Here is a 230,686-nt window from a genome sequence, read left to right on the forward strand (position 1 = left end):
CGCATGTGTCCGCAAGCGATTCTTCGTGACGCAGCCCGGAGAGCGTTGCCGGGCTGCACAAGGCAGGAGCATCCTGATGACGAATTCAGCACATACCCGGATCGGCGTCGGCCTTGTCGGGGCCAGTACCGATTGGGGTTGGGGCGCAATTGCTCACGTCCCGGCGCTGCAGGCGCTCGACGCGTTCCAGATCCGCGCCGTCAGTACGACTCGTATGGAGAGCGCGAACGCGACCGCTCGTCGGCTGGGCGTCGATCTCGCCTTCGACACACATGAGGCTCTGGTCGAGCGACCGGAGGTCGACCTGGTGGTGGTTGCGGTCAAGGTGCCGGAGCACAAGCGGATTGTTTCCGACGCGCTGGCCGCGGGCAAGATGGTTTATTGCGAATGGCCGCTCGCAAGAAACCTGTCGGAGGCCGAAGCGCTGGAGGGGTTTGCCCGCGAGCGGGGGCTGCGGACGGTTGTCGGGTTGCAGGGCGGCCTGCATCCGCCGATCCTCTTCCTTCGCGACCTCATCGCGCAGGGCGTGATCGGCAAGCCGCTCAGCACGAGCATCCGAGCGCATTTGTCCGACGCCATGTGGGTCGGCCGGTATGACCCGCCGGTCGAGTACATGGCTGACGCAAAGCATGGCGCCACGCTTCTGAGCATCATGCTCGGCCACGGGCTCGAACCGCTCGCCCGCGTGCTCGGCACGTTCGAGAGTCTGTCCGCCGTCGTCGCCAATCAGCGCGGTGACGGCGTCCGCCTCTCCGATGGCGCGTCGCTGCCGAAGGACACGCCGGATGAGATCGTCGTCGCCGGCGTTCTCGAAGGCGGGATCGTCACTTCGCTGCACTACAGTGCCGGGCAGTCCGCCGGCTCGGCGATGGTATGGGAGATCCAGGGCACCGAGGGCAGTGTGCGTGTGGAGTCGGCGTCGGGCTACATCCATTTCACCGATCTCACCATCACGCTGCGCCGCGGCAGCGAGCCCGTCCGAGTGCTACAGGTCGCCCCCGCCTATGCGGCTCCCGACCTGCAACTCGACGCACCCGCAGCGGGGGTCGCCCGCCTCTACGCCCAGTTCGCCGCCGACCTCCGCGACGGAACCGCCGATGCGCCGGATTTCGCGGTCGCACTCGATCGCCACCGGGTGCTCGAGGCGATCACACGGGCCGCTGAAACAGGTCATCGGCAGCATCTGTCCCGCCCGACCGAATGAACTCCAGTCTTTGAACCCGGGAGGGGCACTGCCGCAGGACCCGAGGAGATGGCGATCCGCGAGCTAAGAGCTCGTACAGATAGGCGTGTGCTCATGGGCGGCGGTTCGGGCGGTTGTCCCAGCGGTGGGTCGTCCATGACCGGCGGATCAGGATACGGAGGGTGATGATCGTGTCTGCAAGGTCGAAGAAGGCGTCGATGATCGTGGCTCGCCGTTCGTAGCAGCGGGCGAGCCGGCGGAAGGCGTTCTGCCAGGCTGGGTGTGCTCGACGTGCCACCGCTGGCTGGCCTGGATCGGCGCCGTCTCGCCTCTGTGCGCGATGCGGCCTCGCAGGCCGCGGGCGGCGAGTTCGGTACGGGTCTGGTCCGAGTTGTAGCCGGCGTCCAGGTGCACGGTGATGTCGTCGGGCAGCGGCCCCGGGTCCTTGAGGCGGTTCAGAGTCGGAGCGAGAAGCGGGGAGTCGTGTCGGTTCGCTCCGTCTAGGACCCTGTCGAGCGGTATTCCGTATCCATCCGTCATGTCCGAGCGTTTGAGGCCTTGTTTGCCGCGGTCGACAGGTGAGCGGTCGGCGATCTCCCCGCTGCCGGGGGGGCTTTGGTGATGGAGCCGTCGATGGCGATCTGGTCGAGCAGCAGCCCGACGATCCGGTCGAGCCGAACCGGAGCAGTTGCAGCAGTTTGTCGAAGATGATCCGGTCGCTGATGCGGCGGAGATGGCAGTCCAGTGGATGGGTCGGATCGACCATCGGGCGCTCGGGCAGCAGCGCCGCGAACTGGTCCCAGAGAGGGTTGGTCAGCCAAGATGGCAGGACGGGCAACGGTCTCCCCAGTGGTCACGAAGCGTCACAGCCATGATCACTGAGGCTTGTGCACGGCCCTACTGTGAGAGCTTCGCACGCCGCCGATCTGTGCTGGCTGCGAGCGGCCAAACGAATCTCCTACGTCGCATCGGTGAAACCGCCCCCTATGCTGTGCGAGTGCGTGTTTATGCCCGGAGTTCGCTCGCCCCTGCACGCAACCGGCATGAAGGACAGGCGCGTTCGGGCCCAGTCGAACGGATCACGTGGCACACACTGGCCCGTGGCGCCCTTACAGCATCCGGCTCGAAGGGAATCCGTCTTGCCTAAGACCGTTGTCATCACTGGTGCGAGCGATGGAACCGGAGCCGCCGCGGCGCGCCTACTGGTATGTGATGGACACCGTGTGGTCGCCGTGGGCAGGTCCGCGGCCAAGACCAAGGCGGTTGCGGACGAGCTCGGCGTGCACCATTTCGTCGCCGACTTCGCCGACTTGCACCAGGTGCGCACCTTGGCGGCACAGCTCGCCGATCACTGCCCGCGCATCGACGTACTGGCCAACAACGCCGGGGCGATCCTCGGGGGCCCGCCATGTCACAGCAGACGGTTTTGAGGAGACGTTCCAGGTCAACTATCTCGCGCCGTTCCTGCTGACCAACCTGCTGCTGGACACCCTGCTGGCTTCTCAGGCCCTCGTCGTGCAGACCTCAAGCAACGCCGCACGAGTGTCAGCACGCGTCGACCTGGACGACCTCGACAATGCGCGGAACTACTCACCCGTACGCGCCTACGGCAACGCCAAGCTGGAACTCGTCCTCTTCACCCGGGAACTGCACGACCGATACCACGAGCAGGGCCTGTCCGCTGTGGCCTTCCATCCCGGCGGTGTCGCGTCGAACTTCGCCCAGACCAGCCGAAGCCCTGTGGGCACACTGTTCCGGACACCCGTGCCTCGCCTGCTCTTCCAGTCCCCGCAGAAGGCGGCACGACAGCTGCTGCGGTTCGTCACCCGCACACCCGAGGAATGCGTCGTGTCCGGTGCGCCGCAGCTGTGGGAGGCCACTACAGCATCGCTCGACCTGAACAAGAGGTGACGAGCCACAGATCTGGTGCGGACGAGTTGGTCAGGTGCAACGGCCCCCGCCGCGCACAGAGCGTCGACCATTATGGGAGCCCAGGCACAGGTCCCCAGTGATCACAGAGCGTCATAGCTGCATGGTCACAAGGGCTTGTGCCCGTTCTGTTGCCAAGGCCCCCAACGGCGCCTATCTTCGCGACCTCTAACCCGGCTCTTCGCAGATGAGGGTGTAGTCGTCGTCTGACGGCCGGGCGGCGTGGCGGTCGTGGTGACGAGGTCGAGGCCCTTCGATGATGGAAGTTCTCATACCCACCATCCGAAAGAGGGGGTCCGCTGTCGGAACAGGTGACAGGTGACAGGTGACAGGTGACATCTGAACTGCGGTGTCTGAAGGCATCACTGGAAGGATGATCATCATGCACAAGCCCTACCCGCGCGAGTTCCGCGATGACGTCGTCCGCGTCGCTGAGAACTGCGAGCCCGGGGTTCCGTTGCGTCAGATCGCGGCGGACTTCGGAATCAGTGAGACATGTCTGCAGCACTGGATGCGTCGGGCCGCCGTCGAGGCGGGAGCCAAGCTCGGTGTGACGAAAGCCGAGTCGGACGAGGCCCCGCGAGCTGCGCAAGCGCGTCCGGTTGCTGGAGCAGGAGAACGACGGAGTTCGGGCACCGGTTCCTTGCCGACGAGGCCCGCGCCGCCGGTCAGGCAGTGTCGGACCGGGCCGCGTGGGGGATCGCCTCGAGCAACGGCTGGTGGTCGGTGTTCGGGAAGAAGTCGCGCGGAAGAGCAAGAAGGCAGGCCCTCCCGTTCATGACGACCGCGTGCAGCGTGTTGTCGCCGCTTCGTGAAAACTGTCCCCCAGGCGCTCTCCGAAAGTTGACCCCTCCTGACTCTTGGAGGGTGCTGAAAGTGGAGGACTGGGCAGAGATACGCCGTCTGCATCGAGCGGAGGGCGTGCCCTCGCTCGGCGGCTGGGGGTGGCCCGGTACGCGGTGCGGGCCGCGTTGAACTCGGACCGGCCGCCGAAGTACGAACGGGCGCCACGCGGGTCGGTGGCGGACGCCTATGAGACGCAGATCCGGTTCCTGCTGAACGAGTGGCCCAGGATGCCGGCCCCGGTGATCGACGAGCGGATCGGCTGGCCGCACTCGATGTCTCCGCTGAAGAAGAAGCTGGCCCAGATCCGGCCTGAGTACGTGGGCATCGACCCGGTCGACCGGATGACCTACGAACCGGGCGAGATCACCCAGTGAGACCTGTGGTTCCCGGAACCGAAAGTGCCGGTCGCACCGGGGCAGGAGCGGATCCTGCCGGTGCTGGTGATGACGTTCGGCTTCTCCCGGTTCATGACGGCGGTGATGATCCCCTCGCGGCAGGGCGGCGACATCCTGTCGGGCATGTGGGAGCTGATCAGCGGCATCGGCCGGGTCGACGTGCTGGAAGCCGTGTGGACCACCGAGCCCGTCGCGCGACACGAGGGCAGGCACCACACCTTCCTCGCCGCGCACATCGGGCCCAAGCCGCTCCAGCGCCCCCCGGCCACCGATCTACCTGTCCGGCTTCGCCCCGCCTCCCGACGCCGGATGACCCGCCGCGCGGACGGCGTACCTCCCGTCGCGGTGCTCGTCCGGGGTTCCGCATTCGACCCCGCCACCGAGTCAACCGTGCCGGGGATCGCGGACATCATCTTCCGTACGGGAGACGAGACGGATGTCGACCACGTCTTCGTCGACTTCGTCCACCTGGCCGACCGCGGCGCGGACCAGACCCTGGAACTGCTGCGTCAGACGATGTAACTGTCCCGCTGAAGGCCGAGCCGCGAGACGGCGCGGTCCGCCCCCGGGGGCCGCGTCATCGCGTCGGTCCCTCGCGGGCGGTCGAGGTGGCGGCATAGAGCCAACGGCGCAGGACGAGGGTCACAGCCGGCATCATCAGATACGTCATCAACGTACTGAACAGCAGCGCGAGCATCAGCACCCGCGCCACAAGCGGCCAGGCACGGAGCGCCGGCCCCAACAGACCGTTGCCGATCAGGGAGATCGGGAGTACGGCCGCGAAGGCGGCGAGCGCCATCTTCCACCGAGGCGGCGCCGTCGTGGGCGTGTCGTGCGCAGTGGTGAACAGGGTCTCCATTCCGGTGAGTTCGCGACGCGCCACCTCGCTCTGATGATGGCCCTCGCAGTGGTCGAACAGTGCGGCCCGCTCAGGTGACGTCGTCCAGTGCCGCGCGGACTCCTGGTCGCGGAACCGGTGGATCAGAACCCATGGCCCGGCGGCCGTGGCAGGCCGGAACAACCCGTCCCCCAGGTGTCCGGGAAACGCTGAGGCGGTGTCTGTCACCCGCCCGAACCACTCCCGGAAGTCCTGCTCGTAGCCGGGTTCCACAGCGCGCGCGGTCAGCAGGGTGACGTCGGCCGGGCCGACGTCGTCCGTCTCGGTCATCGATTCTCACTCCGCCGTCGAGAGCTGTCAGAGCTGCGGTGCCACATGCACGAGGTGCTTGGTCTCCTGGAATTCCTCGATCCCGCGGATGCCGTTCAGGCGGCCCACTCCCGACTGCTTGAAGCCGCCCTCCTCGAACTGGTCGTGGATCATGGCCCAGGTGTTGGTCCAGACGGTCCCGGTCTGCAGTTCGCGGCCGACGCGCAGGGGGCGGTCGACATCACGGGTCCAGATGCTCGCGGCCAGGCCGAACTCGGTGGCGTTGGCACGCGCGACGGCGTCGGCCTCGGAGTCGAACACCTCGAAGGTGGCGACCGGACCGAACACTTCGCGCTGCACGATCGGCGAGGACACGTCGGCGACCTCGATCAGGGACGGGCCGAGGAGCGCCCGGTCCCGCTTGCCCCGCACGAGGACGGTGGCGTAGTCGGCCGCGGCGGCCACGGTCTGTTCGACCCGTTGGGCGTTTCCTTCGTCGATCATGGCGCCCATCTCGCTGGCGGGGTCGTCGCCGGGCCCGACCCGGACCGTCTCGAGGGCGGCGACGAGCCGCCGCCGGAGTTCGTCGGCCACGCCGCTCTGGACCAGTATCCGGCTGCCCGTCATGCAGAACTGGCCCGCGAACATGGTGACGGCCTTGGTGAGCACGGGCACGACGGCGTCCAGGTCGGCGTCGTCGAAGACGAGCATCGGCGTCTTTCCGCCCAGCTCCATGGACAGCGTTTTCAGCGTCGGGGCGGCCTGTTCCATGATCACGCGGCCGACCGCGGTGGAGCCGGTGTAGCTGAGCACGTCGACGTCCGGGGAGGAGACCAGCTCCGGAGCCCCGGCGTTGCCGCTCTCGGTGAAGACGTTGAACACGCCCGGGTCCAGGCTCGGCGTGTCGGCGATGATCTCGCTCAGCACTCCGTTGACCAGGCCGGTCTGCGCCGGCATCTTCATGACCACGGTGCAGCCGGCCGCCAGGGCGGGTGCGAAGGAACGCGCCGAGAGGATGACCGGTGAGTTCCACGGCACGATCACCGCGGCGACGCCCGCCGCTTCGCGCAGGGTCATCGAGTACATGCCGGGCCGTACTTCGCCGGCCCTGCCGTGGTCGGTGAGGGCCAGCGCCGCGTGGTAGCGGAGCTTGGGGATGGTGCCTTCGACTTCGATGGCCGCCTCGGAAAGCACCTTCCCGTTCTCCCGCGCCAGGAGGGTGATCAGTTCGTCCTTGCGCTGCTCGAGCCGGTCGGCCAGTTCGTGCAGCGCTGCCGCACGCCGGTGACGGTCGCGGGACCAGGCGGTGGTGTTGAAGGCCCTTCGGGCCGCGGCCACGGCGGCCCTCGCCTCCCGCGCACCGCCGTCGGCGAAGGTGCCGAGCAGGCCGTTCGTCGCGGGGCTGCGGGACTCGCCGCGGGAGCCGGAGTCCTGCCACTGCCCGTCGATGTAGTGGCGCGCGTGCGGCAGGGTTTCGGACTTGGGCATGAGGTGACCTCTCGTCATGCGTCGCACGGCGTTTCGCCGCGGGTACGCGGGACAACGTCAGCGACGCTACAAATGAGGGCCGGTGAGCGAATCGGGCGGGCAATCCGTCACTTCCGCCGGAGGCGTCGCGCGCCCGCTCCGCCGCGGCCTCCCTGTGCTCACGGTGGCTCACAACCGGCGTGAAGGTGGCTCAGCTCGGTTCGGGTGTTGATGCCGAGCTTGGCGAACACGTTCCCGAGGTGGTGGCCCACGGTGCGGTGGCTGATCCGCAGCTGTACGCCGATCTCGCGATTCGTCAGCTGTTCGGCGGCCAGTTCGGCGACTCGCTGTTCCTGGGCGGTGAGCTGGTTCATCGCCCTGGTGTCCGAGCTTCCCCGGCGGCCCGGCGCTCCGGTGAGGTCCTGCTCGCGCTGCGCGCGTTGGCGCAGCGGCTCGGCACCGAGCCGCTCGAACGCCTCCAAGGCAGCGCCGATCCGGACGCGCGCATCGGTCCGCCGGCGGCCCCGTCGCAACCACTCGCCGTAGGACAACTGAGCGCGCGCGTAGAGCAGCGCATGGGATCGGGCACCCGGCACGTCGAGTGCGGCCCGGAAGGCACCCTCGGCCCGGGCGCCGCCGAGGAGCCCGCGCGTGACGTGCGCGGCACAGCGGGCCCACGGCGCTCCCGTGTGTCGCGCCCAGGCTTCGAGCACCCGTACCCGTTCGTCCGCGAGGTCGCTCCTGCCGACGCGCACGGCCGCCTCGGCCGTGTCGAGAGCGGTCAGGAGCGCGAAGGTCGGGTGTTCCGCGCCATGGCCCGGCTCGGTCAGGCGCACCAGGATGTCCAGTGCTTCCTCGGGGCGCTCGCGAAACAGCGAGGCCATGCCGCGGTTCCAGTACGCGGCGGCGCTCAGCGCGCGGACGCCCTGCGGGAGTGACGTCTCCAGAGTCCTGGCGGTGGCCTCCGCGACGGCGCGTTCGTCACCACGCGCCGCGGCGAGCCAGCCCAGGCTGGTGCGGCAGTGGGAGGCGATGTGGTCGGCACCTAGGTCCTGGGCCAGCCGCAGTCCCTCCGCGGCCGAGGACTCCGCTTGCGGCCAGCGGCCGGCAGCGTTGTCCAGCATCGCGGTCTGGGCCAGGGCGGCGGCGAGCCGAGCGCGCTCGCTGCGCCGCCGCAGGCGCGGCAACCGGCGGCGCAGCGCATCCGCCATCGGCTCGTCGATCCCCCAGGCCAGGGCGAGGGGTGTCGGCGGCAGCAACGGCAGGATGGTCGTACGGACCCGCGCGGCGGCATCACCGAGGTCGGGGATGTCCGCCGGCGCCGCGTCGGCGGACACGTCGTCGCTCCACCAGGCAAGCGTGCCGGGTAATCCGGTCCGGCCCGCGACGTCGTCTTCGAGCAGCAGCTCCAGCGCTCTGTCCCGCAGGTCGCCGCGTCCGACGGACCAGGCGGCGCGCATGGCCAGCGTGCCCAGTTCCAGCGCCGTTCCCGGTTCCGGGACGCGCTTCATGTCGGTGATCAGGAAGTGGTGCGCCATCTCGGGCATGCCCCGGGCGAACTCCATGATCCCCCGCAGGCCCCGGCTCCGCCGGGCGACGTGAGCACCGGGGGCCAGCCGTTCCGCGTCATCGAGCAGGCGCTGCGCCGTGGCTGCCCACCCGGCGTCCCAGGAAGCCCTGGCCGCCTCGGCAAGGCGTTGTGAGGCGTCGATCGGTACGGCCGACAGTTCGGCGGCCCGCCACCACGCCCGTGCCGCCGTGTTCGTGGCCCCGCGGAGCCGGGAGCGGACGGCGGTCCGTTCGAGGAGCCGCGCGACGTCCTCATCGCGTCCGTGGACCAGGGCGGCGAGATGCCATGCGCGCTCCTCCGCCTCGTCCGGCATCGTGGCGGCCAGGGCGCGGTGAGCCCGGCGCCTCGTCGCGGCACCGCAGCCCTCGTAGACGGCTCTGCTCACGACCGGGTGCCGGAAACCGACGCGGTTGCCCGCCACGTGGAGCAGGCCCGCGTTGGTCACTTCCTCCCAGACGGCGTCACCGGCACCCGACGCACGTCCGGCCCGCTGCACCGTGAGCCGGTCGCCGTGCTCCTCGGCCGCCGCGAGCACGGTCAGCAACTGCGCCGGAGGGCTCAGGGCCTCGATCCTGGCACGGAAAGCCCGCTGCAGGCACGGCCCGACGGGCGGTCGTCCTCGCTTCCGGCGATGCTCGGCGTCGTCGAGGTCGCCCCCGAGCGTGGCCAGTTCGTGCAGCGCCAAGGGGTTGCCCCCCGGCCTCCCGGACCATGCTCCGCCTCGTCGCCTCGTCGCCTCGTCGCCTCGTCGCCTCGTCGCCTCGTCGCCTCGTCGCCTCGTCGCCTCGTCGCCTCGTCGGTGAGCGGCGCCACGGCCGCCACAAGCTGCTGCGCGCTCTCGTCGCTCAGGCCGTCGACCCGCACGTCGGCCACGCCTTCCCAGGGCCGGGCGGCCGGATCGCTGTGATCGGCGAGCACGACGACCACGGGATGCGCTCCCACGCGTCGGGCGACGAACCCCAGGCACAGCGCGGTGGCCTCGTCGAGCCACTGCCCGTCGTCCACCACGACGAGCACGGGCTGCCGCTCGGCGAGTCCGCGGAGCAGCGACAGCACGGCCGCCCCGACCACCAGGCGGTCCGTCGGCTCACCGCTCAGCCCGAGCGCCGTACGCACAGCGGCGGCCTGGGCCGTCGCCAGCAGCTCGACACGATCGGCCAGCGGTCGCAGCAGCCCGTGCAGCCCCGCGAAAGCCAGGTCCGACTCGGGCCGGGTGGCCGAGTGGCTCAGCCGGACGAAGCCCGCGGCCTGGCCATGCACGTGGCGAAGCAGAGCTGACTTGCCGATACCCGGCTCGCCCCACACCACGAGCGCGCCACCGCTCCCGCCGCGGGCCTGCGTAAGCAGCCCGTCGAGAACCGCGGTCTCCTCGCGGCGTCCGAACAGCTCCGTCGGCGCTGCCCCTGTCGCAGCTTGGTCACCGGGCCCGCCACGCGCGCACCGCATCACGTCACGCGTTCGGACTGGACGAGTTCGCGGGCGCGCGGCGCGACCTCGTGACCGAAGAGGTTCAGGTCGGCAGGATCGTCCGAGGCGAGGATGAACCCGGACACGCCGTACTGCAGGGCGAGGTCGGCGATTTGTTCGGCCCAGTCGCCGGGAGTCCCCTGCAACAGGCCGCCGCCGGCGCCGGACGTGAATCGGCCGCTCAGGTTGAGCAGGCGGCTGACCGCCGCGGGCTCCCGACCGGCGGCGGAGGCGGCCTCGTCGATCTGCTCGTTCATCGCGCGCAGCGATGCCGGGCCCTCGGGCAGGAAACCCAGGGAGGGCAGCCAACCGTCGGCGATCCTGCCCGTCAGCCGGAGCATGCGCGGCTTGTAGGCACCGATGCGGATCGGGATGCGATGGGCGGGTGCCGGGCCGCGCTTGGCGCCGTTCACGGTGTAGAACTCCCCGGTGACACGGAGGGGACCGGTCTCGTCGGTGGCCCACAGCCCCCGGATCACGCCCACGGCCTCCTCCACCGCCCGCACGGCCTGGGCCGGTTCGAGCCGGCGGCCTCCCATCGCGACGATGCCGTCCCAGAACGCGCCCGCGCCGATGCCCAGTTCGACTCGCCCGCCGGTCAGCCGGTCCAGGCTCGCGGCGGCGCGGGCCAGCACGGCCGGGGGCCGCAGCGGAAGGCTCAGCACGTTGCCGCTGATCCGGATCCGTTCGGTGCGTGCGGCGACGTACGACATCAGGGTCCAGGTGTCCTGGAACGCCGACTGGTAGGGGTGGTCCTGGAAGCTGACCAGGTCGAGGCCGGCCCTCTCGGAGGTCTGGGCCAGCTCGACCGGCGCCTGAGGCGGGTGGGCGGTGGGGGTGATGAAGCTGCCGAACCACAGTTCGTGGCCGTAGTCGCTCATGGGGTGCTTCCTCCGGGGTGGTTCGCGGCGGGTGTGAGGGCGAAGTTGTCGCCGAACACGCCCTCGGGGTCGTAGACGCTCTTCAGCTCACGCAGACGCGTGAGGGTCCGTGGGGGCCATGCCGCGGTGATCCGCTCGGGCCGGAGGCTGGACTCGAAGCTGATGTAGAGGCCGTCGAGGAAAGGGCTCAGCCGGGCCCAGGCCAGGTCGACCACCTCGTCGTCACCGCCCATCACCACCAGCGAGAAGTTCGCGTCGCGGTGGGCGTAGGCCGTGGCGTCCGCGGGGACATCGGCGACGGCGCCCCCGACCGAGCGGAGCTGGAACCATCCGATCGCGCCGCTGCGGATCATCTGAGCCGCCGCCGCAGCGAACTGCGGGGTCACGTGCCGGAGCAGTCCGCTGCGTGAGACCGGTTCACCCTGGGAGACCGGTGGGTCGTCGCTCGCGTTGTCCATCACGGCCGCGTAGGAGGTGATGACGATGTCCTGGGCATAGATCGCGGAGATCGCGGCCAGTGGCTTCAGCCGGGCGCGCACGGTCTCCGGGTCCGAGGAGTCGACCATGGTGTGGCTCACCGCGAGCGCCGGACGTCCGCCGCGCGGGGGCGGCACGATGAGGAAGCTGGTGAGGTCCCGCGGTGAGTCCTCCACCGCCCGGCCCCACTCGACGAGGTAGCGCTCGAGGTCGCTCGCGTCCTGGGTGAGCCGGGCGAAGGCGACCGCGCCCACGTCGTCGGCCTCGAACTCGAAGGCAGTGACGATCCCGAAGTTCGCGCCCGCCCCTCGCACGGCCCAGAAGAGATCGGGGTTCTCCGCATCGTCGGCCCGCACGACGGAGCCGTCCGCGAGCACCATCTCCACGGCCCGCAGGCGGTCGATGGTCAGTCCGTGCCCGCGCGCGAGGTACCCGATGCCCCCCGCCGTGGCGAGGCCGCCCACCCCGACGCCCCCGTAGTCGCCCGAACTCAACGCCCAGCCGTAGGGCTCCAGTGCGGCCGCCACCTCGGCCCAGCGCGCACCCGGGCCGATGCGCACCCGGCGTGTCTTCCTGTCGAGCACCTCGATCGCATTCATCAGTGACACGTCGATGACGATCCCGCCGTCATTGGTGGAGCGGCCGGAGACCCCGTGTCCGGCGCTTCGCCGAGACAGGGCCACGCCGGGATGCCGGCGGGCGAACGCGAGCGCCTGGGTCACCTGCTCGTTCGTCGCCGCCCGCAGGATGATGCCGGGCGCACCACCGCGCAGGTATCCGGACCGCAGTCGGGCGTAGGCCGGATCACCGGGCTCGACGACCTCGGCCATCTCCGGCGGAGCGCCCTCGTAGTCGATCCCCGGTCGGCGCCTGGCGCGCACGGCGGACCGCCGGACCCGCGCGCCCGACCATCCGCGCAAAAGCACCGCGTCCACGGCCGCCCGCAGGGCCGGGGCGACCTCGCTCGCGAAGCCTGCCGCGACGTCTCGCTCCACGGTGTCCAGCACGATGGTGCCCACCCCGTGCTCGACGACGAGTGGCAGCAGGTCGTTCACCCAGTCCGCGGCGGTCCCGGTGAACCTGCCTGTCCGCTCGCCGAAGCCACCGCGGATCGTGACCCGTCTGCGGATCTCGCGGGGATCGCGGCCTGCCCCTCGCGCCGCCTCGTCGACTGCGCGGTTGCCCTGCGTCAGCGTGGCGGCGTCGCACCCCGTCGACCACTCGTCAGCCCGCAGCCCGACCAGCCGGAGCAGGTCTTGGTCCTGGCCGTCCACGGAGATCGGCACGTCGTGCGCGGGCGCGGCCTTCTCAGCTCCCGCGAGACGGTGGAAGCGGCCGGTGAACCGGCCGAGGCCACGGTCGAGGACATTCCAGAGCTCGCGGACGACGGCGATCGCCTCACCCAGTGCCGCGACCGAATCGGCTGTCCCGGACGCGGCGGCTGACGGGCCCGCCCGGAAAGCCAGTTCGACCCTGCCTTCGGTGAGCCGGTCCAGGCCCGCGACGGCTCGCGCGAGCATCGCCGGATGGAGGGTGTCGGGGCGTGCCTCCAGCACCAGTCCGAGAGAGACCGTCGCCGCGGCGATCCAGGCCGCCACAGTCGAGGGTTCGAGATCGTCGCCGGCGGTTCCGGCCGGGACGACCAGCAAGTCCAGCCCCCACTGCTCGGCCAGGCCCGCCACTTCGACCAACCGGCCGGGTCCGCAGTCGGCGTCGGAGGGCAGGTGCAGCCCGAATCTCAGCGCGTGCCCGTAGTTCATAGCGCGTGGTGACAGGCCGAGTGTGCGTTCATGGGCCAAGGCTGCACGGCGATGATCACAGGCGACAAGCGGGACATGACCAGGTCATCAAAAGTGACACGCTCCAGTATCGTGACCGTATGACCGGTCCTCGACAGCCCGATGATTCCTCCGCCACTGCGGGCCAGAGCCGCCCGGAAGCAGGCTACGAACACATCGACGACGACGTGTGCCGCAGTTTTCAGCGCTCGGTCGAGATCGTGGGCAAGAAGTGGAGCGCCGCGGTGCTCCTGGCGGCGATGCGGGGCGCGCGCCGATTCGTCGACTACCGAGCGCGGATCCCCGGAATCTCGAACCAACTTCTGTCCCAGCGTCTGCGTGAGCTCGAGGGCCACCGACTCATTGAGCGGCTCGTGGTACCGACGACGCCGGTCCAGATCACGTACCGGCCCACCGAACAAGGCGCCAGCCTGATGCGCGTCCTGCATCCGCTGATCGAATGGAGCGCCAGGAACCAGGACATGGACACCTGACGAACTGGTCGCAGGCCGCCCACGCACTCGATCCGTCGCGTACCGGGACCGGTGGTCGCGCTGGCGGCCGCTCGCGGTGTGGCTTCAGCAATGCGGGGACAGGAACGGGTTACGGGACCAGGACGATCTTTCCCGTGGTGTGGCCGGCCATGATCTCGCGGTGGGCGGTGGCGGCCTCGCGCAGGGGGTGGCTGTCCGCGATCACAATGCGCAGGCGGCCTGCTGTCGCGGCCTCCGTGAGCTGCAGTCGGGCGGCTTCCCGGACCTCGGTGCCGGGATCCGCGCCCGGCACACCACCCAGGAGCTTGATTCCCGCGCGAGCCCCGCGCTCGTGGCCCGCGATGGTGGCGATACGCAGGCGGTCCGGCACGAGCTCCACGGAGACGGCCACCGCCTCCTCGGTGCCCACGAGATCGGCGGCCGCGTGCACGCCCTCCGGCGCCACCGCGCGCACCCTGTCCGCCAGCCCCGGCCCGTACACGACCGGGATCGCTCCCAGCTCTCGCAGGAGGTCGTGCTTGGCCCGGCTCGCCGTGGCCACTACCGTCGCGCCGCGTGCCACCGCGAGCTGCACGGCCACGAGGCCGACGCCTCCCGCGGCACCGTGGATCAGCACCGTCTCGCCCTTGCCAAGGCCGACCGCCTCAAGCGCGTGTACGGCGGTGACCCCGGCGGCCAGCAGCCCGCCGGCCTGCTCCCAGGACAGGGCGACGGGCTTCGGCACCACGGACGAGGCTGGCACGACGATTTCGGCGGCGTAGGCACCCGGCGCGGTGTAGGTGATCACTTCGTCACCCACCGCGATCGGGCCCGCGGGGCCGATCGCGTCGGCACCGACCGCTGTCACCACGCCCGCCGCCTCGACACCGAGCCGCACCGGCAGTCTCTCCGGATCGACACCGAAGGCGCCGCTGTACGACTTGTAGTCGAAGGGATTGACGCCGGCCGCGCGGACCGTGATCCGTACCTCGTTCGGCCTCGGCTCCGGGACGGCGACATCGATCACCGACAGGACCTCGGGACCCCCATACGCGCCCGCCACTACCGCAGTTGTTTCGCTCATATGAGAGGACAACGGGTGCGCGAGGCGCCCCATTCCTCAGGTCCGGGCCGCCGCCGCGTGCGGGGTCTCGTCCACGGGACGCACGGCGAGAGCGATCTTGCCGCGCGGGCGTTGGCGTCCTTCGTCGGCGGAGCCGCCTTCCAAGAGACTGTGGGCGTGGGCGACGTCGGCCAGCGGCAGCACGGCGCCGATCACCGGCCGGAGTTCGCCCTGGTCGACCAGGCGGCCGAGGGCCTCGAGTTTTGCCCGGCCGGGACTGACGAAGAGGAAATGGTAGGTCGCGTTCACGCCCCAAGCGGCGAGGAGGTTCTGCGGCTCGGGGATGTCCACGATCGACACCACGCGGCCTCGGTCGGCCAGAGCCAGCGGACTGCGGGTGAGGGTGTCCTGGCCCACCGTGTCCAACACGACGTCCACCCCGCCCAGGGCCTGCACCTGCGGCACATAGTCACCGGCCGAGAAGTCGATCGAAACGTCCGCTCCCAGCCGGGTGACGAAGTCGTGATCCCTCGCCCGCGCGGTGGTGACCACCTCGGCCCCCAGCGCACGTGCGACCTGGATGGCGACCGAACCGACCCCGCCCGCGCCGCCGTGCACCAGGACCCGCTCCCCGGTCCGCACTCCGGCCCGTTCGACCAGCGCCTCCCACGCCGTAACCCCCACGAGAGCGAGACCGGCGGCCTCGACATGCGACAAGCGGGAGGGCTTGCGGGCGACCAGGGCCTGGTCGACCACGTGGAACTCGGCATAGGTCCCCTGACCGGTGAACACCGGCGCCAAGTACCAGACCTCGTCGCCCGGCCGGTAGTCGCCCGCCCCCGTGCCGGTCTCGACCACCACGCCGGACACGTCGTTGCCGATCACCGCCGGCAGCGCCACCTGGTCGCGGTAGTCGCCGCGGCGGGTCTGCAGGTCCAGGGGATTCACGGAGGTGGCCATGACCTTCACCAGCAGCTGGCCGGGCCCAGGGCTGGGCATGGGCCGTTCCCGTGCCGCGAACGCGGTGTCCGCACCACCGAAACGGACGAGTTCCATCACACGCATCGAAGAGGACATACGGCGAAGATAAATCGTCGTATCGCGAATCGTCAATATGAGAATGGGTTATGATCACGCCGTGTTCTCGGAAGAGCAGTTGCTGTCCGTATTCCGGGCCCTGTCCAACCCCGCCCGCCGCCAGATGCTGGTGTGGCTCAAGGACCCCATGAGCTTCCCCGGCCAGAAGGCCGAGGACGTCGAGATCGGCGTCTGCGTGACCGACATCCAGCGGCGCATGGGCCTGGGACAGTCCACCACCTCCCAGTACCTCACCATGCTGCGGCAGGCAGGGCTGGTGGTCGCCACCCGACGCGGCAAGTGGACCTACTACCGCCGCGACGAGGCGAACATCGCCCGCCTCTTGGAGACCCTGCGCGACGTGTTCTAGCGCCTGACCCCGGTACGGCGCCCCGGTGCGGCCGGTCTCAGCGGAACGCGGTGACGTTGCGGGCGGCCCAGTCGGCGAAGGGGCGCGGGGCGCGGCCGAGGACCCGCTCGACGTCCGGGCTGACGCGCTGTTCGGCCGGGCTCGGGTTGCCGAGGATGCCCAGGGTGTCGTCGGCCAGCTCCGCCGGCATGCTCCGTGCCATGGCGGCCCTGGCCTCGTCGCGGGTCAGCTCGTGGAAGGCCACGGGTGAGCCCAGCGCGGCGGCGACGGCCTCTGTCTGCCCGCACGGAGTGATCACCTCCGGGCCGGTCAGCTCGTACGCGCCGCCGGTGTGCCGGTCCTCCAGGAGACAGGCCGCCGCCACCGCGGCGATGTCCGCGGGGTCGACGACCGGCACTCCGACATCGCCGAAGGGCGCGGCGACGACCCGCCGCTCCCGGACGGACTCGGCCCACCACAGGGCGTTGGAGGCGAAGCCGCCGGGCCGCAGCACGGCCCATTCCAGGCCGGATTCCCGCACCGTGTCCTCCAGCTCCCGCATCGCGATCCGCGTCGCCCCGAAGGGCCTGGTCACCACGCCGAGCGTGGAGAGCAGGACGATGCGGCGGACCCGCTGCCGGCGGCTTCTTCGCCGATGCACCGAACTCGTGCTGCCCCGGCACACGATCTGCTGCAGCTTCTGCCCCTCCTGGTCGATCAGTCTGCGTACACGACAGGCTCAGCCACCGCGCCTCCAGCGATCGAATGGACGTCACCGCACATCCAACCGTCGCGACCGCCAACCCCGCGAACCTTGGCGGTCAAAGCACTGGGTAGCGTCTTGTCGATCACGTCTCGAGCCAGATGAGCGTGCTGGCCTGGGTGACAGCGGCGAGGTAGCGGCCTGGCTGCGGTGTCAGCAGTTGGCCGTGGCCCTGGGCCTGGAAGCAGTGCCGGCGAAGGTCGAGGGGCTGCGGTCGAAGGCGAAACGCCTGGTGGAACGGGGTTGGATCCTGCAGGTGCGGCCGGGGGTGTTCAGCGCGCTCGCGGCGCCGACCGGCTGAAGCCGCTGGGGTGGCGTCCGGCCAGGCGGCAGCTCATGAGCATGGTCATGGACCACAGCACCATGGCCTCGTGCATGGCGGGCAGCGTCTCGTAGTCACGCACCAGACGACGCGAACGCATCAGCCAGCTCAGCGTTCTCTCCACCACCCACCGGCGCGGCAGCACCACGAATCCCGCCGTCTCGTCACAGCGTTTGACGATCTGAAGGGTGCGCCGGCACTTTTCGGTCGCCCAGTCCACCAGTCGGCCCGCATAGCCGCCGTCCGCCCAGACCAGGCGGATGGAGAAGTACATCGCGCGTAGTCGCTCCAGCAGCGCCACCCCCGCGTCGCGGTCCTGCACGCTCACCGCGGTGACCGCGACCGCCAGAACCAGGCCGAGACAGTCCACCACCAGGTGCCGCTTGCGACCTCCCACCTTCTTCCCGCCGCCCCAGCCGGACGTGGAGCGCGGGATATCCGCTGCCGCCCGCACCGACTGCGATTCCACGATCGCGGCCGTCGGGTCCAGCGAGCGGTCCTCCCTCTGGCGGACCTTGACGCGCAGCCGGTCGTCGAGCTCGGCAAGCAGGCCGGTGGCCTGCCAGCGGCGGGCGAAGGCGTGCACCCGCCGATACGGCGGGAAGTCCGCAGGCAGGTTGGCCCACTTAACTCCGTTGTCCACGACGTAGCGGACAGCATCGAGCATCACGCGGTGGCAGTAGCCCTCTGGCCGCCCGCCCCGCCCCGCCCCTGAAGCCAAGCAGGCACCGGCAGCAACGGCCGGACGAACTGCCACTCCGCCTCCGTCAGGTCGGAGCGGAAACACCGGACACGCTGCGGGCCGTCCGCCGCGTTGCCGAACCTGTGCGCGAGGCAGTCACACGCTGGTGACGGCGCGTTGGATTCCGCGAACGCAAGCACGAAAGACTGCGGCACAGGGGGCCTCCTGGTGCTGCTCGGTTGGGATCTCAACCCCGAGCTACCAGGAGGCCCTGCCGTTATGCCCAGGCTGCCCAGAGATCACCCGAACAGGAACCATGTTCGACTGATCAAGTCTGTCGAACGGTAAGCGGGGGGCTTCGCAGTGTCGTTACTCAAGCATGTGGGTTGATCTCGGCTGTGGTCAGGTCTGCGAGTCGTTGTGCGGTGTTGAAGTCGGGGGTGAGACGGGTCTTGGTCATAGCGAAGGAGGTGCCGGTGGCGGTGTCTGCATAGACGTAGCTGCCGCCACCACCGACCCAGCCGAACGTGGTGGCTGTCTCGTCCGCCCGAGTACCGATGCGGCCGAGCGGATAGCCCAAGGCCAGCCGCGCATGGTTGCCGAAGACTTGATCGGTGCCTTCGAAGGCCACCGCCGTCAACTCCTCAAGCTGGTGCGAGTCAATGAGCCGACCGTCGAGGACCGCGGCATTCATGGCAGCGATTGCCCGCGCGGTGAAGGTGCCGACCGACGGGATGTCCGCTTGCAGGATCTCCCGGCTGTTGCCCATGGCCGCGGTCGGTTGCAGTTCCCAAGGCGCGAGGATGGCATCGCCGCCAGGTGGGGCGACAGGGCGCGGTGCGGCGTCTTCCAGTCGTGCCAGCCGGGCCAGGTCGGTTCGGGGCACACCGAAGTACAGGTCACCGTCGACGCCCAGGGGCACGGTGACCCACTCGTGCAAGAGTTGCCGCATCGGTTTGCCTGTGGCCCGGCGTGCGACCTCGCCGACGAGGAAGCCGAAGGTGAACGAGTGGTACCCCGTCTCGGTCCCGGGCCGCCACCGCGGTTCGGCGTCGGCGATCGCGGTGCAGACCCGCGACCAGTCAGTCAGGTCGGCAGGGCCGATGTCGCGAGGCATGGCCGGCACGCCGACCGAGTGTGTCAGCACGTGCCGAAGAGTCGCGGACGCCTTGCCGTGGGCACCGAACTCCGGCCACAGGTCGACCACTGGTGTGTCGTATCCGACAGCACCGGTCCTGACGAGCAGGTGAGCGATCAGCGACGTCATGACCTTGCCGGCAGAGAAGCCGAAGAACAGGGTCTCTGCGGTCGCCCTGCGCCCGGTCTGGCCGTCGGCGACGCCGGCGACGGCGTCGACAACAAGAACACCGTGGTGGTAAACGGCAACCTGCAAGCCGGTTTCGGCTCCGGTATCAACGAGTTCGTCGAGGACGCTTTGGGTCTTTTGCTGCAGTGAGGGCATCATCGTCACCGGCTCGGCCACGTGTAGCGAGTCTGGCTGGATGTCGGTAGCTTGCCGAAAGCGAATCCGACCGTCGGCGCGAGCGATACAGCCTGATGTCGCCGGCGATGACGGACTCGCCGAACCGATACCAGGAACCCTCGGGGCTGGTCAGATGCGTGCCGTACTTCCGCTCGAAGTCCGCGGCAGCCTGTTCACGCTCGGAGCGCTCATCCACCACGGATGCGACACCTTCGATGACGACGTCCACACCGGTCAAGGCATTCGTGCCAGTCGTCAGCGCACAGCGGGGATTATGCTCAAGGTTTCGCGCCTTGCGCTCCTGACCACCCGTGGTAAAGCACATGCCACCCAGACTCCAAGCCGCCAACAGTGGCGTCACGTGTGGTCGCCCGTCCGGCCGCACCGTGGAAAGCCAGAACACCTCCGCCTCACCGAGGACCGCCAACGCCGATGCCCACGGCGTCGCTTGCGCGTCCGGAGACGAAAACGGTCCCAGCGCAGCTTCCGGTTCGCTGTCCAACATGTCACATCCTCAATGAGGCATGGTCAGCCAACCGGCACTGGTGAAGCAGCGACAGCAAGCCGAACCATCATGCCCTCCGGTAGGGGATACGTGCCGTCTTGATGATGACCTGAACTCGCCGAGAAACTCATCGGCCTGCGCCCGTTTGCCGCGTAACCCACTTGCTCGCGGTCAAGGCCCGAACAGGAATCATGTTCGACTGTTCAAGCCTGCCGAACGGTAAGCGGAAGGCTTGTCAGGGCTGATTGCACCCCGACTGCACTTGTGCAGTCAGCATGAGACCCACTGTTCAGCATCGACGCCCATTCGAGTGACGGCACCAGATAAGCGCTCGCCCCGCGTCAGTCGGACGTGCTGAGCGCCGCTGCTCCGTGGCGAACCTTTCACCGGCGCAAGGGCAGTGGCGTTACTCCGGCGCGTACTGGTCGTCCTACGAAGTGTGGGATGCGCTGCCGCCCGCAGAACTGGAGAACATGTGCATCCTGGCTGGATACCGAGGCCCGTGGCTGTTCGAGGCCGGTCCGGAGGTATCCGGCCATGGGCCTGGAGCTTTCCCACCGGCGACATGGCCCACCTGCCCGCCGTCGGCGCCAGTCTCTTCGGGTCAACGGTCCTGGAACGTGTCCAGGGCCACGGCCTGGGCGACGGCCAGGCGGGGGTCCGTTCCGGGGGTGAGGATGTCGACCACGTAACGGTCCCGCAGACCCCACTTCCTGTCCACCTTCAGCACCTGCTTGCCTCCCGTCTCGAAGTCGAAGTGGTACGGCCACAGGAACGGCAGGTCCAGCGGCAGGAAGTCCCAGGCGCGGCGGAGCACAGCCACGAACCGGTTACGCTCCCGGCCGACGGCGGCCGGGAATCCGGGCTGGTCCAGCACCCAGGTCGAACGCACCAGGGAGGCGACGTCCTTCTCCTCGAAACCGCCGACAAGGTTGCCCTCCGCGTCCCACACGTCGTAGCCATCACCGGCGCCGCGAAGGCCGCGCTCCTCGATGGTGAACAGCACGCGGGTCCCGGACAGGCCGGTGTGGAAGGTGATCTTCTCCTTGAGCGAGAATCGCTTCACCTCGGCGCAGGCCAGGACCTCGCCCTCCGAGCCGTCCGGCATCAGCTCGCTCACGGTGTAACGGCCGGCCTTGAGACGGTTCTCCTGCCGGACGGTGAAACGTCTGCCGGTCCACTGTCCCGCACTGTCCACTGTTCCGCTCCCGAAGCCGTCGTTCCCTGTGCCGCCGCTGAGTGCGTCCGGCCGAGCCATCGTCACCGGACCGCCCGCCCTGCGGCAGTCTCCATAAGTCGTCACCCGTAACGACCAAAGAGGGCAGGAATCACTGGAATCGAGGACGCCCTTCGTCGCGCGCGACCGCACCGAAGGAAGGATGCGGGCGTCAGAGGGCAGCCGTCTATCGTCTGCACGTGGATGCTGCAGAAACTCCCCGTACCGGACCGTCGTTCCGCCTCCGTCTCGCCGCCGCCTCCCCCTGGCCCCGGCGGCGGATCATCGGCGAGGCCGTGCTCACGCCAGTGCTCTCCGGGATCGCAGGCATCCTTCGCACGGCGGAGACCGGCTCCCTGGTACAGGGCGGGGCACTGGCCCTGGTCGTCGCCGTACTGTCCCTGGCGCGTCGCGCCCTGCCGGCGTCGGTACTGCTGGCCGCGTCAGCCCTGGCCGGCACCTTTCTCGGTACGTTCGTCCTGCTGGTCTGCGCCGGATGGTCCGCCGGCAGCCGCATCGAGCGCCCGGCGCGGGCACTGGCCGCGTTCACGGCCGGTTTCGTGCTCCACCTTGTCGCCGGCGTGGCCAGCGCACCAGATGAAGACCTCGGACTGTCGGTGCTGGTGACCGTCGCACTGACCGGGGGCCCGTTCCTGGTGCTGGCGGTGGTGCCCGGTTTCGCCGCCCGGTACCGTGCCCAGCGGCACGCCCTGCTGGACGCCCTGCGGCGGCACAACGCCCAACTGGTGCGCGAACGGGCGATGGTGGCGCGCCAGGCCCGGCTGCTGGAGCGGCAGCGCATCGCCCAGGACATGCACGACAGCCTTGGCCACCAACTTGCCCTGATCGCCGTGCACACGGGGGCGCTGGAGGTGGACCCGGAGCTCAACGGCCGCCAGCGGGAAGGTGTGGGCGTCCTGCGGGAGGCATCCAGATCGGCGATGATGGAGCTGCGCGAAGCCGTGGGCATCCTGCGCAACGACGCGGAGATGTCCGGGCCCGGTTCGCAAGGAGCCGGGCCCTCCTCGGACCGTGCCGAGGTTTCTGTCGAAGGACTGGTCGCGTCGTCGCGGGCGGCGGGCGCGACGGTGGAACTGCACCGCTCCGGCGCCCAGCGGACCCTCACCCCCGCTGTCGACCGGGCGGCGTACCGCATCGTTCAGGAGGGACTGACCAATGCACACAAGCACGCGTCGGGCGCCCCGATCACGGTCGCGCTGCGCTACGAACCGGACAGCCTTGTAGTCGAGGTGGCAAACGGCCCAGTACCGACCGGGGTTCCGGCCGCACTCCCCGCGATCAGCGGCCAACAGGGGCTGACGGGCCTGCGGGAGCGGGCCCGGCTGGTCGGCGGCATGGTGCACACCGGCCTCACCCCCGGCGGGGGCTTCCGCCTCGCCGGTGTGCTGCCGTACGCCGGTGACGAGCGGCAGTTCCCTCCGGACGGCGCGACTTCGGTGGCTGCGGACGACGACTTCCGAGGGCAGATCGGCGGGGCCTCGGCGGGAAATGGTGGTGGCGTCCTCGAACGCGCCGTACCGCACAAGGAGTTCACCGCCATCATGAGCAGCAAGAAGAACGCCGCCCTGGGATGCGCCGCCACCGCCGTGGTCCTCGTCGTGGGCGTCGGCGCCCTTCTGGTGTGGGGGGTGTCGAAAGGAATCGACGAGTTGGAGAAGGGGGCCATACCGGCGAGAGTGTACGAGTCGGCTCGAGTCGGCGAGGCCGAGGCGGACCTGCGCGGGAAGTTCCCGGAAGGCGGCTCGTTGCTCACCGACGGCGTGGAGAAGCAGGGGCCTGCGCTGCCCGATGACGCGGCCTGCGAACACTTCGTGGACGACGAGAAGGACATCGTCTACCGATTCTGCTTCCGCGACGGCAAGCTCACCTCCAAAGTGTCCTACCCGTACAGCCCCTGACCCGAGGTCTGTGACCACGCTCCCGGCTGGATCGGGCATCATGAGGTGGGCTGTTGTCCGCCTGTCACACCGATCCCGCGCAGGAGATCGCATGATCCGGGTTCTCATCGCCGACGACGAGCCGCTCATCAGAGCAGGCATCAGAATGATCCTCACCTCCGCCGGCGACATCGAGGTCGTCGCCGAGGCACGGGACGGCCGGGAGGCGGTGGACACCGCCCGGAGCACCGCGGTCGACGTGGCCCTGCTGGACATCCAGATGCCCGTGATGGACGGGCTGACCGCGCTGGCCGAACTGGGCCGTGCCGCGCCGGGGGTACGGGTGCTGATCCTGACGACGTTCGGGGAACGCGACAACGTCCTACGGGCGCTCGGCCACGGCAGTGCGGGCTTCCTGCTGAAGGACACCGCCCCGCAGGAGCTGATCCACGCAGTCCGCGCGGCGGCGGCCGGCAACGCTTACCTGTCCCCGGCCGCCACCCGCCACGTGGTGGACACCCTCGCTTCCCCCGCCGCCACCGTGCGTGGCGAGGAGGCGCGCCGCCGCCTGGCCGGGCTGACTGGTCGCGAACGCGAGGTGCTGGCCCTGCTCGGCGAAGGACTGTCCAACGCGGCCGCCGGCGCCCGCCTGCATATGAGCGAGGCGACGGTGAAGACCTACGTCAGCCGCGTCCTCACCAAGCTCGACTGCGACAACCGGGTCCAAGCGGCGCTCCTGGCCCGCGACGCGGGCCTGGAGCCGTGCGCAGAGTGAACCTCAGCGCTCCGGCAAACCGTACGTGGAACAGCTCTCCGAACTCACCCTCAGAGATGAGCCCCGTGAACCGGACTATCCGGATTCCGAGGTCCTGCTCACCATCGTCAATGCGGTACGCCATTGCCGACCGGTCCCGGTCCACTACGGCGACCGCGACGGACGCCGTACCGGCGCGGAGCACCTATTCCGGTGCCGTCGTATTCCTGCGGGCAGCTCGCGACGCTTCTTTGCACTACAGACGGTGATGAGCCGTGGCTGCGTCCGGCGATGGAGAGGATTCCGACACGACCTTGAGACTGACCGCCTCAGACATGGCTTGAGACACCCGCCGAGCCCGAGGTCACAGCAGCGTCGTATGACACGAATCGCGAGAACCTACAGTTCTCCCGACGGTCAGGATGTCTGCGCCTCTGCGGGCGTCGGGTCCAAGGAGTCGAGGAGTTCCCGGAAGGTGATCTTCTCGCCGTCGTAGTCGAAGGTCATGGCAGCGGCGAGTGCCTCCCACCGGTCGGTGCTGCGCCCGCAGCGGTCCAGCAGGATCGTCAGGGCGACGTCGGGTTCGTGGTTGGCGAGGGCCTCGTCGGCGGGGATCTGGCGTAGGTGCTCCAGGGTGCGGTAGCGGGACTTTGCGACGGCGCGGTAGACCTCGGAGCGGGAGAGGATCTCCCCGGTGGCGGGGGAGTCGAGCCAGGACGGCAGGACGGCCGCGGGGCCGGGGTGCTTGCCGAGTTCGTCGTCGTCCACCAGCCGCACCACACCGTCGTCCTCGTCTTCCGGAACCGGGATGGCGGCCGCCGCGGCCAGGAACCAGTCGGGGCCGTCGGCCTTCTCGGCGGTCCAGGCCAGTACGGCAGGGTGCAGCCCGCCCAAGACGCCCATGACAGCTGCGTGCGGGGTGTGCGGGTTGGCTGGCGAGGACGGTCAGAGTCTGGACGCGGCGGTGCTCGTAGTGGCGTTCCAGGAGCCGGGCCGGGCGGTCGGGGTCGGTATTGTCGAGGACGCGGATCGGAGTCCGGCTCGGCTTGGGGGAGACGACGGCCGGCTGATCCAGCCGGGCGAGCTGGGCGCAGGCCCCGGCGAGGTGGTCGGGGGTGGCGCTGAGGAGGGCCGGGTCCTCGGCGAGACGCAGGACGCGGCCGTCGAACTCGTGATCGTCTTCCTGCCTGTCGGACCAGGTGAGCAGCTGGCCGCGGGTGACGAGAGCGTCGGCGGCCGAGTGCAGCTGGTCGGCGGCGAGGTCGGCCAGGCGCGGGTTGCTGCGGACGCGGTTGGCGATGTGGTGCAGGGTCCGGCGGGCGGTCACCTGCGGGTTGGGCAGGCCGGCCAGCTCAGGCAGGCACAGGGCCGGCAGGCAGGCGCGCAGCAGGTTCTCGCTGAGAGCGGGCGCCGGATCGGCGGGGAGTTCCGCGCCGTCGGGGTCGGTGGCGCGGAGGCGGGAGTCCTCGAGGGCCTGGGTCTCGGCCTGGTCTAGCAGCAGGTGCTGGACGGCCGCACCGAGTGTGGGGTGAGTGGCGAGCTCCGACCACCGCTCGGGACACCGGGCCAGCATCGCCCAGCCGCTGTGGCCGGCCAAATCCAGGGACCAGTCCTTTGAGAAATCGGACACGGCCTCCCAGCCCTCTTCGGGCTCCGAGTGGAGAAGGTACGCGGCGAGCGGAGTCAGGCAGGCTTAGCGATAGCGGCCTCGACCTGCCCAGGGTGCCGTGCAAGGGCGGAGACCAGCCCGGCCCAGGCCCTTCGGTGCCGCAGGATGGCGAGCGCATCGGCGGCAGTCACCGTGCCTGCGGCGGCCAGGGCGGCCAGCGTCTTGTCGTCGGCGTGCGTCAAGGCCCCCGCGTTCGACGCGAAGCTGCCCGGCTCCTGGCTGGTCGACCTGTCCCACGGCGATCTGTCCCGCGTGAAGGTCGGCAAGGAGTGGGTGGAGCTGGACGGCTCGCTGCTGCCCTCTCCGTTCACGCCGAAGGGCGAGCGCCTGACTGGCCCGGCCTGGTACGCGACGCCCACCGTCGCTTACGCGGCGGAGCTCGGCTACGAGGTGCGGCCGATTGAGGCGTGGGTCCGGTACGAGCAGGCCGGTACCTGGACGGCTGGTACAACCGGCTCCGTGACGCCTACCTCGCCACGATGGCCGACCTCGGCGTCGACGCCGACCTCGCCCCGGCGGACTTCCTTGCGGCGATGGACGGCTACAAGGGCCATGACCCGGAACTGGCGATCGTTGTCACGGCGGTCAAGGCGACGGTGAAGGGAGGTCTGGGCAAGCTCCGCGAGCGGCCCCGCGGCGAGGGCTGGAGACCGGGCGAGCCGTGGCGTGCGCTGTCCCGCCCGACGTGGCGGCCGGACATCCGGGCGGCGGTCATCTCCCGCACCCGGATCAACCTGCACCGCAAGATCGTTAAGCACGCCGCCTTCACCGGGCGGTACCCCATCGCGATCCTGTCCGACTGCGTCGTCTACGCGGCAGGCGGGCCCTCGCCGCTGGACTTCCTGCCCTACCGGGAAGGCAAGCCGCTGCCCGGCGGCTTCAAGCTCGGCATCAACCCCGGCCTGGTCAAGCACGAGGGCACCCAGGACCTGATGTGGGGCGAGGAAATAGTGCGCACCGGGCCAGAAATGAGCTGAAGCACGATGGGTTGCCCTAGTTGTCACCGTTGTGGCGCTGACCGGGGCGCGTTCCCCTCGCCCCGACACTGGGCGATTTCCATACGGCAGCCGCGGCCCCGCCGGACACGACTGGGAAGCCCGGATGCGCACCATCACCGAGCTGCAGCCGAACATCACCAAGTGGCTCGACCGCGACGTATGGACTCGTGCCGTCAGCGACGCAGGTTACGCCGTCACCCGCCGCTGACCTGCCAGCTCTAAGAGAGCATCTGATCAACGTTCACACCGTTCTGGCGTGCATGTCCGTTTCGGTTCGCCACGTTGGCGTAGATTCTCCCGTGAGCTCGCGGGACATTTTGTTAGCCATCGCACGATGGATCATCGCCCGGGACCTCTGCGGGAGGGCTTCGTAGTCCCGTGCCAGGCGACGGTGCTGCATCAGTCAGCCGAAGATCCGCTCGATCACCCACCGTTTCGGCAGCGGTTCGAACCCTTCGTCCGCCGCTGCACGACTTCCACATCGATACCCAGTCCGGCGCCGTGGTTGAGGATGCTGCTCTGGTAGCCGCCGTCGGCCCAGACCTTCGAAACGGTGGCGTGGGCCGCGGCCAGGTCGTCGAGCAGGAGCTTGCCGCCGGTGGTGTCGTGCACGGACGCGGCGGTGACCAAGACGGCCAGGACCAGGCCGAGGGCGTCGGTGATGACGTGCCGCTTGCGTCCTTTGATCTTCTTGCCGGCGTCGATGCCCTGACTGGTCTCGGCCACTCACGCCCCGCCCAACGACCGCCAACACCGGTAGTCACAAGATCCTCCCTAACTACCAACTACATAGATCAGATGCCCTCTAACGAGCTCGTGCACGGTAGGCGGTGAGGCGTCGCGACCGAGCCGGGATCATCTCCGTCCGGAGATGCCGGTGGCCGCCAAGTCGCGCCGTGAGCAGAGCCCCAGCTTGGCGAACACGTTGGATAGGTGATGCCCGACGGTGCGGTCGCTGATCCGCAGACGAGCCCCGATCTCCCGGTTGGTCAGATCGCCGGCGGCAAGCTGGGCCACCCGGCGTTCCTGTGCCGTCAGCGTTGCCATGCCCGTGCCGGCGGCAGTGTTACGGCGTGCGGGTGCCATGATCAGACGCTGCTCACGCCGGGCCCGCTCGAGCATCGGGTGCGCTCCCAGTGCGTGGAACGTCTCGGCAGCGGCGTCGAGCTGCTGGCGGGCGTCTCGGCGCCGCCGCTGTCGCCGCAACCACTCGCCGTAGAGCAGCCGGGCCCGTGCGTGGTCGAACGGGCGCCGGGACGCACCGGGCACGTCCAGCGCCGCCCGGTAGGACCGTTCGGCGGCGGGTTCGTCCAGCAGTGCGCGTGCCAGGTGTGCTGTGAATCTCGCCCAGTGCGCGCCGGTGCGCCGTACCCAGGCGTCGAGCGCCTCGGCGCGGCGCTGGCCGATCTCCGGCCGCCGCGCGTGCACGGCGGCCTCGATCGTGTCCAGGCTTGCCAGCAGAGCGACGATCGGATGTGCTGCCTCGTGCCCGTGCTCGTCCAAGCGGGCGAGCAGGTCGAGTGCAGCATCGGCGCGACCGGCCGCCAGAGCGGCCATTCCACGGTTCCAGTGGGCCGAGGCGCTGACCGCACGGTCGCGGCGCGGCCCGGCCAGCTGCAGGGTCCGAACGGTCAGATTGTCGACGCTGCGGCCGTCACCGCGGGCGGCGGCGAGCCATCCGAGGCAGTTCCGGCACTCCGCAGCGATGTGCTCGGCACCGATCCGCTCGGCCGACGCGAGCCCCTCGGCCGCGGCGTCCTCCGCAGCGCCCCACCGGCCCGCGGCGATGTCGAGTCGCGCGATCCGAGCCAGCGCCGCAGCAAGCGAGGTGCCATCGGCGTGACGGCGGTGCCTGCGGACAAGGGCGTGCACGGCATCGGCGAGTGGCTCGTCGAGGCCCCACACCAGTCCGAGCGGCGACGCTGGGAGCAGCTGCGACTCCACCCGGGAGATGTGCGCCATGACGTCACCGAGTTCTGCCGACGACGCTGCCTGTGCCGGGTCCGTCGCCGGCCCCCACCACGTCCGGACGATCGGGAGGACGTCGGGCAGCCCAGGGGTCGTCAGCCCCGCGAGACGAGTGAGGGTCTCGCCGACGAGGTCGTCGCGGGCCGCGGACCATCCCGCGTGCAGGGCAGCGGCGCCGAGCTCCACTCTCATGCGCGGATCGTCGAACGCGGCGATGTCGCGACTGATCGATCGGTGGGCTCGTTCCAGAGACCCCTCGGCGAGTTCGAGTACCCCGCGCAGGCCGCGGCTGGCGCGGGTGGTCAGGACCTCGTCGGTCAGGCTCCGGGCATCGGCCAGCAGCCGACGCGCCATCGTGGCGTCGCCGCCGTGCCAGGCGGCCACGGCCGCGCGGGCGAGCCTGCGGGTCGCAGCGGCCGGGTCGGCGGACAGTTCGGCGGCCCGCCGCAGGATCGGTACCGCGCCGGCGCCCGAGGGCACCGTCTGCTCGAGCAGCCCGGCGATCTCCTCGTCGACGTCGTGAACGGTCGCGGCCCGGTGCCAGACATGCCCGCGACTGCCCGGGGGAAGAGCGGCGGCCAGGGTCCGGTGGGCGTTCCTGCGTTCAGACGGGGAGGCGCTCGCGTAGACAGCGGCCCGGACCACCGGGTGCCGTAGCGCAGGCCGGTCGGGCGTCCCGGCGAGCAGGCCCGACCAGGTCGTCTCCTCCCAGACCGGCTCCTCGGCGTCGCGGGAACGTGCTGACCGTGCGAGCGTGAGCTGGTCACCGTCGGCACGAGCCGCGGCCATGAGCACGACGAACTCGCGTGCCGGGGTCGGCATGGTCTGCAGGCGCTCGGCGAAGGCCTTACGCAGCCGGGGCCCCACGGGCACCGTGTCGGCGGCAAGATCGTCGATTGGTATAGGCAGCTCGTGCAGTGCCAGCGGGTTGCCCCCACCTGCTTTCACCGCGCGGGTGATCTCGGGGCCGTCGAGGCCGGGGTGAGCGGCGGCGACCAGTTGGGCGGCGTGGTCGTCAGCGAGAGGACTCACCGCGAGCGGATCGACCCCCTCCCACGATCCGTCGGCGGGCACGTCGTGGCCGGCGACGAGGACCACCACCGGATCGGTCCCCACCCGCCGGGCGACGAATCCGAGCACGAACTCGGTCTCCGCGTCGAGCCGGTGTGCGTCGTCCACGACGATCAGGAGCGGGCGGTCGACTGCCAGCGTCGACAACAGGGACAGGACCGCCACGGCGGTGAGTGACCGGCCCGCTCCGGTGACCTCGCCCGCGAGCACGCCTCGCAACGCTGCCGCCTGGGACACCGGAAGAGTCGCGATCAGGTGCTCGACCGGCCGGAGTAGCGTGTCCAGGCCGGCGAAGGGGGTCCCGGACTCGCACCGTGCGGGCTGTACCGCCAGCGGGGCGAAATCGGGAGACGCCGCGGTGACGTGGTCGAGAAGTGCGGTCTTGCCGATGCCCGGCTCACCCCAGAGCACCAGGGCGCCACCGGAGCCACGGCGGGCTCGGTCGAGCACCTCGGTCACGGCAGCGATCTCTGCCTGTCGTCCGACGAGCGGAGCCGGAGCACCGGTTGCCCTCATCGCGTCCTCTCAGCCGTGACCATCTTCCGGCCCCAGAGGTCCGTGCCGTACCGTCCGAGGTCGGCGGGATCGTCCGACGCCCCGACGAGGACGCCGACCCCGTGCACGAGCGCGATGCCGGTGAGCCCCGCTCGGATCCTGATGAGCGCATCCTCGGGCCGCTGCTGTGGCAGTGCCACCCCACCGAGCCGGGTCCCGTTCGGTGGTGCCGACCTGACCGTGAATGGTGTGCGCATGCTCAGCGGCCTGCCGCAGGTGCTTCTAGGCCCGCAGACCACGGGCCCGATTACCTTGACCGATGGCCCCGCTGCCGCGGGTAGGGTCGGGTCCCGTTCGTCGTTCGTCGATGACGAGCTTGCGCATCGAGCACGCCGAACCGCTGCCAGGGCACGGGCAGCGTATGGACGAGGCGCTCGCCGCGGGCGCACGCCGAGGTCGGCGCGGCGGGGCGAGGCGCCGGTGGCCGTGGTCATGGCGACTCCTCCGAACCGGAGCGGACGCCCTTGGGGAGTGGGTCTCCCAGGAAGGCGAGCAGGGCGGCGTTGACCTCGTCGGCGTGAGTCCACAGCAGCCCGTGCGGGGCGCCGTCGATCTCCACGTACTGCGCGTCGGGCAGGGCCCGACGGAAGCGGTGGGCCGTGACTTCGATGGGGAGGATCCGATCGGCGGTGCCGTGCAGGATCAGGGCCGGCGTGCCGCTGGCCCGGACGGCCTCGACGTCGGCGCGGAAGTCCTCGATCCACGAGGAGACGACGGCATGGGCGGCCACGGGGGCGCTGGAGATGGCGACGTTCCAGCTGGCTGTGACCGCCTCCTGGCCGATGCGGTTGCCCAGGTTCTCGTCGAGGTTGTAGAAGTTGGAGAAGAACTGCTCGTACCAGGCGTAGCGGTCGCCCTTGGCCGCGGCCTCGATGCCGTCGAAGACGTCCTGGGGCACGCCGTCTGGGTTGTCGTCCCGAGCGACGAGAAAGGGCTCCAGGGAGGCCAGGAAGGCGAGCTTCACGACCCGCTGGTGGCCGTATCGAGCGATGTAGCGGGCGAGTTCGCCGGTGCCCATCGAGAACCCGACGAGGACGACATCGCGCAGGTCCAGGGTCTCCAGCAGGGCATTCAGGTCGGCGGCGAAGGTGTCGTAGTCGTAGCCGGTGCCGACCTTCGACGAGCGGCCGAAGCCGCGGCGGTCGTAGGTGATGACGCGGTAGCCGGCGGAGAGCAGCTCGCGCGTCTGGCGCTCCCAGCTGTGGCCGTTGAGCGGGTAGCCGTGGATGAGGACGACGGGCTGACCCGCGCCTTGGTCCTCGTAGTAGAGCTCGACCGGCGTGCTGTTCTCGTTCCCGATGGTTACGTGTCCCATGATCTTTCCTTTCCGAGGGTGGTGTGCCTGCTATTGACCGACGAGCCGCCGTACCGCGATCGTTGTCGCCTCGCCGATGGTGGCGTTGCCGGCCGTAGACTCCGGGTCGGCCGGGTCGGCCGGGTCGGCGTAGACGGCGAGACCAGCGGCGCGCGGTCCGGGGGCAGCACGATCCCGACGTCGTTGCGCTCGCCCTGTGCTTCGGTCCCGGTCCTGTCCCCGATCAGCCACCCGGCTGGCATGCCGGCCCGGATGGTGGCGTCGCCGGTGGTGTTCGCGACGAGCGAGGTGGTGCGCCGCTCGCGGCCGGCCGGCTGCAGGCCGCCAGCGAGGGGCACCGCCCGCATGCTCTCGACGATGGCGGCCGGTGTGGTGGTGTCGCGCTCGTCGTCCGGGCCGGTGGAGACGTTGAGCTGTGGCTCGTTGCGGTCGAAACGGGTAGTCGCGTCATCCAGGCCGGAGGCGAACGCGGTCACGGCGGTAGGTCCGCCGAGGAGGTCGAGGGGCAGGTTCGTCGCCGTGTTGTGGCGTTGGCGCGCCGCGGCGGCTCCTCCAGCAGGCCGACGTCGGGGTAGTGCCGCACCGCACCCACATTGGTGCCGGCGAGATCGGCGAGATCGGCGAGATCGGCAAGTTGGCGGGGTCTCCAGGCCACGGCTGTTCCCTTCAGGTGTCGTCGACCGACGTGTCGTCGGCCCCAATGTTTTCGGCGTGGTCAGGGGCGCGTGAGCCGGCGTCGGCGATTGGCCTCCGCCAGCCCGCCCCACCGCCGTGCAGCTCCCGGTAGGCCAGGGCGTGGACGGCGACCCGCTCGCGCTGCTGCCGTAACGGGAGGACTCCTCGTCGGCGGGGAAGAACACCTCGGTGCTGATCACGGTGGCCGCTCCCTTCCCGGTCGCTCTGCTGTCGGCTCTCAGAGTCGCGGGGAAGGCGCCTGGTCCGCGTCGGTGGAAATCCCTTATCCCGTCACCGACCCTGGCGCGGGGGAGGCCGGCATCTTGACGACCCGATGCTGCCCGCGCGCTTCGCGTCGGTGAGAATTACCGGATAGACACCGTGTCGGCGCCAGGGGAGGACCAGGCGATGCTCGTGGGACGGCGCGCCGAGCAGGCGGCGCTTGAGCAGCTGCTGGCTCGGGCGCAGGGCGGCGACAGCGGGGTGTTGGTGGTGCGCGGGGAGGCCGGCATCGGCAAGTCCGCCCTCTTGCAGCACATGCGGGAGACCGCCGTGGCGGTGGGATTCGGGGTTCAGGACGCGGCGGGGGTGGAGGCCGAGGCAGAGTTCGCGTTCGCGGGCCTGCACCAGTTGTGCGCTCCGTTCCTGGCGCGGGCGGTCGAGCTGCCCGAGCCGCAGCAGGCTGCGCTCGGGGTGGCGTTCGGGCTGCACGAGGGTGCTGCGCCGGACCGGTTCCTGGTGGGGTTGGCAGTGTTGAGCCTGTTGGCCGAGGCCGGGCCGTTGCTGTGTGTGGTCGATGATGCGCAGTGGCTCGATCAGGCGTCTGCGCAGGTTCTGGCTTTCGTGGCCCGGCGGGTGGGGGCCGAGCGGGTGGTGATGGTGTTTGCGCTGCGCGATCCCGGTGTGACCGACGGCGAGGCGTTCAGCGGGTTGCCGGAGCTGCGCCTGGCGGGGCTGGGGGCCTCCGATGCCCAGACGCTGCTGGCCACCGCGGTCCGCGCACCGCTGGACGATGTGGTGCGCGACCGGATCGTAGCCGAGGCGCGCGGCAATCCGCTGGCGTTGTTGGAGCTACCCCGGGGTGCTCCGGCGGTGCAGTTCGCGGGCGGGTTCGAGCTGCCGGACGTAGTGAGCGTTCCGCGCCGGATCGAGAACGGCTTTCAGCGCCGCGCGAACAGCCTGCCTGCCGACGCGCGGATGCTGCTGGTGGTTGCCGCGGCCGAGCCGACCGGGGATGCGGCGTTGCTGTGGCGCGCGGCCGCGGAGCTGGGGATCGCCCGCGAGGCGGCTGCGCCCGCGGAGGCCGCCGGGCTGCTGGAGTTCGACTTCCGTGTGCGGTTCCGGCACCCGCTGGTGCGCTCGGCGGTATACCGGGCGGCCACACCGACCGACCGGCGCCGGGCGCACGGCGCGCTGGCCGCCGTCACCGACCAGCAGGTCGATCCGGACCGGCGTGCCTGGCACCGCGCGCAGGCGGTGGTGGGCACTGATGAGGACGCCGCCGCGGAGCTGGAGCGTTCGGCCGGACGGGCCCGCGCCCGCGGCGGGTTGGCCGCCGCGGCGGCGTTCCTGAAGCGTGCGGCCGAGCTGACCCCTAGGCCGGCCGTCCGGGCGGAACGAGCCCTGGAAGCTGCGCACGCCAAGCACGAGGCCGGTGCGCCCGAGGCCCTGGAGCTGCTGACAGTCGCCGCGGCCGGGCCGTTGGACGCCGTGGCGCAGGCCCGCATACAGCTGCTGCATGCTCGGATCGCGTTCCACGGGGCAAGGGGCGGCGAGGGGCCACGGATGCTGCTGGACGCCGCCAAGGCCCTCGCCCCGCTGGACCCGGCGCTGTCCCGGGAGACCTACCTGGACGCGCTCGATGCGGCGATCGTTACCGGCGACCGCGGACCCGGCGGCGTGCGTGCGGTGGCCGACGCAGCCCGGGCCGCGCCCGCACCACCGGAGTCGCCGAGGCCGGTGGATCTGTTGCTCGACGGGCTGGTGACGACGTTCACGCAGGGCTACGCGGCAGGAGTGCCCGGGCTGCGGCGGGCGTTGGACGCCTTCAATCGTCACGAGCGGGACGATCATGCCGTGAACGACGGCGACGACCGCCGCTGGCTGTGGCTGGCCGGCCGGACCGCGATGTCGGTCTTCGACGACCAGATGGTGCACGCGCTGGCCGCTCGTCATGTCCGGCTGGCCAGGGAAGCCGGCGCGCTGGCCACGCTCCCGGCAGCACTGCTCGTCCAGTCCGTCATGCTGGTGCTCTCTGGTGACTTCTCCCGGGCCGCCGAGCAGACCGCGATCGCGGCCGCGACCAGAACTGTGCCCGTGCTCCACGGCCAGCTCATCCTGGCTGCCTGGCGCGGCCGCTCGGACGAGACCACCGAGGTCCACGCGACCATGGTCCGGGAAGCGGTTGGGCGTGGGGGCCGAACCGAGGACTTCCTGGCGCAGTACGCCATGGCGGTGCTGCACAACGGTCTGGGCGACTACCCGGCGGCTCTGGTCGCTGCGACGCGGGCTTTCGAGTCCGACGAGCTGACCCACAGCAACCTGGCCCACTCCGAGCTCATTGAAGCGGCATGTCGTAGCGGCCGGCCGGAGCATGCGACCGCTGCGCTGGACCAGCTCAGCTCACGGGCGCTGGCCAGCGGCACCCCGTGGGGGCTCGGGCTGGCAGCGCGCTCACGGGCATTGGTCAGCACCGGCCCGGCCGCCGAGGAGTACTACCGCGAGGCGATCGAGCAGCTACGAAACTGCCGAGTGGCCACCCAGCTGGCCCGGACTCATCTCGTCTATGGCGAGTGGCTACGCCGCGAGGGCCGCCGTCAAGGCGCCCGCCAGCAGCTCCGCACCGCCCACCAGATGCTGTCGGACATGGGTGCGGAAGCGTTCGCAGCGCGCGCCGCCCGCGAGCTGCGCGCCACCGGCGAGCACCCACGCAGCCGGTCCGCCCAGCCTTCGGACGCGCTCACCGCACAGGAGCTGACGATCGCCCGGCTGGTAGCTACCGGGGCGACCTCCCGGGAGGTCGGCGCACAGCTGTTCTTGAGCCCGCGCACCATTGAGGCCCACCTCCGCAGCATCTTCCGCAAGCTGAGCATCACCTCCCGGCGACAGCTGCGGGACCTGCGGCTTCCCTGACGGGCTGGCAGCGTGCGTGCTCTGTCGCGGTACAGCGAATGCCGCCCGGAAGGCCAGCGAGCTGCGCTCTTTGGAGCTCGTAAAAGGATCAAGAGCGCGCCGTCTTGAGGCGACGCCTGCGAATGAGCGTGCAGACAAGGGAGACGACGGCGGGCGGATTAGGCACCTCAGGCAGGTAACTCGTCAAGCCCGGGTGGTCGTTGTTCCTGTGTGCGTCGGTAGTGTTATGGACATGCCCGATGTGTGGATCGGCTTCAACTCTCGTGATCGGCAGAGGTACTGGTGGCGGACCGGCATCCTGATGCTGACGCTCGCTGGTGTGATGGTGGCGATGAGCTTGACCACGCATGAGCCGGGAAAATGGTGGTGGGTCGGTGGAGTAGGGGTCTTCTCCGCGGTTGTGGTCTTCAGCACGATCAACGCGATCTATGGCCGGGTCCTCCTGACCGCGAGGGGGTTGGAGTTCCGCACCTTCGTCAGCAGGCAAGTGGTTCCCTGGAGCGAGGTCGCCCGCATCGAGAAGCGGCAGAGGGTGTCACGGAGCGGAATCTGGTGGGACCTTCGGGTCGTCAGGGCCCACGGCCGCTCGCTCACGATTCCGGGGACCTTCACCAACCGGATGACGGATGCCGAGCTTGAACGGAAGCAGGCAGTCATCCAGAAGGGCTGGTCCCGCGCAGTCGGTGGCTGATGGAACTCATGCCGCGAGAGCCTTCGCCGCCGTGGGGAAGGCGACGGCCTCGTCGAAGAGCTGTCCGTGCTGGACGCAGTGGTAGAGCTGTCCAAGCATGCGGTTGAAGAGGTTCCTCTGGGCTGCGGCATGCCAGTCTCCGTGTTCGTCGCGACGCCTTCGGTAGTGGGCTTTAGCGCCGGGTGAGGTGGTGATGGCGGAGAAGGCCCATAACAACGGCTAACACAATGAGGTGGATGAGTCCTGGTTGCCGTGTCCGGCACGGGAGTTGAGCGTTTGGTTCGGTGTGGGGATGTCGCCGTGGATCGTGTCGGATGAACTGTGGGACCTTGTGGAGCCGCTGCTGCCGCAGCGTGAGCGCAGGTTCCGGCATCCAGGTCGCAAGCCGTTGCCGGACCGGGAGGTGCTGTGCGGGATCTTGTACGTGCTGCACACCGGGATCCAGTGGGAGTACCTGCCCAAGGACTTCGGCTTCGGGTCGGGCATGACGTGCTGGCGCCGGCTGCGGGACTGGAACGAGGCCGGCGTCTGGCAACGGCTGCACGAGATCTTGCTGGCCGAACTGAACGCTGCCGCACGTCTGGACTGGTCCCGCTGGGTGGTCGACTCCTCGCACGTCAGGGCGCTAAAAGGGGGCAGCACACGGGCCCATCGCCCGTTGACCGGGGACGAGCCGGCTCCAAGCATCACTTGATCACTGACGGACACGGCACTCCGCTCGCGGTGCTGCTGACCGGCGGCAACCGCAACGACGTCACCCAGCTCCTGCCCCTGCTCGACGCGATCCCGCCGGTCCGCGGCCGGGTCGGTCATCCTCGCCGGAAGCCGGACTCCCTGTTCGCCGACCGGGGCTACGACCATGACATCTACCGGGACCAGGTCCGCGCCCGCGGCGTCGTGCCCGCGATCGCCCGCCGCGGCACCCTGCACGGCACCGGACTGGGCACCTACCGCTGGGTTGTGGAGAGGAGCTTTGCCTGGTTGCACGGCTTCCGTCGCCTGCGAATCCGCTGGGAGCGGCGAGCCGACATTCACGAAGCATTCCTGAGACTCGCCTGCTGCCTCATCACCCATCGGCAGCTCAGGGCATTGCGCTGACACTGGAACCGCTGGGCACTCCATGGATGTCCGTGGCTCATGCCATGATCCGGCCTCATGAGTGACCGATCGCTTTCGCCTGCCTGGCTGGCCTCGTGGACAGAGAGGGTCAGCGGGACTCTCACGACCATGACGGGCGAGTTCGAGCATCGGCACGGCTTTCCTCCTGGGATCAACCAGGTCCGGCCGGCCGACCACGATGATCAAGCCGCGGCTCGCACGCTCGCCCAAGTCACCCCTACACCGGCTGACCTGATCACCTTCTACGAAAGCATCGGTGATGTCACCTGGGAGGACGTCGGCAACGGCTACTTCCTCGATACGGCCGGTGACCTCCTGCTGCGGCTCCAGGAGTACGGCGTTGTCGACGTCGGCACGGACAAAAGGAGCCGTGGCCTGGTCATCGGCTCGAACGGCGGCGGCCTGATCTATGTCGCGGGGCCTGATGGGGCCGTTTACCGGACGCGGACGGCTTCGCTGGACGAAGCGGAGCTCGACAAGGTAGCCGATGACCTACGACAGTTTCTGGAGCTGCTGGAGCGTTCCCTGACAAGGTTCAACGCCGACGGCGAGCCGGGATACCTGTAAGCAGGCCCGACGACCATTTTGTTAGCCGTTGTAAGTAGCCGGCGTGGTTGAGGCGGTCGTTCTTGACCCACCGGCGGGTGATGCTCGACTTCTTGCCGGAGGCCCTGGTGATGGGTGAGGCGCCGGCGCACGCCTTCCATCCGGCGCTGCTTTTCCAGGAGGCGCGGATGGAATCCCTGCCGATCGAGGATGGCGCGCTCGGCGGCGTACTGGCCCATTACTCGATGATCCACACCCCTCCGGGAGAACTGCCGGAGCTGCTTGCCGAGCAGGTACGCGTTCTCGCGCCAGGTGGTCTGCTCCTGGTCTCCTTCTTCGGGACCGACGGGCAGGAACCGGTCCGGTTCGACCACAAGGTGGCGCCTGCCTACAGTTGGCCGGCAGATCGCCTCGCTGGACTGCTGGCCGATGCCGGGCTCGTTCCCTTCGCCCGGTTGCTCCACGATCCGGCCTCCGAGCGGGGCTTCCTCGACGCTCATTTGTTGGCCCGCCGCTCGTAGGTCCTGCCCGGAAATATCTGCCGGACTGCCGGCGCACCCCGGGCTGCCAGCTCGGCAGAGGTTCGCTGATCTAACGCGAATTGTCAGACAGGCTCTAGTGGTGCTACCCCCACCCCGAGGAACGGGGCCAACGAATCCAAGGTGCCGTTCGACTGACGCGGGACGAGCGCTTATCTGGTGCCGTCACTCGAATGGGCGTCGATATTGAACAGTGGGTCTCATGCTGACTGCACAAGTGCAGTCGCAGTGCAATTGGCCCTGAGACTATGCAGCGGAATTTGAGATCCCACACTGGCGTTGCTCGGGGCTGCCTTGGAGGTTCGTCATGCCCCGCACCATCTGGTCCGGCGCCATCAGCTTTGGCCTGGTCACCGTGCCGATCCACGTGGTCAGCGCCACCGAGGACCACAGCATCCACTTCCACCGGGTGCACCTGGAGGACTTGGCCCGGGTACGGACCCGTAAAGTGTGTGAGCTGGAGGACCGTGAGGTCAGCTCGGACGAGATTCGGCGAGTCAACATCGGACGTACTGACTGGGGGTGACATGACCGCTGAACTGCTGGAATGTTCCCTCGACTACCACGGTCGGCCCTAGGCCGTTTCCTTCGGATCACCTTGCGGACCAGATGAAGATGGCGGCGAGGTGGAGTCCGGCAAGGTAGATGGTGGCGGTCTTGTCGTAGCGAGTGGCCAGGCCACGCCACTGCTTCAGCTTGTTGATGCACCGCTCGACGGTGTTTCGCTGCTTGTAGGCCTCGCGGTCGAAGGCTGGCGGACGGCCGCCGCGACTGCCGTGCCGCTTGCGGTTTGCGGCCTGGTCGGCGGGCTGCGGGATCACCGCCCGGATTCCGCGGCGCCGCAGATGACGACGGATCGCCCGTCAAGAGTAGGCCTTGTCGGCCAGGACCGCATCCGGCGTGACTCTCGGCCGGCCGGTCCGGCGGGGCACCCGTAATCGGGCCATGACCTGCTCGAATGCGGGTGCGTCTCCAGCCTGCCCGGGCGTGACGACGAATGCCAGCGGCCTGCAGCGGCCATCGGTGGCGAGGTGGATCTTCGTGGTCAGACCACCACGGGACCGTCCGAGGGCATGGTCGGACGGCTCGCCTGCCGGAACCCCTTTTGACGGGCCCCGGCCGCGTGCTGATGAGCCCGCACGATCGTGGAGTCGACCGCGACGACCCAGTCCAAGTCGCCCTCGGCGTCGGCCTGGGCGAGCAGAGCCGTGAACATCTTCTCCCACGTCCCGTCCGCGGCCCACATCCGCAACCGGTTGTGGGCTGCGGCCTGCAGGGGACCAGACGGCCAGAGGCCGATATTGCGACAATCTACGCGGAAAAGATCGCGCGTGACTTCGCTGGTCAGATGGGAACGTTGCCTGACAACCGCGTCGAGTTCGGCCCGCAAGTCGGTTCTGATGGAGCATGGAACGCCTTCTAGCCTCCGTCGACATCTTCGACAGCCTGCCGGTGCGCCTGTGCCCTGCCTGCGAGCAGAAGATCGACATCCATCGCGAACACCCAGAGGGCACTTGCTACGTCTGCACCCAGCCAGTGACCGAGGACCAGCGCAGACGACGCGGAGAACTGGAGAAGCGGTCCCTGGCCGCAGAGGCCGACGACCTCCAGGAAGTCATCGCCCGAACCAGCCGCGACCTCGACCAAGCAAAAGCCGACCACCGGCACGCCCAGAGCACCCATCAAGACATTGCCAGGCAGCTAAACGTCGACCGGGCCGCCCGCCTCGCACCGTTCATGGCCAGACTCGAAGAGATGGCCGCCCAGACCGCCGCCCTGGAGCAAAAACTCATGGCGCTGCCCGCCATCGAGCAGATGCTCACCCGCAAGATTGCCGCTACGCAGACGTGCCAGGCGGCCCAAGACAGACTGAACCAACTGAAGCGGCAACTCGATGAAACCCCCACCACAGGGAGAACGCCCATCGACCGCTGCGCCCTGTTTGCTGATCGGATGAACGAATTCCTCAACCGCCACCGCGATGATGTCTGGGTGGCAGGGAATGCGGCGATCAGCGCGGACGACCTGACCTTCTACGTCGGCACCCGCCCCTGGAACCAAGTTCTAGGAGCCGAAGCGCGAGTGTTGTTCTTCCTCGCCTATAGCAGGGCCCTACTATTCCTGGCCAGGGACCTGGGGGACGACTGCCCGTATCCGGGACTCCTCATGCTCGACAACCCCTTCCAGCAGGGAATCGCAAGCGACGTCGTCCACGAAGTTCTCCGCGACATTGCCGATGCCGCCCAAGCCACCGGCGCACAGGTGATTTCTACGCAGGCCGTAGCAGTACCACTTCTCGCCCCTGGCGTCGAACAGATCATTATGCCGAGCACCTACATCGGCGAACCCGAGAGCTGACGGCCACATCTGGACAAGGAGGGGAAGGTTGCCTGGCGCTCCACGACCGGCTTCCTCCTGTCCTGTCTTACGCCCATTTGACGCCCAGCCCCCGCAGTGCGGCCAGCTGGTCCTGGGTGAGCTTGTCCCGCCTCGATTTGGTGTTCGAGACCCACACTCCCAGTTTCACAGTCACCGGCTCCGCCTCGCCGTCGACCGCGATCTCTTCGCTGTGGCCCCTCGGCACCGGCCGGTGACCTTCCCGCTCCACCCACTGGGCGAGGGCTGCCATGCCCCGCTGGAACGCCTGCTGTGCCTTGCTCGGCCCCTTCGTCGCATCCTTGGCGGCCGGGGCGGGAGACGGCATCTCAGCGGGCGTGATGCCCAGGTGGGACAGCCGCTCCTGCTGTTCGGGCAGGAGCTGTGCCCAGGTGGCTGGCTGCTTCTGCTGGAGCCACTTGCCGATGTCGTCGCTGTCCATCAGCACGCCGGGTGCGATGTCGGGCAGTTGGCCGTTGGCGTCGACCAGGTCGGCGAGCACCCGGTAGTGGCGTTGCCAGTCCAGCGGCCATGGGCAGTCCCAGTCCGGGTCGATCTCCGTCAGCTGCGCGGCGCGTACGGCGGCCCGCTCCGGGTCCTTGCCCAGGCCGTCTTTCGCGCCCTTGCGCCGGAGGTTGGCCATGTGCTGCCCGATGGGCACCATCGCCTCGCCCTCGCCCCACACCGCGTCCTGACGCGGCGCGAGGTGCCCTGTGGCCCGCCGGTACGACCGGAGCGCGGCGAGCTTGGCCTCCCACGCTTCCTCGCCGGGCTCCCAGACCATCCCCCGGCCTCCGGCGCGTCCAGGAGGACCTTGCGCCGGTCCTCCAGCTCCCCGGCCCGCAGCGTCTTCCTCTGCTGGTGCACCCACCGCCCAAGCGGAAACGCCTTCGTCGCCCCGACCTCGACCTCCATGTCGTAGGGCACGGCGTAGACGCCGGTGATCTCGTTCTCCGCCCGCCAGCGGATCAGGGCCTGGTAGCCCTCCAGCCACACCAGCGATTCCGGCCGGTAGACCCGGGTGCGCAGGAACGCGGCGATCGTCGCCGCGTCGCGCGGGCTGGAGAAGTGAAGCAGAGCGGACTCGGCAGCGGCGTCGGTGTCGTCCTGCTCCTGGTCCGCGCCGTCGCCCTCTCCGCCAGCCCCGACGATCTGCCCGTCCTCATCGCGCTGGAGGTGGACTGTGCGCTTGCCGTGGGTGAGGGCGCGGGAGGCGAGCTGCTCGACCAGGCGTTCATCGTGGCTGCGCAGGCCCTGGAGCACCGCCGCGAGCGGCTTGAAGCTTGCGGAGGCGACCATGTCGGTCGGGTCCTCACCGGCTTCAGGAACACCGGCACGATGATCCTGGCGCCCTTCGTGCTGCCGTCTTTGTTGAGCCGGAGCGCGCGGCCGATGTTCTGCACGATCTCTACCTGGGAGCCGCGGGTGTCGGCGAAGCAGACGGCCTCGACTCCCCGCTCGCCGGTGATGTCCACGCCCTCCCCGAGCACGCGAACGCTGGCGAGGAAGGCGCGGTGGACCTGGCGCCCGGCTGCGTCGATGCCGTTGGCGAACTGGCGCAGCACCTCGCGCCGCTCCGTCACGAGGTGGTCGCCGCAGAGCCACGCCGACCACACGCGGTCCGGCGGGACGTGGCGGCCGGCCTCGAGTGCTGACTCTCACGTCCGTGCCGCACGCGATTCTCATTTATATGTCAGCTGAGAGATGTCCATGGCCCGCTAGTTGTAGGGATGTCATGGGTTTGCTTCAGACACAGCATGAAAACTGCTGATGCATGCACCTGAGAATCACGAGTTCAGTCCACTGAGAATCACAATACGGCGCGGGCTGTGACCTGCTGTTTCGCGCTGAGCGGTGGCGAGATGGTCTCAACACGCTTCGCAGTCGACTGCGCTCGCGTTTGCCGCACCTGGATCAGCCGACGATGCGTCATTCGCGCTCGCACGGACTATGCAACGCCGCGGTCTCCGCCCTGGCAGGAAGTCCGGGTCACCCCCGCCCGCGCGGGCGTTATAGCACCTGGCCGGAGCAGCAAGCTGAACAGGGCCGCGGAGTCATTCCCGGGTAGACAAGTGCTGTGCTGTCGGTACCCCTCCGTACCCTTGGCATCAACTGCTGGGGCTTACGGCCCCGCCGGGCCTTGGAGCATGGAAAGCGGGACCACACAGTGACATCGATCTACCTCTCGTCCGACAATCCCCGGTGGACACCAAAGACCGAGGCCGACCTCCAGGCCGCTATCACTGGAGGCCTGTTCGAGGAAAGTCACTACCTCGACCTCAAGAAGGCCCCGAACAGCAAGGGCGACAACAAGGAACTGGCACGTGACCTGTCTTCGTTCGCCGTGGACGGCGGCACCCTGATCATCGGCGTGCAGGAGAACAAGGAAAGCCGCACCTTCGAACTCGCCCCCCAGCCGCTGAACGGACTGCCGGAGAAGATCGAGCAGGTGGCACGAACGATCCCGGACCCGCCACTGACCATCCTCACTGAGGAAATCAGCACGGCGGCCGACGACGGGACCGGGTACCTCGTCGTGCACATTCCGGCCAGCCCCGTCGCACCGCACATGGTCGACAACCGCTACTTCGGCCGCGGCGACAAGACCAAGTACCAGATGGGCGACGCCGAAGTCGTCGCCCTGCACGCCCGCCGGCGCAACGCCGAGGCCGACGCCCTCACCCTGCTGCGCAAGGAGATGGAGGAAGACCCGCTGCGCGGCGTGGGAGCCCAGTCCCACCTCTTCCTGGTCGCCCAGCCCACAGCCGGACGACGGGACATGTGCCTCCCGATCACCGGCGCCCAGGATTGGACCATGCGCCTGCACAGCCTGATCCGTCGCGTTCAGGAGAACCAGCGCCTGCGGGCAGCGCTCGAAGGTAAGGGCTTCAGTCCCGACCTGAGCCACGCTCACCAAGGGCACAGGCGCGCCAGGGGCATAGCTCTCAGCTCCTCTAGCCTCCGGTCCGACCGCACCCATGTCGCAGACGGCGGCTGGCGCGACGAAGACGTGATCGAAGTCCAGCTCTTCGAAGACGGCGGACTGCGCCTGTTCATGACCCGTCTCTCCGACGGCCTCAAGAGTCATGCCTCGGAGGTCGAAGAGGAACAGGTCCTCTTCGACGCCGGCGTCGTCATCCTCACCCGGCACATGCTGGAACTGACGCGCCTGATCTCCGACGACGTGGGCTACCACGGAAACTGGGCCGTTGCGATCGGGGCCAGCAGGCTCCGCGGCCGCCGCAGGTACTCCGGACAGTCACACTGGCCCAGCAATTACAGGTATAGCGCCGACACCTACGAGGAAAGCACCGGCACCACGCTGGCGGAACTGCGTGACGCACCGGGCACAGTGACCCGCAGGCTTCTCGGCCCCCTGCTCCGTTCGCTGGACTCCGAAGAGCTGTTCACCAAGGCCCTGACCGACGAAGAGTGAGCCACGTCAGCGACGGGTTCTGACGTGCCGCACAGGCGGCCACTGCCATCCCTTGGCCTGCACGCGAGGCAGGAGCATGGCGACGGCCCTGCCGGCCCGGCCCTCATCTCGGAATTGCGTGGTGACGAGCCGGTGGCCTCATCTAGCGTGACCTAGTTGACGATCGTCATTATCATGCCCGAACACTCCGGAGTACCGATGGCTCTGCCGACCAGGCTCACCGCCGCCGTGGGACGACACCCCGATCACCTCACCGAGAACGATCTGCAGCGCGCGGTTGACAGCCAGATACCCGAGAGCGTCGACCTCGACTGGAAGAAGGACTTCTACCAGGGCACCGACGCGGGCAAGAAGGAGCTCGCCAAGGACGTATCCGCCATGGCCAACACCGTCGGTGGCATGGTCATCATCGGCGTCGACGACGGCAAAAGAGACCACGCACATGCCCTGGCCCCCTCCGAGCCGGTCCCGGGCCGCGGCGAGGAGTGGATCCGCTCGGTACTCGCCAACTGGATCCAGCCCGTCGTCCCCAACGTGGGCGTGCGACCGGTGAAGTCCACTGCTTACGATGGCAAGATCTACTGGGTCCTCACCGTGCTCCCAAGCACCCAAGCCCCGCACGCCGTCGCGTCTCCGGGCAACGACTACAACTTCCGCGTGCACGTCCGGCACGGAACCACGACCCGTACCCTGGCTGAATCAGAGATCGCCCAGCGATACCGTGACCGCTTCCAGGCAGCCTCCGACGACATCGACCGCCTGCGACAGGTAACCGACGCAGGCCGTCGTTACCTGTCGGACTATCTGACCAGGACCGTGGACGGCGATAGTGCTCCGGTGACCTACTACCCGGGCTGGGTCAGCCTTGCTGCAGTTCCGGCCGTACGCGGCACCTATCCCTTGGCCACCCGGACCGATCGCGACGCTGCCTTCAACCGCTTCCACGACCTCGCCTGCCACGGAGTGACGATCAACGCGCGGCCCCAGCACCCCCCGTTGGTAGGCCGCCGGCAAGTCCGCTTCGAGGGCTTCCCCACCGGCCAACTCCATCAAGACGGCAGCTTCTACGCCGCACGGACCATTAGCCTCCACAACGATCAGCGCGACGCCGACGGACCCCAACAGATGTCCCAGCGGACATTCGAACTCGATCTCGTCACCCTGGTGCAAGCAGCCGCGGCCTGGGCAGCAGAGACCGGAGCGGCCGGCGACCTGATGCTGTCAGCCGCACTGCACCGCTACGACGGCAGCGACACACTCGTCCGACTGGTCGTGACCGAAAGCGCCTTCCAACGCGGCCCGGCTCTACCGTTCCCTACCGTTCCCGCGCAGACTGTGGGTGATCTCGCCGCCATCGTCACCGACAAGCGGGAAGCCGTTGTCGTGGCCTGTGCACTCGCCTCAGACCTGCTGGCCGACATGGGAGCCCACCAGCCGCACATCCTGACCCCTGAGGGAGACATCCTGACGGACCGGCTCAACGATGCACTCCGCCACCAGCTCACAGGCTGGGAGTCATAGCACGGCTGGACCGAAGCCCTTCAGGACAGTGAAGGGCCCCGAGGACTCCGGGGGCCCTCCTCCGTGTCCTGCACCCTCGACGGCGGGCAGCTGCGCGGCAGTCATGCTCAGCGGAGCAAGATCTCCAGGAGTTGATCGAAGAAGCCGTCGACCACAGACAGTGCGGCCGCAGTATCGGGGAGTTCAGCCCCTCCGAACCGGTACACCTCGTAACCAAGCAGATGCGTGCACGGCTCGCCGACGGTCACTCCCGCTCGCGCGGGCACTACGCTCAAGTACTTCGCAGCAGCTGGTGGTTCGACGAGTCATTCCCGCTCGCGCGGGACCGGGGATGCCCCTAGTTTTGTGGTGATCACTGTAGGAGTCACTCCCGCTCGCGCAGGCTCTGACTGTCGTGCGCGGTGCTGCACGACCTCGGCCACGAGTCATCCCCACTCGCGCTGGCGCTGCTGGTGCAGCCATGAGGGCGAGAAGGAGCCGTGATGGCCACTCCCGCTGGCGCGGACAGTGCAACGCTGCGGTCACCGCCCTGGACAGGAAGTCGGGATCACTTCCGCTCACGCGGGCTCGCTGGCCGTTGACCACCTGGCAAGGCTCACAGCACGAGCCACCACCGCTCCTGCGGGCTCTTTCTCATCGGCATCGTGATGGCCGGCGAGTCATCCCCGCTAGCGGAGGGGCGAGGCCGAGATCGGCTCTCTCCGGCCTTCCTCGTACGGGTCACCCCCGCTCGCGCGGGCGCTACCTGATCATCGACGTCACCGACCCGAATCCTGATGAGTCACTCCCGCTCGTGCGGGGCCCGAGACCTGTGTCTCCTGACGGGGTGGGTCTCCTGTGGAGTCACTCCCGCTCGCGCGGGACGTGTGCACCTGCAGCCTAGCAACTGGGCAAGTCAGTCTTCAGCGCACCTAGATGAGTGCGGAGCCGCGAAACCAGGTCGAGACACTTGCCCGAGTCGGTGTCAATCTGGCCGCCGGCCGGGTTCCCCTCGCGCGCCAGCGCCTGCGCGGTCTCGTCTAGTCTTTCCCGCACGACCTGATGCTCCGCCGTCGTCTGGCCGAGGTGTACCGGTTCTACGGCGACGCCGCCGATGCTGGCCGTTGGATGTACCTCGAGGAGGATCGGAACGCCGACGAGACCGCTGCCTTCGAGGCACGGTACGGGTCTCCCGGGTGGCGGATGAAAGCCCTCGCCTGGCAGGGCCCCGAGGCGAAGGCCGCCACCGTTTTCGCGGAGAAGCAACTGATCGCGGTGCGGACCGCCTGCGTCGAGGAATTGGGCATCCCGTCGACTGGGACGATCCCGCCTTCTACTGGGACGGCGGCCTGGAAGGGGAGTACGAGACGCCTACCAGGCCATGGACGGTCGGCGGCAACCAAGTCCGACAACTCCTCAAAGCCGTTCCGCCTCCCCAACCTCATACCGGAGAGGACACCCACCACCAGTAGATCACTCACGTAACGGAGTACTACGAGACCGACCATGTGCTCGCGGCACCAGTTGCTGGCATCGGTCCCGAGGAGAGTCGTCCATGCCTGGTTGATGCCGAGCACCGGTACGAGCAGTGAAAAGAGAGCGGAGGGCTGCACGGTCGGTGCCCGACAGGGTGGCGGGAACCGACGCTGTCAGTGCCTGCTGCCACACTGGCCACAGAACAGGAAGGTAAGGGGGGACGTGCCGTGGCCCGGAGCAGCGGATTCCACCAGAGGGACCTCTCGGCAGGAATGCCGATGACCGCACTCACGCCACCTGGGCTGCGCGACCCGTCGCAGACAGTGGGAGCATGCACCCTCACCGCGCAGGACATCGAGGAGGACCACGCACGCAGGTCCCTTTACCTTCGGCACCTGACGAGCATGCTGTCCCAGCCCATCACAACAGCCCCGGCCTCCACGATCCCCTACGTGATCGTCCAGTTCTGGGACGACACCTCGGACATCCCTGCCGACGTGCTGGAGTGCATGACGAGCTGGGCGGCGCTGGAAGACCAGGGGTTTCGGCGGGAGGTCTACGACGACGGTTCGGCACGCGCGCTGATCAAATCCCAGTTCACAGACGCGCACACGGCAGCCTTCGACGCCTGTGCTCACCCGGCGATGCGCAGCGACTACTTCCGGCTGTGCTACCTCGCCCGAAACGGCGGTTTCTACGTCGACGCGGACGACGTCTACCAGGGCACCGACTGGACCCCGCTGTTCCGCGACTCGCGGCTGCGCCTGCAGGCACTGTGCTACGACACAATCTCCGGCACCATGGCAGACCCACGGCAGGCCTTGACGGCCGACTGCCATGGCGACAGGTTCATCCACTACGTCAACAACAACCCGATCATCGCTCCCGCCGAGAATCCGGTCGTCGTCGCAGCACTGGAGGCAGCCACGGCTGCGCTCCTGGCCCACCCCGGCGGCCCCCTGGACATCCAGTCCACGACGGGGCCGGGCAACCTCACCGTCGCACTCGCCAGCCATGCCCTCCACTGCCAGCAAGCTGAACAACCAGTCGACGCCGAGATTCTCCTGGACTGGGACACCGTGGCTGTGAGCCGCTGGCCGCTCAGTTACCGCGATGACGAGCGCAATTGGCGCCTATGGAGCCAGCAGCAGTGACCCCCTGGGGGCAGACGCCCGCTCAGCCGCACCTTTCGGAACCAGCAAGGCAGTGTCTTCCACTCATGAACATCAACTCTCTGCACGGCCTGTCCGTCCCGTTGCGGGACCGCGTCCGCTACCGCATCAGACGTCTGTCCGCCCGACGATGGAGTCGCGCGTTCTCGTCCCACCACGAGACCACCGCCATCGAGCGTATATACGTGATCAACCTCGATCGCGCCCAGGAGCGGTGGACCGTGGTCAACCGGGAACTCGGCCGGTTCAGAGAAGCGACAGGGCACCCGCTGCACACCCTCGCCAGGCGCTTCCCGGCCATCGACGCCCGATACCTCCAGGGCCCGCCCCCGCGGGACCTCCTCGAACCCACCTACACCCTGGCCGAGCAGCTTCTGGTCGACCCACACCCTCACCTCACCATCGACGACGTCGCACGCGCCACACGTATCGACATGACACCGCAAGAGATCGCGGTAGCCCTCTCACACATCCACGTGTGGCAACTCATCGCCGCCAGTAACACGCCCTACACCCTGATACTCGAAGACGACGCATACATCACCCGGACCTGCATGTCCGTGCTCCACAATGCCTGGAAGGACATACAGGAAGCATCCAATGCCGGCCATTCCGTCGACCTTCTCTATCTCTCCTACCAGGAGACCGGTGAGAAGACAGAATCACGACGCCGCACTAGGCCGCTGCTACGGCCTCCCAACGGGGGAGTGTGGCAGCTCTCCGGCTACGTCCTCTCCCAAGCCGGAGCACGCAAACTCCTCGACCAACTTCCGGCCCACGGCCCCATCGACCTGTGGATCAACCAGCAGTTCCCCCGCCTTCACGTGCAGATGACCGACGGCCCGGTCATCCAGCAGCGCCCCGGCATCGCCTCAAGCAACTCCTACTCGGTCATGCCGGTCCTGGCGAAGGTGGGCGCCCTCCGACGCGAATCACCTCAAATTCTCCCGCACCGCCCGGCCCGAGAACCGATCCTGGTCGTCGGCGAACCCGGGACCGGCCTGACCACCGTCGCCAAGGCCCTCTCCGTTCTGGGACTGCGCTGCGCCAGCGACCTGACGGCGCTGCCCGCCCACGAAACCCAGGCGCTCGTCCGCGGGAGCCGTCGCCGCATATTCGACGCCTACGTCAACATCGGCTCCCTCACTCCACGGGAGGTCACAGGCATCGTCTCCTCGACCCGGGTACGTCTCATCATGACGACCGCGACGGCGACGGCACAGCCGTCGCCCCCGTTTCAGCAGGCGTGGAAGCTGCAACGGCCCCAACGCCGACTCCTTCTCCCGGCCGACGACCCCGATCCTTGGCAGACACTCGCCCGGTTCCTCGCCTGCGACTATCCCGCTCACCCCTGGCCCAGCCAGCCAGAGCAGGGCCAGCGACACGTCACAGCCCGCTCACACAGCGATGCGATACCTTCCGGACGCGCTCTGGCCTGGGACACCAGCCCCTGGATCGTCCAACGCGCAGGATGGCCAGGCATCACGCTCAAAACGCCAGCCCGCCAAGACTCTGCTCTCCAGCCCAGCCAGAACGCGATCACTTGGCACGAAGGTACCCGGCTCGAGGACAGTCACTGGTACCTCCGAGAGGACACCTTCCCCAGCAACAAAGCCCTCTTCCGGCCCGGCAACGCAACCCTGCCACTGCACGGGCCTGCCTCCCTCACGCTCCGAGAAGAGGCGACCAGAGTCCGTGACCTCACCGGCGCCGCAATAGCCAGCCGTCCATCCTTCACCTATGGCTCCTTCAACGCACGCCTGCGCGTCCCCTCCGGACCAGGCCTGGTGACGGGACTGTTCCTCCACCGCAACGGCCCCCGCCAAGAGATCGATATCGAGATCCTCGGCCGGGACACCACCTGCATGCTCATCAACGTCTTCTACAACCCCGGCAACCCCGGCACGAGACTGGAGCACGGCTACCGCGGCACGCCCACCGTCATCGACCTGGGCTTCGACGCGTCGGAAGCATTCCACGACTACGAAATCGACTGGCAGCCCGACTACATCCGGTGGAGGGTGGACGGGACCACGGTGCACGAGCGGGTGACATGGGACCCGACACCGATCCCCGACCAGCCGCTGGAGTTCAACGTGAACCTGTGGAGCAGTGAGTCCACCGAATTCGCCGGCCCGCTCGACAAGCAGATCCTCCCGGCCGTCCTGGAGATTGCCTCACTCAAGGCTCACCGCCCGACATAGGCATGACACGCCAGCATCAAGCCGTAGACAGGGGGCTTTTGCCTAGAGCGACTCGCCATCCCGCCCAAGTGGCCGTGGCGGGCGCGGTACCTACCCGCCGGCATCAGCCGGCGCCGGCCCTGGCCTACCCGGTCTTCCTAGTGCTCTGACCGCATAGGTTCGCCGGGTTGGCGGTCGTAGCGGTTGGATGTGCGGTGACATCCGATCCGACCGCTGGAGGCGCGGTGGCCGAGCCCGTCCGTGTGCGCAGACTGACCGACCAGGAGGGTCAGAAGCTGCAGCAGATCGCGCGCCGGGGCAGCGCCAGTTCGGTTCGCTACCGGCGGGCGATGATGCTGCTGGCCTCGGCCGGCGGGAACCGAGTGCCGGTGATCGCCCAGCTGGTGCAGGCCGACGAGGACACCGTCAGGGATGTGATCCACGCATTCAATGAGAAGGGCCTGGCCTGTCTGGACCCTCAGTGGGCGGGAGGCCGTCCCCGCCGACTCAGCGATGACGACGAGGACTTCGTCATCGCGACGGCCACTACCCGCCCGGTCAAGTTCGGCCAGCCGTTCACCCGCTGGTCGCTGCGCAAGCTGGTCGCCTACCTGCGCAAAGTGCACGGCCGGGTGATCCGCATCGGCCGTGAGGCGTTACGGTGCCTGCTCGCCCGCCGCGGCGTCACCTTCCAGCGCACCAAGACCTGGAAGGAGTCCCCGGACCCCGAGCGGGAGGTGAAGCTGGAGCGTGTCGAGCACGTCCTGGACCACTTCCCGGACCGGGTGTTCGCCTTCGACGAGTTCGGCCCACTCGGGATCCGGCCCACCGCGGGCTCGGGCTGGGCCGAACAACGGCATCCCGACCGGCTGCCGGCCACCTACCACCGCACCCACGGAGTCCGGTACTTCCACGGCTGCTACTCGGTCGGCGACGACCGGCTGTGGGGCGTGAACCGGCGAAAGAAGGGAGCCGTGAACACGCTGGCCGCGCTGAGATCGGTCCGTGCCGCCCGGCCCGACGGCGCACCGATCTACGTGATCCTGGACAACCTGTCCGCCCACAAGGGCGCCGACATCCGTCGCTGGGCGAAGAAGCACAAGGTCGAGCTGTGTTTCACCCCGACCTACGCCTCGTGGGCGAACCCGATCGAAGCGCACTTCGGACCGCTGCGGCAGTTCACCATCGCCAACTCGAACCACCCCAACCACACCGTGCAGACCCGGGCCCTGCACGGCTACCTCCGCTGGCGCAATGCCAATGCCCGCCACCATGACGTCCTGGTCGCCGAACGCAAGGAACGCGCCCGTATCCGCAGCGAGAAAGGCATCCGCTGGGGCGGCCGACCCGCTCTCGCCGCATGATCAGGCGACCTGGCGAACGTTCCAGGTCACAGCACCACCTCCGCCGCGAATCTGTCTGGGCTACTTGACCAGCCGGAAGGCGGGGTGCCCAACCCAGGCCCGCAGGAACTCCGCCGATCCCAGCACCATCCAGTCGTCGCCCGCGATCCCCAACACCCCCGGAAGGCCAGCGACGACCGACGCCTGTCCATCCAGCAGCTCGACATTGGCCACGCCCCCGATGACGTCCATGACAGCGGCGGTCAGCAGGGCCGTGGTCACATGGTCGATCTCGCGATTGCAGCCGGCGCTGACATTGATGGCATGGGTCGGTCTGAAGCCGAGGATGGCCTCCACCTCGGGCTCGTCCGCGTGCTCAGCCTCGAAGGTACTCTCGTCGCCGACGCCCGGCCCCATCAAGTAGACCAGGAAGGGCCGACGCCAGTCCTCGCGCTGCGGATTGAATCCCACCAGGCCTGTGAGCTCCTCGTCCGCGGAGGTGTTGCCGAGGAGTGGCAGCGGGAACGGCTTTCGCCAGTCCTTCTCTCGCCTGTCCTCGACGCCCAGTCGCTCTGCGGGCACGTTGACGTCGAAGAACCCGGGCCGCTTCTCGTCGAAGTGGGAGGAGAGCCCCACCATCAACGCGCGAAACTCCCGCAGCGCAGCCGGGGAGAGCGGCTCCGCCAACTCGATCACCAACGTCGGACCAGACATGCTGGGAGCCTAGTTTGATCGGCTCTGCGACCGCTCGCATTGTTCCCACACCGAGTCCAGCCGGTCCGAGCACCGACGCCGCCAACCCGGCGAACCTATGCGGTCAGAGCACTAGCCGGCAGACTGATCACATCGGAGGCGGCCGTCCAGTCGTCGCGGTACGAGACGGGCAGCAGCCGAAGCTGCTGTGCGTGCGTGCTGCCGTAAGCGGCCGCAGAAGGGCTGGGGCACTCCCGCTCGCGTGGACGCCAGCCTGCACTCGGAGACGGTACTTGAGCTATCCCCGACCGGCGTGGTCCCGCCTGTCGCGCCTCCGCGTGCACGGCCCCTACCTCCTGATCGCCGCAAACACCCCGGCGCGCTCCGCAACCCCCGCTCGCGCGGGCGCTACGCAAGGGCGCCTTCCATGGCGCGCGGGTACCTCGCGTCACTCCCGCTCCTGCGGGCGATAAGCCTCGGCGATCCACGTGACATCATGCGCCGGGTGTCACCCCTCCCGGGGGCACTCCCGCTCACGCGGACTGACCGGCCAAGTGTAAGGCGAACACCTTGCTGTCCGCGTTGCTCTTGCGTGCGGGCGTTAAGGCTTGAGAGCAAGGCTGTCGCGGGTCTTCGCGGCAGAGACCGCGGTGACCAGCGGTAGACCCTGGGCGTCAGTCAAGATGTGGATCTGCCGGGTTTGCCCCGGTGGACCGGATTCGGCCCTACGAGCTGGCCCCCCTTTTCGCCCGGACCGAGGCAGAGTCGACCAGAGCAGCCGACCAGTCGATCACCCCTGCGGCACCCAGCCTGTCAAGGACTTCGTTGTGGAGGCGCCGCCACAACGAAGTCCTTGTCCATGCAGTAAACCGGCGGTGCGCAGTGGCCGGGCTCACGCCGAAGCAGGGCGGTAGGCGACGCCAAGCACACGACGTGGTCAGCGCGTACACGATCGCGCAGAACACTTTCCGGTCCGTCACCGGAGCCGTTCCACCGCCCTGCCGACGTGGTTTGAACGGCGGTATCAGTGGCACCGCAATCTCCCACAGCCCGTCAGGAATGAGATCGCGCTCAAGATCCACAGCCACACTGGCGATCATGCCTCAAAGCGGCTCCGTCCGATGCCGACCCAGCCGGGAGCGCGACGGCTGCCCAGCCCGGTCTTCTAGCCTGACCGCGTGATCGACTACGACGACTCCGGCCGCCCTATGGTCCACGTGGGGAACTCCGGGCCCGCACGCCTACTGCTCTCGGAGCCGACCCGGCGGTACGAGGACGAACCAACAATCGACTTCCTCATCAGGGCCCGCGGACCCTGGGGAAGTATCGAAACCTCGGTGGAGACCTGGGACGGCGACGGTCTCGACACTTTCCTCGCGTCACTTGCCGAAGACTTCCGGGGCTGGAAAGGAGTGCGCACCTGGCACTCCCTCTGCTACGACCTGATCCTCTCAGCGGAACACCACCCTGGTGGCCACGTCCGATTGACGTGGGGAATCCGCGACCGGGCACCCTCCGAGGAATGGCAGTTCGAGACCATCACGATGCACGCGGCAGGGGAGGACATGCGCAACCTCAGTGCCGAGATCCACACGCTCATCGCGAGCGTCGCGTAGTAACTGAACGAACCCCGAAGCCGGTCCCCACCACGTGAGATGACGCCTTATACCAGGGGGCGGGGGACTCCCCCTCGCGCTTGCACTATTGGTTGTTGGCGGGGCTTGGCTTCAGCGGCAGCGAATCATTCCCGCTCGCGCGGGACTACGTCCTGCGTAAGCAGGAGGATGAGATGCGGCGCGAGTCACCCCCGCTCGCGCGGGCACTGCGTCGATCTGATCAACGGCAGACTGGCAACGCAGTCCTGTCGATCGTCACCTCATCCCTGAGCGCACTGGTAGGCATCTCCGCCGGACAGTGAGGAGGCGTTGTCCATCAACGCCTTCCAGAACTCACTCAGCGGAGGGCATTCCTGCGTCATGGCAGGCAGGTCCTGGTCTCCGGCACGCAGTTCCGAGACCGGCTATCAAGGAAACCGCCGGTCGGCAGCACAAGCCGGGAGACTGCGGGAGCCGCGACCGCCCTGCCTGCCCGGCCGGCACCAGGGCGGCAGGACGAGTGCATTTCAGGCGCTGCGTGGTGCGTGGTCGAAGAACCGGCTGTCGGTGTCGACGGGGATCTCGCGGACGCCTGGATAGGGGTGGGGGAGCGGATCGTTGATGGCGGCGATGACCTGACAGGCGTACCCGTCGGACGAGGGGTCGCCGGCGACGTCGATGAGGGTGTCGACCAGCCGCAGTCCGGTGGCCTGGTCCACGGCTCCGAGGTCGGCGAGCGGCGAGTCAATGATCATCAGAGGGGGGACGCGGACGGCGGCGTCGGTCCGGCCGAGATCGCGCAGCGCCAGCAGCAGCGCGACGTTGATGACGACTCTGGGGCTGCCAGCGACCGAGCTTTCGGTGAACGTCTTGTCGGGGTGGCCGCGTTCCTTGACCCGGGTGGTGAAGTCGGTGGGGTCGATGTAGGCAGTCTCAACGTCCGGATTGATCTGCTGAAGCCGGGCCAAGAAGAGCTCGGTCCAGCGAGCGACGATCTCCTTGCGGCGTACCTCGTGGGCGGTGAGCGCGGCATCACGGGCGTCTTTCGCCGTCTCCATGTCGGCCTTGGCGGCGTCGATGACCTGCTGCTGCGTTGTGATGAAGTCGGATGACTCCAGCCACTGCTTGAGCCGCGCGACATCGCGGCTCAGCCCGTGGGCGGACTTTTCGGCCTGCTGAGCGACAGCGCGAGCCGGCTGAAGGCGGTGCTGGTCGTAGGCGTCGCGTTCTGTGAGCGCGGCGGCTGCCGCGTCCTCCGACGACTCTGCTGCCGAGAGGGCCGCGGCCAAGGCCTCCTCCAGACGCCGGAGTTTCAACCGGAGACGCTCGACTTTCGCCCGGGCGGCGGCGATATTCCGCTCGCGCTGATCGACGGTGTCCTGGCAGGCCTGCCCGCACTGCCGGCACAGGCCCGGCTCTCGCTCGGGCAGGGGCCGGCCGCAGCGGGTGCAGTCCTCGGAAGGCGGGGTGAGCAGCTCACCGAGGGCGCCTTCTGCGCGAGCGTGCTCGGCGGTCGCGCCCTGCAGCCTCTCGTGCGCGGCGGAGGCCCGCTTGGCGGCCTTCTTGCGGTCGGTGTCGGCGGCTTTGTGCAGCGCGATGAGCCTGCCGTGCTCTCCGATCGCGCCGTTCAAGGCCGCGGCGGCCTTCTGCCAGGTGCTCGCCGCCGCGGCGTGTTCGCGCTGCTTCTGTTCGTAGTCGGAGCGGACTCGGTCCGGGTCGGAGAGGCCGCCCTTGTCCCGCAGCTTTTTGAACGCCGTCAGGTCTGCCTTGGCCTTGTTGAACCGGGAAGTGGTCTCGGCTGCGTTCTTCTCCAGACCGGCGAGGTCCGTGTCCCACAGCCCGAGGATCGCCTCCAGGACGAGGACGCGTTCCTCGTCCTTACCTCCGCCCAGGAAGGCGGAGGCGATCGTGTGCTGCCGCAGGGCCAGGACGGTGTTGTAGTAGTCATCCAAGTCCAGGCGGGTGGCCCCCCGGGCTGCTCGCGGCAGGCCCAAAAGGTCCTGGATGAACGCGCCGGCTGTCACCTCGCCGGCCTTCGCGCTCCTGACGGGCAGCGAGTGCTCGACGTCCTCGTCCAGATTCCTCACCGACACCCGGGCACGCGGGTTGGAGCCGCTGCGGGTGGCTTGCCAGCGGGTGCCCCCGACGCGGAACGTCAGCCGGATCTGTCGGCACGTACCGACCTCCGGCATGATCGTCGCCGTGGTCAGGCCCAAAGGGTAGAGCAGTGCTTCCAGAGCAGTGGACTTGCCCGCCCCGGAGTGACCCACAAGGAAGGTCACCAGGCCCCTGATGAAGCGGGCCAGCCAGACGTCGCCACGCTGAAACTCCAACTTCTCGATCACAAACGACGGGCCCACCAGGTCTCCTTCACATCAGGCGCTGATCCACACCTGAAACGACCGTCGGCCGAAGGAGTGACGCAGCCGCAGGTCCCTCCCGGCTCTGCCTCGGGTGAAACGGCTCGCGGTGCGGATGCACGTACGCGCTGCTTACTGGTCGGAGCGCGATGGCAGGATAGGCGGGTACAGCCGGACACCAGGGGGCGCAATGCGTGAGTTTGTGTACGTATCAGACGGAAAGCTGCAACAATTCCTACCCAAGCCGTCCCGGCTGATGCGGCCCAGCGCCATACGCCTGACCACGCCCCTGGGCGGCCTGGACGTCGAGCCGGGCACCCCTGGCGCCGAACGTGGACGGCTCCAGCACTTGGAACGGGTCGACAAGCACCTCAACAGCCAGGCCGACTGGTTCGCAGACCCTGAACTGCGCCCCGGCCGCTGGGTCTGGTTCGAGGCGCCGCTGCGCTTCATCACCCTCCGGGGCGCATACCAGCACCTGGTTCTCTTCGCTGATCCCGCTCCCGGGGAAGACCCTGCACACGAGCAGGAAACAGGCTGCCGTCTGCTGATGCACGGCTCCGCCCGACACCTCCTCGGATACGCACCCGTCACGATCGACGGGCCCCCGCTTGAGGGGATCGAAGGTGGCTCCAGCATCGGAACAACGTTCCTGACGACCGCTGGTCACGTGGTACAGGCCTTGTCGCTGGAACACAACCCCGCGGCAGACAGCACGCCACCGCCGAGTCTGGACCTCAGCGGCGCCGGCGTCCGGCACCTGGTGGACGCACTCGACGCCCGGCACGAGCAGGCGGGAAGCGCCGCACTCATGCACGGGTACGCCCGGGTGACGTCCGTACTGCCGGCCACGGACAGCGCTCAGCGGCTGGTCGTGGCAAGCCCTCTGACCGTGGAGTACGCGTACAACCAGTCATGACACGCCAAACGACCCACGACCGCGCAGAACGATGAAGGATGCCCCACATGAACGGCACCGGCGATGACCTGCCAGATGTGATCCGCTTCCTGCGCGGCTACCTCACGGAGACCTTCGCAGACCTGATCGACATGGGGGACCTCAACCGCTATCCCTCGGCCGGAAGGGACTTGGGCTTCCTCTCGCGAGCCCTGGCAGCTCAGGCTGTGCGCATCCTCACCCAATGCAGCGCCCAGGAGGCCGCAGCCGCAGTGACAGACGGCGTGGACGACAACGGAATCGACGCCGTCGCCTTTTCGCCGAACGGCTCGGACATCTGGTTCATCCAGGCAAAGTGGAGCGACAGAGGCAGGGCGGTACTAGGAGAGGAGGGCGCCCTCAAGCTTGTGGCAGGACTGCGCCGCTTGGCCAGCGGCCACTACGAGGGCGTCAACGCGAAAATCAATCGCCTGCTCACAGGGATCGACGAGGCACTGAGTTCACCGCGGTGCACCGTGCACTTGGTCGCCGCCCTCGCCGGAGACGGCCAGCTCACCCACCAAGCGGAACAACGGCTGGCCCGGGTGGGGGAGGAGTTTGGCTTCGACGGCCGTACCCCGGTCAAAGTACATACGCTCGGTCTGGCGGACTTCCACTCCTCAGCCCGCCTCCACACTGCCCACGCACCGGTGCGCATCACGGCGACTCTCACACAGGGCTGGCACGCGGTTCACACGCCATACCCGGCGTACATCGGAAGCGTCCCCGCCGGCGAAGCAGCCGCATGGTTCGAGGCACACGGCTCCCACCTGCTGGCTCCGGCCCTGCGCAACGCCCGCAACGACCGGATCGATCAGACCCTCGTCGAGCAACTCATCAGCGAGCCCGAGCACTTCTGGTACCTCTCCAGCGGCGTCACAATCCTGTGCGACTCCGTCAGCGCGCAGTTCTTCGCCCGCCGAATCCCGGGAGAACCAGCCCGGCTCGAACTCGAAAACGCACGAGTCATCAACGGGGCGAGCACTCTCGCCTCGGTGGCTCACGCGGTGGCACGCCACCCCGCCACTACCGAACACGCACTCGTCCCACTGCGTGTGATCTGCGTCGACAACGCACCAGGACACTTCCTCTCCCAGCTCACAACAGCCTCCCAAAGCGACAGCAGCGCGGACCTCCTCGACAGGATCGAAGCCGACCCGCAGCAACTGCAGATCCGTGAGGAGTTCGCCGCGGAGCTGGGAAAGCACTACGTCTTCAAACGGGGCACCCCGCCCCCCGCACCCAGCGCCGGATGCACCATGCAGGAAGCAGCCGTCGCCCTCGCCTGCGCCCACCCGGACGTCTCCCTGACCGCTCACACGAGCTCCGACCTCGAGTACGTCCTCCTCCCGTCCCCGGCCGGCGCCTACACCCGCCTGTTCGGCCAGGCCCCGCCCGGCCGCCAGATCTGGGCAGTGGTACAGGCACACCGCCTGGTCCAAAGCACCCTGGCCGACATCACGCGCGCCGCATCCCCGTGGACGCGCGACGTGATGGAGCACGGCAACCTTCTGATCAGTCACCTTGTCCTCCAGAGCATCGGCCTTGAGGAAACCGAGTACTGGGTTCAGAGCGCACAGGAAAGTCAGGACTGGGCGTTGGAATGGACCAAGGACATCGTCCGCGCGCTCGCATCCGCCGCAAAGAACCTCTACGGGCAAAACGTCTTCCTGGCCAGCGTGTTCACCGACGCCCACAAGTGCCGCAGACTCGCTGAGGCTGTCAACGGAGAGCTTGCCACCCTCAACCAAGCACGAAACGGCAGCCCTGCCCCTCACGTAAGGCGCCGCCCCAGCAGCGTCTCGGTCCTGGTCGACCACGCCCGCATCCCGGACGGCACACGCCTGATCTACCGCCCCAGCAGTCCTGTCGAAGATCAAGCCATCGGCGACTGGCTGCGTGAAGACCCCCGACGCTACCTCGCCACATGGGTCAACGACCGTCAGCGCCCGTTGATCTGGGAAGCCGACCAGCAGGCCTACTCACCCAGCGGACTCGTCATGCACATCTGGAGGGAAGCTCGCTGGAACGAGGCCCCCGTCGCGGTCCGAGGCCCCGCCAGCTGGTACATGCCCGGCGAAAGCACACTCGCCGACCTCGCCGGACAGCTCACCCCCCGCGCAGCGCTGGATGGCGGCGCCTGACGTGAGAACCATCAACGACCGCTACGAACTGCGCACCCTACTGGGACAGGGCAGCATGGGACAGGTCTGGCAAGCCTGGGACAACCGACTCAAACGCGCCATCGCGATCAAAATCATCAGCCCCGAACGACTCGCCACCCCCACCAACGGCCTCACAGCTGAAGACATGATCGCCCGCTTCCGCCGCGAAGCCGAACTCGGCGCCCGGTTCTCCCACCCCAACATGCCCGTACTCCACGACGCAGAACTACACGGAGGCGGGAAAGACCTCTACATGGTCTGGGAACTGGTGCTGGGCAAAAACCTCGGCGAAATCCTCGACGAGAACAGACGCCTCCCCGCGGACCAAGCCCTCTTCATCGCCCAGCAGACAGCACAAGTGCTGGACAGCCTGCACTCCTACCCGGTGATCCACCGGGACGTGAAACCAGCCAATATCATGGTCACCGACGCAGGCGCCGTAAAACTCCTCGATCTCGGCATAGCTGCGGTGTTCGGCACCGCGAACCCCCGCCTGACGCAAGCAGGTCAACTACTCGGCACCCTCGCCTACATGGCGCCAGAACAATTCAGCAGCGGTCTCATAGCTCCTCAGACCGACCTGTACGCCTTGGGCTGCGTCATGTACGAAATGCTCGCGGGCGAACCCCCATACACCGGCGAAGCCATCGTCATCATGGACGGACACCGCAACGGCACACCAGTACCGCTGCAGACCCTGTGCCCGGACCTACACCCACAGATCGTCGAACTCGTCATGAGCCTCCTGGCCAAAGACACCACCGAGCGCCCCGCCTCCGCTCGCCGCGTCCTCGACCAGCTCAACGCCCTCTACGTCACTGCCCGACCAGCGACACCCCCAACACCCCCGAAGAGCGCACCGCCAGGCAAACCCACCAATCCGGAACTTCCAGCCGCAACCCGCAAGGGCCAAGCCCTCGCGCTCTTCCACGCCGGCCACTTCGGGAAGGCCCTACCGCTCTACTCCGCCCTCAGCACCGAACTGGCCGACGCTGGCCCCGACCACGCAGCCGAGGCCGCAGAGTGCCAAGCCAAAGCCGCCCACTGCCACCTACGCCTAGGCAACGTCGAGTACGCCCTCAGCGCCTACATCTCCCTGGCCGAAACACTCCCCCAGGACGACCCACTTGAGCCCTTGCTGCTCGACGTGCGATGCGAGATCGCACTGCTACAGGAAATGACAGACCGACCAGAGGCTCTGGAATCCCTGGCGAACCTGTACCCCCTACTAGACAAACACTTTGGCCGCGACGTACCCCGGACGACGCAAGTACGCGAAGCCCTCAACCGTGCCGCGGCGCGCTCCGTGCCGGGCTCGTGACCGTGCCGAGCGAGGGGCGGAGGACGCATGACCGAGCCGATCACCGGATGGATCTGGGAGCACAGTTTGCGGGCCCTTCTTGAGTTGCTGTCCCGCTACAGCGGATACGCCTTCGACGAAACCGGCTGGGAAACCATTGCAGCCGGCGTGCAGGACACCGACGATAAAGCGAAGTCGGTTCTGTCTGGAGGGCTGCTGGCAGGGAGTCGGTGCGGACGCGGGTCCCTCAAGCCTGTCGGCCTGAGGGACCCGCGTGCCGTTTCAGCGGCTGGCAGCGGTATTGCACGTGTCGCTCGGACCAGATCGCGTGATCTCGTACGGATGTGTCGAGGTGGAGTGGGATCATAACGACTACGAAGGCACCAGCGCTGACGTGGAGTTCCTGGACTGGTACTCGCTCCTTGTGTGCCAACCTCGTCGTGCCGCCTCAACAACTGCTGTCGCGTCGGACACGGCAACGGTCCTGGAAGCGGTCCGGGAGGCCGGTTACCGGGCCGTCCCCGTTTGCGACTACGAAGATCTTCTGCAGAAACCGGGCACTGAACATCGGCCGACCTGACGGGTGGTTGGTTCGATGCCGCCGGCAGAGCATGAAGAGAGTTCCTGGTAGATGGGTTCACAACCAAGATGCCAGCCCGCCAGGAGCTCTCAGCTTACTCGGGCCCTGCTCTGTGCGCTCGTCGTGTACCAGGGGGCGAGGTGGCTCCCCCCCCTCGCGCTGGCACTACTGGATGTAAGCGGAGCCTGGCTTCAGCGGCACCGAGTCACCCCCGCTCGCGCGGGCACTACGTTCTGCGTAAGCAGGAGGATGAGCTGCGGCGCGAGTCATTCCCGCTTGTGCGGACACCAAGTATTCCACCACATGGTGAAGGAGACCGAGGCCGTATCACCCCCGCTCGCGCGGGCGTTACGTCTCACCGGGCCGAGTGGTGATAGGCATGGCTCCCGGTCGAAGGGCCTCCGGAGAAACGCGTGGCCGTTCGACCAGGGCGGTCGGGTCACTCCCACTCGTGCGTAACGCGGCGCCGTGAAACCTGCGCACCGTCATGACCGCGTCACTCCCGCTTGCGCGGGCGTAATGGGTGCAGCAATGAGAGCGAGACGAGATCGCTGGAGCCACACCCGCTCACGCGTGCTCTACTGAACGATCCATGCCCGCCCGGACATCGTCGAATCACTCCCGCTCACGCGGATTTGCGGGCAGGTACCCACCGTTGAGCCGCAGTGGAGAGAGTCACCCCCGCTCCGTGGCCGGTCAGGGTTTATGCGCCGGGTTACTCCCGCTTGCGCGGGCTTCCGATGGTACATCTGCAGAACACAGAGATCGAGTCACTCCTGCTTGTCCGGGCTCCGCCGATGGAAGTGCAAGGCGATGGTCGTCAGCGTCGGGTCACTCCCGCTCGCGCGGGCTCCATGCATTCCATGACAACACTCGCATCCCCGCCGACGGGTCACTCCCGCTTCCATCCCGCTCGCGTGGGCTCCACCCGATCACTGCTGCCGCGTGCGCGCTGTAGTGGGTGGGAGTCACTCCCGCTCGCGCAGGCTGTGCAGAAACGTGCGGGATCGTTCGGTCAGTGCGGTCGGAGCATTCCTGCTCGCGCAGGCTTCACGGCGCCGGTGTTGCCAGCGGACTCGACCTCTGAGATCACTACAGCCCGGCGTGTGCCGGAATCCCTGCGTTGAACACAGCGGGCCAGAGAACCGAGTTGCTCCCGCTCGTGCGAGCGCTACGTCCACGAGCGGCGGGACGCCCGGACCGGGCCCTGCCAGCCAAAAGCTCCAGGGGAGTCACCCCCGCTCACGCAGGCACAACCTGGTGTTCAGCCCGTTCAGTAGGTACGCGTACGAGTCACTTCCGCTCGCGCGGGCTCCACACCGCAGCGATCGGCACCACTGACGACGGACGCGGGTCATCCCTGCTCGTGCGGGCGTTCCACTACGTGATCATCCATAGCAGCCTGGACGGCGAGTCATCCCCGCTCGCGCAGGCGTTACCCTCTCTGGCCTGGACACTCTAGCGTATTTTGCTTGCATTTTGCATGGGTTGAGTAGGGGAAGGATGATACGACCGACCGAAGACCTCGTACTGCCTCCGGGGCGTGCTTCGGAAGTCGCCTGCCCCCGCTCAACGGGCTCGGCAACGCTGCGGTCACCGTCCTGGACAGGAAGTCTGGATCACCCCCGCTACCGCAGGCTTACCTCATCGTCCAAACGCGCGGGTTCTTCAGGCCGTTGGCCACCCGGATCGACACCAGCGTTGGGTCACTCCCGCTCCCGCAGGCGGCACGAGACGGCGGACAACATGCTCACCTCCCGGGCCGAGTCACTCCTACTCGCGCAGGCGCTACTTCGGGGCCGTCCGATCCGGTTCGCCACCCTCGAATCACTCCCGCTCGCGCGGGCGTTACGGCGTATCGAAACGGGTGTTGAGCGAGAGCCGGGAGTCATCCCCGCTCGCGCGGGCGTCACCCTCTCTGACCTGGGCAACCTAGCGCATTTACCCGTCTTTGCTTGAGTCTGGGTAGAGGAATGATGATGCGACCGACGATCTCGTACTGCTTCCAGGCATACTGCAGAAGTCGCCAGCCAGCCGATGACCTTGTTGCTGGCCCCGGAGGCGACAGCCCGCTGCCTCGTGGCCGGATAGATCACGAAGTTTCCCACGGCCAACGCGGCAAAGACGCTGGACGCGGTGCCCCCGCTCGCGCGGGCGTTCCGCTCTTCCGTGGCGCATGCGAGCGATCTCCAGGCCACGGTAGGGGCTGCCGCATGTATGTGTCCGGCCGCGGTGTCCACCGTCCGTTCCGGGAGAGTGGCAACCCGATGGCGCCCCGGGGTGCCGCCGCTCGTGCGGACGCTGCGTCTTCTGCTTGTACGTCTTCTTACTGATGGTCGTGTCACTCCCGCTCGCGCGGGCGCTACCTGATCATCGACGTCACCGACCCGAATCCTGCCGAGTCACTTCCGCTCGCGCAGACGCTACTCCACCAAGGTTGCGCGGATCATCGTGCCCGTCGAGTCATCCCCGCTCGCGCGGGCGCTACCGGTGGCGAATCGTGGGCCGGGACGCGGTCGTCGAGTCATTCACGTTTCCGCGGACTGCACTGGCCTGGTTCATGAGTCGCTGGCTGAGCAACTCTGATACGCACGGACTGTACTACTTACGTTTAAAGTCTGCAGCCACGGAAGGCCAATTCAACTCCGCTCACGCAGGCTCCACCCCATTGTGGAAACGCACTGGAGTACGTCGCCGAGTCCCCACGCTCGCGCGGGCGCTACGCAACCGGCAGCCGTTCCCGGACAGCCCGAACGGGTCACTCACTCCCGCTCGCGCGGGCGCTGCGGCGCCGGCTACGTAGAGCTGCTGCCGGTGCGCGGGTCACTCCCGCTCGCGCGGGTGCTGCGACTGCGAAGGCGGCCGCCGTGTCTACCTCGCCGGGCCACTCCCGCTCGCGCGGGCGCTGCTGGTCGGCGCTGTGGGCCATTGCGAGCAGCGGCGGGTCACTCCCGCTCGCGCGGGCGCTGCCCTCTCCGGCCCGGCGGTTCTGGCATGGTGTGCCTGTCATTTGCTTCTGACTGGCTGGGAGATGATGGCACACGGGACTGGATGCACGGCAGGAATCTCTGCTTTCTGGCGTTCGTGGTCTCGTGAGCAGCACGGGGTGGCAGCGTTGGGGGATGGGAGTTGTTGAGGATGCCCGGTATGACGGTGTTGACCGTCGTCCGTGGGGGAAGTTCGACCGCACGACGCTGAGGGTGTACTCGCTGCTGTTCCACCTGATCGATGTGGGGGCGGTGGCCGGGGTGCTGTGGGACCGGTTCCTGACCCCGAGCCAGCACCGGGTCATCAGCGCAGGGCTCAACATGCCGCAGGAGCAGGCGCGTTCGGTGGTGTGTTTCCTGGCTGCCATGCACGACAACGGGAAGCTGATCCCGTATTTCCAGGCTCTCGAGCCTGCGGCGTATGTGCGGCTGGGGGAGGACCTGTTGGCGGACACGGGCCCGGTGGTGCATGTGCCGCACGCGCGTGCGTCGATGCATGTGGGGCTGCAACTGCTGAGCGAACTGGGATTCGCCGTTGGCGGTAACGACAGTCCCGCTGTTCGTGCTGCGCAGTGTCTGGGCGGGCATCATGGCCGGTTCCTGCAACTCGACGTGGACGGGGCGGCGTCCGCCCAGCGGGTGGAGGCCACGTTGGGCGGGCCCGCGTGGCAGGATCTGCGTCGCCGCTACGCCCGGCTGCTGTGGCACCTGTTCGGCGTCGATGAGGCTTCGGAGCGGCTGTCGGTGGAGGCGGCCGTGCTGATCACGGGGCTGACGATGGTCGCGGACCGGGTTGCGAGTCAGCGCCGGTACTGGGTGCCCAACGCGGACACGCCGTCCTTCGGCGCCGCCGAGCACCACAGCCGCGCCCGTCGGCAGGCAGAGGAGGAAGTCGAGCGGCTCGGCCTTACCCGCTTCGCATTGGACCGGATCCCGTTCACCACCGCGCACCCGGGACTGGAGGAACCGAACGCTCTGCAGCGTTCCGTGATGGAGGAATTGCCGCGCCTGGTCGCCGAGCGGGGGAGCGGCATCGCGGTCGTCACGGACGCGATGGGCACGGGCAAGAGCGTGGCCGCGCTGGAGATGGCGCGGATCTTCAACGAGCACTGCGGTACCCAGGGGCTGATGTGGCTGCTGCCGGCGACGGCCGCCGCCGATCAGGCCTACGAGGTCCTGGACCGCTATGTGCGCGCCCACCAGCCCGGGTACGCGCCGGTGACGCTGGTGCACCACCACAGCGACCTCAACGAGGCATACACCGGCCGGATCCTGTCCCCGGCCGACGCCACCGTCGTGGACGGGCCGCCCGACGACCCGTTCACCGACGACCAGGACGACTCCTTTGCCGACGACGAAACCGAGTACGGTCCGGGCGCCGCGGGGCCCGACCGGTGGCTGCGTGGCAGGGACAACGCACTGTTGGCCCAGTACACCGTCTCCACCACTGACCAGGCACAGATGGCAGTCCTGCCCGTCCGCCACAGTGCGCTGCGCATGCTGGCTCTGTCGGGCAAGACCGTTGTGGTCGACGAAGCCCACGCGCTGGACCCGTTCAGCCAGCTCCAGCTGCTGCGCCTGCTGCAGTGGCTGGGAGCCCTGAACTGCCCGGTCGTCCTGCTGTCGGCGACGATGCCCGCATCGACCGCCACCGACCTGGTGCGGGCCTACCTGTGGGGCGCTGGCCGTACTGGTCTGCACGGTGCCTCGTTCGCCCCCGGCTATCCCAGGTGGCTGTTCGCGGATGCGGCGACCGCCGTCGTCCACCGCATGCCCGAGCAGGCCCAGGACGAGCAACGGGCCGTCCAACGCAGGAGCGCACGCATCCACGTCCGCCCGGTCACCTACCGGCCCCTGGGGCCGGCCGGCCGTACGGTCGAAGCGGGGGAGCGCCTTGCGGTGGTCGCCGACGTGCTCCAGCGGGTCATCCGCCACAGCGGGTGCGCGGCCGTGGTGTGCGCGACGGTCGGCGACGCGCAGGACACCTACCAGTACCTGCGCCGCATCTGGAGCGGCGCGCCTGACGACCTGGTCCTCGTCCATGCCCGGGTGAGGGGGCGGCGACGGCAGAGCACACTGGGAGACCTCCGCCACCGGCTGGGTCCGACGGGCCCGCGCCCGGCCCGGCGCGTCTTCGTCACCACCAGTCTCCTCGACGTGAGTCTGGACATCGACGTCGACCTGATGGTCAGCGACCTCGCCTCTGTGGCACGCCTGCTGCAGCGCATGGGCCGTCTGGGCCGCTTCACACGCCTGTGGACCGGACAGGGGCGTCGGCCCGTCTGGTGGGACGGGGAGAACAGTCCGACGCTGACGGTGCTGCACCCGGTCAACTCCCGTGGCGCGACCGCCCTGCCGCCCGGCTGGGACACGGTCGAGCCCGCTGTCGCCCTCCATGAAACCGCCCGGCTCCTGCCGGCCCTGGAGAAACAACCGCTCGTCGTCCCCGACGACGTCCAGGCTCTCGTCGAACAGGTCCACGGTGTCACCTCCGGGTTCGCAGCCCAGACGACGCGCCTGCAGCAGATGGCCGCCGCCCACCAGGCCCGCACCAGCCGCCAGGAGCAGCTCAGCGCAGTCCACCTGGTACCCCCGCCCAAACGGGTCTCTTCCCTGGCCGACCTGCACCGCCAGCACCTCACCACCGCCCAGGCCGCAACCAGGCCCGGTGTCCTGCCCCGCCGGCTGCTGCCCTGTTACCGAAGTGCCGACGGCACGCTGACGCTCGACGCAGCAGGCCTGCTGCCGCTCCCGGACCAGGAACACCTCGGCCCGCGCCACCTGCGCAGCGTCCTCGAACACTCACTGCCCGTCCCGGCCGCCTGGGTCGCCCGCGCTTCCGCCCCGCACCAGCCGCCCGCCAGCTGGAAGCAGCACCCCCTGCTCGCCGACATCGTGCTGCTGCCCACCGACTCCGTAACCCGTGAGAGTGAACATCATTTCGGCCAGCACTGGCTCCGCATGGACGAAGAACTCGGCCTCCAACACCGCAAACAGCAGTAATCACGATGCGTGAAGCCCAGAGCCAAAAGCATTACGCCATTACTTGATCGTCGGACTTTCTCACTGGTCGTGAGAGACGGCAGCGGCATGGTTCGCTGTACCCGCGACCCCGTCGAACCCTCGACCGCACCTCGCACATCCTTCCCCTCGCCCCACAAGGGCGCGGTGACGACCCCTTGCCCAGCCGTGCCTACGCGCGGCACGTGCAGCTGCCGCATGCCCGAGCCAGACCCAGCCACCGGCCCAAGGGAACACCACCCTGGCCCCGGGCGCACCCCATCGCCCAAGCCCTCACCGCACCTTCCGCTTCTGCCCCCATTCGAAAGACACGCTCTTGTCTGCGTTACCCCCGCCCACCACCTCGTTCAGCGCGGCCGACCACCCCTGGATCGACGTCCGCACCGGCGGCCAGTACGACCAAGTGGGCCTGCGATCCCTGTTCCTGGACGCCCACCGCATCGACGACCTCGCCCTGCCCCAACCACCGGCCGCGTCAGCACTCCTGCGGATCGCGGCCGCCATCACGGCCCGCATCACCGGCCTCGACGACCCCGAACTCACCGCCTCCCAGTGGAATGCGCTGCGCCGCAGCCGCCTGACCGAGGGCCGCTTCGACCCGGACGCCGTCCACACCTACTTCGACCAGCACGGCTGGGACGTCTTCGATCCCGTGAGGCCCTGGCTGCAGACCCCCTCACTGCGCACCGAGTGTGACCACAGCACCGGCATCAACGCCTTCGTGCCAGGGCGGCCCGCCGGCCGCAACTTTGCCTGGTTCAGCCCGCACGGCCACCACACCGCCGAGCCCGTTCCCACCGCCGAAGCCCTGCAGATCCTGCTCATCCACCACTACTACGGGCGTTCCGGCACCGGCACAACCCGCACCCCCCTGGACGGTGTCACCAGCCGGCAGCAGACCAGCGGCCCCTTGCGGTCCAGCGTGTCCTTCCACCCGCTGGGCCGCACCCTGCATGAGACGCTCCTGGCCGGTGTGCCCGCCTTCACCGGCGACGACCAGCCGCCAGGCGCGGACACCTGCCCCTGGGAAGAATCCACGCCACCCGGCCCGCAGACCACGTTGCACGGTCCGGTGACCTGGCCCGGCCGGCAACTGACGGGACTGAGCCGGCACGCGATCCTCCTCGTGCCCGGCGACGACGGCACCACCGTCACCGACGCCTACCTCACCTGGGCCACCCAGGAAGACAAGCCGATCACCACCGACCCCTACCTCGCCTACCGCATCACCCCCGAAACCAAGAAGGTCGACCAGCGCCGCATCATCCACCGCGCCGCCGCGTCCCGCGCATGGTGGCGTGACCTGGAAACCCTGCTCCTGGCCCCGGACGAACACGGCACACAGCTCCGGCCGGCCATCTTCGACACTCTCAACGACCTCCCCGAACCCCTGCGACGCAGCCTGCGGATCCGCGTCCACGGATTCGACCAGGACGGCCAGGCCGTAGACCTCCAGTGGTACACCGCCATCACGCCGCCCCTGCTGAACTGGACACAGGAACACGACCCGGCCAAGGCCCAGCGCATCGCCGAGTGCTGCCGGGAAGCCGAACAGGCCGCACGGCGACTGCAGACCGTCGCCAAAAAGGCATGGGACACCGCCATGCGCAGCCGCAGCCGCCGCCGCACCGCACCGCCCCCCTGGGTGAACAAGTCACTGACCCGCTACTGGCCGAAGGCCGAGACGGTGTTCTGGCGACTGCTGGAAGAACCCGACACACCAGCCCCCACGGCGTTCGCGGCCGCGGCCACCGCCGCCCTGCGCGAGACCACCGAAGCCGCCCGGACCCGCCAGACCTCCGCGGCCCGCGCCGTCGCCCACGCCGTCCAAGAGCTCTACCGCCGGTCCGCCACACCCCGGAAAGCCGCCTGATGTCCACCGCAGCCGAACACCGCGCCTCCTGCGACGCGTTCGTCGCCCACATCCACCTCCTGTGCGCCGAACCCGGCGTCCGGGTCCGCCTCAGCCGGGGGAGAGGCCGACCCGTAGAGGAATGCGCCCCCATGGACCGCTACCTGGCCCGGCGCACCGCGCACCGCCAAGGACGCCGCGCCTACTACACCGTCGCGAGCCTCATCGCGATGGCCGGACCCCAGTCCCACACCCCGGGCGTCCGCCCCGACCACGACGCCGGCCTCCTCAACCCCGAGGACGGCCCGGACGGGCTGCTCGTCGCCCCCGTCGAACCCGCCCCACCACCAAAGCCGGACCCGGCCGCCTGGTACGCCCGGCCGAACCTCGGTGCCACCCTCGCCACCGCCGTACGCCGAGCGGGCCACCAGGCTGAGCGCACCGAGAGCCTTCTCCACGTCCTGACCCGCCTCAGCGACGACCAACTCCACCGCCGGCTGCCCGCACCCGTCACACGGCTGCTGCAGGACGGCATCACCCCCGACTGGGCAGTCCTCCTGAACGACCTGGTGCAGCGCCCCTACCGCCGTGACAAGGTCGGACTGCGCTGGCGCGACGCCTTCTACCTCGCCACTCCCGAACCCCGGCGCATCTGAAGCACGCAGAGGCGGCAGCCGGCTCCGGCCAGCCCCTGCAGGACCTGCCGACGTCCCCGGCGCCCGCCAAACCCCGCACCATGCCACGGCGCACGACTGGCCGGCCACCAGTACAGTGCCGGCCCCCCTCGTCCCTCTTGTTCCGGCAGCCCCGTCCCGTGGGCTGCATCAGCGGCATGCCCGCCGCCTCACCGCGAAAGAGCCCCTTCATGCACACCCCCGCACGCTTCCTCGACCTGCACATCCTGCAGCCCGTGACCGCGGCGAACCTGAACCGCGACTCCGACGGCGACCCCAAGACCATCCTCTTCGGGAACACGACCCGGGCCTTCGTCTCCCCTCAGGCGTGGAAGCGGCCCATCCGCCTCAACGTCGAGCAGGACCTGGGCGAGCACGCCGCCCGCACCCGCATGGTGCCGCCCCTCGTCGCCCGGAAACTGCAGGAAGCCCAGTGGCCCGAGGACCTCGCCGCGTTCGCGGCGGCCCAGATCGTCCACTCGGCCAAGGACAAGGGCCTGCAGCACAACGACCAGGAGGGCTACCGCACCCAGGCCATGCTCTACCTCCCCAAGGACGTCATCGACGACCTCGTCGCCCTGTGCGAAAAGCACCGCACCGACCTGGAAGAAGCACTCGCCGCCCACAGGCCCAAGAAGCAGATCGCACCGGTCCTGCCCGCCAAAGACCTCGCCGCGCACCTGACCCGCCGCACCGCGAGCATCAACCTGTTCGGACGGATGCTCGCCGAAATCCCCGCCGGCCACGTCGAAGCAGCCGTGCAGATGGCCCCCGCCTTCTCCGTGCACCAAAGCGACCCGCAGCCCGACTTCTTCACCGCAGTGGAAGACCTCCCCCAGGACGGGGACTCCGGCAGCGCCCACCTCCAGACCGCGTTCCTGACCACCAGCCTTTTCTACCGTTTCGCCACCATCAACATCACCGACCTCCACCGCAATCTCGGCCCCAGCGCCACCGCCGGCACGGTCAAGGATCTCGTCGAACTCTTCGTCCAGCACTTCATCCTCAGCATGCCCAGCGGCAAGAAGACCGCCACCGCACCGCACACCGTGCCCGACCTCGTCCACTACGCTGTCCGCGACCGCCGCTCCGTCTCCTACGGCGCCGCCTTCGAACAGCCCGTCACCGCCCCCGCCCACGGCGGCTACACCGCCCCCGCCCGCCAGGCGCTCGCCGACTACGCCGCCACCATGAGCCGCCTGCTCGGCACCCGCCACCTCGTCGCCCACGGACACACCGGCACCCAGGCCAAGCCCGTCAAGGACCTTGGCTCCCGCCACACGTCCTTCGACGCCCTCGCCGCCGCCTGCGCCGCCGCCGCGACCGCCGATCTCACCCCCACGGGCCGGCCGTGACCGGCCTCGTCCTGCGCCTGGCAGGCCTGCTGCAGTCCTCCGGCGAACGCGGGGTCTTCCACTACCGCGACACCTGCGCCTTCCCCACCCGCTCCTCACTCATCGGCATGTTCGCCGCCGCGCAGGGCCGCCCCCGCGAACACGCCCTCGACCCCTACCCCCACCTGAAGACACCCGGTGACACCACCGCCCCGAGCCACCGCGACCTGACCCTCAGCCTCCGCATCGACCAGCCCGGCACCCGCTACCGCGACTTTCACACCGTCGGCGGCGGCCGCCCCCGCGAGCAGGGCCTTCACACCGGCGAAGGCGCCCGGCGAAAGGTGGCCGCCGCCACCCTCGTCTCCCACCGCGACTACCTCACCGACGCCGTCTTCACCGTCGCCGTCACCGGGCCCGCCCTCCTCATCGGCCACATCGCCGAAACCCTGGAGCGGCCCCGCTTCGGACTGTTCCTCGGCCGCCGAGCCTGCCTGCCCGACGAACCCCTCGTCCTCAACCCAGACAGCCCCGACCCCGTCGAGGAACTGCTCACCCGCGTCCCGCTGACCCGCAGCCGCCCGCCCGGCCCCGCCGACACCCACCTGCCCACCACCTTCGTCTGGGAACACCCGCCCCCCGGCACCGACCCCGCCACACCGCCCGACCGGGAAAGCACCAGCGAACCCGTCAACCTCACCCGCCATGCCCGGCGCCACCTGCCGCGCCCCTTGTGGATGACCACCGAAGCTCTGCCCGCTCACCTCTACACAGGCCCCAGGCCCCTCGACGCCCTCACCACGTATATGCACGGAGCACCCGCGTGACCAGCCTCTCCCGCCTCATCCTCGACCCCGGCCATCCAGCGGTCAGAGCAGACCTTGCCGACGTCGACAGCCTCCACAAGACCCTGATGCGTCTGGTCTCCGACCACGCCGGTCCCACCCCCCGGGCCAGGGCCGGCCTCCTGTTCCGCACCGAACCCGGACCCGATCCCGTCCTCCTCGTCCAGACTGCCAACCCGCCCGACCTCACCGCCCTGCCCGCCCACTACGGCACCGGCCGCACCCTCGACCTCACCCCTCTGCTGAACTCCCTCACCCCCGGCCGCACGGTGCGCTACCGCATCACCGCCGCCCCCACCGTCGCCCGCTCCGCAGGCAACCCCACCCCCACCCCGTCACCGGAAAGCGCCGCGGCAAGATCACCCACCTCACCGGCGACGACGCCCTCGCCTGGTGGCAGCGCCGCGCCACCGCCGCAGGACTCGAACCCGTCACCATCACCTCCCTCCCACGCCCCTTTCCCCGCACCCGCGTGACGCGCTCGGCCCCCTACTTCACGCTCACCCAGTTCGACGGCCTCGCCCGCATCACCGACACCACCCCCCTCACCGACGCACTGAAGAACGGCATCGGCCGGGCCAAAAGCTACGGAGCCGGCCTCCTCTCCCTCGCCCCCGCCTGACCTGCCCCGACCAGAAGGCACACCCCGGATGCCACACCCGCCCGACCATCAAGCCCTGCGCGCCGCCGCCATCCACCGCCTCTACACCCTCGAGCAGTCGGAGCGGCTCACCCGCGCCCGGATCGCCGGCGTCGCCGACGCATTCGGCGTCGATCCCCGTACTGTTGACCGCTGGCTCGCCAACGCCCGAGCCAACAACGGCACCTACCAGCCCCCCAGCCGCACCAGCTTCGTCCTCACCCCGCACATGCTCGACGCGGTGACCCGCTGGCGCGGCAACGCCACCGCCGCCTGGAAAGAACTACAAGCTGAAGGCCACCCCGTGCCCTCGCTGGCCACCTTCCACCGCGCCACGAACAAAGCCCTCACCCCCGGCATGCGGGCCGGCCTCCGCGCCGGCGAGAGAGCTCGCCGGCGTTTCGACGTGGCCGGTGAACGTGAACGGCACCACCGCAACTACGCCTGGGAAACCGACCACGTCGAAGCCAGCGTCAAAGTCCGCGTCGAAGGCCACATCCGCAAACCCTGGATCACCTTCTTCGTCGACTGCGCCACCTCGGCCATCTGCGGCCTCGCCATCAGCCCACAACGCCCCAGCCGCGAGGGCGTCCTCGTCGCCATCCGCGACGCCATCCTCATCGACGAACACCAGGGCCCGTTCGGCGGCATCCCCACCTACCTGCGCGTCGACGGCGGCAAAGAGTTCCTGTGCGCCACGGTCACCGAAGCCCTCGGCGTCCTGGGAACCGAGATCATCGCCCTGCCGCCCTTCACCCCCGAAGGCAAAGGCAACGTCGAAGCCGTCAACGGAGCCATCAAGAAGACCCTGTTCGCCGGCATGCCCGGCTACACCCACGCCCCCACCCTCCGCGGCGGCAAACCCGTCGACCCCGACCAGCCACTGCTCCACTTCGAAGTGTTCGTCGACCATGTCCTCACCTGGGTCCACCGCTGGAACCACGAGAACACCCTCAAAAGCCTGGACGGCCGGACTCCCCGCCAGGCCTGGGACGCCGACCCCGCACTCATCGACACCGTCAGGGCCGAAGACCTCCACACCTACACCCTCGAACGCCACGGCAAACCCCTGACCATCAACAACAGCGGCGTCCGGTGGCGCAAGCGCAACTACATCGCAGACTGGATGCACGGCCGCGTCGGCGAGAAAGTCGACCTGCGCTACCTCCCGCACCACGATCACCGCGTCGAGCTCTACGACCCCCACACCGGCCGCCACCTCGGCCCCGCCACCATGACCGCACAGGCCACCCCGGAACAGGCCCTCAGCCTCAAACAAGCCCGGCGCCGCGAAGCCGACCGCCTGCGCGCCCAACTGAAGAAGGCCGAGAAGAACCGCAACGAACGCTACGCAGCCGCAACCCGCCCCTCACCACCCGTCCCGCTGGACACGATGCCCGAAGAAGAAGCCCTCGAGTACCTGCGCACCCTCGACGGCTTCACCCCGGCCGCAGAAGCCCTGCCCGACCTCATCAAACTGCCCGAACCCGACGCCGCACTGACCCGGCCACTCGACCCCCGCACCACACCGCCATCCACCCCGCCCGCACCACCCGAGGACCAGCCGTGAGCGCCCCCGCCACCTCGCCCCGCCCCAGCCAGCTCCCACCACCCAGCCAGGACCACTACCTGGGCCTCACCGGAGCCAACGCCATGGCCACCAAAGCCGTAGCCGAAACCGAAACCCGCATCCTCAAAGCCATCAAGCACAACGCCCTGGTCTGCATCCACGGACACGTCGGACTCGGCAAAACCTTCGCCGTCCACACCGTCCTACGACGCCACGCCCCCGAAACGACCGTACGGCTGCGCTACAACACCGGCGCCAACATGAACGAAATCCGCACCCAGCTCTGGCGCCGCCTCGACCTGCCCGGACCACCCCCGCAGTCCGTCGGCCCCTGCGACCAGCAGATCCACGACGCACTCGAAGCCGAGCCACGCGTCCTGCTCATCGACGAAGTACAAGGACTTGGAACCAAAGCACTGGAGTACTTCCGCACCCTGTGGGGCGACGACGCACGCCGCGCCCCCATCATCCTCGTCGGCAGCGGCAACGCTCGGCAGAAGATCCTCAACAATCCCGCCCTGCACTCCCGCATCCTCGACTGGTACCAGTTCAGCCCCCTCACCCCCACCGAAGTCCAGGCCGTCATCCCCGCCTACCAGCGCATCTGGGCCGACGCGCAGCCCGAACTGATCCTGTACACCGACGACATGGCAGGCCACGGATCCTTCAGGAACTGGGCACGAATCACCCTCCTTCTCCACGACGCCCTCGAAGAAAACCCCGGCCTCACCCTCAGCAAAGACCTCATCCGCTGGGTACTCAGCCGCCTCGACCCCACCACCCGCCACACCCCGCAACGCTGACGACCGCGCTGGCGGCTCCCGGCTGGGGCGGGAGCGTCTACGTAGCTCCGGCCACGCGGCGGGCGCCTGACCGCCGGTGCAACGTCCGTCTGCAGCACGGGCCGCGCAGAAGCCTGGGGCCGTCCCGCCGGAGCTCGGCCTGCTGCGGCTACGGCCACGCGGAGATGAGGAGCGCGGTCAGGGCCAGGCCAACGGAGAGCGTGCCGGCGAAGGTGACGCCTGCACGCGTGATGGCTGCGGGGACGGACGCGTTGTCCCAGCGCGCCAGCGCGGCGGCAGCGGCGCCCGAGGCCAGGGAGACCGTGAGGACGGTGGCGAGAAGGACCAGTACGACTGTTGATCGGGGAGACATTCGTGACACCGCCTGTGGCTTGACGACCGGTTCGTGGAGTGCGCTTCCACGATTTCCCGGCGCTCCCCAGGGGGCGAGCGCTTGGATGTTGTTGCAGGGACAAGCCGTAGGTTGTGTCAGAACAATAGGCGGGAGGGAACGGCGCTTTGGGTGAGCGGACTCGTGCCGGGCGGCCGTGGACGGCGGCGCGCGGCCCCAGCGCGGAGATCAACGAACTCGTCGGGACGCTCCGCTCGTGGCTGGACGTGGCCCAGATGCCTGTGGCCCGCCTCCACCAATTCCTGACGGCCGAGCACTTCGTCAGCGGCCAGGTGCCGTCGCTGACCAGGCTCCGCAAGCAACTGGCAGGCGAAGGGCTGTCGTGGGACCTGGTGGAGGCTGTGGCCGACGTCTGCCACCCCGACGACGACAACGAGGCGGCCGGGCAGCGGCTGGCCCCACTGCGAAAACTGTGGCGTCTGGCCCAGACCGCGCCGACGGCCACGGACGGAAGCGGTCCCCAGGTGACAGCGCGCGAGGTCCTTGAGGTCCAGCGCCAAGCCATCACCGCCTACGAGGAGCTCAACCGTGCCCGCCGGGCATTCGAGACCAGCGAGCAGGGGCGACAGCAGGCGCTGCAGATCGCCACCATCCTCTTCGGAATGCTCGGCCAGGCCCAGGCGAAGGTCCTGGAGCTCACCCGCCGCATCGACGCTCTCCGCTCCGCCCCGCAGAGCCCCGCGGGCATCGACCGCCTCGAACAGACGCGGCGGCGGGCCGAGAGTCAGGAGCGGGAACTGCGCACGCAGCTGGCCCGAGCGGACAGCGACCGCCAGCAGGCACAGGCGGTAGCAGACCATGCGGCCCGGCGGATCCAAGAGCTCGAGGCCGAGCTTGAGGTACTCAAAGCCAGAACAGAGAACGCGCCCCGGCCCACCGACGAGGCGCTGCCCGCCGTGTCCGTCCCGCCGGCGCCCGATGAGACGGGCCTCGACGCCGTCGACGACACGCTGGAGAAGGTGCGCGCCGCGCTCGACCTGGAGCAAGAAGCCGTTCAAGAGGCCGCGGAGGACCTCGGCATAGGCATCGCCCCGGCCGCTGGCTCGGACCACGGCAGCCGCACGATCCCCGGACAGGCCCTCACCGACGCCCTGCCACGGTCAGAGCTCGCCACAGAGTCTCAGACGCAAGCCAGCGGTCTTTTGTTGCCAACAACTGCGCACAACCCCCTGACCCCGCCGTTCGCGCCGGACGGGCCCGGCCGCAACCCCGCACCATCGCCGGACCGCATGCGGCTCGCCTCCGCCGCGGAGACCATCGCCGCCGGCACCAGCATCGAGGAGGTCAGCGCCGGCCTCGGCCGCGCAGCCGTACCCGACTTCGCCGATCAAGTCGTCCTCTACCTCAGGGACCCGCTGGAGGACTACGACACGCTGATCTTCGGAGCCATACGCCTGGCCCGCCAGCAGGCGGGCGGGCAGACGGCCCACCCGCCTCCCGCGGTGCCCGAAGCGCTCGCCGTCCCCGGGGGCGGCCCGCTGGCCGAGGTCCTCGGCAGCGTCCGGCCCGTCGCCGTCGGCGACCCCCTCTCCCGCGCAGCGCTGGCGGACATCGACGCCGGCCTGGCCGGGTCCCGGGCCCACGCGATCATCGCCCCGCTGCACAGCAGGAGGCTGCTGGTCGGATGCGCCGTCCTCTTGCGGTACGGCCCGACGCCCTATGACGAGTCGGACCTGCTGGTCGCGGCGCAGATGGCCACGCACACTGTCCTCGGCATCGATCAGGTTCTGCTGGCCCAGCGTCAGGCCACGGCGATGATGGAACTCCAACGGACCATGCTGCCCGACAGCCTCGCCCAGCCCACCGGCATCCGACTGGCTTTCCGCTACCTACCGGCCACTGAGACCGCGCGGGTCGGTGGCGACTGGTACGACTCCATCTCCCTCCCCGGCAGCCGGGCCGCCTTGGTCATCGGCGATGTCATGGGCCACGCCAGAGTCTCCGCCGCCATCATGGGCCAACTGCGCACCTCCGTGCAGACCCTCTCCGGCCTCGACCTGCCGCCCCACGAGGTCCTGCACCACCTCGACGAGCAAGCCCAGCGCCTCGGGCCAAGCCACCTAGCGACCTGCCTCTACGCCGTCTACGACCCGGTCTCCCAGCGCCTCGCCGTCGCCAACGCCGGCCACCCCCCGCCCATCCTGCTCCACCCGGACGGCCGGGCCGAGGTACTGCAGGTGCCGCCCGGTGCCCCCATCGGTGTGGGCGGGGTGGACTACGAGACCATAGAGGTCGACGCCCCTGTCGGAGCGATGCTCCTCATGTACACCGACGGCCTGGTGGAAACGAGAGAGCGTGACGTGTGGAGCGGCATCGAGCAGGCGCGCGAGCAGGCCGCCGCAGGCCAGCGGGCCAAGAGCGGCGACGTGTTCGACCTCGAGTCATTCTGCGATGACGTGATGACGCCCCTTCTTGGAACAGCCGAAAGATGGCGGGAGGACGACGTCGCCCTGCTCGCCGCCCGCTTCGACGGCATCGCCCCGGACGACGTCGCTCACTGGCCACTCGAGGCGACAGACAGGTCACCACGCGAAGCACGAACCCTCACACGGGATGCGCTCTCACGCTGGCGGCTGGAAGAGATGACGGAAGCCGCCGAACTGCTGGTCAGCGAACTCGTGACGAACGCAGCGCGCCACACGTCCCAGCGCCTGACGCTGCGGCTGCTGCGAACCGACGTACTACGGTGCGAAGTCCTGGACGACGAGCCGAGCCTGCCCAGAGCTCGCCGGCCGGAAAGCTTGGACGAGGCTGGCCGCGGGCTCTACCTGGTCAACAGAATCGCGAGGCGGTGGGGGGTCAGCCGACTCTCCACAGGAAAAGTAGTCTGGTTCGAACTCGCCATCCCCGACCGTAAGCGCCCGCAGGATCTGCCTGCAGATCCTGGCCCACGGCCCTGAGCTGTCCCCGAAGGCACGGTGGCGCCCGCGGCTTGTTCCCCGTGTCCTGCCGCTGGAGCTGTCGTGACGGGGACGTCCGGGTACGAGGCGGCCGTCCGCCACAACTACGCCTTCCTCGCGCGCAGCTGCTGGTCGTGCCCGTCGGACGGGCTCTTGTCCGGGGATGAAACGACACGCGGCCGCGGCCCGCGTGGTTGGAGCGGACGTCCGGGCGCTGTCGCCGACGGCTCGTCGCTCGCCGAGTGAGGCCAGCGGATGTTCGCGATGACCCGCGCGCTCGAGCAGCCGAACCGTCACCTGTTCGACTCCAGAGTTCCTCCATGTACGAGCGCGGAGCCACGCCGAGGACATGCTTGGCCATGGATGTCGCTGCGCCCGGCCGTTGAGGTTCTGTGCAACACATGGTCCCAGCGAACGCCCAGTTCCGAGGCCGAAGGTGGCGGCCCTTGCAGCACGCTGTGGTGCCTTGCGGATCGTGACTACTGGGGAGGCGTGACGAGAAAGGTGGACCGAGGGTCGACGTCGGGCGAGTGGGCGAGGGTTGGGAGATCGTGGTCGGGAAGGCCAGCAAGTTCTACGGCAGCTTGCCCGGACGCGTGGGCGGAGCCGATGGACTGGCCGTTGGCGACGGCGGCGTAGAACTGGGCGGCGTAGAAGATCGCGTCGGCATCGCCGATCTCGTCGGACATGCCGATGGCGAAGTCGACCGTGCCGATCAGTTGGTCGATCTGGCTGGCGGAGCGGCAGGAGTTGAGCAGGACGAGCAGGGGCGTCTCGTCGGTAGCGGCGACGGCACGGGCGAAGGCCCTCGCGGTGACGACAGCTCCCTCGTGCGGCTGGTCGACGTCTTCCTCGAAGACGATCAGGCCCTCATCGCTGTGGCCAGAGAAGTGCACCACGTGGGGCCGGAACCGGGTGATGCCGTCCAGGAGGTCCGCTGCCGTGGCGGCGGGCCGGACGTCGAGTTCCACCGAGTCGCGGTGCAGGGCCCGTTCAACGGCGGAACGGATACGCGACTGCTCCCGTCCGACCCGGAGATCTCCCTCGGAGGACGCACCCAGCATCAGCACACGGAGCTTCTCCGGCTTCGGTGCCCTCAGCTCTCGCAGCACCGTGCCCACTTGCTGCTCTGCCGTGCTCAGGCGCCGCTGGAGGTCCTTCTGCTCAGCGGCGGCACGGCGGTCGGCCGTCAGCTGCTCACGCTGGCGGGTCCGCTCTGTGGCCTCTCGCTCTGACTTCTCCGCCTTGGCCAGCTTGGCCCGCGTCTCACCCACCTCCTTTGCGAGGGCGGCGGCTTTCGTGTTCCACTTGGCTGCCTCGCGGGATGCGGTGTTCGCCTGGGTGTCGTACCGGTCCGCCTCGCGTTGCTTGTTCTTGACGGTGCTGGCGTTCTTCGACCTCCCCGCTGCGGCACGTGCCTTCGCGGCGGCGGTCTGTTTGCCGGCTGCCTTGGTCTGGAAGTCTCCAGCCTTCTTCTCTGCGGCGGCATGCTCCTTGCTCTTGCGGTCCAGCAGGCCGCGGTAGTAGCTCGAGTTCACGGTCGGCCTCCGATGGTGAGTTGGTGCCTGCCTGCACAGTACGAGCACCCTGTGGCATCGCCTGCCTCTCGGACCGCTCTGGTGCCGCCGGCCTGAGGCGGTCAGCCCGCCAGGTGGGCCCAGGCGTCCAGTGGCACCGGGGGCGGCGACGCGCGGTCCCGACGTCCTGGGTGCGGTGGGATTCTGCGACGGCGAGGAGTTCGATCTCGACGAGAGAGCGGATCAGGCTGTTGCGGTGAGGCAGCCGTTGTTGCTGAAGCCACCGGATCGAGGGCGTGGCATACAGTATTCCTGAAGCGGCCTCGCCGGTCCGGGCGACGCAGCACTGCCCCTGCCGTACGGGAGCGGCACGCAGCCGCCGTGTTGGCCGATGGCTGTGGCCAGGGGAGAAAGGGGACCGTGCGTCGGCAGGGGGCTGTCCTGGAGGGCGAGTGTGCCCAGGGCTGCTGCCGCTTGCCACTCTCCTCGGGCTGCGGGAGCAGTTGTGGCGCGACGAGTGCGGGCCTGGCCGGTCATGTGGGCACCTTATGACGGGGCGCGGCGAGGCCGTGTTCGACTGCTGGTTCGTGCAAGTGCCGCCAGGACGGGGCGGTGGCCCGCTCCGGAGCTTCTCCTGGCTGCTGACCGTGACGCGCCTCACGCCCCTCGCATCGATTAGGCCCAGGACAGACCAGGCGGGCGGTAGAAGCAGCCCGGCTGTCAGGCCGCAGACCGACGATCCCACCAGACATCTGGCGGACCAAAGATGCCGGGCAGAACTCTCGCACGCGATTCACCTGTGCTGCGCCACGCCTTGCGGGGTGCAAGTTAACTATTGGGACTGACATTCCTAGTGGGTAATGGCTGGAATCTTCAGGGTGGTGGAGTCGGTGGGCCTGCCACACTCTGTCCGTGAATTCAACGGCCATGCGTCTGCTTCTTTCTCCGGTAACCTGTGCGAAAGCAGTACGTCTGATGCGGAAATCCGGGTGGTCCCTGTCCTTCGACGTGGCTTGGCGGACCGCGCGAATCGCCTCCCACCCCGACGAGTTGGTCTACCGCGAGGCCGGTCACCGTACACACCTGGCATCGGACACGACGTCAGCCCATGTGTCACCGCCTCCTCACGAACCACAGTGACCACTCCATAACCACCGTTTGCGCGAGCTCGAAAAGTGTTCGAATAAAGTCGCGCGGCTGCAGTGAAGTGGCCTATTTGGCAGCTTCTTTCGCGCCATGAGTGCTGGAAACAGTGCGGGCGCCACCGCCTCGGAGGTAAGAAGAGCACGCGTATTCCAGTCCTTGGTCGCCACTTCCGGGGGGAAGCCATGAATGACGCCGCAGACCTCTCTCTTATCGCTGGCAGCGCACTGCCGGCGGCCTTCACCTTCCTGTTCCAGCGGCTGCAGACGGCCCTGGAGCGACGTCGCTCAGCGCGGACAGAGCAGCCGGAACACGACCCGGACATCCCGGTGGAACTGGTCGGCAGTCTCCAACTGCCGCTGCGGATCGACGAGGAGGAACTCGCTGACCACGCCCCGGTGCTGGAGGCCCTGGCATTCGGACTGCGACCCTACGACCGCGACCCCCACCTGATCACCGCACACGACGCCGACCTGATGCAGGCACTCGGAAGGGTGCGTGAAGGACTGGAGCGCGTCTACGGCCAGCGGTTCACCTTCCAGGGGGAGACGCGACAGAGCAGCGGCCCCCTCAGCATCCAGCACTACGACACCGTGACCGGCGAAGTGGTCGGCATGGAAGCAGAGCAGGCCATCCTCGGCGCCGCCACGAGCACGATCAGGGCCGGGATCGTCGAAGCCGGGGGCAGGGTCGTCGGGATGAAAGCCCCGATCATCGACGGCCGCAGCTGACCGCTGCCCTTGCCAGCCTCCCCTCTGCTCTCTCCCGAGGAGGAACCCACCGCATGACCCAGCCCGTCTCCGACAACCCAGCTGCAGGGTCCGACGAAGATCTCCCGCAGTCCGTCGATGAGAAGGACACGCGACAGCCCCTGACGCCGAGTTCCGGCAACCTCAGCACACGAGAGCCCTCACCGTCTCCCGCCCCGGCCGCCGCCCCTCACCTAGCGGCGTACCCGGCACACACCACGGCGGAATCGCCCAAAGCCGGTCCGGCGCGTACAGAGGACACCGACGACGCCCCCGGCGCCGGCGAGGGAAACGGCGACGTGAGGGGGGAGGAGCCGACGAGGCACACACAGCCGGAGGCCCCCGGTGAGCCGACGGCTGTCACTCTTCCCGCCACCGCCGACGCCGCTGCGGACGGCTCCGGCGAGGCGCCCGCCTTCCCAAGCGGGGCCTACGCCGACGTTCACGCCGACACCAACCACGGCACCATGATCGGACAGTTCTTCGAGGCAGTGGAACGCCTCAGCGGTGCCCCCCTGCCTCCGCAATGGGTGGACCGGGAACTCGCCGACTACGTGCCGGTGAAGAACGAGGCGGAACTCGCTCGCCGACTGCAGGACGACCGCGTCGTCGTACTCTTCGCAGATCACTTCGGCAGCGGCCGGTGGACGACGGCTCTGCGTCTGCTGACGACGCTTCCCGGCCAGCCCCGCACCCTGAGGCGGATCCGCCGTGAGCCCGGCGACGCCTTCAGCACCGAAGGCATCAGAGGTCACAAACGCACCGGCTGGATCCTGGACCTTCGCGATCCGGACGACAGCATCCCGGCCACCTGCGACTTCGGCCTCGAACTCCGCCACACCGCGGACCTGGACGCGGACGACTCCCACCTCGTCGTGCTCATCAGCACCCGTCTGTGGCACCAGATCGGACACGGAGCCGGCCACCTTGCACACACCCCAGCCCCTCCGGCCCAGGCCACGCTCTTCGCCGCACTCCTGCAGTCCGCCGGCTTCGAGCACGCGAGAGACTTCGCCGCCGACCACCGCCTGACCGAACAACTGGCCAACCTGCGACCAGGACAGGTCAAAGAGCACGCCCAGACGCTCATCCGCGCCGAACGCCACTACCGCAGCGCCACCGGCAGAGGAACCGACCCACGGAGCCCGGGCTTCGAAGCGGTCGTCGCAGCCGCCGCCAATGCCACCTCCGGATGGATGGACGTGCTTGCCATCTGGCACTCCCACCCGCAGAGAACCAGCTACGACCGCAACTACCTGCTCCTGACCGCCGTCTACGGCGGAGAACCCATCGACAGCGTCCACACCAAGATCGCTTCGCTCTCACAGGCCTTCGACGAGAAGGAGCCGGCCGGAGTACGGCCCAAGGGCCAGCAGGGACCGGGCCTGATCCAGTTGGCACGGCAGATCGAAGCCGATCCGCTCCCCGACGGCCGTCTGCGCTTTCCCGGGCCGGGATTTGCCGAGGCCGTCGTGCGCTACTTCTGGCGTGACCGGCCCGAACTCATCACCCCTTTCACCCGGTGGACAGCGAAACTCTGTCTTGACCTCGGAAAGAAGCAAGGTACGCAGCTCGCCGAACGCATGATCCCCTGGGCGCTGCACGACCTCCAAGCCTCCCGCTCCACCAAACTGCTGCGCCAGGTGGCCGACGACTGGGCACAGGAAGACGCCCTGGCCCCCCACGCACACGACCTCATCGTCGCAGCCATACTCGACCCACAGACCGCGCAACTAGTCAAGAACGCCGCCGACCGCTGGACCGGACAGCCGGACACCAGCCCACCGCTCCTGCGGACCCTCGCCCACGTCTTCCAAACCCTCACCCCCGCACAACCCGCACGCATGCTCCGCCGACTGGGCACCCTCGCCTCCTCCCAGAAACCAGGGGTCGCGGACGCCGTCGGTGAAGCTCTCAACACCCTGTTCAGCAGCGAAAAGCTCCGCCCCCAGGTCCGCCAGACACTCGACTCATGGTTCACCAGCACCGACCAGGCCCTGCAACATGCCGCGGCCAGCGCCTTCGTACACCTCGCCGCACAACGCGACCCAGCCGGCCTCCCAGCCCTGCTGCACGCATCGAATGCCGAAGCAGCCCCCTGGGTCATCCGCGGCTGGAGAACCACGCTCGAGGCTGAAAAGCCCAGCCCCACCGCACACCACGCCTGCGCCGTCTGGCTCGACGCAGCCACGACACGACCGGACACCACAGAACGCATCCTCACCACGCTGGTCCGGTCCGTGCACGACGTCGCCGGCCACGATCTGCGGGGCCAGCGCTACCTCAATCTCGTCCGCATGGCCGAACGATGGCTCATCCGGCACGGCACCACCCACCATCACGACCGCGAGCACGTCCACACCATGCTCATGCACCGCACCATGCAGGCAGACCCTCACCGCAGCCAGGACAGAGAGGACGCATCGACGGGTGACTAGGATCCGGCTCTGGCCGGGACGGCAGGGCACGCTGACAGCAACGTTCACGGCTGCCAGCACAGAGGCCGACTTCCGCTTCGACGTGCACGCCGAAGGACACTGGCGGGCCACACGCCGAGGCCACCACGACCCCGCCGCATCCGCGACCTGCCATGTCATCGACGAAACGAAACGGCTGGCAGCTGAACACTCGGTCCTCGCCGCTGCAGAACTGCAGCACCGGGTCAACGCACTCCTCGGCGGACCAAGACAACTGCCAGAGACCACCGTGAGCCTCAACTGGGCACGTGTACTGGTACACGTCCACCCAGAGACTCAACACGTGGCCCACACCCGCCTTCGCCTGCGCGCCCGAGCACAAACGCAGTGGGAACTCAAGCAGATGACAATGGCCCAAGCCGAAACCTACCGAGACCAGCTGCGCGAAGACCCCAACCTGCTCCTCGCGCAGCTACTCCTCCACTCGCCCCAAGCGATCACCCAGCAAACCCTGGACATCCTCCCCCAAATCGCCAGGGCCGTAGCCGCCTACGCCCCCGGCGCCAGGTGGGTGCAGACAGCGCTCCTCCTCGACAAGTGGTTCGCGGACCTGCCGACCGACGCCAAGAGATTCATCATCGACCGCCTCAGTACCACCCTCACCGAATTCGGTGGCGAGGCCATCGCACAACAACTAAGAGACGCCCACGACACGTCGGTACCGACTGAACACCCCACCCAAGGGGAGGACACAGACCACAGTCCGGCCGGCCTCAACGGCTACGAGCACCACAGCGGATGACGAACGAGACACGATGCTCCTGCCCTGCCTATCGGCCACCTATATGCCCCCCTCGGAACGTCAGCGGCGTGCGGGTGAGGCCAATGGCGCCTGCCGCATCCGGTCCAGCTCGTCGTAGATTCGGGCGCGTAGCTGGGCACGCGGCTCCGTGAGCTGCAGGCGTCCGTAGCGCGTCTCGTGCCGGGCCAGGTGGGCGCGGATGTGCCGGTAGAGGTCGGGGTGGCGGCGGACGAGCTCGTCGTAGGCCTGGTCCCCGGCCTGCTTAAGCAGCTTGTAGCTGGGGTCCCGGTGCTCGGCCAGGGTCATCCCGTCGTTGAGTGCGGTGATCAGCCGGATGGATTCGGAGCGGCGTTGCAGTAGTGCGGCGAACAGGCGTCGTCGGCCGTGGAGTTGTCCGAGCTGTGGGGCGTGGCGATGCCGGCCCGTGAGTGTGAGGTCGTGCAGGTGTTTGGGGTGGGGGTTGCGCGCGCTCGGGGCCATCTCGATCAGGGCCTCGGTGAGCTGGTCGCGCCACCGGTTAAGTACCAGCGGATGGCACAGCGCGTCGTCGCGGGCGTCTTGCCGTGCGGCGTCCGCGACGATGCGCCGCCGGAAGGCCGGCCCGTCAAGCTCGAGCAACTCGCGCACCACGTCGGTGACCGGCGCGGCGAGCCATCCGTTGTCGATGCAGCGCGTGATCTTTTCCGGGATGGAACGAATGTGCACGGTGGCCGAAGGAGCGACGCCTGCGTCTGCCGCCAGGCGGCGTACCAGCGTCTCCTTCTCCTCCGGGAGGTATCGGCCCAGCCACGCCCGTGCCAGGCGCCGGGAGTCGTTGGTTGCCGCGGGGAACGGGAGGACCCCCGCGGCGGTGAGTTCCGCGATGCGCTGCCCCTTGAGGCGCCGCTCCGCATCGCGCAGCTGGTTGCGTACGGCCCGCTCCTGTACGGCCAAGTCCTCCACCTCTTCGCGGCCGCTGCCGGACAGGACGCGGACCTCACGACGGATCTGCCGGTCGTGCACCGCGTAAGTGAGGGCATCGATACTCTGCTCGATGCGATCCGGACCGAAGAGCAGCTCGTCCAGGCCGGTTCGCTGGAGCCCGCATGCGTGCGCGGTGACCACCTTGGCCAGGTCGAGGAAGCTCACGGTCACCAGATCCGCCAGCTCATGCATAGGGAGCCGCCACGGCTGCAGGTGCGGCGTACGGGTGGCCCTGAGGCCCACGCCGGAGAGCACGGGACCGGTCCGGTGCTGGACGGGACGTTCGTGGGGCTCGGCGAGGTCGAGGGCGAAGCGCATCTTCACGTAGCGGATCGTGCGGCCGCGGTGCAGCGCGGCGGTGGGACGGTCCCACAGAGTTCGGCACGGGGCGTTTCTGGCAGCCCCGCAGGTCGGGCATACGATCGTCATGACCTCGCACGACCGCACATTCCACAGGGCCTGCCGCCCCGGGGTGGTGCTGAGTGCATCGTCGGCCCGCGCGTAGTCATCAAAGCTGGAGCACATGGGCCGGAGGCTGCCAGGCGCGTCTCGTTCCCTGACCGGGCCACACCGCGCCGGCGCTGTGAGTGACCCGGATGGAAAGACCTGTGTTCCAGTTGTGTACTCGTGTTCGCATTCCGTCGCTCTATCGGGTGAACTCCGTCGGTGAGGCTGTCGGAGGGGCGTCGGCGGCCTGGCACTTGTGCTGTGCGGGGAGTCGCGGGACGCCGACGTCATGGGCAGGGGAGGGTTCTGGCGTAGAGCCGGACCAGTAGAGGCATCTGATAGAGCCCGCCTCCGGCGGATGTCAGCAGTCCGCTGTCGAGGAGGGCCTCCGTAAGGCGCTCGGCATCAGTCATGCCGCAGTCGAGGGTACGTGCCGCCTGCTGCAGGGAAACCAGCGCGTCCGCTGTGCTCAGCATACGTAAAGCGGCGGCTTGTTCGGCACTGAGTTGACAGTAGCTGCTTTCGATAACCGGCTTTACGGACATGTTCCCTGCCTGCAGCTCGTCCAGCCTCCCGTCCTCGTCTGCGAGCCTGTCCGCGAGATCTGAGATCGTCCAGGTCCGGTGTGCCAGTAGACGGCAGGCAGCGGCACGGACAGCGAGCGGTAGGAAGCCGCATGCGGCCGTCACGTAGCGGGCCGGTCCCTGGTCGTCAGTGGGCGGGCGGCCGGCGATCCGGGTGAAGAGGTGGAGTGCCTCGGTGGGGGACATCTCGTCGAGCTCGACCAGGTGGGCGCCGGGGAGGTCGATCATTCGCGTTCGGGAGGTGACCAGTACGGCGCACCCCTGTGCGGCGGGTAGCAGCCACTGGACTTGTCCTGCGTCCTTTGCGTGGTCCAGGACCACGAGGACGCGGCGGCTGTGAAGCGCCGAGCGGTACAGCGCGGAGCGCTCCTCGAGCCCTGCTGGAATGATCGACTCTGCCACCCCGAGTGCGCGCAGTGCCGCCGCGAGCGCTGTTTCCGGCGTCGTCCGGTGCAGATCTACATAGAGGTGGCCGTCCGGGAAGAACTGCGTAACTGCATGTCCGGCCTGCACGGCCAGGGCGGTCTTGCCCACACCTACCGGGCCGCAGACAGCTGCGACTTGCAGGCCGTCGCCGGTGGCGCTCAGCACGCTCGTCAGTTCGGCGAGCACGCTTGAGCGTCCTACGAAGTCGGGGAGGGCGGCTGGCAGCTGGGCGGGGCGCACGAACGCAGCAGCCTGCGTGCCGCCGGAGGATGCAGCCGCCCCGAGTGCGAGTTCTGGGTCGGCCTGGAGGATCCTTTGCTGAAGCCGGGCCAGCCCGTCCCGCGGACTGACCCCCAGCTCGTCGGCGAGCAGCCTACGGACGTCCGCGTACACGGCGAGGGCCTCAGCCTGCCTTCCTGCGCGATACAGGGCGAGCATCAGCAGCTCGCGCAGACGCTCCCGCAGTGGATACACGGACACCATTGAAGTCAGCTCGGGCACGACGTCCGCGTGCAGACCGCATGCGAGGTCCATGTCCACGCGGCTTTCGAGCAGTTGCAGCCGCCACTCCTCCAGACGAACGCGCTGGGTCTCGGCGAAAGGTCCTGGAACTCCGGCAAGCGGTTCGCCCTCCCACAGTCCCAGAGCGTGCCGCAGGATTATCCGTGCACGCTGCAGATCTCCGCGTATGCGCAGCTGCTCGGCCTGCCGTGCCAGATGAGCTGCCATGGTCACGTCGCACGCCTGGTCAGGGAGGCGTGCCGCGTAGCCGCCGGACTCGCTCACGAGCGTTCCCGGATCCATCACCTTACGCAGCCGCGAGGCATATGTCCGTACAGCGGCCAGGGCCTGAGGCGGCGGGTCCTCACCCCACAACGCGTCAACGATCTCCGCCGCTGTCGCGGTCCGTCCTTCCCGCAGCACCAATACCGCCAGCAGGGCTCGCTGCTGGGGCGAGCCGGTGGGCAGCTGCTCGCCATCCCGCCACAGCCGCACCGGCCCCAGCGCCGCGGCGTACAGGCCAGATGCGGGAACCGACGGCCGCACAGGCACGGCCGGAGCCGCGGGCCTGTGCGGCGGCAGGGGAGAGAACACGCTGGCGTGCTGCCCGCCCCGGACGCGCTCCCACGCCGCGACCCACGCCGCATGCTCTGACGAGGCGACCAGGCAGGCCGTGAGGAAGCCGGTCAGCTGGTGCTCGTCACGCGGCACCGTCCGGCCGAGCACGATGCGATGGGCGGTGCTGTGAGGGAGCCGCCCCGCACCCGCACGCCTCTCCATCACACGCACCGAGGGACGCCCGGCCGACTCGTACAACTCCCGCAAAGCCGCACGGAGCATCTCCACGCCGTCGATGTCCTGCGGGCTCGCCGGCGCAGAGTCCGCACTGCGAAGCCTGCCCCGGCGAGCCTGCCGCCACAGATCCATCGCTGTGTCCACCGGTGCACCGCAGGCGATGGCGTATGCGCGAACGCTGCGCTCACTGGGCACGGACCGGCCCGATGCCGCCCGCTGCAGTGTGGTGGCGTGAAGGCCCACACGTGCGGCCAACTCGGCGTATGAGCAGCCCGTGTTCGAACGCTGGTCGCGCAGCCACCTGGCCAGCCTCACCAGGGCCCGGTTCGACGAGGCGATCGGTCTCTCCTTGCGCCCCACAGCCCTATGGTCGTCAGCCGGCGGCGAGAGCGGTCGCAGCCTGCACCACGGATCGGTGCAGACGCTTGCCCGCTCCACGAACGGCAGTCAGCGTGCCGGCCGCCACGAGACCGGCCCCGCCCAGCACAGCCAGAACCGAAGAGAGCTCCAGGCCGTAGACGGACAGGACGCAGGCAAGCACGGCGATCACCACGATCACCATGGCGTCGGCGAACGGGGACCGGTGCCCGGCCGATGAGCCGTGCAGCACGCACCGTACTGAAGCGAAGGTTCGAGGCATGGTCTTCTCCTGGAATCAAGTGCACCCCGCCCAGACGGGGGCGCGTTGCGGGCTCCAATGTCGAACAGCCGGAACGGCGTTTGCCGACGCCGTCCGGGGCCTGCATCCTGCCACCCGCCCCGCCGATCGGGGGATACCCCCAGAATTGATGATGCGTAGGCGTCCAAGACCTTTGTGCGGGGCCGTCCAAGCGCCGCTGCTGGCGAGCACCCGGCAGGCCAGCACGTTTATCGCCGACGGCAACTCTTCTTGCCCCCGTCACGCCAAATAGATGCCGCGCCATCCCAATCGTGTTCAAAGCCCGTTCAGGGGCCCCGGGCACTATTCGAGCGGCACGACGGCATGTGCCACTCCTGACAGTTGCGGGCTCCACCCAGCAGATCAGGAACCCTGCGCGATCACGTTGCCGCGTGAGACCGCTCCAGGCCGGCATCCCCTCAAGGTATGGGGGAGGCCGGCCTTGCCGTGCGCCCAGCGCTCCAGAAATACCCGAGAGGAGCGCGGGGCGGATCGGTCCGTCTCGTACCCAACTCCCCGCAGCACTACGCTCTGGTGGCCTGGCGAGCGCGCCAACACTGTGAAGCCTGCCGCTGAACCGGTCCGCCTCACAGGCAAACCCATCAGCTGTCTACGTCGGGCACAAAACCGACGGATCGGACCGTCGCGGACCGTTGGATCAGCCCGTTGGTGCGGGCCTTGATCCGTTTTTCGGTCGTCCTCCGCAGAGATCACGTCAGTGGAGACTGTCCGCCGGTTGTGAACTTCCTGTGATCGGTAGCCCTGGGGAGACTCACGCGATGTGGCGTGTACCTGTGAACTGGGGTGCCGATGACACTAAGACGTTCGCTCTCACGAGCCCGGATACGTGCAGCTGCCGTACTCGTCCCGGGACTGCTGGCCTCGCTCCTGGTGCCGTTGGGCAGTGCGCATGCAGGCGACTCCGACGCCTTACGCGTCGAGACCTACATGCGGCCGCTCAACGCCGCACCTCTCGACCTGGCAGACCTGCAGCAGTCGAGAAGATCCACACTGAGCGGCCTGGCGGAGGAAGCGGCTGCGCAGGGGCTCCTGCCGCATGAAACGGTAGGACCCGCCAAGACCTTCGCGCCCCGCGCAGCGGAAGAGTCGGCCCGTGACCAGCCACCCAGACGCGAGCCGTCCGCCGCCATGGCGCCGTCAGCAGTCACCCTCCCCGAACCCCCGCACACCATGACGAAACAGGAATGCGTTCTGGGACTCGCGACAGCATCCATCTACATCAAGTCCCGCTACGCAGTCTGCTCCGGCAAGCAATTCGACCAGGTCTGGCTGCGCAACGGTCGCCCGGTCGGCACCAGCCACTTCGACGTACTCGCCATCGGCACCATCCCGCTAAACAGCAGGACGCTCACGATCACCTACCACTTCACCGACTTCACCGCGGTCGGCGACAACGGCGCACCCTCCATGGGCATCACCACAAAGGGCGGAATCGCCCAGAGCTGGCCATCGACAGCAAAGTACACCCAGGGCGGGGTAGCCATGCCCTTCACCCGGACGTGGACACAACTGCTGGGAACCGACACCTTCCAGCACACGGTGTACGCCGCCCCAGGCCAGGGATCCACCGGAACACGAGCCGATCACCTCGCCGCGGTCTACATACCGAACATCAGCATCAAGGCACCGCCGGCCTGGACCACCGAACCCATCACCGGAGGCAATCTGTTCATGCTGCCGCCCCGCTGGGACAAGGCCGACTACCTGCCCAACGCAGCCGCAGGCGGCGCCGCCACCTGGGCCGTCATGACCCCGCTGCAGTACAGCACCGCGGCCGGCGCCCCAGAGAGAGAAGTAGCCCTGCACATCCAGAAGGCGTTCACCGAACCGGGCAAAACACAGCCTCCCCTGGCGACCAAGGACGTCCCGGGACAGACCGCCGACGCTCCGCTGACCCGCCTCTACTGGGACACCAAGCGCCGGGAACAGAACCGCAACCGCTCCGTCTACAACTGCCAGAAGTACTTCGGCGAGGACTACGCGACATCGGCAGGCTACGCCCGCGAGTGCGACGAATACCCGATGGCAGCCACCTATGAGGGTTCAGCCCAGCCGACCTACGACCCGCTCGCCGAACCCGGTAACTTCAGCGTCATGGCCGTGAAGAAGGAAGACAACGGCGCCGCCGGAAACCTCCTCGGCCAGTACTACAACAAGAACCGGCTCCTCGACGGCCCCGACGACGGCTTCCTCGTCGAGATCACTCCGTAGCGATCGTTCCCTGCGGCTGGGGCGGACCACGCCACGGCGCTGAGCCCCAGCCGCCTACTCTTGTGGCCAGAACTGCGCCACGTACCGCTCCACCCCGTGCACCACACCGTGCGAGGCCTGCGCTGCCACCTGAGCCCGCCCCGAGCACACCACCCGCACCATCCAGACACCCGGACCGTCCGACAAGTCGATCACCCACGGCATCGGACCTCCCGCAACCCCCGTCGCTCGCAGCCTGCCCGACGCACAGACGATGCTCGCCGTGGCAGTCTCCTCCCAGACTCCCTCCGGCGGCTCCGGCTCGACGTCCCAGACCTCCACCGACAACGAAGCGGTGTGCGTGTGGCCGGCGCTGTGAAAGTCCAGACGGCCCCGGTGAGCAGTGAGAAACGCTTCGGCCTCGAAACCCTCGGGGAACAGCACCGGGACCTGGGAATCGTCAAAATCCTGCAAGGCCCACCCACTGAAGTCCACGTCTACGGGATAGTCCTGGCATGCGATGAGGCCAGCCATGTCTTCTCCTTCGTCGCGGGCACTCGTGCGGCTGCGTTCTAGCATCACGGATCTTCCCCGTCACCGTGCGATGTTCACGTTTCCGCACCATTTGTCTGCCTGTACTGACGATCAAGCCACCCTCGAACCCAGCAGTTCAGGAAAGAACCGACCAGCTTCTGTATGGCCCCGGTGCCTGCATTCACATCATCAGCACCTGCTTGGGCCCGCGGCAACCGCCCTGGACGAGCCCAGGGCCAGGGCGAACACAGAGTCAGAGAGGGCCGCAGGGCATCCCGGTTCGTGTACGCCGCCAGCTGCACGAGCCGCCGGGTAGGCCCGATCGCCCCTTCAGGGGGGCGGTGCCACATCTCCCCATCCGCGGCTTCCCCAGGCTTCTTCGGTGTTCCCTTGCACGACAGACGTTCGGGGCGGCGTGGGCGGGGGCGGGGAGGAGTAGGGCGGTCACGATGGCGGCGAGCGCGAGGGTACGACGCACGGATGTCCCTTCGAAGAACTGGCGGCTCGCGCTCTTGCTACCAAGTGCCGGCGCCGACGCGTCCGGGGCCGGCGGCACGGCCACCGGATCGGAGGAGAAACCGAGGGACCAGCAGTCCCTATTCCTCACCTGCTCCGGCACGGCCGAGGGGCCCCAGCCGGGGAGGGCTCCGGGCTGGCCTGTAGAGCTGGGGCTGCGGTGCCGCCCATCCCTCAGAGCTGGCTGCATCAGGGCCTGTGTGTCGTTGCCACTCTGGAGGTGGGGTCAGTGGCGACGATGCCTCAGCGGCTGCGATGCACGGCGGGAGCGATGAGCGACCTCCGGCGGTCCGAGTCTCAGAGTTCGGCGAAAGCCGATTGCTCTCACTCGCCCGCGGCGGGAGCGTCGGGAGGGAGGGGGAGGGGCAGCAGGCGCTGGCGTGTCTCTATCTGAGGCGGCGTGATCTCGCACAGGCCTGGCAGCATTTTCATGATGGCCGCAGCGAGGATGTGCTCACCCGTGGAGGTTCGCGGTGCCGCCCCAAGGGATCGCGTGCGGATCAGAGCTCCCTCGATGATGGTGTTGAACAACCCGGCCATGTCCAAGTAGGTCACACCTGGGCGCAGCGGCACCTCGTAGGCAGTGAGCAGGGACTCGTACAGACTGGCCCAGACGAGGAGCATTTCGTTTTCGATCCGGGCAACGGCTTCGCGGATGCTCGGCTTGTGCGGCAAGGCAGCTTCGAAGAAGGTCTGCAGGGCGACGACGGGGTCTTCCGCGCTCGACGCCATCTCCACCTCTACGCCGGCACGGATGAGCTCGCCCAGCGACATCGACTGTGCATGGACGACGAGTTGTTGCTGAGCCTCGAGGATTCTTCGCAGCGTGGGGCCGCTGCGGAAGATGTAGGCCAAAAGGTCTTCGATGAATGCCTCCTGGTGACCCCATGTATCGCTCCACCGCTGCTTGTCCAGCGACTGTGCAAGCTCCGGGTCCGGGATCAGCCGCGCGGCCGCGTGCATCAGCTCCTCGCCGCTGAGGTTGCGGAAGAGACGCCGCTCGGCGGCCGCTTCTCCCTTCAGATGATGCTGGTGCAGCAGGTATGCGCCCAGGTCACAGAACGCGCGCGTCCGTTCGTCCCTCGCCCACGTCGCCTGCGTATTGGCCGTGCGGCTGACCCGGACCCGTCGAAAGACAGAGGCCAGGTCTTCGCCAGGGGCCCCCGCCCAACGGGACGACCACCTCTGCCACGTCCACTGCGTCGCCATGCCACACCCTCTGCGCTCGGGGCGCTTAGCGCCCATGCCCTGCTCGAGTCAAGGGCCACCTTGAATGGCCACGCCGGATTCCATCTCCAGTGTGCTCGCTCAGCGGCGCCTTGGAACAGCGAACGGCAACGGCCCCTGACGAACAGACGGACGCACCCGAGACTGACGACTCCGCTGCACCGCTCAGCGAGTTCGGCAAGGAGCCGTCATGAAACTTAGCCTCCGGCACAAGAAACCAGCCGCCCTCATGGCCGGCACAGTCATCACCGCTCTGGGAGACGCGGTCGGTGCCCTCCTCACGGCGCAGGAACTGCTCGCGCAGAACGGAACCATGGCGAGCGCCTGGTGCGGCGTCTCAACAGCGCTCCTGACAGCCTCGGCAGCACTGGAACGCGCCCGCAGCCGACGCCGGGACAGCAATGCAGGCCCATGCTCGTGTGCTTGCCCTCCGGAGGAGGGCAGCTAGGCGGTTTCGTTGGATCAAGTTGGGGCGAGCGATCACCGGGGTTCCGGAGTGGCACCCTGGAGCGATGCGACCTGGAACCGACGTCACCGAGAACGGCCTGCGGCACCTGCTCAATGAGTGGGACCCGATTGGTGTCGCTGACGAGGTGCAAGACGAGTACGACTGCATGCTCGTCCCTCTCCTGCAGCGGCTCCGACGTAGCGCCGACCAAGTGGAGATCGGCGAGTTCCTGCGGCATGAGCTGGTAGATCACTTCGGTCTCACCCCCCTTCCGTCAGAGCCGGAAGCGATGGCTGCCAAAGTGACCTCCTGGTGGACGGTTGTCGTCGCTACCGATGCCACCGGCTGCGTGTAGTCGCTCCTTTCGGATCGTCCGCTTGTTGTCCGAGGGTGCCGTTGACTGACGCGCAGTGGGCGCGGATCGAGCCGTTACTGCCGGACCGGACACCGAAGCGGGGTGGCCGATGGCGCGACCACCGAGAGGTGATCGACGCCATCGTCTGGAAGTTTCAGACCGGGGCACAGTGGGTTCAGATGCCGGAGAAGTACGGCAACTGGCGTGGCGTCTACAATCGGCTGCGGATGTGGTCCGGCGATGGCACTCTGTCCGCCGCGGTGCAGAAGACTTGCCACCAGCACCGCGACTGCCTGCGCAAACGTGCCGAGGAAGAGACGGTGACCAAGGTGCCGGAGCCGCCCCCGATGCTGTTACCGCCCGCGGAACTGCCCCGCACCCAGATCATCGAACGCACCCGCCACCGCTACGAAGACATCCACCAGCTCCTGGTGAAACGCTGGACCATCAGCGCCATCGCCCGCCGACTCAACCTCGACCGCAAGACCGTGCGCCGCTTCCGCGACACCGACCTCGACGAGCTGCTGGCCTCCGCCCGCGAACGCCGCCCCAATGACGTCCTGGAACCCTTCAAGGCATACCTCAACACCCGCTTCACCGAGGCACAAGGCCAGGTCAGCGGCACCCGACTGTTCCTGGAGATCCAGACCCGGGGCTACTGCGGCCGCCGCCAAGTCGTCCGCAAACACCTCGCCGCCCTCCGCGCGGGCACCGCCGAACCGGTCAGGGCCAACATCCCCAGCCCGCGCAAGATCACCTCGTGGATCATGCGCTCCCCCGAGACGCTCACTGACAGCCAGAACGAGCGACTCCTTCAGGTCCGGCTCGCCTGCCCGGACATTACCCGTGCCTGCGACCTCGCCCGGGCCTTCGCCGACCTGGTCCGCCACCAGCGCGTATACCGACGGATGGAATGGATCCGGCAGGCTGAACAGGATGCGCCGAAACCGATGAAGGGCTTCGCCGGCTTCCTCCGCCAAGACCTCGACGCCGTCACTGCCGGACTCACCCTGCCGTGGAATTCCGGGGTGGTCGAAGGACATGTGAACCGGTGAAAACACTCAAGAGGGCAATGTATGGCCGAGCCTCCTCCGAACTGCTCCGGACCCGCATCCTCACCCAGCCATGAGCATCACGCCGACCGTCCATGCAGGGCCTCTACGCTTCTCACGTGCGCTACCTGACGCAGTCCTTCGCCCTAGGTGCCCTGCGCCGGGGCCGACCGATCGAGCAGTTCCTCGGCCCTGCTGGCTCACCCGAGCGTCCCGGCATCCGCTACGTCGAGGTCAGACCGACCAGGGCCCGCTATGAGATCTACCTGCACACCCTGGAAGACGTCGGTCACGAAACCTTCGTTGACGTAGTCGAGTTCCCTCCTCTTTACACCGACGATGAGGAAGAGGAGTTCGGCCGCCTTGTGACGACTTGCGACGACCCTCTCGGCGCCCTCGCAGCCGCCGAAGACGTCACTGGAGCGGGACGCGGAAGGTGGGTCAACGCTGGCGTGGTCCAAGACCAGTATCTCGACTACGTGCTGGCCGGACGGCCAGCAAACACGTCACCAGATGGATACCCCTGGCCCACGCCGCCGCCCAAACGTTGACGATCAGCGGAATCACGGAACTGCGGTCAGAGCCGAATTCACAGATCCTCATCAGCCGCGGCCGGTCTGCTCGTCCCAGGGTGGTGGCACACCTGTGATTCAAGCAGGGCCGCACGCTGAAGAAGGCGAACGTCCATGGCGCCGCCGTCCGCCCGGGCCAGAGCCCGTCGTGTCAACCCACGCCGTCGGCGACGTGACACGACACAAGCCCGGTCTGCGGGCGGTGAGCACAGCGGACTTGGGTTTCTACTTGCTCTTCTCGGCTCGTGCAGCGGCCTCGGGAGCGGCTACGGGCCCGGGCGCACCGGTTGCGGTGTAGTAGACAGAGGAGCCTTGCTTGGTGCGCTGGGCATGCTGCTTGGCGACGAGACCTTCGAGCGTGTTGCGAACCACGGTGGTCTGGACAGTGCGTTCAGGATGGGCCTGGTTTAGACCGGCAGTGACCTCTGCCGCGGACCGCGGTTCGCTCTGCGCGGCAAGGTGGCGGCGGACGAGTTCGACGAGAGTGGGTGCGTCGCTCTTCACTGCTGCTGCCTTGCCTGCAGCCTTGGCGGCGCGTGTCTTCTTGGCGGCGGGCTTCTTGGCCGCTGCGCGGCCCCGCGAGGCAGTGGCTTTCCCGGCCTGCGAACGCCTGCCGCCGACAGGCTCGGCGGCCGCCTTCTTGCGGGGCGACGGCACGGGAGTGCTCTCGGCAGCCGGCGCAGGTACCGTGCCGGCCAGCGCCTGCTGGATGTTCACCAGCACACTGTGGTCGTGCTGCAGAACGGTGAGCTTCTCCTGCAGCGTGGCGATGTCCGCGCCGATGCGCTCCTGCTCCTGGGCGTTGCGCTCGAGGTCGCCGGCCACCTGGGCGGCATACTGCGAGGCCACTTCGGTCGTGGTCGCTGTCTCCGACATAGTGCTGTTCTCCTTGGCTGCGTGAGGGAAGTGGAGGGGGAACTGCGGACGCGGATGCGCGGGCTGCGCCTGAAAGGCGCGAAACAACACCTGCCGCACATACCCCCGTGCACAGATAGTACGGATACGAGATGAGGATTGGCCCTCTCGGACCACATCCATGCCCACGCCTGAGCCGGACTCCCAATGTTGCAGCATCAGCGGTCCCGATCTGCCGGACGCTGTGACAGCCGTTGCGGGAACTGCCAGAGCACGTCACCGGTCTCCGGACACTGGTGCCAGGACACCAGGGTGCGAGCCGAAACCAGCCGGTCGAGCAACTCCACGGTCTGCTGCGGGGAGTGCCCGCATAGACGGGACACAGCGTCCAAGTCCTCCGTGCTGAAGGGATGCGACGCGAGTGCAAGAGCGGTCAGCCGCAACGCAGCAGGAGCCGCAGCCGGCAGCACCACAGGCGCCGGGTGCAGCGCCCAGTGAGCGGCGCGGCGCCGCGCGCCGCGGCCTGGCGCCTGGTCCAGCACGGTGGCATCCAGCAGCCGTACGGCGACGGATCCGGGCCGGGGGCCGACCGTCTCCAGCCACCCGGCCTGAGCCAGCTCCAGCCACAGCTCCCGGCGCCCGCGCAGCCGCATGCTGCGCAGCAGCCCGTCCGCAACCGTGACACGGCCCAGGGTGTCCGCACGCAGGGCGCACTGCAGAGCGAGCAGCCGGGCAGCGGGTGAGGTGAACTGGGGGAGTGCAGCCGACAGGTAGGTGAGCATCTCCCGCACACGGGCCAGCTCGTCGTGTCCCGAAGACAGGCCGCGGCGGGCACGCCGCAGAATGCCGCCCGCCGGCTTGGGCCGGCGCGCGCCGAGCAGCGTGTCCGGCACGACGGCGGTCCCGCCGGTCGCCGCGGCGCAGGCGGCACAGGCGTCGGCCAAACGCCAGGAACGCCCGCCGGCCTGCCGGGTGAGCGCCAGCAGCACCGGCCCGCCGCAGCCCCGGGTGCGGGAGTGCCACGAACAGCCCAGGGCGTGACACTGGCACGTGCGCAGGTGCCCGGGCAGCGCCTCGGCCCTGGCATGGCTGGCCAGGTGAGCCAGGGCTGCCGACCGGGCCGAGGACCCGTCCACCGGGGACGTGTGGGCCTGGCACTGGATGCAGAACAGTCTCAGCTCTCCCGCTCGCGGGCGCAGCTCGACTGTCCAGACGCGCCGCACCGCGGTCTGTGTACCGGCCAGCCTCATCGGCTCGTCGTCCTCCCGTGAACACAACTGGTGGGCAGGCGTCTTGGCGGCAGACGCCAGGACGCCAGCACGCTAGTGCAGATTTCCGCACCGTGAATGTCACCCCCATCAGCACAGATAGTGCAGAAACCCGCACTGACAGGGCAGGCTTCTGCACCGTCGGATGGTGGAGTGACGATCTTGCCCCCCGATCCCGACTTCAGCGCACTACGCGTGGAATTCGCACGCCTGCGGGGCGAACGCGGCTGGACCTTCGACGAACTCGCCAGCCGCAGCGGCCTGGCCCGCCGCACCCTCATCGACCTCGAACACGGCCGGACCCCCGGCAATCTCACCACCTGGCACGCCCTCGCCCACGTCTTCGACGTACCCATCGAGCACCTGCTCGCGGTGCTCTGCGACAACCACACCCCGCCCGGCGGCAACGACACCTGACCGACCGGCCACGCCCCCAAATTCGCGGCGCGGCGAATCACCCGAAGAGGCGAGAGAGAGGCGCACCCACATACGCATCTTCGTGCATGTGTTCGCGCGTGCTGGACCGTTCGAGGGGCCCTCGGCAGTCATTACGCCGATTACAGCGTGTCGCCTGACACGGTCCGCGCATGCGCTCCCACCTCGCCCCTCTGCACGGAACCGCTCACACCGTGCGCCCCCGCAGACGGCCACTGCGAGCAACTACCACCAGCCCAGACCGATTTCCGACTGCAAGACAAACCCGCCACTGCTGCGCCTGCGGAAACCCGACCGAGCTCTTCCCGCGTGCGGACCATCGACTCATCGCCTTGCACCCCGCAGAGCTGGCCGCTGCTGTAATCCCTGAGGACTGCCGCTGGCATCTCAGCGCAGGTATCGCCCACCCCAGCGGTGACGGCAGCCCGTGGTGCCGAATCCCGCACCGACTCGTCTGCCCCTGCCGGACGGAACCGTCGCGGCTCCGGACTCACCTGGACGCCCTCCGTCTCCGGCTCGCCCTGCGGACCCGCCGCTTGATCGATACCGGCCTGCCCCACGGGCGCGGATCTGTGCGCCCGCTACCTCGCCGCCACTCGCCGCCCGCGCCGGCACCGCGCGGGGTAGCGCTGCGCTGACGGAGCAGACAGGCACACACCCGCTTGGCTCTGTTCACGAAAACGAGCAGCAGAGAGGATGTAGTCGAAGCCCATGCCACTGCGGGTGGCGCGGTCGGCCTGGCGGCCCAGGACGGTCGAACTACCCCAACCACACGGTTCAGGCTCGGGCCCTGCACGCCTACCTGCGATGGCTCAACGCCAACGTCCTTCACCCCGGCGTCCTAGCCGCTGAAGGCAAGGAACGCGCCCGCATCCGAAGCGAGAAGGAAGTCCGCTGGGGTGGACGTCCCCTCATAGCCGCGGCCTGATCAACCTGGCGAACCTACGCGGTCACAGCACCAGACCGCCGACGCCCCCACCACAGGCTCACCAAGGGTGCCGCACCCCCGGCAGCAACCATGACCGCCGCAGTGACCCAATACCGCGGTTCCTGTCCCAGAACGAGTACGGAAACCGCTCCCACCACAGTTCCCAGGCTCAGGCTCAGCGCCGGCCACCATTCCCTGCGCCGAAGCAGCCCGGGAACGGAGTACAACGTCACGATGGCTCCTGCCATGAACGCGAACTCGTAGAGCCCTCCCCCTTCAGGAAGGCTCCAACCGTCACGGCGCCGCCCATTGCTGTGGCGCACCAACCCCAGATGCACCGTCCCAGCCACCCCCCCAGCACAAGGCACTCGCCCCCACTGCGCCGATCAGTGCCCTCACCCGTTACGTCCCACGCCGTGGATCGTAGCCGCATCGGTCAGTCTGCGTAATGCGCACAGGGCTTGGCCACCAAGAGCTATAGCGGTCGACACGGATGCCTGCCGCCCGTCCAACTACTCCAACCGCTGCCCCGGCGAACCCATGCGGTCACACCACTAGGCCGTATCGTTCGGATCATCCGATCGCTGATTTGCGGCCAACCTGGCCGGCAAGGTGGCTCCAGCACTGTGCCCGGCCGACGAGTGTCAGCGGTGCATGGCGAGGGCGCCGAAGAGTCCTGCCACTAGGAAACCGGCTCCGAAGATCATGAAGCTGACGACAGTCATGAGGAGTAGCTGGGTGCGGCTCGCAGTGGGCTGCATGTGGTGCTGCTCGTGGCCGGTGCGGGCGATGGCTTCGTGGGACTCGTGTCCGGACGCGCCGGAGTGAGGCCCGTGTGCCGTGCCGGTGTGCTGGGGTGCGCTGTGCGGGTCCGGCCGGTGGTGCTGATGCCCGGTGAGCGCGGCGCCGGCGAGGGCAATCGCGGCGGCCTGGGGGAGGGGGGCGTCGTCGTGGCGAACGGTCATCATGCCGTGCTTGAGGCCGTGGTCGACGAGCCACCAGTTCATCGGCAGCGCGACGAGGAAGCCGGCGCACAGGGAGATCGACATGACGAACCAGAAGCGGGCACCGGTGGGGTGCATGGCGGCCATGTCATGACTCATCCACGGCACCATGACGGCGGTCATGCCGCCCATGACCGCGTTCATGGACAGCAGCTCGGAGACGAAGGTTCGCTTCAGGGACTCCCGGTAGGTGCGGAACATGCTCTTCATGAAGAGGGCCTGGAAGACGGTCCAGCCGAACAGGAAGCCGAAGGCGTACTCGCACAGGACGTCGGCCCACATCGGGATCCCAATCGCGGAGGTGACCACGGCGGCGGCCAGGATGCCGACGCCGTCGCCGGCGACGCAGTGCATTGTGGAGCCGACGACCTGCCGCCACTTCGCCGCGACGTACTGCTCGTGGGTGCCTGGAAGCGGCTCGCGGCAGCTCAGCACGTACAGCAGGGCTCCGAACAGACCACTGAACGCGGTGATGATCACGAAGCCCCACTTCATGACCGTGGCCTCGGGCGTCGTACGGATGTCGACGGCCACGTACAAGACGGCGATCACCACCTGGAGGAACCACAGCAGCATCACACCGTCGAGCAGCATGCGGCCTCCCAGCGCCGGCGAACCGGCGCGACCTCTTCAAGACCGGAATCCATTCGACTCCAGCACACGACCCACCCGGCGTCCATTCCAGCTCACCCGCACAGACGAGTGAGGTGCTTCTTTCGGGTCAGATGGCTGACCACAGGAAGAGGCCCGCGATGTGGAGGCCGGCCAGGTAGATGGGTCGCGGTCTTCTCGTAGCGGTGGCGATCCCTCACCATTGCTTGAGGCGGTTGATGCACCGCTCGACGGCGTTGCGCCGCTTGTAAGCCGCACGGTCGACGGACGGCGGACGCCCGCCCCGACTGCCGCGCCTCAGCCGGTGGATGCTCTGGTCCGCCCTGATCGGGATGACAGCCCGGATGCCACGGTCGCGAAGGTGCCCGCGGATCACGCGGGACGAATAGGCCATGTCCGCCAGGACCACATCCGGCCGGGTGCGGGGGCGGCCCCGGCGGCGTGGGACGCGCAGGCGTGCCATCACTTCGGTGAAGGCAGGCGCGTCGTTGGCCTGCCCGCCGGTCAGGAAGAAAGGCTTCAGCAGCGCCTCGCCCGTCGCCGCGGTGCCGGCGCGCTCGCGGCCGCGCAGACCTGGCCCGCGCATCCGGTCGTCTTCGACGTCCTGCGCCTGGAGAGCGCCGACCTCACCCCCTGGCCGTACGCCTGGCGCCGGGCCGCGCTGGAGGCCCTGTTCGACTACGCGGGCCTGACGGCGCCGTTAACGCTGTGCCCGTCGACCAGCGACCCCGCCACCGCCCGCGAGTGGCTCACTTGGACCGCGGCCGGCCTGGAAGGCCTGTGCTTCAAGAGGCTGGCGGAGCCGTACCGCGCCGGGACCAGGGCGTGGGGCAAGTACAAGGTCCGCGCCACCACCGAGGCCATCCTCGGAGCCGTCACCGGATTCGTGACCGGACCCCGCACGCTGCTGCTCGGCCGCTACGACGACACAGGGAGGCTGCGCTACACCGGCCGTACCGTTCCGCTCGCCCGCACCGCGGCGACCGGTCTCGCGGCTGTGCTGACGCCGGCTGACGGCGGGCACCCGTGGACGGAACGGACGTTCACCGCCGGGTGGGGCAGCCGCGTCGTCCTGGACGCCAGGCTCGTCGACCCGCAGCTGGTGGTGGAAGTCGCCGTCGACGTCGCCCGTGATGCGGCCGGCCGGTGGCGTCATCCGGTACAGATGCACCGCGCACGTCCCGACCTGACTTCGCGTGCAGTGCCGCCGTACGGCGCGTGAGCCGTCGGCAGTGGGGAGCCCTCGTCTTCTGCGCCGAGGGAAGGATGCGTGAAGAGGCGGTCCCCGGCGTCCGCCGAAGGTGGCCTCTTCACACATCGCACCTCGCCGCGACCGGAACAGGGCCGGGACGATTGAAGAACTCCTGCACCTCGGGCCCGCCATACCTGCCGAAACCCCATGCCTGCCCCGTCTCCCGCCGCCTCTCGTACGACCGACCCGGTGCTTGCGGGCGTTGTCGCCATCCTCACCTCTGACATTGGTGTGAGGGGCAACCGGCAGAGACGCAGATCACAGCATCAGGCCTACTGCGCCGCCGGTTCCAGACCCGTGAACAGCTCAGCCGGTATCGGCTATTGACCCTAAGCAGCGCGTAGAGTGCCTGCCGGGTTTCGATCAGGTGCGCGATGTCGGTGTCGATCCGGTCGCGTGCACGCGGCCCACCCGGAGTTCGTGCGCGCTCTGTGCGGCAACCGGGGTCCCGCCCGAGCCGGTCGCCATGACGACCTGCGTGCGCAGCCCTCGCTCCGGGACGGTGCTGGCCGCAGACACCACAAGGGCAGCCCGTACGGCATCGACAGCCTCACGCTGGTGAGGGCGGGGCTTCGTCGTGAGCAAAGTCCTCTTACGGTGCCGGGAGACGAGGGTGGGCGCATTCCGCGACTGGGCGGTTGGCCAGACCTGCTTGGACCGGCGCCGTGAACCCGGCCGGCCGTGCAGCGGGGACCTGCGCATACGGGGTTTTCCAGCGGCGGGAGACGGCGGCGCCGACCAATCTGGTCGACCGACGCAGGGCCGGGCCCACATCCGTCACCCGATCGCCTGCTACGGGTCCTGGACGGCTCGCAGGGCGGCGTCCACGCGCGCCATGGCCGCGGTGTCGACCGGGCCGATGAGCTTGGCGCCGTCGAACCGGTCGAGGCGCAGCTGGAAGATGGGTCAGACCGCTGGCCAGCTCTCTCACATGGCGACACCGAATTCCCTTGTGGGGTTCGGCCAGTACTCCGCGATGACGCGAGAGCGGGTGCCGACTCGCAGCGGAATCAGGCGGGATCCCCCTGCTGCCCCGAGGGGGCTGCGCCTTGCAGGACGCGTTCGATGAGGTTCTGCCAGCTCTCGGCCAGGGGGTTCCCGGTGTCGGGGGCGGGGGCTGCGGCGGCTTCGTCCATGGACAGGTAGAGCAGCAGAGGCCCTTCCAGTGCCGCGGTGAGCTGGACGGCGAGGGTGTCGAGGTAGGGCGGGGCTGGGCGGGTCTGGCCGAGGAGCATGCGGATATGGGGGCGGGTCATGGTGGCGCCGCCGACGGGGATGGGCTGGGTGCGGTCCAGGCAGGCCCGCGCGATGGCGTGGTGGTCCAGGAGAAAGGCGATGCGGGCGCGGCCGTAGGCGATCAGGCGCTCTGCCGGGCCGGCGCCGGGGCCCAACGGCGCAGGACCGGACAGGACCTGTTCCTGGAAGGCTTGCTCGTCCTCGTCGAGGAGGGCCTGGAAGATGCCCGCGCGGGTGCCGAAGCGGCGGAAGACGGTCCCCTTGCCCAGGCCGGCGCGTTCGGCGAGGGCGTCCATGGTCACCTTCTGGGTTCCGTGCTCGGCGAGCATCTCGCGGGCGGTCTGCAGGAGGCGTTCACGGTTACGCACCGCATCCGCACGTTCACTGCGCGGTTTTCCGAAGGGCACGACAGGCAGGTTCACGGCCCTAATGTACCCCCTCGAAACAGCTAAGCGGGGTAAAGTCCGTTTGCGTGCTAGCGTGGAAGCGTGAGCCGGAGAGCCCTCCGGCCGTGCCCGTTGATCACCTTGCAGAAGTGAGAAATTCCCATGCGCCTGTTCCGTCTGGACGCCAGCATCTTCCCGGCAGCGTCCGCCAGCAGTGAGATCGCCGAGCGCGTCGAGGCCGAGTGGCTCGCCGCCCACCCCGAGGGCACGGTGACCCGCCGCCACCTGGGCAGCGACCCGCTCCCCGCCGACGCCTGGGTGCAGGCCACCACCGCCGGCTTCGCCCCCGAGGACCAGCGCACCGAGGGGCAGAGCAGTGCTCTGGCCCTGGCTATGACGCTGGCCGAAGAACTGCAGAGCGCGGACGCCGTGGTGCTGGCCGTGCCGTTCTACAACTTCGGTGTCTCCCAGCACTTCAAGACGTGGGTGGACCTCGTGCTCGCGGGCGCCGGCCCCACCAACCCGCTCCTCAAGGGCACGCCCACCGCGCTGATCACCACGCTCGGCGGTGGCTACGGCCCCGGCACCCCGCGTGATGGCTGGGACCACTCCACCCCGTACCTGACGCGCATCGTCGGTGACCTGTGGGAGGCCGACCTGACGCTGATCAAGCGTGAGCTGACGCTGGCCGCGACGACCCCGGGCATGGAGGGCCTGAAGGACCTCGGCGCCCAGCAGCACTCCGACGCCCTGACCGCCGCCGTCGCGGCGGGCCGCACCCTCGCCCGTATCTGACCACCGAAAGCCCGGGGGACGGCTGTGCCGTCCCCCGGGCTTTCTTCTACTGAAGAAACCTGTGAGGAACGTCTTCCTGTGGGTCGTCCAGATCCTGCTGGCGCTGGTCATGCTGCTCACCGGTGGCTTCAAGCTTGTCCAGTCCCGCGAAAAGCTCGACGACTCGATGAAGTGGGTGAACTCCTTCACCCCGACCCAGATCAGAGGCATCGGCGTGCGTGCTGGAAGTGCTGGCAGCGATCGGGCTGGTGGTCCCGGCCGCCGCCGACATCGCGCCGATGTGGACGCCCATCGCTGCCGTCGGTGTGGCCCTGCTAGTGATCGGTGCCGCGAGCCGACCCGCCAGTTCCGCCCCCATGCCAACCGCGGCGACAACCTCACCGGCCCCACTCCCTACCAGGACGCCGACCGCGCCGCCGGACCGGAGAACGCACGATGACTGACACCGACCGCACCAGGATCGTGCTGATCAGCGGCGGGGTAAGCGACACGTCCTCGACCCGGCTGCTCGCAGACCGGATCGGCGCGAAACTGGCCTAGACGGAGGCAGAGAACGGCCGCACCGCGCAGCTCCACGCCATCGACCTGGCCCCACTCGCCGGGCAGATCGCCAGCGTGATGGTCGGCGGACTGCCCGGCGAGCAGCTGAAGGACGCCCTCGCCTCGCTCGCCCTCGCCGACATCGTCGTCGCCGCCACCCCCGTCTACAAGGCCGGGTTCAGCGGCCTGTTCAAGTCCTTCGTCGACGTCATGGACGACCTCCTCATCGGCAAGCCCGTCGTCCTGGCCGCCACCGCCGGAAGCGCCCGCCACACCATGGTCGCCGATGACCGCCTGCGCCCGCTCTTCACTTTCATGCGCGCCGTCACCTTCCCCACCGCGGTCTTCGCGGCCCCCTCCGTCTGGGCCGACCCCGCCCTCGGACGCCGCATCGAACGCGCCGCCACCGGGGACACCGTCCTGCTGTCGGCAGGCGTCGAGGAGCGGATCGTCCAGCGGTCCTGGCGCGGCTACCAGCATCAGTTCGGCAGCAACTTCGCACACGCCGAAGACGCTGGCGACCTCGACTTCGGCTCCCCCCTCATGCGGCTCGCCACCGGCGGCGCCCCCGGGACGATCCCCGCCCAAAGCTGAGAAGCTGTTGTCTTCCCGGGTGTGATCGACGGGTTTTCGCTGGTCGTGGATAGGTGCGGTGGGCCCTTGGGAGTAGTGGCCTGTCAGGTCGTCGCTCTCCGGGAGGCTGCGAATGCCGTCGGTTGTCGGGCTACTGGAACTCCACGAGCTCGCTGCTCGGCGTCGGGGCGACAGGCTGCGTGAGGAAGCGGACCGTATCCAAGCCGAGTTGGCCGCAGCCGAGGAGGAAGGGCAAGAGTGGGTGATCGCCCGGCGGCGGGTCGACACGGTTCTGGCTCCGGGCTGCGCCGCTGACGCCGGGCCTCAGGCCGCCGCCGGTCCGCAGGACAGAGGCACGCAGCCCACGTTCCGCGATGGGACCAAGCCGAGAACGCAGGTGCCGGTGTGGCGTGAGGGGATGGCCCCGTCGGTGCTGTCGGTCGACTACCAGCGCATCATTCAAGCAGTCGCGGATCGGGCCCGTCTGGGGCAGGGGCCGCTGACCTGCCAGGAAATGGCCGCAGCGTTCGGCATGGACGTGGCGCCGGCGCGGGTGGAGGCATTGCGGTCGACGGCGAAACGCCTGGTCGCCCGCAACTGGCTGGCCGAGCCCATACCCGGCCGGTTCATCCTCGCCCCCGGTGTGAGCGAGCCAGGCGGCGGGTCGTGAGAGCGATCATCGACCAGTAGATCATCGCCTCGGTACTGGCGACGCGGCGCTCGACGTCGCGGACCAGGCGGCGGCTTCGCATCGGATGCGCGAAAACGCTCGACGATCCACCGCTTGGGCAGCACCACGAACCCTTGCACGTTGTCGCGCTTGACGATCGCCACCACCAGGGCGGACGTCGCCAGGCAGTGCTCGACGAGGCTGCCGGTGTAATCGCCGTCGGCCCAGACCAGGTCCAGGCGGTGATGGGCGGCGGCCAGCCGCTCCAGCAGGACGTGGGCGGCATCGCGATCGCCGATATCCGCCACGGTGACCTTCACGCCCAGAAGCAAGACGTGAACACGAGGACTTGACAGGGAAACCAGGACATGCTGACAACAGGCACCGAAAACGCGCCAGCAGATCAGCACTCGGGGTGATCAAGGAAAGGGTGGCCGGTGTCCTGCTCGCGCTGTTGGCGGCGGACCTCGCCTGGGCACATCACCTGCACACATGGGTGTCCGGCGGATGTGTCCGAGCCATCACACCTCCTCACGCAAGGTTGTGGTCTCCTCGATGTATGTCAGCGCGGCGGCTCCTTGGTCGGTTGTGAAGACTAGTTCATCCACGGACCTCGGCAGAAACCCCTCGTCTTCCATGCGCCGAAGCTGGAGGATCAGGCCGTCGTAGAATCCCGCTGCGTTGAGCAATACCACGGGCTTGGTATGCAGTCCGTGCTTCCTCAACTCCAAGATTTCGGTCAGCTCATCCAGTGTGCCTAGGCCTCCCGCCATCACGACCACAGCGTCTGAGCCGGCGAGCAGCAGCGCCTTGCGTTCAGCAAGATCTTTGGCGAAGGCCATCTCTTCGGCGTCTTCCCTGGCCCAACTGCGAAGGAAATCGACGGAGACGCCCGCGAGTCGCCCACCAGTCTCCCGCACGCCATCGGCGACGACCTTCATTAGGCCAGTGTCCGATCCGCCCCACACCAGGGTGTGGCCTCCTTTTCCCAGCATTTCGGCGAACTCGCGCGCTGGGCGGACGTAGCGCTCGTCGAGGTCAGCAGCGGAAAGGAAAACACAGACTTTCATGATGGAACCCTGAACTTCCTTTAGGGAACGGTGAATGCGTCTGATGACCGTTTGGGACGATGCCACAAGGACCTTCGACGCTGCGTTAATCGAATCACTTGTTGCACGGTCTGAAGGTTGATGCACCAGTTATCCCACGCCGTCATCCTTCACTGTCGGACAGCAAGAGTGGAGGCGCTGTGAACCCGCCGAAGGCTCGCTCCAGTAGCTCGGCGAAGCGAATCGGGGTTCTGTCCTCGTTCATCGGACCAATGACCTGTGCCCCTATTGGCAGGCCTTCAGCAGACCGGCTGATCGGTACCACGGTCGCGGGGAGACCCGAAGTGGTGGCGATCCCTGCCCACACGAGTTGGTCTGCGTAGCTGTAGGCCGTGCCATCGATCATGATTCGGCGGCTCCACTGGTCAGGAGTTTGATCGTGAGGAAAGGCGGGGGTGGGCATCACCGGGCACACGACGACATCGAATGTGGCGAAGAGTTTGCGCCAGCGCTCGCGGTGCACAGCGCGCGCCGTGTCCGCGGCGATCCAGTCGCGGTGACTGAGGGCGGCGCCGCGCGTCCGTTCAGCCGCCAGACTCAAGTCCTTCGCGTCGAGTCGCGCAGCGGCCTCGCGCAACTGTTCGTAAACAGCAAGTGGGTAGTTGGCCGCCAAGGCTGACAGCAGCAGGCGCATGTAGAGGCGAGCCGTGTCCGTCTGGTCGGGTAGCAGAGCGCTGTGGCGGGTTACGGTAACGCCGGCGGCGGAGAGCTGTTCGGCGAGGGTGGTCAGGGCAAGGCGGACGCTCGATGCGCTGGGTATGAGTGGGTGGGTGTCGAGAAGGAGGACCCGAAAGTTGCTCAGCTCGTCATGACGGGCCGGCGGCAAGACCAGCTTGTAGGCGACTCCTAGGGTGGATTCGTCCGGCCCTGCCAGTACACCGAGCAGATGGGACAGATCAGCGGCGCTGCGCGCCAGCACGCCCGGAACGGTCAAGTCGCGATCGAAGGCGAGTGGCGGTGTGGCCGGAGGCGTGTGACCGCGCGAAGGCAACAGGCCGGATGACGGCTTGTGGGCGTAGATGCCGCAGTAGTGAGCTGGCGCCCGCAGAGAGCCAGCGATGTCGGAGCCGATGGACGCCAGGCCGTATCCAGCTGCGACAGCTGCGGCCGAGCCGCCAGACGAGCCGCCCGGAGTCCGGCCAAGGTCCCAGGGATTGTTGGTTGTACCGTACAAGTCATTGTAAGTTTGCAGATCACCCAACGCGAAGGGCACATTGGTCTTACCCAGGAGGACAGCGCCAGCCTTCTTGAGGCGGGTGACAGTGACCGCGTCCTCCGTCGGCGTGAAGCCTCTGAAGGACGGCATGCCCCAAGTAGTGGGAAGCCCAGCCACGTTGAAGGATTCCTTGACCGTCATCGGCACGCCAAGGAGCGGAGCCGACGCACCACGCGCCCGCGCGTTGTCGGCTTCCTTTGCCGCGTCCAGGGCACGGTCGAAGTCAGCTGCGCATACCGCGTTGATGTCAGCGTCATAGCGCTCGATCCGACTGATCGCAGCTTGTGCCAGCTCCACAGCGGAGACCTGACCGGCGTCCATGGCCGACGACAGATCACTGAGCGTAGCAAACGCGTACATGTCGCTTGGTCCACGGCCCATTATGATGCCTCTTTGGGATGGGAGCACTCAGTGGCAGATGAAGGCGGCGCCCCCATCTCATCGACTTGCGGCCGGGCTGTCTGGATTCCGGCCGCGGTATTGACGATGACAACACCGTGCCCGGAGATCTCCTCGCCGGTACACCGGTCGACAAAGACCGGGCGCATCATTCGCCCGGTCTGGGCATCAGCCACCCACGTTTCCCCTTGCTCGGGCCGGTCGTACTTCTTTCCCCACTGGGCAAGACTGACGAGGACCGGCAGGAAGTCCCGCCCAGCGTCAGTGAGTACGTACTCGTAGCGTTTCGGGCGCTCCTGATACGCCCTGCGCTCCAACAGTCCCTTACCCACCAGGTCACTGAGCCTGCGTGTGAGGGAGTTGTCCGAGATGCCAAGGCCCTTTTGGAACTCGCCGAATCGCGATGAACCCTGGAAGGCGTCTCTAAGGATCAGCAGTGACCACCACTCACCTGCTTGATCGAGCGCACGGGCAATGGGGCACTGCATCTCTGCGAAACTGGTATGCCGCGCCACAGCCTCACTCACCCTCTGTCATCACGCCGTATGTTACTTCCATCATGGAAGTGTACCCGGAAGGTGATGTTCAGCCGCAACCGAGGGAGCAGCGTGGTCAATCTCGTCTACAAGCGGGTGTCGACCGACCAGCAGTCCACCGCACGGCAGCCCCTCGTCCTGGCCGGGGCCGGGATCGAGAAATCGGTAGATTCGATGGGGGTCCGGACACCGCCAGTCGCCTCCACCCCCTCCGGCGCCCGAAGGTCCGCGAACTGCTCACCTACGCGCGGCCGGGCGACACCGTGCCATCTTCGGCATGACCCGTCTCTTCCAGGTCACCGGGCACATCCTGGATGTGCTCGACGTCCTCTACCGCGACCAGGCAGCGCTGCGCATTCACGCCGGCACGTTCTCCGCAATGGGCCTCACGGCCCGTCACCGGACACCGGAGAGGCGCTGTCCACGGTGAAGTTCGTGGTGCAGAGCCTCGCCGCCGACGACGAACTGCAGCCCGGCCTCCAACGCGAGCTGACCTGCGGCGGTCTGTGCGCCGTTGAGGTCAACGGCTGCAAGGGCGGCCGAGCCCCGCCATGGCGGCCACGAAAGCCGGCCACCCGGCCGTCACCGACCTCCTGACCGACCACGCCGCTATCGAGGAGGCTTCTCCCGCACCGGAGGCGCCGGTCACCGTCGGCATACCGGGCAGGGTCGCCGACCAGACGCTGAAGACCGTCCGCCGTGTCGGTGTGAGCTCTCCGAGGGGCGAACGTCTGACCGGCATGGTCACCCAGGGGCCAGCTCCGATGTAGGCGCGGTCGCAAGAACAGGAGTGCCCTGGCCTTCGCAGATCCGGATGATGCGGTGCGTGCGGGCAGCGGAGAGGTCGTGAGTGCGGCCGGGCAGGACGGGCGAGATTCACAGCAGGTTGCCCGCGGCGTCGGCGACGACCTGAACGTTCACTCCGTGCTGGCAGTGCCTCTGTGTCCCTGTTCTGCGAAGCCGGTACGCCAGGTCGCATATTCCGGCTGCCACCCTCGGGAGTGGGCCAGGGCATTGGACGCCCCCCGTGCCCAGTCCTGCCGTCCTGTTCCGAGTTCGGGGGCAGGTGTTCCCAGGGCTTCGGCCAGGACCGGCACCCACTGACGGCCTTCCGCCGGCTCGTCATCCACGATGTTGACAGGCCCGCTCGGCCAGCCGACGGCGGCCACCGTGGCCCGAGCCGCGTCGGCGACATGAATGAACGAGGTCACAGAACGATCAGCCTCCAGGTACGCGAGGAGGCGGGCCTTGGAGTCACCGGAAAGCGCGGCGGCTACGGCACCGCCTGGTGCGTACCACGTGCCTGGGCCGTACAGGATGCCGTACCGCAAGGCCACTGCGGTCTGCATCTCGGCCGACGTCTCTTCCAGCCTTCGGATTCCGTCCACCATCGCGCCCCGTGGCTGTTCGGCGCCGAAGTCGAGTGACACGGCCTCGTCCGCTGGCTGCTCACCAGGTGCGTACGCCCAGGCGATGGATTGCGCGATGATGCGCTGCGCTCCGGCCGACTTAGCCGCGTCAACCAGATTGCGTGTCCCTTCTTCACGCAGCCGGTTGGTGGTTTCGCCGTCTGCGTCCGACAGGGCAGTGAGCTGGTGAACCACTACGTCCGGTGCAGCAGTGGTGACCACCTGCCGCATACCGTCCCTGTCGAACGCGTCAGCCTGCACGGCGGATGCACCCGCCTGCCGTACTCGCTCGAGCCCCGACGCGGACCGAGATAGGCCTATGACCTCATGACCCGAATCCAACAGCATCGGAACCAGCAGGCGTCCGACCGCACCGGTGGCTCCGGCTACCAGAATGCGCATGATGACTCATTTCCTTCGTTGATTCGACCCTGATTTGGTTTAGGGTAAATATCCTCACTGCCTCATTCGTGGCGCATGAACGACCGACCTTAGTGTGGGGATGCCATCGTATCGTCGGAGCCATGGTTACCAGCCAACTTGTACGTCAGGGGTCGGCAGGCGTTGAAACGCCAGATAAACAAATGATAGATTGCCGCACCGATCGTGGCCCCCAAGACTGGCACAATCAAATAGATCCACAGATCGAGGGTCTGTCCAGAAATAGCCGCCGGCCCGAATTGACGGGCGGGATTAATTGAGCCGCCGCTAAGAGTTCCAAGGAAAGCGATGACAACCGCCACAGACGCGCCGATGACATAGGGCACCAAACGGATATATCGCGGGTAAGCCAAAATGAAGCCGACAAGGAGGATGAGGAGCATCATGCTGCCAGCCTCAGCCAAAAACACGCTCGCAGGCTGCCAGGTAGGCGCAGGCCTGAGTGCAGCGTGATTGATAGAGGCATGGGAGACGACAGGTCCCCATACAAGGCGCGCAAGTCCGGTGCCTGCGGCTGATCCCGCCAGTTGGGCCGCAGCATAGGGAAGAACACTACGGCCGGGAAACGCATCCATCAGCCACAAAGCGACCGTCACAGCAGGGTTCATATGTCCTCCGCTGCGTTTACCAGGTGGACTAAGGATCAAGCCAGTAAGGATGATTCCGCTCACGACGCCGATAACGGCCACTGCAACTTCTAGGTCGGCAATGTAGAGAGGAGAATCGGGGTCACGAAGCCACCGTACGACGGTCACAGCGAGGAACAGGAGAATCGTAGTCAGCACGAACTCGTCAGCGACTCGGCCCAATGGGAGCCGGTCGGGATGAGAGGGGAGGGCGCTCATCATTACCTCCTTTCCTCTAGTTTCCGCATGACATAGGACAAGATAGGAACGCAATCCTTGCTGGACCGCACCAGTCGGCCACACCGGCCCACGGCTCCCCGTCTCAGACTGGCTGCTTCACGGTTCGATACCGTTATCCCCACCACGGATTTCACTATTGCTTAGGAACTCTCTTCATCCCTACTATCTGTGCGCTGTGCGTACATTTCGTCCTGCACTTGAGGACGCCCAGGCGGGCGACCTGCTGGTTGTGCCGGGGCTGCCTGGCGAGGCGCCTTGGAAATGGATCGATAAAATGGCGAACCCAGAACGAGAGAAAGGGATTCGTCATAGTGTTGTATGGTCATGGATGAACCCGCCTCAAGCGTGTACTTGACCCCGTCGGCGCTAATCTCAACGCAAAGTATGCAGTCGAATGCCCTTATATGAAATGCGAGCCGAGTGAGATTATCGGGCAGGCCGGGCCGGAAAGACAGAACATCTCCGTTGTGACGCATCCCTCCGAACCCGCATGCCAGAGCCATCCAGGTGCCAGCAAGTGAGGCAATGTGCAAGCCATCCCGCGTATTGTGCTCCAGATCCCGCAAGTCCATCAACGCCGCCTCGACGACGTATTCATAAGCAAGCTCGTCATGACCTACTTCGGCAGCTATGATTGCCTGGCAACATGCTGAAAGTGAGGAGTCGCGCACGGTGCAGGATTCATAGTAGGCAAAATTTCTTTCCTTCTGCTCAGCAGAGAATGAATCACCGCACGTGTACATGGCCAGGATCAGATCGGCTTGTTTCACAACTTGCTTGCGGTAGATATCAAAATACGGAAAGTGTAGCATCAGAGGGTACTGATCAAACCTCGTCTCTTCGAAGTTCCACCGCTCCTGACGAGTGAATCCTGCATGCTGCTCATGCACCCCGAGACATTCACTGTACGGAACATGGACGCTTTTAGCAGCCTCGATCCAGGCTGCTACTTCCTTTTCCCCTACTCCCATAGCCGCTGTTTCTCGGTGCCAGCGGGCGGCAGTTTCCGCTGCAGCGCGCAGGTTCCTACCAGCCATAAGGTTGGTGTAGAGGTTGTCGTCTTTAATCGCGCTGTACTCGTCCGGTCCGGTTACCCCGTCGATGTGGAAGGCCCCAGCAGCGTCGAAGTGACCCAGCGACATCCATAGCCGGGCTGTCTCCACCAGCAACTCGAGTCCGATGGTTCGACCGAATTCCGCATCTCCGGTAGCGGAAACGTAGCGAGCCACCGCGTCAGCAATACCCGCATTGATGTGGAACGCTGCGGTACCTGCCGGCCAGTAGGCGCTGCACTCCGAGCCGTCAATGGTCCGCCATGGGAAGGCTGCGCCCCGCAGTCCGAGCTGGCGTGCTCTGATACGCGCTTGTGGCAGGGTTCGCTGCCGCCAGCGCAGCGCCTCGGCGGCGCCATCGGGTGAGGTGTAGATGAGCAGAGGCAGTACAAAGATCTCGGTGTCCCAAAAGGAGTGACCGTCGTAACCCGTGCCTGTCAACCCTTTACTGGGAAGGGCACACTCTTCTGCCCGAGCCCCGGCCTGCAGTACGTGGAACAGGGCGAACCGTACAGCTTGTTGTAGTTCCGCGTCTCCATCGACCTCGACATCCGACCTAGCCCAAAACTCATCCAGATACCTTCGCTGCTCGGTTGCCAGGCCCCGCCAGCCGGCGTCGGCGGCCGCTACGAGCGCCGCTTCGACCTGGTCTCGCAGAGCGGGGAGCGACCGGACACCCGACCAGCCGTATGCGACCGTCTTCTCGATACGGAGCTTTTGCCCGGGAGCCAGTCGGGAAGTAACTGTGAGGCGAGCGACGTCGGGCTTGCTCTCGCAACTGCTCCGGGTCCCCGGAGGGCCTTCGACAACATGGTCGGCTGCTGTCGCTACCCGCAAGCCGCTACGTCGAGTCCGGTGAATCAGCCGTAGGCGGTTATCCACTGCCTCATCATCCTCAGGGTCCAGCGGTGAGGTCAGGGCTACGGCTGTCCGCGGGTCGTTCGCCGGGGTGGGCAACTCTTCGTTGGCAATGAGTTCCGACTGAACAACGACTGCTACTGAGGTGTCTATGGCTTCGACTTCGTAAGCGACCGCTGCTATAGCACGCTGGGTGAAGGAGACGAGCCGTGCAGCACGCACCCGAATGGTGTGGCCCGCAGGCGATTTCCACTCACATTCACGCTGCAGCTGCCCAGCGCGGAGGTCGAGGACTCGCTCGTGTTTCAGTAGTCGGCCGTATCGCAAGTCGAACGGAGTATCGTCAACCAGCAAACGAATGACCTTGCCGTTTGTGACGTTTATCGCCGTCTGACCTGATTCCGGGTAGCCGTGCGCTCTTTCTGAATAGGGCAAAGGGTGCAATTCGTGGAACCCATTGAGATAGGTACCCGGCATGCCGTGGGGTTCACCCTCGTCAAGATTGCCGCGCCACCCGACATGACCATTGGAAAGAGCAAAGACCGATTCGCTCTGTGGCAATAGTTCCATGTTGAGCGGTGTCTCCGTCAGCGCCCACGGTTCCGTCGCGAAACAATCAGCCGTAATCATGTCTGAAGTTGCAGTTTGATGAGGAGGACCGAGCGGAACGGTTCCATCTTCCGCACCTTCCCAGACTCGAATAACTGAGGAATATGTCGCGTCGTACCAACATCGCAGTACCGCCCGCCAATCTGGGCGAACGCCTCCTTTCACCGTCCTCCTACCATGAGCCGTCCGCAACCGCAGTCCGGCCGGCTCCCGCTGACGATGTGACTCGCCTCCCGGTGATGCACGGGGAGGCCGGTGAAGTGATCATCGTCGGGCGAGTATCAGCGTCCTGTATCAGGTCAGGTCGGGAGTGCGGTGGCGGGACCTGCGCAATGGTTCGGGTCCTGGGAACGGAACTGTCAGCGGCATCGCCACTGGTCGGCGGAACGTGGCAGGAGGACGGCTGGGGGACGGACAAGTTCGATCCGGCACCGCCGGGGAACTGACCGTCAGGCTGGAGGACGTGGCCCGATTGTTCTCGCTACCGACGTGCCCTGCCGCTGGCGGTCGCCCGGGACAGAGGCTGCCCGGTGGGTTACTTGCCGGGCCTGACGATGCGGCGAATCGCCGACCTCTACCCCGGCGAGGCGACAACAGACGTGAGGGGCGCCTTCATCATCGCGGACGCAGCCCGCGCGATGCCCTCACGCTGAGGGCGATCGGGTTCGACGACGACCTGCCGTACCCGAGTCGCGAACCGGCTCTACCTCCTGCTGACGCGATCCATCTATCGCTGGAACGGGTACTGGGGCCGCGATTGCGGCACCCTGCTGTCCCTACGTTGCTGGTGCGGTTCGGTTCACCGGCTCACATCCCCCAGGGCCGGCGGCGCTGGTGACGCTGCTGCGGCCGAAAGCGCCGAGGATGACCGAGCGGCTCGTCGAAGAGGTCTTCGCCGACACAAGGTCTGACGAACTCGTGCGCGGTACGTGGTGAGGTGTCGAGCCTGGATGGTTGATCACGGTCAAGCGGTGGGAAACTCAACGCGAGCGGTGATCATCAATAATCGCTGGACCACGCGCCGGACTTGCGGGAATAATGGCTGAACTCGACCAGGAGATCGGCCCGTTGTGGCAGGAGCGTCACCAGGCGCGGCTTGCCGCCCGACCGCGGAAGAGGGCCGTCGGCGCCGGCGCCAAGCACCGGCTGGTGTTGGTCGACCGGCTACTGGACAGGCTCGTCCATCTTCGGCACGGGGTCACCCCGACGTGCTGGCCCGCTGGTTCGGAGCGGACCATTCTGCGATCACCCGGGCCGTCGGTGAGGTGCGGCCCCAGCTCGCCGAGTGAGGCGGCACTGCCAGCCCCGACGTGCGGCTGCGTTCCTTGGCCGACGTCGTCGACCACTTCGCCGCGAGCGGAACGACCGGCATCGTCGACGGCACGGAGATCCGGGTTCGCCGCCCGGCTGTCGGACGCAAGGGCTCGGACAAGTTCATCGGCGGCAGGAACAAGCAAAACCCCGTCACGTCCATGGTCGTCACGGACGGCGAAGGCCGCGTCCTGTGGTGCAGCCCGACCAGGCGCGCAAGCTGCGCGGACATCACTCACGCCCGTCAGTTGGGGCTGGTCAGGCTCTTGGCCGGCGAGCCCGCGGTGGGGATTCTCGCCGATGCCGGCTACCAGGGCCTGGGCGCGCAGACCGGCGGCCGGGTGGTCACACCACCGCACTACAAGTTCAAGACGAACGCCCAGGGCTGGTACGAAGAGAGGTCTTCTTCACCTCGTGCTCCCGCCGTGGTGTCGATGGCGAGAGGTATCAGGGGGACCTGCTCTCTCTTGGATGATGCGTGGTGGGGGTGCTTCTCATGCGTGGCGCTTGAGGCGAGCCTGGGCGACGAGGCTGATGAAGGCGAGAATGATGGTGAGCGTCGTGTAGCAGACGACAGCCGGGATCTCGCCGAGTGGCTCGACGAGCTGACCCTCGACGACTATGGGCAAGCCGAAGGCGAGGTACGACACCAGGTAGATCGCGGCGACGACCCCCGCACGCTGGTAGGGCTCTGCGAGCGGGAAGATCAGCCGCAACGCCGCGGTGAACGAGGCACCGAACCCGACACCAGCGATGGCTTGCCCGGTGATCATGATCGCGAGGCTTCCGGCAAATACACCGCTGATGATTCCGACGGCACCGATGATCGATGCGTAGATGCCGATGCTCATCGCGCGGCGTGAGTTGACCCGGGCGAAGGAGAGCCCGATGAAGGCGGCGACGGCGGGCGCCACGAAGCCGGCAATACCGTTGAGGAGACCGCTTTCGAGATGGAAGACGCTGCGGACCATGTTCGGGGCGAGACCGCCGGACAGGCCAGCGAGCATCCAGACCGCGGCCACGACGGGCGCGGCGGCGATGAATTCCTTGCGCACGGCTGGGGGAATGGACACGCGGGGAACGATCGACCGGAGCGCCCCGGCAGAACGGGTCACCGTCTCTCTGGAGGCGACCACGACGAGGCCGCCGACGACGGTGAGGACGATCAGGGCTATGAATATGATGGTGTTCGCGGAGCGGGTGAGCTGGATGGCGAGTCCGGCGAGGAGGGATCCTGCAGCGAGTCCACCAGTGAGGCTGACGCTGCCGAGGATCGTGCCGAGCCGCTTCTTGTCCTCCGGCGCGATCTCGACGAGCGCGGCGGTGAAGGCCGAGGTGGCGGCCCCGCTGGCGATGCCCTGGACGATACGTCCGATGATCACCCAGCTGATGTCCGGCGCGAGGAGGAACAGGAAATTTGAGGCGACCTGGACAATCAGGGAGCCGATCAGTACGGGGCGACGGCCGAGGTGGTCGGAGAGTGAACCCAGGGTGAGTACGGCGACGAGGAAGCCGAGCGCGTACACGGCGAATGCGACGTTGAGCATCGACGGCTCGAAGTGCCACTGCTCTTTGTAGGTGACCAGCAGCGGTGTCAGCGCGCCGGCCCCGAGGTAGAGGCTCATGAACGCGACGGCGGTCCCGGCCAGCGTCACACCCGCGGGAAGGGTGCGCCGACTGGGGGGCGCAGCCGCGGTTTCGCGAAGCTGTTTCGTTAGCACAAGAGCTCCTAAGTTGCGGTGAGTAGTCAGCCACTCGGCCTCAGGCCGTTACCAAAGCAACCCTAGGTAGCAATCGGCTTAGCTGTGACGTCCATTTCCTCCGCCATTTTCCAGACCAATTAGCAACCCTTGTTGTACGGAGGCGGAGCCGGTTGGAGCACGTGTCTTACGGCATGACGCTGCACAGCGCCTTCAGCGCGCCGGGCCAGGCGCTGTCCGACACCGCCGAGTAGTTGACGACGAGTGCATCGCGCCGGGGCCCGTGCGGGTGGCGCCCTCCGTGCCGGAACTCCGCCATTCCGCTGACCATCAGCCCCTGGCGGGAGGCGGCTTGGACGACCCAGGCCTCCGTTCCAGCGGGAAGTTCGAGTACCACTTGCAGCCCGGCGGCCATACCGGTCACCCGGATGTCAGGGGCGCTTTGCGCCAGGGCTTGGACTAGTTGGTCGCGGCGCCTACGGTAGCTCTGCCGCCGGGAGCGAACATGCCGGTCGAAAGCGCCCGAAGTGATGAACTCCGCGAGAGTCAGCTGTTCCAGTACGCTCACTGTCTCGACGCCTCCCTTGGCCGCCGCGACATCCGACAGAAGGTTGTCGGGTACCACCATCCACGACACACGCAGCGCAGGCGCCAGTGACTTACTCGCTGTGCCGAAGTAGACGACACCGTCGGGATCGAGCCCCTGCAGAGCTCCCACGGGCTTTCGGTCGTAGCGGAACTCACCGTCGTAGTCGTCTTCCAGAATTAGCCCACCCGTGGTGCGTGACCAGTCAATGACGGCCGCCCGCCGCTCAGGGGAGAGCGCCACACCTGTCGGGAACTGGTGGGCGGGGGTCAGCAGCACGGCGCCGACTCCGGCCAATTCGCTCAGCTCATCGACCACTGCTCCGTGTTCGTCAATCGAGAGTGCGGGGATCCCCAGCCCGGCGTGGGTCAGCAGGTGGCGGTAGAGGTCAAGGCCGTACGACTCGACGGCCACCGCTCCGACACCCCGCACGATGAGCGCCTGCGCCATCAGTGCGAGACCGTGGTGGAAGCCAGCGCAGATGATGATGCGCTCCGGCTCGGCGTAAACGCCGCGGACCCGGGCAAGATACTCGGCGAGCGCCACGCGCAGTTCCATCCTGCCGAGGGGATCACCGTATCCGAAGGCATCGGGCGGCGCCGCCGACAGTGCACGGCGGGACGCGGTGAGCCACTGGGCGCGCGGGAACTCCGCGAAGTCCGCCGCACCGGGCAGCAGCCCGTGCGCACGCCGCCGCACAGGCACCCCGTGTACGGCCGCCGCCGAACGGCGCACGGTCGCCCGCTCCGCCACTCGGGTGGCGGACCCCTGCTGGGCGGTGAGCCAGCCCTCCGCAACCAGTTCGGCGTAGGACTCCGTGACCGTGCTGCGGGCGATACCGAGATCAGCGGCGAGCGTCCGAGACGCCGGCAACCGGGCCCCCGGCTTCAGCCGACCGGAGCGCACGGCCTCACGAAGGGCGTCCGTAAGACTGGCGCCGAGCTTCGGACCCCGCACGTCCAGATGCAGATCCACTCCCGCTTGCAGGAGCAGCTCCGTCGTCAAATTGGTCTGTGAATCCATCATAGAAATGGACTATATGTGCATGCCTCTCGACTCGTAGCGTTGAGCCCATGACCAACACCGAAGTACACGAGAACCAGCACCTGCTGGCGGAGCACACCCAACGCCTGGACTGGATGGCCCTGGCACCCGAGGCCTTCAAGGCCCTTCTCCGCCTGGACACGGCCGTACGCAAGAACATCGACTCCAGGCTGCACGACCTGGTGAAGATCCGCGCCTCGCAGATCAACCACTGCGCCTTCTGCCTGGACATGCACACCACCGATGCTCTGACGTCCGGTGAGTCCGTGGAGCGCATCGTGCAGCTCAGCGCCTGGACGGAGTCGAGGCACTTCTACACGGCCAAGGAGATCGCGGCTATTGAACTGACGGAAGCGATCACCGTGCTCACGGACGGTTTTGTGCCGGACGAGGTGTACGCGAAGGCCGCCCAGGAGTTCGACGAGACCGAGCTGGCACACCTGATCGCGGCCATCGTGGCGATCAACGCGTTCAACCGTTTCGGCGTCTCAACCCGGATGATCCCCGGCCACTACACCCCGGGCGGCTCGCACTGACCTTATCCACGCGGCTCGGCGTCGCCCCTACCCCCCGGGGCGCCACGTCGAGCCGCCTTCCCGTGAGCCAGCCGCGACTGGCCGATGGGCCCGCGTGTCGCTGACTGGAGGAGAACTGGCCATGACCGAGCCGGCAATCTGCGGCAGTTGCGGCACGGCACCGAGGGCCTGCCACGCGACGCGCTCGCCCTCATGGCGGCTCGGAGCGCCGAGGGCATCGGCTCAAACGATCTGCGCACCGCCACCAACGCCTGACCACGAGTCCAAAGTACCCGCACGCTCTACGACTTCGGATACGCCTGGGTCGAGCGCGGCGTGCCACCGCCTCGCGACACCCACCCTGCGCGAGGCACTGCGGCGACGGGCACCAGACTCCGCAGCAATCCGGCGGGAGGTGGTCTCGGCGTACGGACACGAGGTCTTGCAACGTGAGTCCGTTGAGGTGCTCACACTGCACGAGAGCAGGCTCGGGGACTGGCCCGACCACCATCTACTGATCTTCAAGCGCCCATTGGAGGCGCCCTCCCGGCCATCATCACACGTGGCTGCCCGATCCGCAGGACGCGATGTGGCTGCTCCCGGAGGCATGTCTGCGCACGAGGCTGAAAAGGGCGGTCAGTCAAAGGGCCGGTGAGCTCGCTGGACGCCACCGATCTGCGGGGCCGACAGTACGTCAGCGACGGTACTGTGCTCACCGCTCCGTCCTCTTGCGACTTAGGGCTCGTAAGGGATGCAGGTGAAACGGTCTCTGCCTCATTAGTTGCTCACGTGTTCGTGCTGAGTCTGGCCCGGCGTCCACTCGAGCCGGTCGAGAATCTAGGGGCCCTGCTCGGTACCTCACGTCGTTCAAGTCCTACGCGACGATGACCGTGCCTTCGCGGGCGGGCTCGAAGGGCTACACGTCCGAGGATGCGACTGTCTCGGTCAGACAACAGAGACACCGACGTGGGGCTGCCCTCCGGCAGGACCGAGGAATGCCTTCAGGCCCACCAGTTCACGCAGCACTGGTCGTGGATGTCCTGCAGCCGGGTGAACCGTCCGGTTATCTCGCGTCGATCATCACTGATGAGACATATCCGAGGCCTCGAGCTAACTGACGAGCATGACCTGGCGAGGCTCATCATGACGATCAACGCCTGGAACCGCTTCTGTGTGTCCACCAGCTCGTGCCGAGCCACTACGCACCTATTCTGTGGGTGACTCGTCGAACACTCAACAAGTCATTAGCTGGGGAAAACGGGACCGCTTGGGCTCCTCAGGGTGCACACAACGTCGGCAAGTGGGGCGATCTTCCCCTTCCCATGCTTGCTCTGTAAGGAGCCAGTTGGACACATCCGCGCGCGGACCGGTCCTCCCACAGGCCACCCCAACTATGAGTCTTTTCGTCGCGAGAGGACTGTTGGCAGCGAGTACCTTTGAAGGATGGTATCTATGGGACCAACAGGGTCACTCTCTGAAGCGGATGGCTCCTGTGGGCTACTTTCCCTGTTGGTGAACTCAGCGCTCGGATTCGCGACCTGGGATGCAGAGATGCGGTGCATCTGGTCCAACGCCGCCCTTGAGCGCTACGACGGGATCTCACGAGAGCGCCGACTGGGGCATCGACCACGAGAAGCACTGGCTGGTAATAGTGCCGAACTTGAAGTGGTGATGCGTCAGGTTCTCGCCACCGGAGCGTGCGCCATCGGTCACGAGTACCGAGTGCCGACCAGTAAGGGCAACCGGGCACTTTCTGCCTGTTTCGTGCGGCTAGAGGACACCGAAGACCGGCCTATAGGAGTATGCCTGTTGGTCTTGGGCGCAGGGGACAGACGGCGATCCAACGATCGTCTGAACGTGGTCAGCGAGGCCGGTGCGTATATCGGAACGACACTGAACGTCATGCGTACAGCCCAAGAACTGGCCGACTTCATGGTGCCCTTGTTCGCCGACTACGTAACTATCGATTTGACTGAATCGGTGCGTCTCGGCGAGGAGCCGCTGGCACGACTGGGACTCTCTTACGGGCGCATTCCTACATTCCGCCGTGCGGGCCGAGCTTCTATCCACACTGACATTCCAGAGTCGCTCTGGGCTACGGGAGAAGTAGTCTACGTGCCCGAGGCATCGCCGTTCATGCAAGTTATGTCCTCCGGCCGCTCCTTGCTTGAACCCTCGCTAGACGCTTCCCGGGACACCTGGCTGGACAACGATCCAGCGCGTGCCGAAAAGATCCGCGAGTTTGGCATGCACTCCCTTCTGATCCTCCCCATACATGCCCGCGGAGTCCTTTTGGGAGTGGCAGTATGTGTGCGCACGGAAAATCCGAAACCATTCGACGAAGGTGACCAACAGTTGGCTGAAGAACTGGTGGCTCGGGCAGCGCTCAGCCTGGATAACGCCCGCCGCTATACCAGGGAAAGACTTGCCGCCCTCACGCTTCAGCGCAGTCTGCTACCTCGCCAGGTGCACGGTGGCGACGCCATGGAAGTGGCCGCTCGCTACCTTCCTGCGGACACCGAATACAGCGTCGGTGGAGATTGGTTCGACGTTATTGGCCTAAGCGACGGCCGACTCGCCCTCGTAGTTGGTGATGTCGTTGGGCATGGCATCAACGCCGCGGCTACGATGGGCCAACTACGCACGGCCATTCGGACTCTTGCCGATCTTGATTTGCCTCCTGGAGACTTGCTGACCCGGCTCGATAGAACGTTCCTCCGGTTGATCGAGGACGAAGGTGCAAACGAGCAAGAAACCCACTCGACAGCTGGGCCCAAAGGCGCCACCTGTGTTTACGCAGTGTATGACCCAGTTGGCCAAACATGTACGCTGGCAGTGGCCGGGCACCCACCCCCGGCTATACTCCACACAAACGGTAACGTCACGTTTCCCGAAATTACGCCAGGTACGCCACTCGGTGTCGGAATGATGCCGTACGAGTCCTCCCAAATCGCACTGCCGGCAGGCAGCTTGATCGCCTTGTACAGCGACGGGCTCGTTGAGGACCGCCAAAACGATATTGACGTTGGCATGGAAAGGGTGAAGCATGCCTTGGCTCAACCCGCGGATTCCTTGGACGATCTCTGCACCCTAGTGATCAACACCTTGCCTTCCAAAGCTCCAGCAGACGACGTTACCCTGCTACTGGCCCGAGGGTTCAGAGTCGACTAGCGCTCTACTTTTATTGTCTCCGGATTCCACCTGAGCGTGTCAAACTTACGTGGCTGCAGCACTACTCTGGGACGCACATGCCACTGCCCTCAATGAGACGCGTTGCGCCCGGCCGATAGATGGAAGATTCTCCGCCGCAACTGGCGAACAAACGGGTGCGCAAAAGTCAACGCCGTAGCCAGCACTGCCCAAACTGCGAGAACGATTAAGGAGCCCGCTGCGTGCGCTCCCTCAAAATAGCTAAAATCAGTGACCGCACGGAAGGCCGCACCTGGAGGAAGGCACGGAGAGATACTCCGGGCGATGAGAGGCAACAGGTCTACGCCCGTAGTAGCGCCGCTCGTCGAGATTCCCACGGTCAGCAGGAGCAGCGTGGCTACCGGAATGCCAAAGGTGCCAAGGTAGGTACAGAGCATCACCGTCGCAGAAGCGGTAGCAGCCGTCAGCAGGGCGAGCGCACAGGTAAGTGGGAGCACCGGAGCGGGCACCGCTCCCAGCGCGGGCCCTGCGACAGCGGCAGCGACCAGACCGGAGGCGGCCGAGAAGACAGCGACCATCACCAGTTGGTGAACGGACGCTAGCAGCCGTACCACCCCCAACGTCATCTGGGCGAAGACAAAGCCGGCCAGTGATACTCCGAATACGACATAGAAGCCAGCTGTACCCTTGCGGTCGAACGCTACAAGCGGGACGGCGTCATGAATTGTGAGCTGCGCGCCCGCTCTGGCCGCATAGGATTTCACAGCTTGCTCCACGGCAACCGTTGTGGAGACGCCGTTTGCTCCCGCTACTTCCAAGTGCAACCGCCGGTCATCGCCGCCCACAACCGCCACTACATCACGTCGTTCCAACGCTGCCTGCGCGGAACCGTTACTCGTGGCTGTCTGGACGCTGACCTGGTCGCCCAAGCCCCCTTCCAGGCCGGCAGCAAGTGAGCGTCCGACTGCCGCAACTGGTAGGCCATGTGGCTTCGGATCTCGCTGCAGCCCGATGTAACAGGCGATGAAGGCGGCCAAAATAAACAAGGAGATCAGCGCGGGCTGCAACCAGACGCTGACTCGGAGCTGTCGCCGCCGTCCGGAACTATCAGCGTCTGGGGTCAAGTCGGCTCGTCCTGTCACTCGTGCGTCTCCGGCAAGGGGCAGGGGGCGTGGTCGGACACGTTGCGCCGAAGGTCTCTGACGTGTCCCGAGAACCACCGGCCCGGCTCTCCGATCACTCCGTCTCATCTGGCCCACGAGGGCAACCGGGCAGTGCCGCGATGAGTGGGGCCAGTCCACCCCTCCACCCGCTCAGTGTTGTCGTGCCGTCTACACCCCTGACGGGCTACCTGTGGCCTGCGCCTGCCCCTCGACGAACCGGCTGCGACCTACTTGTGCGCAGTACGACGGGAGCGTACGACCAGTACCGTGCCGGATGCGACGGCGAGGACCGCGGCGGAGCCGACGAGCAAGGTCTGCTCGGTGGTGCCCGTGTGGGCGAGGCCGGGCCGGGAGTCGTGTGCGGCCTGCAGGATCAGATGGGTGACGTCGTCGGGGTTCGTTTCCGTGACCGCGTGGGGGGCGTCGACCTCGACGGTGGTCGAACCGGCCCGCTCGGCCATGAACCGCAGGTTCTCTGTGCCGATGGTGCGGTCATCCGTGGCCACCAGGTACCAGGACGGGATCGTCTTCCAGGCCGCGGCCTCGGCCGGCTCGCTGAACGACCGGGCAGTGCTGGGCCGCTGAGTGGCGGCCAGCTCGTTCGCCCGGGCCGCGGTGACCCGGTCACTCAGGAAGACCTCGTTGAACTTGTCGGGCTTGAGGTACAGGTCGACGTCGGCGGGATCGCCGCCGAGCGGCACGGCGTCGAGCGCCGTGGGGACCGGGGCGTCGGGGTCGTCCGACAGACGGCTGCCGGGGTACTTGGCTGCCAGCTGGAGGGCGGTCTCTCCCTTGTCCGGGGCGAACCCGGCGATGTAGACGAGCGACTTGACGTTCGGGTTACCCGCTGCCGCGTTGGTGATCACGGCGCCGCCGTAGGAGTGACCCGCGAGGACGATGGGCCCCTCGATCGTCTTCAGTCGGGCGGCGAGGTAGTCCGAGTCGCCGGAGAGGCTGCGCAGCGGATTCGCGGCGGCGACCACCGGGTAGCCCCGCTGCTGCAGACTCCGGACGACCTCATCCCAGCTCGAGGCGTCCGCCCAGCTGCCGTGGACCAGCACGATGGTGGGCTTGGTGTCCTCGTGGGATCCAGTGCCGCCACCACTCTCGGATGCCATGGCCGGGCCAACGGCCATCAGGGACGCGGCGGACAGCAGGCCGACCAGCGACAACGAGCACCGTATACCGGTGCGACGGGTACGCTTCATGACCACTCTTTCTCGAGGAGACTGACTGCCCAAAACTCTGCGACCCACCGAAGTCGTTGGCAGCATGAAGCTGCTGATCGGGTGAATCCGCTGCTTGGTTTGCATCATGGTCCGCCGATGACCTGCTGCCCACTCGACTCGATGACTTCCAAACTCGTGGGTGAACCGGTCCCCCGCGTTCAGAAACTGGGCGGCCACGAGAGCGGGTAAGGACTGCGCCCCCAGGTGATTCAGCGCTCAAGCCCCTCTGGGCGGTCTGAGCAGAGAAAGGAAGCCTGCTCGGCCCAGCCTTGGCACTCAGAGCAGGCAGCGGAAACCACTCCGGAAATCTTGTGGCGGGCGTCGCCCAAACGCCGCGGCGCGCGGCTGATGCCGATGCAGGTCCGCCTACTGACTCAGGGAACATATCTGGTGGCAGCTGACGAGGATCGGTACACCCATTGTCAGTCGCTGGTGCCAGCATCACAGTTATGAGCGCCATCTTCACCACTCCACCGCGGCCGTTCGACATCGCCGCGCTCTTCCCTCAACTGGCTCCGCTGGTGCGGACGGGCACGCGGCTGCACCCGCGGCCGGGGTCGCCCACTGTGCACGACAGTTCTGTCGGTGGGCCGCTCCTGTGGCCCGCCGGCGAGCCGTGGCCGCACTGTGACGAGCCGCACGACAGGCACGCGTCGCAGACGGTCCACTCGCTGGACGATGTCCGGCTGCTGCGCCGCGATCTCGCCGCTGCGGAGGAGCGGCTGCGGCTCGACCCCGAGGCGCCCGAGGTCACCCCCGAGGAACGGGAGAACTGGGAGCGGATCAAGGTGGGACGTCCGTGGTTCGACGGCCCGATCCCCCTGCTCCCCGTCGCCCAGCTCTACGCCCGTGACGTCGCCTTCCCGTGCCCGCCCGACGCGGACCTCCTCCAGGTCCTGTGGTGTCCCTTCGACCACGCCGAACGCGCCCACCCCACGACCACACTCGTCTGGCGCTCCGCCGCCACTGTCACCGACCTCCTCGACGCACCGCCCGAGCCGCCGGTCATCCAGTCCCAGTGGTACCTCCCGGAGCCATGCCTGTTCTCACCGGAACAGGTCACGGAATACGCGTGACGATCGTCGGCTACTCCGTCTGGCGTGACATCCCGGGGCATCGCCTGAAGCGGGCGGTGTGGAAGCTGCGAGCCGTCCGGCGCGTGGGGTGGAAGCGGGCCCGGCGTACCCAGCTGCTGTTCAGCCCGTCGGTGCACTTCGCGGCGCCGGTGCAGGTCGGGAGCGAGACGGAGCGCATTGAGCTGCCGTTCGTCCTCAAGGCCGGCTCCATGGTGTCGCTGCCGCTCATCGGGCTGGAGGTGCCCAACCGGATAGGCCGGCAGCTTCGGGTCTCCCTGCACCTCGGCACCGGCCGCATCATCCGGACCGACGTCCACGACGCCGACGCCCTGGAGCCCCGGCGGATCGACCTGGACGAATACACCGGCGACTGGTCCTTGCACATCGGCCCGCCCACGACCGACTGACCGGACGGCGTAACCGGGCCTTCGAGTGGCGGCGGGCGCTTACCGTGGGGCCGTGACCACACCCTCCAACGACGCGGCCCGGCCGGTGCCGGTGCGGGTCGTGCTGCCCGCCGACCCGCTGCTCGGGCAGCCGGAACAGGAGGTCGTGGCGCGGTTGTGGAGGCGGCGGCAGACCGAGACGGGGTGGGTGTACCTCGTGGGGTCGCCGTCGTACCGGGACCTCGAGGACGGCGGCGTGGAGGCGGCGGAGTACCGGGTGTGGGTCCGGGCGCCCGACCATGTGCGGCCGGTCGACGGCGTCGACTACGACCAGGTCCCCAGCGAGCCTCTCCCGCCGGCTCCGCCGACGTCGACGGTCTGCGAGGTCCTCGGGGAGCGCCGGCCTTCGGGCTGGGTCCTGGCGAAGGCCCGCGAAGGGCGGGGCCCGGCCCGGGGCGTGCTGCACGCGCCGGACTGCGAGGAGGCACCCGAGGGAGCGCCGCTGCTCGATGTGCAGCGGGCTCTGGACGTCGCGGAGAACCCGGGGACGCGGCTGTGCACGCTGTGCGGGTGTGCTCAGGAGCTGACGCCGCTGCTGAGCGGTTTCGACCACGTCACCGACTCCTAACCTGCCCCCTGTGGGCCGTACGTCCGCCGGCCTCAGCTTCCGGCCGGCGACGGCGACGCCGCCTGACTGCTCCGGGTCCGCCGGGCCCCTGCGGCCGCCGCTACTCGGTGGTGTGCTCGGGGTCGGGCAGTTGGGGCGGGACGTGGCGCTCCAGGATCTCCACCCACTGGTGCAGGACCACGAAGCCGGTGGTGTCGGCCTGCGCCTTGACCAGCTCGGTCAGCGCGTCGACGCACGGCTGGACGGGATTGTCCGGCGGCAGGGTTTCGGCAGCCTGCTTCAGCCGCTCGTGCACGGTCGGGAAGAGCTCCTTGGCCCACGCGTCCTGTTCCTTGATGCGCCGGGAGCCTGCCTCCAAGCTGATCTGCATGACGGTCCACTCCGGACAGTCGGGGGTGTGCCAGATCTCGTGCGGCGTGCCGCCCGCGACGCGGACGTTCTCCCGGGCGGGGGCCCGCTGTGCAGTCCGACGTAAGGCGCTCGGCCGTGATCTTCGGCCGAGCGCCTCCGTGTGTTCACTCCCCGCTCAAGGACGCCGTCACCCTGCAGCACGCAGGGTCACACCTCACGGATCGGGAGTCAGGACTTGCCCTTGCGGCCGGCGAGTACGGCAAAGACTGCCAGGAGCACTCCACATGCCACGGCGATCGCCCCGAGCACCATCGGAACGGCGTCACCGGTCGCGACTCCCGCGATACATCCGCTCAAACCTCCCACCATCAGAATGATGGAAAAGATCCGCACAGCGCGTACAGCGTCCGTCATCGGGGCGTCGCTCGCTGTCATTCTTACGTCACTCCCCTGTAGATGGTCTGGTTGGCGTCTGATTGAACGTCATCCGTAGGTGATGACGTCGGCTCCGTAGTAGCCCGCGACGCCTCCCAACGCACAACTGCCCACCACGGCGGCACCGGCGCCGACCGCGCTGCCAACTCCGGCACCGACCACTCCTCCGACCGCAGCGGCGTACTGGATAGTTCCGGTTGATGCGGCTGCACCGATGCCCGACACGCAACCCGACACGACGCCGAAGATTTTACTACCGGTGTCCAGAATGTCTGAGAAGCTGAACAAGCCGGTGGGGTCGGTCCGGTTGACCGGGTCGCCGGCGGCGTAGAGGTAAGGGCTGGTTTCCTGGCCGGAGGGGTCGGGCTGTGTGAAGCGGCCGAGGGTGGGGTCGTAGTAGCGGTGGCCCATCTTGTACAAGCCGGTCGGGTCGGCGTAGGCGCCCGCGTAGCGGTACGGCTGGGGGGCGGCCTCGGTGGTGGTACCTCGGGGCGTGCCCGTCGGACCGTAGGCATAGGTGTGCGTCCGCTTGCCGGTGGCGTCGACGAGGCCAAGGACGTTGCCGGTGGCGTCGGTGAGGTAGTAGTAGGACTTCCCCCGAGTCGTCATGGAGTTCAGCGTGCCCGACGGCTCGCGGATGAATCCGGTGTCGACACCGTTCGTGGTCGTGGACGCGAGACCCAGTGCGGTGTGGTGGAACCACGTCGAACCGAGCTTGGTGCGCTCGGCATTGGTGGTGCCGGCGTGGACCAGGTCGTAGTTCGTGCCGCCAGTGGTGATGCCGGCGAGCTGGCTGTAGTCGGTCCAGGACTCGTCCGTGCGAGCGGTGCCGCTGGCTGCGCCGGTTTCGTTGCCGAGCTTGTCGTAGGACCAGCCCGTGGTGGAGCCGTTCTTCCCGGTCAGCTCGCTGGCGTCGTTGTAGGTGTACGTGGTGCCGCCCGGGCAGGCGTTTTTGCTGCCGTCCTGACTGGTGAGGTTGCCGGCCTTGTCCCAGCAGTACAGCCAGGACGCCTTCCGCGCACCCGCGGAGTCTGCCTCCAGGGCGTAGGAGAGGCGGTCCTGGGAGTCGTAGGTGTAGCTGGTCTTGAGGTTCGTAAGGTGGTCGGTGCGGGTGCGGATCTTGGTGGTGTCCTTGCCCGCGCTGGCGTAGCTGTAGGTCAGGTCGACGAAGGTCTGCGTGCCCGAGGTGGTCTTGATGCGCTCGGGGCGGCCGTTGTCGTCGATGGTGACGGCCTGGGTGGTGCCGCCGGGGTAGACGGTCTTGGTGCGCTTATCGTTGTTGTTGTAGTCGAAGTCGGTCTTCGCGCCGTCCGGGGCGACCAGATAGTCCAGGCGGCCGGCCTTGTCCCAGGTGTAGTCCGTCGTCCCGGTCGGGTCGGTGTAGAAGTCGACGTTCCCGCCCGGGGCGTAGGCGAGCGCGGTCTGCGCGCCGTTCTGCAGGGTGCGCACGCTCTCGCGGTTGAGCTTGTCGTACTTCCACTTGGTGAAACCCGAGGCGTCGGAACGGGTCGTGACGTTGCCATCGCCGTCGTGGGTGTAGGTGACGGTGAAGTTGGTGGAGGAGACCTCGCGCACGCGGTCGCGGGAGTCGTAGCCGTAGACGGTGGTGATGCCGCGGCCGTCCTCGACCGTCTCCACCCGGCCCAGCGCGTCGTAGGTGTACGTGGTCTCCCCCAGCGGCGCCGGCGGCTTCACCCTGATCAGGTTGCCCTGGTCGTCGTAGGTGAAGGAGGTGACCTTGCCGTTGCCGTCCTTGGCCGTACACCGCTGGCCTTCGAAGCCACCGCACGTCGGGTCGGCATCGTTGTAGGTGTACTCACGGGTCGCGCCCGCGGTGCCCGAGGTGGTGACCGACAGGGTATTGCCGTTGGTGTCGTACTTGAAGGAGTCCTTGCGGCCGTCGGCAGAGGTGAAGTCGTTGGGCAGGTCGGTGCCAGCGATCGTCTGGTACGCCGACACGGACGCCGTCGCGCCCATTGGCAGTTTCTGGGAGACGGCGTTGTTGCGGCCGTCCCAGCCGTAGGTGGTGGTGTTGCCGCCGGTCCCGTCCGTGCCGGTGCCCATCGCGTCGATCGCGGTCTGGGTCAGATGGTTCTTGTAGGTGGAGTGGCGGGAGTGCCCGAGCGGGTCGGTGACCTTGGTGACCTCACCGTCCGCGTTGTGGACGTACTTGGTGGCGTCGCCGTCCGGGTTGGTGACCGTCGTCGTGCCCGCGTCCGACGGGGTGGCCGCGCTGTAGTCGTAGCGCCAGGTCGGACCGGTGTGCCCGCTGCCCGACGTGCCGGTGGCGCGTTGCATGGAGGTGACGCGGTTGTGGCTGTCGTAGGTGAACAGGGTGACCGTGCCCTCCGGCGTGGTCACCTTCGTCAGCCGGCGCGAGGAGTCGTACTCGTACGCCGTGGCTTTGCCGGCGGTGTCGGTGACCTTGGCGAGGTTGCCGGATCCGTCGAGGTCGAGGACGGCGGTGCGGCCGGTGTGGTCCGTGGCCTGCCACTGGTTCGGGTAGGTCTTGACCAGGGCGATCCAGCGGCCGGAGCGGGTCTCGGTGAGCTTGAAGCCCTTGTGCTCGCTGCCTTCGTCATGCTGGTCGACGGTAATCGTGCCGTCGTTCTTGTCCGTCACCTTCAGCAGCGTGCCGTACTGGTTGTAGGTGTCCTTCGAGCCGGACTTGCGGTCGGTCAGAGTGAAGGTGCCGTCCGCGTTCTTCTTCAGGTCCTTCGAGTAGCCCGTCGGCGTCGTGTACGTGCCGTCCGCATTCGCGGTGAAGCGCAGCAGGTTGCCGGTGGCGTCGAAGACGTCGACCTCGCCGTCGTTGATCTGGAGGTAGCGCTCGTATCCCTGCCACCAGCGCTGGGACACCTTCCCCCACGGCGCCTCGAGGGAGTTGTAGGTACGGGTCAGCTGGAGCTTCTGCCCGACGCCGGCGATGTCGAAGTCGGTCGCGGCGAGCATCAGGTTGCCGTTGGAGACGTTCACCCGCGCGACCAGGGCGTCGTTCAGACGGGTGTCGAGGATCTGGTGCCAGGGCACCTCGCCCTGCCCCTCGGGCAGGTAGTCATCTGCCGCCGCGGCGGACCGGGATGCGGAGCTCTTGGCCTTCGCGCCCGTGGCGCGGGCTTCCTGGGCTGAGCGCCAGGCGGTCACCTCGGCCGACGGCTTGGCCTCCGGCTGTGAGCCGGGGGCCTTGGTCTTGCCGGCCGGTGTCGCCGGGGCCTCGACCTTCGTCGGTTTCGTCCACGGGCTCTCCGGCTCCGGCAGCTTCGGCTTCGGCGTGGCCGCCAGGCCAGGCGCGGCAGCCATCACCACGGCAGCGGTGGTGATCGCGGAGACGAGAGCGGTTCTGTGTGTTCTCCGGGCACGCCACATGGGCGTGCGCGCAGCACGCGAGTGCATCAGCTTCCCCCCCCACAGGAAGTCAGACCCGGCGACCCCAGCGGTCACCAGCGGCACACAAGCTGTCACAAGACGCACACAAACTGGCGCGGCGTCCCCTCGAACGCCATATACACACGGGCCGGAATACGCCCCACCGCTTCACTGGCCTAAACGCACTTCTATCGTCGCAATAGGGTCATCGAGCAGTCCCGGTGGATGAAATTTTCACCGATCTTGGCGAGAGATCTGACTGAATACGCTCGAACAGGGCCTGTGTCTTAGGCCAGGCTACGGGCCGTGTTACGCCCGGCGCGGTGGTGTCGCCGCGCGAAGCGGGGCCGGTCGAGGGGGCGCGGACGACGTCTCTCGGGCCAGCCGGGATGCCCGTTCCGCCCTCCCTACCGGACCGTCGGGGTCCGGTGACGAAGCCGCTGTCACAGATCGGCATGCTGTCCGGTCCTGTTCTCAGCGAAGCGATACCACGCCCCGCCGCGGGTGAGAGAGGTAGACCATCATGCTGACCCGCCGCCGGGACCCGTGGGCCCCGTCACCGTGCAGCGGCTCTGGCGAGGGCGAACCGAGAAGCTCGGGACCGGTCGGCCTGGCGGCCCTCCCCCGGCCCGTGGCCGTGGTGGTGGGCGCGGGTGGTGTGCTCGGAGCGGCTCACGTGGGCGTAGGACACGCCCTGGAGCAGCACGGCTTCCGTCCCGACGTGGTCATCGGTACTTCGGTGGGCGCGCTGAACGGTGCCATAGCGGCGGCGCATCCCGACCGGGCCGCGCCGTGGTTGGAGCACGTGCGGACCCAGCTGCGCCGCCGCGGCGTGTACCAGCTGGGCTTTCCGGCCTCGCGTGCCGGCATCGTCACAGACCGGGGGCTGCGCCGACTGATCGCCCGGGCCGGCCTGCCGACGCGGGTCGAGGAGCTGGCGGTGCCGTTCACCGCTGTGGCCATGGACCGGGTCACCGGCGCTCCGGCGCTGCTCGACCGCGGTGACCTCACGACCGCACTCCTCAAGAGCGCGGCCATCCCGGGCCTCCTGCCCCCGGTCACCCGCCAGGGCCGCACCCTCGTGGACGGCGGAGTGATCGCCTACGTCCCGGTGCGGGCCGCCCTGCGGGCCGGAGCGGCCAGCGTGGTGGTGGTGGCGGCGGCCGGCCCGGAGAGCTCACCGCTGCCGGCGACTCTGCCGTCCCGACGGGCTGGTGCCGCCGCGTCGCGGGCCGGTCTGCTGCTCATGCACCGTCAGATCGAACGGGACCTGGCGGAGGTGTCCCGCCGGCTGCCGACCGTCGTCCTGCCCACCGGGACGGACGTCTGGCCCGCACCCCGGGGCTTCCGCCACAGCAGGCGGCTCGTCGAAGCAGCCTCCGCGACGGCCGGCCGCTTCCTCGACGACCTCCGCGTCAGCGGACCGGGCCTGTACCGGGCCGAGGACGACCCGACCGCTGCGACGGCGGCCGGATACGACGCCGCCGCGTCGGCGAGGACGCGGCGGGCACCGCGTTCCACCCCTGCGAGGGCCAGCCTGTGAGTACCATCGCGTTCCTCAACATCGGCATGCACGGACACATCAACCCGACGCTGCCGGTCGCGGCCGAGCTGGTCCGTCGCAGCCACACCGTCACCTACCACACCTCCCCCGCCTTTCGGGACGAGATCGCGGCCACCGGCGCGGCCGTGCGCCTTTACCCGGGAGGAGACCAGCCCCTTCCCGACCCCCCGGCGCCCATCACGCTGATGGAGGCGCTCGCCCGCACCGCTCTGGATGTGTTGCCCGCCGTCCTCGCCGACCTGCGCGACGACCGCCCCGATCTGATCGTCCACGACAGCGCCTGCCTGTGGGGCGCGCTCGCCGCCCGTGCGCTCGGCGTCCCGGCGGTCTCGTCGTTCACCACGTTCGCCTACAACCGTCATGTGCCCAGCCCCACCCGCGCCTCGCGGGAACTGCTGGCCGGGGCCGCGGCTCACCCGCGGAGCCTGGCGGGCTACGTGGGGGCCCGGCTGGCGCTGCGGCGCCGCTTCGCCGCGACGGGCGTGCCGCTGCTCGACCTGGCGAACATCCGGCAGCCGCTGAACCTTGTGTACACCTCCCGCGCGTTCCAGCCCGCCGTGGAGGAGTTCGACCGGTCCTACCGGTTCGTGGGCCCGAGCATCGGTGCCCGGCCGGACGACCCGTCGTTCCCGACGGACCAGCTCCGGGACCCGGTGCTCTACGCCTCGCCGGGCACGGTCTTCAACGCCGATCCCCTGCTGCTGCGTACGTTCGCCGTGGCGCTCTCCCCGTTGGCGGGGACCGTGGTGGTCTCCACCGGGAAGACCGACCCCGCCGCCCTGGGCGAGCTGCCGGGAAACGTGCTCGCGCGGCGTTCCGTGCCGCAGCTTCAGGTGTTGGACCGCGCGGCGCTGTTCATCACCCACGGCGGCATGAACAGCGTCAACGAGGCTCTGTTCGCGGGCGTCCCGCTCCTGGTCGTCCCGCAGGGAGCCGACCAGCCCATGGTCGCCCGGCGCGTCGTGGACCTGGGGGGCGGCTTGTCGATCCGTACGGAGAACGTCACCGAGGACTCCGTGCGCGCCGTCGCGCGGCGCCTCCTCGAGGACTCCCGTTACCGGGCCGCCACGTCCGGGCTGCGGGCCACCCAGCGTGAGGCGGGCGGCTACCGGCGCGCCGCCGACGAGCTCGAACGGTACCTGCGCCCGGCCGCTGCCGCGCACCCGGCTCCTGTCGATCCGCAGGGAGGCTGACGATGACACCCGGCGTCGTCGCCCTGCTGATGCTGGCCGGGCTGTCCGAGGCGCTCGGACGCGCCACGCCTGTCGCGGTACGCCGGCGAGGGGTGCCCCGTAGCCGGATGCTCCGGCTGGTCCTGGCCGGCGCGGTCGTCGAGGGCACGGTGTTCGCGCTCTGGCCGCTGACGGCCTGGACCTTGGCCGAGCTCCTGCTGGGGTCGCCGCCCCCCGGTGACGGAGTGGAGTGGACGCCCGGCCTCGTCGCGCCCCTCGTACTCTCGGCCGTACTGGCGTTCCCGTTGCTCGGTTCCTTGCTCCACCTCCTGCTCTTCGTGGGGGTGGGAGCCGGCCTGACCGGTCCGCTGTCCGCGGCGAGCGGTCTCGGCTGGTGGACTGCGGCCGGTTGCGTGTCCGTGGCCGGTGTGGTGCTCGGCGTCGCGGTCGAGGGCGTTCGGCGGCTGGTCGTGCGGATGAGCGCCGCGGACACGGCGGAGGCCCCATGAACGACTTCCTGCTCTGGGCCGTCGCCCTCGGACCGGCTCTGCTGGCCGAGGGCCTGCTGGCACGCTACGAGGTGCTGGCCTACGGCGCCGGCTGGCGTGCCCCGGTCACCGAACTGCCGGAGGGGGTGCCGTACGCGCGGGGTGCCGACCCGGACCGCCCTCCGGACGCCTATCTCGTCTATCTGGACGGGATCGGCAAGCGTCGCGTCCGGGACAGCCGCGACGGCGGCCAGTTGGTCAGGGCCGTGCTGGCCGGTGCGCCGGAACTGCGAGTGTTGGGCCAGGTGCAGCCCTACTCCCCGCTGGCCGACCCGCTCGCCGACCGGCCGGTGTGGTCGTGGTTGCGCCGCCGCGTGGGGCTGGTGCTCTTCCTGCACAACGTGATGCAGATCTTCGTGGCCGCCGACCGCCGCTACCGACCGCTGTACAACAGGGCCGTCGGTTCGCAGATCGCCACCCAGCTGCGACTGGCCGGCTACCGGCCCGGCAGCGGCATCCCTGTCGTCCTGCTGAGCTACAGCGGCGGTGCGCAGGTGGCCACCGGCGCCGTCGACGAACTGTGCAAGCGGCTCGGCTGCCCCCTGCTGCTCATCATGTTCGGCGGCTTCCACAACGGTGCCAACGACCTCACGCGCGCCGACCACGTGCATCGGCTCACCGGCTCCGGTGACCGGATCGAGCGGGTGGGTACCTGGATGTTCCCGCAGCGCTGGCCGCTGTTCCGGGGCAGCGGTTGGAACCGGGCCGCCCGCGGGGGCAAGGTCACGGTGCACCGGTTCGATCCGGCCACCCACGTGGGACCGCGCAGTTACATCAGCCGGAGCGCTCTGCTGCCCGACGGCCGCACCCATCTGGCGCGCACCGCCGACACGGTGGTGGAGCTGATCCGCGACCACTGCCGGAGCGATGCCGGAGAGGGTCCGCGGCCCTGACGGTCCAAGCCCTCGGTGCGGTACTCACCCAGGGGCTCGCCGACATGACGCCGACCATGGGTAGTGCCCGGTCGACGCCGCAACACGACGCCACACCAACGGGTGGAACACACCGTTGGCGTGGCCATGAAGTACCGGCGGCGCGCGCCGGGGCTCGGCGCCAGCCGAATGGACCGGGTTGGCGTTCGCCAGACGGATACGTCACACCGCCCGGGTCGGACGCTTGGGCCCACCGCGTGCGCGTCGGCGGGAAACGGCGCTCAGAGCTCCGGAAGGAAGGAGTCTCACGGGCCGTCGATGAAGGTGACCGTCTCCTCCAAGGCAGCCCGGCCCGTGCGGGCGGGATTCGCCGCGGGGTCCTCGTAGCCGATCGACATGCCGCAGTAGAGCACCAGGTCGTGCGGCGGCGCCACGGTCTCCGCAACAGTGCGGTGGAACTTCGCCCACGCCATCTGTGTGCAGCTGTGCAGGCCTTCCTCGCGCAGTAGCAGCATCACATTTTGCAGGAACATGCCAACATCGGACCATTGGGGACGCCCCAGGTCGCGGTCGATGTAGCAGAACAGCGCGGCGGGCGCCCCGAAGCACTGCCAGTTGCCCGACGCGGCCCGCTGGCGCGCCTCCGTATCCTCGCGCGCGATACCGAGGGCACCGTAGCGCTGCTCACCGAAGGCGGACCGCCGCTCGCTGTACGGCGACTTCAGCTGCTGCGGGTACTGCTCGTACTCCGGCTCATCGAAGGGGTCGCCGGCGGCAAGGCGAGCCCCGGTGCGCTTCTTCAGCGCCTCCAGTGGACCGCCGCTGAGCACGAACGCGCGCCAGGGCTGGAGGTTCGACCCGGAGGGCGCCCAGGCGGCGGCGGACAGCACGCGCTTGAGCACTTCTCGGGGGACGGGCCGGCCGGAGAAGCGGCGGACCGATCGTCGGCTCTTGACCGCCTCGTAGACATCCATGAAGTCACATCTCCCTAGTCGTTCATGATCATCGTCGCGATTGCGACAGTATCATTCGCGACCATCTCGTGTATAACTAGATGTCGAGTCCGCCCAGCGCCCGGCCGCTGGGCGCCGTACCACTGTCTGGAGAACCCCCATGGCCACGCTTCTGCACATCGACTCGTCCGTGTTCCCGGCCGGGGCGTCCGCGTCCCGGGCCGTCACGGCCGTGTTCCGTCGAACCTGGGAGGAGCAGCACCCGGAGGGCACGGTGATCTACCGCGACCTCGCCGCCGCCCCGGTCCCGCACATCACCGCGGACGCGTGGTCCGCCGGTTACGCCGACCCGTCCGAGCGCACCGCGCGCCAGTCCACCGCGTTCGCCGCACGCCTGGAGCTCATCGAGGAGTTGGAGCGGGCGGACGCCATCCTGATCGGGGCCCCGATGTACAACTACACGGTCCCATCCACCCTGAAGGCGTGGCTGGACAGCGTGCTCCTGCTCGGACGCACGGCCGGCGAGTCGCCCTCCGCGCAGGGCACCCCCGCCGTGGTGGTCGCCAGCCGCGGCGGCTCCTACGCGCCGGGCACCCCGCGCGAGAACTTCGAGTTCGTGCAGAACTACCTGGAGGCCGTCCTCCGAAGCACCCTCGGGCTGGATCTGGAGTTCATCGTCCCGGAACTCACCATGGCCCCGCGCAATCCGGCCATGTCCGAACTGACGCTGCTCTTCGAGGCCTCGCGGGAGCGCGCCCACACTGACGCGGTCACCAAGGCGAAGGAACTCACCGAGCGCCTCACCGCGGACGACGGCAAGTGACGCGCGGTTGACCCACCCGAAGGAGAAAGGAATGTCTAGGCCTCGCGGCTGCCCGGATGCGCGAGGCTGGTCAGCAGACGCATCAGTTGCTCGGAGCCGTCAGGTCCCAGGTCGGCGACCAGCCCTTCGGCCAGCGGCTCCGCCGCGACATGGGCCGCGTCGAAGAGCTCCAGCCCCTCCGGGGTGATCTCCACTGCCCGTGCCCGGCGGTCCCCGGGGACGGGCCTGCGCACGGCGAGGTTCCTGCGTTCCAGATCGTCTACGACCCGCATGATCCCCGCCTTGTCCGTCCCCGTCTCCGCCGCCAAGTCGCGCTGCACCGTGGGGCCGCGGTCGACGAGCACGATCAGCACCGCGAAGTGCCGCAACTCGATCCCGAGAGGCCGCAGCGCCTCCGACATCACCCCCGCCGCGCGCCAGTGCGCCCGGCGCAGGAGCAGTCCCAGGGCGAACGGCGAAGCGTCTCCGGGGCGGTCGCTCGCACGCGACGCGGCGTCTCGGGAGGAAGCATGAGCGGCCATGACGGCATCATACCGCCGCCGAGTCGCCCGATACCGTTTCACATGAGACAGTCGTCCGGCCCCTCCCCCGTGCCGAGAACAGAAGGGAAGCGGGCATCCACTCTCGCCTGGCCGGCCTTAGAGGTCGTTTTCACCTGCGCTGCCCGCCTATCAGGCGGGCGGGATTGCGGATGAGGCGGAAGGAGACGAATCCTGTCTCATCCCAGGATGCCTGGTCTCCGCGGTCGTGTGTGCGTCGACTGCCGCCGCTGTGCACCTGGGCGCACTCCGCCCGCAGCGGTACGTCGGAAGCATGGTGAAACGACGTCCGTATCCGAGTGATCTGTCCGATGCCCGTTGGGAGTGATCGAGCCGGTCCTTGCGAAGGGCGGGAAGGCGGCCTTCAGCGTGTGATCGACGCCCAGAGCGTGAAGACCTCGACCGGCGTCCCGGCATCCGGTCAGGGCATCGACGCGGGCAAAAAGATCGTTGGCAGGAAACGGAGCATCGTCACCGACACGCTCGGCCTTCTCCTCGCCGTGCTGGTCACCGCGGCGAGCGTGCAGGACTCCATCGCCGGCGCCCGGCTCCTGGATCACGTCACCGCCGACCACCCCGGGATCCGCAAGGTCAGGGTCGACGGCGGCTACCGTCAGCACCTCGTCGAGCACGCCGCCACCTTGGGCATCGACATGGAAATCACCGCTCGCAAGCCCGGGACCAGGCGTTTCACCCCGATTCCGAAACGGTGGACGGTCGAGCGGACGTACGGCTGACTCATGCTCCACCGCCGCCTCGCGCGTGACTACGAAACCCTTCCCAGCCGCTCCGAAGCCGTGACCCACATCGCCATGACCGACCTCATGGCCCGCCGCCTCACCGGCGAGAACACCATCTCCTGACGCGACCTGATGAAGGCCACAAAACAACCGACTACGGGATGAAACATCGGGCGAAGACGACCTCTCAGCGGCTGCACAGGCGGTGGTGCCTGTCATAGACCTCCGCCATTGAGAATGTATTCAATGGAACTTTGCACGTTTCCGTCGGTTTCGATCAATGCCTTCAGGTTTTGCGTCTGGTTTGTAAAGCCCATGCCCTGGAGCTGCTCGAGCTGCTTCGCGAACTTCTTTTCGTAGTCGTCCGATTGCGTGTCAGGCATACCCACTCCTGGTTATGGATTGGCTCGACGGTCACCGAGTGATGCCGCAATGATCACAGTTTGGACCCATTCCACCAATCTCGATGGCGGTCTTTCACCCGTAAGGAGGCGGACCGGCTCGCGAGCGAAGACGGTCATGGTCCAAGGCTGCCGCTGCCAGGGTGTGCTCATGAATACGACACCGGATGGACGGCCGATCCCGCCCGCGCATGCCGACGAGCGCGCCATGTTGGAAGCATGGCTGGACTTTCACCGTGCGACTCTGGCCCTGAAGTGTTCGGGCCTGAAAGATGATCAATTACGGCGGGCTGCGGCGTCACCGTCGTCGATGACGCTGCTCGGTCTCGTTCAGCACATGGCCGAGGTGGAGCGCAACTGGTTCCAGCGTGTGTTCGCAGGTCTGACCGTGTCGCCTGTCTTCGCGGAGGGCAACCCCGACGGCTTCGCCCTTCAGCCGGAACGAGGAATCGACGAGGCGAAGGCTGCCTGGCAAGCGGAGGTCGCCCGAGGGCGCGAGCTGATCGCTGACGCATCGCTGGACGACTCCGGTCACCTATCCGAGCAGGAAGCGGGTCACGTCGGCGATCAGGGAGTGTCCCTGCGCTGGATCATGGTGCACATGATCGAGGAATACGCACGTCACAACGGTCATGCCGACTTTATCCGCGAGCAGGTTGACGGAGTCACCGGCGCGTGAGACGTGCTGGCGCGGTCGAAAGGACCGCGCCAGCATTCGGCACTCCCTACCAGCCCGCGGCGGCCTGCTCGGCCAGGGCGTCGACACGGCCGTAGCAGGCGATCGTCTTGGACAGCTGCCTCTCCTCAGCAGCCTCCAGCCGAGGATGAGAAGCCGGAGCCGCGCCGCACGCAGGCCGACAAGTGGGCGATGCACTGCGAGGCCGCCCGCCAGTTCTACGAGCGCGAGGGGCACCAACCAGGTCCCCAGGAAGCTCGTCGAGCGGACCGTCGGCGAGGGCCAGGAGGAGCGGGTGCACAAGCTGAGGGCCTGGATCGGGAATCAGCGCAGCCGGGCGGCGGCTCTGACGGAGCGGATGGAGCTGCTGTCCGCGAGCGGGATGCGGTGGTCGTGATGGGCGTCGTCGTCACCGCGGGCCGCCGCACTCGCGGCCGACTGTCTGCTCGGGGCCGCTGCGACCGTGGCAGCGGCTGAGAGACTGGGCGGCCGACCATGTCCGCTTCACCGGGACGTGAGCCCCGGCCAGCACGTCGCCGACGCGTACGGCCGGGAGCTGGCCCGCATCAGCCACCGCGCGTACTCGCACCCGCGTTCCCGCCGTCGCACCCCGGTACTTCCGTTTGTCCTGATGCGTGCCCGTACGACTTTCGAAGGGCTCTGGCGTGTCGGTGAATGAGCGCAATGGGACCGGCAGAAGATCGCTTCAAGATCCAGAACCTGGTTGAGGGAGTGGCCGATGGCGGAGACGAAGAAGACGAGTCCGACGAGGAAGAAGACGGCGGCGGCGAAGGCGCCGGCCAGGAAGCCGGCTCCGGGCGGGTCCGGCCGCGCGGGCTCCAGGGCGTCCGTACCGGACGCCCCGCTCATGCAGGATGTGCCGCTCGCGCCGGGCCCGGGCGACACGTCCAAGCCGGTCGATCTGGGGGCGGAGCTGTCGCTGCCGTTCGAGCAGATCATCGGCGGACCGCTGCAGGGGGTCATCCGGTCCAGCGCGCTGGCCGCGAACGAGACCGCGCAGTTCATCAACAACGTCGGCTTCGACGAGAACAAGCGCGCCAGAACCGTGGCGTTCTCCTACACCTCGTTGGAGCCCGAGGCAGCCGACACCACCTCCAAGCAGAAGAAGATGGTGACGCAGGTCGAGGTGCCCCTCCTCGCGGTCGTGCCGATCCCCTATCTGCAGCTCTCCAAGGTGACACTCGACTTCAATGTGAAGATCGATTCGGTCTCGACCAAAAAGAGCGAGCAGAAAATCGGAGGCGAGGCGTCGGCGAGTGGCGGCTTCTGGGGCATCTCGGCCTCGGTCAAGGCCAGCTACGACTCGAGCAGTTCGAGTTCGGACACGGTCAGCCGGAGTGCGTCGATGTCAGTCCATGTGGAGGCTGAGCAAGGGCCGATGCCGGGCGGCATGGAGAAGATCCTGTCGATGCTGACCGACAATGCCGTCACCGTCCAGCAGAAAAGCGCATAGACGAACTGACGGACTGTGACGCCGGATCCTCATGGATTCGTCTGCGGACATCCGGGTGCGGCACTGAATCGTCCCTGTTCCAGTGCCGTCCCCGGCCGCAGACCGTATCCGGACCCCGCGTCGCGCATGAGGTTTTTTGCCTGCCATGCCCGGCCCGCTCCTCGCCTGCCCCCGCGTTCGGATGGCTCGCGATTGCCGGGGCGCTGTTCATCGGCGAAGAGGGCATGATCCGGGGCTTTACCAACCAGGGAGTATTATGAGTGAGTTGACGATGCGTGACCTGCTGCAGGGCCTGCAGTGGGCCGTGGCCGAAGCCGACCAGGCGGTGCGCGCGGCCCAGGAGCCGGACAGCGACTGTGTGGGAATCCAGCCGCAGATGGCCATTGACGATGTTTCCTTCACCCTCTCCTTCGTGACTGAGCAGGTCGCTCCGTCCACTCCCGCTTCCGGCCAGGTCAGGGAAGACATCCGTATCGCCGTGGACCAGCAGGCCCTCGCCGACGCCAAGCACGTGCACGAGGTCAGGTTCACCGTGAGCAACCGGCCGGTGGAACGGCTCGAGGCCAACGGCCGATATCACATCGTCCCCGCAGGATCTGCGGGGGACCAGCGATGAGCGACGACGACGTCCCGGTCAGCGCGCTGCTCGGCGCGGCGTACGAGGCGGTGGTCCACGGGCAGGGCCTGGCCGCGCGCGAAGCAGTCGAACTGGTCAAGGACCTGGGATTCGAGAGGAACGGCACCGCGAAGCCCTTCCGCTTCGCCTACCAGCACACCGAGGCCACGGAAGACGGCCCGCAGGTGCGTACCGTGCACGCCACCGTGCCACTGCTGTCGCTGATCAACCCGCCATCCATCAGCATCGACAGCGCCAAGATCAGCATGAGCCTGCACCTGATCAGCCAGGACATCGAAACCGGGCCTGCCGAGGCCCCCACCGCGAGCGGTGAAACGCCGACAGCGGCCAAGATGCCCAAGCTGAAGGGGCGCATTGTCCACCAGTCGGACAAGAACGCTGTCATGACCATCGAGTCCACCCTCAAGCAGCGCGACCTGCTGGCAAGCAGCCGCCTGTCCCAGTTGCTGGACGCGGCGGTCAGCGACCGCGACACCGTCTGGTACCAGGTCCTGGACCGGGCGGAGCCGTTCCGCGCAGCCGCCACCGCACTGATCGACACCGTCGCCCAGGACGGCTCCAAGGGCAAAGGCGTGGGGGTACGGGAGTGGCTGCAGCAGTTGTGGGAGTTGAAGGAGGCTGTCACGGACGCCGTGAGCGCCTTCCGCGACGGGCTGCCAGAGAAGATTCCCCCGCTCCACCAGAGCTGGAACGCCCGGTGCCAGAAGCTGACCTGGATCGACCGGCACACCGAGCCTGAAACCATCACGCAGCTACGGTGGACGTTCATCGCGACCGCCAGGGACGTGTGGCAAGCCCTCCTGCCCAGCCCACGAGTCGCCGAATTCGGGCCGCCCACCGTGGAACAACTGCGCGACCGGTTCAAGACCGCCCGTGCTGAACTCGCTGCCACTGTGCCGAGCCTGACAGATCTGCTTGGAAAGCTAAAACAGCTCGAATCGGACGTCGCGCAAGGCTGCATCGCTCACCAGTACAAGCAGCCGAAGGCCGTCGCCGCAACTCTGCAGCGCTACAACGCGACCGCTGCGGAGATCCAGAAGATGTGGAAGCTGCAAAGCCGCGAGTGCCGGGCCAAGCAGGACACGCTGGCCGCAGCTGCCACGGATGTGTGGGACGCGCTGGCCCGCAAAGTGCCCGACGACTTCCGCACCAAGAGCCGGAGGAGCACCGAAGAGATCAAAGAACTGCTAGACGCGTGCGACAGCTTGCTGGACAAGCTCGATCAGCAGGCCAAGAAATTCGTCGCACCCAGTGTGCCCGTCAACCCGTTGGGGTGGCCCCTCGATTACGCCAAAAAAGTAAGGACGGGGAAAAACACGGAGGATTGGCGAGCCCGGAGATGGAACCCAGACGACCACGCAAGGGAGCTCGGTGAATTCCTCGAAGGGTTCAACAAGAAGGTCACATTCGTCAACACGACTTGGCGCTCACCGGGTCGCGAAAGTTGGCTCCGGCCGGACACGTGGAACCCCGCCGTTCCGCTCTATAACGAGATGGCCCGTCAGTTCTGGGCACTCCTCATCGACACCGACCACACGGTCACCAACGTCACCAAGGTCTCGTGATCTGCGCGGACGACGCCCGCACTGGTCGGGCGCCCGTGCTCCGCACGGAAGGCCACGTGGGCCCGGGCCACGCTGGGCCCCTGGCCGCGCTCCTTACTCAGGCCTGCCGCACAGTGCTGGACGGACAAGTCAGAGCGGTGGGCGCCGCACTGGCGAGCGCGGCCCGGACCCTCCTCACGGCCGGTGACGACGGCCAACCGCAGCCCGTCGTACAGATGGCGGCTACCACGGTCCCTGCGCGCAGGTCCCGGCACATCGCACTCGCGGACCTCCACGGATGGCCCCTCTACTACGTCGAATCCGCCCGCATCACCCTGCGCCTGGCCGTCCCCGCGCCGCCCGGGCCGGACAGCGTCCTGCGCACCGCGGCCCCGACGGCGAACACCGACAAGACCATGACCGCCACCATCCGGCTGACCACCCGACCCGGTCCCCGGCCCCTCGTCGACGATCTCGTCGCGGCCGCACTCGCCCCCGCCCCACCCCACGTCGACAGCAACCGACCCCCCACGCCGGCCCAGCAGGCCGTCGCCGCCTGGAGACACCTGCCGGGCCTGTACCACTGGGCCCAGCGGCTGTCCGACGAGGCTCCCGACCACCCGGCCACCACCGCGGCAGTCCAGGCCGCAGAAGACCTGGCCACAGCCGTATGCTCGTGGTGCGCCGGCGGGCCACCGGTCGATCCACGCCTCGTCGCACGCGCCCCGCAACCTGAGAACCTCGACCTGGAAGCTCCGCCCGCCCTGGTCACGCTCGCCACCACGGTGGCACAACTCCACCGTTCCCTCGGCACACCGGGCCGCTTCTGACCCGCCAGACCGTCAGCGAGGCCCACACCGCCGAGTGGTGTGGGCCTCGCTGCTCTCACAGGGCGTTGCCCTGCTGGACCAGCTGCTTCAGGCCCGCCGGGTTAGCTCCAACCAGCTCGCCGACCTTGTTCCCGTCCTTGAACACCACGAAGGTCGGCATGGCCTTGATGCCGACCTCCTGTGCGATGTCCTGGTGGTCGTCGACATCCACCTTGTAGAAGTCGATCCCGGAGCTCTCTGGTTCCTTCGAGATGTTCTCCAGCACCGGGCTGATCTGCCTGCAGGGGCCGCACCAGGCTGCCCAGAAGTCGATGACGGCCGGTTTCGAGTCGTTGATGATCTTTTGGAACTGACTCATACTCGTGATGGGCGTGACGGGCATACTCAGATACCTCACTTATCCGGAGTTTCATTACCTCGGCGTCTTTCCTGACAGATGCCCTGCGCAATCCCGTACCCTGTCCGATTCCCCCGATCGGTATGGTGTGACGGCACAGTGCTTGACCCACCTGAGTCTCGTCGGCACCCGCCGCCACTCCGACGGCTCAGTGAGCTTCTTCAGCGTTGCAGCCCCAGGGTGAGCACGGCCTTGGCGATTGACGTCGTGCGGTTGGGGCTGCAGCGGGACCTGCGGAAGATCCGCCAGGACTTCAGGCGGGCGACTCCACGTTCGACGAGGGCTCGTGTGGCGGCCAGGGCACGGTTGCGGTCTTCTCGGTAGGGGTCAGTTCCTTCAGGGGCCTGCCCTTGATGCCCGTGGTCAGCCACGGACCGGCGCCCTGGTAGGCGAGATCGGCCACGATCGGAACGCCCTGGCGCTCATTGAGACGTCAGACATCTCGATCAACAGCCCGGGGGCTTCGCTCGTTGCGCTTCACGGACCGTCACCCGATCGGTGGCCACCTCGAAGTGGCTCAGTCGTTTCGCGTGGAGGTCAGTGGTTGCGCGGGATGACAAGGCCGGATCCGTAGGCGAGGACTACGAGTTGGGCCCGGTCCCGGGCGCGGAGTTCGGTCATGGCCCGGTTGATGCGGGTCTTCGCGATCAGCGGACTGATCACCATGTGGTCGGCGACCTCGTCGTTGACAGGAACAGGACGTCGCCCCGCGCGGCGACCCGTACGGCGTGAAGGTATGTGATGTCGTGGTCTCAGTTGCAAGGTTTTGCAGCTGGTAGCCGCCAGTTCCTCGATCTGCTACTGAACTTGATTGGGTGATGTCGGGTCGTTCGGCTGAGCGGTGAGCTCGCTGCGCTGTACCACTGTCATCGTGAGGTACGCGCAGGGCGGCGGCTTGACCGACGCCGAGAGGGCAGCCCGGGAGCGGGTACGGCTGGATGCGGTGACTCGGTTCGAAGCCGGGGACAGGAACCAGGTCATCGCTGGCGCTCTGCGGGTGTCTGAAAGATCGGTGGCGCGTGCGAGGACATGGGGCCGAATCGGCCGGACGCCGGTGGTGCGAGTCAGAGGCCGGGGCTCGGGCCGGGTGTCCATGGTGGGCATGACCTGCTACAAGGCCGGCGAACGATCGCGGCTGATCTACGCAGTCCGCGAATACCGCGGGCGCAAGGACCAGCCGAAGGGTTTCGGCTCCCGGGACTTTCGTGCCCTGCTGGTTCGCGCCCGGATCCAACTCGGTGGTCCGATCGTGCTGGTCTGGGACAACGTCCGCATTCACCTGACCGCAGACCTGCGCGGGTTCTTCGCAGCCAACACCGACTGGCTCACGGTGTTCCAGCTGCCTGCCTACGCCCCGGACCTGAACCCGCAGGAAGGCGTGTGGTCCATGGTCAAGCACGAGCTGGGCAATCTCGCAGCCGCCGACCTGGGTCAGATCACCCGGACCGTGAAGCGCAAGCTCAAGATGATTCAGTACCGGCCCGAGCTGCTCGACGGCTGTCTCATCGGCACCGGCCTGGCCTTCGAGGCGTGACCCGCCTGGGGAACCTGTCACCCGAATACGTGCTCGGCAACATCGCCCGGATGAGGTTTCGCCTGACGAATCGAGTGAGCCCGTGAGTGACGATGTCCTCTCTGTCATTCCGACCGACCCGCACTGGCAGCCTGAGCCGGCCGCGGCTGAGCGTGCTGCGTCGCTCGTGGAGGACCTGGCCCCCGGGCTCCCCGACGGCGTCGACGTCGAGATTGACGTCACCTGGCACGACGCACTCACCGTCGTCGACTGTGGTCAGAATCTGCAGAAGATCGGCTGCCCCCAGTGCGGCGCGTCGATCGACACCGAGTGGTGGGCCGACCTACTCGAAGCTCACTGCGACGACGGCTTCGCGACCCTTGTCGTGGTGGTCCCCTGCTGCGGCGCCGCGACCTCGCTGGACGCGCTGGAGTACGACTGGCCCTGTGGCTTCGCCCGATTCGAGATCGCCATCTGGAACCCATAGCGTGCCTGGTTCAGCGACGAGGAACTGACCGCCATCGGGGACGCACTCGGACATCCGGTGCAGCAAGTCAGGGCCCACATCTGACGCACGTCAGCCCGCGAGGAACCCGACATCACGAGTTCAAGTTCAGTAGCGATCCTGGGGATCAGCTGGTGTGTGCCCGCACGGGGGTTCAGTCGACGGATACGTCCCCGCCGGGCGGGCCAGGCCGCGTCCAGTGCGGCTTGGCCGTCAGCGCCACCGGCGTTCCGTGAGTGCCCCGCGGCCCGTCTTCGTACGGACTGCACGGTAATGCGGCGCCGGAAGGCGCGAATACCGCCACGGCAGAGCCTCCGTGAAGCCGTCCACATGGCGGAACTGTTCCCTGGCTGCTCTGTACCGGCCCTGCAGGTACAGGAAGTACCCCAGCAGGTGCCGTACTTCCGCAAGCCTCGGGTGATCCGGGTCAGCGAGTGCCGCGTCAGTGAGCGCCTCGTCTACCAGTGCACGTATATCAGGTGGGAGGTATCCGACACGACCCAGCTCGTCCTTGTGGCTCTCGTACCAAGCGATCAACGGCAGCACTGCCAGCAGGCTTCCCGGCGGCGCCCCGGCGGCCGACTTCTCGGCGAACTCCCGCGCGAGCTGATGCGAGCCTCGCCATTTCGCGGTCCAGTACTGGAGGGCGCTGGTGTGCGCTTCGAAGTGATACGGCGCCAGGTCCGTGATCTGCGACCACAGCGCGTCCGTCTCCGCGTGGGAGTAGCCCAGTCCGCGGGCCGCCCGCAGCTCCGCGACGAGCGGTGCGGGGTCGCCGGGGCACAGGGCCACCACCCGCCTGATGTCCTCCTGCGCGACCAGCAACTCCCGGTGGAAGGAATTGAACTGATTCTGCGACGTCCTGTCCGCGTACGCACCCCCGCGCAGCTCCCACGCGTACGAGACTCTGGCGCGAGCCGCCACGAGCGCGGCGTCCGGGTCCTCGGGCCGGGCCTTCTTCCATTCCGTCAGCCAACGGGCGCTCCCTCTGGCAGCAACGTCCCCCAACCGCTGTGCGTACAGGGAGCGGCGCTCCCAGTCCTGGCCGGCCTTCTCGAGGAGCTGGGCCGCGGGCTCCCAGCGGCCCCCGGTGGCAGCCCTGCACGCGCGTTGCAGCGGGGCATCGGGGCCGGCGAGGTAGGAGTTCTGCCACCGCAGTGGCAGCAGGCCGTACTTGAGCCAGCACCAGAGCAGCAGCAGACAGGGAAGGACAAGGAGTGTCATGGTTGGGCGAATCCCTCCGGGAAGAGCACTGTGACGCGCGTCGTGGGGGGTGTCGGCAGTATGCCTGTCGCGAGAACAGGGACGCACGCGGGGTGGCAGGCAGGTGGCCTACGTGCCAGGAGGCAGGTCAGCGGCGTGGCGCTGAGCTTCACCGCAGCGTTGCCGTGATGGGGAAGCCTCGTCTTCAACGGCTGACCCCCGGCTTCCTGAGTAGGCCGGGCGGCCCCGCTCCGGTCGCCGTGTCCCTCGCATACCGCAGGAAGACGGGTCAGCCGACCGCTGTCCTGCTGACCTGCCGGACAGCCCAGGCCGGGATTCCGTGAACACCGCACCTGGGAACGGCGCCCCGTCACGGCGCCTCGCCAACCCGGCACCCTCCCCCCTCTCGCCCCCCCGCCCCCGCGAAAGAATGAAGTTGCATGAACGTCACCGTCTTCGGTGCCACCGGCGCGATCGGCTCCCTGACCGTCACCGAGCTTCTGGAGCGCGGCCACCAGGTCACCGCATACGCCCGTAACCCCGGCACGATCCCCGCTTCCTGGGGCGGTCGGGTACGCATGGTGGTCGGCGAGATGTCTGACCAGGACGCCATCGACTCAGCCGTCCACGGCGCTGACGTCGTCGTCAGCGCACTGGGCCCGAGCATGGATCGCAAGGCCACGGGCCTGCCCCTGATCGCCGGCACCGGCCACATCCTTACCGCCAAGAAGCAGCACGGCGTCCGCCGCTACATCGGCCACGCGACCCCGTCCGTCCACGACCCGCGCGAGAACCCCACCCTCCTCACCCGCCTGATCGGCCTCATCGCCCGCACGTTCCTGCGCCGCGGCTGAAGTACAGAGGAAGCCTGTCCGGACGGTGCCGGAATCCGCTGCGGCACCACGAATGAGCCCGAACTGAGCGGGGAGTGACGGCCGCGGGCGTAAGTCATCGGCCCGGGCCGGGCGCTCTTGCCGGACCCGGTGCAGGGCGGCGGCCTCGGTCGCCGCAGCCTGGCGGCGGCGCTGTGCCCGGGTCGCCTCGATCGAGGCCGGCGCGTCGTCCGCGGCGGCGTCCGGCTCGGGGACGCGCGGCGGCTCAGCTCCCGCATCGCAGCGGACTGCCGCTCCACCGCCTCCGCGATCAACAGGTCCACACGGGACGGTCGGGCCGTCTCCTGGTGCTGCGAGCGACTGGCGGTAGCCCTGGGCGCCCGGTCTTGGGTTCTCCACCGGCCCTTCGAGCCGGGCGGCAGACACCGGGGTGAGCTCCGTTGAACGGGGCGCGGGCGAGTCGTCGACCGTCACTCCTTCCGGTCCTCGCAACGGGCCATGGGGTTGGGCCGGCTGGTTATCGTGGGCTGCTTCGCCGCCGGCCTGTACTTCGCCAACGGCCAGACCAAGGTCTTCGTCGCCGCCATCGCCGGCGTCGCCGCGGCGCTCTCCGCCTTCCTCAACCGCACCTACCTGCATATGTACGGGCAGACGCTGAGCCAGCTCAACCGCTACTTCGAGCAGCCGGTCCTAACCGGCTACTACCTGACGGCAGAGCGCCTGGCACACAACCTGGGCGAGGACCCCGAGAGCGAGATGCGCCGCCGCATCATCGACCGGGTTCTGGAAGCCAGCGCCCAGACGAACAACGGCGCCTCCGGCGAAGAACCAACAACACCGTCGTGACCGGATTCCGCGGGCCTGCCGACCCCTGCGGCGCGCTCGTACCGGCACCGACGGCCTCAGCACGCCTCGGCGACCGACGCATGCCTCCAGACGTCAAGAGTGGTACTAGCGAGGCGAGTTGTCTTTCCCGTGGTGGCGGTGGATCGTGAGTACCTTGTCCCGAGGCGAAGGGAAGCAGGGTCATGGCCGCGGAGTTTCGGAGTGACGTTCTGGGGGCCTCCCAGGTGCGGATATTCTCGGTCCACGGAGACGTGGCCGGTGCCGGATTCCTGGTTGCCGCGGACCTGGTGTGCACCTGCGCGCACGTCGTCGAGGAGGCCCTGGCTCTCCCGGCACCTGTGGACCAGGCCCCTGACGGGACGGTGAATCTCGACTTTCCGCTGCTGTCCGCCGGTCCCTCCGCGCGGGCCAGCGTGGTCTCCTGGCGCCACGGGCAAGCCGATGTCGCGCTGCTGCGGCTTGACCAGCCCGTCGACGGCGCGAGGCCGGTCCGACTCGTCGACGGCGCCGAAGTCTGGGAGCACCCGTTCCGTGCGTTCGGGCACCCGACCGGTGCGGATCACGGAGTCTGGGTGCGGGGCACTCTGCGCGCCGGCATGGCGGCGGGGCTCCTGCAGATGGAGGCACACCTGCCCGGGCCCCGCGTCACGGAGGGGTTCAGCGGGTCCCCGGTGTGGGACGACGTCCAGGGCGGGGTCGTCGGCATGACCGTGGCCGCGCACCGAGGGGAGAGTACCGCCTATTTGCTGCCGTCGGCCGACCTGATCGACGAGCACACCATGCCGGCACGTTGCCCATTCCAGGGACTGGAGCCCTTCACCGAGAAACAGTCGCAGTTCTTTCACGGTCGTGGCGCCGACACCACCCGGGTGCTGGAGGCTCTTGACCAACGGCCGGTGGTACTGGTGGTCGGGCCCTCAGGATGCGGGAAATCCTCCCTGGTGGGGGCCGGAGTGCTGCCCCGGTTGCGGGACCAGGGTGCCGGCGTGTCCGAGTTGCGTCCCGTCCCAGGCGCCCGGGCGACCTCCGTTCTCGCTCACGTGCTGACCGATATCCTGGAACCGGGGCTCAGCGAGATCGAACACCTCGTCAGGGCCGAGGAACTGGCCTGGCTCCTCGCCGACGGCCCGGATGTCCTCGCGGCGCTGCGGGACCGGATCCTGGCCCGTGGCCCGAGCGCCGGGCACGTGCTCTTCGTGGATCAGTTCGAGGAGTACGCACGCGCCGTGCCCGCCGAGGCTTGCGAGCTGTTCGGCATGCTTTCAGACCTCGTCGGCCGGCGAGGCCCGGCAGCCCTGCGGGTTGTCGCCACGGCGCGTCCCGACTCTCTCGACGCAGTGGTGACGGTCGACACGTCCGACATCGTCAGTGATGCCGTGCAGTTCCTTGCGCCGCTGAGCGACGACGACTTGAAGCGCGCGGTGACTGCTCCCGTCGATGCCGTGCCGGGGCTGTGGTTCGAGCCGGGACTGCCCGAGAGGATCGTCGCGGACGCGGGCGACGAACCCGGACGGATGCCGCTGGTCCAGTTTGCCCTGACCGAGTTGTGGCACCAGCGCAGCAATTCGATGCTCACCCATGTCGCCTACGACGCGTTCGGAGGCATTGCAGGGGGCCTGGCCAAGCATGCGGACGGCGTCTACAGCAAGTTGTCGCGCACACAGCAAGAGCTTGCTCCCCGGTTGTTCGCGCAGCTGGCCCGGCCGGGTGACGGCGACGCTTTCGCCCGGAAACCCGTCCGCACCACCGATCTAGCGCCCGAACTCCTCGCACTTGTTCACGAGCTGACCCGATCGGGGAGACTCCTCGTCCTCTCGCACGCCCCGGGGGAATCCGGACAGGAGGAGATCGTCGACCTGGCACACGAAGCACTGACTGAACTCTGGCCGCTCCTTCGGACCTGGCTCGTGGAGTCCCGGGACTTCCGCGCCTGGCAGGAGCAGCTGCGTGCTGACATGGGCCGCTGGCAGGCGCGGAAGAGCGATCCCGCGCGTCTGCTCAGCGGCGCGGACCTGGACGAGGCGGACCTCAGACTCGAGGGACACAGCCAGGACGTCTCCGCGGAGGAGCGCACCTACATTCAGTTGAGCCACCGCCACTCCCGGCGCAAGATTCGCGTGCGCCGGGGCGCAGTGGGGGTGCTCGCCGTGCTCACGACGCTCTCCGTCGTCCTGGCGCTCTCCAACTGGCGGGGCTTGCAGCGTGCCGAACAGCAGCTCCGTCTCCAGGCGTCGGGCCTCCTCGCCCAAGCCTCCGAGGCGCGCCCGCCGGACGATCCCGCCACGGCCCTGCAACTCGCGCTGGCCGCCTACAACGCCCGGCCGACCGCCACGACCCGCCAGGTCCTGCTGAACCAGTACGTCCGCGGGCAGCACCTGATGGCCAGTCACCCGTCGGTCTGGACGGGGCGTGCCACGGGCATGACGTCCACTCCGGACGGTCGCGTACTGGTGGTCACATCGACGCGAAACAGCGACAGCCCCAGGTTCACCGTAGTCACCGACGCCCTGAGCGGCACGCCCCGAGCACAGGAGCTGAGCGGCGTACCCAAAGGACTGGTCCACGACCAGGCTCTTAGCCCCGACGGCCGCTTCTTCGCCGCTACGAGCTCATCCGATGTCGTGCTCCTGTGGCGGCTGGACGGTTCCCTCCGCCCCGAGCCGCTGTCCGTAGCCCACACATCGGCCGGAACGGTGAACAGCACTCTCGATTTCAGCAGCGACAGCAAGCGACTGCTGCTGACAGTGAAGCCCTCGGGCACCTGCGCCCCGCTCCCCAAGTGCCCGCCCGCGTTCGCCGAGGCATGGGAGACCGAGTCGGGTGCTCGTATCCGCGTACCGGAGGGGCTCGTCCCCGAGGAAGGGGCACAGGAGGCGGCTTTCACCTCCGACCCGGATTCCGTCGCGATCATCAGCTCCCCCGACCTGGGCCACAAGCGCCTCGAGATCAGAGACCTCCGCACCTCCCGGCTGCGGTACACCGCCACCGTCAAGGACAACCTGGACTCGAGCTTCAGACTGGCGGCCGGTGGTGAACTTCTCATCGGCCTGAACGGTGACAACGCGTACGCGCGGCCCCTCGGAACCACCCCCGGCCGTCGCACCGAACTGCTCGACGTCCGCTGGGGCGCGGACAGCACCCAGCGCTTCCACGTGTCGTCGAACGAATCCTCGAGCGGCACCGACGAGGGACTCTACGACGAGAGAATCCTGACCGACCTCGGTACCGGGCAGACCCACATCGCCCGCATTCCCAGCGCCCGCGACACGGAACTCTCCGACGCGGGCCTCGCGGTGGTGCCCCGCGACGACGGCGGGACGGCGGTCCTGGTACCGCTCGGCACAGCGCTCATGGTCGTGCGTGCCGAGCGCTATGACCGCAAGCAGTTCCCGGCCACGCACGGCGACGCGGCCACCAGCATGTCCCCGGACCGGCGCTTCATGGCCATCGCGGACCAGCGCAGCCTGCAGGTCGTCGACACGTCCGGCGCCCGGCCGCAGTCCGTGCCACTCCCGTTCATCGACGACGCGCCGTCCTGGACGCTTTCCTGGACCGCAGATTCACGACGGGTCGTGGTATGGAGCAGGGGAGGCAACCTGCTCGCCGCGTACCCGGCAGGAAGCCTCAAGGACAAGGTGCCTCTCGACGGTTCGCTGCCCGGGGCGAAGGCGGCGGAGAAGGAAGACTACGACCAGGGAGGTGAGGTGGAGGAAGTCGCCGCCCTGGGCGGCAGCCAGGTCGCCCTGCTGACGCTCGACGGACGCCTCGCCCGGGTCGACACAGCCAACGGGGCCCTCCTGACGAGGCCGGTCCCGGCCCACCCCGATCCCGACCGGTCCGGCATGGGCACCCTCGACGACATCTTCACCGAGGGCCGACTCGTCCCCCGGCCGCGCCACCCCGGGCAGGTCGTGGCGGTGACCCGGCGCGGCGCCGCGTTCGGCGACATCCTGCTGTGGGACCTTCGCACGCCCCGGCACATCAAGACCCTGACGGGGCTGCCAATCTCGGCGCCGTTCGTCAGCAGCGACGACCCGTCACCCGGCCCTCTCGCCTTCGACGAGCGCGGTACCCGTCTGGCCGTCCAGACCAGCGGCAAGAAGGTCCGGGTGTGGGACGTCGACCGGGGCAAGCCTCTGCCCGGCAGCGCGACCAGCTCCGCGGACGGGTACATGATCGGCGTCGGTGCCGGAGGCCGGGTCCTCACCTACAAGGAAGGCCGGGTGACGATCCACGACCTGAACGACGCCGAGAACTCCACCACGTTGAACGTCCCCGAAGAAGCGGTGGCCTCCGTGCAGGGGAACCGTCTGGAGGTACTCATCGGAGGGGTGAAGGAGTCCTTCACCTTGCGGCGCAGGACCTTCGACCTGCGTCCCGAGGCCCAGTTCCGCGCCCTGTGCAAAGTCGCGGCCCGCGACTACACCCCCGCCGAGCGTGAACTGCTGCCGGACGGAACCCCGGAACAGCCCCCCTGCACCTGACCTGGAGGCACGAGAAGATCCTGCGACCGAGTCCGGCAACATAACTGTCCGGTCGGGGTCCTTCCTGCAGAATGATCCACATGACCGATTCACAGGATTTCGCTCTCTCGGACGGAACCACAGTCCACTTCCTGATCCGGCCCGCGGAGCGTCCCACCTCCGACGCGGAGCAGGCACCGGACGGCATCGGCCCACTCGTTCCGGTCTCCAGGCGAAGGCGAGCGGCCGCCGCCGTCGCCGCCGACGCCTTGCGTACCACGCTGCAACCCCTTGGCTCGCTGGTCCAGGACGTGCACGACGCGATCACCACAGGGGCGACCCCGCCCGCCGAAGTATCCGTCACCTTCGGCGTTCAGCTCGGGCACGACCTCAAACTCGGCATCGTCAGTGGCAGCGGGCAGGCACACCTGACGGTCACCGCCACCTGGAAACCGGAACAGAACCAGGAACCCGGAACCTGACAGCACCAGCGGCAAGCCTCGATCATGCTGACACCGGCAAGTCGGAGGCCCATGGCCGCCCTCTCCCCCCAGCGCTCGTGCAACTGAGCCTTTTCAGCGCTTCCGCTCCAGGGTGAGGATGGCGGCGGCGATTGACGAGAGCCGCTTCGGACTGCAGCGGGCATAACGGAAGATCCGTCCGAGGGGCGTACGTCTGACCGGCGTGGTCACCCAGGGGCCGGCTCCTATTCCAAGGAGTGCTCGCCGCGGGCGAGCGGCGCCGCGGAGCATCCACGGGTACCGAAGGCGCGGGCCGTAACCCGGCCGACACCACCGCACGCCCTGGGATGGCAGAGGCGCCGCCCAGCTACCAGCCGGCCTTCACCGCGTTGTAGGCCGTACGACAGTCGGCGTTGGTGGCGTCCGCGGCCAGCTTCTCCATGGAGTCGCGCCAGACCGTCTTGGCCACCCTCTCCATCTCCCGGGTCTCGGCCGGGACATTGGGGGCGTACTTCTTGATCGTCGCCAGTGCGGACCTGGCGAACTTGTTGCACACGGGTCCGGCGGCGTTCCGGTAGCGGCTGTCCAGGTCGGTCGCGACCGCCTGGCCATTCCGGGTCGCCCAGGTGTTCCAGGCCGCGCACGCCACCTCGGTGAACACTGCCTGGTCGGCCTCGCTCAGCCCCAGCACCTGGGCAGTCATGGCGTTCTTGGCCTTGTCCGGGACCGTGAAGTCCACGACGGGGAACTTGTCGAGTGTTTCGAGCAGCGCTTCCTGACACGCGGGCGGCAGCGGAGCGGCCTGTGCGGTGGCGGGGACGGCCGGCGTGGAGACGCAGACCAGGGCCGCGGTGAGGACGGCGCGGCGGGCGGTACGCGAGAGAGACATGGGGCGGTGCTCCTTGCACTGGTGAGCGGGTCGTTCCGGGCACCGGTCCAGCGCCCGACGGCTACTGAACGATCACCGCCTGCCCAGGTCACGGGCGTATCGGCGGGACAGGGGGCGCACACGGAGTCGACGGCCGTCGTGCGACGGACGGAGTCCCCCGAACGGCCCCGGGCAGCCGGGCGGTCAGGCGGGTCCCACCCTTTCCGGCGTCGGGCCGGACTCAGCCGGGGGCCGGTGAGCGCCGGGGCCCTCGGTCGCTCCAGCGCCGCGGGACGCCGGAAGCGATGGCTTCCTGTGCCGCAGGAGCGCGTTCCGGGTACGTCGGCGGAAGACCAGGAATCCCGCCGCCGACGCGCCGGTGAGCCAGAGGCACTGGGTCAGGAGCGCCCGGCCGCCCGACGCGTCGGAGAAGGCGGCGGACATGCTGGCCTGAACCGCCCCGTACGTCGGGAGGAAGCGCACGACGGCACTGTCGGACCCGGAGCTGGAGAGGGGGTTCTGCAGGGCGACGTCGAGGACACTGATCATCAGGATGGCGAACATCCCTTCGACCTCGCGCCGGAGCACCGACCCGAAGACCACGCCGAGCGCGCCGTAGGTGAGGGCGGCGCCGAACAGCGCGGCGGTGAGCAGCAGGGGCTGTCGCGGCGTCCAGGCGAACCCGGCGGCGGCGGTGGCGTACACGGAGATCGCGACGCAGACCAGCGTGAGCGCGGACAACTTGGCGAGGACGAGGTGGTACCTGGGGTAGCCCGCCATCGCCAGTCGGCGGTCGAAGGCTCCCCCGGTGAACGTGGCCGCGAACATCATGAACCCTGCGATGAGGGTGACCGCGTTCAGCGCGCCGGTGATCTGAGTGAGGTGGTTGCCGGGCGGGGAGAGCACCTCGCCGGTCGCCCGGAGCCGGAAGGGGGCGGGCTGATCGGGAATGGTCACATAGGCGAGCGCGATCCACACCGGGATGTACACGACCACCAGTAGCATCGCGAACCGGTTGCGGGCGTGTCCGATCAGCGCGTACCGCGATGCCGTGACGAACAGGGACAGGTGCCGCCTCACGCCGCGGCCTCCGCAGGCCGTTGCTGGATGTGCAGGCGCCCGCCCTCCAGGCGCCAGAGCTGGTCCAGCCGGTCGATGTCGTACGCGAGGTGCGAGACGACCAGCACCGAACGCCCGGCGTCGCGCAGCATGGTCGCCAGTTCCCAGAAGCGCAGGTAGGTCTCCCAGTCGAAGCCCTGGTAGGGCTCGTCCAGCAGGAGTACGTCCGGGTCGTGCATGAGGGCCAGGGTCAGGTTGAGCTTCTGCCGCGAGCCGCCGCTGAGCCGGCCCGCGCGCTGGTCGAGGTACTCGGTGAAGGCCAGTGTCTCCATCACCTCCTCGGCCCGTTCGAGCCCGGTGAGGCCGAACGCGCTCCGGAAGAAGTCGAGATGCTGGCGGACGGTGAAGGAGTCGTCCAGCACCACGGTCTGCGGACAGTATCCGAACCTGCCGCTGTGGTGCACGGTCCCCCGGTCCGGACGGAGTTCACCGGAGAGGATCTTCAGCAGGGTCGTCTTGCCCGCTCCGTTCTCGCCGACGATCCCGGCCAGGGTGCCGGGCTTCAGCCGGAGGCCGACGCCCCGCAGGACGGCATGCTGCCGGTAGGAATGGTGCACATCGTGGACGTCCATCGCTTCGCTCCGTCGTACCTGGCCTGCGGTCCGCGGAACCGGTCCGCGCGTGCCCAACGAGTCGGCCGGGCGGGGGAAACGGCAGCCGGGAGAGCGGCTTCCTGCGGTGTCAACCTGGCGCCCGCGCGTCACGCGTGCGGCGGGAAGCCTGCCCGGAACCGGCTCGGTCGCGGTGGCGGCGGCTACCGTGACCGGGCTCCGGGAGGGTCGTACCCATCTGATGTGAAAGGCCGGTCAGCCATGCGGAGAACGTGCGTGATCGGAGCCGGCCCGTCCGGCCTGGCCGCGAGCAGGGTCCTCGCCTCGCGCGGCATCCCGTTCGACTGCTTCGAGGCGGGCTCGGGCATCGGCGGGCTCTGGCGCTATGGCAACGACAACGGGATGTCGGGGGTGTACGCGTCGCTGCACGCGAACATCTCCAAGGAGAGCATGTCCTTCTCCTCGTTGCCGATGCCGGATTCCTACCCGGTCTTCCCGCACCACACCCAGGTCCTCGCCTACCTGGAGAGCTACGCGGAGGCCTTCGGGCTGCACGGTCACATCGCGCTGCGCGCGGAGGTCACCTCCGTGCGCCCTGTGGAGGGCGGCGGCTGGGAGGTCACCCGCCGGAGCCGAGGAGCGGCGGAGGCGGTGACCGATCGGTACACCGAGGTGGTGGTGGCCAACGGGCACCACTGGGACCCGCGTCTTCCGGACCCCGCTGTGCCCGGGACCGGGGTGTTCGAGGGCTCCGCCGTCCACGCGCACGCCTACCGCTCCCCCGCGCCGTACGCCGGGCAGCGGGTGCTCGTCGTCGGGATGGGCAACTCCGGGTGCGAGATCGCGGCGGAGATCTCCCGTTCGGCGGCGCGGACGTTCCTCTCCGCCCGCACCGTGGCGCACGTGTTCCCGAAGATGCTGCTCGGGCGGCCCGCGGACCACTGGGCGGTGAGCAGGGCGGCCGCTCTGCCCCGCTTCCTCAAGAACCCGGCGATGGCACTCCTGCTGCGGCTGGCCCGTGGGACCCCCGCGCTCTACGGGCTCCCCGAACCGGTGCGGCGGCCTCTCGCCGCCCACCCCTCCACGTCGGACGAGCTCCTCGTCCAGCTGGCCCGGGGCGCGGTCACCGCGAAGCCCGGCATCCGCTCCTTCGGCAGGGACTCGGCGTCTTTCACGGACGGCAGCCGCGAGGCCGTGGACGCCGTGGTGTATGCCACCGGGTACTCACTGTCCTTCCCCTTCCTGGACCCCGCCGTCTTCGCCGCGCCGGACGGCCGCACCGAGCTGTATCTGCGCACGGTGCCGCCCCGGCTTCCCTGGCTCTTCTTCATGGGGCTCGCACAACCGGCGGGAGCGGCCTTCCCGTTGCTCGAACCGCAGGCCGAATGGATCGCCGACCTGATCGAAGGGGAGGTCCTTCTGCCGACGCCCGCGGAGATGACCCGGTCGATCGCCCGTGCGCGGGAACGGCACGACAAGGTCTACGCGCCGACCTACCGGCACGGGATCGAGATCGACATCCGCGCCTACCGGCGGGCCCTTCGTAGGGAGCTGCGGGCGGGCAGGCGCCGAGCGCTCCGGGCCGCCGCTCGCCGCCCCGACGCGCCTCGTCCCGCTCCGGTGTCCGACGCGGTGTGACCAGCCCTCCCGTGCCGGTGCGGGGGCGGGGCCGGCCACGTGCGGGCACGGGGCAGCAGGGGCCCGCGCCCGCACACCCGCTCATCACCGCCGCACGCTCTCCTCCAGCTCTCGCACGGCCTGTTCCCACAGCTCCGGCAGCAGCTCGCCCAGCGGCAGGGCGCGGTCCGCGACGAAGGACACCTCCGCCCAGTCGCCGAAGAACGACAGCCCCACTCCGCAGAGGTGTCCCGGCACGAGGAGCGGCAGCAGGGCCGTCCCCGTCACCCGGGTCTCCCCCAGGCTCCCCTTCTCGGCGAGCGGCATGGACGTGGCCATGACGTTGGTGACGCGGGGGGACAGCATCCTGCGCAGGTACCACGCGGTGGGACGGTCCGGCATGTAGCGGACCAGGTCCTGAACGGCCTGTCGCCAGGTGTGGCCCCGCAGCTTCCGGGTCACCGCCATGATCCGGTCGAGCCGTCGCAGCGGCGCCTCCTCGTCCGGGGAGCCGTCCGGGCGGCCCGGGGCGGGGCCAACCGGCAGGTCGACCGGAAGGGCGAAGCAGCGGTTGCCCCAGGTCTGCTCCTCGTCGGCCCGCCGCGCGTCGACGGGCAGCACGGCCGTCACCCGGGGCAGCGGCACGCCGGAGCGGGCCGCCCACACCGACAACGCCCCGGCCAGCGCGGCGAGATGCGCGTCGTGGGCCGAGCCACCGCGTCCGGCGCCGATCAGCCGCAGGGTGTCCACGGGGACGCGCCCCCGCCACAGCCGCCGCTCACCGGTAGGGGCGAAGGCCGGGTCCGGGCGGTGTCCGCGTACGGCGAAGGTGCGCGCCAGGAACCTCGTGGCCAGCGCGGCGGCCGCGCCGAACCGCCGGGGCACGCCGACCACCCCGCTCCCGCCCGGCAGTGGACGCGCTGACGGCTCCCCGTCGCCCAGCATCGCGCGGAACGTCATGGCAGCGGCCGAGCCGTCCTGGCAGGCGTGGAGGAAGCGGTAGCAGAGGGCGTACGCGTCGGGTTCGTGGCCGTGGATCAGCCAGACCCCCCAGTAGGCGCCCGGCGCGAACGGGGCGTTGAGCGCACTGTGCAGGGCTCTGTCCCAGTCGGCGGGTCCGTCGGCCACCACCTCGTACACATGCCGGTCGACGGGGAAGTCCTCGGACGGCTGCCACCCGGGCCGCCTGCCTCCCGTCACCCGGCTGGTGAGCAGGGGCAGTTCACCGAGCCGGAACGCCACGTACGCGCGCAGATCGGCCAGGCTCGGGGGCGGGCCGCTGAGATACGCGACGCCGCCCGCGTCCCAGCGGACGTCGGGGCGGCGGCGCTCCAGGTCGAGGAACGCGCGGTCGACCGCGTGGGTGGGATGACAGGGCGGGGGGACGGAACGCTTCGGCCGGTCGGACCCCGCAGAGGGGCCCGCCGGCGCGGTGGGCGGGGCGGACACGGTGGACTGCTCGGAGTCGGGCATGCGGGTGCGGGCTCCCGTTCGGGCCGAGGCGGTGGCGACGACCACCGGTGGTGGGACAGAGGTACGACAGCGCGCGAAGGGCGGGACTCCGGCAGCCGGGCGCCCCATCCACCCGAGCCGGTCGCGCTGCCGGGACCGGCGGCTCACCAGGATGACCGGCGACCGGGACAGCGTCGGCCGGCTGCTGCGGCCCGTCCCGGCTCCGCGGGCGGGTACCGGACGGTTCCGCGACGGTCGCCGCCCACCCGCTATCCGCACCTCGCGGCCTCGTTTTCCCGTGCCGCGGCGGGGCCCCGGTGCCCGGCGCGCGCGGCCGTGTCCCGGGTCGCGGCCCGCGAGGGCGTCATCCTGGGGTACCGCGACGAGTTCCCCCGAAAGAGGGACCGGACCGAGCGGCGTGCGCCGGCGCCACCCACGGTCGAGCGACATCCTCCGTTCGGGTGGCCAGGGCGGATCGATGGGTGTGTTCCGTCCGCCGTCTGCCATTGTGTGGAAGGCGCCGGAGATCACCGGGGTTCGAAGGCCTGGTGAGCGCCGTCCGGGACGGGCGTCGGAAGAGCCGGGGGGCAGCGGCAGCACGGATCGGCGGGACGATCCGGACCGTGCGCGGCGCGATCGCCGACGACGACCCGCGCCGCGGGACGGTCGACGCCGTGCCGCTCGTATCCGCTTCCGGTCCGCCGCACCGCCGGTGCTCCGCCTCCGCACGCCCCGCATGGCAGGGGACCGCCCTTCTCACCGCTCTGGGAGCCACGCTCGTGCACGTCGCACTCACCGGCGCCACCGGATTCCTCGGACTGCGCCTGTTACGTCGTCTGCTCGACACGCATGAGTGGGTGACGGTCCTGGCCCACGCCGGTTCGGGCGACGCGCTGCACCGCATCACCCGTGCCCTCGAACTGACGGGTGCGCCGAGCGCGTTCCTCGCACGACTGCCCAAGCGGCTGAGGGTGGTGGAGACCGATCTGGCGCTGCCCCGGCTGGGCCTGTCCGCACGGGCGTTCCGAGAGCTGGCCGACAGCCTCGGCGAGATCTGGCACAGCGCGGGAAGCATCCATCTGGAAGGGGACCTTCCCGAGCTGCGACGGACCAATGTCGAAGGCACCCGCCACGTCCTGGAACTGGCGGCCGCCGGGCGCGCGGAACCGGTGGTGCGCCATGTGAGCACCGCGTTCGTGGCCGGCGCGCGGCGCACCGGGGTGGCGTACGAGGACGAACTGGACGACGGCGCCGGTTTCGAGAACGCCTACGAACAGTCCAAGTACGAGGCGGAGCTGCTGGTTCACGCCTGGTCCCGCGAGCACGGGCGACCGGCCTTGGTGCTGCGGCCGAGCATCCTCGTCACGGACGTGCCCCCGCACCCGGAGCTGCCTTCGCACCCCCTGCAGGTCGTCGAGCGCATCCTGCGCGACGCGCGACGGGCCACCGCCGCCGCACCACCGACCGCCCCAGGCCCTCCCACCGGGGCTCCGGACGGTCCTTCCCGCGGCGCTCCCGGGTCGCCGGGCCCCGGGACCCGGCCCCGGGTACGGACGGTGGGGCACCCGCACGGGCGGCTGAACCTGTTACCGGTGGAGCACGCGGCCGACGTCATGGTCCGCCTGTCCGAACTGCCGTCCTCACCCGGGGTCGACACGTACCACGTCGTCCATGACCGCGATGTCCCCGTGCCCACCGTCGTCGCCCTGCTGGAACGGCTCGTCCCCCTCTCGATCGACCTGGTCGACGCCAAGCCGGAGGACCCTTCGGCGCTGGAGACCATGATCGACTTCTACCCGGGCATCACGGCCTACCTCACCCACCGGAGGCGGTTCGACGACACCCGGGTGAGGACCCTGCTCGGTCCGGCGGCGGTCTGCGCTCCGGTCGGTCTCGATCGGCTGTGGTCCGGACTGGCCCCGAGGAGCGGGGCGCTCCCCCGGCCCCCGGACACCCCGCCCGCCCCTGCGCCCGCACCGTGCGCCTGAGCTTCCCGTACGTCGCAGACGGCGTACGCCCGACCAGCAGCAACCGTCCCGCCCCGTTGGAGCTTCCGTGTCCGTTCTCGCCGCTCCCCACGCCCTTCCCGTGCGTCCGCCGGTCTTCTCCCCCGAGGGGATCGCCGACCATGTCCGGCTGATCCGGGAACCCGTGCACGTCGTCAGCGGGCCGGACGGCCGGGAGCTGGGCCTCGCGACCGGGGCACCGCCCGCCGGTCCGGTGCTGGGCACGCTGCCGCCGCTGTACCCCGAGTGGCTCGGCGGCCGGACCTTCTGCGAGGCGCACGGCGTCCGCTTCCCCTATGTGGCGGGGGAGATGGCGAACGGCATCGCGACCACCGGCATGGTCGCGGCGATGGCGCGGGCGGAGATGATCGGCTTCTTCGGTGCGGGCGGCCTGCCCCTCCCGGAGGTGGAGCGGGCTGTGCACTCCCTGGCGCAGGAGCTGGGGTCCCGCACGAACTGGGGAGTCAACCTCATCCACTCACCGGCCGAACCGGAGCTTGAGTGGCGGGTCGCGGAGCTTCTGCTGCGCCGCGGTGTCCCCCGGATCTCGGTGTCGGCGTTCATGGAGCTGACCCCTGCGGTCGTCCTGTGCTCGGCGCGGGGCCTGCGCCGGGGTGCGGACGGCGGCGTCGTCCGGCGTACGCGGCTGCTCGCGAAGCTCTCCCGTCCCGAGGTGGCCGAGAGGTTCCTCTCCCCCGCCCCGACGGCTCTGCTGGACCTCCTTGTCGCGCGGGGCAGCCTGACCCGCGAGGAGGCGGCTCTGGCGGCCCTGGTGCCGGTGGCCGAGGACATCACCGTCGAGGCGGACAGCGGTGGGCACACCGACAACCGGCCGTTGTCGGTCCTGCTGCCGCGGATCGCCGCCCTGCGCGACACGGTCTGCCGGCGGTTCGGGTACCGGCGGCCGGTCCGCCTCGGCGCGGCCGGGGGCCTCGGCACCCCGGACGCGGTGGCCGCCGCTTTCGCTCTCGGCGCGTCCTACGTCGTCACCGGTTCGGTGAACCAGACGGCGGTCGAGGCCGGTCTGTCCGACGAGGCCAAGGCGATGCTGTGCGACGCGGACATCGCCGATGTCGCCATGGCGCCGTCGGCCGACATGTTCGAGCTGGGCGTGAAGCTGCAAGTGCTGTCGCGGGGCACGATGTTCGCCCGGCGGGCCGGCCGCCTGTACACGGCCTACCGTGACCACGGCTCGCTGGAGGAGATCCCGCCCGCGCTGCGTACCGCCATCGAACGCGACGTGCTGGGCGCCCCGTTCGAGGAGGTCTGGCAGCGCACGCGTGCCTTCTGGGAGGAGCGCAATCCGGCGGAAACCGTCCGTGCGGAGGCCGACCCCCGGCATCGCATGGCTCTGGTGTTCCGCTGGTACCTGGGCAGTTCCAGCCGGTGGGCGATCACCGGGGAGAGCGCGCGGCGGGCCGACTACCAGATCTGGTGCGGACCGGCGATGGGCGCGTTCAACCGGTGGGCGGCCGGCACCTTCCTGGCAGAACCGCTCCACCGGTCCGTGACGCAGATCGCCCTCAACCTGCTGGAAGGGGCCGCGACACTCACCCGCGCCCATCAACTGCGCACGTACGGCGTTCCGTTGCCTTCCGAGGCGTTCACCTACACGCCGCGCGAGCTGGCGTGAGCGGCCCCGCCGCGGCACCGTCCGCCGCCGCCCGGCCCCGAGGAGAGACCATGTCCGGCTCCACCCCCCGCCAGTGCCCCATCGCCGTGGTCGGCGTCGGGGCGCTGGTTCCGGGCGCCACGGACGCAGCCGGCTACTGGCGGGTCGTGACCGGCGGCCGCGACCTGATCACCGAGGTCCCCGCCTCCCGCTGGCGGGTGGAGGACCACTACGATCCGGACCCGGCCGCCCCCGACAAGACGTACGCCCGCCGGGGCGCCTTCCTTCCCGAGGTGGACTTCGATCCGATGGCCTACGGGGTGCCTCCCGCCAATCTGCCGGCCACGGACACCTCCCAGCTGCTCGCCCTCATGGTCGCCGACCAGGTGCTGAGGGACATCGGCGGGACGTCCGGGATCGACCGGGACCGGACCGGCGTTGTCCTCGGGGCGGCCGCCCTCGAACTGCTGCCGCACATGTACGGGCGCTCCCAGCGCCCCGCGTGGCTGGCGGGGCTGCGGGAGAGCGGGCTGGACGAGGCCGAGGCGCAGGCTGTGTGCGACCGCATCGCCGCCCGCTTCGAGCCGTGGCGCGAGTCGACCTTCCCGGGGCTGCTGGGCAACGTCGTCGCGGGGCGGATCGCCAACCGGTTCGATCTGCACGGCGTCAACCACACCACCGACGCCGCCTGTGCCAGCTCGCTGGCCGCCCTGTCGACGGCGGTCGCAGAACTGTCCCTGCGCCGGGCGGACCTGGTCATCAGCGGCGGCGTGGACACCGGGAACGACGTCGGCATGTTCCTCTGCTTCTCCAAGACGCCCGCGCTCTCCCCCAGCGGCGACTGCCGCCCGTTCGCGGAGGCGGCGGACGGCACGATGCTCGGTGAGGCGGTCGTGATGTACGCCCTGAAGCGTCTGTCCGACGCGGAGCGCGACGGCGACCGGATCCACGCCGTGATCAGGGGCATCGGCACCTCGTCGGACGGCCGGAGCACAGCGATCTACGCCCCGCTGCCCGAGGGCCAGGAACGGGCCCTGCGACGCGCGTACGAGGAGGCCGGCTACCCGCCGGAGACCGTGGAGCTGGTCGAGGCGCACGGCACCGGCACGAAGGCCGGGGACACCGCGGAACTGGCCGCGCTCAACGCGGTGTTCGGCGCCTCGGGACGTCCTGACGGCCAGTGGTGCGCGATCGGCTCGGTGAAGTCGCAGATCGGGCACACCAAGTGCGCGGCGGGTGCGGCGGGGCTGCTCAAGGCAGTGATGGCCCTCCACCACAAGGTGCTCCCGCCCACAGTCAAGGTCGAACGACCGAACCCGGCGGCCGCCGCCCCTGACGGCCCGTTCTACGTGAACACGGAGGCCCGGCCGTGGGTGCGGCCGGCCGGTCATCCGCGCCGGGCGGCGGTGTCGAGTTTCGGCTTCGGCGGCAGCAACTTCCACGTCACCCTGGAGGAATACACGCCGCCGACCGTGCCCACCCCCTCGTCGGGCACGCAGGCGGACACCCCCGCGCGCCCGGCGCCGAAGAACACGGGCCGCCCTGCCCTGCGCCACCGCACGGCGTCGAGCGAGCTGGTCCTGTTCGCCGCCGCCTCGCCGTCCGCCCTGGAGGAACAACTGCCCGAGGACGGGCGGCCGCTGACCGAGCTGGCGAGGGAGAGCCACGCCGCGTTCTCGCCCACCGCCCGGGTGCGGCTCGCCGTCGTCGCCACCGACACCGACGACCTGCGGGGTAAGTACGCGCAGGCGCTCGCGCACATCCGGCGGCGCCCCGAGGCGTCGTTCTCGGCCCCTTCCGGAATCCGGTACGCGTACGGAGAGTCCGCGCCCGGCCGCATCGGCTTCCTGTTCCCCGGGCAGGGCTCCCAGTACGTCGGGATGGGGGCCGAGCTCGCGATGCTGGCCCCGGCCGCGCAGGCCGTGTGGGACCGGCTGGGCTCCACCCGCTTCGACGGAAGGCCGCTGCACCGGGCGGTGTTCCCGCCGCCCGCCTTCACCGAGGAGGAGCGTGACGCCCGAGCGACCCTGCTGAACGCCACCGAGTGGGCTCAGCCTGCGCTGGCGGTGCACGCCCTCGCGCTGCTGGCCGTGGTGCGGGAACTGGGGCTGCGGCCGGACTGCGTGGCCGGCCACAGTTTCGGCGAACTGGTGGCGCTGCACTGCGCGGGCGCCCTGGACGCGGAGTCGCTGGTCGGGCTGGCGCGTCGCCGCGGCGAGCTGATGCGGGAGGCGGCGGCCACCCCGGGCGCCATGCTGGCGGTGGCGGCGGACCGCGAACGCGTGACGGAGGTACTGGCCGGCGGTGGCTTCGAAGACATCTGGCCCGCCAACCACAACTCGCCCCGTCAGACGGTGCTCTCAGGTTCGGCGGCGACGGTCGAAAGGGCGAGGAGCGCCTTCTCGGCCGCGGGGATCGCCTCCCGCGCACTGTCCGCGTCGACCGCCTTCCACAGCCCGCTGGTCGCCCCGGCCGTCGAGCCGCTCGCCGCCCACCTGCGCACGGTGACGTTCTCGGAACCCCGGATCGAGGTCTACGGCAACACGGACGCGGCGCCCTACCCCTCCTGCCCGGACGCGGTGCGCCGCCGGGTCGCCGGTCATCTCGCCTCGCCGGTCCTCTTCCAGGACCAGATCGAGGCGATGTACGCGGCGGGGGTGCGGATTTTCGTGGAGGTCGGCGCGGGCGCCACGCTCACGGGCCTGGTCGGGCAGATCCTCGGCGACCGTGAGCACGCGGCCGTGCCCCTTGACCGGCCGGCCGGGGCGGGCGCCGACACCTTCCACGCCGCGCTCGGTGAACTCGCCGTACGGGGCGTTCCCCTCGACCTCGTCCCCCTCTGGACCCCCTACGCATCACCCGGAACACCAGCGAAGGAGCGCGAGCCCCGAATGACCGTGAAGATCAGTGGAGCCAACTACGGTCAGCTCCCGCCCTCCGGAACCCCGCACGTCGAACCGACGCACGCCCCGGAATACGGGCCGCGCCCCGACGCCGTACCGGCTGTCGCCGCCCCCGCACCGGCGGTCACCCTGCCCTCGCAGCCCCCCGGCGACGTGCCACCGCCACCGGTATACGTGCCGGCTGCCGCGTCCTCGCAGCAGGAGTTCGGGCCGTCGCACCCTGCCCAGGCGCCGGCTGACGCCCGCCCGGTCATCGGCGACGATCGGCAGCTCGCCGTCGAGAGCATTCACCGGCAGACCGCCGAGACCCACCTCGCCTGTCAACGTCTGCTGACGGACAGCCATATGGCCTTCCTGAGGATGACCGAGACGACCCTGGCCGCGCTGCTCGGTGCGCCGGTCCCGGGCGCGGTCCCGGACATGACAGCACCCGCTCCGCTGCCGCTCCCCCGCTCCGCCGGCCCGCTCGACGTACCGGCCGCCGTGGCGCCCCCCGTGGCGGCGCCGGCTCCCGCGGCGGTCGTCGGGGCCGCGACGCCGTATCCCGTGCCGGAGGCGAGCGCCCCTCCGGCGAGCCACGCGGTGCGCCCCTCGGTATCGGAGCCGGCACCGCCGACCGAAGCACCGGCACGGGACGCGTCGGCGCCGGACCGATCGGTGTCGGAGCCTGCTCCCTCGGAGCTGTCTTCCTCGGAGCTGTCTTCCTCGGAGCTGTCTTCCTCGGAGCTGGAGGAGTTGCTCCTGTCGGTGGTGGCCGACCTCACCGGCTATCCGACCGCCATGCTGCACGTGGACATGGATCTGGAGGCGGACCTGGGCGTCGACTCCATCAAGCGTGTCGAGATTCTGTCGGCCGTGCGCCGCCGGGTGGGCGACGTGGCGGTCGGGGACGCCGGACGGCTAGGCAAGCTCCGTACCCTGCGCGAGATCACCACGGCACTCGCCTCCGGCGCCCGGGCCGCCGGGTCCGCGCCGGAGCCGGGCGTCCCTGGGGTGCCCGCGCCCCGCGCGGACGCGTTCGAGCCCTCCCCGGCAAAGGCTCGCGAGGCCGCCCCGTTCTCCACGACCGTCGATGTCCCGGCCGTACGGGGCGACGGATCCGGGGGGTCCGACGGTGACGCGGGGGCGGACGGGTGGACGCCCTTGACCCGGCTGGCGCCGCGCATGGTGGAGTCCCCGGCGTCCGGGCTGGCCACGGCGGGGCTGCTGGACGGGCCGGTCGTGGTGAGCGGCGAGGACGTGACGGGGTGCCCGGTCGTCGGCCTCGTGGCCCGGAAGCTGGCGGAGCGCGGTGTGGACGCCACCGCTGTGGCGGAGGTACCCGAAGGGGCGCGCGGCGTCATCCACCTCGGCGGCCTGTCCGCGAGCGGCACACCGGACGAGGCCCGGGAGGTCCACCGCTCGGCGCTCCGCGCGGCGCGCGCGCTGGCACCGCGGGCGGCCGAGGGCGGCGGCCTGTTCGTCACCGTCCAGGACACCGGCGGCGACTTCGGGCTCGGCGGACACGCGCCCGGCCGTGCGTGGCTGGGCGGAACGGCCGGACTGGCGAGGACCGCCGCGAAGGAGTGGCCGGACGTCCAGGTGAGGGTCCTCGACTGCGAGCGGGGCGGGCGGGACGACGAAGAGGTCGCCGACGCGATCGTGTGCGAACTGCTCGAAGGCGGAGCCGACACGGAGGTCGGCCTTCGTGCGGACGGCACCCGCGCCCTGCTGCGGATGGTGCCCGCCCCGCTCACACCCGGCGGCGCCCCGCGCATCGGCGAGACCTCCGTGATCGTGGCCACCGGCGGTGCCCGCGGGGTGACCGCAGCCGCGCTGCTCGACCTGGCCAGGACCCACCAGCCGCGGATCGTCCTGCTCGGACGGACCGAGGCCGCCGCCGAGCCCGCCGGCCTGGCATCGGCCACCGACGAAAGGGCCCTCACCCGACTGCTCGCGGAGCGGGCCCGGGACGATGCGGAGGGGTCCTCGCCCGCCCGGATCGCGGAGGAGGCACGGAGGATCCTCGCCGCCCGCGAAGTACGGGCGACGCTGGCCGGGTTGGAGGCCGCCGGTTCGCCCGCCCGGTACGTCAGGGTGGATGTCCGGGACGCCGACGCCCTCACCGCGGCGCTGCGCGAGGTGCGCGCGACGTGGGGGCCGGTGACCGGCATCGTGCACGGGGCGGGCGTGCTCGCCGACAAGCGGATCGCGGACAAGACCGACGAGCAGGCCGAGCCGGTCATGGCCACGAAGGTGGACGGCCTGCGGGCCCTGCTGACGGCGACGGCGGACGATCCGCTGGACACGATTCTGCTGTTCTCCTCGGTGGCCGCCGTGTTCGGCAACGCGGGCCAGAGCGACTACGCCATGGCCAACGAGGTCCTCCAGCAGGTCGCGTCGGCCGAGCAGGCTCGCCGCCCCGACTGCCTGGTGCGCTGCGTGGCCTGGGGACCCTGGCAGGGCGGCATGGTCACCCCGGCCCTGGCCGCGCACTTCGGCCGGGCCGGGGTGCCGCTCATCCCCCCGGCCCAGGGGGCCGCGGCCTGCACCGCCGAACTGGACGGTGCGGCCGGCGAGGCCCGTGTCGTGCTGACGGCGGGCGACAGGCCGGCCGCCGCGGACGAGCGGTTGCGCGCACAGGTGCTGGTCACCTCGGACACCCTGCCGCAGCTGGCCGACCACGCGCCCGCCGGTGTCCCGGTGCTGCCCGTGGCGCTGGTCCTGAACTGGTTCGCGGGCGCCGCGGCGGCCTGGCTGCCGACCGAGGGGCCGCTGGTCCTGCGTGATCTGCGGGTGTACCGGAAGTACGACCTGCCGGAGCTGGAAGGCGTGGGCCACCGGCTCACCGTGTTCGGCAGCCGGGGCGCGCCCGGCTCCCCGGCCGGGCTGGAGGCGGAGTTGCGGGGCGAGGAGGGCCCGGCGCACTTCCGTGCCGTCGTGGACACCGGCGACGGTGCGCCCGACCGGTCCTCCTGGGACACCCCGGGGGACCTGAAGCCGCTCGACGTGGCCGCGCCGTACCACGGGGGCGTCCTCTTCCACGGCCCCCGGTTCCACGCCCTGCGCGAAGTGCGCGGTGTGTCGGAGCACGGGGCGGAGGCGACGGTAACGGGCCTGCGGTCCCTTGGCTGGCCGGGCGGGCACGGTCCGCTGGATCCGGCCGCCGTGGACGGCGCGCTGCAACTCGCGCTGCTCTGGGGCGAGAAGGTGCTCGGGACGGCGACCCTGCCGATGGCCGTCGCGGAGTGCAGGGTGTACCGGCGGGGCCCGGTGGACGACGCCGTGCGCTGTGTGGTGCGGGGACGCAAGGCCCACGACACCGGGGCACGCTGCGACGCCGCGCTGATCGGCCCCGGCGGGTCCGTCCTGCTGGAGCTGACCGGCGTCGAACTCGTCAGCCGCCCCTCCTGACCGGGCGCTCTCCCTCTTGTCCGAACCCGCCGTGAAGTGAGACCCGCATGCGTTTCGAACCGATCGCCATCGTCGGCCGGGGCTGTGTCCTGCCCGGCGCACTGGACCCGGACGGGTTCTGGGAGAACGTCGCCGCCGGGCGTACGAGTCTGACGGCGGCCCCGGAAGGCCGGTGGCGGCTGCCGCGCCACCGGGTCATGGGCACGGTGGACGACCACCTCGACCGCACGTGGACCGACATCGGGGGGTACGTCGAGGGGTTCGAATCCGTCTTCGACCCGGCAGGCTTCCTCGTCCCCCCGGAGCGGATCGCGACGCTGGACCCGCTCTTCCACTGGGTGCTCCACGGGGTACGGCAGGCGCTCACGGAGGCGGGCCGCACCGCACCGCTGGGGCGCGGCGGGCTGATCCTGGGCAACCTGTCGTACCCCACTCCCACCGGGGCGGCCTTCGCCGAACACGTCTGGCTGTCGGCGCAGCGACCGGAGCTCCGCGACGTGCTGCTGACGGGTGGTCGCCGCCCCCGCCCCGATGCCCGCAACCGCTTCTCCTCCGGCCTCCCGGCCCTGCTCGCGGCCCGCGCGCTCGGGCTCGGGGCCGGGGCGTGGTCCCTCGACGCGGCCTGCGCCTCCTCGCTGTACGCGATCAAGCTGGCGTGCGACCGCCTGCACGACGGCACGGCCGACCTGATGGTGGCCGGTGCGGTCAGCCGGCCCGACCCTCTCTACCTGCACGTGGGGTTCTGCGGGCTGTCCGCGACGAGCCGTACGGGGCGCAGCCGCCCCTTCGACCGGGACGCCGACGGGCTGGTGCACGGTGAGGGCGCCGGGTTCGTCGCCCTGGCGCGGCTCTCCGACGCCCGCGCGGCGGGACTCCCCGTGTTCGGGGTGATCCGCGGGGTGGGGCTGTCCAACGACGGGCGGGGGTCCGGTCTGATCAGCCCGTCCGAGGAGGGCCAGGTGCGGGCGATGCGCCTGGCGTACGAGGTGGCGGGCGTCGCTCCCGAGTCGGTGTCGCTCGTCGAGTGCCATGCGACGGGAACCCCGGTCGGCGACGCGGTGGAGGCACGGGGCATGGCCCGGGTCTTCGGGGCCGCCGACGACGTGCCGATCGGTTCGGCGAAGTCGAACGTCGGGCATCTGCTGGCCTCGGCGGGCGTGGCGGGGCTGCTGAAGGTGCTGGGTGCGATGCGCTCCGGGGTGCGCCCGGCGACACTCGGCGCGCGTCGGCCGCTGGACGCCCTGTCGGGCACGCCGTTGCGCGTGCTGGACACGGCGGAGCAGTGGGCGGGGCCCCGCAGGGCGGCGGTCAGCGCGTTCGGGTTCGGCGGGACCAACGCCCACCTGCTCCTCGACGACCCGGACGACGCTCCCCCGCCCTCCCGGCCCCGGCCGGCGTACGGACCGCGGTCCACCGCGCGGCGGACCGCACCGGCGGAGCGGGCACCGGAGGACCCGGTGCCGGGACCCGACGCGCCGGTCACCCCGGCCGCGGCAGCCGACAGCGGTGCGCCGGGCGACCGTACGCCCGGGGCATGCGCGGTACCCGTGGCGATCGTCGCCATCGGGGCGCGGGTCGGGGAGGGAACATCGGTCGAGGACCTCCGCCGGGCGGTGCTGGGCGGTGGACGGCGCGGCCCGGTCGCGGAGATCGCCGTGCAGCTGACGGGCCTGTGCTTCCCCCCGCTCGCCCTGGAGCGGACCGTACGCCATCAGCTCCTGGTGCTGGAGGCCGCCCGGGAGGCTGCCCGGACGGTGGACCTGCCCCGGGAGCGGACCATGGTGGTCATCGGTGCCGGCGTGGACCCGGAGGTGGCCCGGGCGGGCGCGCGCTGGCGGATTCCCCACTGGCTGGAGGAGTCGGGTGTGCCCGTCACCGCGGCGTCGGCGGACCTCGCCCGGGACGCCTTCACCCCGCCCATGACGGCGGAGGGGGTGGTGGGCAGCATGCCGAACCTGGCGGCGAACCGCATCAGCACCCAACTGGACCTGGCGGGACCGAGTTTCACGGTGTCCGCCGAGGAGACGTCCGGGCTGGTGGCGCTGGAGGCCGCGGCCCGCGCCCTGCGGTCGGGGGAGGTCGACGCCGTGCTCGTCGGCGCCACCGACCTGTCCTGCGAGGCGGTCCACCGGGCCGCCGTGCGGGAGTCCGCTCCCGGCGTGGAGCCCGGTGACGCGGCGGTCGTCCTGGTCCTCAAGCTGCTGGACGCCGCCCGCCGGGACGGGGACACCGTCGTCGCCGTACTGGACGAGGAAGCCGGCGACGAACCCGACATGGTCATCGGCGACGGCCCGGACGCGGGATTCGATCCGGCGTCCGCCTTCGGGCGCGCCCATGCGGCATCCGGGCTGGTGTCCGTCGCCGTCGCGGCGCTCTCGCTCCAGCACCGCGCGGTCCCCCGCCCCGACGCTCCCGCCGACACGACGGCCGTCGCCCACACCGCGCGGGTCGTCGCCGTACCGGCGGCGGGGTCGGCCATGAGCGTCCGGCTGCGGGCCGGGGACCCCCGGCCGTGGCTGCCGGGGCCCGACCCGCGCCTGCGCGTCTTCTCCGGGGCGGACCGCGCTCAGGTGCTGGCCGCACTGGAGGCCGGGACCGAGTCCTCGGCGGGCCCGGCACGGCTGGCTCTCGTGGCGGACGGCGGCACCGCCTGGGCGGAGCGGCGCGAAGCGGCCCGTCGCTGGCTGGCGGAGGGCGGGGCCCGCCCGGCGGATGTCCTGTACCGGGACGCGCCGGTCGGCGGCGAGACCGCCTTCGTGTACACCAACGGCTCGGCCGCGTACCCCGGGATGGGCCACGCGCTGACGCTGGCGTGCCCGTCGCTGGGCGAGAGCGTCCGAGCGGGGCACCGGGCGATCGGGACGCGGCTGCGCTCCGGGAGGGGGCCCGGCGTGCTCGACCAGATCTGGTCCGTCGCCGAACTGGCGGTCTTCCACACCGTGTTCAGCCGTGAGGTGCTGGGCCTGCGGCCGGACGCCGCGATCGGCTACTCCTCGGGCGAGTCGACGGCACTGGTCGCGCTGGGCGCGTGGCCGGACGCCTCGGGGCTGTACGAGGCGACGCAGGAGAGCGGGCTGTTCACCACGGAGCTCACGGGTGAGCTGCGGGCGGTGCGGCGCTACTGGCGGCAGCGTGGCATCGGCGGCGACCGCTGGTCGAGCTATCTGGTCGCCGCGCCCCTTGAGGCTGTCCGCGCGGAGCTCGCCGGGGAGCGGGCGGTCCATCTGATGGCGGTGAACGCGCCGGGGGTCTGCGTCGTCGGCGGCGAGGCTAAGGCATGCGCGGCCGTGGTCACCCGGTTGGGCGTGGACCGGGCGATCGAGCTGGACTACGACATGGCCGCCCACGCCCCGGAGTTGGCGGAGGTCCGCGAGGTGTGGCACGAGGCCCACCGCCGCCCCACGGTCGATGTGCCGGGGGTCCGGTTCTACAGCGCGGCCACCGGCCGGGCGTACCGTCCGACGACCGAGCGGGCCGCCGAAGCGCTCACCGCTCAGGGACTGGGCACGATCGACTTCGCGGCGACGATCGAGCGGGCGTGGGCGGACGGTGTCCGCGTCTTCGTGGAGCACGGGCCCCGGAAGCTGTGTACCGGCTGGATCAAGCGGGTCCTCGGGGACCGGGAGCATGTGGCCGTCGCGCTGGACACCCCGGACGACGCCGGGCTGCGGAATCTGTGCCTGGCCGTCGGCGAACTCGTGGTGGCCGGGGTGCCGGTGCGGGCCGACGCGTTGACCGCCCGGCTCGCCGAGGCCGCCACCGGCCTCCCGGCCCCCGGCCCCACCGTCACTGTTGCCGTACCCCCCACGCCCTGCCTGCCGCCCCTGGAGCGCGCCGTGACCGTTCTGCCCCGGGCCCCCGAGCTGGCGCCGGTGCCGGCGGAGCGGCCCGCTCCCGCGGAACGGCCCGGTGCCCCGGTTGCCGCCGTGTCCGCCGCCGCGGTGGGGCCGGTGGCCCGGTTGTCCGACCCGGCGTCCCCGGCGTTGGGGTCGCCGGAGGTCGCGGGCACGGTCGCCCGGCAGAGCCGGCGGGCCGCCCTGGTGCACGAGGAGATCATGGCCGCGCACGCGGAGGCCCACCGGCGGTTCCTGGACGTGTCCGCGCTGGCCGTCACGGCGCTGACGGCGGGCGGCAGGGCGGACGCCGGACGCGCGGCGGTTTCCCTGCCCATGGGAGGCGTTGTCTCCGTACCGCCGTCCGCCGCCCTCCCCGTACGACCGCCGTGCGCCCCGCCCGTCCCCGTGCGGCCGCCGGGCCCGGTATCAGCCCCGCGCCCCGGCACGGCTCCGGCTCCGGTCCCTGTCCCGGGAGGGAAGCCGGTGTTCGACCGGGCCCAGTTGGAGTACCTCGCCTCCGGGGAGATCTCCGCGCTGTTCGGTCCGCGCTTCGCCGAGCAGGACCGGTACGCGGTGCAGACCCGGATGCCCGGACCACCCATGCTCTTCGCCGACCGGGTCACCGCCATCGACGCGGTGCCCGCGGCGCTCGTCCTGCCGGGGCCGGTCCGCACGGACGGGCGGATCTGGACGGAGACCGACATCCTGACCGACAGCTGGTACCTGGACGCGACGGGACGCATGCCGGCCGGCGTGCTGATCGAGGCGGGACAGGCCGATCTGCTGCTGCTCAGCTGGCTGGGGGCGGACCTGCTCAACCGGGGCGAGCGCGCCTACCGCCTGCTCGGCTGCGAGGTGACGTTCCACGGCGGCCCGCCCCGCCCCGGCGACACCCTGTGCTTCGAGATCCATGTGGACGGCCACGCGGAGGCGGGCGGGGTCCGGCTGGCCTTCTTCCACTACGACTGCTACGTGGACGGCGAGTTGCGGCTCAGCGTCCGCGAGGGCCAAGCCGGCTTCTTCACCCCCGCCGAACTGGCCGCCGGCGGCGGGGTGCGCTGGGACCCGGCCGAGCACCCTCCCGGCGACGACCTTCCGTTCGACCCTCCGGCCGTACGCTGCGAGCGGACCAGCTTCGGCACGGACCGGGTGCGGTCCCTCGCGCAGGGGTCGCCCGCGGAGTGTTTCGGGCCGGGCTGGGAGGCGACGGCAGCCCATGTGCGGACACCCCTGCTCGACGGGGAGCGGCTGCGCCTGCTGGACGAGGTCACCGTGTTCGACCCGGTCGGCGGGCCGTGGGGCCGGGGGTATCTGCGCGCCGAGACGGCGGTGTCCCCGGACGACTGGTTCTTCACCGGCCACTTCAAGAACGACCCCTGCATGCCGGGCACCCTGATGCTCCAGGGCGGTCTCCAGGCCATGGCCTTCTATCTGACGGCCTCGGGCCACACCGTCGACCGGGACGGCTGGCGTTTCGAACCGGTCGACGCCCAGCCGTCCCGGGCCAAGTGCCGGGGCCAGGCGACTCCGGAGTCCCGGAGGATCGTCTACGAGGTGTTCGTCCGGGGCGTCTCGGCCGGGCCGGTGCCGACGCTCCACGCCGATGTCCTCGGGTCGGTGGACGGCAGGAAGGCGTTCCTGGGGCGCGGCATGGCACTCCGGCTGGTGCCCGACTGGCCGTTGTCGCAGTGGCGGGTCTCGGGCCCGCCCGTCGTGCAGGAGGACGGAACGCCGGTGCCGCTGCCCCGGCTCGGCGGACTGTCCGGGCACCGGGAGGAGAAGGCGGTGGCCGTCACGGCCGATGGGTTCCGCTTCGACTACGCGTCGTTGCTGGCATGCGCCTGGGGCAGGCCCAGCAAGGCGTTCGGCACCATGTACGAGCCCTTCGACGGCACCCGCAGGGTCGCCAGGCTCCCCGGGCCGCCCTACCACTTCATGAGCCGGATCGTCTCGGTGGACGGCGTCCAGGGCGGCATGCGGGAGGGCAGCGTCGTCGTCGCCGAGTACGACGTACCGGAACGGGCGTGGTACTTCGAGCAGAACCCGTCCCGGCGCATGCCGCTCGCGGTCCTCATGGAGGTCGCGCTGCAGCCCTGCGGGTGGCTGGCCTCGTACGCCGGCAGCGCGACGACCAGCGAGCAGGACCTGCTGTTTCGCAACCTGGACGGAGTGAAGACGGTCACCGGCGAGGTCACCGCCGGGACGCGCACGATCCGCACCCGGGCCGAACTGACCCGTGTCTCGCGCAGCGGGGACATGATCATCGAGTCGTTCCGGGTGGTGTGCACGGCCGACGACGCGCCCCTCGCCGAACTCACCACGGTCTTCGGCTACTTCCCCCGGTCGGCGTTCGACGACCAGCAAGGGCTGCCGGTCCCGGCCGAGGATCGCGCCCGTCTCGACGAGCCCTGCGACCGAGTGGTCGACCTGACCGTCCGGCCCGCCCGCTACTGCGCCGGGGAGCCGCGCCTGCCGGGCCGCATGCTGCTGATGCTGGACCGGGTCACGGGCTCCTGGCCGGAGGGCGGAAGCGCGGGGCTCGGCCGACTGCGGTCGGAGAAGGACGTGCGCCCGGAGGCCTGGTTCTTCCGGGCCCACTTCTTCCAGGACCCGGTGCAGCCCGGCTCCCTGGGGGTCGAGGCCATGTGCCAACTGCTCCAGTACCACCTGATCGAGGGCGGCGCGGCGGACGGGATCGTCCACCCCCGATTCGATCCGGTGCTGCCCGGCCGGGAGACGGTGTGGACGTACCGGGGCCAGATCACCCCCGCCAACCGGCTGATCCGGGTGGACATGGACATCGTGGAGTCCGGTACGGACGCACGCGGACCCTATGCCGTCGCGGACGCGACGCTGTGGGGCGACGACACGTGCATCTACCGGGTACGGGGGCTGGGGATGCGGGTGGTGTCGGGCCCTCCGCCCGTGCGGTGATCTGCTCGGTCCTCCATCCCGAGGTCGGCCGCCGGGCCCGTACGACGGTCGTGCCGGCCCGCGCCGGGCAGGACGCCTTCCCCTGCCCGGCGGTGACGCGTCCTGTGTGGGCCTGGTCGACCGGCGCCTTGCCGCGATGAAGGCTGCCGGCGCCGAGAGTCGAAGCTCTGATGTCTGTCCAGCTCTCCGCTTCGTCCTCGGCGAGGAGGTGATCTGAGCTTCGTAGCCGTTGCGGGTGGGCTCGTAGTACGTCTCGCGGTCCATGCCGTCGGGGAAGCAGGCGGCGCCTGAGAAGCCGTCGGTGGTGTCGGGGGGCGTACCGGTGTCCTGTTGTCCGCGATCAGTCGCTTTCGCGTGGAGGTCAGTGGTTGCGCGGGGTGACAAGGCCGGATTCGTAGGCGAGGACTACGAGTTGGGCCCGGTCGCGGGTGCGGAGTTTGGTCATGGCCCGGTTGATGTGGGTCTTCGCGGTCAGCGGACTGATCACCATGTGGTCGGCGACCTCGTCGTTGGACAGGCCCTGCGCGACCAGGGCGACCGCCTCGCGTTCGCGACGGGTCAACTCGTCGAGCCCGGTGGCCTTGCTGGTGGGGGGCGGCTGGGTGACGTACCGGTGAATGAGCCTGCGGGTAATCGACGGGGCGAGCAGGGCGTCGCCCCGCGCGGCGACCCGTACGGCGTGAAGGAGGTCCTCCGGCACGATGTCCTTGACGAGGAATCCCGCGGCGCCTGCGCGCAGCGCGTCGAGGACGTACTCCTCCATACCGTAGTTGCTCAGGATGACCACGTGCACCTGGGCCAGAGCCGGGTCGGCGGCGATGCGCCGGGTCGCCTCGATGCCGTCGACGAGCGGCATCCGGATGTCGATGAGCGCGACGTCGGGCAGATGCTCCTTGATGAGCGCCAGGCCCGCGCTGCCGTCGCCGGCCTCGGCCACCACCTCGATGTCGTCTTCGAGATCGAGCAGCGCGCGGAATCCGCTTCGGATGAGCGGCTGGTCGTCGACCAGTAGGACACGGATCACGATGTCTGCTCCACGGGGAGTTCGGCCTGGACGGTGAAGCCGCCCTCGCAGCCCGGTTCGGCCCGCACCCGTCCGCCCAGGGCAGTGACGCGCTCACGCATCCCGAGGAGCCCGATGCCGGGTGTCGGTGCGGTGCCCGCAGCGGCCTCGCCGTCGTCGTCGACGCGCAGCACGAGAGAGGCCGGACGGTACTCGATCCGGACGAAGGCGGTCGTGGCGTTCGCATGGCGGGCGATGTTGGTCAGCGCCTCCTGGACGATCCGGTAGGCGGTCCGACCCACCGTGGCCGGCACGCCGTACGGCCGTCCTTCGATCGTCAGGATCGTCTTCAGGCCGGTCGTCTGGAACCGTTTGACCAGCTCCGGTACGGCATCGAGCGCGCGCGGCGGGGTCGTGCCGTCGTCCCGAAGCGCTCCCAGCGTCGCGCGGAGCTCCCGGGTCGCCTCGCGACCTGCCTCCTGGATCGCGAGCAGCGTCTCCGGCACCTGTTCGCCGCGTCTACGGGCGAGGTGGACGGCGACCTCGGACTGCACCTTGATAACCGATATCTGGTGAGTGAGCGCGTCGTGCAGCTCCCGTGCGATGTGCAGCCGTTCCTCATCCGCACGGCGTCGTGCCGTCTCCTCCCTGGTGCGTTCGGCCTCCTCAGCCCGCCGCTCGGCTTGCCGCAGCGCCTCCCCGGCGGCAAACGCCGCGATCAACCAGGCCACCTCCAGGACACTACGGGCCTGGGTGAGCGCATCTCTCTCGGTCCCGTCGCGAAAGAGCAGAGCCGTGACGTGCAGAACGAGCAGCAGGGTCACGGACGCCGTCACGGCGAGGGCGCCGTGCCCCGCCCGCACCGCGGCGTACACCGCGACCAAGTACGCGACGGAGAGCACATCGAACCCGGCCGCCAGGTAGCCCACCGCGCACAGTCCAGTCACGGTCAGAACCAGAACCGGAGCCCGTCGGCGCGCAGCGAGCGCAAGACCGCCGGCCGTGAGCACGACGGAGCCGAACAGGCCCGCGCCCCCGCCGGGGTGTGCCTGTGACACACCGGTGCCCAGCAGCAGCGCCGCCACGGCGACGGCGATCGTCCAGTCGCCGGCCCAGGCCGGAACGCCGAGCCGTCGTACGTCCATGCACGCACCCTAGACCGGGCGGCCCTGCGGGCGAGTCCCGCCCGCGGACGAGACGGCGGCTACCGCAACCGCGGTAGCCGTGCGGCGGCTGCGGTATCCGCGGTAGTCGGCTGCCGCAGCGGCGGCAGCACGAAGTGTCCGCGCCCGCTGGACGACCAGGGGTGTGTCCGCCGCGCATGCTCAAGTCCCTGCGGAAGCACGGAGATTCCCTGCGCACGAAGGAGGAGAGCAGCATGAACGCACCACAAGCCCTGGCGGTCGCCGCCGAGGGCGGCATCATCGGAGACGGGCGGACCGGGGCCAACCTGGCCCTCGGGGTCGGGCTGATCGGCCTGGCCATCGGCTGGGCGGCTCTGATGCGCGTCACCGGCCGGATCAGCATCGGCAACGCACGCACCGGTGGCCTGTCGGCGATGGGGGCAGGGGTGGCAGGCATGGTCCTCGCGGTGCTGCATCTGGCCACCTCCAGCGGCGGACCCGGCACCGGCAACGGGCTTGTCGGAGCCATCGCCGCCGTCCCGCTCGGGCTGGTCGCAGTGGTGCTCGGCCGCCGGGCACTGACCCTCTCCCGCCACACCGGCCCCGCGACGGAACACGGCACTCACGAGCGCACGGCCGAGCCTCACTGAACCTGTCCGCTCCGCGTTCCAGCCCGGCCTCCGCGGCCACGGCTCACGTGGCTGTACGCCGCTGCCGACTCGGCCATGGGGCCCGTTCGGGAGTCCTATATCGTCCGATACAGGACTCCCGGACGCCAAGAACGTCGTCTACCGCCAGAACTGCAACTGACAGCGGCTGGTCGCCGCACGCAAGATGTATGCGCGTTCGGCCGGCATCCACTACAACGAGGTCCTCGACCAGGTGGGTTAGCGACCCAAGAGCGACGGCGGCACCGGCAAGGCGCAACCGGCGAGATCAGCAGCAGCCTGTCGTCCTGCGTCTTCATCCGCAACGCCGTAGAGAGGTCTGGCGTGGGCCCTTCACCCCCATGCGCACAAGGTCGAGCAGAAGCGTGCCAGCGAGTTGGTGCACCTTCTGTCTCTACCGCACATCCTCCGTCTCCGCATAGTCGTTGAGCATATGCAAGGAGATGAGAAAAACCTCTCCCTGCGGGGAACGAACAATGCGCAGCAGTGAAGGGGACGGGGCTGACTACGAACAACATGCGGCCTTGTGTCCGTGATGCGGGGTCTAAGGGGCGTCCCGTAAAACAGGGGCCCGGTGGGACGCCCGGCATCAGTTGGTACGGTTGTCCGTATTTAGGTGGCCTGGGCATTCAGCTGGCCTCAGATCTCATGGAGGCCGGGCGATGCAGTTCGCCTGCCGGAACTTTCGACTGTCGGACCTGCCCCGGCGCGGCCTCACTCCGCAGGAGGCGCTCCTGGAGGTGCTGCTCCTCGACATCGAGGCAGAGCTATCCATCTGGGAGCAGGGGTGGGAGGTGTGGTCCGAGGAGGCGTTCCCGGTGGCTGAGCTGGCGTACCACCTGGCGCTCTGGCTCCAGAGCCCGGCTGCCGGTCATGAGGACTTCGAGCTTGATTCGATGCAGGCCGAGGAGGGGATGATCTGCATCGTCCACTCCGATGAGGGCTGGCGGGTCGGTTCCATCTTCACGCCGGACTTCTGGACCCCACCCGTCCCTTGGGACGTTCTCGTAGCAGAGATCAAGCGGTTCGACGGTGCCGTGCGCGAGGGCATCGCCGGGATGGGCATCGACCCGGCCTTCATCCCAGAGCCCTGAGACTGTTCCGACCCCGGCCGACGAGTTGGAACGATCACGGTGTGGCTGGTGTGATCACGGCGTCGCGGCCGTCCTGGATAGGCCCGTTCACCGGGCTGAGCCCGCGCTGTTTCCGTAAGCTCGTGACCGCGCTGCGCCGCGAGGGAGCGGACGCGGTCCGGCGGGGCCGACCGTGGAGCCTGTCGCTGGGGGACCGGATTCTGCTGGTCGCAGCGTACTGGCGGACCAACTTGACGCTGCGCCAGCTCGGTCCGCTGTTCGCGGTCTCGAAGTCCGCAGCCGACCGCCTCATCGACCACCTCGGGCCCCCTCTCGCGCTCCGGCCGCGCCGACGGTTTCGCAAGGACACCGTCCTCATCGTGGACGGAACCCTCGTCCCCATGCGTGATCACACAGTGGCCGAGCAGTCGAAGAACTACCGGTACTCCACCAATCACCAGGTCGTCGTTGACGCTGACACCCGGCTCGTCGTGGTGGTCGGCCAGCCTCTGCCGGGCAAGCGCAACGACTGCAAAGCGTGGGAGCTGTCCGGCGCGAAGGCAGCCGTCGGCAACACGACAGTGATCGCCGACGGCGGCTACCGCGGCACCGGCCTGGTCATCCCATACCCCGCGACGCCGGCCAGACCGAACTCCCAGCTTGGAAAGAAGAACACAACCGCTCCCACCGCAAGGTCCGCGCCCGCGTCGAGCACGCCTTCGCCCGGATGAAGGGCTGGAGGATCCTTCGCGACTGCTGCCTCAGAGGCGACGGCGTCCACCACGCCGTGCTCGGCATCGCCCGCCTCCACAACCTTGCCCTTGCCGGATAGCCCGAGGAGCCCCAGCCGCAGAGCTGTCTGACACAACTATTCGATCATTGCGGGACAAGCCTTACGAGCTCGTGCACGGTAAGCGGTGAGACGTCACGGACTCCGGTGTGGGCCGTGGTCACATCTGTCGTGTCAGGTTCAGGTCCGCTGTCTGCTGGTGGGACAGCAGGCCGGCGATGGCTTGGACGGTGTCGCTCATGTGCTCGCGGCGGCCGAGGTGGCGGGCCAGGGCCCGCCAGTTCTTGAGATGGGCGATGCCGTGCTCGACACGGATACGCCGTGATGAGTGCGCCTTGCGCTGGCGCTCGTACATCTCCTCGTACCAGTCGGGGGTGTTCTTCTTGAACTTACGGTGTGGTGGTGTGATCACCCGGCCGCCGGTCTGGGCGCCCAGGCCCTGGTAGCCGGCGTCGGCGAGGATCTCCACCGCGGGTCCGTCGGCCAGGAGTCTGACCAGCCCTAATTGGCGGGCGTGGGTGATGTCCGCGCAGCTGCCGGGCTTGGTCGGGCTGCAGAAGAGCACGCGGCCGTCCGCGTCCGTGACAACCATGGTCTTGACCGCGTTCTGCTTGTTCTTGCCGGAGATGAACTTGTCGCGGTCCTTGCGTCCGGCGGCCGGGCGGCGGACCCGAATCTCGGTGCCGTCGATGATTCCGGTCTTCCCGTCGGCACCGAGGTGGTCGATGACCTCGGCCAGGGTCCGCAGCCGCACACCCTGGCTGACGGTGCACCCTCGCTCGGCGAGCAAGGGCCGCACCTCCCCGATGGCACGGGTGACGGTGGAGCGGTCGACACCGAACCAGCAGGCGAGCACGTCGTGCGTGGTGGCATGCCGGAAGTGCACGAGCGTGGCCAGAAGCCGGTCGACGAACACCAACCGGTGCTTCGCTCCGGCACCCACAGCGCGCTTCCGCGGACGGGACGCAAGCTCGGCCTGGTGACGTCCGTGCCACAACGGGCCGAGCTCGGCGACCAGTTCAGCGATCACGCTGGCCGATAGACCCGTGATCCTCCGGTCGCTGATGATCGCTGCACGAGATGCGTTCCCCACCACATGGCCATGATCGCGGATCAGAGGCACGACGTCTCACCGCTTACCGTGCACGAGCTCGTTAGCCAGGGACCGGCGCTGTTGGCGGAACCGACCTGCAGTACCAGTAGGAACTCACCAAGGAATCCCGATCGACGATGCGGGCTGGCCGGAAGAGGTCGGTGCTCTGGCCCTACTGCTTACCCGGCTAAGGACTGTCCCATAAATGATCTATGGCATGCCTGAGCCAAAGCACGGCAGTTGTCACCGAGGCAGGCGTGTTGTCATCAGAGCCACCGGGCGGCGAGTGCTGAGCGGAGTTCTGGACCTGGGTGCAGCCTCAGCTGTCCACCCCGGCTTCCCACTTGCGTCGGCGCAGTACGAAGTCGCTGAAGAGATGTCGGCTCCGGTCGAGCAGTTCACCCACCTCCCTGTCGCCGCGCGGGCCGTCCGGGGACGGCTGCCAACGCTGCACTGATTGCGCGGCCCAGGTGCGCAGCTTCATATCGGGGTCCTCGAGCAGACCGACCGCCGCCCGTAGCGCCACGATGCCGCCGTGCGCGTCGAGCAGCCGGAACGCACCGACGCGGACGTGCCGCGGCCGCTGGGAGCTGGTGCGTTCCAGTAGCCAGTCGGCGGGCAGTTCCTTGGCCGAGGGCAGCAGGGCGGTGGCGGTCTCGCGGACGACCTCGGCGGCAGGCTCGTCGAGGAGCGGCCGCATCTGATTCGCATCCGCGCAGTCCAACGTCCGCAACCCGGCCACGGCTCGCGCCCGCACTCCGGCCGCCGGGTGCGAGAGCAGTGGCCGCAGCACTCCGGCGTCCGCGCGGTTCCCGCACTCGGCCAGCCCGATGACTGCGCCGGGCGACAACTCGGGGTCGTTAGGCACCATGCACCGCTCTCGGTACCAGGCCGCCGGGTCGCCACCCTGCTGTCGTACGACGTAGCGGGCACAAGCACGCACGAGCGCCGAACGGTCGCTGAGAAACGGCTCCGCCTGCTTCGAGTGCCCTGCCCGTCTCAGCGCGGTGACGCCGGCCGAACGGACACGGGGGTTGCGTGCGGACAGCAGCGGAGACAGCACACCCTCGTTGCTCTCCTCATCCCGCGGAGCTGTGAGCGCCGCTGTGGCACACAGGTCCTGGACTACGATGTCCTGGTCCCGGGCGGCCGCGCGGGCCAGCTCGGCGGGACGGAGCAGTCGGCCGTCGATGGCCAGCCGGTAGGCGAACCGACGGACGATGCGGTCGGGGTCTGTGAAGAGAACAGCGAGCTGCCCGGGAGATGCCTGGCGCAGGATGTGGCCGAGCGCATCGACGCCGAAGGTGCCTCTGTCGCGGCGGCCGACGCGGAGGATGAGCGGCGCGAGGTCGAGGGCAGAGCCCACGTTCAAGGCTTCACGGAGCAGCCGTCGGGCGTGCTCGCGCACCGGCTCGACCCAGTCGGTGCAGCGGATCACGACCAACGGCAGCAGGCCGGGGTACCGAACCGACTGGAGCAGAGCCTCCTGACGGATCCGCCCGTCTCGGTGGCAGAGGGCGAGTGCGAGCCGGGACTCGCCGAGCTGAGTCAGCTCAGCGGGCGGTGGGGCCGAGGGCTCCCACCCCGGCAGGAACTGCGGGCGGTGCCAGGCCACCTCACGCACTGCTGCGTCCAGCGCGAGCCAGTCAGCGGGGTCGGTGGCATCGAGCGTGCTCTGAATCGGCGCACCACCCGCGAGCTGCGTTGCTGCCGCTGCCCCGTCCCCCATGTTTTCAAGCATTCCCGCCCCTCTCCAGTAGTCGTACCGGGTGATCGTAAGAGGCGGGGTTCGCGTAGGGCCCGGGAAATACGGTCCGTGATCGCCGAGGGCCGCCGCTCAGCACCCTGCTCACCAGAAGCCGAACGCGGTGACATAGCCCCTGCTTCGCTTGCCGCTGGTGACAGGTAGGGCCGCCGCATCGGTGACAACCAGTGTGCTTCCCCTGCTGAAGCCGCAGCCCCAGCGGATGCCAACGGTCACAGCTGTCGTGCTTCGTCACAATGCCGATTGACCGGCGACGATGCCTCTCACTGTGTGAGGGTGAGGGTTGTGGGGGCGGACGATCCCGAGCATGGCGTGGTGGACGCCCTCGTCCTTGAGGCGGCAGTCTCGGAGGATCTTCCACGTCTTCATGCGTGCGAAGGCGTGCTCGACGCGGGCGCCGACCTTGCGGTGAGAGGCGTTGGGCTCCTCCTTCCAGGTCGGTAGTTCAGCCTGGTCGCGTTCCCGGCGATGAGGGATGACCAAGCCGGTGCCGCGGTAGCCGCCGTCAGCGATCACGGTTGTCTTGCCGACTGCGGCCCGACGGCGGCCTTCGCGCCGGACAGTTCCCACGCCTTGCAGTCGTTGCGGTTACCCGGCAGGGGCCGACCTACGGCGATGATGCGCCGGTTGTCGGCGTCGATGACGACCTGGTGGTTGGTGGAGTATCGGTAGTTCTTCGAACGCTCGGCGATGCCGTCGTCGCGGGTGGGGACCAAGGTGCCGTCCACAAGCAGCACAGCCTCTTTGCGGAACCGCCGGCGCTGGCGCAGAGCGAGGGCGGGCTTGAGGTGGTCGATGATGCGGTCGGCGGCCGACTTCGAGACCCCGAACAGCGGCGCGAGCTGTCCCAGTGTCATGTTGGTCTGCCAGTACGCGATGACCAGCAGCACGCGGTCCTCCCGTGGGAGACCCCACGGTCGTTCCTGCGTACTGGGACCGCTTCTTCCCGGGCTCACGGGACCCACAGGGCTGACGCGGGACACGTGTCTGAAGCGGCGGCCGACGCGAGAGGACCAGCCGTCGGGCACCGTCCTGGCCCGGACGACGCGGATCACGATGCCACCCGGCGGGCGCACCGGGTGCCCCGGTACGGCTGCCGGGCCACCCGGCTCTCGCGCAGCGCACTACCGTTTACAGAAAGACGGGCCGGTACGGAATCGACGTACCGGGCCGCACATACCGCTCCTGAGCACGCGCACGTACCGCCGGACCGCGCCGGGGATCAGGTGTCCTACCGCGTCAGTTCGGCAAGCTGATCACCGAGCTACGACGCGGCGTATCCCTGCGGCACCCAGCGTGTCGCCTCCTTGCTCACTGGGGAGTGTGAGCGTTTTGCGATACCGACTGAGGTGGACTGTCAAGGCTGTTGTGGCCCCCGCGGACTGCCGAGCGCGTGGGCCCAGGCCAGCAGTTCGGGAGCGTCCAGTGACGGTAACCACCCGTCGGCCAGGGTGGCGCCGTCGCCGTGCGGCCGGGGGCCGACGCCCAGGACCCGCAGGCTTGCCCGGCGGGCTGCGTCCACACCGGTGAGGGAGTCCTCCACCGCCAGCGCCCTGTGCGGGGGGACACCGCAGAGCCGGGCCGCCACGGCGTACACGTCGGGATGCGGCTTGGGGCGCACGCGGTCCCCGGTGTCGGGGACGACGAGGTGCTGGAAGTGCACGAGCAGCCCGGCCCGTTCCAAGCTGCCTTCGACCACGACCCTCGGGCAGTTGCTGGCCACCGCCAACGGCAGGCGGTCGGAGAGCAGCCGTACGAGCCGCACCGCACCCGGCATCGTCACCGGTTCGTCGGTGACGAGTGCCAGGAAGTGGTCGAGAAGCGCGGCTGTCAGGTCCTCGGCCAGTTCGGGTTTGTGCACGGACTGCGCCATGAGCCGGCCGCAGTCCTCGTAGTGAAGTCCAAGAGCCCGCTCCGTGAATCCGGGCGGTGGCTGAAGGCCGTGCTCCCGGAAAGCCCGGTTGCGGGCCTCCTGCCAGTGGCGTTCGCTGTCCATGAGGGTGCCGTCACAGTCGAAGACGACGGCTTCGGGCGACCAGTCGAGCAGAGCGTGGTCCGAGGTAGTCACTGGGGCCTCCCATGCTTTCGCATGTACGTGGCATTCCCGTCTCCACAGGAAACGGAAAGATAGTTTCCGCTACGTTATTTCCGTCCGGGAAAATCGGGCAATAACCCATTTCAGTGACTCGACGCGCGCCCGAAACAGGCGTATGCCTGTGCGGCGACGGGCACGGTGCAGCCATTGAGAGCGTTAACACCACGCGCCTGCCGGTCAGTTGTCAGGCGCGATCGACGATGCGAGGGCTGAGCGTCGCGCTTCCCCTACCACTCGCACGCGTTCGTCTTCGAAAGAACTGTGTAATTGCCGCCCGAAAGTGCCCGTCTGGGCTCCGGGCGTACGCTGGCGCACTAGATTCGTGGCCCGACATCAAAACAGACGAGGGCGGACGGAACCTTGCAGGAACGGGCGAAGGCAACCCGCAGATCACTGCTGGAAGCGGCAGCCCAACTGTTCGCCGAACAGGGATACACGGCCACAAGCGTCAACGACATAAGCGCGAGGTCGGGCCGTACCAGCGGCGCCGTCTACTTCCACTACACCAGCAAGGAAGGAATCGCCGTCGCCGTCGTCGAGGACCGGTTCGCCACCTGGCCCCAGCTCGCAGCACGTTACGGAGACGACACCGTCCCCCCTCTCGAACGGCTCGTCGCCCTCAGCTACGACATCGCACACGCCCTCACCCGTGACCCAGTGACCCGTGCCGGTGCCCGTCTGTGGGTCGAGCGCACCGTCATCAAAGCCCCCATCCCCGACCCCTTCGCGCTCTGGACCACCGCCACCACACGACTGCTCGCGCAGGCCCGACTGGCAGGGCACGTCAACGAGGGGATCCGCCCCGCCCGCGCGGCCCGCACCCTGGTGCCTGCGTTCTTCGGCCTGTGCACTCTCACCGAGGCACTCGAGGACACGACCGCCCTCGACAACCGCCTGACCGACTGGTGGCACCTCACCCTCCTCTCCCTCCGGCCGCAACCGTCGCCCGGAAACCTCCGGACAGGCCGGTGAGACACATACTCCAGAAGGGCCGGCCCGCGCAGCGGGCTCCGTCAGGCGGCGACCCGAAGGGCTTCCCAGCGGAACGACTGGTACGCGGGTGGCCGGAGCGCGCTGCGCGCCCGGACGGCTGTCCGGAACTGTCCACACTGCGATGGGCCCGTCCCGATCGTCGCCCTGCTCGCCACCCAGGAAGCCGCTCGCCGAACGATCACCAACCGCGTCACCGACATCGTCCCGCTCAGGCGCCTCCAGTGAGCTTCGGCTGACCGTCACCGATCACTGTGCCCGCTGACCTGACGGCCGGCGGGCCCGCAACAGTCAGGGCCGCGAGCGCAGCTGGTCCAGTTCGCTGCCGATCGCATCCCGCAGCGCGTCGTGCTGCGGCCCGAGCCTGAACTGCTTGTCACTCCACCGTTCACGCGGATAGAGCCACACTGGCTTGCCCACCCTGTCGGCCGGCTCCCATTCGAACCGTGGCCAGACATGCGCGTGCAAGAACGGGTCCGTGTTGCCCAGGATCTCCAGGTTGACCCGGCGGAAAGCCGGGTCGAGCCGCCGGCAGGCGCGCTCGACCGCTTCACCGAGCTGGTCCATGTCAGACAGGAACGACAGCCGCTTCGCCCTCGGCAGGTCCGACAGCCGCTGCACATCCGGCTCGTCCACGAGCAGAACCGAGTAGCCCGGCAGGAACTGAACATCCCCGATCACCGCGAACCCCGACGTCAACCGTCGCAGCACGGTTGGGTTCTCGCCCTTCAGCGCGGCCCCGATCCGGGCCGCCCGCCAGTCGCCAGTCATGGCCAGAACCTACGTTCCGGTGATCAAGGACCGCTCTTCGATCCCCATTTCCCTCACACAGTTCAAAGGCTTGGCAAGTGGGGCGAGGAGCGGCCCCGGCCGTTCGCAAGGCTCTGTCCGTAGTTCCGTGAACGGACATATGGCGGGGGCGAACGTGCCGAATGTGACACTCTGACCAGATGGCACAGAGCGACCGGGAACGCGCGATAGAGGGGTGGGTCTGGAGCGAGAACGTCCTGCCCTTCTTGGCTCTCTTGGCGGGTTACGCCGGCTACAACTTCGATGGCACCGACTGGCAGGCGGTCGAACTCGGTCTTGAGGCCACCGATGATGAGCACCCGGATCGCTGGTACAGCTATCCACTCCTCGGATTGAACCATCACCTCGAGGTGCACCTTGCGCAGGCCGTGGATGGCAATGAGGTCTCTGTCCGCGTGGCGGGAACTTCCAACCCTGGGCTGCTGCTGAGGGCGGAAACCCTGACAGCGGCCTTCGCCACGAGGCTCGTCGCATCAGGCGAGCATGAGTCACAGCCCTCACGGCTGGGTGAGAATCCGGGCCCGGAGGCGGGCGATAACTCCACTATCTCATGACCGAGTTGCGGGGAGTCTCCCGGTCGCACAGCACGGTGAACGCCCCCGTAGGCTGCCCGCATGCCGACCGACAACAGCCCCGACAGCGTCGTCAAGCACTGGCAGGAGTGCTCTGACGTGTACGACTTCCTGGAGCAGATCCGTTTGCGCCCCGGGATGTGGCTGCCGGGTGGGTCGCTCCAGCACTTGCAGTCCATCCTCACCGGCTACCGCGTGGCGCTCGCCGTTCACTCCGCCCACGAGCCCTTCGCCTTCTGGCCCGAGGAAGACTTCATCAACTGGCTCCACGAGCACTACGGGACGTCAAGCTCCCTGACCTGGGCCGCCGAGATCGAGCGGCACACGCCAGCCGACTCCACGCCGGTCGATGAGTTCTTCCGGCTCCTGGACCACTTCCAGCGCGACATCACCAGGAAACCAGCCTCGCATGACACGTGGGATCGGCTCCCTGGCATCGAGTACATGAGCAACACGGTGGTGACCCTCTTCTGGCGACGCCGCGTCCTCGCCGAGGCTGTCCGGCGACTTGAGAACCGCGGATTCTGCGTCGTCCATCTCGAAGCGCATGCATGGACGACGGAACGTGACATGCACCAAGCTGTCGCCGCAGCACTGCAGTTCCCCGACTACTACGGCCACAACCTGGACGCCCTCAACGACTGCCTCGGAGACGTCGCCTGCTTCGGGCCCTACGAGGAGACCGCCGAGGGAATCGGACTCGTACTGTCCCTCACCGACTACGACCGCTTCGCCGCCGCATCCCCCAGCACGGCCCAGATCGTGCTGGACATCATTGCGGAACAGGCCCGTCGAGCGGCGGTAGTCCAGCGACGCTTCTTCGCCCTAGTCCACAGCAACGACCCCGGCATCCGGTTCGAGCCGGTGGGAGCCATCCCCGTCATGTGGAACAGCGACGAATGGGCCGACTCCAGCCGCCGTTGAGAACCCAGCCCGGGAAGCAACTCGCGGCGGGGGCGTCTGTCACGCCGCCGTGGACCTCCAGGCTTCGGTGACGCATCCCTCTTCCCAGTGCCACCACTCCTTGGCCGCACCGTGCTCCAAGAGCCTGCGAAGCTGCCGAAGATCGGCATCCGGCGGCACGTCCAGTGCGACCATCCGGAACTGCTCGATGCCCTCGCCGGTCGCACCGAGGCGGTGAAAGACGTCCAGCACGCTCTGCCGGGCCGCGGCAGAGCCACCGTCCTTGAGAACGATCAGCCGGATGGTGCAGTTCTGCGACGCCTGAACGGTCTCTCCGGCCCAACGGACGCCGCCTTCGTCGAGCTCCACGCGGATGATGTCGTCGCTGGCGACTCCGCGGACGAACCATGGGGTGTTGTCCAAGCGGACTGTTCCGTCACCGAGATCGGTCGCCCACAGGCTCTCCACGCTCGCCGGCGGCCAGCCGTCCTCGTCCACGTCCATACGGAAGTGGACCTTTACATGGTTATCAGTCACGCTCGTCACGGCACCATCATCCTCATTGTCAGCGCCTCGAACTAGCCTCCGCTCGTGACCCCTGAGCTGCTGACCTCTCTCGCTGTCCCGCTCCCTGCGGGCCGGTTGATCACATCCGATGAAGGAGGCGGGGCGGTACAGCCACTGTGGCTGAGTGACTCCCCGGCTTCCGCCGAACTGTGGGCGCGGCTGCTCGCCGAGCACAACACCTCAGGACTGTGGCCACTGCTTCTTGACGCCCACGACCCAGGCGACGCCGAATTCCGCCCCTGGGCGTCCGGCGAATTGTTCCCGGAACGCATGAGCGCACCCCAAGCGCACAGCCCGGCCGAACTCCTGGCGCAGTGGTGGAGCGCGTACGCGGAGACCGACGAGGACGACAACTTGCTGCCGCCGGGCGAACGACTTGCTGTCACCGCGCCGTTCGGACAGGCCTGGCCGGGTCCGCTCGTCAGCGATGACCTCGTGACTTGTTCCGAGGAGATGGCCGCGGAGTACGCAGAGGTCTTTGCCGACCAGCGCCCCCAGGCGCGTCTCGGACTCGTTGCCGCTGCCTGCGGCTCGGACGCGCTGACGGCTGCCGGCTGGGGCGGACCGGTCAACTACCACAACGACACGGCCAAGTTTTCGGCCGTCGTGGGCGACTGGGAACGCCGCTTCGGCGTGCGCGTCGTAGCCGTCGGCTTCGACAGTCTCCACCTCAGCGTCGCAGCACCCCCCACGAACACGCAGGGCGCCCTCCGGGTCGCTGCCGAACACTTCGCCTTCTGCCCGGACAACATCTGGCAGAGCTCCCACCCCTACACGCTCGCTGCCTATGCGGAACGCCTAGTCGGCGTGAACAGCTGGGACTTTTGGTGGGACTGACCGTTGGTGCAAGGGCCGTCATGAGGCGTCGGCGTAGGCGAGATGGGTGCCGCAAGTGGTGCAGCGGAAGAGCATCGCGCTGGCGCCTTCGCCGAGGTGGGTGAGGAACTGCTCGAGTCGGGCTGCGTCATGCCAGCCACCGAGGCGCAGGTCTTGTCTGAGTTGGTCGAGAGTCTCCGGGTGGGCTACCAGTTCGCTGTAGCCGACCTCCTGGGCGGTGTAGAAGGACGCGGTGTAGATCCACCCGGTCCATGCGCTCGGCGAGTTCGTCCCGGATCTCCGCCGCCTGCTCCACCGGGACCAGGTACTTCAGCTCGAACCGGTTGAACGCGTGCAGCCTGCTCGCCACGTGCAACGGCTCTTCGCTCCCCGCGGTGTTCTCCGCGGTTTTGGCTGCCCGGCCCTGATCAGCCGAACCTCTGCGCGCTGCGGTTGCCTTCGGCAGGAACACCCTGCGCCTCCTTCATCGTGCTTCGCGGACCAACGGGCCACGAGCAGGCAACCAACGGCGCATGAGAAGCCGCTGAAGATTCCGGGTGCATTACAGGAGACTTCTACGTGTATTCGAGGTGAACACAGGGTGTCTGTGGAGATGAAGCTCAGGTCAAGCGGTGATCATGGCGCGCTGAGAGTACGGTCGGCAGACCAGTCACGCTGGGAAGGCTGGAGGCCCGACCCCTACCCACCGAGGGCGTGGTGCTCGCCCGAGTAGTGGCCACCACCCATGTACGCGAGGCCTGTCCGGAGTTGGACCGAGCAGAGCGAGAGCCGCCTCCACGACGTCCCGGGAGAACCAGCCCATGGCTGCCACGAAGCGTGGCCGCTGGTCCCTCCCGGCACGTCGTGGGACCAGGATTCCTTGTCATCTGAGCGTCGCGGCTGTGCCTCTGACGTCGTCACTCGGCCCCGGGGCACCCGGCTGCGCCACCACACCAGCTCAACCACCTCTTTCACTCGCATCGTGGAGGCAGTGCCGGTCACCGCGTTCGGTCCCTCGGCACCGCCGACATGGGCCGCACACGAAGGACCGTCCTGCCTGGCACCGTGCATGCCAGGTGGGGACGACGCCGTCAGAGTAGCCCGCCCGAAGGTGACGGATACGGCCCAACGTACGCGCGGGATTCATCACTCGCTGCAGCAGGCGTGTCGTGCCTCCTCCACGTAGGTGTGTCCGTGCCACCAGAACACGTCGTTGGCCGGGTGTTCGGGTACGGGAGGCAGCACGGTGCCGCCCCCGTCCGGCTTCCGGAAGCCGGACGCCGCGGCCTCGGCGAACGGCCGCATCAGGGAGTCGACGGTGTGCGCGATGCCCGACACCAGGACCTGCTCGACGTTGGCGGCGTCCTTGATGTCGGTGAGTGGGTCACCGTCGACGACGGCGAAGTCGGCGTACATGCCGGGGGCGATCCGGCCGAGGTCCTCGTGCAGGGTCTCGCCCGCCAGGCTGGTCGCGGTCGTCAGCGCCTCGTACGGGGTGAACCCGTAGGTGACCATGGCACGCAGGTTCATGTGCAGGCTGACTGCCGCGTGGTCGATCGGGGCGTCGGTGCCGGCGACGACCCGGCCTCCCCGGCGGAAGAGGTCGAGGGCCTGGCGGACCTGCGCCCGGAGGTTCTCCCGCCGCGCGGTCTGGTCGGTCCGGCCCGCGGCGTCGGCGCTCTCCCGGAGGGCGGCCAACCGCCACGGCGGATTGAGCGTCCGTACTCGACGGTCCTCGACCAGGGACTTGTCCTCCCGGTACAACGTGGTCGAACCGAAGAGGGTCGGTGTGCGGGCCATGTCGGAGGCCACGAAGAGGTCGGTGACGTCCGAGTACCCCGTTCCGAGCGGTGTCACGGTGCGCGAGTAGCCGAAGCGGTTGGTCGCGCCCGTGTGTTCCATCCCGTCGCCGCCGAGGGCCGTGGCCGGGTAGTGGTAGTGCGAGGTGACGGGGATGCCGACGCCGTGCGCGAAGGCGATCACCCGCTTGTGCCAGGCCACCGGCAGGCGGACGTAGCACTTCATGAGGTCGTACTCCAGGCTTCTGGCGCGCTCCAGTTCCAGCCTCAGTTGGGCGTCGCTGAACGTGGGGCGCATGAAGTTGTAGTAGATGCGCGGCCCGTCGACCGCCTCGCCCGTCGCGAAGTACCTGGGCGCGATCCGGGCGCCGGACCGGGTGGCCTCGCGCTCCTCGACCATGTGGTAGGCGGGGCTCCCCGGGGACCTCGTGGTGGTCACGCCCAGGGAGAGCCAGAGCCGTCCCTGCCGGTCGCCGTAGGCGTAGCCCTGCATCTCCCGGTGGTGGTGCATGTCGACGAGTCCGGGCATCACCAGCCGGTCGCGCGCGTCGATGCGCTTGCCCGCCCGGCCGTCGGCGTGCGGCTCCACGGCCCTGATCCGGTGCCCTTCGACGACGATGTCGACGTCGCGCCGGATCTCCCGGCGCACTCCGTCCCACATCCGGCCCGCGTGGACGACGGTGCGCGCCGGTGGCCGCACGGCGGTCCAGGTCAGCGGCACGGCGACCGTACGAGGACGCCCGCCCTGCGCCGGTACGAGGCGGAGCCTGCCGTTGTTGAGGTAGAGGAGGTGCTTCGAGTCGCCGCTCCAGGACGGGGCGTCGGTCACCTCGTCGGTGAGCTGCCGGGGCTCACCGACCGGCGTTCCGTCCGCGGCGACGTCCACGGTGTACAGGACGCTGGCGACCGCGAACGCCATGCGCCTGCCGTCGGGGGACCAGACCGGTCCGTCGTCTCCCCGGGTCTGGATCGAGCGGCCGGGCACGGCCTCGACGTATCTGCCCCGCCCGGTGGCCCTGTCGACGAGCAGGATCTGGCTCAGCCCTTCGCGGAACCTGGCCGAGTACGGCTTCACCGCCGCCAGGGCGATCGTCCTGCCGTCGGGCGACCAGGTGGGTCTTCCGGGTTCGAAGGTCGCGGTGAAGACCCGACGCACGTCGCCGCTCGCCGCGTCGGCCGTCCACAGGGCGCCGTCCTGGTCCAGGAAGGCGAGCTCCTTTCCGTCGGGCGACCAGGCCGCCGAGACCGCCGCCCTGGTACCGAGGTCGGTCAGTTGCCGGTCCCGGCCCGTGTCGAGGTCCCTGATCCAGATGTCGAGCGTCCCGCCGCGGTCCGTGGAGTAGGCCAGCAGCCTCCCGTCGGGCGACCAGGCGGGGTCGCACTTCCACCAGTGGTCGCGGGTCAACGGCCGTGGCGCGCGGCCGATCCTCATGACGTAGATGTCGTTGAGCGCGCGGAAGGCGACGTGCTCCCCGTCGGGGGACAGCACCGGGCTGCCGATGCCGCGCACCGGCCGCGGCCCGGTGCTCTCGAAGTCGGACCGGCGTCTGGTGTACTTCGGTCTGCGGGTCGTCACGGCGGCGGAGAAACCGATGGTCCGGGTACCGGGGTCATGTACGGACCGCACGTGGATGCGGCCGTCCGCGGTGTAGAGGAAGCGTTCGCGATCCAGCCACGACACCCGGAAGGGGAAGGTCTCCTGGTCCTCCACCAGGGGCGTGTCACCGGTCATCAGCCGGCACCGCCCGTCGTGGGTCAGGTGGTGGACCAGCCCGGCACCGTCCGGGGTCCATTCCGGCTGGTGGATCACCTGGCCCGCGGGCACGGTGAGACGGGTGCCGCGTCGGCCGGTGGTGCGGTCCACGACCTCGATACGGGTGTTGTCCACGACGAAGGCCACCTGGTTGCCGTCCGGCGACCAGGCCGGCTCGTACTCCTCGCCCGAGCCGTCGGCGAGCACGTCGATCCGTCCGCTGCCGACGTCGTACGTCTGGATCGCGTAACTGCCCGACGCGTCGCCCGAGAAGACGATCGTGCGCCCGTCCGGCGACCAGCGGGGCTCGCGGTGGTCGAAGGGGCCCTCGGTCAACCGGCGCAGTCCACTGCCGTCGGGCCGTACGGTCCAGAGGTCGAAGACGCCGTCACGGTAGGACTGGAAGACCAGCCGGCTGCCGTCCGGCGACCAGTCGGGCTGCGCGATGTCGAACAGGTCGCTGGTCAGCCGCCGCGCGGCCCCGCCGGATGCCGGCATCACCCACAGCACCCCCAGCAGGTCGTGGGCGATCCACCGGCCGTCGGGCGAGACCCGTGCCCCGAACGTGGTGCCCGTGCCCAGCCGCAGGTCGCCCGTACCGCCGGTGCGGGGACCGGCCGCGACGGCGCTCGGCCCGGCCAAGGAGGTCAGCGCCACCGCGGCGCCGGCGCCGGCCAGGAACCCGCGCCGGGACACCGGTGACGTCCTCGCCCGTGGGCCGGACTCGGCCTCTTCCGGTGATGCCTCGGAAAACGCTTCGCTCACAGCACGTCCCTTCAGCCGTACGGGGCCCCGCCATCGGACGCCTCCGCATCCTTCATGAGTTGCCATGCCCAGTCGCGGGGTTTACGAAGTCCTGCTTTTTGTCGCTGAGTCCGGCACGAGGTTCGCGGCCTCCTGACTGATGGTTGCGAGCGGCGGTTGGCACGGAGTTCCAGCGAAGTTAGAACGTCACGCGGTGGTCCGGTAGGCGTGCTCTCTGAATCACGTCATAAGCGACGTGTATGAGCGGCGCAAGCCCCGTCGGGGGCACGCGGCCTGAGGCCGCAAGCCCCCGACGGCGCTCCAGTCAGCAGCAGCGGCCCTGCGGGTTCGCTTCGCGGTGGAACGACCGGCGGTTCTCGTACTCCCGCCGGGTGGGCACCGGTTCGCCGGGGTGTTGCTCCCGGTGCCGTCTGCAGTGGCGTTCGTAGTCGGCGGTGCCCGAGATCTCCCGCAGGTACCAGCGGATGCCTCGTAGGAGCCGGGCCAGCGGGCCGGAAAACGACGTCCCGGTCATACGCCGTCCGTTGGTCCGGCCTGTGCGCCGACCGGCGTCTCGGACCGGGGGGCCGGGACGGTGATGGCGGACTCGACGTAGGCGGCCTCCGTGGTGGGCAGCGGCTGCGGTGAGCGCACGGCGCGGAGGCAGACCGACGCGGCGTGCACGACCACGAGGGCGACCATGACGAGGAAGGCGGCCATGATGACGCCGTCCACGGTCGAGTTGAGGACCACGGTCTCCATGTCGTCGAGCGACTTGGCCGGGGCGAGGATCTTGCCTTCGTCGAGCGCGTCCGCGTACAGGTCCCGCTGGGCGAAGAAGCCGATCTTCGGGTCGGAGTCGAAGATCTTCTGCCAGCCCGCCATGAAGGTGACGGCCAGGTCCCAGACCAGGGGGATGCCCGTGACCCAGGCCCAGCGCAGCTTGCCCGTCTTGATGAGCAGCATGGTGCACAGGGCGAGGGCGATGGCGGCGAGGAGCTGGTTGGCGATGCCGAACAGCGGGAAGAGCTGGTTGATCCCGCCGAGGGGGTCGGTGGCGCCGACGTAGAGGAAGTAGCCCCACAGGGCGACCATGACGGCGCTGGTGATCCAGATGCCCGGCTTCCAGGAGACCCGGCCGATGGGCTTCCAGACGTTGCCGAGCATGTCCTGGAGCATGAAGCGGCCGACCCGGGTACCGGCGTCCACGGTGGTGAGGATGAACAGCGCCTCGAACATGATGGCGAAGTGGTACCAGAACGCCTTCATGCCGGCGCCGCCGAAAAATCCGGAGAAGATCTCCGACATGCCGAGGGCGAGGGTGGGAGCCCCTCCGGTGCGGGAGATGAGGCTCTGTTCCTCCACGGACCGGGCGGCCGCCGCCAGGTCGTCCGGGCTGATGGTGAAGCCGAGGTTCGCCACCGCCTGGGACGCGCTGTCCACCGTGGTGCCCAGCAGGCCCGCGGGTGCGTTCATCGCGTAGTACAGGCCGGGGTCGAGCACGGAGGCCGCGATGAGGGCCATGACGGCGACGAAGGATTCCATGAGCATCGCGCCGTAGCCGATGAGACGGACGTGCGACTCCTTCTGGATGAGCTTGGGGGTGGTACCGGAGGCCACGAGGGCGTGGAAGCCGGACAGGGCACCGCAGGCGATGGTGATGAACAGGAAGGGGAACAGCGCGCCGGCGAAGACCGGTCCGGTGCCGGTGGAGGCGAACTGGCTCACCGCGTCGTTCTTCAGCAGCGGCGCACTGAACACCACGCCGATGGCGAGCAGCACGATCGTGCCGACCTTCATGAAGGTGGACAGGTAGTCGCGGGGTGCCAGCAGCATCCACACGGGCAGGACCGAGGCGACGAAGCCGTAGGCGATCAGGCAGAAGACCAGCGTGGTCGGTGCCCACGTGAAGGCACCGGCGAGCGAGGAGTTCTCGACCCATCCACCGCCGACGATGGCCAGGAGCAGGAGGGCGACGCCGATCAGGCTGGTCTCAAGGACCCGCCCGGGGCGCAGGTACCGCATGTAGAAGCCCATGAACAGGGCGATGGGGATGGTCATGGTCACCGAGAAGGTGCCCCAGGGGGACTCCGCCAGAGCGTTGACGACCACGAGGGCCAACACCGCGAGGATGATGACCATGATGGCGAGGACGGCGATCAGCGCGGCGATCCCGCCGACCCTGCCGATCTCGTCGCGTGCCATCTGCCCGAGGCTCTTGCCGTCGCGCCGCATGGAGATGAACAGGACGACCATGTCCTGGACGGCGCCGGCGAAGATCACGCCGACGACGATCCAGATGGTGCCCGGAAGGTAACCCATCTGTGCCGCCATCACCGGGCCGACGAGCGGGCCGGCACCCGCGATGGCGGCGAAGTGATGGCCGAACAGGATCCGTCGGTCGGTGGGCTGGAAGTCGATGCCGTCGTCGAGCCGCTCGGCCGGCGTGGCCCTCTTGTCGTCGAGTTCGAGAACCCGGCGGGCGATGAAGCGCGAGTAGAAGCGGTAGGCGATCGCGTACGAGCCGAGGGCAGCGGCGACCAGCCAGATCGCGGAGACGTCCTCTCCCCGGGAGAGGGCGACCACGCCCCAGGCGGCGGCGCCCACCAGGGCCACGCCCGTCCATATCAGCATCGATTTCACTGGTGGCCGCGCGCTGCGGGCGCCGTTGACGGACACAGTTGCTCCAAGTGGTCGAGGGTGTTGGTACGTCTCGGAAAAGGCGTTGTGCCGGCGGAAGGCGGGCTGCCTCACCTGCGGGTGGGCCACGGTGCGCCGGCGTTCGGGCAGGTGAGGACCACCGATGCGCGCGTGAACGACTTCGCGTCGATGGGCTGTTCATTGGCTGGAATCGGTGGTTCACTCCTCAGCGGTCAGGGTCGATCTCGCTCGACGCTGATGGCTTCCGGCCTGACGACGGCCTCCTGGCACGGGGTTCGCGTCCGGTAGTTGCTCGGTGACCCGGGAGGGTTTACCGCGCGACTCGGCCGAGTTCCTTCTGGCGGTACAGATCGCCGTCCCAGAAACGGAACCGGCCGCGCTCCGGACTGACATCGCGTCACTTCGAGCGTGGAGGAGCCATGAACAGCCCTGGCGCTGTGATCACATGTTCGACCGTCGTACTCGTCGGGTCCGCGGTCGCCCTGCGGAGTGCCCGCCCGAGGTCGAAAGGCCCCGGTGCCCGGACGGAGCTCGAGGACTGGGCACTGGCCGGCCGCGGGCAGGGCAGCGGACTTCTCTGGTGTCTCCTCGGCGGCACCGTGTACACGGCGTACACCTTTACCGCCGTGCCGGGGGCCGTCTTCACCTCTGGCGGCATCGGCTTCTACGCCCTGCCCTACACGATGATCATCTGCGCGATCGGCTTCGTCCTGCTGCCCCGGCTGGCAGCGACGGCACGCGCGCACGGACACGTCACCGTCGCCGACTTCGTACGGGTGCGCTACGGATCGTCGCTCCTCGCGCTGGCGGTCGCGCTGACCGGCATCTTCGCGCTGATGCCGTACATCGCACTCCAACTGCTCGGCCTGCGTGCGGTCCTCAGTGTGCTGGGCATGCGCCAGGACGGACTCATGGGCGACGCCGCGCTCACCGCGGTGTTCGCCGTACTCGCCGTTTCCACCTACCGCTACGGGCTGCGGGCCCCGACGCTCGTCTCGGTCGTCAAGGCGGGACTGGTCGTCGGCGCGACCGTGGCTGTCGCAGGTCTCGTGATGACGGGTCTCGGGTCGCCGGCTGATCTCTTCGCCCGGGCCGACGCCGCGTTCGCGGCGCAGGACGGCACTGCCTCACTCGTACCCGATCCCTCGCTGGCGCCTGCGTACGTCTCCCTCGCCGTCGGATCGGCGCTGGCGCTCTTCGCCTTTCCGCACGTTCTCCAGGTCGCCTTCTCCGCCCGCTCGGGCGACGTACTGCGCAGGACGTCCGTCACGCTCTTCGGATGGACGGCGATGCTCGGCCTGTTCGCGCTCTTCGGCATCGCGGCACTGGCGGCGGGTGTGAGTCCTCCACCTGGACGCAGTGAACTCGCGGTACCGCTGCTCGTGCTCGATCTCGCTCCCGGGTGGGCGGCGGGGCTGATCCTGGGCGCGATCGTCGTGGCGGCGCTCGTGCCGGCCGCGGTCATGTCCATCGGCGCTGCGACCCTCTTCGCGAGGAACGTCTACCTGGAGTTCGTCAACCCGACGGCCACCGTCGTGCAGGTGACCCGGATGGCCCGGCTGATGTCGCTCGTCGTCAAGGTGGGTGCGTTGGTCTTCGCCCTGGGCGTGCGTGACCAGGCCGCCATCAACCTGCACCTGCTGGGAGCGGTGTGGGTCCTTCAGATCCTGCCCTCGATAGTGCTGGGCCTGCTGCACCGCACACCGCACCGCGTCTCCCTGCTCGCGGGCTGGATGTCCGGCATGGTGGTCGGCACCGCGCTGGTGAGCCGGGGCGGGTTCTCCTCCCTCGTGCGGATCTCGTTCGGCCCCTTGGACGTACAGGTGTACGCGGGGGTTGTCGGCCTGGTCGTCAATCTCCTGGTGGTCGCGCTGGCGAGTCCCCTGCTGGACCGCCTCGGTGTGCCACGCGGGCTGTCGGGTCTGCTGAGACCTGCCGACGGTGCGGTGCGTCGGAACGGGGTGGCCCGGTGAGGCAGACGGACAAGCCCTGGCGTCGTACGGAGGGGCGCACGACCGTACTCGGGGAGCGGGCGTCCGGCCTCTCGGACACCGCTGACGCTTCCGAGCTCCCGGCGGATCCGGAACCCGGCGTCGACCTGCGTGACGTCGAGCGGGAGACCGCGATGATCCGGCTGTTCGACGGCCATCACGCCCAGCTGGTGCGGCTGGCCGTACTGCTGGGAGCCGACCAGGACGCCGAGGACGTCGTGGCGGAGGCGTTCTGTGTGCTGCACAGCCGTTGGTACAGACTCCGTGCGCCGGAGTCCGCGGCCGCGTACCTTCGTTCTGTGGTGTGCAACCTCGTCCGGATGCGGATACGGCGACTCCAGGTCTCCCGCCGTCATGCGGACGTGCAGCTCGACCCCATCGCCTCCGCCGAGTCGACGGCGATGCTGCACGAGGACCAACGGCAGGTGGTCGACGCCCTGAAGGGGCTGCCCACGCGGCAGAGGGAGGCTCTGGTGCTGCGGTACTGGATGGATCTCAAGGAACGGGAGATCGCCGAGGCGATGGGGATCAGTACGGGCGCGGTGAAGTCGCACATCTCCCGTGGCATGCATGCGCTTTCGCGTGCCATGGGGACACGCCGATGAGTGTTGACGACCCCGAGTCACGGCTTCGCGAGACCCTCGACTCGCTCGCCTCCACGGTGGTGCCCTCCCCGGACACGTATGCCCGGGCGCGCAGGGAGTGGCAGCGCCGGGACCGGAGGCGGCGGCTGGTCATGCTGGCGCTCGCGGTGCTGATCGTGGCCGTTGCCGACGTCGTGGGGCTGTGGGCGCTGAACTCCCTCAGTGGTCCCGAGCCGGCGCCGCGCCACGAGCGGATCGACGTGATCGTCCAGCCCTGAGGTCAGGACGCGGGTGTCCGGACGCCCCCAGTGCGTACATGCCGGAAGGCCGCGGACAACGTCCGCGGCCCTTGGCTTGTGCTACGGGCTCAGCTCATGGTGCGGGACAACCGCCACAGGGCGTCAACCACCCGCTTCACGTCCTCCTCCTGGTGGAACAGGTGCGTGGAGATGCGGACCGCCTGGTGTGCCTTGGCCGATCCGGCGACCGGGAAGTCGCTGGTGCGGATCACGATGCCGTACTCGTCCTTCAGCCGGGCCACCAGCGTCTCCGTCTTCTTCGCGTCGTGCACGTCCCGCGGGTCACGGAACGGCGCGAAGGAAGTGAGCCCGCACACCAGGCGCGGGTCGTCCTTCGGCGAGTACAGGGCGCGAACGCCCCATCGCTCGGCGATCAGGTCCTTGGCGTAGGCGGAGAGCTGGAGGACGTGGTCCTGGATCCGGGCCCGTCCGATGCGGTCCCAGACCTCGCAGACGTTGCGCACACCACTCATGATCGCCAGGCTGCTGTTGCCCACGCTCTGGAGGGTGGCGGCGATGTCGTAGCTCGCCGTCGGTCCCGACGAGCGCGGCGGCAGTCCTCCCTCGGCCGGGTAGCCGCTGGAGACCACGGGCCAGAACTCGGGCAGGGGGTTGGGGTTGTGGCGGGGCAGCACCTTGTTGCGGATGTAGAGGACGCCGGTACCGCCCGGTCCGCACTGCCACTTGGCCGCGGAACCAGCGAGGAAGTCCACGCCGAGTTCGTGGAAGTCGTACGCCATCATGCCGGGTATGTGGGCGCCGTCGACGACGCTGATCAGGCCGTGGTCCTGGGCGAGCCTGGCCAGCATGGCGATGGGCAGCATCGTGCCCGTCTTGTAGGTGGGGGCGGAGAACACCAGGGCCTTGGTCCGCGAGGTGATGGCGCGGCGGAAGAGGTCGACGTAGTCCTCGGCCCGTTGGTCGTTGCCGACCGGCAGGGCCACCCGCTTGAGCACGACCCCGTACCGGTCCCGCGCCAGTGCGAGCGGCACGTTGCCGCCGGAGTGTTCGTGGTTGGTGGTGAGGAGCTCGTCGCCCTCCTTCAGCGCGAGCCCGGCCAGGATCTTAGACATGCCGTCGCTGGTGTTGTGCGTGATGACGACCTCGTCGGGATCGCACCCGTATCCGCGTGCGGCCACGGCTCGCACGTCGGCGAAGTCGCTGTAGGAGGACGTCGCCTTGACGGCCACCTCGCGGTGCACCCGGTCGACGGTGTCGAGCACCTCGCGCGGGGGCGACCCGACAGTGCCGACGTTCATGAACAGGACTTTTTTGTCCAGGACGAACAGCCGCTCGACGGCCTTCCAGTATCCCGGCGAAGAAGGAGGCGGCAGGGCGGCGGACGTCGCGCTCTCGGCGGCCGCGACCGGGGCGGCTCCGACCGTCCCGATACCGACGGAGGCGGCACCCGCGCCCAGCAGTCCGACGAATCCGCGTCGTGAGACCCCACTGCCCTCACGGGCACCCGATGATGTCAGGGGCATGTCATTCTCCTTTCGGTGGTGGCTCATCGGACGGCGATCGCCGAGATCTCGACCTTCGCGTCACGCGGCAGTCGTGCCACTTCGACAGTGGCCCGCGCGGGCGGGACGGAAGAGCCGAAGAACTCGGCGTACGCGGTGTTGAAGCGGTCGAAGTCGTCGAGGTCGGCCAGGTAGACCGTGGTGCTGACGACGTGCTTCAGCGTCAGCCGGTCAGCCTTCAGCACCGCCTGGACACTGCGCGCGGCCCTGCGTGTCTGTTCCTCGATGGTGGCATCGGAGGGAATCTCACCGGTTGCGGGGTCGATCGGGAGCTGCCCGGAGACGAACACGAGGTGCCCGGCCGAGACACCCTGCGAGTAGGGCCCGATGGCCGCGGGCGCGTCCGGCGTGGAAATGGCCCGGTGCCGTCCATGGTGATCGGTGCCCGCGGACGCCCCGCCGGCGCCGGCGACGAGCGCGACGACCGCGCCCAGGGCGAGCAGCACCCGCCGGGACCTGCGGAGGCCGGCCGCCCGGGGCACGGCACGGGGTGGTGAGTGAGGCGCTGTCGTCACGGAATTCCTCCTGCTCGTCGACACGTACGCCTGGGCGGCGTGGTGCTTGTTGGTTGCGAGGGACGCAGGAAGGTTTACGGGTGTCGCAGGTTTCTCCAGGAGGCGGAGGGCAGTGCACGGGGGCTGCCCTGCGCGGTTGTCGCACCTGCGTGCCGGGCAACGCCACGGCGGGGTGACGGGAGGACCGCTCACCGGTCCCGTGTGTGCTCCGGCCCGGCCGGGTGCCACGGTGCGTCTCGGCGGGTGGCTCGGGCGTCCGCGGCCAGCCGCAGGGCGTAGACCGGCCGCTCGCCGGGGACGGGGCCGAGGTAGGTGTGGCCGGTCATGTGGCACCAGGCGGGCAGGTCGAGCGGCGCCGCCGGGTCGGTGGCGACGACATGGACGACGGTGCCGGGGGGTGCGCCGTCGATCTGTGCGCGCAGGCGGAGCAGGAGGGTGACGCAGAGCAGGCCGGTGCCATCGACGGTCAGGTCGGCTTCGGGGAGCGGTGACGCGGATCTCATCGGCTGTTCGACTTCGGCGCCGTCGCGGGGGCCGACGCGGTTGTCGGAGTTGTCGTCGCTCATGGGCCGCAGGCTACGACCACGTTCGGCTCACCGACGTGCCGGGGCGGATGGGTGACGTCCGCTCGCTCAGGTGGCCGCTGCCGGCGGAGGCAGCTCACGCGACGGCCGCCCGGGCAGGGGCCGGGGATGGACGGCCTGCTTCATCACAATGGTCGAGTTCAGCCCGCGGACGCCCGGCAGGTGGATGAGCACCGATTCGTACAGCCGCTGATAGGACTCCAGGTCCGCGCTGACCACGCGGATCAGGTAGTCGGGTTCACCGAAGAGCCGCTGCGCCTCGATGATCTCCGGAACCTCGGCGAGAGCCGCATCGAACTCGGTGACGGCGTCGGGGCGGCTGAGCGTGGCGAACACCAGCACCTCGAATCCGTATCCCAGGGCTGCGGCGTCGACCACCGCGCGATAGCCACGGATGACCCCGGCCGCCTCCAGTTCCCGGACGCGTCGCTGGCACCTGGACACACTGAGCCGGACCTTCTCGGCCAGATCAGTGAGCGTGATCCGCCCCTCCGACTGAAGCAGCGCAACAATTTTGCGGTCAGTGACATCCATGCGCTAGATCTTAGCTATCAGGCGACAGAGAAGGGCAAAGTTCACGAACACTTTGCCCTTTGTCGTAGCTAGCATCCAGCCATGGCAACCGACACGACCTCCCCCCTCGACCGAGCACGACAGGATGCCTCCGCAGTCGGCTCCGGTTCGATCTTCGACACCGTCGTCGACCGCAGGAACAGCAACTCGATGAAGTGGGCCTACGCCCACGATCTCCTGACCGCCGACGAGGCCGCTGCCGATCCGCTGCCCATGTGGGTCGCCGACACCGACTTCAGGGCCCCCCGAGCCGTCATCGACGCACTCCACCAAGCCGTGGGCCACGGCGTCTTCGGCTACCCCGGCGGCGCGACCGACAGCTACCTCGACGCGGTCACCGGCTGGCAGGCCAAGCGGTTCGGCTGGGAGGTCCCCAAGGAGTGGGTGATGCAGACCGCCGGCATCATCACCACACTGAAGACGGCGGTGCAGGCGTTCTCCGCGCCCGGTGACTCGGTCCTGATCCAGCCACCGGTCTACGCCCACTTCCACGACGACATCCTGCTCAACGGCCGCCACCTGGCGTTCGCGCCGCTCGTGCGGACCGACGGCGGATACCGTTTCGACGCCCGGACGTTCGAGGCCGCCATCCGGCCCGACACCAAGCTGTTCATCCTCAGCCACCCCCACAACCCCACCGGGAACGTGTGGAGCGAGGACGAACTGCGGACCATGGGCGAGATCTGCGCCCGCCACGGTGTCCTGGTCGTCTCCGACGAGATCCATCAGGACCTCGTCATGAACCCGGACCGCAAGCACATCCCGTTCGCCTCGCTCGGCGAGGAATTCGCACGCAACAGCATCACCTGCACCGCCCCCAGCAAGACGTTCAACCTCCCGGGCCTGCAGAGTGCCAACGTCTTCGTACCCGACCCAAGGCTGCGCGCGGAACTGGCCCGCCAGTACGACCGCAACATGTTCCCGCTGGTCAACGTGCTCGGCATGGTCGCCGCCGAGGCCGCCTACGCGCACGGCGAGCCCTGGCTGGAGGAGATGCTCACCTACCTGCGCGGCAACCACGCCCACTTCGCCCAGTCGGTCAACTCCGCCACGACCAAGGTGCGGGTTCTGCCGGCCGACTCCCTCTACCTGGCTTGGATGGACTGCCGGGAACTGGGGATGGACGCCGCGTCGCTCGACAAGTTCATGCTCACCAAGGCACGGCTGTGGCTGGACAAGGGACAGAAGTTCGGCATTGAGGGCCACGGCTACATGCGGGTCAACCTGGGCTGTCCCCGCTCCACGGTCGACGAGGCCATCGACCGGCTGCTGACGGCCGTCGAAAACCTCTGAACACCGCACGGACAGCGAACACAGCCCCCACCGGAGGACACGCATGATATCCGCCGTCGAAACCCGCCTTGCCGAACTCGGCGTGCCACTGCCGCAGCCGGCCCGGTCGGTGGCCAACTACCTGCCCTGGACCCGGTCGGGCAACCTGCTGCGCACCTCCGGACAACTCCCGCTGCGGAACGGCGCGCTGATCGCCACCGGACTGCTCGGACAGAACCTGGACGTCGCCACCGGACAGCTCGCCGCCCGCTGGTGCGCGGCCAACGTCCTGGCCCAGGCCAAGGCAGCCCTGGGCGACCTCGGCCAGATCCGCCAGTTGCTGAAGATCACCGTGTTCGTCGCCGGCGTTCCCGAGTTCGCCGAACACCACCTGGTCGCCAACGGGGCCTCCGACCTGTTCGTCGAGGCGCTGGGCGAGGCGGGCAAGCACGCCCGTTCCGCCGTCGGAGTCGCCGCCCTGCCGATGCGGGCCCCGGTAGAGATCGAAGCAATCATCGCCACCGTCTGACACAACCCCCGCGCACCCGCACTCCTTACGCGCCCGTGGCCGGCCACGGGCGCGCGCCGCAGCGCCCTCGCTGCGGCTTTCGCGTACCTGCACGTCCCTTCGTCAGAGCACCACCCTTTTCCTCCAGGGAGCAGTGACATGACCGCAAGAGCCGCGAAGGACTACGAAAAAGAAGAGCTCAAACGGGACCTCAAGAGCCGGCACATCCAGATGATCGCCATCGGCGGTTCCATCGGAACCGGCCTGTTCTACGGTTCCGGATCGGCGGTAGCCACCGCCGGCCCCGCCATCATCGTCACCTACGTCGTCGCCTCCGTGGCGATCTACTTCGTGATGCGGGCCCTGGGCGAGATGTCGGTGGCCGAACCGGTGTCCGGGGCCTACATCTCCTACGCCAACCGCTACATCCACCGGTTCGCCGGCTTCCTCAACGGGTGGAACGCGTTCATCTTCCTCCTCGCCACCACCGCAGCCGAACTCAACGCTCTCGGGCACTACGTGCAGTACTGGTTCCCCGCGGTGCCGATCTGGGCGACGGCGGCCGTGGTGGTCACCGTGATGTTCGTCGTCAACGTCGTCGGGGTGAAGTTCTACGGTGAGGCGGAGTTCTGGTTCGCGCTCATCAAAGTGGTGGCGATCATCGCGCTGATCCTCTTCGGCTTCGCCATGGTCGCCTTCGGGGTCGGCAACGGCGGACACGCCATCGGTCTCGGTCATCTCCACGAGCACGGAGGTTTCCTCCCCAACGGCATCAGCGGCGCGTTCCTCGCCATCGTCATGGTCGCCTTCTCCTTCGGCGGCGTGGAGAACCTGGGCATCGCGGCAGGCGAGACCAAGGACGTCGCCACGACCATGCCGAAGGCCGTCAACGCGACCTTCTGGCGACTCATGATCTTCTACGTCGGTGCCATCACCGTCCTGGTCACCGTCTTCCCCTGGACCTCACTGAACGGCTCGGGCAGCCCGTTCGTCACCGTCTTCGCCAGAATCGGCGTACCGGCCGCGGCAACGGTCATGAACGTCGTCGTCATCACCGCCGTCCTCTCCGCCGTGAACTCGGCCGTCTTCACCAACAGCCGCACCTTCTACAACCTCTCGCTCCAGGGCAACGCGCCGAAGCTTCTCGGCACCGTCAACGACAGGAACGTTCCCTCGAAGGCGGTCACGGCGGTGTTCGTGACGATGGCCGCCGGTGTGCTGCTCAATCTGCTGATGCCCGATCAGGTCTTCACGGTCTTCTCGTCCGTCACCGTCTTCGGCCTGATCTGCGCCTGGGGATCGATCGTGGTCAGCCACCTCAGGTTCCGCAGGAGCAAGGTCCTGAGCGGTCAGGCGGACAACATCCGGTACAGGATGCCTCTCTACCCGTACAGCAACTACCTCGCCCTGGTGTTCATAGCCGTCGTCCTCGTCTGCGTCGCGATCCTCCCGGACACCCGGGTTTCGCTGGTCGTCTCCGGCGTCTGGGTACTGGTGGTACTCGCCGCCTACACCTTCTACACCAGGGACCCGAAAGGGAAGTCGGCCGATGACCAACCGGCTCGGGATCCCAGCTCGCCGGGGCCAACGGAGCCGCTCCACCGCGCCGTGCCCGGCGTGGGCCATACAGATCAGTGATGAGGACATTCGGGTTCGTCTCCTACCGGCTCGCGCTGCGGCTCTCTACAGTGGCGGCGGTCCGCCGCCACCAGCCGCGCCGTCCGAGGAGCGCCAAGTCTCCTCGCGCAACCCGAACCCGCAGACCCGACCGCACATGTGGAGGAGAGCCGTGTACGAACTGCAGGCGCTGTTGGACGAGTACGACCGTGCCCGCGGGTACACCGACGAGCTGTGGCGGGACCTCACGCCGGACGAGGTGGTGTGGCGGCCGAGAGAGGACTTCAGCGCCATCGGCTGGCACCTCGGGCACCAGGCCCACGTCGCCCACTTCATGATCCGCAACCTCACGGCAGCCGAGCCCAGCCCGGATCCGGAACTGGACGGGCTCATGGACTCGGCCAACCCGGAGAAGTTCCGCGGCGCTCTCCCGACGGTGGAGCGGCTCGCGGCCTTCCGGGAGACCGTCGCCGAGCGGGTACACGCACGCATCGGTGACATCGCGGCCGGGAGGACCGGCGCGCCCACCCAGATGACCATCGTCGCGACACATCTGCTGACCGCTCTCGTCAACCACGAGTACCAGCACGACCAGTGGATCGGCGAGGTCCGCGCCGAGCACCTCGGGCACGCACTGCCCGGCGACCCGGACTGCGACCATGTGCGCCGTATCGACGGCTACCTGTGCCTGCACCCCTGTACGTGACAGGCGCGGCGGTAGGCGATCGGCACCTTCCGGACGTGACGTGAGGTGATGACAGTTCTTCCCCGGCTCCCTGCGGTGACCGCGGTGACGCGCTCCGCGCGAGCGCGCCGGGGTCTTCTCGCCCTGCTGTCGCTGCTCGTCGTGCTGAGTGCGTGGGCCTGCGGAACACGCACGCTCGACGTCGGCACGGGGGTGTCGAGTCCCAGGACCGTGACCGCCTCGGCGGATGCGGCGGTCCAGGGCCCGGGCGAGGCCACCGATCGGGTGCGACCGGGCTCCGCCCAGTGCGATGCACCCGGCACACCTCCCCCGTGCAGGAAAGTGCTCCTCGCCCAGCCGGACGTACGCCTCCTGGAGACGGCGGAGCCGGTGGCCCGGACGACCGCCCCGGCCGCAACCGGGCTCGACACGATCTCGGCCGACGTGTGCCGAGACGTGGTGACGTCGGGACTCTCCCCGCCGGCGGGACGGGCCGTACCCGACCGAATGCGGATCTAGGCCGGACGCTCGCGCGTTCCCCACGCGCCGCGCGCCGACCGGCCGTCCTTCGGTCACGGCCCGGCGCACGGCCACAGCGCCGTGCGCCTACCGCTGTCCGTCACTCACCCACCGAGCACGAGGTTGTCTCCCGCCATGCCGTCTTCTTCCTCCCCCGCCGCATCCCGCGTCCGCCGACGCAACCGCACACTCGCCGCCACCGCTGCCGGACTGACCGCCGTCGTCGCAGCGGTTCTCGCCCTCACCCTCGACGACGGGCCGTCCGGCACCGCGTCTCAGGACTCCGCCGTCGCCGACACCAGCACGTCCGACGCCCAGTCGAGCGCCTTGCTCGCACTGGCCCGTCGGGACACCGACGACCCGTTGGCCGTGGGGGACGCCGACGCGCCTGTCGTCATGATCGAGTACTCCGACTTCCAGTGCCCCTATTGCGGGAAGTTCGCCCGCGACACCGAACCGGAGCTGATCCGCTCCTACGTCGACGAGGGCGTGCTGCGCATCGAGTGGCGCAACTTCCCGATCTTCGGCGAGGAATCGGAAGCGGCAGCCCGCGCGGCCTGGGCGGCCGGCCAACAGGACAGGTTCTGGGAGTTCCACGACCAGGCGTACAGCAAGACAGGCAAGAAGAACACCGGCGCCTTCTCCACCGACAAGCTGACCGCGATGGCCAAGGCCGCCGGGGTGACTGACCTCGACAAGTGGCGCGCGGACCTGGACTCCGACGCGGCAGACACGGCAATCCGACGGGACCAGAACGAGGGCTACTCCCTCGGCGTGACCAGCACTCCCGCCTTCCTGATCAACGACGTTCCCGTCCTCGGCGCCCAGCCGGTCGGCACTTTCAAGCAGACCATCGAGGCAGCCGCGAAGGCCGCCCGGTGAACGGCGACGCGAGCCTGCTGGCCGCCTTCCTCGGCGGCCTGCTGGCCCTGCTCAGCCCCTGCAGCGCGCTGCTGCTGCCGGCCTTCTTCGCCTACTCCTTCACCAGTCCGGCCAAGCTGCTGCTGCGCACCGGCCTGTTCTATCTCGGCCTGTGCACCACCTTGGTGCCGCTCGGCGTCGCGGGCTCCTTCGCCAGCCGTCTCTTCTACGGCCACCGTGACCTGCTGGTCACCATCGGCGGCTGGACCGTGATCGCGCTGGGAGCGGCACAGATCCTCGGGATCGGATTCGGAGTGCGCCGATTGCAGGAAGCCGCAGGAGCCCGCCGTTCCGGATCGGCCGTCTCCGTCTTCGCCCTCGGCACCGTCTACGGCCTGGCGGGTTTCTGCGCAGGCCCCATCCTCGGCTCCATCCTCACCCTCGCCGCCCTCGGCGGCCGGCCCGCCCACGGCGGCCTGCTGCTCGCGGTCTACGCACTCGGCATGGCAGTCCCCCTGTTCGCCCTGGCGCTGCTCTGGGACCGCTTCGACCTCGGCCACAAACGCTGGCTACGGGGCCGCACCGTGCGGCTGGGACGCTTCTCCTGGCACACCACCTCCCTCGCCGGCGGCATCCTCTTCATGCTTCTCGGCGCGATCTTCCTGCTGTTCGACGGCACGGCGGCCCTCCCCTCCCTGATCAGCGTCGAGACGGAGGCAGGGCTGGAAGAACCCCTCGCACGCCTCGGCGGCGCCGTACCGGACCGCGTCCTCCTGCTCGTCCTGGCCGCGGCCGCGGCGCTCACCGCCGTCGTCCTGCTGGCACGCCGGGACGGCCCCCGGCCGAAATCCCGCTCCGGACCGTCCCGGCACGATCTCTGAACCGTGGCCGGCCACCCCGCACGCCCTTCGCCCTCCCGACACCCACTCAGCCGACTCACCAAGGAGCGCCGACACGTGAGCACGCCACAGGACATAGCCCCGACGCCGTGGCAGGAGCAGGACCGAGTCCGCGCGGTGCAGAAGCGCACGGTCCGGATCCTGTCCGCGGCACAGATCGTCGGCGGGGTCGGAGTGGGCGTCTCGGTGTCCGTCGGTCCCCTGCTCGCGGAGTCCGTGGCCCAGAGCGAGACCTACGCCGGACTGGCGCGCACGGCGACCACGGCGGGCGCCGCCCTGGTCGGCATACCGCTCGCCCTCCTCGCCCAACGGCGCGGTCGCCGGACCTCTCTCGGGGCAGGATGGCTCGTCGCCGCAGCCGGCGGGGGCCTGCTCATCGCCTCGGCGGTGAGCAGGTCGATCCCTCTGCTGATCGTGGGCATGCTGCTGTTCGGCGTCGGCAGCGCCACCAACCAGCAGAGCCGCTACGCGGCCGCGGACCTGGCCGCGCCGCACCGGCGGGCCCATGCGCTGTCCATCGTGCTGTGGTCCACGACCATCGGCTCGGTGATCGGACCCAACCTCGCCGATCCCGGTGCCGCCGTGGCGTCGGCTCTCCACCTACCGCGCCTGGCAGGGGCGTTCGTCCTGGCCACCGTCTGCACGGCGGCGGCATCGGCTCTGCTGTGGGGCCTGATGCGCCCCGACCCGCTCACGCTCTCCCGCCGGTACCAGGACGCCGACGCGCCCGTGGACAAGGACACGGGCATTCCGGCGGCACAAGACGAGACCGGCGGGCAGAAGAAGAAGGACCGGCAGAACGGGACCGTGCGCGCGGGCCTGCGGCACCTTCGCCGCACCCCGCAAGCGGCCTTCGCGTTCGTGACCATCGTCGTGGCCCACACGGTCATGGCCGCGGTCATGACGATGACCCCGGTCGACATGTCGGAGCACGGTCACGGGCTCACCGTGGTCGGCGTCACCATAAGCGGTCATCTGCTGGGCATGTACGCGTTCTCCCCGCTCGTCGGCCGGCTCTCCGACCGGATCGGTCACATGCCGACCATCGTGGCCGGGCAGACGGTCTTCCTGGTGTCCGCCGCACTGTCGGGCATGGGCCACGGCTCGGTCGGCATGATGATGGCAGGGCTGTTCCTCCTGGGACTGGGCTGGTCCTTCAGCCTGGTGGCCGGGTCGGCCATGCTCAGCGAGACCACGCCACTCGCCCTTCTGCCCGGCGTACAGGGCACCACGGACACCTCGATGAACGTCGTCGCGGCCGTGGGCGCCGGCCTCGCCGGGCCTTTGATGGGCTGGGCCGGCTTCGGCGCTCTGAACGCCGTCGCCGCCGTCCTGGTCCTGCCCGTGCTCGCCTTCTGGGCGGTCCTCGTGCGCGCACGCTGAATCGACCACGAGCGTCGGCGGCCGTATGGCGCCGCGTCCGCGGACGACCGCCGCCGGGCCTCCGCCCGGCCCCGTGCGGGCCCGGACGTGGCCGGTGGCCTCGCACGGACGGCGGGGGAAACGGCCGACCCGGGCCCGCGACGGACGGCTTGACGTCTCCAGGTGTGGGGCCCCGTTTACGAGGTGGCCTCGAGCGTCAGCGCGTGGGAGAGCCGACGCACCGTCCTGCCCGCGCCGAAGGAGACGTCGTCGGGACGCAGGCGCGGGTTGCCCGGGTCAGCTCAAGGGGAGCCCGCGGCCGTGCGCGGTCGCGGACAATACGGCACGGGCCGCGCGCTCGCCGGAGTGCAGCGCGCCCTCGATGTGCCCTGCGTATTCGGTGGCCGTCTCGGTCGAGGCCCAGTGCAGTCGGCCGTCGAGGAACGGCCGCTGGTAGAGGTCGTGGCCGAAGAAGGAGTAGTCGCTGAGGGCGTGCACGGAACGCGGGGCCGTCCAGGTCTCTCGGCTCCAGTCCTGCACGTACACGGCCTCGGGTGCGGCGGCGGGCCCGAAGCACGCAACGAGTTGTGCAACCACTGCCGCTTCGAAGCCCGGCCGGACGGTCCGGGCGTGCGCGAAGCCGAACAGCGCCGCGGGACGTCCGTCGACGCCGGACATGTCGTGGATCTCCTGGAGCGGTCCGACTCTGCTGAAGGCCGCGCCCGCGAGCCCGTCCTCGCGCCAGAAGGCGGTGGAGTAGCGGGCGACGACCTTGGCGACGGCCCCCATCCACACCGGAGTGGAGCGGGCCAGGCGGATCAGGTCGTCGGGCAGGGCGCCGGCGAAGTCGATGCGCTCCAGCGCCAGCGCGGGTGGGACGGCCACGACGACCTGCGTGGCGCGGAAGGCCCGCCCCGCTGCGTGGACGTCGACTCCGTCCGCGCCGACGGGACGGATCGCGGTGACGGGCGTGTCCGGCAGTACGGCGCCCGGGGGCAGACTCGACGCGAGTGCCGAGGTGAGACGCTGCGCCCCGGCGGCGAAGCGGTAGGAGGGAACGTCGATCATGTTGCCGGGGTAGCGGTGGACGCCGGACCGGTCGTGCAGGACGGCGTCCCCCGCCAGGTGCTGGTCGAAGACCTCGGCCCCGGTCCGCGCGGCCAGGGCCGCGACGCGCTGCTCCCCCGGCCAGAACCAGGTGGCCCCAAGGTCCAGGACGCCGCCGTCGACGGGCTCGCTGAGCAGTCGGCCACCGACCCTCGTCCGCGCTTCCAGGCACAGGACTCTGTGCCCGGCCTCGTGCAGTACGGTCGCGGCGGTCGTCCCGGCCGCGCCGGCGCCGATCACGATGACGTCATGAGTGCCGCTGTCGAGCATGGCGGATTCCCTTCGGGACGGTGGAGGACCGTCCCGCAGGCTGCCGGCGCGACGGGCGGACGGGAGAGATCCGGTGAGGTCAGAAAACTTGGGACGGGTCCAGCACGATACGGAACCGGGGTGCCGCGGAGCGCAGGCGCGCGACGGCCGCACCCGCTTCCCGCAGCGGCATCCGCTCGATCATGGGCCGGACTCCGTTGGTGACGGCGAAGGCCATGGCCTCCTCCGTGTCCCGCGCGCTGCCGGTCAGGTGCCCGGTCACACTCACGCCCTGACCGACCAGCAAGCCCACCGGGAGACACAGGGCGCCGTCGTCCACGCCCACCAGCGTGAGCCGGCCGTGCGGCCGCAGGCCGGTGACCAGCTCGCCCAGCCTGTCGGTGGTGGAGGCGGTGCAGATGACGTGGTCGACGCCGCCGAGGGCAGCGAGTGCCGCACCGGGGGCCTCTCGGGTGCTGTCGACGTAGTGCCGGGCGCCGAGTTCACGGGCCAGTTCCTCGCGGTCGGCGCCGCGGGCGACCGCAACCGTCTCGTAGCCGAGCTTCGCCGCGAACTGCACGGCGAGGTGTCCCAGCCCGCCCACTCCGAACACGGCGACCCCGCCCCCGGTCCGCGTACCGGCGTTGCGGACGGCGTTGAAGGCGGTCACGCCCGCGCAGCCGAAGACCGCCGCGTCGAAGAGGTCCAGGCCGTCGGGGACGCGCGCCAGTGCGTCGGCCGGCACGATGATGCTCTGTGCCCAGCCGCCCGGGTAGGACAGTCCGGGCACCTTCCGCTCGGGGCAGTGCACGACGTCACCGTCACGGCAGAAGGCGCAGTGCCCGCAGCTTCCGCCGAACCAGCCGACGGCCACGCGTTCCCCGACCGTCCAGCCACGCACCCGGTCGCCCACCTCGGCGATGACGCCGGCGACCTCGTGTCCGGGCGTCACCGGTGTGTCCCGGCCGGCCTTCGGGGCACTGGCCGTGCCGATGTCGGCGTGGCACACGCCACTGGCCTGCACGGACACCCGGACCTGATGTCCTTCCAGCGGGGCGGTGTCGACGGCGGACGCGACCAACGGCCCGTGCGGCTCGGTCACGACCATGGCGACGGTGGGATCCGACACAGTGCACTTCCTGGGGGAACGCGGATGAGTGTTATAAGGGTGAATGATGACGAGGTCATCGGCGGCCCACGGTAACCAGGGGTGAGCCGCAGCGGTAGGCGACTTCAGCGAATGAGGCGATAAGCGATGGCTATGACGGAGCGACTGAACGTCGAAGGTCTCCGCTACGCGCAGGCGGTCGCCGAGACCCGTTCCTTCAGCGCGGCGGCGCGGGCGTACGGCGTCACCCAGCCGGCCCTGTCCAACGGCATCGCGAAACTGGAAGAACGGCTCGGGGGGAAGCTCTTCGACCGCTCCCCTCGCGGCGTGACACAGACCGCCTTCGGCAGCCGCATCCTGCCACTCGTCGAGCGCGCTGTCACCGCCCTGGACGCCGTCACCGCGGAAGCCCGGCGGCTCACGGAACCGGACGACCAGAAGATCCGGATGGGCGTCTCCCCGCTCATCGGCCCGCATCTGGTGGGCCGCGCGTTCGCCGCCGTCCGCGACCTGCCCACGCCCCGCGACCTCGTCCTGCGCGAGGCCAACATGCAGGACCTGCGCGACGGGCTGCAGGCCGGACGACTCGACCTGATCCTGATCCCGGCCGTGACCGCGATGCCGCGCTTCGAGCACCGGGTCATCGATGTCGAGCCCGTCGTCATCGTCGGCACGGCTGCCGACGACGGCACCTCGCTGGAACTGACCGAGGCCGGAAACCAACAGTTCATCCTCGTGCCGGAAGCCTGCGGGCTGACCACGTTCACCACCCAGCTCTTCCATGCGAACGAGGTACCGCTGCACACCTATCCCGGGGAAGCGGCCAGCTACCGGGTCCTGGAGGAATGGGCGGCTCTCGGCCTGGGCTCGGCCATGCTTCCCCAGTCCCGGCTCACTTCCCCGGCCGTCCCGCACCGCCCGCTGCTGAACGCGGGCCGGGAGGTACAGATCTCCTTCGAGGCCGTATGGAGCCCTGACTCGGCCCTGCACACGGACCTCGTCCTGCTCGCCCAGCAGCTCGGCGCCTCCCGGTAGCCATACAGATTGCTTATATGGCGATTCAGCATTCTCCCCTACCGGACGGCATTCCGTCTGCCTAACTTGGCGATGTGCAGCGACGATGTCGCAGCGCACCCGTCGAGCTGGAAAGGCAGACATAATCGTGGCCTATCTTGAGATCACTCTCTCCGTGGACCCGGCCAACCGTCCCGCGGCGGCAGCCGTCTACGAGAAGTACAAGCAGCAGTTCCTGGACGGCGTCTCCGGCGCCACCAGCAAGGAGCTCCTGATCCGGGACGAGGACGTCCAGGTGCTCCACGGCTTCCGGTCGGTCGCGGACGCCCGCGCGTACCTGGACAGCGAGCTGTTCACACAGGATGTCGTGGGTGAACTCGCGCCGCTGCTGTCGAGCGACCCGGACGTACGGGTCTACGACACCGTCTGACATCCCCGTTCTGCGAAGGAGGACAGTGTGAGCACCGTGCGAGTCACCCCCTGGCAGGAAGGTGATGTCCCGTCTCCCCCGTCCGAGCTGCTCGCGGGCATGCGAGGCCGCCGCCCGGGCGGTGAGCTGATCGGTATCGACCGCGTTCTGCTGCGGAGCGTTCCGCTCGCCACGGGTTGGAACGGCCTGCTGGGCCGGGTCCGTGCCGAGTTCGACCTCAGTCTGGAGTACCGCGAGCTGATCATGCTCCGGGTGGCCGCTCTGAACAGGGCGGAGTTCGAATGGGGCGTGCACCACCCCGCGTACCTGGATGCGGGCGGGAGCGACGAGAAGAGCCAGGCGCTTCGGAAAGAGGACGCGGACAGCACGCTCTTCAACGAGGAGGAGCGGGCTCTGATCACTCTCACCGACCAGTCGACACGCCGGGTCGAGGTGGACGCTGACGTGATCGAGCACCTCAAGCGTCTGTTCGGCGAGGCACAGACGGTGGAGGCGGTCGCCACGGTCGCGGCGTACAACATGGTCTCCCGCTTTCTGGTGGCGCTGGCCATCTGACCCGGGCGACGCCACGGCGACATGTCACGTACCGGCTGCCGGCGTCGCGGTGGCCGGTACGGGTGCCGCCTGACCGGTATCAAAGTGGCGCGGTCGAGCCGCGTTCCCTAGTAACGCGGGGGGCGATGACGGTAGCTCGCAGCACCACCGGAGGCTTCCGCATGGAGATCGTCAACTTGGAGATCTCCGCGCCGTAGATCTCGGCCAGATGCGCGGAGATCTCCCCATGCGGCAGCCCCTTCGCCGACAGCGACAGGACCATCTCGTCCACCCCGACCAACCGCCGCTGCCGCTGTGACCAACTGCGGCTCGAACAACCCCACCCGGTCCCGCGGCACCGCGATCTTGACCGGCCCCGACTAGGTAATCACCATCTTGGGGCGGTGCCCGTAGCGGTAGTTCTCCAGGCCGCCTTCCCCGGTGAGCTTCACCCCACCGGCCTGAGCCCGGGCAACCAGCTCGGCAAGCGGCCCGTCATCCACGGCGACCGTCCCACTCACCCCGGCCTCCCCGGCACCTGTTCCTGCTGGAGGTCGCCGGTGTCGGAGTAGTCGACCGTGACGTGTGTGTCGGGGTTGAGGCGGTGGAACTCGGCGACCACGGCGTCCATCGCGGACCTGTCGGTGGCGCTTGCCCTGACTGACAACTCGACCGGCCCGTCCTGTTCGGTCCCGAACGGACCGCACCCGGTGGTCGTGGTGACTGCGAGCGCCAGGCTGACGGCGAAGCCGAGCAGGTGTGAGGTGCGTGTCACGGACGGTCTCCGGGCGGGAAGGAGGAATGGGGTGGGCTGGAGCGAGGCGTGGGGTGTCAGGGCCGGGTCGGGTGGCAGCGGCTCGTGTGACGTTCACTCGACCGCGCAGCGGTCACACGGTGTGCTCCACTCCGAGGGGTCCGCGGCGTCGGGGGTCCAGACGCGGACGCGGACGGTGGCGCGTTCCCGGGATGTCAGGGGGCGCCGGGCCACGGCACGAGGACCTGCTCGGCGTTGTCGACGCGCCCGGTGCGGCGGATGCCGCCACGGCGTTCGAGTTCCAGCTCGTACGACACCTGGCGGCCGGTGCCTGCGGGCAAGGTCCAGGTCAGCCGGGGGGGGGAGGCGACTCCGATGCCGAGTCCGTCCGGCAGGTGTTCGAAGCCGACCGGGGAGGACTGAGGGGGGAGCAAGGGGCGACCCTTCTTTCACGTGTGGTCACATCCGGGAGAGCGGCGGGTGGGCGCGGCGAACTCCCCGGGGCTGGGGCCCGGGGAGACGGCAGGCCGGGGCGCGACTGGGTCAGCCCTTCAACGCTCCCGAGGTGAGGCCCTTCATGACCTTTTGATTGAGGAAGAGGTAGATCAGGAGGGTGCCGAAGACGTTGATGCAGATGGCAGCGAAGAGGGGGCCGTATTGGGTGGCGCCGAAGTCGCCGGTGAAGTTGAGCAGGCCGACCTGGATGGCGCGCAGGTCCTGGTTGTTCGTGGAGGTCAGCGCGATGAGCAGGTCGTTCCAGACGAAGACGAACTGCACCAGGCCGACGGTGAGCAGGGCGTTGCGGACCAACGGTCAGGGGGAGGCCCGTGCCGGTGTAGGTGAGGATCAGCGGCCACAGGGTGCCGGCAGGCGGTCTGGTAGTACACCGTGAACAGGGGCAGCAGGATCATCTGCGGCGGAACCATCATGCCCGCGAGAAAGACCAGCAGAGTGAGGCTGCGGCCCTTCCACACCATGGCCTGCAGGGCGAAGCCGGCGGCGGTGCCCAGCAGCAGCATCAGCGCGAGGGCGGGGACGACGGCGAGCAGGCTGTTCTGTACGTAGAGGCCGATGTGACCGGTCGTCCACGCCTCGGTGTAGTTGCTCCACTCCCAGGTGGTGGGCAGGCTCCAGGCGCTGGCCGAGGACAACTCAGCGATCACGGCCGCTCTGCAGATCGACGGCTGACCGACATGGCCACTGCCCTTCCGCTACGCCCGAAGGCGTCCGCGCACACCCGCAACCGGTCCCGGGCCGGCATGCTCTTCGCCCTGCCCACCGCCCTCGTCGTCGGCGTCTTCTTCGCCGTTCCGCTCGGCCTGCTGGTGTGGATGTCCTTCAACGACTGGCCACTCATCGGCGAGCGAAGGGGGATTCATCGCATTGGAGCACCCGGATCCGGACGTCCTGCCTTCGCGCGGCATGAGACCGCACACCCGCCGGCGGACGGTACTGGTCACGACCGATGCCGCCGAGCAGGCAGACACCTCACGGTGCTGTCCCGTCAAATCGGTCGGGCGAGAGGGCGTCCAGGGGCTCCGAAGAGCCGCAACTGCGCGGTTTGTAGCGATAGGCGGGCCGTCGGCGTCTGCCGCGGTGCCTTTCCCGACGGACCGATCTTGGTGTCACCCCGACGTGTCTGCCGCCTTCCGTGACAGGGGTTCCTTCGGTGTACGCAGTGCGAGGAGGGCGACGTCGTCGAGTCCGGGCGGCTGGACCCGCCGGAGAAGTTCATCGGTGAAGGACGGCAGGGGGCGGTGGGCGAGGGCCGCGGCATGCTGCTGAAGTCGGTCCAGCCCCTCGTCGAGGGTTTGCCCCGGCACCTCGATGAGGCCGTCCGTGTACAGAAGCAGCGTGCAGCCTGGCGGCAACACGACCGTGGCGTCGGGGCGGCGTGAGCCGAGCCCGGTCCCCAGCAACAGGCTGTGCCCGTCGGTCAGGTACTCGGTCAGGCCGTCACGGGTGACGAGCAGGGGCGGGGGGTGTCCCGCGTTGGTCCATGTCAGGTGCCATCTTCCGCTGTCCGTCCGAGTGACTCTGGCGCAGATGAGGGTGGCCATCGTGACGTCGGTGATAGGCATGATGGCCTCGTCGAGGCGCTCCACGATGCGGCTGGGCGGTGTCTGCTGGGACCACGCGTAGGCGCGGAGCATGTTGCGCAGCTGGGCCATACCGGCGGTGGCCTCCAGGTCGTGACCGACCACGTCACCGATGGCCAGTGCGGTCGCGCCGTCAGACAGGCTGAAGGCGTCGTACCAGTCGCCGCCCACCTGTGAGGCGTCGGGCGCGGGAAGGTAGCGCACGGCCAATTGCAGCCCGGGCACACGGGGCATCTGCGGCAGCAGGTGATTCTGCATGGTCTCAGCGACCGCGCGCTGACGCTGATAGAGACGGGCGTTGTCCAGTGCCAGGCTCGCGCGGCGGGCGATGTCCTCGATCAGAGGCAGGTCCGCGGTGGTGAAGTTCCCCTGTTTCTGCGTCCGGCCGAGCGTGAAGGCTCCCAACACCTCCCGGGTCCCGCGGAGGGGAACGACGACGGCCGACCGGATGCCGGTGGCGTCGAACAGACGGCGCTGCTCGACGGCGATGCCGGAGTCCGGCGGCCCGTCGTAGACGTCCGGTTCGACCAACGCCGAGGCAACTCCGCGCAGGGCTCGTGACAACGGCATCGCGGAGTGCTCGGGCACGGGCGGCATCGGCCCCTGGAGTTCCTCGTACGGCACGAGGCGCTCCTCCTCGGAGTGGACCACGGCGGTGCGCCACACTTCGTCGTGCTCCGTGATCAGATCGATGACGGCCCAGTCCGCGAGTCTGGGCAGAACCAGTTCCACCAGTCGTTGCAGCGCCTCGTCGACGTTGAGGGTGGACGTCAGGCGCGTCGTGGTCTCGGCCAGCAGGGCGAGTCGTGCCAGTTCACTCAGCGGTTCCGCGGTCCGTTCCGAATGCGATCCGGTAGACGACGCCTGCGTTCGCGGATGGAAAAGCACCAGCGTGCCGACGTTTCGGCCCTCCACAGCGTACGGAGCGATGAACCAGGAGATGGGCAGGACGGAGCCGTCCGCCCGAGCGAAGTAGTCGTCGTCGCCCTGCGCCGGGTGGCCGGCGTGGAACGCCTGCCGCATGGCGCACTGACTGACATGCAACGGCTGGCCCTGGGGCCCGCGGTGCAGCAGTTCATGGGCGTCCTGCCCGACAAGCTCTTCGGTCCGGCGGCCCAGCATCCGCTCGGCAAGACTGTTGACCGCGACGATGCGGCCCTGCTCGTCGACGAGGTACGCACTGGCCCCTATGGCCTCCACAGCCACGGTGGCTCCCGGGACCACCGACTGCCCGGCCGCCTCGTCATGCGCCCCTGTCATTACGCTCTCCTCCCAGACACGTGCTGCCCGGTGGCTACTGCCCTCAAGGGTGCCTCCCACGCAGCTGAGGCCCATCTCCTCTATGCCCCTCGAAAGCATCAAGTTCTCATCCGGCCAGGGTGACGATCCCGCTCCTGCGCATCCCCTACCCGTCAAGGGCCTCTCCCGGCTCGCTGACCAGCCTCTTCCTGCCCAAGGGGTGTTTTAGAGGGACGCGAAGTGAGCACAGCCGTTGATGGGCTGGGACGCCCGGGTCGGGCGAGTGTCTCTGGAGATCACTGGGGTGCGGGCCGATCAGTTCGGCCGGCTCCGGAAAGTCGTCCGCGATGTCCCAGTCGGTATCACCTCCGGCGTCGGCCGCGGTATGGACTTGCTGCAGCAGACACTCCCAGGTCCCGTCGGCCGACTACAGCCGGTGGCGCTCGTACACCGTCTTTCGTGGCCCGAACCTCTCGGGTAGATCACGCCACTGCATCCCGGTCCGCACCCGGTGAAGAATCCCGTCGATCACCTGCCGGTGATTCGCCTTCGCTCGCATGAAGACCTGGAAGATCCTCCGCGACTGCCGCCTCAAAGGCGACGGCGTCCACCACGCCATGCTCGGCATCGCCCACCTACAGAACCTCACCTCGCCGGACGACCGGGAAAGAGCACTGGCCAATTGACATGGCGTAGATCATTACGGGACAACGCTCAGCGAGAACAGCGGAGACCCGTCACCGGATGACAGAGATCTCCGGAAGGGGCTGCTGCCATTCACCCAGTTCCGCAACGAGGACCCGGCGGGCCAGCCGCCGAGCCAGAGCCCATCCCTCATCGGATCAGAACTCTCCATCGCACGATGGTCGCACGCCCACAGCTGACGAACCCACAGGCGAACATCCGGCTGAGCATATTTACCCGTACTGCGCCTGCGCACTTTTGCGGCTCTGGCAAGAATTTCGTAGCCGTAGATCATCCGAAGGTGCCATCGTCGCGGACGGAGAAGTGTTCGCAGCCGTCGTGCTCAAAACGCACGCGCCCGTCGAACCGGGAGTCGGCGTGGGTGCAGGCCCCCCAGTCCAGGCCCAGTTCTCCGCTCAGCGTGATCCAGAACCGGCATCCGCCGCACTGCTCGTTGAACCATTCATCCCGGTGGTAGGGGCTTCCCGTGGAGCGATTGAGCAGCCGCAACCAGTGTCTGTGGACGTCGTCGCCCGCGTCTGCGTTGCCGTCCGTCTGCGGTCTGCCCGATGCCATCCGTTCCCCGCCCTCTCGCCGAATCCGCAAGGTCAATCTGCACGGAACCAGTGCCCAGCCGCCAGTTGATTCCCGCGACCCGCAGGCCAGCGACCCAGCGCGTCGCAGACATCAGCTGCAAGGGCGGCGAGACCGGCGAGAGGGGCCAAGACGCTGAGTGAGAGGTCGTTCAGCCAGCCGGTGAGGGGCGTTGCGTCATGGACGTCGAGCATGACGGCGGAACGACGGACCAGGTCGTGAGTCTGTCTGAGTTCAGGGCAGTGGTCGACGAGCCGGGGCAGACGGTCGTTGTCGTTGGGGGTTGCGTCGGTGCGGGTGGGTGGTGATCCAGCGGGCGGCTTCACGCGGGGAGGCCGGTCGCTCGCGTGATTCGAAGGCCTCGTCGTCGACGTCGAGACGCACCGCCGAGCGAACCCTGGTGCAGTGGGCCAACGGGTTCGAGGTGAATCGGATCGAAGCGCCAATCCCGGCCCGTCGGGCGGGGCCGAGCTCCAAACCTGTGGTGCGTCGAAGGGCTGGAGTGATTCTCTGGGACGAGCACGTGCGCCTGGGACGTTGTCGAGTTTGGTTGGGGTGTATGGCTGTGGCTGGATACGGGGCCCTTTCTGAGGTCTATGAGTGGCTGATGCCCGAAGGAAAGCTGACTCCCGCAGGCTCTGCCGCTGCGTTCGGTGACCTGGTCAAACGGCTTCCCCCGAAAGCACGTGTTCTCGACTGCGCGTGTGGCACGGGGCAACTCGCGGTGGGTCTGGCCGCGCTCGGCCTGGACGTGACGGCGACAGACGCGAGCGCTGCGATGGTGCGCCGGACCCGTCAACTCGCGGAGCAACACGGTGTCCCGCTGCGCGCGTTCCGCGTCAGCTGGGACGAGCTGTCCGGCCGTCTCGACGGTTCCCCGCCCTTCGACCTGGTCTTCTGCGTGGGCAATTCGCTCGCCCACGCCGAGGGTGCCTCTGCCCGGTTCGGTGCACTCACCGCCATGTCGCGGCTCTTGAGCCGCGACGGACGCCTCGTCCTCACATCCCGCACCTGGGAGCTCGTACGAGCGCGTGGATCTCGTCTGGACGTGGGGCATCGACTCGTCCGGCGTCAAGGACGCGACGCGGTCGTCGTCTACAACTGGCAGATCGAGCAGCGCTGGGACGAAGAGCACCGTCTGGAGATTGCCGTGGCGCAGGTGACGGCGGACGGGTCGGTACTGACATGCTCCGAAAGGCTGTCGTGCTGGCCGTTCCGGCAGGAGGAGCTTGTCTCGCAGCTGCATGCAGCCGGACTTGAGGTGGAGTCCAACACCTTCGACCCGGACGCAGAGAACTACACGGTGGTCGCCGTAAAGGGGGGACATGCCCAGAACTGACCAAGAGACAGGCCTTGGTCCGGAGGAGCGACCAGGCCGAAGCTGATGGCGCCGGACCAGAACGTGCGGGGCACGACGAACCGCATGGATCGTGGGTGAGCTATCCTCCGCGCATGCGTGGACAGTTCACCGGCTGGCCGGAACAGGCCATGGACGTGTTGTGGCAGCTCCAGGGTGAACCGACCCACGCGATCCGGGAACGCCACCGCGCGGACCGCGAACGTCTGGTCCGGCAGCCGATGATCGCCCTGCTCAACGAGGTCGCGGACACCGACCCCCGGTACGAGGACTTCTCCGTCTGGCACTACCGCACCAACTCCTGGTGGTGGCAGCACCAGGGCGCGGTGATCCGACTCGGCCGCAAGATCGAGATCGGTCTCCGGTTCGCCCTGGACGGCCTGCGGATCCAAGGCGCCTGGTGGTACCCCGATCCCGGCCAGGTGGACATGTTCCGCAAAGCCGTGGCCTCCGAGGGGAGCGGTCGCGAACTGTCCGCCATCGTCGAGGACGTGCGGAACAAGGGCTACGACATCTCCGGGGACGTGATGAAACGCCCCCCGCGCGGCTATCCGACGGACCACTCCCGTGTGGACCTGCTGCGCCACCGTTCGCTGATCGCCGCCCGGCCCCTCGGCTGCGAGGTGTGGCTGCACACGCCCGAGGCGGTCGAACGGGTCCTCTCGGCCGCCGCCGACCTGGACGCCCTCCTGATGTGGCTGGTCCGCCACGTGAAGCGCGCCCCCTGACACTCTCTGGGCTACGAGCGGTACGGCGCGCAGGGCGGCGACTGGGGTCCGCGGTGTCCGGGGCGCTGGGCGAGGTCACCCCCGGGCGGGTGGCCGCCGCGCACCTGAACCTGGGGTCCGTCGAGGCGGGCACCTTCGACGGCCCGACACCCGCGGAGCGGGCGAACCAGGCGGCGGAGGAGGTGCGGCGCACCGGCCGGGGATACCCGGCGATCCAGGCGACGAGGCCGCAGCCCCTCGGCTACGGCCTCCCCGACTCCCCCGCGGGCCAGGCCGCCTGGCCGCCGAGAGTGCGCGGCTTCTTCCGTCTCTACCGCTGACCGTCCACGGCGCGACAGTGCCCTCACTGCCTCGGGGCGCCAGGCCTGGTGGAGATGCTCCACGGTCGGAGCCCAGTGCGGAACTGACCGTCAGGGGCGCGCGTGTACGCCGATACCGCCGGAGACGGTGAGGTCGTCGCCCGCGAGGCCGGCGTCTCCCAGCGCACCCTGTTCCGATACTTCGGCTCCAAGGAAGACCTTCTCGGGGGCGACCAGGACAGGTTCGGGCGCGTCCTGGCGGACACCATCGGCGAGCAGCCCGCCGAAGCCGACCTCTGGGAAGTCCTGCGCGCGGGGATCTCAGGCCGTCCTGTCCGCCGCGGCAACGGCGACCCCGACAGTGCGACCGGGCCCTCTCCCCGCCGGGAGGCTCGCTCGGGGACACTGGCCGCGCTGACATGGCTCGGGTGCAGATGCGACGTCAGCGGGGCACGGGGTGCTCCGGTCTCCGGAGCCGCGCTACACGTCGTACGTGTCCGGCAGGGACGGCACGGTGTGCGGTGTGGGGTGGGGCAGGGCTCGGGGGTTCGTGGCCTGGCGCGTGAGCTGTTCGCCCTCTACGTCGACATTGGGCAGGATGCGCCGCAGGAAGCGCGGGAGCCACCATGCGTGATGGCCGAGCAGGGCCATTGCGGCCGGTACAAGGGTCATGCGCACGATGAAGGCGTCGACGAGGACGCCGACGGCCAGAGCCAGGCCCATGCCCTTGACGACCTGCATTTCCGCAAGGACGAAGCCGCCGAAGACGACGATCATGATGAGTGCGGCGGCGGTGACGACCCTGGAGCTGTGGCCGAAGCCGCGGATGACCGCTTCGGCGGGGGGCTTGCCGCGGGTGTACTCCTCGCGCATGCGGGAGACGAGGAAGACTTCGTAGTCCATGGCCAGGCCGAACAGGATGCCCACGAGCAGCATGGGCAGGAAACTCAGGACGGGCCCGGTCTCCGCGATGCCGAGAGGACCGGCCAGCCAGCCCCACTGGAAGACCGCCACCAGGACGCCCAGAGAGGCCCCGAGGGAGAGCAGGAAGCCGAGTGCGGCCTTCAGCGGTACGGCGATGGCCCGGAAGACGACGGTGAGCAGCAACAGGGCCAGGCCCATCACCAGCAGGCAGTAGACGGGCAGGGCGGCGGAGAGCTTGTCGGCCACGTCGATGTTGACCGCGGTGTTGCCGGTGACGTTCAGCCGGGTGCCCGTTTGCCGCTCGATGCCGTCGCGCGCACTGCGGATCTCGGACAGGACGGTGGCGGTGGCCCGCGTATCGGGGCCGGAGGAAGGGGTGACCTGGATCAGAACGGAGTTGCCCGAGTCGGAGGCGATGGGCGGAGAGACGGAGGCGACGCCGGGGAGGTTCTTGATCCGGTCGGCTGCTTGCTGTGCGGCGGCGGTCGTGGTGGCCCTGTCGGGGCCCTGGGCCAGGACGACCAGGGGGCCGCTGTGGCCGGGACCGAAGCTGTCGTCGATCAGTTTCTGGGCGCGGCCTGCGGAGCTGTGCGGGTCCGGGCCGCCGCCGAGTCCGAGTTGCAGATCGGTGACCGGGACGCTGAGGAATCCCAGGCCCAGGGCGCACAGGATCAGCACTCGCCAGGGCCGGCGGGTGGTCGCCGTGGCCCAGCGGCGGGCCGCGGCGGGCCGCCGGGGATCGGCCTGTCGCCGTTCGGCGCGTGCGGCGGAGCGGGCCAGCGCCGGAACGCGGCTGGAGGTGATGCGCTGCCCCATGAAGCCCAGGAGGGCAGGTAGCAGGGTGGTGGCGATCAGGACGGACACCACGACGGTGGCGGCGGCGCCCAGGCCCATGACGGTGAGGAAGGGGATGTTCACCACGGCGAGGGCGGCCAGGGCGATGACGACGGTGGCTCCGGCGAAGACCACCGCGCCGCCGGCGGTGCCGGTGGCCAGAGCCGCCGACTCCTCCGGATCCATCCCCTGGCGGACCTGGATCTGGTGACGGGAGACGATGAACAGGGCGTAGTCGATGCCGACGGCCAGGCCCAGCATCACCGACAGGGTGATGGAGGTGCTGTCCATGGTGATCACGCTGGTCGTCGCGAGGAGGGACAGCACACCGATCGCCACGCCGACCAGGGCGGTCACGATCGGGATGAGGGCGGTGCGCAGGGACCGGAAGACGAGGACGAGAACGGCCAGGGCGATCAGAACGCCGATGATCTCTGTCGGACCCATGATCGCGGTCGAGGGGGAGAAAGCGTCCCCGCCCGTCTCGACGGCGAGTCCCGCGGTGCGGGCCCGCTGCGCCGCGTCCTCCAGGGTGAGCAAGGTCGATTCGGGGATGTCCTCGGCCTTTTCGGCGTCGAAGACGATCTCGGTGATGCCGGTGCGGCCGTCGGAGGAGACGGTGCCGCTCCGGGCGGCGGGACCGGTCACCGAGACCACGCCGGGGGTGTCGGCGGCCGTTGCGGACAGGTCGGCGACCGCCTGCGCGGGGGCAGCCGCGGTGATCTTCTGTCCGGCGGGCGCCTGTATGACGATCTTGCCGGTGACATGCGACTCGTCGGTGGAGGGGAACTCCTCCTCCATGACGTCGAGGGCGCGTTGGGCTTCGGTGCCCGGGATGGTGGTGGCGGAGGCGAACGGCTTCATCACACCCAGCGCGGTCACCGCCACCACCGCGAGCAGACCGAGCCAGGCGGCGAGGACGGCCTTGCGGTGCCGGAAGCACCCACGGCCGAGCCGGTAGAGCAATGTGGACACGCAAAAGCCCCCAGATGATGTGCTGACGAGAGAAGGACGAGGGGGCCCGGCCGGCTCGTCCCTTGAACCGACCGGGCCAGGCCCGCTACGAGGCGTCACTCACGCTAGAACGGCGGTTCGGGCGACAGCGCCGGATCGGGGCCCGGACGGCCCTCTTCCCACGAAACTCACATGGAAGACGGAGCGGAGATCGGACACGATCGAACAGAACACCGATGCTCAGCAGGAAGCGAAGTCCCCGATGCCAGACGATGCCACAGCACACACCGACTCCGGCCGTGCTCCCGGCCCGGCTGTCGAAGGAAGGCTGCTCGTGGTCGACGACGAACCGGCGATCCTCGACACGCTCAGCCGGTTCCTGCGCTTCGTCGGCTACGACGTGCGCACCGCGACGACCGCTCACGAAGCGCTCGCCGCCGCGCGTGACTTCCTCCCCGAGCTGATCCTGCTGGATGTGATGCTGCCCGACGGAGACGGCTTCGAGGTCATGCACCGTCTGCGCCAGGACGGCCTGCCGCATGCCGTGGTCTTCCTCACCGCCCGTGACACACGCAAGGACCTGGTCCACGGCCTGACAGCGGGAGGCGACGACTACATCACCAAGCCCTTCGGTCTGGACGAGGTCGCCGCCCGTGTCCAGGCCGTGCTGCGCCGCACCCGGCCCCGGGCCGGCACCGACCCGGTCCTGCGCGTCGCGGACCTGGAACTCGACTCCGCCACCTACACCGTCCGCCGGGCCGGCAGCGTCGTCGACCTGTCACCGACGGAGTTCCGCCTGCTGCGCTACCTCATGCTGCACCGCGGGCGCGTCGTCCCCCGCGCTCAGTTGCTCGACCACGTGTGGTCCTACGACTTCAACGGCGACGACACCGTCGTCGCCACGTACATCAGTTACCTGCGCCGCAAGATCGACAGCCTCGGCCCCGCCCTGATCCACACTCAGCGCGGCGTCGGCTACGGCATCCGGGAACCCCGATGACCCCTGCGGCCCGACCCTCCCGCACTCCCCCTCACAGGGAGATCGCGCGCCTGCGTGCCGCTGTGGCCGCGGGGCGGGGCAGGCGGCTTCTGCGGCGGCGGCCGCTGCGCACCCGGATCGGCGCCCTCGTCACGGCCCTGTGCGCACTCGCCCTCGCCGCCACCGCCCTGGCCTGGCTCGCTACGGCCAACGGGGTCGTCATCGTGGCGACCGAACTGGCCGGCCTGTGCATGGTGGCCGTGGTCAGCAGCCTGGCGGTCCGGCGGGCACTGCGGCCTCTGGAGCACGCCGCCGATACCGCGGACACCATCGCCTCCGGCGATCTCACCCGCCGGATCACCGCGGCCGACACCGCCCCCACCACCGAGGTCGGCCGTCTCGCGCACGCGCTGAACGGCATGCTCGACCAGATCCAAGGCGCCATGGCCGCACGCGAGGCATCCGAAGAACGCATGCGCCGCTTCGTCGCGGACGCCTCCCACGAGCTGCGCACCCCGCTGCAGGCCCTGCGCGGCTACACCGAGCTCTACCAGCACGGAGCACTGCCCGACAGAGCCTCCGTCGACGACGCCATCGACCGCATGCACGGGGAAGTGCGGCGCATGGGCAAACTCGTCGAAGCCCTGCTGATGCTCGCCCGCCTCGACGAGGAAGGCGAAGCGCCTCTGGAGCCCGTCGACCTCAGCCGCATCGTCACCGACTCCGTCCGCGACGCCGCGGCCGTCGAACCCGCCCGCTCCTACACACTGCGCGTCCAGGACAGCGTCATCGTCCTCGGCGACGAGGCGCAACTGCGCAGCCTGCTCGCCAATCTCCTGAGCAACGTCCGCATGCACACACCGCCCGCCGCACCCTGCACCGTCGAACTGCGCACCGGCGACAGCAAGGTCACCCTCGCCGTCCAGGACAGCGGACCCGGCATCCCCGTCCACGCCGTCGGCCATGTCTTCGACCGCTTCTACCGCGCCGACGAAGGCCGCAGCCGCACCCACGGCGGCACCGGCCTCGGCCTGGCCATCACCGCCGCCATCGTCGAGCACCACCACGCCCACATCGACCTCGACAGCCGGCTGGACCACGGCACACGGATCAGCGTCGCCTTCCCCGAGCCCGAGCCCGAGCCCGAAGCCGATCACGGCTCCGCAACCTGACCCCGGTTGACCGCCGCAGCTCCCTGCCGTGTGGGCTCAGCCGGTGTCCCGGGTGCGCGGGGTCGGCGCCTCGGGCTGGGTGCTGTCCAGCTGGCGAGGAGTCGGAGCCGTTCTTCGGATCGGGTGCCGGGTTCGGCGGTGTAGATGGTCAGGTCGTGCATCGCCCGGTCGGACAAGGGCGGATCCAGTGACTGGTACGTCAGCTCCAGGTCGCCCGCCTCGGGGTGGCGCAGCCGCTTGACGCCGTCGTGGCGGATACGGACGTCGTGGGCGGCCCACTGCTTGCGGAACTCGGGGCTGAGTGTGGAGAGTTCACCGATGAGTTCCCGCAGGGCACGGTCGTGGGGCTCTCGTCCGGCCTCGGCGCGCAGCAGTGCGACGGTGGCGTGGCAGGCGGCGTACCAGTCGACGAAGAAGCGCCGGGCGACGGGGTCCAGGAAGTGGAAGCGGGCGATGTTGGCGCGGCCGTACTCGCTGGTGGTCGCGCTGTCGAACATGGGCGCGTGGACGGCCCGTGCGAGTGTGTTGTGGGCGATGACGTCCATGCGGCCGTTGCGTACGAAGGCGGAGGACATCGTCATGGAGTCCAGCAGCCACTGAACCCGGGGCGGGACGGGGACGTCCTTGCGTCGCGCGGGGGTGCGGCGTGCGGGCTGGGCGGCGCGGGCCAGGTCGAAGAGGTAGGTGCGTTCGTCCTCGTCGAGTTTCAGGGCTTCGGCGACGGCGGCGAGAACGTCTTCGGAGACGCCGCTGATGTGGCCCCTCTCCAGCCGGATGTACCACTCGGTACTGACGCCGGCGAGGACGGCGACCTCTTCGCGGCGCAGGCACCTGTGGCCCTACGGTTCGATGACTACGGCCGACGGTCCGGTACGGATGGGACACGAGTCCATCGGCATCGTCGAGGACACCGGATCCGAGGTGAGCACCGTCAAGCGGGGCGATCTGGTGGTCGCGCCGTTCGCCATCTCCGACAACACCTGTGTCTTCTGCCGCGAGGGCCTGCACACCTCCTGCGAACACCCGCACGCCGGGTTCTGGGACGGCATGCCCGAGGAAGGCGGCCAGGCCCAAGCGACCCGCGTCCCGCTCGCCGACGGCACCCTGGTCAAGCTGCCCGTCGCCGCCGACTCCGCCCTCATGCCCTCCCTGCTCACCCTCTCGGACGTCTTCGGCACCGGCCACCACGCCGCCGTCGCGGGCGGGGTCGACCAGCGCACCAGTGTCACCGTCATCGGCGACGGCGCCGTCGGTCTGCTGGGCGTGCTGACGGCCAGGCTCC

Annotated in this window: 174 protein-coding genes and 30 pseudogenes (1 of these 204 running past the window's edge); 112 read left to right on the forward strand and 92 right to left on the reverse strand. The window is 68.9% G+C overall.

Going from position 1 to position 230,686, the window contains the following annotated elements:
- The first annotated feature begins 76 nt into the window (after window positions 1–76).
- The gene (locus Sru02f_RS20025) at window positions 77–1,204 is read left to right on the forward strand and encodes a Gfo/Idh/MocA family protein (protein ID WP_109031346.1); all 1,128 of its coding nucleotides are present in this window, start codon (window positions 77–79) and stop codon (window positions 1,202–1,204) included.
- Window positions 1,205–1,295: 91 nt separating this feature from the next.
- On the opposite strand, the pseudogene Sru02f_RS20030 reads toward Sru02f_RS20025, so the two are convergent.
- Window positions 1,296–2,021: pseudogene (locus Sru02f_RS20030) on the reverse strand (transposase).
- Window positions 2,022–2,226: 205 nt separating this feature from the next.
- On the opposite strand from Sru02f_RS20030, the gene Sru02f_RS20035 reads away from it, so the two are divergent.
- The 3 genes and pseudogenes from Sru02f_RS20035 to Sru02f_RS20045 form a co-directional block, all read left to right on the forward strand.
- Window positions 2,227–2,613: an SDR family oxidoreductase gene (locus Sru02f_RS20035; protein WP_244941804.1), complete on the forward strand. Its 387-nt coding sequence runs from the start codon at window positions 2,227–2,229 to the stop codon at window positions 2,611–2,613.
- Complete coding sequence (locus tag Sru02f_RS20040) at window positions 2,531–3,094, forward strand: SDR family NAD(P)-dependent oxidoreductase (protein WP_331478593.1); 564 nt, start codon at window positions 2,531–2,533, stop codon at window positions 3,092–3,094. Before Sru02f_RS20035 ends, Sru02f_RS20040 begins: the two co-directional genes overlap by 83 nt.
- Before the next feature lie 885 nt (window positions 3,095–3,979).
- Window positions 3,980–4,563: pseudogene (locus tag Sru02f_RS20045) on the forward strand (IS21 family transposase); the annotation flags it as partial.
- 367 nt (window positions 4,564–4,930) lie between these two features.
- Here the strand turns inward: Sru02f_RS20045 and Sru02f_RS20050 are convergent.
- From Sru02f_RS20050 to Sru02f_RS20075, 6 genes are all read right to left on the reverse strand, one after another.
- Entirely contained in the window at window positions 4,931–5,521 is a 591-nt protein-coding gene (locus Sru02f_RS20050) for an antibiotic biosynthesis monooxygenase (protein ID WP_109031347.1), read from the reverse strand.
- Between the two features lie 27 nt (window positions 5,522–5,548).
- Entirely contained in the window at window positions 5,549–6,988 is a 1,440-nt protein-coding gene (locus Sru02f_RS20055; RefSeq protein ID WP_109031348.1) for an aldehyde dehydrogenase family protein, read from the reverse strand.
- 158 nt (window positions 6,989–7,146) lie between these two features.
- A complete protein-coding gene (locus Sru02f_RS20060; protein ID WP_373103733.1) occupies window positions 7,147–9,207 on the reverse strand; it encodes a helix-turn-helix transcriptional regulator in 2,061 nt (686 codons plus the stop codon).
- The gene (locus Sru02f_RS20065; protein WP_373103495.1) at window positions 9,096–9,983 is read right to left on the reverse strand and encodes an ATP-binding protein; all 888 of its coding nucleotides are present in this window, start codon (window positions 9,981–9,983) and stop codon (window positions 9,096–9,098) included. Before Sru02f_RS20065 ends, Sru02f_RS20060 begins: the two co-directional genes overlap by 112 nt.
- Window positions 9,983–10,885, reverse strand: a complete 903-nt coding sequence (locus tag Sru02f_RS20070) for an LLM class flavin-dependent oxidoreductase (RefSeq protein ID WP_109031349.1) — start codon at window positions 10,883–10,885, stop codon at window positions 9,983–9,985. The genes Sru02f_RS20065 and Sru02f_RS20070 overlap by 1 nt, the downstream gene beginning before the upstream one ends.
- On the reverse strand, window positions 10,882–13,122 hold the full coding sequence (locus tag Sru02f_RS20075; protein ID WP_109031350.1) for an LLM class flavin-dependent oxidoreductase: 2,241 nt from the start codon (window positions 13,120–13,122) through the stop codon (window positions 10,882–10,884). The genes Sru02f_RS20070 and Sru02f_RS20075 overlap by 4 nt, the downstream gene beginning before the upstream one ends.
- 119 nt (window positions 13,123–13,241) lie before the next feature.
- On the opposite strand from Sru02f_RS20075, the gene Sru02f_RS20080 reads away from it, so the two are divergent.
- On the forward strand, window positions 13,242–13,634 hold the full coding sequence (locus tag Sru02f_RS20080; protein ID WP_109031351.1) for a winged helix-turn-helix transcriptional regulator: 393 nt from the start codon (window positions 13,242–13,244) through the stop codon (window positions 13,632–13,634).
- A gap of 109 nt (window positions 13,635–13,743) precedes the next feature.
- Here Sru02f_RS20080 and Sru02f_RS20085 read toward each other — a convergent pair whose 3' ends face one another.
- Together Sru02f_RS20085 and Sru02f_RS20090 are read right to left on the reverse strand one after the other, a co-directional pair.
- The gene (locus tag Sru02f_RS20085) at window positions 13,744–14,676 is read right to left on the reverse strand and encodes a quinone oxidoreductase family protein (protein ID WP_109031352.1); all 933 of its coding nucleotides are present in this window, start codon (window positions 14,674–14,676) and stop codon (window positions 13,744–13,746) included.
- Between the two features lie 57 nt (window positions 14,677–14,733).
- Window positions 14,734–15,753 carry a zinc-binding dehydrogenase gene (locus tag Sru02f_RS20090; protein ID WP_109031353.1) on the reverse strand — a complete coding sequence of 340 codons (1,020 nt, stop codon included), beginning with the start codon at window positions 15,751–15,753 and terminating at the stop codon, window positions 14,734–14,736.
- 61 nt (window positions 15,754–15,814) lie between these two features.
- Here Sru02f_RS20090 and Sru02f_RS20095 point away from each other — a divergent pair, with 61 nt between their 5' ends.
- Window positions 15,815–16,123, forward strand: a complete 309-nt coding sequence (locus tag Sru02f_RS20095; RefSeq protein WP_003977860.1) for an ArsR/SmtB family transcription factor — start codon at window positions 15,815–15,817, stop codon at window positions 16,121–16,123.
- A 37-nt stretch (window positions 16,124–16,160) separates the two neighbouring features.
- On the opposite strand, the pseudogene Sru02f_RS20100 reads toward Sru02f_RS20095, so the two are convergent.
- The 5 genes and pseudogenes from Sru02f_RS20100 to Sru02f_RS20120 form a co-directional block, all read right to left on the reverse strand.
- A pseudogene (locus tag Sru02f_RS20100) lies at window positions 16,161–16,750 on the reverse strand (NAD(P)H-binding protein); the annotation flags it as partial.
- A gap of 387 nt (window positions 16,751–17,137) precedes the next feature.
- Window positions 17,138–17,854 (reverse strand): IS5 family transposase, encoded by a 717-nt coding sequence (locus tag Sru02f_RS20105; protein WP_244941831.1) that lies wholly within the window; start codon window positions 17,852–17,854, stop codon window positions 17,138–17,140.
- Between the two features lie 388 nt (window positions 17,855–18,242).
- Window positions 18,243–19,352, reverse strand: a complete 1,110-nt coding sequence (locus Sru02f_RS20110) for a serine hydrolase domain-containing protein (RefSeq protein ID WP_244941806.1) — start codon at window positions 19,350–19,352, stop codon at window positions 18,243–18,245.
- Window positions 19,337–19,857: pseudogene (locus tag Sru02f_RS20115) on the reverse strand (pyridoxamine 5'-phosphate oxidase family protein). The gene Sru02f_RS20110 and the pseudogene Sru02f_RS20115 overlap by 16 nt, the downstream one beginning before the upstream one ends.
- 604 nt (window positions 19,858–20,461) lie before the next feature.
- A complete protein-coding gene (locus tag Sru02f_RS20120) occupies window positions 20,462–21,055 on the reverse strand; it encodes an LURP-one-related/scramblase family protein (RefSeq protein ID WP_109031354.1) in 594 nt (197 codons plus the stop codon).
- A gap of 218 nt (window positions 21,056–21,273) precedes the next feature.
- Between Sru02f_RS20120 and Sru02f_RS20125 the strand changes: the two genes are divergently transcribed.
- Together Sru02f_RS20125 and Sru02f_RS20130 are read left to right on the forward strand one after the other, a co-directional pair.
- On the forward strand, window positions 21,274–22,992 hold the full coding sequence (locus Sru02f_RS20125; protein WP_109031355.1) for a sensor histidine kinase: 1,719 nt from the start codon (window positions 21,274–21,276) through the stop codon (window positions 22,990–22,992).
- A 91-nt stretch (window positions 22,993–23,083) separates the two neighbouring features.
- Window positions 23,084–23,746 (forward strand): response regulator transcription factor, encoded by a 663-nt coding sequence (locus Sru02f_RS20130; RefSeq protein ID WP_003977863.1) that lies wholly within the window; start codon window positions 23,084–23,086, stop codon window positions 23,744–23,746.
- 396 nt (window positions 23,747–24,142) lie between these two features.
- Here the strand turns inward: Sru02f_RS20130 and Sru02f_RS20135 are convergent, their stop codons facing one another.
- The gene (locus Sru02f_RS20135) at window positions 24,143–24,628 is read right to left on the reverse strand and encodes a hypothetical protein (RefSeq protein ID WP_109031356.1); all 486 of its coding nucleotides are present in this window, start codon (window positions 24,626–24,628) and stop codon (window positions 24,143–24,145) included.
- A 25-nt stretch (window positions 24,629–24,653) separates the two neighbouring features.
- On the opposite strand from Sru02f_RS20135, the gene Sru02f_RS20140 reads away from it, so the two are divergent.
- On the forward strand, window positions 24,654–25,220 hold the full coding sequence (locus Sru02f_RS20140) for a hypothetical protein (RefSeq protein WP_159107522.1): 567 nt from the start codon (window positions 24,654–24,656) through the stop codon (window positions 25,218–25,220).
- Window positions 25,221–25,571: 351 nt separating this feature from the next.
- A pseudogene (locus Sru02f_RS20145) lies at window positions 25,572–26,371 on the forward strand (telomere-associated protein Tap); the annotation flags it as partial.
- A 262-nt stretch (window positions 26,372–26,633) separates the two neighbouring features.
- Here Sru02f_RS20145 and Sru02f_RS20150 read toward each other — a convergent pair.
- From Sru02f_RS20150 to Sru02f_RS20165, 4 genes and pseudogenes are all read right to left on the reverse strand, one after another.
- Window positions 26,634–27,118, reverse strand: a pseudogene (locus tag Sru02f_RS20150) (transposase); the annotation flags it as partial.
- A gap of 129 nt (window positions 27,119–27,247) precedes the next feature.
- Window positions 27,248–29,890 carry a helix-turn-helix transcriptional regulator gene (locus tag Sru02f_RS20155; RefSeq protein WP_244941808.1) on the reverse strand — a complete coding sequence of 881 codons (2,643 nt, stop codon included), beginning with the start codon at window positions 29,888–29,890 and terminating at the stop codon, window positions 27,248–27,250.
- Between the two features lie 526 nt (window positions 29,891–30,416).
- Window positions 30,417–31,301: an alpha/beta fold hydrolase gene (locus Sru02f_RS20160; RefSeq protein WP_109031361.1), complete on the reverse strand. Its 885-nt coding sequence runs from the start codon at window positions 31,299–31,301 to the stop codon at window positions 30,417–30,419.
- Window positions 31,289–31,777: a serine hydrolase gene (locus Sru02f_RS20165; protein WP_244941809.1), complete on the reverse strand. Its 489-nt coding sequence runs from the start codon at window positions 31,775–31,777 to the stop codon at window positions 31,289–31,291. The genes Sru02f_RS20160 and Sru02f_RS20165 overlap by 13 nt, the downstream gene beginning before the upstream one ends.
- Window positions 31,778–32,384: 607 nt before the next feature.
- Between Sru02f_RS20165 and Sru02f_RS20170 the strand changes: the two genes are divergently transcribed.
- Together Sru02f_RS20170 and Sru02f_RS20175 are read left to right on the forward strand one after the other, a co-directional pair.
- Complete coding sequence (locus tag Sru02f_RS20170; protein ID WP_109031363.1) at window positions 32,385–35,108, forward strand: AAA family ATPase; 2,724 nt, start codon at window positions 32,385–32,387, stop codon at window positions 35,106–35,108.
- A gap of 232 nt (window positions 35,109–35,340) precedes the next feature.
- Complete coding sequence (locus Sru02f_RS20175) at window positions 35,341–35,799, forward strand: hypothetical protein (RefSeq protein ID WP_109031503.1); 459 nt, start codon at window positions 35,341–35,343, stop codon at window positions 35,797–35,799.
- A gap of 6 nt (window positions 35,800–35,805) precedes the next feature.
- On the opposite strand, the pseudogene Sru02f_RS20180 reads toward Sru02f_RS20175, so the two are convergent.
- A pseudogene (locus tag Sru02f_RS20180) lies at window positions 35,806–36,012 on the reverse strand (IS110 family transposase); the annotation flags it as partial.
- Window positions 36,013–36,091: 79 nt separating this feature from the next.
- Between Sru02f_RS20180 and Sru02f_RS20185 the strand changes: the two are divergent.
- From Sru02f_RS20185 to Sru02f_RS20200, 4 genes and pseudogenes are all read left to right on the forward strand, one after another.
- Window positions 36,092–36,897, forward strand: a pseudogene (locus Sru02f_RS20185) (IS5 family transposase).
- Window positions 36,898–37,026: 129 nt separating this feature from the next.
- Window positions 37,027–37,485 (forward strand): SMI1/KNR4 family protein, encoded by a 459-nt coding sequence (locus tag Sru02f_RS20190; RefSeq protein ID WP_109031505.1) that lies wholly within the window; start codon window positions 37,027–37,029, stop codon window positions 37,483–37,485.
- Between the two features lie 80 nt (window positions 37,486–37,565).
- The gene (locus Sru02f_RS20195; RefSeq protein ID WP_373103736.1) at window positions 37,566–37,985 is read left to right on the forward strand and encodes a class I SAM-dependent methyltransferase; all 420 of its coding nucleotides are present in this window, start codon (window positions 37,566–37,568) and stop codon (window positions 37,983–37,985) included.
- Between the two features lie 325 nt (window positions 37,986–38,310).
- Window positions 38,311–38,493, forward strand: a pseudogene (locus Sru02f_RS20200) (Ku protein); the annotation flags it as partial.
- A 103-nt stretch (window positions 38,494–38,596) separates the two neighbouring features.
- Here Sru02f_RS20200 and Sru02f_RS20205 read toward each other — a convergent pair.
- Window positions 38,597–39,285: pseudogene (locus Sru02f_RS20205) on the reverse strand (IS5 family transposase); the annotation flags it as partial.
- A 125-nt stretch (window positions 39,286–39,410) separates the two neighbouring features.
- Here Sru02f_RS20205 and Sru02f_RS20210 point away from each other — a divergent pair.
- A complete protein-coding gene (locus Sru02f_RS20210; protein ID WP_109031364.1) occupies window positions 39,411–40,361 on the forward strand; it encodes a hypothetical protein in 951 nt (316 codons plus the stop codon).
- A gap of 67 nt (window positions 40,362–40,428) precedes the next feature.
- On the opposite strand, the pseudogene Sru02f_RS20215 reads toward Sru02f_RS20210, so the two are convergent.
- Window positions 40,429–42,028 (reverse strand): annotated as a pseudogene (locus Sru02f_RS20215) (Helicase associated domain protein); the annotation flags it as partial.
- Window positions 42,029–42,546: 518 nt separating this feature from the next.
- Here Sru02f_RS20215 and Sru02f_RS20220 point away from each other — a divergent pair.
- The 6 genes and pseudogenes from Sru02f_RS20220 to Sru02f_RS20245 all read left to right on the forward strand — a co-directional run bounded on the left by Sru02f_RS20220 (window position 42,547) and on the right by Sru02f_RS20245 (window position 51,510).
- Window positions 42,547–43,815 (forward strand): AlbA family DNA-binding domain-containing protein, encoded by a 1,269-nt coding sequence (locus tag Sru02f_RS20220; RefSeq protein WP_109031365.1) that lies wholly within the window; start codon window positions 42,547–42,549, stop codon window positions 43,813–43,815.
- 156 nt (window positions 43,816–43,971) lie between these two features.
- Window positions 43,972–45,336: an AlbA family DNA-binding domain-containing protein gene (locus tag Sru02f_RS20225; RefSeq protein WP_159107524.1), complete on the forward strand. Its 1,365-nt coding sequence runs from the start codon at window positions 43,972–43,974 to the stop codon at window positions 45,334–45,336.
- Between the two features lie 915 nt (window positions 45,337–46,251).
- Window positions 46,252–46,787: pseudogene (locus tag Sru02f_RS20230) on the forward strand (DUF6584 family protein).
- A 282-nt stretch (window positions 46,788–47,069) separates the two neighbouring features.
- Window positions 47,070–47,945, forward strand: a complete 876-nt coding sequence (locus Sru02f_RS20235) for a glycosyltransferase family 32 protein (protein ID WP_218030705.1) — start codon at window positions 47,070–47,072, stop codon at window positions 47,943–47,945.
- 65 nt (window positions 47,946–48,010) lie between these two features.
- Window positions 48,011–50,167, forward strand: coding sequence for a family 16 glycosylhydrolase (locus Sru02f_RS20240; RefSeq protein ID WP_159107525.1), 2,157 nt, complete (start codon window positions 48,011–48,013; stop codon window positions 50,165–50,167).
- A 224-nt stretch (window positions 50,168–50,391) separates the two neighbouring features.
- Window positions 50,392–51,510 (forward strand): IS630 family transposase, encoded by a 1,119-nt coding sequence (locus Sru02f_RS20245; protein WP_109031368.1) that lies wholly within the window; start codon window positions 50,392–50,394, stop codon window positions 51,508–51,510.
- Window positions 51,511–51,570: 60 nt separating this feature from the next.
- On the opposite strand, the gene Sru02f_RS20250 is transcribed toward Sru02f_RS20245, so the two are convergent.
- Entirely contained in the window at window positions 51,571–52,203 is a 633-nt protein-coding gene (locus Sru02f_RS20250) for a DUF6368 family protein (RefSeq protein ID WP_109031369.1), read from the reverse strand.
- A gap of 704 nt (window positions 52,204–52,907) precedes the next feature.
- Window positions 52,908–53,282 (reverse strand): transposase, encoded by a 375-nt coding sequence (locus Sru02f_RS20255; protein ID WP_109031370.1) that lies wholly within the window; start codon window positions 53,280–53,282, stop codon window positions 52,908–52,910.
- Between the two features lie 108 nt (window positions 53,283–53,390).
- On the opposite strand from Sru02f_RS20255, the gene Sru02f_RS20260 reads away from it, so the two are divergent.
- Entirely contained in the window at window positions 53,391–53,798 is a 408-nt protein-coding gene (locus Sru02f_RS20260; protein WP_109031507.1) for a DUF6228 family protein, read from the forward strand.
- 506 nt (window positions 53,799–54,304) lie between these two features.
- Here Sru02f_RS20260 and Sru02f_RS20265 read toward each other — a convergent pair.
- Entirely contained in the window at window positions 54,305–56,137 is a 1,833-nt protein-coding gene (locus Sru02f_RS20265; protein ID WP_159107526.1) for a P-loop NTPase family protein, read from the reverse strand.
- A gap of 190 nt (window positions 56,138–56,327) precedes the next feature.
- On the opposite strand from Sru02f_RS20265, the gene Sru02f_RS20270 reads away from it, so the two are divergent.
- The 12 genes from Sru02f_RS20270 (at window position 56,328) to Sru02f_RS20325 (ending at window position 74,845) form a co-directional block, all read left to right on the forward strand.
- Window positions 56,328–57,056, forward strand: a complete 729-nt coding sequence (locus Sru02f_RS20270) for an SAVMC3_10250 family protein (protein ID WP_109031372.1) — start codon at window positions 56,328–56,330, stop codon at window positions 57,054–57,056.
- A gap of 47 nt (window positions 57,057–57,103) precedes the next feature.
- Complete coding sequence (locus Sru02f_RS20275; protein WP_159107527.1) at window positions 57,104–59,218, forward strand: AIPR family protein; 2,115 nt, start codon at window positions 57,104–57,106, stop codon at window positions 59,216–59,218.
- A gap of 1 nt (window position 59,219) precedes the next feature.
- Window positions 59,220–60,560, forward strand: a complete 1,341-nt coding sequence (locus Sru02f_RS20280; protein ID WP_159107528.1) for a serine/threonine-protein kinase — start codon at window positions 59,220–59,222, stop codon at window positions 60,558–60,560.
- A gap of 3,651 nt (window positions 60,561–64,211) precedes the next feature.
- The gene (locus tag Sru02f_RS20285; protein WP_244941810.1) at window positions 64,212–67,109 is read left to right on the forward strand and encodes a CRISPR-associated endonuclease Cas3''; all 2,898 of its coding nucleotides are present in this window, start codon (window positions 64,212–64,214) and stop codon (window positions 67,107–67,109) included.
- A gap of 334 nt (window positions 67,110–67,443) precedes the next feature.
- The gene (casA, locus tag Sru02f_RS20290) at window positions 67,444–69,000 is read left to right on the forward strand and encodes a type I-E CRISPR-associated protein Cse1/CasA (protein WP_244941811.1); all 1,557 of its coding nucleotides are present in this window, start codon (window positions 67,444–67,446) and stop codon (window positions 68,998–69,000) included.
- Complete coding sequence (casB, locus tag Sru02f_RS20295) at window positions 69,000–69,635, forward strand: type I-E CRISPR-associated protein Cse2/CasB (RefSeq protein WP_109031375.1); 636 nt, start codon at window positions 69,000–69,002, stop codon at window positions 69,633–69,635. The genes casA and casB overlap by 1 nt, the downstream gene beginning before the upstream one ends.
- Before the next feature lie 209 nt (window positions 69,636–69,844).
- Window positions 69,845–71,008, forward strand: a complete 1,164-nt coding sequence (gene cas7e / locus Sru02f_RS20300) for a type I-E CRISPR-associated protein Cas7/Cse4/CasC (protein ID WP_109031376.1) — start codon at window positions 69,845–69,847, stop codon at window positions 71,006–71,008.
- Complete coding sequence (cas5e, locus tag Sru02f_RS20305) at window positions 71,005–71,814, forward strand: type I-E CRISPR-associated protein Cas5/CasD (protein WP_159107529.1); 810 nt, start codon at window positions 71,005–71,007, stop codon at window positions 71,812–71,814. The genes cas7e and cas5e overlap by 4 nt, the downstream gene beginning before the upstream one ends.
- Window positions 71,811–72,308 (forward strand): type I-E CRISPR-associated protein Cas6/Cse3/CasE, encoded by a 498-nt coding sequence (locus Sru02f_RS20310; protein ID WP_373103497.1) that lies wholly within the window; start codon window positions 71,811–71,813, stop codon window positions 72,306–72,308. Before cas5e ends, Sru02f_RS20310 begins: the two co-directional genes overlap by 4 nt.
- Window positions 72,191–72,454 (forward strand): type I-E CRISPR-associated protein Cas6/Cse3/CasE, encoded by a 264-nt coding sequence (locus tag Sru02f_RS20315; protein WP_373103738.1) that lies wholly within the window; start codon window positions 72,191–72,193, stop codon window positions 72,452–72,454. The genes Sru02f_RS20310 and Sru02f_RS20315 overlap by 118 nt, the downstream gene beginning before the upstream one ends.
- Window positions 72,455–72,482: 28 nt before the next feature.
- Complete coding sequence (locus Sru02f_RS20320) at window positions 72,483–74,042, forward strand: Mu transposase C-terminal domain-containing protein (protein ID WP_109031378.1); 1,560 nt, start codon at window positions 72,483–72,485, stop codon at window positions 74,040–74,042.
- A complete protein-coding gene (locus tag Sru02f_RS20325) occupies window positions 74,039–74,845 on the forward strand; it encodes an ATP-binding protein (RefSeq protein WP_159107530.1) in 807 nt (268 codons plus the stop codon). The genes Sru02f_RS20320 and Sru02f_RS20325 overlap by 4 nt, the downstream gene beginning before the upstream one ends.
- A gap of 148 nt (window positions 74,846–74,993) precedes the next feature.
- Here the strand turns inward: Sru02f_RS20325 and Sru02f_RS20330 are convergent, their stop codons facing one another.
- On the reverse strand, window positions 74,994–75,197 hold the full coding sequence (locus Sru02f_RS20330; RefSeq protein WP_109031380.1) for a hypothetical protein: 204 nt from the start codon (window positions 75,195–75,197) through the stop codon (window positions 74,994–74,996).
- Window positions 75,198–76,186: 989 nt separating this feature from the next.
- On the opposite strand from Sru02f_RS20330, the gene Sru02f_RS20335 reads away from it, so the two are divergent.
- Window positions 76,187–78,136 (forward strand): ATP-binding SpoIIE family protein phosphatase, encoded by a 1,950-nt coding sequence (locus tag Sru02f_RS20335; protein WP_409351427.1) that lies wholly within the window; start codon window positions 76,187–76,189, stop codon window positions 78,134–78,136.
- Window positions 78,137–78,615: 479 nt separating this feature from the next.
- Here Sru02f_RS20335 and Sru02f_RS20340 read toward each other — a convergent pair whose 3' ends face one another.
- The gene (locus tag Sru02f_RS20340; RefSeq protein ID WP_109031381.1) at window positions 78,616–79,674 is read right to left on the reverse strand and encodes a hypothetical protein; all 1,059 of its coding nucleotides are present in this window, start codon (window positions 79,672–79,674) and stop codon (window positions 78,616–78,618) included.
- Between the two features lie 1,307 nt (window positions 79,675–80,981).
- Here Sru02f_RS20340 and Sru02f_RS20345 point away from each other — a divergent pair.
- The 3 genes from Sru02f_RS20345 to Sru02f_RS20355 are packed head-to-tail and all read left to right on the forward strand — an operon-like array spanning window position 80,982 to window position 84,764.
- A complete protein-coding gene (locus Sru02f_RS20345) occupies window positions 80,982–81,527 on the forward strand; it encodes a hypothetical protein (protein WP_109031383.1) in 546 nt (181 codons plus the stop codon).
- A 53-nt stretch (window positions 81,528–81,580) separates the two neighbouring features.
- On the forward strand, window positions 81,581–83,983 hold the full coding sequence (locus Sru02f_RS20350) for a hypothetical protein (protein ID WP_159107531.1): 2,403 nt from the start codon (window positions 81,581–81,583) through the stop codon (window positions 83,981–83,983).
- Window positions 83,976–84,764: a hypothetical protein gene (locus tag Sru02f_RS20355; RefSeq protein WP_159107532.1), complete on the forward strand. Its 789-nt coding sequence runs from the start codon at window positions 83,976–83,978 to the stop codon at window positions 84,762–84,764. The genes Sru02f_RS20350 and Sru02f_RS20355 overlap by 8 nt, the downstream gene beginning before the upstream one ends.
- Window positions 84,765–84,824: 60 nt before the next feature.
- Here Sru02f_RS20355 and Sru02f_RS20360 read toward each other — a convergent pair whose 3' ends face one another.
- The 3 genes from Sru02f_RS20360 to Sru02f_RS20370 all read right to left on the reverse strand — a co-directional run bounded on the left by Sru02f_RS20360 (window position 84,825) and on the right by Sru02f_RS20370 (window position 89,120).
- Window positions 84,825–86,252 carry a hypothetical protein gene (locus tag Sru02f_RS20360; RefSeq protein ID WP_167469451.1) on the reverse strand — a complete coding sequence of 476 codons (1,428 nt, stop codon included), beginning with the start codon at window positions 86,250–86,252 and terminating at the stop codon, window positions 84,825–84,827.
- A gap of 209 nt (window positions 86,253–86,461) precedes the next feature.
- Window positions 86,462–88,840, reverse strand: coding sequence for a BTAD domain-containing putative transcriptional regulator (locus Sru02f_RS20365; RefSeq protein ID WP_244941813.1), 2,379 nt, complete (start codon window positions 88,838–88,840; stop codon window positions 86,462–86,464).
- Between the two features lie 13 nt (window positions 88,841–88,853).
- Entirely contained in the window at window positions 88,854–89,120 is a 267-nt protein-coding gene (locus Sru02f_RS20370; protein WP_244941814.1) for a hypothetical protein, read from the reverse strand.
- A gap of 966 nt (window positions 89,121–90,086) precedes the next feature.
- Between Sru02f_RS20370 and Sru02f_RS20375 the strand changes: the two genes are divergently transcribed.
- On the forward strand, window positions 90,087–91,370 hold the full coding sequence (locus tag Sru02f_RS20375) for a hypothetical protein (protein WP_167469452.1): 1,284 nt from the start codon (window positions 90,087–90,089) through the stop codon (window positions 91,368–91,370).
- 54 nt (window positions 91,371–91,424) lie between these two features.
- Here the strand turns inward: Sru02f_RS20375 and Sru02f_RS20380 are convergent, their stop codons facing one another.
- Together Sru02f_RS20380 and Sru02f_RS20385 are read right to left on the reverse strand one after the other, a co-directional pair.
- The gene (locus Sru02f_RS20380; RefSeq protein ID WP_109031387.1) at window positions 91,425–91,883 is read right to left on the reverse strand and encodes a hypothetical protein; all 459 of its coding nucleotides are present in this window, start codon (window positions 91,881–91,883) and stop codon (window positions 91,425–91,427) included.
- A gap of 840 nt (window positions 91,884–92,723) precedes the next feature.
- Window positions 92,724–93,608 (reverse strand): hypothetical protein, encoded by an 885-nt coding sequence (locus tag Sru02f_RS20385; RefSeq protein ID WP_109031388.1) that lies wholly within the window; start codon window positions 93,606–93,608, stop codon window positions 92,724–92,726.
- Between the two features lie 530 nt (window positions 93,609–94,138).
- On the opposite strand from Sru02f_RS20385, the gene Sru02f_RS20390 reads away from it, so the two are divergent.
- The 3 genes from Sru02f_RS20390 to Sru02f_RS20400 all read left to right on the forward strand — a co-directional run bounded on the left by Sru02f_RS20390 (window position 94,139) and on the right by Sru02f_RS20400 (window position 96,032).
- Entirely contained in the window at window positions 94,139–94,429 is a 291-nt protein-coding gene (locus Sru02f_RS20390) for a hypothetical protein (protein ID WP_109031389.1), read from the forward strand.
- A gap of 35 nt (window positions 94,430–94,464) precedes the next feature.
- Window positions 94,465–95,484 (forward strand): transposase, encoded by a 1,020-nt coding sequence (locus Sru02f_RS20395; RefSeq protein WP_244941815.1) that lies wholly within the window; start codon window positions 94,465–94,467, stop codon window positions 95,482–95,484.
- A gap of 116 nt (window positions 95,485–95,600) precedes the next feature.
- Window positions 95,601–96,032 carry a hypothetical protein gene (locus tag Sru02f_RS20400; protein ID WP_244941816.1) on the forward strand — a complete coding sequence of 144 codons (432 nt, stop codon included), beginning with the start codon at window positions 95,601–95,603 and terminating at the stop codon, window positions 96,030–96,032.
- Between the two features lie 246 nt (window positions 96,033–96,278).
- Here the strand turns inward: Sru02f_RS20400 and Sru02f_RS20405 are convergent, their stop codons facing one another.
- Both Sru02f_RS20405 and Sru02f_RS20410 read right to left on the reverse strand, forming a co-directional pair.
- Entirely contained in the window at window positions 96,279–96,929 is a 651-nt protein-coding gene (locus Sru02f_RS20405; RefSeq protein ID WP_109031391.1) for a hypothetical protein, read from the reverse strand.
- 197 nt (window positions 96,930–97,126) lie between these two features.
- Entirely contained in the window at window positions 97,127–98,158 is a 1,032-nt protein-coding gene (locus Sru02f_RS20410; RefSeq protein ID WP_109031392.1) for a hypothetical protein, read from the reverse strand.
- Window positions 98,159–98,329: 171 nt separating this feature from the next.
- On the opposite strand from Sru02f_RS20410, the gene Sru02f_RS20415 reads away from it, so the two are divergent.
- From Sru02f_RS20415 to Sru02f_RS20425, 3 genes and pseudogenes are all read left to right on the forward strand, one after another.
- On the forward strand, window positions 98,330–98,593 hold the full coding sequence (locus tag Sru02f_RS20415) for a helix-turn-helix transcriptional regulator (protein WP_109031393.1): 264 nt from the start codon (window positions 98,330–98,332) through the stop codon (window positions 98,591–98,593).
- A gap of 170 nt (window positions 98,594–98,763) precedes the next feature.
- On the forward strand, window positions 98,764–99,249 hold the full coding sequence (locus Sru02f_RS20420) for a DUF6083 domain-containing protein (protein ID WP_244941817.1): 486 nt from the start codon (window positions 98,764–98,766) through the stop codon (window positions 99,247–99,249).
- Window positions 99,250–99,365: 116 nt separating this feature from the next.
- Window positions 99,366–99,539, forward strand: a pseudogene (locus tag Sru02f_RS20425) (IS630 family transposase); the annotation flags it as partial.
- A gap of 644 nt (window positions 99,540–100,183) precedes the next feature.
- Here the strand turns inward: Sru02f_RS20425 and Sru02f_RS20430 are convergent.
- Complete coding sequence (locus tag Sru02f_RS20430) at window positions 100,184–101,137, reverse strand: DUF4396 domain-containing protein (RefSeq protein ID WP_218030706.1); 954 nt, start codon at window positions 101,135–101,137, stop codon at window positions 100,184–100,186.
- A gap of 214 nt (window positions 101,138–101,351) precedes the next feature.
- The gene (locus Sru02f_RS20435) at window positions 101,352–101,618 is read right to left on the reverse strand and encodes a transposase (RefSeq protein ID WP_373103500.1); all 267 of its coding nucleotides are present in this window, start codon (window positions 101,616–101,618) and stop codon (window positions 101,352–101,354) included.
- Between Sru02f_RS20435 and Sru02f_RS20440 the strand changes: the two genes are divergently transcribed.
- Window positions 101,517–102,377, forward strand: coding sequence for an ATP-dependent DNA ligase (locus tag Sru02f_RS20440; RefSeq protein WP_373103503.1), 861 nt, complete (start codon window positions 101,517–101,519; stop codon window positions 102,375–102,377). The two genes, Sru02f_RS20435 and Sru02f_RS20440, sit on opposite strands and share 102 nt — an antisense overlap.
- A gap of 1,040 nt (window positions 102,378–103,417) precedes the next feature.
- Here the strand turns inward: Sru02f_RS20440 and Sru02f_RS20445 are convergent.
- Window positions 103,418–104,011: a TetR/AcrR family transcriptional regulator gene (locus tag Sru02f_RS20445; protein ID WP_373103506.1), complete on the reverse strand. Its 594-nt coding sequence runs from the start codon at window positions 104,009–104,011 to the stop codon at window positions 103,418–103,420.
- A gap of 180 nt (window positions 104,012–104,191) precedes the next feature.
- Between Sru02f_RS20445 and Sru02f_RS20450 the strand changes: the two genes are divergently transcribed.
- From Sru02f_RS20450 to Sru02f_RS20465, 4 genes are all read left to right on the forward strand, one after another.
- Complete coding sequence (locus tag Sru02f_RS20450) at window positions 104,192–104,824, forward strand: FMN-dependent NADH-azoreductase (protein ID WP_093455236.1); 633 nt, start codon at window positions 104,192–104,194, stop codon at window positions 104,822–104,824.
- Window positions 104,825–104,885: 61 nt separating this feature from the next.
- Window positions 104,886–105,263 carry a DoxX family protein gene (locus tag Sru02f_RS20455; protein WP_159107547.1) on the forward strand — a complete coding sequence of 126 codons (378 nt, stop codon included), beginning with the start codon at window positions 104,886–104,888 and terminating at the stop codon, window positions 105,261–105,263.
- A gap of 179 nt (window positions 105,264–105,442) precedes the next feature.
- The gene (locus tag Sru02f_RS20460) at window positions 105,443–105,958 is read left to right on the forward strand and encodes an NAD(P)H-dependent oxidoreductase (protein WP_244941874.1); all 516 of its coding nucleotides are present in this window, start codon (window positions 105,443–105,445) and stop codon (window positions 105,956–105,958) included.
- A 112-nt stretch (window positions 105,959–106,070) separates the two neighbouring features.
- A complete protein-coding gene (locus Sru02f_RS20465) occupies window positions 106,071–106,607 on the forward strand; it encodes a hypothetical protein (protein ID WP_109032548.1) in 537 nt (178 codons plus the stop codon).
- A 104-nt stretch (window positions 106,608–106,711) separates the two neighbouring features.
- Here the strand turns inward: Sru02f_RS20465 and Sru02f_RS20470 are convergent.
- The 4 genes and pseudogenes from Sru02f_RS20470 to Sru02f_RS20485 form a co-directional block, all read right to left on the reverse strand.
- Window positions 106,712–107,017 (reverse strand): annotated as a pseudogene (locus tag Sru02f_RS20470) (hypothetical protein); the annotation flags it as partial.
- Window positions 107,018–107,128: 111 nt separating this feature from the next.
- On the reverse strand, window positions 107,129–107,677 hold the full coding sequence (locus tag Sru02f_RS20475; protein WP_093455238.1) for an LOG family protein: 549 nt from the start codon (window positions 107,675–107,677) through the stop codon (window positions 107,129–107,131).
- A 142-nt stretch (window positions 107,678–107,819) separates the two neighbouring features.
- Window positions 107,820–109,292, reverse strand: a complete 1,473-nt coding sequence (locus tag Sru02f_RS20480; protein WP_109032547.1) for an amidase — start codon at window positions 109,290–109,292, stop codon at window positions 107,820–107,822.
- Window positions 109,293–109,312: 20 nt separating this feature from the next.
- Window positions 109,313–109,858 (reverse strand): winged helix-turn-helix transcriptional regulator, encoded by a 546-nt coding sequence (locus tag Sru02f_RS20485; RefSeq protein WP_093455240.1) that lies wholly within the window; start codon window positions 109,856–109,858, stop codon window positions 109,313–109,315.
- A gap of 286 nt (window positions 109,859–110,144) precedes the next feature.
- Here Sru02f_RS20485 and Sru02f_RS20490 point away from each other — a divergent pair, with 286 nt between their 5' ends.
- A complete protein-coding gene (locus Sru02f_RS20490; protein WP_167469588.1) occupies window positions 110,145–110,297 on the forward strand; it encodes a hypothetical protein in 153 nt (50 codons plus the stop codon).
- Window positions 110,298–110,418: 121 nt separating this feature from the next.
- Window positions 110,419–110,637, forward strand: a complete 219-nt coding sequence (locus tag Sru02f_RS20495) for a hypothetical protein (RefSeq protein WP_167469587.1) — start codon at window positions 110,419–110,421, stop codon at window positions 110,635–110,637.
- On the opposite strand, the pseudogene Sru02f_RS20500 reads toward Sru02f_RS20495, so the two are convergent.
- The 4 genes and pseudogenes from Sru02f_RS20500 to Sru02f_RS20515 all read right to left on the reverse strand — a co-directional run.
- Window positions 110,556–110,803, reverse strand: a pseudogene (locus Sru02f_RS20500) (transposase family protein); the annotation flags it as partial. The gene Sru02f_RS20495 and the pseudogene Sru02f_RS20500 sit on opposite strands and share 82 nt — an antisense overlap.
- Window positions 110,785–111,678: an NAD-dependent epimerase/dehydratase family protein gene (locus Sru02f_RS20505; protein ID WP_093455241.1), complete on the reverse strand. Its 894-nt coding sequence runs from the start codon at window positions 111,676–111,678 to the stop codon at window positions 110,785–110,787. The pseudogene Sru02f_RS20500 and the gene Sru02f_RS20505, both read right to left, overlap by 19 nt.
- An 89-nt stretch (window positions 111,679–111,767) precedes the next feature.
- The gene (locus Sru02f_RS20510) at window positions 111,768–112,562 is read right to left on the reverse strand and encodes an MIP/aquaporin family protein (protein ID WP_167469586.1); all 795 of its coding nucleotides are present in this window, start codon (window positions 112,560–112,562) and stop codon (window positions 111,768–111,770) included.
- Between the two features lie 161 nt (window positions 112,563–112,723).
- A complete protein-coding gene (locus tag Sru02f_RS20515; RefSeq protein ID WP_109032545.1) occupies window positions 112,724–115,123 on the reverse strand; it encodes a glycoside hydrolase family 65 protein in 2,400 nt (799 codons plus the stop codon).
- 470 nt (window positions 115,124–115,593) lie between these two features.
- Between Sru02f_RS20515 and Sru02f_RS20520 the strand changes: the two are divergent.
- Together Sru02f_RS20520 and Sru02f_RS20525 are read left to right on the forward strand one after the other, a co-directional pair.
- Window positions 115,594–115,907 (forward strand): annotated as a pseudogene (locus tag Sru02f_RS20520) (IS110 family transposase); the annotation flags it as partial.
- 505 nt (window positions 115,908–116,412) lie between these two features.
- A pseudogene (locus Sru02f_RS20525) lies at window positions 116,413–116,724 on the forward strand (transposase family protein); the annotation flags it as partial.
- Between the two features lie 183 nt (window positions 116,725–116,907).
- Here the strand turns inward: Sru02f_RS20525 and Sru02f_RS20530 are convergent.
- The gene (locus Sru02f_RS20530; protein ID WP_197695425.1) at window positions 116,908–118,068 is read right to left on the reverse strand and encodes an MFS transporter; all 1,161 of its coding nucleotides are present in this window, start codon (window positions 118,066–118,068) and stop codon (window positions 116,908–116,910) included.
- Between the two features lie 232 nt (window positions 118,069–118,300).
- A complete protein-coding gene (pdxR, locus tag Sru02f_RS20535; protein ID WP_244941873.1) occupies window positions 118,301–119,725 on the reverse strand; it encodes a MocR-like pyridoxine biosynthesis transcription factor PdxR in 1,425 nt (474 codons plus the stop codon).
- Window positions 119,726–119,772: 47 nt separating this feature from the next.
- On the opposite strand from pdxR, the gene Sru02f_RS20540 reads away from it, so the two are divergent.
- The 3 genes and pseudogenes from Sru02f_RS20540 (at window position 119,773) to Sru02f_RS20550 (ending at window position 123,429) form a co-directional block, all read left to right on the forward strand.
- Window positions 119,773–120,279: a carboxymuconolactone decarboxylase family protein gene (locus Sru02f_RS20540; RefSeq protein WP_109032544.1), complete on the forward strand. Its 507-nt coding sequence runs from the start codon at window positions 119,773–119,775 to the stop codon at window positions 120,277–120,279.
- A 1,431-nt stretch (window positions 120,280–121,710) separates the two neighbouring features.
- Window positions 121,711–122,082: pseudogene (locus tag Sru02f_RS20545) on the forward strand (PAS domain-containing protein); the annotation flags it as partial.
- 33 nt (window positions 122,083–122,115) lie between these two features.
- Window positions 122,116–123,429 (forward strand): PP2C family protein-serine/threonine phosphatase, encoded by a 1,314-nt coding sequence (locus Sru02f_RS20550; protein ID WP_280524899.1) that lies wholly within the window; start codon window positions 122,116–122,118, stop codon window positions 123,427–123,429.
- An 89-nt stretch (window positions 123,430–123,518) separates the two neighbouring features.
- Here Sru02f_RS20550 and Sru02f_RS20555 read toward each other — a convergent pair whose 3' ends face one another.
- Window positions 123,519–124,475, reverse strand: coding sequence for a hypothetical protein (locus Sru02f_RS20555; protein WP_159107545.1), 957 nt, complete (start codon window positions 124,473–124,475; stop codon window positions 123,519–123,521).
- Between the two features lie 323 nt (window positions 124,476–124,798).
- Window positions 124,799–125,779 (reverse strand): alpha/beta fold hydrolase, encoded by a 981-nt coding sequence (locus Sru02f_RS20560; protein WP_244941872.1) that lies wholly within the window; start codon window positions 125,777–125,779, stop codon window positions 124,799–124,801.
- Between the two features lie 470 nt (window positions 125,780–126,249).
- Here Sru02f_RS20560 and Sru02f_RS20565 point away from each other — a divergent pair.
- The 3 genes and pseudogenes from Sru02f_RS20565 to Sru02f_RS20575 form a co-directional block, all read left to right on the forward strand.
- Window positions 126,250–126,870: pseudogene (locus Sru02f_RS20565) on the forward strand (hypothetical protein); the annotation flags it as partial.
- 2 nt (window positions 126,871–126,872) lie between these two features.
- Window positions 126,873–127,283, forward strand: a complete 411-nt coding sequence (locus Sru02f_RS20570; RefSeq protein ID WP_109032542.1) for a hypothetical protein — start codon at window positions 126,873–126,875, stop codon at window positions 127,281–127,283.
- Between the two features lie 85 nt (window positions 127,284–127,368).
- Window positions 127,369–127,890, forward strand: a complete 522-nt coding sequence (locus tag Sru02f_RS20575; RefSeq protein ID WP_167469610.1) for a DUF6233 domain-containing protein — start codon at window positions 127,369–127,371, stop codon at window positions 127,888–127,890.
- Between the two features lie 100 nt (window positions 127,891–127,990).
- Here Sru02f_RS20575 and Sru02f_RS20580 read toward each other — a convergent pair whose 3' ends face one another.
- Window positions 127,991–128,260 (reverse strand): hypothetical protein, encoded by a 270-nt coding sequence (locus Sru02f_RS20580; RefSeq protein WP_167469584.1) that lies wholly within the window; start codon window positions 128,258–128,260, stop codon window positions 127,991–127,993.
- A gap of 464 nt (window positions 128,261–128,724) precedes the next feature.
- The gene (locus Sru02f_RS20585; RefSeq protein WP_167469583.1) at window positions 128,725–131,976 is read right to left on the reverse strand and encodes an RHS repeat-associated core domain-containing protein; all 3,252 of its coding nucleotides are present in this window, start codon (window positions 131,974–131,976) and stop codon (window positions 128,725–128,727) included.
- Window positions 131,977–132,685: 709 nt separating this feature from the next.
- Here Sru02f_RS20585 and Sru02f_RS20590 point away from each other — a divergent pair.
- From Sru02f_RS20590 to Sru02f_RS20605, 4 genes are read left to right on the forward strand one after another with little or no spacing between them, the layout of a single operon-like run.
- The gene (locus Sru02f_RS20590) at window positions 132,686–133,585 is read left to right on the forward strand and encodes a patatin-like phospholipase family protein (protein ID WP_373103740.1); all 900 of its coding nucleotides are present in this window, start codon (window positions 132,686–132,688) and stop codon (window positions 133,583–133,585) included.
- A complete protein-coding gene (locus Sru02f_RS20595) occupies window positions 133,582–134,799 on the forward strand; it encodes a macrolide family glycosyltransferase (protein WP_109032540.1) in 1,218 nt (405 codons plus the stop codon). Before Sru02f_RS20590 ends, Sru02f_RS20595 begins: the two co-directional genes overlap by 4 nt.
- Window positions 134,800–134,801: 2 nt before the next feature.
- Window positions 134,802–135,287, forward strand: a complete 486-nt coding sequence (locus Sru02f_RS20600) for a hypothetical protein (protein WP_109032539.1) — start codon at window positions 134,802–134,804, stop codon at window positions 135,285–135,287.
- Window positions 135,284–136,219, forward strand: a complete 936-nt coding sequence (locus Sru02f_RS20605; protein WP_109032538.1) for a hypothetical protein — start codon at window positions 135,284–135,286, stop codon at window positions 136,217–136,219. The genes Sru02f_RS20600 and Sru02f_RS20605 overlap by 4 nt, the downstream gene beginning before the upstream one ends.
- A 284-nt stretch (window positions 136,220–136,503) precedes the next feature.
- On the opposite strand, the gene Sru02f_RS20610 is transcribed toward Sru02f_RS20605, so the two are convergent.
- Window positions 136,504–137,172: a nitroreductase gene (locus Sru02f_RS20610; protein ID WP_109032537.1), complete on the reverse strand. Its 669-nt coding sequence runs from the start codon at window positions 137,170–137,172 to the stop codon at window positions 136,504–136,506.
- Window positions 137,173–137,311: 139 nt separating this feature from the next.
- Between Sru02f_RS20610 and Sru02f_RS20615 the strand changes: the two genes are divergently transcribed.
- A complete protein-coding gene (locus Sru02f_RS20615) occupies window positions 137,312–137,974 on the forward strand; it encodes an FMN-dependent NADH-azoreductase (RefSeq protein WP_109032536.1) in 663 nt (220 codons plus the stop codon).
- Window positions 137,975–138,009: 35 nt separating this feature from the next.
- Here Sru02f_RS20615 and Sru02f_RS20620 read toward each other — a convergent pair whose 3' ends face one another.
- The gene (locus tag Sru02f_RS20620) at window positions 138,010–138,495 is read right to left on the reverse strand and encodes a MarR family winged helix-turn-helix transcriptional regulator (protein WP_109032535.1); all 486 of its coding nucleotides are present in this window, start codon (window positions 138,493–138,495) and stop codon (window positions 138,010–138,012) included.
- 389 nt (window positions 138,496–138,884) lie between these two features.
- On the opposite strand from Sru02f_RS20620, the pseudogene Sru02f_RS20625 reads away from it, so the two are divergent.
- Window positions 138,885–139,376: pseudogene (locus Sru02f_RS20625) on the forward strand (transposase); the annotation flags it as partial.
- 92 nt (window positions 139,377–139,468) lie between these two features.
- Here the strand turns inward: Sru02f_RS20625 and Sru02f_RS20630 are convergent.
- Entirely contained in the window at window positions 139,469–139,636 is a 168-nt protein-coding gene (locus Sru02f_RS20630; RefSeq protein WP_109032534.1) for a UBA domain-containing protein, read from the reverse strand.
- A 169-nt stretch (window positions 139,637–139,805) separates the two neighbouring features.
- Here Sru02f_RS20630 and Sru02f_RS20635 point away from each other — a divergent pair, with 169 nt between their 5' ends.
- The 5 genes from Sru02f_RS20635 (at window position 139,806) to Sru02f_RS20655 (ending at window position 144,815) form a co-directional block, all read left to right on the forward strand.
- Window positions 139,806–140,333: a DinB family protein gene (locus Sru02f_RS20635; RefSeq protein WP_109032592.1), complete on the forward strand. Its 528-nt coding sequence runs from the start codon at window positions 139,806–139,808 to the stop codon at window positions 140,331–140,333.
- Window positions 140,334–141,069: 736 nt separating this feature from the next.
- Entirely contained in the window at window positions 141,070–141,804 is a 735-nt protein-coding gene (locus Sru02f_RS20640) for a DUF2589 domain-containing protein (RefSeq protein ID WP_109032533.1), read from the forward strand.
- A 271-nt stretch (window positions 141,805–142,075) separates the two neighbouring features.
- Entirely contained in the window at window positions 142,076–142,420 is a 345-nt protein-coding gene (locus Sru02f_RS20645; RefSeq protein WP_159107544.1) for a hypothetical protein, read from the forward strand.
- On the forward strand, window positions 142,417–144,006 hold the full coding sequence (locus Sru02f_RS20650; RefSeq protein WP_109032531.1) for a DUF2589 domain-containing protein: 1,590 nt from the start codon (window positions 142,417–142,419) through the stop codon (window positions 144,004–144,006). The genes Sru02f_RS20645 and Sru02f_RS20650 overlap by 4 nt, the downstream gene beginning before the upstream one ends.
- A 137-nt stretch (window positions 144,007–144,143) precedes the next feature.
- Window positions 144,144–144,815, forward strand: a complete 672-nt coding sequence (locus Sru02f_RS20655; RefSeq protein ID WP_109032530.1) for a hypothetical protein — start codon at window positions 144,144–144,146, stop codon at window positions 144,813–144,815.
- A gap of 55 nt (window positions 144,816–144,870) precedes the next feature.
- On the opposite strand, the gene trxA is transcribed toward Sru02f_RS20655, so the two are convergent.
- The 3 genes and pseudogenes from trxA to Sru02f_RS20670 all read right to left on the reverse strand — a co-directional run.
- Window positions 144,871–145,173 (reverse strand): thioredoxin, encoded by a 303-nt coding sequence (trxA, locus tag Sru02f_RS20660; protein ID WP_218030713.1) that lies wholly within the window; start codon window positions 145,171–145,173, stop codon window positions 144,871–144,873.
- A gap of 200 nt (window positions 145,174–145,373) precedes the next feature.
- Window positions 145,374–145,645 (reverse strand): annotated as a pseudogene (locus Sru02f_RS20665) (transposase family protein); the annotation flags it as partial.
- Window positions 145,646–145,749: 104 nt separating this feature from the next.
- Window positions 145,750–145,899: pseudogene (locus Sru02f_RS20670) on the reverse strand (DNA-binding response regulator); the annotation flags it as partial.
- A gap of 184 nt (window positions 145,900–146,083) precedes the next feature.
- Here Sru02f_RS20670 and Sru02f_RS20675 point away from each other — a divergent pair.
- The gene (locus tag Sru02f_RS20675; protein ID WP_455431897.1) at window positions 146,084–146,746 is read left to right on the forward strand and encodes a transposase; all 663 of its coding nucleotides are present in this window, start codon (window positions 146,084–146,086) and stop codon (window positions 146,744–146,746) included.
- An 82-nt stretch (window positions 146,747–146,828) separates the two neighbouring features.
- Window positions 146,829–147,212 (forward strand): hypothetical protein, encoded by a 384-nt coding sequence (locus Sru02f_RS20680; protein ID WP_244941870.1) that lies wholly within the window; start codon window positions 146,829–146,831, stop codon window positions 147,210–147,212.
- 231 nt (window positions 147,213–147,443) lie between these two features.
- Here Sru02f_RS20680 and Sru02f_RS20685 read toward each other — a convergent pair whose 3' ends face one another.
- The gene (locus Sru02f_RS20685; protein ID WP_109032527.1) at window positions 147,444–148,454 is read right to left on the reverse strand and encodes a hypothetical protein; all 1,011 of its coding nucleotides are present in this window, start codon (window positions 148,452–148,454) and stop codon (window positions 147,444–147,446) included.
- 419 nt (window positions 148,455–148,873) lie between these two features.
- Between Sru02f_RS20685 and Sru02f_RS20690 the strand changes: the two genes are divergently transcribed.
- The 4 genes from Sru02f_RS20690 (at window position 148,874) to Sru02f_RS20705 (ending at window position 155,057) form a co-directional block, all read left to right on the forward strand.
- Window positions 148,874–149,287, forward strand: a complete 414-nt coding sequence (locus tag Sru02f_RS20690; RefSeq protein WP_109032526.1) for an NAD(P)-dependent oxidoreductase — start codon at window positions 148,874–148,876, stop codon at window positions 149,285–149,287.
- A 501-nt stretch (window positions 149,288–149,788) separates the two neighbouring features.
- Entirely contained in the window at window positions 149,789–150,112 is a 324-nt protein-coding gene (locus tag Sru02f_RS20695; protein ID WP_109032525.1) for a hypothetical protein, read from the forward strand.
- Window positions 150,113–150,294: 182 nt separating this feature from the next.
- Complete coding sequence (locus tag Sru02f_RS20700) at window positions 150,295–154,596, forward strand: nSTAND1 domain-containing NTPase (RefSeq protein ID WP_109032524.1); 4,302 nt, start codon at window positions 150,295–150,297, stop codon at window positions 154,594–154,596.
- Between the two features lie 80 nt (window positions 154,597–154,676).
- On the forward strand, window positions 154,677–155,057 hold the full coding sequence (locus tag Sru02f_RS20705) for a CU044_2847 family protein (protein ID WP_109032523.1): 381 nt from the start codon (window positions 154,677–154,679) through the stop codon (window positions 155,055–155,057).
- Window positions 155,058–155,150: 93 nt separating this feature from the next.
- Here the strand turns inward: Sru02f_RS20705 and Sru02f_RS20710 are convergent.
- The 4 genes and pseudogenes from Sru02f_RS20710 to Sru02f_RS20725 form a co-directional block, all read right to left on the reverse strand.
- Window positions 155,151–155,282 (reverse strand): annotated as a pseudogene (locus tag Sru02f_RS20710) (IS5/IS1182 family transposase); the annotation flags it as partial.
- 121 nt (window positions 155,283–155,403) lie between these two features.
- Window positions 155,404–155,925, reverse strand: a complete 522-nt coding sequence (locus Sru02f_RS20715; protein ID WP_109032522.1) for a hypothetical protein — start codon at window positions 155,923–155,925, stop codon at window positions 155,404–155,406.
- A gap of 183 nt (window positions 155,926–156,108) precedes the next feature.
- Window positions 156,109–156,984, reverse strand: coding sequence for an ABC transporter permease (locus Sru02f_RS20720; RefSeq protein ID WP_109032521.1), 876 nt, complete (start codon window positions 156,982–156,984; stop codon window positions 156,109–156,111).
- Window positions 156,981–157,595: an ABC transporter ATP-binding protein gene (locus Sru02f_RS20725; protein WP_109032520.1), complete on the reverse strand. Its 615-nt coding sequence runs from the start codon at window positions 157,593–157,595 to the stop codon at window positions 156,981–156,983. The genes Sru02f_RS20720 and Sru02f_RS20725 overlap by 4 nt, the downstream gene beginning before the upstream one ends.
- Before the next feature lie 255 nt (window positions 157,596–157,850).
- On the opposite strand from Sru02f_RS20725, the gene Sru02f_RS20730 reads away from it, so the two are divergent.
- Window positions 157,851–159,212: an NAD(P)-binding domain-containing protein gene (locus tag Sru02f_RS20730; protein ID WP_244941869.1), complete on the forward strand. Its 1,362-nt coding sequence runs from the start codon at window positions 157,851–157,853 to the stop codon at window positions 159,210–159,212.
- Between the two features lie 84 nt (window positions 159,213–159,296).
- Here Sru02f_RS20730 and Sru02f_RS20735 read toward each other — a convergent pair whose 3' ends face one another.
- Window positions 159,297–160,640, reverse strand: coding sequence for a hypothetical protein (locus tag Sru02f_RS20735; RefSeq protein ID WP_109032591.1), 1,344 nt, complete (start codon window positions 160,638–160,640; stop codon window positions 159,297–159,299).
- Window positions 160,641–161,422: 782 nt separating this feature from the next.
- Here Sru02f_RS20735 and Sru02f_RS20740 point away from each other — a divergent pair.
- The 4 genes from Sru02f_RS20740 to Sru02f_RS20755 all read left to right on the forward strand — a co-directional run bounded on the left by Sru02f_RS20740 (window position 161,423) and on the right by Sru02f_RS20755 (window position 177,327).
- Window positions 161,423–162,631 carry an SDR family oxidoreductase gene (locus Sru02f_RS20740; RefSeq protein ID WP_174855107.1) on the forward strand — a complete coding sequence of 403 codons (1,209 nt, stop codon included), beginning with the start codon at window positions 161,423–161,425 and terminating at the stop codon, window positions 162,629–162,631.
- A 67-nt stretch (window positions 162,632–162,698) separates the two neighbouring features.
- On the forward strand, window positions 162,699–164,282 hold the full coding sequence (locus Sru02f_RS20745; RefSeq protein WP_109032517.1) for a PfaD family polyunsaturated fatty acid/polyketide biosynthesis protein: 1,584 nt from the start codon (window positions 162,699–162,701) through the stop codon (window positions 164,280–164,282).
- A 50-nt stretch (window positions 164,283–164,332) separates the two neighbouring features.
- Window positions 164,333–170,557 carry a type I polyketide synthase gene (locus tag Sru02f_RS20750; protein ID WP_174855106.1) on the forward strand — a complete coding sequence of 2,075 codons (6,225 nt, stop codon included), beginning with the start codon at window positions 164,333–164,335 and terminating at the stop codon, window positions 170,555–170,557.
- Between the two features lie 47 nt (window positions 170,558–170,604).
- The gene (locus Sru02f_RS20755; protein WP_109032515.1) at window positions 170,605–177,327 is read left to right on the forward strand and encodes a type I polyketide synthase; all 6,723 of its coding nucleotides are present in this window, start codon (window positions 170,605–170,607) and stop codon (window positions 177,325–177,327) included.
- Between the two features lie 361 nt (window positions 177,328–177,688).
- On the opposite strand, the gene Sru02f_RS20760 is transcribed toward Sru02f_RS20755, so the two are convergent.
- Together Sru02f_RS20760 and Sru02f_RS20765 are read right to left on the reverse strand one after the other, a co-directional pair.
- On the reverse strand, window positions 177,689–178,351 hold the full coding sequence (locus tag Sru02f_RS20760; RefSeq protein ID WP_109032514.1) for a response regulator: 663 nt from the start codon (window positions 178,349–178,351) through the stop codon (window positions 177,689–177,691).
- Complete coding sequence (locus Sru02f_RS20765) at window positions 178,348–179,475, reverse strand: sensor histidine kinase (protein ID WP_109032513.1); 1,128 nt, start codon at window positions 179,473–179,475, stop codon at window positions 178,348–178,350. Before Sru02f_RS20765 ends, Sru02f_RS20760 begins: the two co-directional genes overlap by 4 nt.
- 233 nt (window positions 179,476–179,708) lie before the next feature.
- On the opposite strand from Sru02f_RS20765, the gene Sru02f_RS20770 reads away from it, so the two are divergent.
- From Sru02f_RS20770 to Sru02f_RS20780, 3 genes and pseudogenes are all read left to right on the forward strand, one after another.
- Entirely contained in the window at window positions 179,709–180,104 is a 396-nt protein-coding gene (locus Sru02f_RS20770) for a DUF6223 family protein (protein WP_109032590.1), read from the forward strand.
- 680 nt (window positions 180,105–180,784) lie between these two features.
- The gene (locus tag Sru02f_RS20775) at window positions 180,785–181,216 is read left to right on the forward strand and encodes a DUF7878 domain-containing protein (protein ID WP_167469581.1); all 432 of its coding nucleotides are present in this window, start codon (window positions 180,785–180,787) and stop codon (window positions 181,214–181,216) included.
- A 41-nt stretch (window positions 181,217–181,257) separates the two neighbouring features.
- A pseudogene (locus Sru02f_RS20780) lies at window positions 181,258–182,027 on the forward strand (transposase).
- A 118-nt stretch (window positions 182,028–182,145) separates the two neighbouring features.
- Here the strand turns inward: Sru02f_RS20780 and Sru02f_RS20785 are convergent.
- From Sru02f_RS20785 to Sru02f_RS20800, 4 genes and pseudogenes are all read right to left on the reverse strand, one after another.
- Window positions 182,146–182,928, reverse strand: coding sequence for a transposase (locus Sru02f_RS20785; RefSeq protein WP_244941868.1), 783 nt, complete (start codon window positions 182,926–182,928; stop codon window positions 182,146–182,148).
- A gap of 469 nt (window positions 182,929–183,397) precedes the next feature.
- Window positions 183,398–184,819 (reverse strand): hypothetical protein, encoded by a 1,422-nt coding sequence (locus tag Sru02f_RS20790; protein ID WP_373103509.1) that lies wholly within the window; start codon window positions 184,817–184,819, stop codon window positions 183,398–183,400.
- Window positions 184,820–185,074: 255 nt separating this feature from the next.
- A pseudogene (locus Sru02f_RS20795) lies at window positions 185,075–185,700 on the reverse strand (transposase).
- A gap of 500 nt (window positions 185,701–186,200) precedes the next feature.
- Window positions 186,201–186,911: an HAD family hydrolase gene (locus tag Sru02f_RS20800; RefSeq protein ID WP_109032511.1), complete on the reverse strand. Its 711-nt coding sequence runs from the start codon at window positions 186,909–186,911 to the stop codon at window positions 186,201–186,203.
- Between the two features lie 387 nt (window positions 186,912–187,298).
- Between Sru02f_RS20800 and Sru02f_RS20805 the strand changes: the two genes are divergently transcribed.
- Entirely contained in the window at window positions 187,299–187,910 is a 612-nt protein-coding gene (locus tag Sru02f_RS20805) for a ScbR family autoregulator-binding transcription factor (RefSeq protein WP_109032510.1), read from the forward strand.
- Window positions 187,911–188,219: 309 nt separating this feature from the next.
- On the opposite strand, the gene Sru02f_RS20810 is transcribed toward Sru02f_RS20805, so the two are convergent.
- Window positions 188,220–188,699, reverse strand: a complete 480-nt coding sequence (locus Sru02f_RS20810) for an HIT family protein (RefSeq protein WP_109032509.1) — start codon at window positions 188,697–188,699, stop codon at window positions 188,220–188,222.
- A 179-nt stretch (window positions 188,700–188,878) separates the two neighbouring features.
- On the opposite strand from Sru02f_RS20810, the gene Sru02f_RS20815 reads away from it, so the two are divergent.
- Together Sru02f_RS20815 and Sru02f_RS20820 are read left to right on the forward strand one after the other, a co-directional pair.
- A complete protein-coding gene (locus tag Sru02f_RS20815) occupies window positions 188,879–189,292 on the forward strand; it encodes a hypothetical protein (RefSeq protein ID WP_174855105.1) in 414 nt (137 codons plus the stop codon).
- Between the two features lie 60 nt (window positions 189,293–189,352).
- Window positions 189,353–190,234, forward strand: coding sequence for a barstar family protein (locus tag Sru02f_RS20820; protein ID WP_109032508.1), 882 nt, complete (start codon window positions 189,353–189,355; stop codon window positions 190,232–190,234).
- 39 nt (window positions 190,235–190,273) lie between these two features.
- Here Sru02f_RS20820 and Sru02f_RS20825 read toward each other — a convergent pair whose 3' ends face one another.
- Window positions 190,274–190,717, reverse strand: coding sequence for a DUF4265 domain-containing protein (locus Sru02f_RS20825; RefSeq protein WP_109032587.1), 444 nt, complete (start codon window positions 190,715–190,717; stop codon window positions 190,274–190,276).
- Window positions 190,718–190,804: 87 nt separating this feature from the next.
- Between Sru02f_RS20825 and Sru02f_RS20830 the strand changes: the two genes are divergently transcribed.
- A complete protein-coding gene (locus Sru02f_RS20830; protein WP_167469580.1) occupies window positions 190,805–191,617 on the forward strand; it encodes a DUF4253 domain-containing protein in 813 nt (270 codons plus the stop codon).
- Window positions 191,618–191,635: 18 nt separating this feature from the next.
- Here Sru02f_RS20830 and Sru02f_RS20835 read toward each other — a convergent pair whose 3' ends face one another.
- The 5 genes and pseudogenes from Sru02f_RS20835 to Sru02f_RS20855 form a co-directional block, all read right to left on the reverse strand.
- On the reverse strand, window positions 191,636–191,857 hold the full coding sequence (locus Sru02f_RS20835; protein WP_280524897.1) for a CbrC family protein: 222 nt from the start codon (window positions 191,855–191,857) through the stop codon (window positions 191,636–191,638).
- A 4-nt stretch (window positions 191,858–191,861) separates the two neighbouring features.
- A pseudogene (locus Sru02f_RS20840) lies at window positions 191,862–192,068 on the reverse strand (vacuolar transporter); the annotation flags it as partial.
- Window positions 192,069–192,742: 674 nt separating this feature from the next.
- A complete protein-coding gene (locus Sru02f_RS20845) occupies window positions 192,743–195,844 on the reverse strand; it encodes an amidohydrolase family protein (protein WP_218030711.1) in 3,102 nt (1,033 codons plus the stop codon).
- A 373-nt stretch (window positions 195,845–196,217) separates the two neighbouring features.
- Entirely contained in the window at window positions 196,218–196,427 is a 210-nt protein-coding gene (locus Sru02f_RS20850) for a YbdD/YjiX family protein (RefSeq protein WP_109032506.1), read from the reverse strand.
- Window positions 196,424–198,526: a carbon starvation CstA family protein gene (locus Sru02f_RS20855; protein ID WP_109032505.1), complete on the reverse strand. Its 2,103-nt coding sequence runs from the start codon at window positions 198,524–198,526 to the stop codon at window positions 196,424–196,426. Before Sru02f_RS20855 ends, Sru02f_RS20850 begins: the two co-directional genes overlap by 4 nt.
- Before the next feature lie 446 nt (window positions 198,527–198,972).
- Between Sru02f_RS20855 and Sru02f_RS20860 the strand changes: the two genes are divergently transcribed.
- The 3 genes from Sru02f_RS20860 to Sru02f_RS20870 are packed head-to-tail and all read left to right on the forward strand — an operon-like array spanning window position 198,973 to window position 201,406.
- Window positions 198,973–200,526: a sodium:solute symporter family protein gene (locus tag Sru02f_RS20860; RefSeq protein WP_109032504.1), complete on the forward strand. Its 1,554-nt coding sequence runs from the start codon at window positions 198,973–198,975 to the stop codon at window positions 200,524–200,526.
- A complete protein-coding gene (locus tag Sru02f_RS20865) occupies window positions 200,523–201,149 on the forward strand; it encodes an RNA polymerase sigma factor (RefSeq protein ID WP_244941865.1) in 627 nt (208 codons plus the stop codon). The genes Sru02f_RS20860 and Sru02f_RS20865 overlap by 4 nt, the downstream gene beginning before the upstream one ends.
- Window positions 201,146–201,406: a hypothetical protein gene (locus tag Sru02f_RS20870; RefSeq protein ID WP_109032503.1), complete on the forward strand. Its 261-nt coding sequence runs from the start codon at window positions 201,146–201,148 to the stop codon at window positions 201,404–201,406. The genes Sru02f_RS20865 and Sru02f_RS20870 overlap by 4 nt, the downstream gene beginning before the upstream one ends.
- Before the next feature lie 89 nt (window positions 201,407–201,495).
- On the opposite strand, the gene Sru02f_RS20875 is transcribed toward Sru02f_RS20870, so the two are convergent.
- The 4 genes from Sru02f_RS20875 to Sru02f_RS20890 all read right to left on the reverse strand — a co-directional run bounded on the left by Sru02f_RS20875 (window position 201,496) and on the right by Sru02f_RS20890 (window position 204,583).
- Complete coding sequence (locus Sru02f_RS20875; RefSeq protein ID WP_159107543.1) at window positions 201,496–202,911, reverse strand: aminotransferase class V-fold PLP-dependent enzyme; 1,416 nt, start codon at window positions 202,909–202,911, stop codon at window positions 201,496–201,498.
- Between the two features lie 23 nt (window positions 202,912–202,934).
- Window positions 202,935–203,396 carry a Rid family detoxifying hydrolase gene (locus Sru02f_RS20880; RefSeq protein ID WP_305793855.1) on the reverse strand — a complete coding sequence of 154 codons (462 nt, stop codon included), beginning with the start codon at window positions 203,394–203,396 and terminating at the stop codon, window positions 202,935–202,937.
- Between the two features lie 257 nt (window positions 203,397–203,653).
- On the reverse strand, window positions 203,654–203,968 hold the full coding sequence (locus Sru02f_RS20885; RefSeq protein ID WP_109032584.1) for a sulfurtransferase TusA family protein: 315 nt from the start codon (window positions 203,966–203,968) through the stop codon (window positions 203,654–203,656).
- A gap of 129 nt (window positions 203,969–204,097) precedes the next feature.
- Window positions 204,098–204,583: an Lrp/AsnC family transcriptional regulator gene (locus tag Sru02f_RS20890; RefSeq protein WP_109032500.1), complete on the reverse strand. Its 486-nt coding sequence runs from the start codon at window positions 204,581–204,583 to the stop codon at window positions 204,098–204,100.
- A gap of 81 nt (window positions 204,584–204,664) precedes the next feature.
- Here Sru02f_RS20890 and Sru02f_RS20895 point away from each other — a divergent pair, with 81 nt between their 5' ends.
- The 7 genes from Sru02f_RS20895 to Sru02f_RS20925 all read left to right on the forward strand — a co-directional run bounded on the left by Sru02f_RS20895 (window position 204,665) and on the right by Sru02f_RS20925 (window position 212,366).
- The gene (locus tag Sru02f_RS20895) at window positions 204,665–205,915 is read left to right on the forward strand and encodes a MalY/PatB family protein (RefSeq protein ID WP_109032499.1); all 1,251 of its coding nucleotides are present in this window, start codon (window positions 204,665–204,667) and stop codon (window positions 205,913–205,915) included.
- A gap of 43 nt (window positions 205,916–205,958) precedes the next feature.
- Window positions 205,959–206,423, forward strand: a complete 465-nt coding sequence (locus Sru02f_RS20900; protein ID WP_109032498.1) for a RidA family protein — start codon at window positions 205,959–205,961, stop codon at window positions 206,421–206,423.
- A gap of 138 nt (window positions 206,424–206,561) precedes the next feature.
- Window positions 206,562–208,040: an amino acid permease gene (locus tag Sru02f_RS20905; protein WP_109032497.1), complete on the forward strand. Its 1,479-nt coding sequence runs from the start codon at window positions 206,562–206,564 to the stop codon at window positions 208,038–208,040.
- Window positions 208,041–208,191: 151 nt separating this feature from the next.
- The gene (locus Sru02f_RS20910; RefSeq protein ID WP_109032496.1) at window positions 208,192–208,725 is read left to right on the forward strand and encodes a DinB family protein; all 534 of its coding nucleotides are present in this window, start codon (window positions 208,192–208,194) and stop codon (window positions 208,723–208,725) included.
- A 633-nt stretch (window positions 208,726–209,358) separates the two neighbouring features.
- Window positions 209,359–210,105, forward strand: a complete 747-nt coding sequence (locus Sru02f_RS20915) for a DsbA family protein (RefSeq protein WP_109032495.1) — start codon at window positions 209,359–209,361, stop codon at window positions 210,103–210,105.
- Window positions 210,102–210,965: a cytochrome c biogenesis CcdA family protein gene (locus Sru02f_RS20920; protein ID WP_244941864.1), complete on the forward strand. Its 864-nt coding sequence runs from the start codon at window positions 210,102–210,104 to the stop codon at window positions 210,963–210,965. The genes Sru02f_RS20915 and Sru02f_RS20920 overlap by 4 nt, the downstream gene beginning before the upstream one ends.
- A gap of 75 nt (window positions 210,966–211,040) precedes the next feature.
- Window positions 211,041–212,366, forward strand: coding sequence for an MFS transporter (locus tag Sru02f_RS20925; protein ID WP_109032494.1), 1,326 nt, complete (start codon window positions 211,041–211,043; stop codon window positions 212,364–212,366).
- Window positions 212,367–212,642: 276 nt separating this feature from the next.
- Here Sru02f_RS20925 and Sru02f_RS20930 read toward each other — a convergent pair whose 3' ends face one another.
- Window positions 212,643–213,722 (reverse strand): flavin monoamine oxidase family protein, encoded by a 1,080-nt coding sequence (locus Sru02f_RS20930; protein WP_109032493.1) that lies wholly within the window; start codon window positions 213,720–213,722, stop codon window positions 212,643–212,645.
- 79 nt (window positions 213,723–213,801) lie between these two features.
- Entirely contained in the window at window positions 213,802–214,830 is a 1,029-nt protein-coding gene (locus tag Sru02f_RS20935; RefSeq protein ID WP_244941863.1) for an alcohol dehydrogenase catalytic domain-containing protein, read from the reverse strand.
- 132 nt (window positions 214,831–214,962) lie between these two features.
- On the opposite strand from Sru02f_RS20935, the gene Sru02f_RS20940 reads away from it, so the two are divergent.
- The 3 genes from Sru02f_RS20940 (at window position 214,963) to Sru02f_RS20950 (ending at window position 216,808) form a co-directional block, all read left to right on the forward strand.
- Entirely contained in the window at window positions 214,963–215,844 is an 882-nt protein-coding gene (locus tag Sru02f_RS20940) for a LysR family transcriptional regulator (RefSeq protein WP_109032492.1), read from the forward strand.
- Window positions 215,845–215,971: 127 nt separating this feature from the next.
- On the forward strand, window positions 215,972–216,253 hold the full coding sequence (locus Sru02f_RS20945; RefSeq protein ID WP_109032491.1) for a hypothetical protein: 282 nt from the start codon (window positions 215,972–215,974) through the stop codon (window positions 216,251–216,253).
- Between the two features lie 27 nt (window positions 216,254–216,280).
- Entirely contained in the window at window positions 216,281–216,808 is a 528-nt protein-coding gene (locus tag Sru02f_RS20950) for a carboxymuconolactone decarboxylase family protein (protein WP_109032490.1), read from the forward strand.
- 163 nt (window positions 216,809–216,971) lie between these two features.
- Here the strand turns inward: Sru02f_RS20950 and Sru02f_RS20955 are convergent.
- The 7 genes and pseudogenes from Sru02f_RS20955 to Sru02f_RS20985 form a co-directional block, all read right to left on the reverse strand.
- Window positions 216,972–217,266, reverse strand: a pseudogene (locus Sru02f_RS20955) (transposase); the annotation flags it as partial.
- Between the two features lie 38 nt (window positions 217,267–217,304).
- Window positions 217,305–217,562 (reverse strand): hypothetical protein, encoded by a 258-nt coding sequence (locus tag Sru02f_RS20960; protein WP_109032489.1) that lies wholly within the window; start codon window positions 217,560–217,562, stop codon window positions 217,305–217,307.
- A gap of 194 nt (window positions 217,563–217,756) precedes the next feature.
- Window positions 217,757–217,975 (reverse strand): glycoside hydrolase family 78 protein, encoded by a 219-nt coding sequence (locus Sru02f_RS20965; RefSeq protein WP_174855104.1) that lies wholly within the window; start codon window positions 217,973–217,975, stop codon window positions 217,757–217,759.
- Between the two features lie 109 nt (window positions 217,976–218,084).
- Window positions 218,085–218,318, reverse strand: a complete 234-nt coding sequence (locus Sru02f_RS20970; protein WP_174855103.1) for an ABC transporter permease family protein — start codon at window positions 218,316–218,318, stop codon at window positions 218,085–218,087.
- Complete coding sequence (locus Sru02f_RS20975; protein WP_174855102.1) at window positions 218,276–218,704, reverse strand: carbohydrate ABC transporter permease; 429 nt, start codon at window positions 218,702–218,704, stop codon at window positions 218,276–218,278. Before Sru02f_RS20975 ends, Sru02f_RS20970 begins: the two co-directional genes overlap by 43 nt.
- A gap of 462 nt (window positions 218,705–219,166) precedes the next feature.
- Window positions 219,167–220,900 (reverse strand): SpoIIE family protein phosphatase, encoded by a 1,734-nt coding sequence (locus Sru02f_RS20980; RefSeq protein ID WP_109032581.1) that lies wholly within the window; start codon window positions 220,898–220,900, stop codon window positions 219,167–219,169.
- A 325-nt stretch (window positions 220,901–221,225) separates the two neighbouring features.
- Window positions 221,226–221,423 (reverse strand): annotated as a pseudogene (locus Sru02f_RS20985) (transposase); the annotation flags it as partial.
- 13 nt (window positions 221,424–221,436) lie between these two features.
- Between Sru02f_RS20985 and Sru02f_RS20990 the strand changes: the two are divergent.
- Window positions 221,437–221,565: a hypothetical protein gene (locus Sru02f_RS20990; RefSeq protein ID WP_280524893.1), complete on the forward strand. Its 129-nt coding sequence runs from the start codon at window positions 221,437–221,439 to the stop codon at window positions 221,563–221,565.
- Window positions 221,566–221,854: 289 nt separating this feature from the next.
- Here the strand turns inward: Sru02f_RS20990 and Sru02f_RS20995 are convergent, their stop codons facing one another.
- Entirely contained in the window at window positions 221,855–222,139 is a 285-nt protein-coding gene (locus Sru02f_RS20995; protein ID WP_167469579.1) for a DUF3027 domain-containing protein, read from the reverse strand.
- A 625-nt stretch (window positions 222,140–222,764) separates the two neighbouring features.
- On the opposite strand from Sru02f_RS20995, the gene Sru02f_RS21000 reads away from it, so the two are divergent.
- From Sru02f_RS21000 to Sru02f_RS21015, 4 genes and pseudogenes are all read left to right on the forward strand, one after another.
- Window positions 222,765–223,496 (forward strand): class I SAM-dependent methyltransferase, encoded by a 732-nt coding sequence (locus Sru02f_RS21000; RefSeq protein ID WP_109032488.1) that lies wholly within the window; start codon window positions 222,765–222,767, stop codon window positions 223,494–223,496.
- A gap of 113 nt (window positions 223,497–223,609) precedes the next feature.
- Window positions 223,610–224,242 carry a DUF2461 family protein gene (locus tag Sru02f_RS21005; protein WP_167469578.1) on the forward strand — a complete coding sequence of 211 codons (633 nt, stop codon included), beginning with the start codon at window positions 223,610–223,612 and terminating at the stop codon, window positions 224,240–224,242.
- A gap of 53 nt (window positions 224,243–224,295) precedes the next feature.
- The gene (locus Sru02f_RS21010) at window positions 224,296–224,562 is read left to right on the forward strand and encodes a hypothetical protein (protein ID WP_244941862.1); all 267 of its coding nucleotides are present in this window, start codon (window positions 224,296–224,298) and stop codon (window positions 224,560–224,562) included.
- Between the two features lie 102 nt (window positions 224,563–224,664).
- Window positions 224,665–224,760: pseudogene (locus tag Sru02f_RS21015) on the forward strand (TetR family transcriptional regulator); the annotation flags it as partial.
- A 261-nt stretch (window positions 224,761–225,021) separates the two neighbouring features.
- Here the strand turns inward: Sru02f_RS21015 and Sru02f_RS21020 are convergent.
- Window positions 225,022–227,274 (reverse strand): MMPL family transporter, encoded by a 2,253-nt coding sequence (locus Sru02f_RS21020; protein WP_109032487.1) that lies wholly within the window; start codon window positions 227,272–227,274, stop codon window positions 225,022–225,024.
- A gap of 241 nt (window positions 227,275–227,515) precedes the next feature.
- Between Sru02f_RS21020 and Sru02f_RS21025 the strand changes: the two genes are divergently transcribed.
- Both Sru02f_RS21025 and Sru02f_RS21030 read left to right on the forward strand, forming a co-directional pair.
- Window positions 227,516–228,253, forward strand: coding sequence for a response regulator transcription factor (locus Sru02f_RS21025; RefSeq protein ID WP_109032486.1), 738 nt, complete (start codon window positions 227,516–227,518; stop codon window positions 228,251–228,253).
- A gap of 62 nt (window positions 228,254–228,315) precedes the next feature.
- The gene (locus Sru02f_RS21030) at window positions 228,316–229,404 is read left to right on the forward strand and encodes a sensor histidine kinase (protein ID WP_244941861.1); all 1,089 of its coding nucleotides are present in this window, start codon (window positions 228,316–228,318) and stop codon (window positions 229,402–229,404) included.
- On the opposite strand, the gene Sru02f_RS21035 is transcribed toward Sru02f_RS21030, so the two are convergent.
- Complete coding sequence (locus tag Sru02f_RS21035; RefSeq protein ID WP_109032484.1) at window positions 229,386–230,231, reverse strand: helix-turn-helix domain-containing protein; 846 nt, start codon at window positions 230,229–230,231, stop codon at window positions 229,386–229,388. The two genes, Sru02f_RS21030 and Sru02f_RS21035, sit on opposite strands and share 19 nt — an antisense overlap.
- Before the next feature lie 4 nt (window positions 230,232–230,235).
- Between Sru02f_RS21035 and Sru02f_RS21040 the strand changes: the two are divergent.
- Window positions 230,236–230,686 (forward strand): annotated as a pseudogene (locus Sru02f_RS21040) (zinc-binding dehydrogenase) (its annotated part continues 470 nt past the right edge of the window); the annotation flags it as partial.

Source organism: Streptomyces rubrogriseus (assembly GCF_027947575.1).
Lineage (GTDB): Bacteria > Actinomycetota > Actinomycetes > Streptomycetales > Streptomycetaceae > Streptomyces > Streptomyces rubrogriseus.

Coding starts and splice junctions, on each gene's coding strand:
- Sru02f_RS20025 (WP_109031346.1), top strand. CDS start 77: ATGACGAATTCAGCACATACCCGGATCGGCGTCGGCCTTGTCGGGGCC.
- Sru02f_RS20035 (WP_244941804.1), top strand. CDS start 2,227: ATGAAGGACAGGCGCGTTCGGGCCCAGTCGAACGGATCACGTGGCACA.
- Sru02f_RS20050 (WP_109031347.1), bottom strand. CDS start 5,521: ATGACCGAGACGGACGACGTCGGCCCGGCCGACGTCACCCTGCTGACC.
- Sru02f_RS20055 (WP_109031348.1), bottom strand. CDS start 6,988: ATGCCCAAGTCCGAAACCCTGCCGCACGCGCGCCACTACATCGACGGG.
- Sru02f_RS20065 (WP_373103495.1), bottom strand. CDS start 9,983: ATGCGGTGCGCGCGTGGCGGGCCCGGTGACCAAGCTGCGACAGGGGCA.
- Sru02f_RS20070 (WP_109031349.1), bottom strand. CDS start 10,885: ATGAGCGACTACGGCCACGAACTGTGGTTCGGCAGCTTCATCACCCCC.
- Sru02f_RS20075 (WP_109031350.1), bottom strand. CDS start 13,122: ATGAACTACGGGCACGCGCTGAGATTCGGGCTGCACCTGCCCTCCGAC.
- Sru02f_RS20080 (WP_109031351.1), top strand. CDS start 13,242: ATGACCGGTCCTCGACAGCCCGATGATTCCTCCGCCACTGCGGGCCAG.
- Sru02f_RS20090 (WP_109031353.1), bottom strand. CDS start 15,753: ATGTCCTCTTCGATGCGTGTGATGGAACTCGTCCGTTTCGGTGGTGCG.
- Sru02f_RS20105 (WP_244941831.1), bottom strand. CDS start 17,854: ATGCTCGATGCTGTCCGCTACGTCGTGGACAACGGAGTTAAGTGGGCC.
- Sru02f_RS20130 (WP_003977863.1), top strand. CDS start 23,084: ATGATCCGGGTTCTCATCGCCGACGACGAGCCGCTCATCAGAGCAGGC.
- Sru02f_RS20135 (WP_109031356.1), bottom strand. CDS start 24,628: ATGGGCGTCTTGGGCGGGCTGCACCCTGCCGTACTGGCCTGGACCGCC.
- Sru02f_RS20160 (WP_109031361.1), bottom strand. CDS start 31,301: ATGGGACACGTAACCATCGGGAACGAGAACAGCACGCCGGTCGAGCTC.
- Sru02f_RS20170 (WP_109031363.1), top strand. CDS start 32,385: ATGCTCGTGGGACGGCGCGCCGAGCAGGCGGCGCTTGAGCAGCTGCTG.
- Sru02f_RS20175 (WP_109031503.1), top strand. CDS start 35,341: ATGCCCGATGTGTGGATCGGCTTCAACTCTCGTGATCGGCAGAGGTAC.
- Sru02f_RS20190 (WP_109031505.1), top strand. CDS start 37,027: ATGACGGGCGAGTTCGAGCATCGGCACGGCTTTCCTCCTGGGATCAAC.
- Sru02f_RS20195 (WP_373103736.1), top strand. CDS start 37,566: ATGCTCGACTTCTTGCCGGAGGCCCTGGTGATGGGTGAGGCGCCGGCG.
- Sru02f_RS20210 (WP_109031364.1), top strand. CDS start 39,411: ATGGAACGCCTTCTAGCCTCCGTCGACATCTTCGACAGCCTGCCGGTG.
- Sru02f_RS20235 (WP_218030705.1), top strand. CDS start 47,070: ATGACCGCACTCACGCCACCTGGGCTGCGCGACCCGTCGCAGACAGTG.
- Sru02f_RS20240 (WP_159107525.1), top strand. CDS start 48,011: ATGAACATCAACTCTCTGCACGGCCTGTCCGTCCCGTTGCGGGACCGC.
- Sru02f_RS20250 (WP_109031369.1), bottom strand. CDS start 52,203: ATGTCTGGTCCGACGTTGGTGATCGAGTTGGCGGAGCCGCTCTCCCCG.
- Sru02f_RS20255 (WP_109031370.1), bottom strand. CDS start 53,282: ATGATCGCCAGTGTGGCTGTGGATCTTGAGCGCGATCTCATTCCTGAC.
- Sru02f_RS20260 (WP_109031507.1), top strand. CDS start 53,391: ATGGTCCACGTGGGGAACTCCGGGCCCGCACGCCTACTGCTCTCGGAG.
- Sru02f_RS20270 (WP_109031372.1), top strand. CDS start 56,328: ATGCGTGAGTTTGTGTACGTATCAGACGGAAAGCTGCAACAATTCCTA.
- Sru02f_RS20275 (WP_159107527.1), top strand. CDS start 57,104: ATGAACGGCACCGGCGATGACCTGCCAGATGTGATCCGCTTCCTGCGC.
- casB (WP_109031375.1), top strand. CDS start 69,000: ATGTCCACCGCAGCCGAACACCGCGCCTCCTGCGACGCGTTCGTCGCC.
- cas7e (WP_109031376.1), top strand. CDS start 69,845: ATGCACACCCCCGCACGCTTCCTCGACCTGCACATCCTGCAGCCCGTG.
- Sru02f_RS20320 (WP_109031378.1), top strand. CDS start 72,483: ATGCCACACCCGCCCGACCATCAAGCCCTGCGCGCCGCCGCCATCCAC.
- Sru02f_RS20330 (WP_109031380.1), bottom strand. CDS start 75,197: ATGTCTCCCCGATCAACAGTCGTACTGGTCCTTCTCGCCACCGTCCTC.
- Sru02f_RS20345 (WP_109031383.1), top strand. CDS start 80,982: ATGAATGACGCCGCAGACCTCTCTCTTATCGCTGGCAGCGCACTGCCG.
- Sru02f_RS20350 (WP_159107531.1), top strand. CDS start 81,581: ATGACCCAGCCCGTCTCCGACAACCCAGCTGCAGGGTCCGACGAAGAT.
- Sru02f_RS20360 (WP_167469451.1), bottom strand. CDS start 86,252: ATGTGCTCCAGCTTTGATGACTACGCGCGGGCCGACGATGCACTCAGC.
- Sru02f_RS20370 (WP_244941814.1), bottom strand. CDS start 89,120: ATGCCTCGAACCTTCGCTTCAGTACGGTGCGTGCTGCACGGCTCATCG.
- Sru02f_RS20375 (WP_167469452.1), top strand. CDS start 90,087: ATGCGGCCGCTCAACGCCGCACCTCTCGACCTGGCAGACCTGCAGCAG.
- Sru02f_RS20380 (WP_109031387.1), bottom strand. CDS start 91,883: ATGGCTGGCCTCATCGCATGCCAGGACTATCCCGTAGACGTGGACTTC.
- Sru02f_RS20385 (WP_109031388.1), bottom strand. CDS start 93,608: ATGGCGACGCAGTGGACGTGGCAGAGGTGGTCGTCCCGTTGGGCGGGG.
- Sru02f_RS20390 (WP_109031389.1), top strand. CDS start 94,139: ATGCGACCTGGAACCGACGTCACCGAGAACGGCCTGCGGCACCTGCTC.
- Sru02f_RS20405 (WP_109031391.1), bottom strand. CDS start 96,929: ATGTCGGAGACAGCGACCACGACCGAAGTGGCCTCGCAGTATGCCGCC.
- Sru02f_RS20410 (WP_109031392.1), bottom strand. CDS start 98,158: ATGAGGCTGGCCGGTACACAGACCGCGGTGCGGCGCGTCTGGACAGTC.
- Sru02f_RS20420 (WP_244941817.1), top strand. CDS start 98,764: ATGCGCTCCCACCTCGCCCCTCTGCACGGAACCGCTCACACCGTGCGC.
- Sru02f_RS20430 (WP_218030706.1), bottom strand. CDS start 101,137: ATGCTGCTCGACGGTGTGATGCTGCTGTGGTTCCTCCAGGTGGTGATC.
- Sru02f_RS20435 (WP_373103500.1), bottom strand. CDS start 101,618: ATGGCACGCCTGCGCGTCCCACGCCGCCGGGGCCGCCCCCGCACCCGG.
- Sru02f_RS20450 (WP_093455236.1), top strand. CDS start 104,192: ATGCGCCTGTTCCGTCTGGACGCCAGCATCTTCCCGGCAGCGTCCGCC.
- Sru02f_RS20460 (WP_244941874.1), top strand. CDS start 105,443: ATGGTCGGCGGACTGCCCGGCGAGCAGCTGAAGGACGCCCTCGCCTCG.
- Sru02f_RS20465 (WP_109032548.1), top strand. CDS start 106,071: ATGCCGTCGGTTGTCGGGCTACTGGAACTCCACGAGCTCGCTGCTCGG.
- Sru02f_RS20475 (WP_093455238.1), bottom strand. CDS start 107,677: ATGAAAGTCTGTGTTTTCCTTTCCGCTGCTGACCTCGACGAGCGCTAC.
- Sru02f_RS20480 (WP_109032547.1), bottom strand. CDS start 109,292: ATGTACGCGTTTGCTACGCTCAGTGATCTGTCGTCGGCCATGGACGCC.
- Sru02f_RS20490 (WP_167469588.1), top strand. CDS start 110,145: ATGACCCGTCTCTTCCAGGTCACCGGGCACATCCTGGATGTGCTCGAC.
- Sru02f_RS20495 (WP_167469587.1), top strand. CDS start 110,419: ATGGCGGCCACGAAAGCCGGCCACCCGGCCGTCACCGACCTCCTGACC.
- Sru02f_RS20505 (WP_093455241.1), bottom strand. CDS start 111,678: ATGCGCATTCTGGTAGCCGGAGCCACCGGTGCGGTCGGACGCCTGCTG.
- Sru02f_RS20510 (WP_167469586.1), bottom strand. CDS start 112,562: ATGAGCGCCCTCCCCTCTCATCCCGACCGGCTCCCATTGGGCCGAGTC.
- Sru02f_RS20515 (WP_109032545.1), bottom strand. CDS start 115,123: ATGATTACGGCTGATTGTTTCGCGACGGAACCGTGGGCGCTGACGGAG.
- pdxR (WP_244941873.1), bottom strand. CDS start 119,725: ATGATGGATTCACAGACCAATTTGACGACGGAGCTGCTCCTGCAAGCG.
- Sru02f_RS20540 (WP_109032544.1), top strand. CDS start 119,773: ATGACCAACACCGAAGTACACGAGAACCAGCACCTGCTGGCGGAGCAC.
- Sru02f_RS20560 (WP_244941872.1), bottom strand. CDS start 125,779: ATGAAGCGTACCCGTCGCACCGGTATACGGTGCTCGTTGTCGCTGGTC.
- Sru02f_RS20580 (WP_167469584.1), bottom strand. CDS start 128,260: ATGCAGATCAGCTTGGAGGCAGGCTCCCGGCGCATCAAGGAACAGGAC.
- Sru02f_RS20585 (WP_167469583.1), bottom strand. CDS start 131,976: ATGGCTGCCGCGCCTGGCCTGGCGGCCACGCCGAAGCCGAAGCTGCCG.
- Sru02f_RS20600 (WP_109032539.1), top strand. CDS start 134,802: ATGACACCCGGCGTCGTCGCCCTGCTGATGCTGGCCGGGCTGTCCGAG.
- Sru02f_RS20605 (WP_109032538.1), top strand. CDS start 135,284: ATGAACGACTTCCTGCTCTGGGCCGTCGCCCTCGGACCGGCTCTGCTG.
- Sru02f_RS20610 (WP_109032537.1), bottom strand. CDS start 137,172: ATGGATGTCTACGAGGCGGTCAAGAGCCGACGATCGGTCCGCCGCTTC.
- Sru02f_RS20615 (WP_109032536.1), top strand. CDS start 137,312: ATGGCCACGCTTCTGCACATCGACTCGTCCGTGTTCCCGGCCGGGGCG.
- Sru02f_RS20620 (WP_109032535.1), bottom strand. CDS start 138,495: ATGGCCGCTCATGCTTCCTCCCGAGACGCCGCGTCGCGTGCGAGCGAC.
- Sru02f_RS20630 (WP_109032534.1), bottom strand. CDS start 139,636: ATGCCTGACACGCAATCGGACGACTACGAAAAGAAGTTCGCGAAGCAG.
- Sru02f_RS20635 (WP_109032592.1), top strand. CDS start 139,806: ATGAATACGACACCGGATGGACGGCCGATCCCGCCCGCGCATGCCGAC.
- Sru02f_RS20640 (WP_109032533.1), top strand. CDS start 141,070: ATGGCGGAGACGAAGAAGACGAGTCCGACGAGGAAGAAGACGGCGGCG.
- Sru02f_RS20645 (WP_159107544.1), top strand. CDS start 142,076: ATGCGTGACCTGCTGCAGGGCCTGCAGTGGGCCGTGGCCGAAGCCGAC.
- Sru02f_RS20650 (WP_109032531.1), top strand. CDS start 142,417: ATGAGCGACGACGACGTCCCGGTCAGCGCGCTGCTCGGCGCGGCGTAC.
- trxA (WP_218030713.1), bottom strand. CDS start 145,173: ATGAGTCAGTTCCAAAAGATCATCAACGACTCGAAACCGGCCGTCATC.
- Sru02f_RS20685 (WP_109032527.1), bottom strand. CDS start 148,454: ATGACACTCCTTGTCCTTCCCTGTCTGCTGCTGCTCTGGTGCTGGCTC.
- Sru02f_RS20690 (WP_109032526.1), top strand. CDS start 148,874: ATGAACGTCACCGTCTTCGGTGCCACCGGCGCGATCGGCTCCCTGACC.
- Sru02f_RS20700 (WP_109032524.1), top strand. CDS start 150,295: ATGGCCGCGGAGTTTCGGAGTGACGTTCTGGGGGCCTCCCAGGTGCGG.
- Sru02f_RS20705 (WP_109032523.1), top strand. CDS start 154,677: ATGACCGATTCACAGGATTTCGCTCTCTCGGACGGAACCACAGTCCAC.
- Sru02f_RS20715 (WP_109032522.1), bottom strand. CDS start 155,925: ATGTCTCTCTCGCGTACCGCCCGCCGCGCCGTCCTCACCGCGGCCCTG.
- Sru02f_RS20725 (WP_109032520.1), bottom strand. CDS start 157,595: ATGGACGTCCACGATGTGCACCATTCCTACCGGCAGCATGCCGTCCTG.
- Sru02f_RS20750 (WP_174855106.1), top strand. CDS start 164,333: ATGTCCGGCTCCACCCCCCGCCAGTGCCCCATCGCCGTGGTCGGCGTC.
- Sru02f_RS20755 (WP_109032515.1), top strand. CDS start 170,605: ATGCGTTTCGAACCGATCGCCATCGTCGGCCGGGGCTGTGTCCTGCCC.
- Sru02f_RS20765 (WP_109032513.1), bottom strand. CDS start 179,475: ATGGACGTACGACGGCTCGGCGTTCCGGCCTGGGCCGGCGACTGGACG.
- Sru02f_RS20770 (WP_109032590.1), top strand. CDS start 179,709: ATGAACGCACCACAAGCCCTGGCGGTCGCCGCCGAGGGCGGCATCATC.
- Sru02f_RS20775 (WP_167469581.1), top strand. CDS start 180,785: ATGCAGTTCGCCTGCCGGAACTTTCGACTGTCGGACCTGCCCCGGCGC.
- Sru02f_RS20790 (WP_373103509.1), bottom strand. CDS start 184,819: ATGCTTGAAAACATGGGGGACGGGGCAGCGGCAGCAACGCAGCTCGCG.
- Sru02f_RS20810 (WP_109032509.1), bottom strand. CDS start 188,699: ATGACTGGCGACTGGCGGGCGGCCCGGATCGGGGCCGCGCTGAAGGGC.
- Sru02f_RS20815 (WP_174855105.1), top strand. CDS start 188,879: ATGGCACAGAGCGACCGGGAACGCGCGATAGAGGGGTGGGTCTGGAGC.
- Sru02f_RS20820 (WP_109032508.1), top strand. CDS start 189,353: ATGCCGACCGACAACAGCCCCGACAGCGTCGTCAAGCACTGGCAGGAG.
- Sru02f_RS20825 (WP_109032587.1), bottom strand. CDS start 190,717: ATGGACGTGGACGAGGACGGCTGGCCGCCGGCGAGCGTGGAGAGCCTG.
- Sru02f_RS20850 (WP_109032506.1), bottom strand. CDS start 196,427: ATGACCGGGACGTCGTTTTCCGGCCCGCTGGCCCGGCTCCTACGAGGC.
- Sru02f_RS20855 (WP_109032505.1), bottom strand. CDS start 198,526: ATGCTGATATGGACGGGCGTGGCCCTGGTGGGCGCCGCCGCCTGGGGC.
- Sru02f_RS20860 (WP_109032504.1), top strand. CDS start 198,973: ATGAACAGCCCTGGCGCTGTGATCACATGTTCGACCGTCGTACTCGTC.
- Sru02f_RS20870 (WP_109032503.1), top strand. CDS start 201,146: ATGAGTGTTGACGACCCCGAGTCACGGCTTCGCGAGACCCTCGACTCG.
- Sru02f_RS20875 (WP_159107543.1), bottom strand. CDS start 202,911: ATGCCCCTGACATCATCGGGTGCCCGTGAGGGCAGTGGGGTCTCACGA.
- Sru02f_RS20885 (WP_109032584.1), bottom strand. CDS start 203,968: ATGAGATCCGCGTCACCGCTCCCCGAAGCCGACCTGACCGTCGATGGC.
- Sru02f_RS20890 (WP_109032500.1), bottom strand. CDS start 204,583: ATGGATGTCACTGACCGCAAAATTGTTGCGCTGCTTCAGTCGGAGGGG.
- Sru02f_RS20895 (WP_109032499.1), top strand. CDS start 204,665: ATGGCAACCGACACGACCTCCCCCCTCGACCGAGCACGACAGGATGCC.
- Sru02f_RS20900 (WP_109032498.1), top strand. CDS start 205,959: ATGATATCCGCCGTCGAAACCCGCCTTGCCGAACTCGGCGTGCCACTG.
- Sru02f_RS20905 (WP_109032497.1), top strand. CDS start 206,562: ATGACCGCAAGAGCCGCGAAGGACTACGAAAAAGAAGAGCTCAAACGG.
- Sru02f_RS20915 (WP_109032495.1), top strand. CDS start 209,359: ATGCCGTCTTCTTCCTCCCCCGCCGCATCCCGCGTCCGCCGACGCAAC.
- Sru02f_RS20930 (WP_109032493.1), bottom strand. CDS start 213,722: ATGCTCGACAGCGGCACTCATGACGTCATCGTGATCGGCGCCGGCGCG.
- Sru02f_RS20940 (WP_109032492.1), top strand. CDS start 214,963: ATGACGGAGCGACTGAACGTCGAAGGTCTCCGCTACGCGCAGGCGGTC.
- Sru02f_RS20980 (WP_109032581.1), bottom strand. CDS start 220,900: ATGACAGGGGCGCATGACGAGGCGGCCGGGCAGTCGGTGGTCCCGGGA.
- Sru02f_RS20990 (WP_280524893.1), top strand. CDS start 221,437: ATGAAGACCTGGAAGATCCTCCGCGACTGCCGCCTCAAAGGCGACGGC.
- Sru02f_RS20995 (WP_167469579.1), bottom strand. CDS start 222,139: ATGGCATCGGGCAGACCGCAGACGGACGGCAACGCAGACGCGGGCGAC.
- Sru02f_RS21000 (WP_109032488.1), top strand. CDS start 222,765: ATGCCCGAAGGAAAGCTGACTCCCGCAGGCTCTGCCGCTGCGTTCGGT.
- Sru02f_RS21005 (WP_167469578.1), top strand. CDS start 223,610: ATGCGTGGACAGTTCACCGGCTGGCCGGAACAGGCCATGGACGTGTTG.
- Sru02f_RS21025 (WP_109032486.1), top strand. CDS start 227,516: ATGCCAGACGATGCCACAGCACACACCGACTCCGGCCGTGCTCCCGGC.